Source organism: Bacillus cereus group sp. MYBK222-1 (assembly GCF_051916425.1).
Taxonomy (GTDB): Bacteria; Bacillota; Bacilli; order Bacillales; family Bacillaceae_G; genus Bacillus_A; species Bacillus_A paranthracis.
This window is the reverse complement of sequence record NZ_JBQAGP010000002.1, coordinates 453,903-684,588: the sequence shown is the minus strand read 5'-3', so window position 1 is coordinate 684,588 and position 230,686 is coordinate 453,903. Positions and strand designations below refer to the sequence as shown.

The window sequence follows — 230,686 nt, the reverse complement described above, 5'->3', positions numbered from 1 at the left end:
TGTACAGTTTAAAGATGAACCAAACGAATCATATACATATAGAGTTTTGAAAGATGCGAAAACCAATAAAGTAACTGTACACCAAGATAGCAATGAGCCAGGTGGTATGGGCGGGAAGCATCAAGAGCTTAAATAAAGAAAGAAAAACGACTGATGGCATTCGCCTGCAGTCGTTTTCTTTTAATCATACTTATGCCGATCTTCCGTAATTCGAATATACTCAATATCCATCAAATCTCTAAGCAATGCACCGTTACTTAGTTCAACTCCATGTTTCTCTTTAAAATGAGTACGAATCGTATCTAACATTTCGATTTCTTTCCCATTCACATCTAAAATAATACGTTCAGAATCATCCATGTAGCACCCTCCTTTTCTAAACATATATATTTTGTCCGTTTATTTCTAAAAAATGTATGTTAATGTAATGTTAGGAAATAAGAAAGGGATGGAAAATGAGACGTATTTATTTTATAGGGTTAATTTTGTATACGCTAATTGTATTGCACGTTGCATTCCCAAATATCTTTTCATTTGAGGATGTAGAAACAGTACATATCGGGATATTTATCTTTATTCTATTTGTAGTAGACTGCTGTATTTCGATATGGCTTTCGAAAAGAAAACATGTACAAGATAAAAAAGAAATGGAACGAAAAAAGAGAAAACGTTCATTTTGGATAACGACGTATTGTTTTTCTTTAGTGATTGCCGCTGCTTGTTTTAGTGAACATATTCCATTAGAAAGAGTAAATATTGGATTTGGAGCGTTCGTATTTGCATACTATTTTTTCATGCATTTTCTTCCTTATATGAAAGAAAAGCGAGGAGAAGAGGAAGATCCGCTTGTAGAAGAAGCGAGAGAACAAGAGCATAAGAGAATAGAAGAAGATATACAGAAACTTGGGGAACAAAAATGGTATTTGAAATCTAAAATTATATATGTTCTTTGCTTTATTACGCCGCCAATCGGTTATTTGTATGTATTCTGCCTTCGTAAAAAAATGACAGAAGATGCAAGGCAATCTTATTTAACAGTAGCTACGATTATGATGGCATTATGGTCTTTGAAGTTTCTTCCGCCTTATGTGTTGGCGATCGTTATTGTTGTTGTGGTTTGTTTTGTGTTTATAGTAAAGTATGTGAAATAAGTTGTAGTTATATAGACTACAGCTATATAATTATAATCGCAATAGTTTTATATAATGATATTAAAAAGGAGATGCGGTATGAGTTTAATTAAATTAGTAACTAAAGCAGCCGCTAAAGTTACAGCCGAAGTAGTGGGCGGTGCGATAGAAGCAGTAGGAGAAGTTACGAACAGTAATTTCATAAAGGATGTTGGAAAAGGTGTTAATAAAGCTACTGTGAAAACTGGGGAAATCGTTGGGAATCTTGCTGATGGGACGTATGATGCTATAGGTGGTCTTATTACAGATGATAAACAGCAAGCGAAGCGAGGATACGAAGAAATACTTGGAACAGTTCAAGATACAGCAACGACAATTGGAAAAGGGATTGTACATGTTTCGGAAAAGGGAGTTGAAACTGTACAAGCAATAAGAGAAGGAGATACTGATAAAGCAATAGAAGCAGGGAAAGAATTAGCTAAAGTTGCAGCTGTAGGCGTCTTCTCAGTTGGAGTTATTGATATAGTTGATGGTGTGGATGGAATCGCCGACGGAGTAGAAGGTGATAGTGTAGCACAAGCATCAGCTCCAGAAGTAATGGATGCAGAATATACAGCGGAGGAAAACCCGAATACGCATCATGTAACACCCCATGAAAGAGTTTTACCTGACGGGAGAACAATATGGGTAGATGGTGATGGCGATACGAGTGTACATACACAAGGTGGCTGGGAACAGCATAATCCAGATTACAGAATTCCAAAAGTATAAATGAAAATAGGGTAAATAAGAGAAGCCTCTTATTTACCCTATTTATTTTTATAAATTAAAGCTCACCTTGCTCCTCATCACCACGAACAACAAGGACATCGCATTTCGCATAGCGAATAATATGTTCAGAGACGCTACCAATTAGGAAACGCTCAACAGCATTTAAACCAGTTGCACCACACATAATTAAATCTACTTTATGATTTGGAGCGATTTCTTTTGAAATTTTTGATTTAGGATTACCAAATTCTAATACAGTTTCAATTTTTTCAAGGCCAGCTTCAAGCGCAGTTTTTTTGTAGTCTTCTAATAAGTCTTCTGCAAATAGATTTGCACGTTCAGCAATTGCACGGCTATAAGCTTCTACTGCTGAGTATGCTTTTACATCAACGATATGAGCAATAGTTAATGTTGCATTGTTGCGTTTTGCGACTTGAATTGCTTTTTTAAAGGCTTTTTCTGCTTCTTTAGAACCATCCACCGCGATTAAAATATTTGTATATGTATTATTCATAGTAAATTCCTCCCAATCATTTTTATTACCGTTTACAACTTTATTATAAAACAAATTTTGGTAATGCGCTTGCCAGAAACGTTACAGAATTTCGAAAACTCTGTTTTGATTCATTTTAGTTGTAATTGGTGCGAGAACTTGTTACATATGAACTATAGCAATTTAAAAGGGGGCCGTTTTGTGAGACACGCGCTCATTACAGCCGGTACGAAAGGTTTAGGAAAGCAAGTAACAGAAAAATTATTGGCTAAAGGCTATTCAGTAACAGTAACATATCATAGCGATATCACGGCTATGGAAAAGATGAAAGAAACATATAAAAATATGGAAGAGCGTCTACAATTCGTGCAAGCGGATGTCACGAAAAAGGAAGATTTACATAAAATAGTAGAAGAAGCGATAAGCCGTTTTGGCAAAATCGATTTCTTAATTAATAATGCTGGTCCATATGTATTTGAACGAAAAAAGTTAGTCGATTATGAAGAAGATGAATGGAATGAAATGATTCAGGGTAATTTAACAGCGGTGTTTCATTTGTTGAAACTTGTCGTTCCGATTATGAGAAAACAGAACTTTGGCCGTATTATTAATTACGGATTTCAAGGGGCGGATAGCGCACCGGGATGGATTTATCGTTCAGCTTTTGCCGCAGCAAAAGTAGGACTTGTTTCATTAACGAAAACAGTGGCTTACGAAGAAGCTGAATATGGTATTACTGCAAACATGGTATGTCCTGGTGATATTATTGGTGAAATGAAAGAAGCGACGATTCAAGAAGCACGTCAGTTGAAAGAACGTAACACACCAGTTGGTAGATCTGGAACAGGTGAAGATATTGCAAGAACGATTGCGTTTTTATGTGAGGACGATTCCGATATGATTACCGGTACAATTATTGAAGTGACTGGTGCAGTTGATGTTATTCATAGACATCGATAGAGAAAAATAAAGAGAAGTTTCGAATAATTGGACAGTTTATCCTTTATGCAAAGAGGTGCGGATAATACTGTCCTTTAATATAAAATTAAATCTATCGGAAAACTTGTATTATTTTTTGTCAAATATTGAGATATTATGTTAAAATATAAGAGCGTAGAAAGCGCTTTAAAAAATGATTCAGGGGTCATTTCATAACTCAAGGGGGAACTAATAATGCGTATCGGTATTCCAACAGAAATTAAAAACAATGAAAACCGCGTGGCAATGACGCCAGCGGGAGCAGTACATTTAGTACAAAATGGTCATGAAGTTTTTGTTCAAAAAGGAGCAGGTTTAGGATCTGGCTTTACGGATGAAGAATACGTACAAGCTGGTGCGAAACTTGTTGAAACTGCTGAAGAAGCATGGAATCAAGATATGGTTATGAAGGTAAAAGAGCCAGTAGCAAGTGAATACGGTTATTTCCGTGAAGGTTTAATTTTATTCACATACTTACACTTAGCTCCAGAACCAGAATTAACGAAAGCATTAATTGATAACAAAGTTGTATCAATTGCATACGAAACAGTACAATTAGACAATCGTTCATTACCATTACTTGCACCTATGAGTGAAGTAGCAGGTCGTATGTCTGCACAAATCGGTGCACAATTCCTTGAGAAAAACAAGGGTGGTAAAGGTATTTTACTTGCAGGCGTTCCAGGGGTAAAACGCGGCAAAGTAACAATTATCGGCGGTGGTCAAGCTGGTACAAACGCAGCGAAGATTGCAGTAGGTTTAGGTGCAGATGTAACAATCATCGACTTAAGTGCAGAACGTCTTCGTCAACTAGATGACATTTTCGGTAACCAAGTAAAAACGTTAATGTCTAATCCATACAACATCGCAGAAGCTGTAAAAGAATCTGATCTTGTTATTGGTGCAGTATTAATTCCAGGTGCAAAAGCGCCAAAACTTGTAACAGAAGAAATGATTCAATCAATGGAACCAGGTTCTGTCGTTGTAGATATCGCGATTGACCAAGGTGGTATTTTCGAAACAACTGACCGTATTACAACTCATGACAACCCAACTTACGAAAAACATGGCGTTGTTCATTATGCAGTTGCTAATATGCCAGGTGCGGTTCCACGTACATCAACTCTTGCATTAACAAATGTAACAGTACCATATGCAGTACAAATTGCGAACAAAGGCTACAAAGATGCTTGCTTAGGCAACACTGCATTACTAAAAGGTATTAACACATTAGATGGATACGTAACATTCGAAGCAGTTGCAGAAGCTCACGGTTTACAATACGCTGATGCGAAAGAGCTTCTTGAAAAAGCTCCTGCTTTATCATAATAGAAATACATGTAAGCCCCTCCTTTCGTAAGGAGGGGCTTTTTATTTGAGTTAATTATCTAGTTTCTTTACAATTTTCAATCCGAACATCATTGTAAAGAAAAGAATGCCGAACAAGTAATATAAGGCATACTCAACTCGTATCATCGAGTTTTTGTCAGTGATATATAAAATAAATAGTATCACAGAGCCGACTAAATGAGAGAGACCGAAAATTTGTGCCATAAGCTTTAAACTCATCTTCTCGATTCTTTCATCCATCTCAGGTAATGGATATTTCTCAGAAACGCTCTTTTTTTTCTTAAAGAATATTTTTTTCACTACTAATAGTATTAAATCTAAGAGTATGTATACACCAACGAATAGAAGGACAGAACTAATCTTTTCTTCGTCGTTACTATTGAAATAAAGTAATGATGATCCTAACAATAAAAGAGTAAGATGTGAAATGAACTTTTGATTAGAAGTATTTTTCATTCTTTTTCCTCCCCAGTTTTATCTAATTGAAATAAATCTTCTACTTTACAGTTGAAAAACTCACATAATTTCAATGCTAATTCTAAACTTGGGTTGTATTTGTTTTTTTCGATAGCGATGAGGGATTGTCTAGTGATTTGAACAGAGGAAGCTAATTGTTCTTGGGTGATGTCTCTAACGACGCGGAATTGTTTTACCCTATTTTTAATCAAATATACAAAGTCTCCTTTTTATAAATTTGTTACATTTATTATATCCATTTTTAGGTAATAAGTAAATGAAGCTTTACAAAAAGTAAACAAAACTTTACGTGAAATATAGCTTGTTATAATGTTATTTTTTGTGATAATTTGGAATTAAATGAAAAATGAAAGTCAAAAGAGGGGATTGGGTGGGGAGTAAAAAGAGGAAGAAAAAGCAGGCTAAGAGACAAAAGTATATAAAGAAAAAACAAGAACAGAACATACACATACCTATTTCAAAAAAGTAGTCCTTATGATAGAAAAAACATTTCGGTATATTTGTATGGTTCTGTATGTAATTTTGTGTATGTATTCATTTGGAGTGTTTTACAGTTTTGAGATAACTCCTAATATTATTGAGAGTATTTTAGAATTTCTCCTTGTTGCAATAGAATTAGTCTTATTTTTTATATTATTTGATACAGTATGGCCTAGTCATGAAAGTAAGAAAGATAAGCAAAGAAAAATGAGCAAAAAATCTTCATACGCTTCAAGCTCATCAAGTGGATTCGGTGATTACAGTAGCAATGATTGTAGCAGCTCAAGTGATGGTGGAGGAGATTGCGGAGGTGGTGGAGACTAAGTTGATTTCTCAGAAGAGCGACTAATGAAAGGATGAGACGAAAGATGGAAACTGTGAACTTAATAGAATTAACAAAGGACATTCAAGAGCAACATAAAAACTTCGTCGTTTCAAATGTAAATAGTCATTGCTTACGAATCGCTGTGTTTACTGGTGAATATGATTGGCACTATCATTCTAATTCAGATGAATTATTTATTGTGTTAGAGGGAGAATTACTTATTGATTTTGAAGATGGAGAAACAGCGGTATTAAAGCCGAATGATTCTATTTTAATTCCAGCATGTACGATTCATAGAACGAGAGCATTAAAGAGAACGGTAAATCTTTGTTTTGAACATATAGAGGCGGATACGATTAAAGTGGAGCAATTATGAAAAAATTATCTGTAGCTGAGTATAGAAAAATCCTTCCGATTTTAGAAAGCCATACAAAAACGACGACGTTTGCTTATGCGGTATGTGATCAAGTGATAGATGGTGATGTTTTTGTAAACGAGAAGTTAACAGCAGGACTAATTCGTACAGCGAATGGCATTTATTATTTATTTGGTCATACTGATGATCAAAATTACAACGAAGATTTATTTTCTTTTATAAAAAAGGCTATTGAAAAAACAGAGAAGAGATTTACATTGTTCTCTTCGAGTGACGAGTGGGAAATGATGATAGAAGAACGTTTTAGTCATGTACTTCGAAACATCCCGCGAATGAAGTTTCAAAGCGTAATCTTTGAAGAGAGAAAACGAAATTGTAACAAAAATACATATGAAGTGAAGCGTATTGATAGAAGATATATAGAACGAAGCAGTGAATTTACAGAAGAGTACTACAAAGAATATTGGGGATCAAAAGAAACATTTTTAAACGATGGTTTTGGATTTTGTATAGAACTAGAGGGAATGATTGTAGCGGAATGTGTTTCAATATTTAGTGGAAACGGATTTGCTGAAATTGATATTGTGACGCATAAAGCATATCAAGGGAAAGGGTTAGCTCAAGCTGTTGCGACGCGGTTCATTGAGCATTGCATGCAAAATGATATTACACCGTGCTGGGATTGTTATGTAGACAATACTTCTTCGCGAAAATTAGCTAGCAAATTAAGTTTTCATAATCCAATAGAATATAGATTATTTGTACAGAAGAAAACGGGGGAATAAAAATGAATGTGGAATTAACGAGATTTAAAGTGAAGCCTGGTAAAAGTCATCGTGTAGATGAATGGATGCAGCTTCTGAATGACAATATGAAAGAAGTACTTTTGACATTAAACGACGAAAAGATGTACGTTGAGACAATTTTCCGGGAAATAAGAGATGGAGAAGAGTACTTATATTGGTATTCTGTGCAAGGAGAAGGCGGGGCTCTTGTCGAAAATTCTCATCATGAAATTGATAAAAAGCATTTGGAATTTTGGTATGAATGTATTGATGAAGAAGCACCCTCTGTTGATATGAAAACAGAAGTCGTTATGATTCAAGATGTTGTGAAGGATGCGATGAAATAATAGATTGGTATTTTATAATCGTAAAATGGTCATCTGAGTGAGAGTTTTTGTTTCAAAAAATGATTTATATGTTACTAAAGTATATGTGAAGGGCGCATCAAAATAGATGTGCTTTTTATTATGATAAAAATGTAGAAAAGCTGTATTTGGATATCTTTAAGTGAAAATAAAAGTGGGATATTAAGAATCTTTTAGGATAAACTATAAAGAAATAAAAAACAGAAAACCAAAAGACCTACCAATATAAGGTGTAATTGTAACAGGTAAAACAGAGGATTTACAAAGTTTACAAGGAGCGCCATATATTAAAGTGGCTGTTAGAGGTGTAACAGTTGAGAAATATTAATTACAGTCTATTAATGTGAATAATCAGAAAATTTATGTTATACTATATGAAAAGGAGGTTTATATGAGGCAAATACATGGAGCAATTTATATTTACATAACAATGTTTTTCGTGGCGATATCTTATGGATTAGGGCACGTGTATTCGCATCCTATACTAACTTTTTTAAGCGGAGCATGTATGGCGTTTGCGCTTCTTGTCCACCTTTTCTCAGTTTGGATCGTGAAATTTCAATTAAATATTAGTGAAATAGAAGAAGGCACTTTTTAAGTGGCCTTCTTTTTTTAATAATATTTTGGAAGTTCTTGTAGCAATTTTTCAATTTTGCATTCGGTTTCTTCACATATAGACAGTGTGCGTAGTCGGAAAAACAAACTACGTAAGAAAGATTTTACATTTCCGTATAAGTACTCGTACGATTCAATATGTAATGTTTGTTTTTTGACGGGTAATTGAGCTACTAAGTCATGAAGGGCTAATAGGAGTACTTCTTCCTTTAGACCATTTTGTAGCATTGCCACAATCGGATAAACGAGACGCTCGTCTTCTTCATATTTGTAGTAAATAGAATGGACACAGACTTTGTTTAATAAAGTTTGTAATATTTCTTCGTAATATAAAGTTTCCAGTTTAGGACTACGAACAAGCGCTTCAAATGTATCGGAAGCATGAGCGATACTATGTGCCCAGCCGTGGTCTTGCACATATCCCCGGAAATCATGTTCGTTGTTCATATATAGAATTAGTTGATCTTTTACATTTGAAATATCAGTCCGTGATAAGAAATTATGATTTGTATCAGCATCAATAATGAGGGCAATTAATAATGTTGTAAATGCTCGCGTAAATACCGCATCTTCATCAGCCGAATGAATCTTATACAATAAATATTTTTCACTGATGCTTTCTAATAGTAGTTTCTGTAATTGCGTGTGTGAAAGGTATTCCTTTTTGATGAGATGATAAAAAGTAGAGTAAATAAGTTTGTCTCTTAAATAGCTATCAGTAACACCGATATGTTCAAGCATATTGGAACTTAAAGAATCAATGTTAACTTTGTTATCCAGCATGTAATTATTATTACGAATTTCTTCTAACTGTTGTTGTAACATATAAACCTCCTGTTTTAGAAAATTCTGTATTTTAATAGTATAATAGAAGGAAGAAATAGACAATAAATAAGTGCATTTGAATGGAGGGGCATGATGAAGAGAGCATTATTCTTTTTCATTAGTATTTTCTTTTTAGGAAGCTGCTCGATTTGGTATGTTACTTTTTCTAGCGAGAGCAAAAGTTGGACGGGACAATATAAAGGCCATATTAAGGATGACAGTGAAGATGGAATGTTTACATTTCAGTATAAGGGCGGAGATGGAAATACAGAATTTAAAAATTTAGAGATTGCTATTAATGGAGCCTTTAGCACAATGACACAAACGTCAGAAAATCATAAAGGAGCAAAGATTGAAATGAAGTCTTCTTGTGTAAGTTGTGTGCCTCTATCTAAAGATGAACCGATAGAGATTGTGATTAAATGGGATGATAAGTATGAAGAGAAGATGGTGTTAAAGCAGAAATAGTGTAGGATAAGGGGTTAGGAATGAATAGGCATATGAAAATTTCTATGTATATATTTTTAAGTGCATTTCTACTCGTAATATCAGCGTGTACTACAAAACAAGTAGCGGTAAAAGCAATAACTAAAGAAGGATATATTATATTAAGAAATGACACGGTGTTTTTTGTCGGTGATAAAACGTTTAAGACAAAAATAGAGTTGCAAAATTATATAGAACAAAAAATGAATCAAGATTATCCATCAGATATAGTCCTAATTTTTAAGGATAAAGATGCATATGATCAATTAAAAACAGGGGATAAAATAAAAGTATGGTCTTCTCAAATGCTTGAAAGCTATCCCGCAAAAATGATTGTAGAGAAGTTTGAAATAGTAGAGAAATAAAAAAGGCAGCACTCACGCTGCCTTTTTTATTATTTTACAAATTGTAATTCTTTCGGGAATTTCGTTAAAATTTCTGATCCGTCTTTTGTGATATAAATATCATCTTCAATACGAACGCCACCTACGTTTGGTACGTAAATACCTGGCTCGATTGTGAAGACCATACCTTCTTTTAATGGAGATTCGTTACCAGCTTTTACATCTGGATATTCGTGTACGCTAATTCCTAGTCCGTGACCAAGGCGGTGCGGGAAGAAGTCGCCGTAACCTGCATCTGCGATAACAGAACGAGCAGCGTTGTCGATTGCACCAAGTGTAACACCTGGTTTACATGCTTCAACTGCTTGTAGTTGTCCAGCAAGTACAGTGTTGTAAATACGAGTTTGTTCTTCAGAAATGTCGCCAAATGCCACTGTACGTGTAATGTCAGAGCAATAGCCGTCAATGATTACGCCTAAATCAAATAGTACGAAATCGCCGCGTTTCATTTTGTTTGCACCTGGAATACCGTGTGGAAGAGCAGAGTTTGCACCTGCTAATACCATCGTATCAAATGACATTTTATGTATGCCTTTTGTTTTTAATTCGTGTTCAATAATTGCTAATACTTCTAGTTCGCTACGATCTTCTTTAATTGCATTTACACCAACCTCAACAGCATAGTCTGCCATTTTAGCTGCTTCGCGTAAAATAGAAAGTTCTTTTTCGTCTTTAATTAAACGAAGTTCACGAACTTTTTCCTCAGCTGACGTGAAAGCTGCATTTGGGAATAATTTTGTTAATTCTTCGTAGCGCTCTACGTTTAAATGTTCTTTTTCAATTGCAACTGCATTTGCATTGATACCGCGGTCTTTAATTGCTTTTGCAATCATATCCCATGGTCTGTCAGTATCAGTAAATCCGATAATTTCATGTGCCCAGCCAGCGTTACGTGCTTGGCCTTCTTCCATTTTAGGGCAAATTAAAATAGGTTCTTTTTCTTGGAATACAAACATACCAAGAAGTCTTTCGTGTGGTTCACAGTGGAAGTTTGTCATGTAGAAGACGTTCGGTGTAGAAGTTAAGAACGCAGCTTCAACGTTTTTTTCTTTTAGCCATTGCATTAAATTTTCTAATCTAGCATTCATCGATTGGCACCCCCGAGATATTTAATTACAAATATAACTTTAACTCGGAAGAAAGCGTTATGACAAGTAAATCGATGTTAGAAAAGACAGGGAATTGAAAAATCATGTAGAATAAAAAGTGAGAATGTAATAAGGGGAGGAATGTAATAATGAAAGTATCTTATCACGGGCATTCAGTTGTAAAGATTGAAACGAATGGAAAAGTAATTTTAATTGATCCGTTTTTAACAGGAAATCCCAAAACAGATTTAAAGGCTGAAGATGTAAAAGTAGATGCGATTCTTTTATCACACGGTCATGGTGATCATGTTGGAGATACAGTAGAACTTGCGAAGAAAAATAATGCAGTTGTAGTGGCACCATTTGAACTAGCGACATTTTTAAGTTGGCAAGGTGTAAAAACACATCCGATGCATATTGGTGGTTCACATGAATTTGACTTCGGAAAAGTGAAGTTTACACAAGCATTCCACGGCTCTAGTTATATTGATGAAGAAAATAAGACGATTACATATACAGGTATGCCAGCGGGTATTTTATTTACAGCAGAAGAGAAGACTTTGTACCATGCAGGGGATACTGCTCTATTCTCTGATATGAAATTAATTGGGGAATTAAATAACATTGATGTAGCATTTTTACCAATTGGTGATAATTTCACAATGGGACCAGAAGATGCTGTTTTAGCAGCAAAATGGGTTCAGGCGAAAACTGTTGTACCGATGCATTACAATACGTTCCCGGTTATTGAACAAGATCCATATCAATTTGTAGAAAAGCTACAAAATTGTACAGGGAAAGTATTAGAAGCTGGAGAAAGTATTACACTATAGAAAAGAAACCCTTCATTTGAAAAGACAAGTGAAGGGTTTTTTACGTGTGTAGGACAGCTTGTAAAGGTTGTACTTGTTTTGATGATTCTTTTCTTTTTGGAAGTGGCTGTTCAGGTGTTTCATTCAATTCCATTGCAACTTTTTTCCCGTCTACGAAAGCTAACAATACAGCACCTACAACTTCTAATAATTTTTTCATCATGTATCCGCTCCTTTGTTTCATTTCTTGTCTTCATTGTATATGGAAGTGGCTGGACAAACTATCGAACGAGATGACAATACCATTACATTGTTGTAATAGAAGAAGTGGTGTAATGTAAGGTGTATTTTGTTATAAAAAAAATAGTACAGATATACAAAGAGAGAGTGTAACAGTTTTGAAAATATAGTATACTGAAAATACAACACATGAAGAATTTAGGGAAAAGAAAGTATGGTGAAACCATTTGGCTACCAAGCATAACCAAATTTTAGAACATATTAATAGCCTGCCAGTAGGGCATAAAATTTCTGTAAGGCAAATTGCAAAAGATTTGAGTGTAAGTGAAGGTACAGCTTATCGTGCAATTAAAGATGCAGAAAATAAAGGGTATGTTAGTACGATTGAACGTGTCGGAACAATTCGAATTGAACAAAAGAAGAAAGAAAATATTGAAAAGCTGACATATGCAGAAGTCGTTAACATTGTCGATGGTCAAGTACTTGGAGGCAGAGAAGGACTACATAAAACGTTAAATAAATTCGTAATCGGAGCAATGAAATTAGAAGCGATGATGCGCTATACAGAAGCTGGAAACTTACTTATTGTCGGTAATCGTACGAACGCACATCAATTAGCGTTAGAAACCGGAGCTGCGGTGTTAATTACGGGCGGATTTGATACGGAAGATCATGTGAAGAAATTAGCAGATGAATTAAAACTGCCGATTATTTCAAGTAGTTACGATACATTTACAGTTGCAACGTTAATTAACCGTGCGATTTACGATCAGCTTATTAAGAAAGAAATTGTACTCGTTGAAGATATTTTAACGCCAATTGAAGAAACGTTATATTTAAAGCCAGATGATACAGTGCAGCAATGGCATGCGTATAACGAAGAGACGATGCACGGAAGATATCCGATTGTTGATGAAAATAAAAAAGTGTTAGGTATTGTAACTTCAAAAGATATGATCGGTGTAGCGAAAGAAACACCAATTGATAAAGTGATGACAAAGCATCCGATTACGGTAAATGGAAAAATGTCTGTCGCAGCTGCGGCGCGTATGATGGTGTGGGAAGGTATTGAGTTACTTCCAGTTGTTGATGAAGGAAATAAGTTGCAAGGTATTATTAGCCGTCAAGATGTACTTCAGGCGTTGCAAATGATTCAGCGTCAACCGCAAGTCGGTGAAACAATCGATGATATTGTAACGAATCAATTTATGACGCCGAAAGAAGCGAAAAATGAGCATCTATATCAATTTTCAGTGACACCGCAAATGACGAATTCAATCGGAACGCTATCTTACGGTGTATTCGCAACGATTGTGACAGAAGCAACGAATCGCGTTATTCGTGCGCAAAAGAAGAGCGATTTAATTGTTGAGAACTTAACAATTTATTTCGTAAAACCAGTTCAAATTGACAATGTTGTATCGGTTCATCCGAAAGTATTAGAAATAGGACGTAAATTTGGTAAGGTTGATGTAGAAGTACATCATGAAGGTAATGTTGTTGGGAAAGCATTACTTATGGTGCAATTGATCGATAAATAAAAAGATGGAGCAAGCCGCTTTGGTTTGTTCCATTTTTTTTAAGAAGGTATAGTAGAGCTTTTTAAAATTTAGTTATCAACTGAATCTATTATGTTTTGAATTGCAAAAGAAAAAGGTAAATTACGTTCTGTTTCATACTTATAAATAGAAGCGTGCAATCATTTGAAGATGCTTGAACAATAATTGTGGAGGTGTCGAATGGGAGTAATAATTCTCTTTTTAGGGGTAGTATTTGCAATAACTTTTCATGTGTTAACACATCGAAGAATGGATATAAAGAAAAAGAAATTGTATGTAGTAAGTTTGATTTTCGCTATTGTTTGTTCCTTTATCTCTACAGCTGGAGAAAATAAGGGCGATTTTCTATACTTTGGTGTACCAGCTGAAACATTTGTTTATTATGGTGGATGGGAAATATCTTTTAATCCATTAGGCTTTTTCTTTAACTTTATTTTGTTTTATTGGATTTTGAAGCTGTTATTTAAGCTGCGTAAGAGTTTGGGTAGTGAAGTGCAAAAATAGCAGTATATGTTGGAGACTTTAGCTAATCTATATCAGGTTAGAGAATTGGTTGTTAGTCGATAGAAAAGCTTACACTACTAATTATTAAAGGGAAACTATGCTGCACTATATGTACTAGGGGGGAGAAGAATGGATTTTCACATTAAAGAGCAGTTATGTAAGCAATATAATTTAAATAGTCTTATGAAAGTTTCATTGTTGCATGGGGGAGAAAATCAAACATATATGTTCGAATCGGACAAAAATAAATTTGTAGTTAGGCAGTATAGAGAAGGACGTTATACAGCCGAGCAAATAGAAGCTGAAATACATTGGTTAATAGCGATACAAAAACAAATGTTAGTACCAGAAGTAGTTGTAAATAAAGATGGTGACTGGATCACACCTGTTATGAAAGATGAGGGAAGTATCCAGTATTTTGTTGTCTTTAGGTTTATAAATGGAAGTGAAATTATAGAACCAAAGGATAAAGATTATGAAAAACTTGGATCACTCATGCGAATGTTTCATGAAAAAGCAAATGGAGTACTTAAAAGTGTGCCGCAAACTTGGAGGGGTTATGAAAGACCTATATATAGCGAGAAAAAGATGATTCATGAGCCTTTACAATGTTTATTACATGCTTCTTTTTTATCTTATGAGGATAAAAATAAATGCTTGAGAATTGCAGAAAGAATACAAGAACTTACAAACTCAATTCAATTGGGAGAAAAACAATTTGTTCACGGAGATATGCATTTTGGAAATATTCTTGTAGACAAAGAGGATTGGTATTTACTCGATTTTGATGAATGTGGATTTGGGTATAAAGAGTTTGATATTGGTGTTCCTAGATTGCATTTAATTGCTTCTGGACAGTTAGAAGAGGCATGGGGGAACTTCATGATGGGATATGGGGGAAATATTTCGGAAGCAGCCATTCGACTTGGAACTGCTTTAAGAATCTTTTATATGGCAGGGAAAATACCATTAAGACTTGATATTGAACCTATTAAAAAGAATCCTGATTATTTCATTCGCCGATATATTCAGTATGCGGAAGAGGAGTTATACAGTAAGACAATTGTCTGATAAAAAAACAGAATATTAATTCATTTGGATTCTAGACTATGTTATAATTTAATTGTAAGAAAATGGATTTCTGAAAGGTGGTATGCATGATGTCATCGACAGTACTCTTTTTTGGTAGTATCGCACTATTTTACTTCCTTGTGATGATACCGATTCAATATTTATACTTACAAGGTTTACATGAAAAAAAGAAAAAAACAGGATTATCTCAGCGAGAGCTATATGAAAAAATGTCTTTTGGGGAAGAACAGTTACATCTCCATGTGCAAGGCAATCCATTCAATATTCCTTCTGCGTTTGTCGCATATATGATTTTGAAAGTTAGAGGACGTAAAAAAGCATCACAATGTTGATGCTTTTTTACGTTGCTTCATAGACTTCGGCTTCTTCAACTGCTAATGGTAAGAAATGTTTGTATTGGCGAAATCCATTAAATACACTTGCACTGCCAAATAGAACGAATAAGATACCAACGATAATACGAGCGGTTGAAAGTTCTAAAAAGAATTGGTTTATCCCGAAGAATAAGACGAATGAACCGAGTGCCATTGCGGATTTTCCTGAGAGCCAACCTTTCTCCATTGGGCGGTTTGTACGAAAGTATTTTGTTTTGTAGAAGAGGTACAACATAAATGAGACGATAATACAGAAGACTAATACTGGCATCATGCACACTCCCATCGCTTTATGAAAAAATAGTAGAGAAAAAAGAAATATCTAAACTTTCTAATTTTTATTATAAAGCAATTGTTCGCATGTATGAAATACTTTCCGTTATAATGGAGGATAAAGTGAGACTTTCATTAGTGTGGGGATGTGTCCGTGCTAATGATTAGCCCACATTCATTGGGCTTTTACTGCACGTTAAAGTGAAGAAGTTGAATAAAAAGGAGATTATACATATGCATGAGCAAATTTTAGGAGCAATTAAAGAGTTTGATACAATTATTATTCATCGTCATGTGCGTCCGGATCCAGATGCGTTAGGTTCACAGGGCGGTCTTAGTACAATTCTACAAGAATCGTTTCCAGAGAAAAATATTTATACGGTTGGGTACAATGAACCGTCATTAGCATATTTACGAGTAATGGATGATATTGAAGATAGTGTATACGAAAATGCGCTCGTTATCGTTTGTGATACAGCAAACCAAGAACGTGTTGACGATCAACGCTATACAAAAGGGAAGATGTTAATCAAAATTGATCATCATCCAAATGAAGATCCATACGGAGACATTACGTGGGTAGATACGACAGCAAGTTCTACAAGTGAAATGATTTATGAGTTTTATAATTATGGAAAAGATAAAGGATTAAAAATAACAAAAGAAGCAGCTCGTCTTATTTTAGCGGGTATTGTTGGGGATACAGGTCGTTTCTTATTCCCGAATACAACAGCAAAAACACTTCGTTACGTAAGTGAGCTTGTTGACATGGGTGTGAAATTCACAGATTTATACAATGAAATGTATAAGACAAAAGAAAAAATCGCTCGTTTAAACGGTTATATTTTACAAAACTTTACGATGGTAGAAGAAGGAGCAGCTTACATTAAATTAACGAAAGAAGTATTAGAAGAATTTGATGTACTTCCTTCTGAGGCATCCGGCGTTGTTGGAGCACTTGGTAATATTGATGGATTAAAGGCATGGGTTCTATTTTTAGAGGAAGACGATGTGATTCGTGTTCGCCTTCGTTCAAAAGGACCAGTTATAAATAAATTAGCAATGCAATATAACGGCGGAGGACATCCGATGGCTTCTGGTGCAAAAGCATCTTCTTGGGAAGAAGCGGATCGTCTATTTGCTGATTTACGTGAGATTTGTAAATAAGAAATTATATGTTAGAACGAAAAGAAGGAGTGGCGCTAAACCCCTCCTTCTTTATTTTTCTTTCTCTATCGTAATGCTAATTTCAAGCACGGTATCGAAAGATATTGTATCGACTTTAAAACGGTATAGCCGATCGTAATGTTTGTACGTTTTGTTTTCGATTACCTTTTTGAGTAGGTCTTTATTTTTTGCGATACTTTGTATGTTTTTCGTTAAAAGATGCTGGAGGTCATTATGGATAGAAGTAGTCATGTTTTCAATTGTAAGGTTGTCTAAATCGTATTTTTCTCGATTTATAAGTTTTATTTTAATCTCTTGAATGGTTAAGAGCCGTTTATTTTCAGTATTTAATTTTTCTTGATCTTCGAGAAGGACGTGGAGTTTTGCTTCTTGTTTTTCTATAATTTCTCTTTGTTCTGCTATTTTACTAGCTTGTTCTTCTTGAAAAACACCGTATATGTACAAAAAAATAAACCAGCTCAATACACCCCCAACAGCAGCCCCAGCTAAAACTAAATACCATCTTTTTGCTGTATTGGCACTTGGTACTCTCATACATGCTCCTGCGTTAGCCATTTAATAATAATAAGACCAGTTTGCATACCACCTGTTGCGAAAAAAATAAGGAGAATTTGTTTTACGATATCTTTCATATCCCCGCCAAAGAAACTTCTTTCAAAACTATAAAAAGTATCAAATGTTCCGCCGATCGCTGCAACGAGTGCCCAAATTCTTAAATTTTGGGCGAATTGATTAATGTAAGTGAGAGTTGGTTTTCCGATAAGAAATGCACCAAATCCACCAATTAATGAACCACCAAGTATAACCCCAAAGGCAATAAAATAACTAATAATAAGCAGAGAGAAAAAAGTGTGTTCTCTTACATCCATCGTCATTCCCCTTTCTTCTTCATATATATGGACAAAGTATAAGAAGTATGTTTTGATTTCCTCTTTCCTCTTCACCTATAATAAAAGTAGTCAAATAGGTAAAGAGAGGGTACAACAGTGAAGTTTGTGCATTTACAATGTCAAACCGTTTTTAGTTTATTAAAAAGTGCTTGTAAAATTGATGAACTTGTAGTTAGGGCGAAAGAGCTCGGTTATTCATCGCTAGCTATTACGGATGAAAATGTTATGTATGGCGTTATTCCGTTTTATAAAGCATGTAAGAAACATGGTATACAGCCTATCATCGGCTTAACAGCTTCTATTTTTAGTGAAGAAGAAGAAAAGTCTTATCCACTTGTCTTACTTGCTGAAAATGAAATAGGTTATCAAAATTTATTAAAGATTTCTAGTAGCATTATGACGAAGTCAAAAGAAGGTATTCCTAAGAAATGGCTTGCACATTATGCGAAAGGATTAATTGCTATTTCACCAGGTAAAGATGGGGAAATCGAACAATTATTATTAGAAGACAAAGAGAGTCAAGCTGAAGAAGTAGCTCGTATGTATCAAAATATGTTCGGCAGTTTTTATATGAGTTTACAGCATCATGCGATTCAAGATGAACTGCTTCTGCAAGAAAAATTACCTGCATTTATGAATAGGATAAATATTCCGGTTGTAGCGACGAACGATGTACGCTACATCAATCAAAGTGACGCACTTGTTCATGAATGTTTATTATCTGTTGAAAGTGGAACGAAAATGACGGATCCTGATAGGCCGAGGCTGAAAACAGATCAATATTATTTAAAATCATCAGATGAAATGGAAGCCCTATTTTCTCACGTAGAAGAAGCGATTTATAACACAGTAGAAATTGCAGAACGTTGTAGAGTAGAAATACCGTTTCATGTAAATCAATTACCGAAATTCCCTGTTCCATCTAACGAGACGAATGATATGTATTTGCGCCGCGTTTGTGAAGAAGGATTACAAAAACGTTATGGTACGCCGAAAGAAGTACATATAAAGCGTTTGAATCATGAATTAAACGTGATTTCTAGCATGGGGTTTAGTGATTATTTCCTCATTGTCTGGGATTTTATGAAGTACGCGCATGAAAATCATATTTTAACAGGACCAGGTCGTGGATCAGCGGCTGGCTCACTCGTTTCTTACGTATTAGAAATTACAGATATTGATCCAATTGAATACGATCTATTATTTGAAAGGTTTTTAAACCCAGAGCGTGTGACACTTCCAGATATTGATATTGATTTTCCGGATATAAGACGTGATGAGATGATTCGATATGTGAAGGATAAATATGGTCAGCTTCGTGTTGCGCAAATTGTAACGTTTGGGACGCTTGCAGCGAAAGCGGCAATTAGAGATATTGCGCGTGTAATGGGTCTTCCGCCGCGAGATATCGACATATTCTCAAAACTTATCCCATCAAAGCTTGGTATAACGTTAAAAGATGCATATGAGGAATCGCAATCACTCCGTGAATTTATACAAGGGAATCTTCTGCATGAACGTGTGTTTGAAATTGCAAAACGTGTAGAAGGCTTACCGCGTCATACGTCTATTCATGCAGCTGGCGTTATTATGAGCCAAGAGCCATTAACCGGAAGTGTTGCAATTCAAGAAGGGCATAACGATGTGTATGTTACGCAATACCCAGCTGATGCATTAGAAGAACTTGGGTTGCTCAAGATGGACTTTTTAGGATTACGTAATTTAACGTTACTTGAAAATATTATAAAGTTTATCGTGCAAAAAACAGGAAAAGAAATTGATATAAGAAATTTACCACTTCAAGATGAAAAGACATTCCAATTGTTAGGTAGAGGGGATACAACAGGTGTATTCCAGCTTGAATCAGGTGGTATGCGAAATGTACTTCGCGGGTTAAAGCCGAATGAATTTGAAGATATTGTTGCTGTTAACTCGTTATATAGACCAGGACCGATGGAACAAATTCCAACCTTTATTGAATCAAAACACGGAAAAAGACAAATTGAATATTTACATCCGGACTTAAAGCCGATTTTAGAAAGAACATACGGTGTAATTGTATACCAAGAACAAATTATGCAAATCGCGTCGAAGTTGGCGGGTTTCTCGCTCGGAGAAGCCGATTTATTACGCCGTGCAGTGAGTAAAAAAAATCGTGATATTTTAGATCAGGAACGTAAGCATTTTGTGCAAGGGTGTTTACAAAATGGTTATGACGAGACATCTGCAGAGAAAATTTATGATTTAATTGTAAGATTTGCAAATTACGGCTTTAACCGAAGTCACGCTGTAGCCTACAGTATGATTGGATATCAGCTTGCTTACTTAAAAGCGAATTATACGCTGGAATTTATGACGGCACTATTATCGAGTGCAATTGGAAATGAAGATAAGATTGTGCAGTATATACGCGAAACGAAGCGAAAAGGTTTTCATGTTTTGCCGCCGTCTCTTCAGAGAAGTGGTTACAATTTCCAAATAGAAGGAAATGCAATACGTTACAGCTTACTTTCCATTCGAAACATCGGAATGGCTACAGTGACAGCATTAATCGAAGAACGAGAGAAAAAAATGTTTGAAGATTTATTTGAATTTTGTCTGCGCATGCCATCAAAGTTTGTAACAGAGCGAAATTTAGAGGCGTTCGTCTGGTCTGGGTGTTTTGACGATTTCGGTGTTTCGAGAACGAATTTATGGAAAAGTCTTAAAGGAGCGTTAGAGTATGCCAATCTTGCACGTGATTTAGGAGATGCTGTTCCGAAATCAAAATACGTACAAGGAGAAGAGCTCTCTTTTATTGAACAGTTAAATAAAGAGAAGGAAGTACTAGGTTTTTATTTATCAAGCTATCCGACAGCGCAGTATGTGAAGTTAGCGAAAGAATTAGAAATTCCAACTCTCGCTCAGGCGATGCGACATAAGAAAAAAGTACAAAGAGCTATCGTGTACATAACAAGCGTGAGAGTGATTCGTACGAAAAAGTTGCAAAAGATGGCATTTATTACATTTTGTGATCAAAATGATGAAATGGAAGCAGTTCTTTTCCCCGAAACGTATATACATTTCTCAGATAAGTTACAAGAAGGAGCAATTGTTTTAGTTGACGGCATGATTGAGCTTAGAAATCATAAGCTGCAATGGATTGTAAATGGACTATATCCGTTAGAAGAAATGGATGTGTATGAAGAAAAGAAAGATGCGTCTGTTTATGTGAAATTGCCATCTCAATATGAGAAAAAGCTTTTAAATCAGGTTACTAAAATATTGTTTGACTATTCGGGTTTTGCGAAAGTACTAATTTATTATGAAAAGGAACATAAAATGGTACAATTATCACGAAGTTTATCGATTCATCCAAGTGAAGAATGTTTAGGAGCACTTCGTGAAATTGTCGGGGAAGAAAATGTGGTTGTGAAAATATAATGGACAATTTCCCTACACTTCGATTATTATAGTAGTAGTGTTCGTGGTCAGACCACTTGGAGAAATTGATATCAGCAAGAATAATTTGAGGAGAGTGGATAGTTTGTCAACACTTCGTGAAGAAGCACTTCATATGCATAAAGTGCATCAAGGAAAATTAGAAACTGTATCAAAAGTAAAAGTAGAAAATGCAAAAGATTTAAGTCTTGCATATTCTCCAGGGGTTGCAGAACCTTGTAAAGAAATTTATGACGATAAAAGTAAGGTATATGAATATACAATGAAGGGAAATATGGTAGCAGTTGTGACAGATGGAACGGCTGTACTTGGTCTTGGTAACATCGGACCTGAAGCATCTCTTCCAGTAATGGAAGGTAAAGCTGTATTATTCAAGAGCTTTGCTGGTGTAGATGCATTCCCAATTGCCTTAAATACAAACGATGTAGATAAAATTGTTGAAACTGTAAAATTAATGGAGCCAACTTTTGGCGGCGTTAACTTAGAGGATATCGCAGCACCAAACTGCTTCATTATTGAAGAACGTTTGAAAAAAGAAACAAATATTCCTATCTTCCATGATGATCAACACGGAACAGCTATCGTAACAGTAGCGGGTCTTGTGAACGCGCTAAAACTAGTTGGAAAGAAAATGTCTGACATTAAAGTTGTCGCAAATGGCGCAGGTGCAGCAGGTATTGCAATTATTAAACTTTTATATCGCTATGGCGTACGCGACATTATTATGTGTGACCGTAAAGGGGCAATCTATGATGGTCGTCCTACAGGTATGAATCCGGTGAAGGATGAAGTGGCAAAATATACAAATAAGAATCGTATCGAAGGTTCTTTAGCTGATGTTGTACAAGGTGCGGACGTATTCATTGGTGTATCTGCAGAAGGTGCATTAACAGAAGAGATGGTTCGTACAATGAATGACGATGCAATTATTTTTGCAATGGCGAATCCAGTTCCAGAAATTATGCCAGAATTGGCAAAAGCAGCGGGCGCAGCTGTTGTTGGAACGGGTCGTTCTGACTTCGCAAACCAAGTAAATAATGTACTAGCGTTCCCTGGTATTTTCCGCGGTGCACTTGACGTACATGCGACACAAATTAACGAAGAAATGAAGATGGCAGCTGTACAAGCTATTGCTGAGCTTGTAGCAGAAGATGAGTTAAATGCAGACTATATCATTCCAGCACCGTTTGACGCGCGTGTAGCGCCTCAAGTAGCAGCTTACGTTGCAAAAGCTGCAATGGAGACAGGAGTAGCTCGCCGTCAAGTAGATCCAAATGAAGTTGCTGAGAAAACAAAACAATTAGCGCTGATTGGTAAAGAATAAGCGAGGAATTTCCATTGACATCATCAAATACAAAAGTATATCTCGAAATTGTAAAAAAAATCCGTTCCATTATGGAAGAGGATGGATTGGTAGCAGGGGATCGTTTGCCGTCTGAGCGTGAGTTAAGTTCACGTTTAAACGTAGGACGTTCCTCTGTAAGAGAAGCGTTGCGTGCTTTAGAACTTGTAGGATTAATTGAAACGAGACGTGGTGAAGGGACGTTTATTCGAAACTTTTACGATAACGGTCTTGTACAATTGATTGCTCCGTTCTTGCTGCAAGATGAGAAAACAATTCGTGATTTATTACAAACAAAACGATTGCTTGAGAAAGATATGATTCGAATTGTATGTAATTTACCGAAAGAAATGTTTTCTAAAGTGCTAAGTAAATTACATCAAGTGCTTGAAGGAAATGAAAACTCAGTTCCAATGCTTCACCAAACGTTCTTTAAAACACTTATTGAACAAGTCGATAATTATTTACTATATCGCATTTGGATGATCGTAAATGATTACGTATCAACGCTTTCTTGTAAAGTTTCAGGAGATTCTATCGATATGTATAGAAAGCTTTACGCTATTTTGGAAGAAAAACAAGAAAATGATGCACTAAAAATTTACGATGAATTAGTAGAGAATATACAGTTTCACTCGTAATGTATAAAATTTGTCGAAATGACCATGACACGTTATGACAAACATTCTATCGCGTAGCGGTTAAAGTTAAACGTAAAGAGTGAGGTTATTAGACAGATTGAGAAGATAAGGCTAACATCAAACTTTGGTGTTAGCCCAATTTTCTTCTTACGCTAACCTTAGCTCTCAACGAAGGGGGTCAAATTGTGCTAAGAGATTTATTCGTGAAAAAGAAAAAGTACGCTGCAATACCTTCAGAACAAGTACGAAAAGATGTACCAGACGGCGTTATGACAAAATGTCCGAAATGTAAAAAAATCATGTATACGAAAGAGCTTCTAAAAAATTTAAAAGTATGTGTGAATTGTGGATATCATCATCCTATGAATGCATGGGAACGTCTTGATAGTATATTGGACGAAGGGTCATTCCGTGAGTATGACAAAGAAATGGTTTCATTAAATCCACTCGAGTTTCCAGATTATGAAGAGAAACTAGAGAGCGATCGTAAGAAGACTGACTTGAACGAAGCGGTTGTAACTGGTGAAGGAACAATTGATGACATGCTTGTTGTTGTTGCAGTAATGGATTCTCGTTTTCGAATGGGGAGCATGGGCTCTGTTGTAGGAGAAAAAATTGCCCGTGCGGTTGAAAAGGCATACGACTTACAAGTTCCATTTATTATCTTTACTGCTTCGGGTGGTGCCCGTATGCAAGAAGGGATATTAAGTTTAATGCAAATGGCAAAAACAAGCGTAGCTTTGAAAAAGCATAGTAATGCAGGAGGATTATTTATTTCTGTTATGACTCACCCAACGACGGGCGGGGTTTCAGCGAGTTTCGCTTCACTTGGTGATTATAATCTTGCAGAACCAGGGGCGCTGATCGGATTTGCTGGTAGACGTGTAATTGAACAAACGGTGCGTGAGAAACTACCGGAAGATTTCCAAACGGCAGAATTCTTACTAGAACATGGTCAATTAGATGCGGTGGTACATCGTGATGATATGAGAGAATCGCTTCGTAAGATTTTAGAAGTTCATCAAGGAGGGGAAATGGCTGTATGGCAGAGCTAGAATTTGAGAAACCAGTTGTTGAGCTAAGAAATAAGATTCGTGAACTGAAAGACTATACGAAAAACAGCCAGATGGACTTCAGTGAGGAGATTCGTATTTTGGAAGACAAGCTAGAAAATTTAGAGGAAGATATATACGGCAATATGAAAGTATGGGACCGTGTTCAAATTGCTCGTCATGCAGAACGACCGACAACGCTCGATTATATTGAGCACTTATTTACTGATTTTTTTGAATGTCATGGAGATCGTCTATTTGGCGATGATGCAGCGATTGTCGGCGGCATTGCGAAGTATAAAGGGATGCCTGTAACTGTAATCGGGCATCAACGCGGAAAAGATACGAAAGAAAATATTCGCCGTAATTTTGGGATGCCTCACCCAGAAGGATATCGAAAAGCATTGCGTTTAATGAAGCAGGCGGAAAAGTTCAATCGTCCAATTATTTGTTTTATTGATACGAAAGGAGCTTATCCTGGTAAAGCTGCTGAAGAACGTGGTCAAAGTGAAGCGATCGCCCGCAATTTATTTGAAATGGCAGGCTTAACGGTGCCTGTTATTTGTATCGTTATCGGCGAAGGTGGTAGCGGTGGTGCACTAGGTCTTGGAGTAGGAGATTACATTCATATGCTAGAAAATTCCACTTATTCTGTTATTACACCAGAGGGTGCAGCGGCAATTCTTTGGAAAGATGCAGGAAAAGCAAAGGAAGCTGCAGAGGCGATGAGAATTACAGCAGCAGATTTGAAAGAATTAGGTGTAATTGACGAAATTATTCCAGAGACAAAAGGTGGAGCACACCGTAATATTTTGAAACAGTCAGAAAATATAGATTTAATGATTAGAAAAACTTTTGAACAATTAAACGGAATTTCGAAAGATGAATTACTCGAAAAACGTTATGAAAAATATATGAAAATTGGGCAAGTTTCGTTTTCAAACGCTTCCATTTGGATAAAATAAGAAAAGCGTGCGTTCCACTTCGCGAATGCACGTTTTTATTATGAAAAGACACATCTTCTCCATTGTATTTTTATATTTTTTCGTGTTATTTTATTATAAGGCAAATAATCTTTATGAGGTGAGTACAAATGAAACGTATTGGTGTATTAACAAGTGGTGGAGATTCACCTGGTATGAATGCTGCCATTCGTGCAGTTGTTCGTAAAGCGATTTTCCATGATATTGAAGTATATGGTATTTACCATGGATACGCTGGATTAATTTCTGGTCACATTGAAAAATTAGAACTAGGTTCTGTTGGCGATATTATCCACCGCGGTGGTACGAAATTATATACAGCAAGATGTCCTGAGTTTAAAGACCCAGAAGTACGACTAAAAGGTATCGAGCAATTAAAGAAACACGGTATCGAAGGACTTGTTGTTATTGGTGGAGATGGTTCTTACCAAGGCGCTAAAAAATTAACTGAACAAGGATTCCCATGTGTTGGTGTACCAGGTACAATCGACAATGATATCCCTGGAACAGACTTTACAATTGGTTTCGATACAGCTTTAAATACTGTTATTGATGCAATTGATAAAATTCGTGACACAGCTACATCTCATGAACGTACATATGTTATCGAAGTAATGGGACGTCACGCTGGTGATATCGCATTATGGGCTGGTTTAGCTGATGGTGCGGAGACAATCTTAATTCCAGAAGAAGAGTATGACATGGATGAGGTTATCGCTCGTCTGAAACGCGGTAGTGAACGTGGTAAAAAACATAGTATTATCGTTGTAGCTGAAGGTGTTGGAAGTGCAATTGACTTCGGTAAGCACATTGAAGAAGCAACAAACTTTGATACTCGTGTAACTGTATTAGGTCACGTACAACGTGGTGGATCACCAAGTGCACAAGACCGTGTATTAGCAAGTCGTCTTGGTGCAAGAGCAGTTGAATTGTTAATTGCTGGTAAAGGTGGACGTTGTGTAGGTATTCAAAATAATAAACTTGTTGATCATGACATTATCGAAGCGTTAGCTCAAAAACATACAATCGATAAAGATATGTGTCAATTATCTAAAGAATTATCCATCTAATCGGCGTAATGTCGGATATTTGGGAACGGTTTCATAATTTTCGGAGGTGCAATATGCGTAAAACTAAAATTGTATGTACTATAGGTCCTGCTAGTGAAAGTATTGAAAAATTAGAGCAATTAATCGAAGCAGGTATGAACGTTGCTCGTTTAAACTTCTCTCATGGTAGCCATGAAGAGCACGGCGCTCGTATTAAAAACATTCGTGAAGCTTCAAAGAAAACTGGTAAAACAGTTGGTATCTTACTTGATACAAAAGGTCCAGAAATCCGTACTCACGACTTCGTAGACGGACAAGCTGAGCTTGTAACAGGTGCAGAAGTAGTTATTTCTACTGAGCAAGTATTAGGTACTGCAGAGAAGTTCTCTGTATCTTATGCTGGTCTTTATGACGATGTAAACCCAGGTTCTCGTATTCTAATCGATGACGGTCTTATCGAGCTAGAAGTAATCGAAAAAGCTGACGGAAACATCCGTACAAAAGTTCTTAACAGCGGAACTGTAAAAAATAAAAAAGGTGTTAACGTACCAAACGTAAGCATTAAGCTTCCTGGTATCACTGAAAAAGACGTAAAAGATATCATCTTCGGTATCGAGCAAAAAGTTGATTTCATCGCAGCTTCATTCGTACGTAAAGCAGCTGACGTATTAGAAATCCGTGAATTACTAGAAGAGCATAACGCTCAATACATCCAAATCGTACCAAAAATCGAAAACCAAGAGGGTATCGACAACATCGATTCAATCTTAGAGGTTTCTGACGGTTTAATGGTAGCTCGTGGTGATATGGGTGTAGAAATTCCACCAGAAGAAGTACCATTAGTACAAAAACGTCTAATCAAAAAATGTAACGTGTTAGGTAAACCAGTTATTACTGCAACACAAATGTTAGATTCTATGCAACGTAACCCACGTCCAACTCGTGCGGAAGCAAGTGACGTAGCTAACGCAATCTTCGATGGTACAGACGCAATCATGCTTTCAGGTGAAACAGCTGCTGGACAATACCCAGTAGAAGCAGTAACAATGATGGCTAACATTGCAGTACGTGTTGAAAAATCATTACAATATGAAGATATGTTCAAAAAACGTATTAAAGAGTTCACTCCAACAATTACAGATGCAATTAGCCAATCTGTTGCGCATACAGCACTTGCTCTTGATGTAGCTGCAATCGTAGCTCCAACAGAAAGTGGATATACTGCGAAAATGATCTCTAAATACCGTCCAAAATCTCCAATCGTAGCTGTAACATCTGACGAGCAAGTAGGACGTCGTCTTGCACTTGTTTGGGGTGTACAAGCATTTATGGCTGAGAAGCGTGCAGCTTCTACTGACGAAATGTTAGATACAGCGATTCAAACAGGTATGGATGCAGGTCTAATCGGACTTGGAGACACTGTAGTAATCACTGCTGGTGTTCCAGTTGCTGAAACTGGTACAACAAACTTAATGAAAATCCACGTTGTTGGTGAAGAGGTTGCTAAAGGACAAGGAATCGGTCGTAAAGCTGCAAAAGGTAAAGTAGTTGTAGCGAAAACAGCTGCTGAAGCTGTAGCAAACGTAAACGAAGGTGATATCCTTGTTACAACAAGCACTGATAAAGATATGATTCCTGCAATTGAAAAAGCTGCTGCTCTAGTTGTAGAAGAAGGCGGCCTAACAAGCCATGCGGCTGTTGTAGGTGTATCAATCGGTATTCCTGTTATCGTTGGTGTAAACGGCGTAACAGCAACTTTAAAAAATGGCCAAGAAGTAACAGTTGATGCAGCACGCGGAATTGTTTATAATGGACATGCGGAAGTGCTATAAGTAATACGGAGAGAAGGATCGGAGTCCTTCTCTTTTTTTTACACAAAAATGAGGTGAAACTAGCTTTAAACGTCTGAAATTGCTTTTAAAAGCTGTTTGTTATGAAGTTTGATGGGAAAGTGCGTTTAGCTTTTATATGGTGTATATGGACGTTGTGAGGGTGTTTAAAGTGATAGGATATGAAAGGAGTGTAGAACTATGAAGTGGTTACTATTCTTGTTTATATTAATACCGGCTATTGAGATTACAGTCTTAATTGGATCGAGTCATGTAATAGGTTTGTGGTCTACGTTCGCTATGATTGTATTTACAGGTGTTGTAGGTGTATATTTGGCGAAAAGACAAGGGTTTAAAGTACTTGGAGAGATTCAATCTAAGTTGAATAGAGGAGAAATGCCAGGAGCGGCAGTACTAGATGGTATTTTTATCTTTGTAGGGGGTATTCTTTTAGTACTTCCTGGATATGTAACGGATATAATAGGTTTAATCTTTGTTATCCCGATGACGAGGGCTTTATTGAAGCCGTTTATTATGAAGTGGATGGAATGGAAGTTTAGAAAAAACTCAACTATTATTGTGCAGAAATAGTGCTTGGATTATAGCAATCTAAGCACTATTTTTTTGTCTGTAAAAGGATGAGAGAGTGGTTAAAGTTCAGTTAATGAAAGGTGTGTTTTAATATGCGGCGAATGTGACGGTTAATAATCGATGGGGATAGGATCCTTGTAGATTAAAGTTTTACTTTGTTGTATTTGTTGTGTATTTTTCGATTTGAGGAGTTATTAGCTCTTAATCAGTGTGTTTAAAGTGGGAATCTGAACTTAAGATTGTTTTTGTATGTAAAAGAATGAATTGGAACGAAAAGAGTTAAATAAGGGCAGGTAAATGGTCAGTTTAAGTCTCATTCTGTGCTATTTTGTATATTTATTCATTTACATAAAAAGTAATAAATGTAAGTAATAATTATAATATTAATAGAATAAATATGTAAAAACACCACGAAATATGCATTTTTTATGCAAAAAAACAAGAGAATTATCTTTTTTGAGTGCAATTCTCTTGTTTTATGTAATGAGTATGAAAAATAAGTACAAGGAATAATCAGTGGGAATTTCCCACTGATTACATGTAAGTTTTTTGTTGTGTATGAATTAGAAACTATTATTTTGAAGGTGAGCCTTTAATATATTTCCACAAATCATGGAATACACGAGCTTTGTGCAATGTATTAAGTAGTACTAAGGTGACTGGACCGATGATTAATCCTAAGAAGCCAAAGAGCTTAAAGCCGACAAATAGAGCAATCAGTGTTGCTAATGGATCAAGGCCGATATTAGATGAAAGTACCTTTGGCTCCATAATTTGTCTTTGGACAATCACGACGATATATAAAATGAGAAGACCGATGGCAAAAGCAGTGTCGCCAGTGAAAAATACGTATATAACCCAAGGAACGAAGACAGCTCCTGTTCCTAAATACGGGAGTAAATCTACAACCCCTGTAATAATCGCGATAGTAATGGCGTATGGTACGCGTAATATTAAAAGTCCGATTAGTACAATAACAGTTGTCATAGATACGAGTGTAAGTTGCGCTTTAACAAAACCGAATAAAGCTTTTCTTAAATCCACAAAAATAGTTTTTCCATAGCCATGAACACGGTTGGGCAAAAACTTTCTTACTTTCTGAGCAAGACGATGCCAATCGTAACTAATGAAGAAAGTGGCTAATAAAACGAATACAAGTACAGTTAAAGTAGTTGGTAGTGCACTAATGAAATTTGTTAACCCGCTTATAATAGCGGTTAAAAGTTCTTTCATTTGCGTCGTTGCTTCGGTTCCTAAGTTTTGAATGTTTTGTGTAATCGTATAGCGCTGCGGTTCCCCAAGATGATTAAATTTAGAGATTAAATCATCGTAGAGAGGCATAATATGATTAAGTGCAAACTGCTGAGCGAATGCAACGATATCCGGAAATTTTACTGTAACAAGTTGTAGTAAGTATGTTGTGGCAGATATTGCTTCTGTTACAAGATATGTAACGAGTCCGACGATAGCTCCAAATACGAGAATTAAGCTAACGAGTACTGCGAGTGCGCGAGGAAATTGTAGTTTTTGATTCAGGAAATTGACGACAGGATTAATTAAATAAGCAAATGCGAAAGCGATAATAAAAGGATAGATAAGTCCTGACATATATAGTAATGCATAGAACCCGGCTACCGTCGCTACAATGACAAATACGAGTCGCAATATCATATATAGTAAGTTTCGATTCAAAGATGTATACCTCCCATTCCAATTTGGATTATCCTAATTCGTTCAACTTATAACGAGTGTGCCCCACTGATTAAAGTTTCACTTTATGTTATAGTGGAATGATGGATTTTCCTGCTTTTTCAGTATGTGAGTGACTGTGAAAGCTTGGTGTTGATGCTTCTACTATATGGTAAAAACTTCATTTTCTCTTCTTTTTATTTTACCTGTTTCTAATTAGAAAAGAAAGGAGAGACGCCCGTTTTTTAAAATGTATACATGCTTACATTTGGATGGTGAAAGTCTCAGTTTGTCATTTTAAAATGCGTAAAAAAATGAAGTGATTCATGTTGAATAGGCATCGATATAGCATGTATAACGATAGGTTTAAAGGTATTTTTGTTTGGAAATGAGTTCATTATTTTCAGAAAGGAAGTGCAAACATGATTAGTCAGTCAACGTTATTTTTATTCATACTACTTATTATAGGACTTATTGCGAAAAACCAATCGCTTACTGTAGCTATTGGTGTGTTATTTCTATTAAAATTTACATTTCTAGGGGATAAAGTCTTTCCTTATCTACAAACGAAAGGGATTAACCTCGGTGTTACGGTTATTACAATAGCAGTACTCGTACCGATTGCGACGGGGGAAATAGGATTTAAGCAACTTGGAGAAGCAGCGAAATCGTATTATGCATGGATTGCTTTAGCTTCAGGGGTAGCAGTTGCTCTGTTAGCAAAAGGTGGCGTACAATTATTAACGACAGATCCTCATATTACAACTGCGCTCGTTTTCGGGACAATTATAGCAGTTGCTTTATTTAATGGGGTCGCTGTAGGTCCATTAATTGGGGCTGGAATTGCCTATGCAGTAATGAGTATTATACAGATGTTTAAATAAGGAATTTTATAGTAATATAAAATTTTTGAATTCTTTCTGTTCACAAAAGTCAGATAATTGTTTATAATAGGATTAGAAACTTTGAAAAGTTACATAACAGCAGAGACTTTACACCAGATAAAATAAAAACAACATAAAACAATTTTATAATGATATTGTTTTATGTTGTTTTTATCATAAAACTCTTCGGAATTCATTTTCCTCACTAACTTGTTGTTTTGAGCGTGAGGATTCGGGGAGACATTCACGCTCATGCTTTCCATGTAGACAATGGACAATAAGAGGGGAACATCGCAACAAATTTGCATGATCGTGCATTTTGCTTGCCTAAAGAGTGAACGGGCGTTCATAATTCAAAAGGGGAGCAAATAGATATAAGAAGCAAGGTTGGGAGAATTTTCAGGAAAAGGAGAGAATGTCATGACTGTTATTCGAGGTTTAGAAGGGGTAGTAGCAACAACATCATCTGTGAGCTCTATTATTGATGATACATTAACTTATGTTGGGTATAATATTGATGATTTAGCTGAGAATGCTACATTTGAAGAAGTAGTGTACTTATTATGGCATCGCAAGCTTCCTAACGAGCAAGAACTAGCGAAATTTAATGAGATTGTATCGGAATACTATAAAGTTCCAGGTGAGATTTTAGCATATTTGAAACAAGTAGATTTAAAAATCGCACATCCGATGTCTGTTTTACGAACTGCAATTTCCATGCTATCATTATACGATGAGAGCGCTGAAATTATGGATGAAAAGTCCAATTATTTGAAAGCGGTTAAATTACAGGCTCAAGTGGGTACTTTAGTTGCTGCTTACGCAAGAATCCGTAAAGGTTTAGATGTTGTTGAGCCTAGAAATGATTTATCATTAGCTGCAAACTTCTTGTACATGTTAAATGATCGCGAGCCAAATGAAGTTGAAATTGAAGCTTTTGATAAGGCGCTTGTACTTCACGCAGATCATGAGTTAAACGCTTCTACATTTACTGCACGCGTTTGTGTAGCTACACTTTCAGATGTATATTCTGGCATTACAGCAGCAATCGGTGCGTTAAAAGGTCCTCTTCACGGTGGGGCAAATGAAAATGTAATGAAGATGTTAACTGAAATTGGCGAAGAAGAAAATGTAGAATCATATATTCATAATGCTCTTCAAAATAAAGTGAAAATCATGGGCTTTGGCCACCGTGTATATGAGCAGGGTGATCCGCGTGCAAAACATTTACGCGAAATGTCTAAGAGATTATGCGTGCTTTTAGGAGAAGAGAAATGGTATAATATGTCTATCAAAATTGAAGACATTGTAACAAAAGAAAAAGGTCTTCCACCAAATGTTGATTTCTATTCAGCTTCTGTATACCATTGTTTAGGAATTGACCATGACTTATTTACACCTATTTTTGCAATTAGCCGTATGTCAGGCTGGTTAGCTCATATTCTAGAACAATATGAAAATAACCGTTTAATCCGTCCGCGTGCTGATTATAATGGACCAACACATCAAGTGTATGTTCCAATTGCACAACGATAAGCGAATAACACTATTTTGATAGTGAAAATACGCTTTCAAAAGTCTGATTTTTTCGGAAAGATGTAATGATTAGAATATTTTAATTTGACTAACGGTTTGAACTGAGGGGTTATTCCCTCAGTTTCATACATATGAAATTTCAAACATGGGGGTTATCACATTGACGACAGGTGAAAAAATTACTGTAACTAATGGTGTTATGAATGTACCAAACAATCCGATTATTCCATTTATCGAAGGAGATGGAATTGGTCCTGATATTTGGGCAGCTGCATCTCGTGTACTAGAAGCAGCAGTTGAAAAAGCTTATGATGGTGAGAAGAAAATCGTTTGGAAAGAAGTGCTTGCAGGGGAAAAAGCATTCAACCAAACAGGCGAGTGGTTACCAGAAGAAACTTTAAATTTAATTCGTGAATATTTAATCGCGATTAAAGGTCCACTTACAACTCCAGTTGGCGGTGGTATTCGTTCTCTAAACGTAGCACTTCGTCAAGAATTAGATTTATATGTATGTCTACGTCCAGTTCGTTATTTTGAAGGTGTTCCTTCACCTGTAAAACGTCCGGAAGATACTGATATGGTTATTTTCCGTGAAAATACAGAAGACATTTATGCTGGAATTGAATATGCGCAAGGATCTCCAGAAGCAGAAAAAGTTCTTGCTTTCTTAAAAGAAGCAATGGGTGTTAATAAAATCCGCTTCCCAGAAACATCTGGTATTGGTATTAAACCAATCTCAGAAGAAGGGACAAAGCGTCTTGTTCGTGCTGCAATTCAATATGCAATTAACGAAAAACGCTCTTCTGTTACATTAGTTCATAAAGGAAACATTATGAAATTTACAGAAGGTGCTTTCAAAAACTGGGGTTACGAAGTAGCGGAACAAGAATTCGGCGACAAAGTATTTACTTGGGCTGAATATGATCGTATCGTTGAGAAAGATGGCAAAGATGCAGCGAATAAAGCGATGGCAGACGCTGAAGTGGCTGGAAAAATCATCGTAAAAGATTCTATTGCAGACATCTTCTTACAACAAATTTTAACTCGTCCACGTGAGTTCGATGTTGTTGCAACAATGAACTTAAACGGAGACTACATCTCTGATGCACTTGCTGCACAAGTAGGTGGAATTGGTATTGCACCTGGTGCAAACATTAACTATGTAACTGGACATGCTATCTTTGAAGCTACGCACGGTACAGCTCCAAAATATGCAGGTTTAGATAAAGTAAACCCATCTTCAGTTCTTCTTTCTGGTGTATTATTATTAGAGCACTTAGGATGGAACGAAGCTGCGAAATTAGTAACTGCTTCAGTTGAGAAAACAATTGCTTCAAAAGTAGTAACTTATGATTTCGCACGCTTAATGGAAGGTGCAACAGAAGTGAAATGTTCTGAGTTCGCTAATGAACTTATTAAAAACATGGATGTAGCGATAATCAAAAACGCATAATTAAAGCGGGGGGTAAATTATGACAATCAAACGCAAGAAGGTTTCAGTCATCGGTGCAGGATTTACAGGAGCAACAACAGCATTCTTATTAGCACAAAAAGAACTTGCAGATGTTGTACTAGTGGACATCCCACAACTGGAAAATCCAACAAAAGGGAAAGCGTTAGATATGTTAGAAGCGAGCCCAGTACAAGGTTTTGATGCTAACATTATTGGAACATCTGATTACGCAGATACTGCTGATTCTGACGTTGTTGTAATTACAGCAGGTATTGCACGTAAGCCTGGTATGAGCCGTGATGACTTAGTAGCAACAAACTCTAAAATTATGAAAAGTATTACGCGCGACATTGCAAAACATTCACCAAATGCGATTATTGTTGTATTAACAAATCCAGTTGATGCAATGACATATTCTGTATTTAAAGAAGCAGGATTCCCGAAAGAGCGTGTTATCGGTCAATCGGGCGTATTAGATACAGCTCGTTTCCGTACATTCATCGCACAAGAATTAAATCTTTCTGTGAAAGACATTACAGGATTTGTTCTTGGTGGACACGGTGATGATATGGTACCTCTTGTACGTTATTCTTATGCAGGTGGCATTCCGTTAGAAACGTTAATTCCGAAAGAGCGTTTAGAAGCAATCGTAGAACGTACCCGTAAAGGTGGCGGCGAGATTGTAGGCTTATTAGGAAACGGTAGTGCATATTACGCACCAGCTGCTTCTTTAGTTGAAATGACAGAAGCAATCTTAAAAGATCAACGCCGTGTATTACCGGCTATTGCGTACCTTGAAGGTGAATACGGTTATAGTGACCTTTACTTAGGGGTACCAGTAATTCTAGGTGGTAACGGAATTGAAAAAATTATTGAATTAGAACTTCTTGCAGATGAAAAAGAAGCGTTAGATCGCTCTGTAGAATCTGTACGTAATGTTATGAAGGTTCTTGTTTAATCATTAAATATAAGTAGAAAAAGATTCGGGGCCCCGAATCTTTTTCTACTATTTATACAAATGTTTTTTTGAAATAACATGAAAACGCTATCATTTGTAATATCCTATAATGAAACTGTAGATTTATACTATACATTGCCCTCATCATAGTAAATGTCGGATCAAGTATCGCTTTTAGTAGGATAATAAGGTGAAAAAATCGGAGGGGGTTGTAACATGTTAAAGAAAAAAGTTCAAATTGGTCGTAAAATGGATGAAATTACAGTAGGAGAGAAATTATCTATCACTGAAAAAATTGAGGATAAAGATTTGTTATTGTACTTAGGGTTAACGAATGATGCCAATCCATTATATATTCAGCATGATTACGCATCCCAAACTCCGTATGAAAAGCCGATTGTACCAAGCATTATGCTAACGGGAATGATTACAACGGCAGTTACGAAATATTTACCAGGTCCAGGTAGTCATATTACGAGAAAGGACCTTACGTTCGTGAAGCATGTTCACCATTATGAAACGTTACAAATCCACTTTGAAGTTGTGGCTGTTTCTGAGGAGGAACATACAATTGATATGCTTGTATCTGCTCATGATGAAAAAGGGGATACTGTTGTGAAAGGCTCATTAACAGTAACGCCACCTTACAAATCAGTCTCTATTATGGAAAAAGCATTAGATAATTTTTAAAACATGAAAATGTGAATAGCGCTAGCATACCTTTCATAAGGGGGCTAGCGCTATTTTTAGTTGAAGAATCCCTCTTTGAACCCTTCAGCAAAATCTGAACACCCCGTTTTAATCGTATCCCAGCTCGGTACGTTAAAAGTAAGGAAACATGTTACTACTAAAGTTAAAATAGGTAGTAATATTCGCATAATAGCTCCTTTGTTGAGTTTATTTATATATTAAAATTAATAATATATAAATTGATAATTAAAGTCAATTAAAGGGGTTTTTTAAGATGAAGTGGAAGAGAGAAGACGTTATCTTTGAAACGATAAGAGAAGCTGAAGTGTGGGCGGACGGGGTTGCGAATGAAATGCATGGAAGAGTATTTGATGGGTATGAAACGCTAGATTATAAAATAGCGTACGCTGTATCTTTTTCTTAGCGCAAAGTCGAGAATATCATATCCATACGAGTATTGAATTTAATAAAGATATAGAAGTGTATAAAGTATGGATCACTACAAGTTAATTGCGCAATCCGAATCCATGAATAGACAATTATATTGAGAGGGACCTTGTTTTCTAGTATGATGAGAATAACGGGGAAAATACTAGGATGAAGAAGGTTTCAAGTCTATAACTTGGAGGAAAAGAATGAACAATCGTATTTTAGTAGTTGATGATGAGGAGTTTATCTTAACTTTAATCGAATTTAATTTACAACAAGCTGGTTTTGAAGTGATAACAGCGATGGATGGAGAAATGGCGCTTCAAAAAGCGACAACAGAACGTCCAGATTTAATTATATTAGATTTAATGCTTCCAAAAATGGATGGTATGGAAGTATGTAAAGAATTACGATTGCAGCGCGTTATGACGCCGATTTTAATGTTGACAGCAAAAGATGATGAGTTTGATAAGGTGCTAGGTCTTGAACTTGGGGCGGATGATTATATGACGAAGCCATTTAGCCCAAGGGAAGTTGTTGCGCGTGTGAAGGCAATTTTACGCCGCACGAAATTACAACAAGAAGAGCAAGTTACAGAATCGTCAGATGAAGAGAGCATTACAATTGCTGAACTTAAAATTTTACCGGAGTTTTATGAGGCTTATTTCCAAGGAAGAAAGCTTGAATTAACACCAAAAGAATTTGAACTACTTGTTTATCTTGCGAAAAATAAAAGTCGCGTATTAACGCGTGATCAATTATTAAGTGCTGTATGGAATTATGATTTCGCTGGTGATACACGAATTGTTGACGTTCATATTAGCCATTTGCGCGATAAAATTGAACAAAATACGAAAAAACCGACGTACATTAAAACGATACGTGGTTTAGGATATAAATTAGAGGAGCCAAAAGGGGATGAATAAATTTCGTTCCAGGCTTCTTTTTACATTTGTTTCTCTTATTGTTTTTATTTTAGTCGGACTCGGTTTATTGCTGGAAACCGTGTTTGAAAACTATTATATAGATCATGCGAAAGAGAGAATGGTAAAAGAGACAGAGTATGTTGCGGTATTAGCAGAAGAACAAGGTTTTGATGATGTTTTTAAAAATCCATATATATTTAAAAAGCTAGAAGAAAAAATTCAGGCTTCTATTGCCTTTGTAGATGAGAAAAAGAAAGTTCAATATAGCGGGGGAGAACCGTCTGCTTTTAGCCAAGGGATAATAAAAGAACTTTCCTCTGAAACAACGAAACAAAGAAATAAAGTCATTACGAAAGAAACAGATCAAAATAATGAATTTTACCATGCGGTGTTCGTGCAAGATGTAGCAGGGAAACAAGGATACATTTTGGTGAAGAGCACAATTGAGCCTTTGAAAGACGTTCATCAAAAAACGTGGGGATTATTAATTATCGGATTTGTTATTGCGTGTCTTGTAGTCGTATTTTTAGGTATGAAAATTACAGGGCAATATATTAGGCCGATTGAGTCCGTTACGAAAGTTGCCATCGAATTAGCGAAGGGTAATTATAAAGCACGCGCTTATGAAAGTCATTCGGATGAAACGGGAATGTTAAGTAAAGCGATTAATATTTTAGCTCGTAATTTACAAGAGATGACACTTGAGCAAGAAATGCAACAAGATCGTCTGCATACGTTAATTGAAAATATGGGAAGCGGAATGATTTTAATTGATAGCCGCGGTTATATCAACCTTGTAAACCGTTCGTATAAGGAAACTTTCCACGTCACAGATGAAGAATATTTAGATCGTTTATATTATGAGTCGTTTCATCATCCGGAAATTATAGAGCTTGTGGAAGAAATCTTTATGACAGAAGTGAAGGTGCGCAAACAAATGTTATTGCCACTTGGAATTGAGCGAAAGCATTTCGAGGTATATGGAGCACCGATTATCGGGACGAACCATGAATGGAAAGGGATTGTCCTTGTATTCCATGACATTACTGAGCTGAAAAAGTTAGAACAAATGAGAAAAGACTTTTTAGCGAATGTTTCTCATGAACTAAAAACGCCGATTACTTCTATTAAAGGTTTTTCAGAAACACTTTTAGACGGTGCTATGGATAATAAAAAATTCTGCGAGCATTTCTTGCATATTATTTTAAAAGAAAGTGAACGTATGCAAGGATTAATTGAAGATTTATTAGATTTATCAAAGATTGAGCAACAAGGATTTAAATTGAATATGGGTACCGTTGATATGAAGGGACTTCTTGAAGATATTCATATGGTGCTTGATAATAAAGCGGGAGAAAAAGAAATCTCTTTACAAGTAAATGCATTAAAACGTGTCTCTGTCATTGGAGATCCAAGTCGTTTGCAGCAAATCTTTATTAATTTAATGAATAACGCAATCGTATATACACCGGCTGGAGGCGTTGTTTCTGTAGAATTAGCAGAAGATAAATATAATGCTTATATAAAAGTGTCGGATACTGGAATTGGTATTAGTAAAGATGAAATTCCACGTATTTTTGAACGCTTTTACCGAGTGGATAAAGCGAGAAGTAGAAATACTGGTGGTACAGGCCTTGGGTTATCGATTGTAAAGCATTTAGTTGAGGCCCATCACGGTACGATTACAGTGGATAGTGAAGTAGGAGAAGGGACAACCTTTACAGTTGTTTTACCAAAATCAGCAACTGAAAAATAGGATGAAGGATGTTTACAATATATTAACAATGGCTTAATTAAATATTAATAAAGCTCTGTTAATATAATACATGAAAACCCCTTCATCCAAGGAGTAATTTTGGACGAGAATAGTTAAGCTGTTCTCGTCACTTCCCTTTATGCCAATATCAGTCTGTTTTATATATGAAAGAAAATAACCGTTATTTTTCTTCTCTCTATTAGTCATGTTAATATAGAGAGAGGAAAGAAACGGTTTTTTTCTGTGAAAAAAATCATTTCAAATTTGTATGGGGAGGTTTCTGATTTGGAAAAAAAGGTCGTATTAGTAGATGGTAATAATATCGCGTATCGTGCTTTCTTTGCACTACCGCTTTTAAATAACGACAAAGGTATACATACGAACGCAATTTACGGTTTTACAATGATGTTAATGAGAATATTAGAGGAAGAAAAACCGACGCATATGTTAGTAGCATTTGATGCTGGGAAAACGACATTCCGTCATAAAACATATAGTGAGTATAAAGGAGGACGTCAAAAGACTCCGCCTGAGTTATCAGAGCAATTCCCATTTATTCGTGAGATGCTTGATGCATTCAATGTACCGCGTTATGAATTAGAAAATTATGAAGCGGATGACATTATGGGAACGCTAGCGAAAGAAGCGAGTGAACAAGGAGCTAGTGTAAAAGTTATTTCAGGAGATAAAGATTTACTTCAACTTGTTTCTGATAACACGCTTGTATGCATTCCTAGAAAAGGGATTACGGAAGTAGATGAATATACGAAAGAAGCTTTATTTGAGAAATACAGTTTATCACCGAAGCAAATTATCGATATGAAAGGTTTAATGGGAGACCAATCAGATAATATTCCAGGTGTACCAGGAGTTGGTGAAAAAACTGCGATTAAATTGTTAACACAGTTTGGAACGGTTGAAGAAGTGTATGAAAATATAGATCAAGTAAGCGGGAAGAAATTAAAAGAAAAGCTGGAAGCAAATAAAGACCAAGCTCTTATGAGTAAAGATCTTGCAACCATTATTACAGACGCACCGATTACTGTGCATGTGGATGATATGGAGTATAAAGGATATGAGCCAAGTGATGTCATTCCAATGTTCGAGAATTTAGGATTCACATCTCTTTTAAATAAATTAGGTGTTACGCCAGAAGAAACGGCTCCAGCTGAATTAGATGATATTACATTTGATATTGTAGAAGAAGTTACAGAAGAAATGCTTCAGCAAGATAGTGCGCTTATCGTTGAAGTACAAGAAGATAATTATCATAAAGCAGATATTCAAGGTTTCGGTATTCAAAATGAAAACGGATGTTACTTTATTCAGACAGACATTGCACTTAAGTCAGATGCTTTTAAAGAGTGGCTTGCAGATGGAGAAATGAGAAAGTACACATTTGATGCGAAGCGTGCGATCGTTGCACTGAAATGGAACGGTATAGATATGCAAGGGATTGACTTTGATCTATTAATTGCTGCTTACTTACTTGACCCAGCTGATACAGATAAAGATTTCCGTACTGTAGCGAAAATGAAAGAAACGCATGCTGTGAAATCTGATGAAGAAGTTTACGGAAAAGGTGCGAAGCGTGCTGTTCCAGAGCTAGAGATAGTAGCGGAGCATGTAGCTCGTAAAGTGCATGTATTATATGATGTGAAGCAAACATTCGTTGAAGAGTTAGAAAAGAATGAGCAATATGAACTGTTTACAGAGTTAGAATTACCACTTGCACGTGTATTAGCTGATATGGAAGTAAAAGGTGTAAAAGTTGATACAGAACGTCTTCGTAATATGGGAGAAGAACTTGCAGGTAGATTAAAGGAAATGGAACAGGAAATTTATAAGCTGGCGGGAACAGAATTTAATATTAATTCACCGAAGCAGCTTGGTGTTATTCTGTTTGAGAATTTAAACTTACCGGTTATTAAGAAGACGAAAACAGGATATTCTACGTCAGCTGATGTACTAGACAAGCTGATGGATCACCATGAAATTATTCCAAACATTTTACATTACCGTCAATTAGGGAAACTAAATTCAACTTATATTGAAGGTTTATTAAAAGTTGTACATGAAGATTCATCTAAAATCCATACTCGTTTCAATCAAGTATTAACGCAAACGGGCCGATTAAGTTCAACGGATCCAAACTTACAAAATATCCCGATTCGATTAGAAGAAGGAAGAAAGATTCGTCAGGCATTCGTTCCATCAGAAGAAGGATGGATTATGTACGCAGCGGATTATTCACAAATTGAACTTCGTGTATTAGCTCATATTGCAAATGATAAAGGGCTAGTCGACGCGTTCCAACATGACATGGATATTCATACGAAAACAGCTATGGATGTATTTGGCGTTGAAAAAGATGAAGTAACTTCAAATATGAGACGACAAGCGAAAGCTGTTAACTTCGGAATTGTGTATGGTATTAGTGATTATGGTCTTTCACAAAACTTAGGAATTACAAGAAAAGCAGCAGCGGAATTTATTGAAAAGTATTTAGAAAGTTTCCCTGGTGTACAAGAATACATGGATGACATCGTAAAAGATGCGAAACAAAAAGGATATGTAGCTACATTATTAAATCGCCGCCGTTACATTCCGGAAATTACGAGTCGTAATTTTAACTTGCGTAGCTTTGCTGAGCGTACAGCTATGAATACACCAATTCAAGGTACTGCAGCAGATATTATTAAAAAAGCGATGATTATTATGGCAGATCGTTTAGAAGAAGAAGGATTACAAGCGCGTCTTCTATTGCAAGTACACGATGAATTAATATTTGAAGCACCAAAAGAAGAAATTGAAAAATTAGAGAAGCTTGTACCAGAAGTAATGGAGCATGCAATTGAACTCGCAGTTCCGTTGAAAGTTGATTATTCTTACGGTCCAACTTGGTACGACGCAAAATAAGGAAGTGATGAAATGCCTGAATTACCAGAGGTTGAAAACGTCAGACGGACACTTGAAAATCTTGTAACAGGAAAAACGATTGAAGATGTTATTGTTACTTATCCGAAAATCGTAAAACGACCGGATGATGCAGAAATCTTTAAAGAAATGCTAAAAGGCGAGACGATTGAAAATATAAAGCGAAGAGGAAAGTTTTTGCTTTTATATGTAACAAATTATGTCATTGTTTCACATTTGCGTATGGAAGGTAAGTTTTTACTGCATCAAGAGGATGAGCCAATTGATAAGCATACGCACGTCCGTTTCTTATTTACAGATGGAACTGAATTACATTATAAAGATGTGAGAAAGTTTGGTACGATGCATCTCTTTAAAAAAGGTGAGGAAATGAATCAAATGCCTCTTGCTGACTTAGGTCCGGAGCCATTTGATGCTGAATTGACACCACAGTATTTACAAGAGAGATTGCAAAAGACAAATCGTAAAATAAAAGTTGTATTATTAGACCAGCGCCTTTTAGTAGGACTTGGAAATATATATGTAGATGAAGTTTTATTCCGTTCTCAAATTCATCCAGAACGAGAAGCGTCGTCTTTAACAGTAGAAGAAATTGAGCGAATTTATGAGGCGACTGTTACAACGTTAGGTGAAGCAGTGAAGCGTGGCGGAAGTACAATTCGAACGTATATCAACTCACAAGGGCAAATTGGCTCATTCCAAGAACTTCTAAATGTATATGGAAAAAAAGGAGAACCGTGTGTGACTTGCGGTACGATATTAGAAAAAACAGTTGTTGGTGGAAGAGGAACGCATTACTGCCCAATTTGTCAGCCAAGAATATAGAAAAGAGATAACATCGGATAGGCATTTGTCATATACATACAGCAGAGCTATGTATAAGGGAGGAGCTTACCGATGTACCTTTATTTATCTCTTATTTTATTAGCTTTTACATTAAGCTTAGATAGCTGTAGTGTAGGGCTAACATATGGTTTAAGAAGCGTAAGAATTCCACTAAGATCAATTGTAATTATCGGAATGTGTTCAGCGGCTGTTATGCTTGTTTCAATGGGAATTGGACATATGATCGCGAAAGTATTTTCACCTGTTATCGCAACGCGTATCGGTGGGCTTGTTCTTATTGGAATAGGAATTTGGGTATTATACCAATTTTTTCGAAGTGAGAAAAAAGAAGAACCGAAGCAAGAGGAGAAGGTATGGAAATTAGAGATTGCCTCGCTTGGGTTAGTCATTCAAATTTTACGGAAACCGACTGTAGCAGATTTCGATAAATCAGGCACCATTTCTGCAGGAGAAGCGTTACTTCTTGGTATCGCTCTTTCTGTAGATTCATTTGGTGCTGGAATTGGTGCATCTTTATTAGGGTATGCACCTGCTATGATGGCGATATTAGTTGCAGTGATGAGTTCTTTGTTTTTATTTATTGGAATGAAACTTGGAACGGTTTTATCAAATATGAAATGGTTGCAAAAATTTACATTCCTGCCTGGGGTATTACTCATTATTATTGGAATTTGGAAAATGTAAGTACGGGCGTGGAACATTAGTTTCGCGCCTTTTATTATGAGGAGGATTATATGATGACAGTAGTAATTGGATTAACGGGAGGTATTGCAAGCGGAAAAAGTACAGTATCTCAAATGTTTCGCGAGCTAAATATACCAGTTATTGATGCAGATATTATTGCGCGAGAAGTTGTAGAACGAGGAAAGCCAGCATATAACAAAATTGTAGAAGTGTTTGGAACAGAAGTATTACAAGAAGATGGAGAACTAGATCGTCCAAAACTAGGAAGTGTCGTTTTCTATAATGAAGAGAAACGATTGCAGTTAAACAAAATTGTTCATCCTGCAGTGCGTGAGGAAATGAATAGGCAAAAGGAAATGTACATAAAAGAAGGTATGCAAGCGGTTGTGTTAGATATTCCTCTCTTATTTGAAAGTAAATTAACAAGTCTCGTTGACCGCGTTTTAGTTGTAGCAGTTAAGCCACATACGCAATTAGAACGTTTAATGAAGCGAAATAATTTTTCAGAAGAAGAAGCGACAGCTCGTATTCAATCTCAAATGCCGTTAGAAGAAAAAGTGAAACATGCAGATGAAGTGATAAATAATGATGGCACAATTATGGGAACGAAAACACAATTACAGGGGATTTTAAAGAAATGGAACATTATTGACTAAAAAATTGTGAAATTAATGAAAATGCTTAGTGACATATCCCCTTTTTGTGTTATACTATTATTGGGATTGGAGATAAATAGTATAACGCATTCAAGGGGGATAACATATTATGACTCGTGTGGCAATTAATGGATTTGGACGTATTGGGAGAATGGTATTTCGTCAGGCAATAAAAGAAAGCGCATTCGAAATTGTAGCAATCAATGCAAGCTATCCATCTGAAACGTTAGCACATTTAATTAAATATGATACAGTTCACGGCAAGTTTGACGGAACAGTAGAAGCATTTGAAGATCACTTATTAGTTGATGGGAAAATGATTCGCCTTTTAAACAACCGCGATCCAAAGGAATTGCCTTGGACAGATTTAGGTGTTGAAGTTGTAATTGAAGCAACTGGTAAATTTAATTCAAAAGAAAAAGCAATTCTTCACGTTGAAGCTGGAGCGAAAAAAGTTATTTTAACAGCGCCTGGTAAAAATGAAGATGTAACAATTGTAGTAGGTGTGAACGAAGACCAATTAGATATTACAAAACATACTGTTATTTCAAATGCATCTTGTACAACAAACTGTTTAGCACCTGTTGTGAAGGTGTTAGATGAGCAGTTTGGAATTGAAAACGGTTTAATGACGACAGTTCACGCTTATACAAATGACCAAAAAAATATTGATAACCCACATAAAGATTTAAGAAGAGCACGTGCTTGCGGACAATCAATTATTCCGACAACGACAGGTGCTGCGAAAGCGCTAGCAAAAGTTCTTCCGCATTTAAATGGAAAACTTCACGGTATGGCACTTCGTGTACCAACACCAAACGTGTCTCTTGTTGACTTAGTAGTAGATGTAAAACGTGATGTGACAGTTGAAGCTATTAACGATGCATTCAAAACTGTTGCAAACGGTGCGTTAAAAGGCATTGTAGAATTCAGCGAAGAGCCTTTAGTATCTATTGACTTTAATACAAATACACACTCAGCTATCATTGATGGTTTATCTACAATGGTAATGGGTGATCGTAAAGTGAAAGTGCTGGCTTGGTATGATAACGAGTGGGGCTACTCTCGTCGTGTTGTAGATCTTGTAACGTTAGTTGTTGACGAATTAGCGAAGCAAGAAAATGTGCAACATATTTAAGTGAATAAGGGAGAGGGCAAGTGGAAGATTTGCCCTCTTTTTTTTATTTTTTTCTGAAAAGGAAAAAAATTATAGGAGTATATTTTTGAAAGTGGACATACCACGAAACGTTGGGGTTACTGTATTTGTGAATCATTTATTTTTTTTAGGGAAAAGTAAAGAGGAAAATATGACAGAAAATCGAAAAAACTGTTGTTGCAAAATGAAAATAAACAAAGTATACTAACACTCGTAAACTTAAGAGCTGAGGTACGTAGTCACTACTTAAAGGGTTAGGACCTCTCTGGACTAACTTTCCCCCGTGGTAGTGGAGCAAGCCAAATTGCAAATTAGTTTTCAATTCGAACAGTTAGAATAAATTTACAAGGGGGAACTGTAGAATGGATACTATGGATACGATGGGTCGTCACGTGATCGCTGAACTTTGGGATTGCGATTTCGACAAGCTTAATGACATGCCGTATATTGAACAATTATTTGTGGATGCAGCACTAAGAGCTGGTGCTGAAGTGCGTGAGGTTGCTTTCCATAAATTTGCACCACAAGGTGTAAGTGGAGTAGTAATTATCTCGGAATCACATTTAACAATTCATAGCTTTCCGGAGCACGGTTACGCAAGTATTGATGTTTATACTTGTGGGGATCGTATTGATCCAAATGTTGCTGCAGAATATATTGCAGAAGGTTTAAACGCGAAAACGCGTGAGAGCATCGAGCTTCCTCGAGGCACTGGTAGCTTCGAAATTAAGCAGAGAGAAACAAAAGCTCTTTAAAAAAGAACATAATTGATTTAAAATGTAAAGAGGTGTATAATGCACCTCTTTTTTAGTTTATAAAAAAGGGAAAATATAATGTACTCGTTAGTTGAATAAATGGAGCTCTTACGAATAAGTTAACAACGCATCTATCATCGTATTTTTTTAAACGAGATAATAATGCGCTTAAACTTAAAGTGGTAAGAGAGTTAAAATGAGTTATATAATAATGTATATATATTGTCAGATGAAGTAAGTAGAGAAAAAATAAAGAGTATAGTGTAAAGGAGTGAATATATTGCGTTGTCCATCCTGTTCTCATAATGGTACAAGAGTGTTAGATTCGCGTCCGGTAGACGAGGGGCGCTCTATTCGAAGAAGGAGAGAGTGTGAAAGCTGTTTAAGCCGCTTTACGACATTTGAAAGAGTGGAAGAGTCACCTCTTATCGTTGTAAAAAAAGAAGGAACACGAGAAGAGTTTAATAAAGAAAAGATTTTACGTGGCTTAATTAAAGCGTGTGAAAAAAGACCAGTATCTTTAAGACAATTAGAAGAAGTGACTCAAAGTGTGGAACGTGAACTTCGTAATTTAGGTATATCAGAAGTGAAAAGTGATATGATTGGTGAAATTGTTATGGAAGAACTACGTGATATCGATGATGTTGCTTACGTGCGTTTTGCTTCTGTATATCGCCAATTTAAAGATTTAAATGTATTTATTGAAGAATTAAAAGATATACTGCAAAAAGAAAGAGAGTAGAATCTGTATCGTATTCTCTTTACATACCGTAAGTAATGAGATAAGAGAGCTAGAAGCGAAAGCTAATAGCTCTTTTTCGCTAATAAATTATATAGTGAAGATTGGATGAGAGAAAGGAAAGCAAGAATGGAAAAACAGTCATGGATGGAGCTATTGCCGATTGATCGTTATAAAGTAAGTGCGAAAGGATTATTGCATAATTACGACCGAAAAGTGTTAACGATGTTATATCAGCCGTTAATAGGTAGTAGAGCTTTTAGCTTGTACATGACGCTATGGGGAGAGTTAGAACAAGATCGTGTATTTGGAAAAGAGAATACGCATCATTCCCTTATGGTGACCATGCAAATGCAGCTTCCTGAAGTATATGAGGAACGAGTAAAGTTAGAGGCAATTGGACTTTTGAAAGTATATATTAAGAAAGAAAAAGATATTCGAATGTTTATATATGAGCTGCAACCACCTTTATCTCCGAAGCAGTTTTTTGATGATATTGTTTTAAGTATCTTTTTATACAATCGATTGAGTCGGACAAAATATAATCAAGTAAAGCATTATTTCTTAGAAGAAGAATTTGATTTTGCATCTTATGAAAATGTTACGCGTTCTTTTAATGATGTGTTTGGTTCGTTTAATCCAGGGCAGCTTGAGCATGCGCAAGAAGACCTTCGTATTCCAAAAACGACAGCTATGCCAAGTAATGAAAAGGGAGACGCTCCAAAAGTTTGGAATGATTTCTTTGATTTCTCCTTATTTGTAGATGGCTTGTCCGCTCTTGTTCCTAAAAAGGCGATTACAGATCAAGTGCGAGAATGTGTCATTACACTTGCTTACGTGTATGATGTAGATGTGTTATCGATGCAAAATATCGTTCTTGGTGCGGTGACAGAGCTGCAGACAATTGATATCGAAAGGCTTAGAAAAGGAGCGCGTGATTGGTATCAGTTCGAAAACGGCCAAGCGTTACCTGTATTAAGTGAAAGAGTACAGCCTCACGCTGCACGTATGATGAAAGAAAAAGAGCCTTCTACGCAAGAAGAGATGTTAATCAAACAGTTAGAGGAAATCTCACCAAAACAACTATTGAAAGAAATCTCTGGCGGTGCAGAGGCAACGAAGGCTGACTTGCAAATCGTTGAAGATGTAATGATGAATCAAAAGTTAACACCAGGTGTTGTGAATGTACTTATTTATTACGTTATGCTACGCTCAGATATGAAACTTGCGAAAACGTATGTGGAGAAGATTGCTGGACATTGGGCACGTAAAAAGGTCGGCACAGTAGCTGAAGCAATGGCGTTAGCGAAAGAAGAAAACCGTCAATATCAAGAATGGGCTGAGACGAAGAAGAAAGGCCGTACGTCGAAGAAAACGGTACGAAAAGAAATGGTACCAGATTGGTTGAAAGAAGAGCCGAAAGAACAAGAGAAAGAAACTGTGAAAAAAGATGTAAGTGCTGAAAAAGGTGCGAGTACGTTAGAGGACGAACGAAAACGATTAGAAGAAGTGTTAAAAAAATATAAGCGTGATTAATAGAAGAGAATGAACGCTCTTTGAGGTGAGAAAATGGAGCATATTCAAAATTCATTTGCAAAGTTAATGGAAAATGAAAATTTTAAAAATAGATATGAAGTATTAAAGGCGGAAGTAATGGCACATCCGCGTGTGAAAGAATTTATAGACGAACATAAAGGGGAAGTAACAACGTCTATGATTGAACGCAGTCTTGTGAAATTATACGAATATATTGGACAAAGTGTAGGTTGCGCGGATTGTCCGGATCTAGGTTCGTGTAAAAACATGCTGCAAGGATATGAGCCAAAGCTCGTTATCCAAGGGAAGATGATTGATATTCAATATGATCGTTGCGTTAGAAAAGTAGCATATGACGAGAGGAAGAAATATGAAAAGCTCGTTCAAAGTGTATATATGCCAACTGATATTTTACAAGCAACGATGGAAAACTTAGACCCTTCAGATTTAGATGCGCGTATTGATGCAATTGGTGCAGCTAATGAATTTTTAAGTACATATGAACCTGGTAAAAAAGTACAAGGTTTATATTTGTACGGTAAATTTGGTGTAGGGAAAACGTATTTATTAGGAGCAATTGCGAATGAGCTTGCTCGAAAGAAAATAAGTTCAATGCTCGTATATTTCCCTGAATTTTTACGTGAAATTAAAAGTTCAATTCAAGATAATTCGATTGGGGAAAAGATTGATGCGGTGAAACGCGTACAAGTTTTAATGTTAGATGATATTGGAGCAGAAGCGATGTCAAGCTTTGTGCGTGATGATGTACTCGGTGCAATTTTGCAATTCCGTATGTTAGAAAACTTACCGACGTTCTTTACGTCTAACTTTGATTTTAAACAACTAGAACATCATTTAACATATACGCAGCGCGGTGAAGCGGAAGAAATGAAAGCAGCTCGTATTATGGAGCGAATTAAATATTTGGCGAAACCAATTCCGATTGGCGGGAAAAACCGTCGTCATAAGTAAAGAGCAAGCTGAGAAGCTTGCTTTTCTTTTGTAGTTAAACGCTTTTTAAAGTAGCCGAATGATAAAATGAAAAGTTCTTATTGAAAATTCCTAGTAGCTTGTATCATTTTTTTCTCCCTCCCTTAATATATATAAAATTAGCAAGCCATATCGAGTGGATTTTCTAACGATAAGAAATGTAATTCTACTAAGAGTGAACTTTCACGCGGGACGGACTCTTATAGGATTTGTAACGTATAGATACAGTCCTTTAGAGCAGGGATAAAAGGGGGGACAAAAGTGATTGAAATTTGCTTCGAAGAAAAAAATGATGCTATGCACGTATATAGACAACTATTGAAAAGAGCGGAACTGTTATATAAGGAAACGAGTGTGTATTTACAGGAACAAAAAGTGGTGATTCACATACCAGTATGTGAATCAAATTATATTGAAAAGATTTTATTGCCAGTAATGGTATATTTCATTGTGAATGTGAAACAAAATGAGTGGATATATACAATCTTAAAAGAGAAGTTTTTTTATGAAGAAGAGGAAGAGTGCCATCAAATATTGCATATGGCACAAGAGATTTTAAAAGGAAGAAGAAAAGGAATTGCTCGTGAATTAACACGTCACACATTTGAATCATATATTAAATCCTCTTTAAATAACTGGCTTTGTGATCCGCTTTCATTCTCGTTTTCATCATATGTTCGTTTTCGTCTTCGTACATATAGGGAAATGGTAGCTAAGCTTGCTGAAGTGGCAATTGATGAGTATAAGTTAGAACAAGAATATCAAATGTTTATTGAGACGCTCCGGCAACAAGTCCGTAGCCGGAAATCACGTTTGTCATGTGTACATCTTATTTTTGATGAAAGTTTTATTTTCTATGATGATAAAGGTAGACGTTTAAAACAAGAGAAATTGGTTCAATATATAGATGAAGACTTATTAAAACAAAAGGATGTATATATTGATACGAAAGTAATTGCACCACTTCTTTCTATTTCGCCGAAAAAAATTTATTTGTATACGAAAGAACAAGACCATAATATGATTATTACTTTGCGAAATGTATTTCAAGAACGGGTACAATTACATGGATTACATGAGTTTGAGCGCAATGTGAAAAATTTAAAAAATAAAGGTAACGCCCTTGATTTTCTAAGTTTTTGAGCATATAATTACCTACATAAATGAAATATATTGAAATGTCATGATGAGGACATGAGTAGTTTTCTACGATTTTCAGAGAGGGAAGCCTTAGGGTGTGAGCTTCCTAGTACGGGATTATTACTTACCACCTCTAAACTTTAGCAGTGAACGGTTTTTCTAGTAATTGCTAACGGACAACACCGTTATGTTGAACTTGAGCAATTAACAATTATGTTAATTGGAACAAGGGTGGAACCACGAATTCAACACTCGTCCCTTTTTACGGGATGAGTGTTTTTTATTTTGAGAAAAAGAGGAGTGACCAGTGATGGCAGATGTAGTTAAAATTACTTTCCCTGATGGAGCTGTGAAGGAGTTTCCAAAAGGCGTAACAACTGAAGAAATCGCAGCTTCTATTAGCCCAGGCTTAAAGAAAAAAGCTGTGGCTGGAAAATTAAATGATGAGATGATTGATCTTGTTACACCAATCGAAGAAGATGGTGCAGTTTCTATCATTACATTAGATTCTGAAGATGGCTTATATATTTTACGCCACTCAACAGCTCACCTTTTAGCGCAAGCGTTAAAACGTTTATATAAAGATGTTAAGGTTGAGCTTGGCATTGGTCCAGTAATTGAAAATGGCTTCTACTACGATATTGATATGGAAGAAGCAATTACAGTTGAAGACTTCAAGAAAATCGAAAAAGAAATGCAAAAAATTGTGAACGAGAACTTAGAAATCGTTCGTCATGAAGTACCACGTGCAGAAGCAATTCGTCGTTTTGAAGAAATCGGCGATGAGTTAAAATTAGATTTAATTAACGATCTTCCAGAAGATGCAGTTATTTCAATCTATGAGCAAGGCGAATTCTTCGACCTTTGCCGTGGTGTCCACCTTCCATCTACAGGGAAAATTAAAGTATTTAAATTATTAAGCGTTGCGGGTGCTTACTGGCGCGGCGATAGCAATAATAAAATGTTACAACGTATTTACGGTACTGCATTCGTTAAGAAAGCAGAATTAGATGAGCATTTACGTATGCTTGAAGAAGCGAAAGAGCGCGATCACCGTAAATTAGGTAAAGAATTAAAACTATTTACTAATAGCCAAAAAGTAGGACAAGGTTTACCACTTTGGTTACCAAAGGGTGCAACAATCCGCCGCATTATCGAGCGTTACATCGTTGATAAAGAAGCAAGCTTAGGCTATGATCACGTATACACTCCAGTACTAGGAAGCAGAGAGCTTTATGAAACTTCGGGTCACTGGAACCACTACCGTGATGGTATGTTCCCATCAATGGAAATGGATAATGAAGAGTTAGTTCTTCGTCCGATGAACTGCCCTCACCACATGATGGTTTATAAAAACGATATTCACAGCTACCGTGAATTACCAATCCGTATTGCGGAACTTGGAACAATGCACCGCTACGAAATGTCAGGTGCGTTATCTGGATTACAACGTGTACGCGGAATGACTTTAAACGATGCTCACATTTTCGTACGCCCAGATCAAATTAAAGAAGAATTAAAACGTGTTGTAAACTTAACTCTAGAAGTGTACAAAGATTTCGGTTTAGAGAACTACTCATTCCGTCTATCTTATCGCGACCCAGCAGATACTAAAAAGTACTATGCTGATGATGAGATGTGGGAAAAAGCACAAGGTATGTTAAAAGAAGCTATGGATGAAATGGGTCTTGATTACTATGAAGCTGAAGGTGAAGCGGCATTCTACGGTCCAAAACTTGACGTTCAAGTTCGTACTGCTCTTGGAAAAGACGAAACACTTTCAACTGTACAATTAGACTTCTTACTTCCAGAACGCTTTGAACTATCTTACGTTGGTGAAGACGGTAAACAACACCGTCCAGTTGTAATTCACCGTGGTGTTGTATCTACTATGGAACGTTTCGTAGCCTTCTTAATTGAAGAATACAAAGGTGCATTCCCAACTTGGTTAGCTCCAGTTCAAGTACAAGTAATTCCAGTTTCTCCGCAAGTACATTTAGACTATGCGAAGAAAGTACAAGACGAATTACGCCGTGCTGGTATCCGTGTTGAATTAGATACTCGTGAAGAGAAAATTGGTTACAAAATCCGTGAAGCACAAATGCAAAAAATTCCGTACATGCTTGTAGTAGGTGACAATGAAGTAACTGAAAACGGCGTAAACGTACGTAAATACGGTGAACAAAAATCAGAAACAATCGCATTAGATGCTTTTGTTGATATGATTAAAGTAGAAGGAAAACGATAAGAAAAAGCCGCGGTATACCGCGGCTTTTCTATGTAATATGAGTAAGGGAAATTAGAAAAAAAAACCATGTAACACTTATCGTAAAAAAGTATTGCAAGTATGTTAGTTGTTTGTTACAATATTTCTTGTTGTTAGTAAAACACATTGCGTCTTCTTGACAGACGTCATGTCCTATGATAAACTCATCAAGGATAATAGAATATTGTTTTGTGGAACAAGTAGAAGCACCCGCTTCTCACCTGATGGACGCATTCGCAGTTTACAGGTAAATGTATTTCTTACTTAAGATTTTACAAGTGTGGGTGTCGTATGCCCGCACTTTTTTTGTCGGGTTCTATGACTACAAACTATGTTCTGAGAAAACCTTGGAGGTGGCTTACTATTAGCAAGGATATGATGATTAACGAGCAAATTCGTGCACGCGAAGTACGTTTAGTTGGTGCAAATGGCGATCAACTTGGAATCAAGTCTCGTAATGACGCTTTAGACTTAGCTGCAAATCTTAATCTTGATTTAGTATTAGTTGCTCCAAATGCGAAACCGCCAGTATGCCGCATTATGGACTACGGTAAATTCCGCTTTGAGCAACAGAAAAAAGAAAAAGAACAGCGCAAAAATCAAAAAGTAATTAGCATGAAAGAAGTTCGTTTAAGTCCAACAATTGATGAACACGACTTTAACACAAAACTTCGTAATGCTATCAAGTTTTTAGAGAAAGGCGACAAGGTTAAAGCGTCAATTCGCTTTAAAGGACGTGCCATTACTCATAAAGAAATCGGTCAACGTGTTTTAGATCGCTTCTCAGAAGCTTGTGCTGAAGTTAGTACAATCGAATCTAAGCCTAAAATGGAAGGACGCAGTATGTTCTTAGTTTTAGCACCGAAAAACGATAAGTAATAGATAGAGGAGGAAATACCTATGCCTAAACAAAAAACTCATCGCGGCGCTGCAAAGCGTTTCAAAAAGACTGGATCAGGTAAACTGAAACGTTCTCACGCTTACACAAGCCATTTATTCGCTAACAAATCTACAAAAGCTAAACGTAAACTACGTAAAGCTGGTGTAGTAAGCGCTGGTGACTTCAAACGCATTCGTCAAATGCTTGACAACTTAAAATAAGTTCGGCTGATATATAGAACAATTAGGAGGTAATATTATGCCAAGAGTAAAAGGTGGTACAGTTACTCGTCAACGTCGTAAAAAAGTAATTAAATTAGCAAAAGGTTACTACGGTTCAAAAAATACATTATTCAAGGTTGCTAACCAACAGGTTATGAAATCTCTAATGTATGCATTCCGTGACCGCCGTCAAAAGAAACGTGACTTCCGTAAATTATGGATTACACGTATCAACGCAGCAGCTCGTATGAATGGTCTTTCTTACAGCCGCTTAATGCACGGTCTTAAAAATGCTGGCATCGAAGTTAACCGCAAGATGCTTGCTGACTTAGCTGTTCATGACGAAAAAGCTTTCGCTGAATTAGCAACAGTTGCAAAAAACAACATTAACTAATTAATTAGTTGAAACCTTAGAAGATTTTTCTTCTAAGGTTTTTTTATTTGTATGCAAAGAGAAGTGTGTCGTTATCGATATGACAAAATCAATATAAAAGTTATAGCAATATAGAAGAATATGCATATGAAGTCAGGAGAATCCTCCTGGCTTCTTTTAATTATCATCCTCTGGAAAGAAGAGTATCTTTCCTACCTGAAACGACACTGCTATAATGGAAAGATGATATGGAACTTTCATCAGATAAAATAATATTTTTAATAGTGGGCAATTCCTGGATAATTATTAACTATCACCAATCGGAGTGAACAATCTAATCGTGATGATTGAAACGTATTTGTAAATTAAGGACAAGCTATTTTGTGTAAAGAGGTAAATGGCTGACTTATTAATAAGAAACGAAAAATAATAATGAACTTTGAGATGAAACAACATTGTTGCGTAAAATGCGATGTTGGAGGAGGACAATAGAGTGGACTTACTACAACTATTTAAATTACAAAAAGAATTAGATGACCGTATTGCGAAAGAACATGACTTACAACCGAAAAAATTGTTAAAAGAGAAAATGTTAGCTCTTCTTGTAGAAATTGGAGAACTTGCAAATGAAACACGTTGTTTTAAATATTGGAGCAACAAACCAGCATCAGAACGTGAAGTCATACTAGAAGAATACGTAGATGGCTTACATTTTATTTTATCAATCGGAATTGATTTAGGTATTGATAAAAACTTCTTATTCTATAAGTGTGCACAGACGAATAAAACACAAGTAGAAATTTTCTTAGACACGTATGCGAAGGTGATTCGTTTTACAGATCAACCATCTATTACGAACTATATTGAATTATTTACAAGCTACCTTCGACTTGGACAAGCACTTGAGTTTGAACAAGAAGAGATTGAAAAGGCATATTTAGATAAAAACGAAGTAAATCATCAGCGTCAAACACAAGGATACTAAGTTAATTTTTGAATATTTCAATTTCCTTTTGTATAATGAAGTGACTGAAGAAAAAGGAGGGTGTTGGCAATGACAAAATTAGACGAGACATTGACAATGCTAAAAGAATTAACAGATGCACGTGGTATTGCGGGTAACGAGCGTGAACCACGCGAAGTAATGAAGAAATATATTGAGCCGTTTGCGGACGAACTTTCTACTGATAATTTAGGAAGTTTAGTTGCGAAAAAAGTAGGGGAAGAAAACGGCCCGAAAATTATGGTTGCAGGTCATTTAGATGAAGTTGGCTTTATGATTACGCAAATTGATGACAAAGGTTTCCTTCGTTTCCAAACAGTTGGTGGCTGGTGGTCACAAGTTATGCTTGCACAGCGCGTAACAATTGTAACGCGTAAAGGAGATGTAACAGGTGTTATCGGTTCAAAACCACCGCATATCTTACCTCCAGAAGCGCGTAAAAAGCCAGTTGAAATTAAAGACATGTTCATCGATATTGGTGCTTCTAGCCAAGAAGAAGCAATGGAGTGGGGCGTACGACCAGGAGATCAAGTTGTACCTTACTTTGAATTCCAAGTGATGAAGAACGAAAAAATGTTACTTGCAAAAGCATGGGATAACCGAATTGGTTGTGCAATTGCAATTGACGTATTAAAACAATTAAAAGATGAAAAGCATCCAAACGTTGTATATGGCGTAGGGACTGTACAAGAAGAAGTCGGTCTTCGTGGTGCAAAAACATCTGCAAACTATATTAAACCAGATATCGCGTTCGCGGTAGATGTTGGTATTGCTGGTGACACACCGGGTGTAACGTCAAAAGAAGCGCAAAGTAAAATGGGTGATGGACCACAGATCATTTTATATGATGCTTCTGTTATTGGCCATACAGGTTTACGTGACTTTGTAGTTGATGTTGCTGATGAATTACAAATTCCATACCAATATGATTCAGTAGCGGGCGGTGGAACGGATGCAGGTGCAATTCATATTGCTGTAAATGGTATTCCGTCTATGGCAATTACGATTGCAACCCGTTACATTCATTCTCATGCGGCAATGTTACACCGTGATGATTATGAAAATGCAGTGAAGTTAATTGTAGAAGTTATTAAACGTCTTGATAAAGAGGCTGTACATAACATTACATTTAATTAATAGAAAAAGCGAAGGAGCCTCTCCTTCGCTTTTTTGTGTTTTAAAAAGGTCGTTCTAATCCTGCGGCAGTATGAGCCCCTAAAATGATTAAACGAGTTAATTGCATGGCCATAAAATGCGGGGTATATATCATCCCTTTTTTTAGCCATGACATAATCATGCCGAGATGGGCACCAGTAACATAACTAAGGAGAATGTCACGTGGAACCATTAGTTTTTCATCGTTAGGCTGTGCAATAGAGAGGCTTAATGTTAAATGTGTTTGAATGGCTTTCATCATTTTATACGTAAAGTTTCCGGCAGCTTTATCACCAAGCATGACGTTATAGAAGTTCGCATTTTCTGCGATATGTTCAAATAAAGACAAGAAATTTGGATGTGGTGAATCAAATGTAAGTTGAAAATCTTCTTTATTTCTATTTTTCGGTTTAATAACTTCTGTTAGCTTCTCTAACATTTCTTCAATGCTTTTGTCTAGTAAGTCATATTTATCGTGGTAATGGCTATAAAACGTAGCGCGATTTACAGGAGCACGTTCTGCAATATGTTGAACAGTTACATTTTCAAACCCTTTTTCGCCTACTAAAGCGACAAAAGCATCCTGTATGAGTTGTCTCGTCCGTTTTACACGTGGATCATTTGTATTTTTAATAGACATTTTTATTTCCCCTCGTTTAATTTTCTGTATTTAAACAACATATTGGTATTATATTGTTGTTTAAGCGACATTTCATACGTAAATTGTCGGTTGTAGATTTGAAATAATTATTTATAATTATAAACGATAGTCCTTCAGAAATCAGCACCGCTTGCAGGTAGATAAATTTCGATTTACACCGCAGATGGTGTGATTTTTTTGTTTAAAAGTTAATATAATTAACAATTAAACAATCTAAACAATAAGGACGTAAATAGTCTAGAAAAAAATTATATGCGATATAAGGAGAGGAATGCAATGAATCAGTTTCGAAGAATGGTGATTATCAACATTATCACATTAATTGTACTAGTTGGTGGCGGTATTGGCGGTTATTACTATTACAATCAAGCGGAAAATTACTTAAAAACAGACAATGCAAAAATTGATGGAAAGGTAATTCCGATTGCATCACCAGTAGCAGGGAAATTAACTGACTGGAAAGCTGAAGTAGGTAAGAACTACAACGAGAATGATAAATTAGGTGCTGTCACTGTAGCGGCAGCGAATGGAGAACAAACAGTAGATGTAACAATTCCACAAAATGCAACAGTTGTACAATCAAACGCAACAACAAATGCTTTCGTTGGAGCAGGTAGCCCAATCGCTTATGCATTTGATATGAACAATTTATGGGTAACAGCAAATATTGAAGAAACAGATGTTGATGATGTTCAAAAAGGTCAAGATGTAGATGTGTATGTAGATGCATACCCAGATACAACGTTAACAGGAAAAGTAGAACAAGTTGGCTTAACAACAGCGAACACATTCTCTATGTTACCATCAAGCAACGCAACAGCGAACTATACGAAAGTAACACAAGTAGTACCAGTTAAAATTTCTTTAGATCATAGCAAATCAGTAAATATTGTTCCTGGCATGAATGTGACAGTTCGTATTCATAAGTAAGGGGGAGATGAGATGTCCTCAATTGTAATTGCAGGATATGCACTATTTTGTATAATCGTCTTCTTCCTTGTAAATCGTCTTTTACGAAAGAAAAAAACGAAAATGGGAGAAGAACAAGTCCCAGCCGTAAGTAAAATAGAAGTAAGTAAAGTTGAAACAGAAGAGAAAGACATTGAACGAAAGCAAGAACCGGAAATTTCTAATGTAGTTGAGTTGGAAACAGGAAAGCAAGAAGAAGTAAAACAAGAAAAAGAAGTGCCGAAAAAACAAATGTCTATGCCTGTAGAGAATGTGAACGTAAAAGCAGTGGTAGCTGTATTAATTCTCGGCATGTTCGTTTCTATTTTAAACCAAACAATCATTAACGTTGCATTGCCTCCGTTAATGAATGAATTTAACGTATCAACTTCAACAGCACAATGGTTAATTACAGGCTTCATGCTTGTAAATGGTATTTTAGTACCGATTAGTGCCTTTTTAGTTTCACGATTTACGTATCGTAAATTATTCGTAGCAGCAATGTTATTCTTTACGGTAGGATCTATCATTTGTGCTACTTCAGGAAACTTTACAATGATGATGACGGGCCGCGTTATTCAAGCGGTTGGTGCGGGTATTTTAATGCCGGTTGGTATGAATATCTTCATGACATTATTCCCGCCTCATAAGCGCGGAGCTGCAATGGGATTACTAGGTGTAGCAATGATTTTAGCACCAGCTATCGGACCAACTGTAACAGGTTGGGTAATTGAAAATTACAGCTGGAACTTAATGTTCTATGCGATGTTTATTATCGGTTTAATTATTACGTTCCTATCTTTAAAATTCTTTACACTAGCTCAGCCAGTGTCTAAAACAAAATTAGATATATTCGGTGTTGTTAGTTCAAGTATTGGACTAGGAAGCTTATTGTACGGATTTAGTGAAGCTGGAAATAATAGTTGGACTAGTGCAGAAGTTGTTATTTCACTTATTATCGGTGTAATTGGTTTAGCGTTATTTATTTGGAGAGAGTTAACGACGGACAATAAAATGCTTGATTTACAAGTATTTAAATATCCAGTATTTACTTTCACTTTAGTAATTAACGCAATTGTTACAATGGCATTATTCGGAGGTATGTTATTACTTCCTGTATATCTGCAAAATATTCGTGGCTTTACGCCAATTGAATCTGGTTTACTACTTCTTCCAGGATCATTAATTATGGGGATCATGGGACCAGTAGCGGGTAAATTATTCGATAAATATGGCATTCGTCCATTAGCGATAATTGGATTGGCAATTACGACGTATGCGACATATGAATTTACAAAATTATCGATGGATACACCGTATAGCGTTATTATGACGGATTATATTATACGCTCAATTGGTATGTCATTCATTATGATGCCAATTATGACAGCTGGTATGAACGCGCTACCGATGAAATTAATTTCTCACGGTACAGCAACGCAAAATACGTCAAGACAAGTAGCGGGTTCAATCGGAACAGCGATTTTAATTACACTTATGACGCAACAAACGACTGCGCACGTAGCAGATTATGGAAATATGTTAACAACGTCAAACCCAATTTTAGTTGATAAAGTACACGGCATGGGGCAAAGCTTAGCAGCGATTGCTGGATCAGCACAAGCAGGAGATGCGATGAGCACGCAACTATTATTCGGACAAATTTCAAAGTTATCTGCAATTAACGGTATTAACGATGCCTTCTTAATTGCAACGATACTTGCAGGGATTGCTTGGGTGTTATCGTTCTTCTTACCATCAGGCAATAAACCAAATAGAAAAGCAGGGAATTAATTTCCCTGCTTTTTATTTTGGATAGTATTAATAAATAAATGAGAAATAACGATCCAAATTATTGAAAAATGTTAAAGAAAGAGGAATTTGAAGTTGTTATAAAAGAATAAAGAGAGAAATCGTGATGATATCTCTCTTTAACTTAAAAGTGCTACTATATTATTTATAATATGAAATAGTATGGTTGGAATGATGGAATTTGTTTTCCTGTATAAAAAAGCCATCATTAGCCCTGCGAAGAACGCACTCACCATTATCCCCAGTGAGTATGTATGGGCGACTCCGAAAAATAAACTTGTCAAAATTGCAGCAATCCAGAATGGGAACCGTTCTGAGAAGAAGCGAAGCATAAAACCTCTGAAAATGAGTTCTTCAAAAATGGGTGTAAGTATTGCGGACCCGATAAGTAACAATATTTGATATTGGCTTAAAATATGTAAGTTTAACGCAGACGATTGTTCTTCTGATGCATCTGGAAATACGTGTTGTAATACGAATGAATTGAAAAGGATACTTAATGAAAAGATAATGAACAAGTATGCGTATGTACGATATTTTTTTAATACACTAAAGTCAAATGATGGTAATAATAATGTTTTGGCAGGCTCGTATTTAAATATGAAAAACAATAGAATAATTAGTTGTAGTGCAGTACCTGTCGTATCTATAATAGATTCGTATAAGGCGATTTGTGTTTTATCTGCAAATATACTTTTATACATTATTAGTGGGAGTATAAGGAATGTAGTTATAAAACCAGTGCCCCAAAATGCAAATAGAGTAGAGGGGATAAATTGTCCCCATGACATGGATTGTTTTTGTTCGTGCGGAAGTTGTGTAGTAAGTTGCATATGTTTAAACCACCTCTTTATATTTGTATATTTAATTATAAAGTATTTGTTTTTTGAATGTAACATTTAAATATTACATATAAAGGTGTATTTTCCATAAAATAATAAAAGAGGTATCACCCTATAGTGATGCCTCTTTCTTATTGGTAACTATGTTCTGCTTTGTTGTTGGATTTTGATTGCTCTATTTGTAATTCACGTTCTACCAATCGGTCTAACTGTTGAATTGCTTTTAGTGCTTTTTCATAAGAAATTGTTCGATAATGATGCGCCCCGCCCGGTTCTTCATCTGCTTCGTCTGCCCATTTAATAATGTTTTGCAGAGATGTTCTTTCGATTTCTTGCTGTACTAAGAAAGAATCTGTATGAAGAAGAATGGCGATAGAAATTTCTTTTGCTAGTTTAGGATGCTCTCCTAATCTAATAAGCAATTTATGAGCTCTTTCTGCTCCTTTAATTGCGTGTATATCATTCTTTTTATATAAATCATAGTCCCATTCGCCGCCTGTGTACCACGTATGATGTCCGATATCATGAAGGAAACCAGCTTTTGTCGCAGCATCGACTGAGGCGTGATGCTTTTTAGCTAAGTGAAACGCATGGTAAGCGACAGCGATCGCGTGGACCATCCCAGAACGATTTACGTATTTTTGTGTAATGTGGTGTTTAAAAATTTGTTCAAGCGTAATACGGTGCATAAAACATTCACTCCTTTTATCCCGCTTTAACGGGCAGTAAGATTCCTACTTCAAAATTCGGCGAATACGAGGAAGTTAGGTGGGGAATCAACTGCCCGTAAAAGCCCGATTGGTTCAACTAATAATTAGTGGGGATGAACACCGCTCCCCACTAATTAAAGTTTCACTTTATCTAATGGTGTCTATAAAGAAAATCGATCGGTTTAAATGTATTTTGAACATTGTACTCCATCATAGTTGGTTAGTAAAGTAGAAATGTTTAGGAGAAGAAAAAAAATTCCGCAAAAAAATCACCTTAGCTTATGCAAAGGTGATTTTTAAATTGCTTATTTTTTTAATCCTTGCTCTAGTGTTTCTAACATTTCATGCTTTTCATTTTCATCAGCGTTTTTCCAAATGACTTCAAATAAGACACCAAGACCTGGAAGCATTTTCTCTTCACCGCTTTGAATTGCATCGACAATTGTTTCTTGTAATTGATCTTGTGTATTACCAGATACATTTGCTAATACAGCACCGCGTAAATTAAAACTCATTGTTTTCACCTCTTCTTCAGAATTGAAACTGACGTTAGTTTTTGTTCTTTTTTATGTAAATATGTATGAAAAATAGGCTATAATGATAAGACAAGAAGAGAGGGAAATACATATTATGAAAAACATTGATTCATTACAAAATCCGCGTGTGAAGCAGTGGAAAAAGCTGCAAACGAAAAAAGAGCGCGATAAAAAAGGTTTATTTTTTGTAGAAGGATTCCACTTAGTGGAAGAAGCTTTAAAAGCAGGAGTTGTAACAGAACTTATCGTTTCAGATCAGACAGACCTTCCGAAAGATTGGACAGTTAATGATGTGGAAATGTATATCGTACCGGAAGCAATCGTAAAAGTACTTCGTGAAACAGAAACGACACAAGGTGTATTCGCTGTTTGTGAAAAGCATGAGAAGGAAGTAGCTCTTGCTGATGGGAAGTTTCTTTTATTAGATGGCCTGCAAGACCCAGGTAACTTAGGGACAATTATTCGTACAGCTGATGCAGCTGGTATTCATGCCGTTGTGCTTGGAGAAGGTTGTGTTGATGTTTATAATAGTAAAGTACTCCGTTCTACACAAGGTTCTATTTTTCACTTACCAATTGTAAAAGGGAACTTAGAAGAATGGGTAGACAAGCTAAAAGAAAATAACGTTCCTGTATATGGAACAGCTCTTGAAAATGGAGTTCCGTACGGGGAAGTAACACCAGCTGGTAGCTTTGCATTAATTGTAGGAAATGAAGGAAACGGCGTACGCCAAGAAATTCTTGCAAAAACGGATCGAAACTTGTATATTCCGATTTACGGCGGGGCAGAATCATTAAATGTTGCAGTTGCAGCAGGGATTTTAACGTATTATTTGCAAAGCCCGGTTGCGAACAAATAAAAAACTTCTTATAATAAGTTGAAGTACATTATATTAAAAGTTAAATAACGAAAAACGTTGATAGAGAAGAGTAGCTTACAAAATCGCCATATAGGGAGAGAATGCCGTAGACTGAAAGCATTCTTATGGTAGACGGAAGTGAATTCACCTCTGGAGTTGACGCCAGGACCATGTATATGTAAAGGCGTTCCGGTCAGAATTGATCGTTATAACTAATGAGTGGGCAGACATGTTCTGTCAATTTAGGGTGGTACCGCGAATTTACCTCGTCCCTTTTTGGGAGCGAGGTTTTTTTATTTTTAAAATTAGGAGGGTTCCAAATGGAAGCACGTTTAAAAGAGCTAAAGCAAAAAGCGTTAGAGCTTATTGAAGAAGCGAAAGAGCTAAAAGGCTTAAACGACGTACGCGTAGCGTATTTAGGAAAAAAAGGTCCAATTACAGAAGTATTACGCGGCATGGGAAAATTATCAGCAGAAGAGCGTCCACGTATGGGAGCATTAGTAAATGAAGTACGTGAAGCGATTCAAACGCGTCTAGACGACAAAATCAGTAACTTAGAAAAAGCAGTAATTGAAGCGAAATTAGCAACTGAAACAATTGATGTTACATTGCCAGGTCGTCCTGTTGAAACAGGTTGTCACCATCCGTTAACAGCTGTTGTTGAACAAATTGAAGATGTATTCATCGGTATGGGTTATGAAGTAGCGGAAGGAACAGAAGTAGAAAAAGACTACTACAACTTCGAAGCATTAAACTTACCGAAAGATCACCCAGCGCGTGATATGCAAGATACATTCTACATTACAGAAGAAACGTTACTACGTACACATACATCTTCTGTGCAAGCACGTACGATGGAAAATAATAAAGAAAAAGGCCCAATTAAAATTATTTGTCCTGGTAAAGTGTATCGCCGTGATGACGATGATGCGACGCATTCACACCAGTTCATGCAAATTGAAGGTCTTGTAATTGATAAAAATATTCGTATGAGTGACTTAAAAGGTACACTGCAAGTATTCGTGAAAAAGATGTTCGGTGAAGATCGTGAAATCCGTCTTCGTCCAAGTTTCTTCCCATTCACAGAGCCATCTGTAGAGATGGACATTTCTTGTATGATGTGTCATGGCAAAGGTTGCGGCACTTGTAAAGGAACTGGTTGGATTGAAATTTTAGGCGCAGGTATGGTTCACCCGAACGTACTTGAAATGGCTGGTTATGATTCAAAAGAATATCAAGGTTTCGCATTCGGTATGGGCGCAGAGCGTATCGCAATGTTGAAATACGGCGTAGATGACATTCGTCATTTCTATACAAATGATGTACGTTTCTTACAACAATTCAAACGAGCGTAAGGGAAGGAGAGGATAAGTATGTTCGTATCATATCGTTGGTTACAAGAGTATGTAGATATTAAAGATGTAACGGCACAAGAACTAGCAGACAAAATCACGAAAAGTGGTATTGAAGTAGAAGGTGTTGAAGTATTAAATAAAGGTGTAAAAGGTGTTGTAGTTGGTCACGTATTAGAATGTGAAAAACACCCAGAAGCTGATAAGTTAAGCAAATGCTTAATTGACATCGGCGAAGAAGAACCAGTTCAAATTATTTGTGGTGCTGCTAACATTGCAAAAGGTTTAAAAGTACCAGTTGCAAAAGTTGGCGCTGTACTTCCTGGTAATTTCAAAATTAAAAAAGCAAAACTACGTGGTGAAGCTTCTCACGGTATGGTTTGTGCTCTTCAAGAGCTTGGCATTGATGGAAAGTTAGTTTCAAAAGAATACGCAGATGGTATCTTCATCTTCCCAAGTGACGCTGAAGTTGGTGCAGATGCACTTGAAATTTTAAACTTACATGATGAAGTACTTGAGCTTGGTTTAACACCGAACCGTGCAGATTGCTTAAACATGTTAGGTGTTGCATATGAAGTAGCTGCTATTTACGGCCGTGAAGTAAAACTTCCAGCTATCGACTTACAAGAAACAGCAGAAAAAACTGCCGATTACATTTCTGTAAGTGTAGAAGCGAAAGAAGAAAATCCATTATACATTGCAAAAATGGTGAAGAACGTAAAAATTGGTCCATCACCAATGTGGATGCAAACTCGCCTTATGGCAGCTGGCATTCGTCCGATTAGCAACGTAGTTGATATTACAAACTACATTCTAATGGAATACGGTCAACCGTTACATGCATTCGATTACGATAAATTAGGTTCAAAAGAAATCGTTGTTCGTCTTGCAAAAGAAGGCGAAAAAATTGAAACGTTAGATGATCAAGAACGTACGTTACAAAGCCACCATCTTGTTATTACAAACGGCACAAAAGCGTTAGCTGTTGCTGGTGTAATGGGCGGAGCGGATTCAGAAGTTACAAATGAAACAGTAAACGTTCTAATTGAGTCTGCATACTTTGCAGGTCAAACAGTACGTCGTACATCAAAAGACTTAGGTCTTCGCAGTGAATCAAGTGCACGTTTCGAAAAAGGAATAGATCCAACACGTACATTTGAAGCAATTCAACACGCAGCCGCTTTAATGGCGAAATATGCTGGCGGAGAAGCGCTTGAAGGTGTCGTAGAAGTTGATAACTTACAAGTACAGGAGCGTACAGTATCTGTTACTGCTGAAAAAGTAAACCGAGTATTAGGCACAAATATTTCTGCGAGTGAAATGGGTACAATATTCACAAACTTGAAATTCCCATTCACAGAAGTAGAAGGAACATTCCACGTGAATGTACCAGCACGTCGTCCTGATATTACAATTTCAGAAGACTTAGTAGAAGAAGTGGGCCGTCTATACGGTTATGACCACATTCCAGTTACATTACCTTCTGGAACAATGACTCGTGGTAAATTAACAGCAGCGCAAACGAAACGTCGTAAAGTACGTCGCTTCTTAGAAGGTGCTGGTTTATATGAAGCAATTACGTATTCATTAACAAGCGCTGACAAAGCGAAACAATATATGGTGGAGCCAAACGAAAAAGCGCCTGTAGCTCTTGCACTTCCAATGAGTGAAGAACGTAGCCAACTTCGTTTAAGCTTAGTGCCACAATTGTTAGAAGCAGTTTCATACAATGTCGCTCGTAAAAACGATAGCGTTGCTTTATACGAAGTAGGTTCTATCTTCTTACCGACAGAAGAAGGAGAACTTCCGAAAGAAGAACAACATCTTGCAGGTGTTATGACAGGGCTTGCTCTTCACCATGCATGGCAAGGTGAGAAAAAAGTAGTAGACTTCTTCGTTGTGAAAGGTGTACTAGAAGGTCTATTTGACGTACTTGGCGTTTCAAACCAAATCACATATGCACCAGCAAAACGTGAAGGTATGCACCCAGGTCGTACAGCTGACATCGTATTAGAAGGCGAAGTAATTGGTTTCATCGGTCAATTGCACCCAGAAGCAGAAAAACAATTAGATGTGAAAAATACATTCGTATTCGAACTATCTCTTGTAAAAGTATTCGGTGCAGACGCTGAAGAAACTTACTACTCAGCAATTCCACGTTTCCCATCTATGACACGTGACATGGCTGTTGTCGTAACGAAAGAAACAAAAGCTGGCGAAATGAAGCAAGTTATTGCTGAAGCTGGTGGAGAACTTCTGAAAGACGTAACACTATTTGACTTATACGAAGGTGAAAAAATGGAAGAAGGCAAGAAATCACTTGCATTCTCTATGAACTACTTCGATGCAGAGCGTACGTTAACAGACGAAGAAGTAACAGAAGCACATAACCGCGTGTTAACAGCGGTAGAAGAGAAATTTGGTGCGGAGTTACGTAAATAATAAGAAATTGCCGGATCTATTCCGGCAATTTTTTTAGTGGATTGGTTGTCGGAAAATGTCGGTAAGTCGATATATTACAAAAATCGCCGATATATTTGGAGTTACGGTCGATATATTACAAAAATCGCCGATATATTTGGAGTTACGATCGATATATTATAAAAATCGCCGATATATTTGGAGTTACGATCGATATATTATAAAAATCGCTGATATATTTGGAGTTACGATCGATATATTACAAAAATCGCTGATATATTTTCCGACATCTTGCATCTTTCTCTCGAATGTAGTACATTAATTTTAGTTTAACAAAATGAAAGACGATGATAAGGAAAAGTAGTATATACTATAATCCAAAGCGAGTCAGGGACGGTGAGAGCCTGATGAGGCGGTATATGTGAAGAACACCTTGGAGTTGCTAACCGAAATTGAATCTTGTATTCAAGAGTAGACTTAGACGGGAATCCGGCCTGTTACAAACCGGGAAGTATGTATTACATACGAGTTAAAGTTGGTCTTTATGACAAATTGGGTGGTACCGCGAAGTTTAACCTTTCGTCCCTTTATGGATGAAAGGTTTTTTTGTATTTAAATATATCAGCAAAGGAGAATTTCACTATGGAAAACACATTAGTAAAAAGTCTGTATAGAGATACAGATAAATACGCAGGTCAAACAGTACAAGTATCAGGGTGGATTCGTAACTTACGTGATTCAAAAGCATTTGGTTTCATCGAATTAAACGACGGTAGCTTTTTCAAAAGCGTTCAAATCGTTTTCGATACAGAATTAGATAACTTCAAAGAAATTGCAAAGCTTCCACTTAGCTCTTCAGTTAAAGTAGAAGGTAAAGTAATTGTAACGCCTGGAGCGAAACAACCATTTGAAATTAAAGCAGAAAAAATTGATATTGAGGGCTTATCAGATTCTGATTACCCACTTCAAAAGAAACGTCATACGTTTGAATACTTACGTACAATTGCTCACTTACGTCCAAGAACAAATGCATTCTCTGCAACGTTCCGCGTACGTTCTATCGCAGCATTTGCGATTCACCAATTCTTCCAAGAGCGTGGATTCGTACATGTTCACACACCAATCATTACTGGTAGTGATACAGAAGGTGCGGGCGAAATGTTCCGCGTAACAACGCAAGATTTAAACAACGTACCAAAAGGCGAAGACGGACAAGTTGATGAATCAAAAGACTTCTTCGGCAAAGAAACAAACTTAACAGTAAGTGGACAGCTGAACGCTGAAGCTTATGCATTAGCATTCCGTGATGTATACACATTCGGACCTACATTCCGTGCAGAAAACTCAAACACAACTCGCCACGCTGCTGAGTTCTGGATGGTTGAGCCTGAGATTGCATTCGCTGAACTAGGTGACGTAATGAACCTTACAGAAGATATGCTGAAATATGCAATGAAATACGTATTAGAGCATGCACCAGAAGAAATGGAATTCTTCAATAGCTTTGTTGATAAAACAGTTCTAGAGCGCATGAACAACGTAATTAACTCTGACTTCGGTCGTATCACTTATACAGAAGCAATTAAAGTACTTCAAGAATCAGGTGCTGACTTCAAATACCCAGTAGAATGGGGTATTGACTTACAAACAGAGCATGAAAGATACTTATCAGAAGAAATCTTCAAACGCCCTGTATTCGTAACGGACTATCCGAAAGACATTAAAGCATTCTACATGCGCTTAAATGACGACGGTAAAACAGTAGCTGCTACTGACCTTCTAGTTCCTGGCATCGGCGAATTAATCGGCGGAAGTCAACGTGAAGAAAGAATGGACGTTTTAGTAGACAGAATTAAAGAATTAGGCATGAAAGAAGAGGACTACTGGTGGTACTTAGAACTTAGAAAATACGGCGGTACAAAACACGCTGGATTCGGTCTAGGTTTCGAGCGCTTCCTAATGTACATCACTGGCATGGCTAACATCCGTGACGTAATTCCATTCCCAAGAACTCCAGGTTCTTCTGAATTCTAAAATATGAAAAAAGCGAGAGGATTTCCTCTCGCTTTTTATTTTGTATAGTTTACTGCCTCGTAGCACAAAGTAACGCGAAGGGGTGAATATAAATGAGTAAAAAAGTGAAAAAAGATCATTCAAGATCGAGCCTCGGTTCTCCAGAAGTAGAAGGACAAGGAACGACGACGCATGAAACAGGTTCTCATAAAGTATCTTCATCTAATAAGAAGCAGAAACAAAGCTAACATAAAAAGGAGAGTCTTGGCGACTCTCCTTTTTATGTGTTACATCTTTTTATCATGAATCTCTTTTGTAATGTTATCTACATCTTTGTCTAATCGATCGAAATAGAAAAACCACAGTAAACTCATGAACACGTAATAGATGGCCATCACGCCAAGATTATCAGATATATTTTCAAATGTAGATTTAGTAGTGAAAAAAGCGCCCCAAATGGTAGAAATAGTGAGGTAAGATAGAGGACCTACGATGTGTACGAAAGCATATAATACCTTTTTAACTTTTACAGCGTTCATATGAAAAACCTCCTTTTTCTAATCATACATTCAAGTTCCTCACAGAAGTGTTGTAGTTTTGCTGGATTATGTATTAACGAGCGAGCATCGTGTTTCCCGATAAACCTGCGGATCCGAAAGTTTAATAAGAAAGATCGGCCATAGCGCTCTATTAAATCGTTGAACTCTCGTTGTTCGCTTAGTAGATGAATGTTTTCCCTAATTTCGAACTGTCTTTCGTGTGGATTACCTAGTAAAATATTTAGAATCATTTGTAGAAGTAGCAATAGGGATCCCCTCCTATGTTAGAATAATCTGTATATTATAATTATAACAAAACTATAAGGATAATAGTAGGATGAAACAAAAAACAGGAGTTTGTAGGCTCCTGTTTTTGTCGATACTATTTTAGTAAGCGAAACGCCTTTTCCGTATTAGCAAAATGCAGTTTCACAAACTCAGGTAATCGTTCTTTACCAAGCTTTTGAATTAATTTAGCGGCGGCGATATCAACTTGTTTACCTGCACCTTTTGGAAGGGGCATACCAGCTTTTTTGCTTAGTTCGTTAAATTGTTTTACGAATGAGTAACGAGCTAAAATGGAGGCGGCGGCTACTGCTAAATGGACGCTTTCGCCTTTCGTTGCGAAGTAAACATTTTCACGTTGTACCTGTTTTTGTTTTGCTAAATATTTGTAGTATGTATCAGGCTGTGTGAATTGGTCGATTAAGACGCCTTCAGGTTTTATAGGTGCCATTTTAGCTAATAAGTTTGTAATAGCTTTATTATGTAGCAAAGCTTTTAGTTTACCTTGGTTGTTTCCTTTATCAAATAGCTCGTTATATTTTTCGTTATGAAGAACGAGAGAGCTGTAAGGAACAACGTGTAGAAGTTGTTTTGCAATGGCAGTAATTTGTTCGTCATTTAAGTTTTTAGAGTCTTTTACACCAAGTTCTTTTAGTAGTGGAATTTGCTTCGCATCCACATATACAGCAACGACTGTCATCGGTCCGAAGAAATCACCAGTCCCCACTTCATCTGACCCTACGATCGACATTGTACCGATGGAAGCAGGCGGTGCATAACGGTGTGAATCAACAGATCTTTTTACAGCTGTTTTCGGTGTTTGAGAGACAGTTTGCCAACGAGAAGCTTCTGCTTCAGCACGTCCACCTTGGAACATTACTTTTCCAGATTTATACGCTGTGATTGTGCAAGATGGCACTTTTGCCATGAAGATTCCGCCTTGTGGAGTTTTCGGGCTAAGCGAATGTTTATATTGTTGTTTCATGTCTTCAATTACTGTAGAATTTGTTTGAATTACGATAGAATTTGACATAATGGTCACCCCTTTTTTTATATTGTTATTTTTATCATATCGGATTGTTCTTTCTGTTTCCATATTATGAAGGTTCATGGTATGATAAACTTTAGGATTCTGTACGTGATTGGAGGCCGGTGAGTTGTCACAACAAAAGGGAAAGAAAAGTCGAATTAATGTAGAAATCTATGGTCAGCAATATTCAGTTGTTGGCGATGAAAGTACAAGTCATATCCGCATGGTAGCAGCGATTGTGGATGATAAAATGCGCGAACTCAATGCCAAGAATCCTTCGCTTGACACGAGTAGACTAGCGGTATTGACGGCGGTAAACGTCATACACGATTACATAAAATTAAAAGAAGAACATGAGAAATTGAAAGAAAGTATGACAAAAAAAGGAATGGAATAACATGATTGATATTATTATCATTTTACTGCTTGTTATGGGATTTTTCCTCGGCTTACGCAGAGGGTTTATTCTGCAACTTGTAAAGTTAACAAGCTTTATTATCGCATACCTTGTTGCATACTGGTACTGTAAAGATTTAGCGCCAGCACTTGCGAAATTTATTCCGTATCCATTTGATAAAAATGTATCTGTTCCAGAATGGATTGATGCAAATAATATTGAGACAGTATTTTATCAAGCGCTTGCGTTTATCATATTGTTTATTATCACAAAAATTGCACTTTCATTACTTGGTAATTTGTTAAATATGTTTGCAGAAATACCGGTTTTAAAGCAAGTAAATGCGTTTGCGGGGGCACTCCTCGGATTTTTAGAAGTATATATTATTTTGTTTGTCTTAATTATCATTGGAAACATTCTTCCGATTGAACAATTACAAACACCATTACAACAATCATCAATTAGCAAAATAATTGTAGACGATACACCGATTCTCTCTGAAAAGGTGAAGGAACTATGGCAGACAGGTAGCAGAGTATAACTTCTCTTTTTTCGGAAAGAGAAGTTTTTTTCTATGAAAGAAAGGCGGGGTAATGATGAAAGTAAATAAAAAACAAGTTATCAAATTATTAGAGACAATCGGGCTTTTTATGGAACTAAAGGGCGCGAATCCGTTTAAAATATCTGCATTTCGTAAAGCGGCAGCAGCATTAGAAAGTGATGATCGTAGTCTTTCTGAGATTGAAGATTTCACGAAGATTCCGGGCATTGGAAAAGGAACAGCGGCAGTTATTCAAGAATATATAGAGTCGGGAACATCTGAAGTATTACAAGAGCTTGAACAAGAAGTGCCAAGTAGCTTATTACCGTTATTAAAATTGCCAGGCCTTGGTGGTAAAAAGGTAGCTAAGTTATATAAAGAACTTGGTGTTGTTGATATGGAATCGCTAAAAGCGGTTTGTGAGGAAAATAAAGTACAAGCTTTAGCTGGTTTCGGCAAAAAAACAGAAGAGAAAATATTAGAAGCAATCGATCAAGTAGGATCTCGTCCAGAGCGTTTACCAATCGCGATGGTATTGCCTATTGCCGGGGAAATAGAGGAGAAATTGTCGAATATTGCTGAGGTAATTCGTTTCTCTCGCGCTGGTAGTTTGCGCCGTGTTCGTGAAACAGTAAAAGATTTAGACTTTATTATTGCAACGACAGAACCAGCTGCAGTACGTGAGCATTTACTACAATTTGATAATATGATTGAAGTAATCGCGAGCGGGGATACGAAAGTTTCTGTTCGTCTTCAATATGAATATGATATTTCAATTGATTTTCGCTTAGTGAAACCAGAAGAGTTTATTACAACTCTTCACCATTTCACAGGATCCAAAGACCATAACGTAAAAATGCGTCAAATCGCAAAAGATAAAGGCGAGAAAATTAGTGAGTACGGTGTAGAGAACTTGGAAACAGGGGAAGTGAAAACATTTGAGACTGAAGAAGAATTCTTTGCTCATTTCGGTCTTCCATTTATCCCGCCAGAAGTGCGTGAAGATGGAAAAGAAATTGAATTAATTAAAGAGTATCCTAACTTAATTCAGTTCTCTGACATACAAGGTGATTTACATATGCATACAACATGGAGTGACGGTGCTTTTTCTATTGAAGAGATGGTACAAGCGTGCCGTGCTCGTGGATATAAGTTTATGGCAATTACGGATCACTCACAATACTTGAAAGTGGCGAACGGTTTAACGAAAGAGCGCCTTCGTGAACAAGCGAAAGAAATTGAACGTATGAATGAAAAGTATCCAGACATTACAATTTTACGTGGAATTGAAATGGATATTTTACCGGATGCCTCGCTTGATTTTGATGATGAAGTATTAGCTGAATTAGATTATGTCATTGGAGCAATTCACTCTAGCTTCTCACAAGACCGTGAAACGATTATGAAACGTCTTCGTGCTGCGCTAGAGAATAAGCATGTCACAATGATTGCTCATCCGACAGGACGTCTTCTTGGACGCCGTGAGGGTTATGATGTAGATACAGACTTATTAATCGAACTCGCAAAAGAAACAAATACAGTTTTAGAATTAAATGCGAATCCAAACCGTCTAGATTTAAGCGCGAAATTATTAAAACAAGCACAAGATGCCGGTGTAAAAGTAGCGATTAACACGGATGCTCATACACTTGAAATGTTAGAAGATATGGAAACAGGTGTAGCGGCAGCACGTAAAGGTTGGATTCAAAAAGATAACGTGATTAACACGTGGGATATTGAACGTTTATTAGACTATATTAAACGTAATAAGTAACACAAGGGGGACCTGCAACATGTTAGAAAGAACGTTGCGTGTATTAGAATATAATAAAGTAAAAGAACAATTACTTGAACATACAGCATCTTCACTTGGTCGTGACAAAGTGAAGCATTTAGTGCCGAGCACTGATTTTGAAGAAATTGTAGAGATGCAAGATACAACGGATGAAGCAGCGAAAGTCATTCGTTTAAAAGGTAGTGCGCCATTAGGTGGTATTACGGATATTCGCTCTAATGTGAAGCGTGCAAAAATTGGAAGTATGTTAAGTCCAAATGAATTACTTGATATTGCAAATACGATGTATGGTAGTCGCAATATGAAACGTTTCATTGAAGATATGGTTGATAATGGTGTCGAGCTTCCGATTTTAGAAACTCATGTCGCTCAAATTGTATCTTTATATGATTTAGAAAAGAAAATTACAAATTGCATCGGTGATGGCGGTGAAGTAGTCGATAGCGCAAGTGATAAACTGCGTGGTATTCGTACTCAAATTCGTACTGCGGAAAGCCGCATTCGTGAAAAGTTAGAAAATATGACGCGTTCTTCAAACGCGCAAAAGATGCTGTCTGACTCAATTGTAACGATCCGTAACGAACGTTACGTAATCCCAGTAAAACAAGAATACCGCGGCGTATATGGCGGTATTGTTCATGATCAATCAGCTTCGGGACAAACGTTATTTATTGAACCGCAAGTCATTGTAGAGTTAAATAACGCGCTCCAAGAAGCACGTGTGAAAGAAAAACAAGAAATCGAACGCATCTTATTAATGTTAACAGAAGAAGTGGCAGTAGAAGCCGATATCGTTTTATCAAACGTAGAAGTAGTTGCAAATCTTGACTTCATTTTTGCGAAAGCTTTTTATGCGAAGCGAATTAAAGCAACAAAACCAATCGTAAATAACGAGCGTTACATGGATTTAAAACAAGCACGTCATCCGCTTATCGATCCAGAAATTATTGTGCCAAATAACATTATGTTAGGGAAAGACTTTACGACAATTGTTATTACAGGACCGAATACAGGTGGTAAAACAGTTACGCTGAAAACAGTTGGTATTTGTGTATTAATGGCGCAATCTGGTCTTCATATTCCAGTAATGGATGAGTCAGAGATTTGTGTATTTAAAAATATATTTGCTGATATCGGTGATGAGCAATCGATTGAACAAAGTTTAAGTACGTTCTCCTCACATATGGTGAACATTGTTGATATTTTAGAAAAAGCTGATTTTGAAAGCTTAGTTTTATTCGATGAATTAGGTGCTGGAACAGACCCGCAAGAAGGGGCTGCACTTGCCATTTCAATTTTAGATGAAGTATGTAATCGCGGTGCTCGCGTTGTTGCTACGACGCATTACCCAGAATTAAAAGCATACGGATATAATCGTGAGCAAGTTATTAATGCGAGCGTTGAGTTTGATGTAAATACATTAAGTCCAACGTATAAATTATTAATCGGTGTACCAGGACGTAGTAATGCCTTTGAAATTTCGAAACGCCTTGGATTATCTGATCGCGTCATTGAGCAAGCACGCAATCACATTAGTACAGATACAAACAAAATTGAAAATATGATTGCGAAGTTAGAAGAAAGTCAAAAGAATGCAGAGCGTGACTGGAACGAAGCAGAAGCACTTCGCAAGCAATCTGAAAAACTTCATCGTGAATTACAACGTCAAATTATTGAATTTAATGAAGAGCGTGATGAACGATTGTTAAAAGCGCAAAAAGAAGGGGAAGAAAAAGTCGAAGCTGCAAAGAAAGAAGCAGAAGGCATTATTCAAGAACTTCGTCAATTGCGTAAAGCCCAACTTGCAAACGTGAAAGATCACGAGTTAATTGAAGCGAAGAGCCGTCTAGAAGGCGCAGCACCAGAGCTTGTGAAGAAACAAAAAGTAAACGTGAAAAATACTGCGCCGAAACAACAGTTACGCGCAGGTGATGAAGTAAAAGTATTAACGTTCGGTCAAAAAGGTCAATTGCTTGAAAAAGTAAGCGATACAGAGTGGAGCGTACAAATTGGTATTCTGAAGATGAAAGTAAAAGAATCTAATATGGAATACATTAATACACCGAAACAAACAGAGAAAAAAGCAGTTGCAACAGTAAAAGGTAGAGATTATCACGTTTCATTAGAACTTGACCTTCGTGGTGAACGATTTGAAAATGCAATGGCGCGCGTCGAGAAATATTTAGACGATGCCCAGCTTGCAAGCTATCCTCGCGTATCAATCATTCACGGTAAAGGAACAGGAGCGCTTCGCCAAGGTGTTCAAGATTACTTGAAGAAGCATCGTGGTGTGAAAACATTCCGTTACGGTGACATGGGTGAGGGAGGCCTAGGCGTAACAGTTGTCGAATTAAAATAGAAAACAACGAAACAAAGGGGAAACCATTATATGTTTATGGACAAACTTGCAAAAGTATTGTTAGCTTGTTGCGGAATATTTTTGGTGATTGGGGTTATTTATTTAGTTGTTTTTGCGAAGTAAACGAGCGTCAATCGTGGCATAATGATATTGCCATAGATTGACGCTTTTAATATATGTGAAAAGGAATAAAACATGAAAATCAACCAATACATAAGCGAAGCAAAATCATGCTCCAGACGTGAAACAGATCGCCTTATTAAAGCTGGACGCGTGGCTATTAACGGCGAAATATGTACGCACGGTGCAATTGTAAGTGATGATGATGTAGTAACGATTGATGGACGGGTTATTGTAAAGGAAGAGAAAGAAAAGTTGTATATCGCCTTTCATAAGCCAGTTGGCATTACTTGTACAGCAGCTGATCATATTGAAGATAATATTATTGATTATATCAATTACCCAGAGCGAATCTTTCCAGTTGGGCGATTAGATAAAGCGTCAGAAGGCCTTATTTTATTAACGAATGACGGTGCGATTGCGAATCAAATTTTACATGGTGATCATGAGCACGAGAAGGAATATGTTGTCACAGTCGATAAACCTTTTACGGACTGGTTTATTCATGAGATGTCCAGCGGTGTAAAGATCAAAGATGGAATGACGAAGCCATGTAAAGTGACGAGAGTGGATCAGTCTACATTTCGCATCGTTTTAACGCAAGGAATGAACAGACAAATTCGTAGAATGAGTCGAGCTTTCGGGTTTACTGTAACAAAGTTAAAGCGAGTACGCATTATGAATATAGAGCTAAATGAGCTTGAAGTTGGAAAGTGGCGGAGCGTTACAGCTGAAGAGTTAGAAATTTTAATAGGGCAGTTATAGGGAGGAAAAATTTTCTCCCTATATTTTTTGTCAGAAAAAATAAAACTATTGATTTTTTAAAAAATAGCCCATATAATAAAAAACAACAAGTTTCGACAAGATATTTTATAAAAGTAATGATGAGGACATGAGTTGTTTTTTACGATTCTCAGAGAGGGAAGCCTTAGGCTGTGAGCTTCCTAATACGGAAAGACGAACTTACCACCTCTAAACTTCAAGAGTGAACTGCATGCATAATGCATTGTAATTCTTGGCGGATAAAACCGTTATCAATTTACACGAGCTATAAAATGAGCTTATTTCGTTATAAATTCATTTTATTAGAATAAGGGTGGAACCACGATTTCAACACTCGTCCCTTTGTTAGGGACGGGTGTTTTTTGCGTTCTTTTACGGGGAAGTATGCTTGAAAGAGGATATATGACGGATTTTAATTCAGAATATTTTGTTAAATTAAATTAGGAGGTTAGTAGAAATGAAATCATCTTTAAAGTTTTCTGAGATGTTTGCAATAAGTTTAATGTTATTTGCACTATTTTTCGGTGCAGGTAATATGATTTTTCCACCAGCATTAGGACAAGGCGCTGGAACAGATGTATGGATCGCATTGTTTGGTTTTATCGTAACAGGCGTTGGGTTGCCTTTATTAGGAGTTATCGTTATAGCCCTTAAGGGAGATATTAATGAGTTAGCAGGGCGTGTACACCCTATATTCGCACTAGTTTTTATTACTGCAATTTATTTATGTTTAGGTGTATTCGTAAGCGTGCCGCGTACAGGAACAGTTGCTTATGAAATGAGTGTTGCACCGTTCTTACCAAGTGAGATAGCTGGTCAATCGTACCCGCTTGTTATCTTTACATTTATTTTCTTTGCTGTAACTTTTTATTTAGCTTTAAACCCATCAAAATTAGTGGGCCGCATCGGTAAAGTATTAACTCCGATTTTATTAGCTGTTATTACAATTATTGTAGTGAAAGCACTTATTACACCGATTGGAGAATTTGGTGCACCGACAGAAGCATATAGTGCTCCGCTCTTTAAAGGTTTTATTGACGGATATTTAACTTTAGATGGACTTGCAGCACTTGTTTTCGGAAATGTTGTTATTCATGCTTTAAAAGGAAAAGGTATTACAAATAAAAATAGCATTGCAAAAGTAACAATTTTTGCAGGATTTATTGCAGCACTTGGTTTACTACTTGTTTACTTAGCGCTTGCTTATCTGGGAGCTTCTAGTGTCTCTCTTGGAATGGGAGCAAACGGAGGAATTATTTTAACAAACGTTGTAAATCATTTATTTGGTAGTTACGGAACTTTATTATTAGGAATCGCAATTTCAGCAGCATGTTTAACAACTTCAGTAGGGATTGTCGCAGCTTGCGGAGAATATTTCTCTTCTTTATTACCGAAGCTTTCTTATCAAAAAGTTGTTTTCATTTTCTGTGTATTAGCATTTATGGTAGCGAATCTTGGTTTAACTCAGTTAAATGCATTAGCATTACCAATCTTAATCGCAATTTACCCAATTGGTATCGTGCTGATTATATTATCACTTGTTGAAAACTATATTCGTCTTCCTTTAGTAATGTATGTAGGTGGTATTGTAGGAGCATTCATGATTAGCTTCTTTGATGGATTACACAATGCAAATCTTGAGATTGCAGCATTAACACCAATTTTAAATAAAATTCCATTATATAGTGTTGGGATTGGTTGGTTTGTTCCTGCTCTAGTAGGTATTGTAATTGGATATGTCATTTCATTGTTTCAAAAGCAAGAAGTTGCTGTAGAAAAATAGAGAAAAGAGGCTTTCTATGAAAGAAAGCCTCTTTTTTTGTAGAAAAAGCCGGATATAAGGAAATTCAGATATTTAAAGTTTTATACGTAATATAGTTGACAAAAAAATTATGAGTAGGCTAAGATTGACTTAGTTGTGGAAATATTAGAAGGAAAGTGAGGAATGAAAGGTATAAGACTTTCTATAACGATATCATTTTGGTAGATAGAGGTGATAGAGTAGGAAAATGGTTAGTTTTATTTTTTTTGAGTTTCATTGAGAATGATAATCAATAAAATAAATAGAGACTTATGTTAAAATAAGAATCGCTCTTTATAAAGAATAGAGAGGGATATTATTTTTAACATGAATTGAGAATGATAATCAATAATATCTGTATTACATAAACAAATTACAATTAAATAAGGATAGAAGATTATTATTTTTTTCTAATATAATGAGAATAATTATCATTTTCAAAAAAGTATGGATGAAAGATAAACAAGGAGGAAGTAAGCCAAATGAGAAAGATTTCTGTATTACCCGCTTTTATTATAACGTTCGTATGTATGCTAGCTTTTCTTGTCATGCCATATGGGAAAGTTGCAGCACAACTAGCTGACGGTACGTATGATATTAACTATGTCATTCAAAAAGCGGAAAATGATTCAGCTTCAATGGCAAATGATTATTTTGAAAAACCAGCTAAGCTAATTGTGAAAAATGGTGAGATGAGAGTGCAAATCCCGATGAATCATAGTGCTTGGATTACAGAATTTAAAGCACCTGAAAACGGGAATTTTGTTGATGCAAAAGTAGTTAGCAAGGACGAGGCTGCTGATAAAAGAACGGTTGAATTTAAAATTGATGATTTATCAAAACCATTAGGAGTAAAAATTCATGTTGTCGTACCAAGTGCAAACTATGACCACCACTACACAATTCGTTTTGCTTTTGATGCAAATGTAAAAGCTGTAGGTGGAGATAACGGCGCGGCTACTACAACAAAAAACAATGATCAAACGAAAACAGGTACACAAGTTAAAGAAGAGAAAACAAAAGTGGAGAATAAAGAAACAACAAAAGAAGCGAACAAAGAAACAAATAAAGATACAAAAAATGAAAATGGTAAAGCTGAAAAAACAGATAATCCTAAAACAGGCGATGAAGCACGTATCGGATTATTTGCGGTGTTAATTCTTATTTCAGGTGTTTTCTTAATTCGTAACGTGAAGTTTAGTAAATAAATAAAAAGGAGCGTTATTTCATTGAACAGGTATCTTAAGATTGTTGTTGCTATGTTTTTAATGATATTTACATTCGTATCAACACTACAACCACTTGCAGTTCAAGCAGCTACTCAATTAGCTGACGGTGAATACTCAATCGGTTTTAAAGTTCTTAAAGACGCATCGGATGAAGTATCCATGATGAATGAATACTCTGTAAGTCCAGGAACTTTAAAAGTGAAGGATGGGAAAAAGAAAGTGTCCTTTACATTAAAAAATAGTTCATGGATTACGAAATTTGAAACAGACAAAGCAGGTCAACTTGTTGAGACAAATGTAATTAGTGAAGATAAAGAAAAAGATACAAGAGTAGTAGAATTCGATGTGGAAGATGTAGAGAAGATATTAAAAGCGAAAGTAAAAGTAGATATTGATTTTCTGAACTATCATCATGAATATGATGTTCGTATTGCATTTGATCAAAATAGCATTACACCAATTCATGTAGAAAAACCAGATGAAAAAGAGGACCCAGCTAATAAGCCAGATCCAAATGAAACTACGGATCCAGGTCAGAAGCCCGACCAAAAGCCTGACCCAGATCAACAACCAAATTCTAACACAATTGAAGATGGTGCGTACAGCATTCCTTTCAAAGTGTTAAAAGATCAAACAGATGAAGAATCTAAAATGAATAGTTACATGGAAAATCCAGGAGTATTGAAAGTAGAAAATGGTAAGAAAAAAGCGGTTGTAACGTTAAAAAGTAGCTCATTAATTAAAAATTTCCAAACGGAAAAAGATGGTGCATTTGTTGATGCAAAAGTAGTGAGTGAAGATAAAGAAAAAGATACAAGAGTAGTAGAGTTTGAAGTAGCTGATTTATCGAAAAAACTTAATACAAAAGTATTTATTGAGATGGCATCAAGAAATTATAAACAAACGCATGACGTACAACTTGTATTTGAACAAGACAAATTGGAAGCTATTAAAAGTGAAGACAAACAACCAGACGGAGACAAACAACCAGACGGAGGTAAACAACCAGACGGAGGTAAACAACCAGACGGAGACAAACAACCAGACGGAGGTAAACAACCAGACGGAGACAAACAACCAGACGGAGGTAAACAACCAGACGGAGACAAACAACCAGACGGAGACAAACAACCAGACGGAGACAAACAACCAGACGGAGATAAACAACCAGACGGAGATAAACAATCAAACGTAGATACCATTAAAGATGGTGAATACAGTATTGGTTTTAAAGTATTGAAAGATAAAACAGAAGAAATTTCAATGATGAATACGTACACGAAGAGTCCAGGTGTATTAAAAGTGAAAGATGGAAAGAAATATGTATCCTTCACATTAACGAATAGCTCATGGATTACAAAGTTCGAATTTGAAAAGAATAATTCATTTGTTGATGCAAGTGTATTAAGTGAAGATAAGAAAGCTGATACACGTGTAGTAGAAGTGGAAGTAGCTGATTTATCTAAGAAACTAAATGCAAAAGTGAAAGTAGATATTGATTCAATGAATTATCACCATTTCTATGATATTCAATTTGCATTTGATAACGATAGTATTCAACCGTTAGACAACCAAGGTGGAAACAACAATCAAGGCGGAAGTAACGACCAAGATGGAAACGACAACCAAGGTGGAAACAACAACCAAGGCGAAAATAACGACCAAGATGGAAACGATAACCAAGGCGGAAACGACAACCAAGGTGGAAACAACAACCAAGGTGGAAATAACAACCAAGGCGGAAACGACAGCCAAGACGATAACACAGCAATTGATCCAAACGCTCTTAAAGACGGTGAATACAGTATCGGTTTTAAAGTGTTAAAAGATAAAACAGAAGAAATTTCAATGATGAACACATATACGAAGAATCCAGGTGTATTAAAAGTGAAAGATGGAAAGAAATATGTATCCTTCACATTAACAAATAGCTCATGGATTACGAAGTTTGAGTTTGAAAAGAATGGTGCGTTCGTCGATGCGCAAGTATTAGGTACAAATAAAGAGAAAGATACAAGAGTAGTAGAAGTGGAAGTAGATGATTTATCGAAAAAGTTAAATGCAAAAGTGAAGGTAGATATCGATGCAATGAATTATCATCATTTCTATGATATTCAATTTGCATTCGATAAAGGAAGTATTAAAGCTTTAGGTAACCAAGGTGGAGATACTAACCAAGATGGTAATGGTAATCAAATCGGAAGCGACAACCAAGGCGGAAACGACAACCAAGGTGGAAACGACAACCAAGATGGAACGAATAATCTAAATGAAAACCCAACAGTTGATCCGAAAAATTTAAAAGATGGTCAGTACGATATTGCTTTTAAAGTGTTAAAAGATAAGACTGAAGAAATTTCAATGATGAATCAATATGTTGTAAGTCCAGCAAGATTAACAGTGAAAGATGGTAAGAAGTACGTTGCAATGACACTGAAAAATAGTGACTGGATTACGAAATTCCAAACAGAAAATAATGGTGGATTTGCAGATGCAAAAGTAGTAAGTGAAGATAAGGCTGCCAATACAAGAGTCGTAGAATTTGAAGCTAATGATTTATTTGCAAAATTAAATGCAAAAGTAAAAGTAGATATCGATTCAATGAATTACCATCATTTCTACGACGTACAAATTCAATTTGATACGACGAAGATTGGCGCTGTAGGAACGGTAAAAGAAGAGCCAAAGAATGAACCGAAAAACCCAGTAACTACACCAAAAGTAGATAATGTAAAAACAGTAGGAACTCCTGATTTTAACCGAAATGCAGATGGTAAAAAGAAAAACGAAGCTACAAATAATGATTCGAAAAAAGAGAAAAACTCAAAAACTGCAGATACAGCACAACTTGGTTTATACATGATGTTACTGCTAGGTTCACTTGCTTTACTAGTTCGTAAATATAGAGCAGGTAGATTGTAATTTTTGGAGTCTTGATGCATGTTCGCGTGCATCAAGACTTGTTTCATATTGTTTGGAAAGGAGTGGTGATTGAGAGTGAGGAAAATTGCAAGTGTACTAATGGCTATCATTTTATTAGTGAGTATAGCTGGGTGCTCATCACCTAAAAAAGAAACTGCGAAGCAAGTAAAGAGTGAAAGTAAAGAGCGAATTGTTGCAACGACAGTCGCTGTTACTGAAATTATGGATGTGTTAGAAGTAGATTTAGTTGGTGTTCCAACTAGTTCTAAAACCTTACCGAGGCGATATAAAGGTTTACCTGAAGTCGGGAATCCGATGAGTCCTGATATGGAAAAAGTAAAGTCGTTAAAGCCGTCAGAAGTATTATCCGTGACAACACTTGAATATGAATTAAAGCCAGTGTTTGACGGTGTAGGTATGAAAGCAAATTTTGTGGACTTAACTAGTTTAAAAAATATGCAAAATTCCATTAGTAATTTAGGTAAGCAATATGGACGCGAAAAGCAGGCTGAAGCAGTTGTAACGAAGTTAGATAAAAAGGTTGCTAGCATTCAAAAAGAAGTAAAAGGAAAGAAAGAACCGACAGTGCTTATTTTATTAGGTGTACCGGGGAGCTATTTAGTAGCAACTGAGCATTCCTATATTGGTGATTTAGTGAAACAACTAGGTGGTAAAAATATTGTACAAGGTGAACAAGTAGAATATTTAGCTTCTAATACAGAGTATTTAAAGAAAGCTGATCCGGATATTATTTTACGAGCAGCTCATGGTATGCCTGATGAAGTTGTAAAAATGTTTGATAAAGAATTTAAAACAAATGATATTTGGAAACACTTCGCTGCAGTTAAAAATAATCGTGTTTACGATTTAGAAGAGCGTTTATTTGGAACGACAGGAAATTTAGCAGCAATCGAAGCTTTAGATGAATTGAAGAAAATGATGTATCCGTGATGCATTTTCATATAAAGGAAGAGTGAAATGAATAAAAAAACTTGGAGTTTCTTCATTGTTACTGTATTGCTTATTGTTATGACGTCATTGTCAGCGATGAAAGGGAGTTTAGAGGTTGGTATCGTTGACCTTGTACAAGGGATATTTACAGGGGCAAATGAAGATGTTGAAGTCATTAAAGATTTACGTTTCCCGCGCATTATTATTGCACTGTTCACTGGGGCGGCTCTTGCTGTTTCTGGTGTTCTTTTTCAAGCTGTAATGAAAAATCCACTTGCCGATGCTGGGGTAATCGGTATATCTTCAGGAGCAAGTTTTATGACACTTGTTATTATTACGTTATTCCCGCAATTCTTTTTCTGGACACCAGTATTCGCCTTTTTAGGTGGTGCGTTTGCGTGTTATCTCGTTTATGCCTTTTCATGGAAGTCAGGGTTAAGTCCACTTCGTATTATTTTAGTTGGTATAGCTATTAATGCGATGTTTACTGGATTAAATGAATCTTTCATTACGATTTGTGGATATTTCATTAAGAGTATTAAGCAAACGACGACTTCTAATATAACGATGAAGACGTGGGGCGATGTACAAATAATGGTTACGTATGGAACAATTGGTTTGGTTCTTGCACTGTTTGTAGGAGCTTGGTGTAATTTATTATCGCTACAAGATAAGACTGCGAAAAACTTAGGTTTGCACGTGACGAGAGTTCGTCTTATTATTTCTGCTATTGCAGTACTCTTAGCTGCAGTATCAACAGCGATTGCAGGTGTTATTGCTTTTGTAGGATTACTCGTTCCGCACATTTCAAGGCAATTAGTCGGTTCAGATCATAAAGTATTAATTCCATTTTCTGCTCTTGCAGGAGCGTTATTAATTTTGACGGCGGATACGATTGGAAGGTTAATTGTACCACCTAACGAAATTCCAGCGGCGACGATTATGGCAGTTATTGGTGGCCCATTCTTAATATTCTTGCTTAGAAAGAGTGATAAAGTTCATGGAAATTAAAAATGTAACCTTTTCATACGATAATGTAACAAATCGTTTAAAGTCTGTTAGTAGTGAAATAGAGATTGGGAAAATTACAACAATCATTGGTCCGAATGGTTGCGGAAAATCAACATTACTTGGTGTTATGTCTAGAAATCATGCTCCTAATAGTGGGGAAGTAATACTTGATGGAAAAACGATTAGTGAGTATAAACCGAAAGAGTTTGCTAGAAAGTTAGCTGTTGTCCATCAACAAAATGAGGCGCCAGCAGATATTACAGTGGAAAAACTAATAAGCTTTGGGCGTATGCCATATAAAAATGTTTTTTCTTCGCAAACTGATGAAGATAGAGAAGCAATTGAGCGTGCACTAACATGTACAAATTTGCAAAGTAAGCGTGAAAAGCCAATTCATGCTTTATCGGGCGGAGAGAGACAGCGAGTTTGGATCGCGATGACATTAGCTCAAAGTACACCAATGCTTTTCTTAGATGAACCGACAACATATTTAGATATTTATTATCAGCTAGAAATATTAGAGTTAGTGAAAGAGTTAAATGAAGTGTATGGATTAACGATTGTGATGGTACTACATGATATTAATCAAGCCATTCGTTATAGTGATCATATTATCGTTATGAAAGATGGGGAAATTGTTACGAAAGGTAATCCTAATGAGGTAATAACAGAAGAAATGGTTAAAGCAATATATGGTGTAGATGTCGTTGTAAAACAAGACGAAGATACAGGGTTATACATGGTACCAATGGGAATTTAAAGGCTGGGCATAATCCGTTTTGAGGTGATAATTTGAATAGTAAGAAAGAACGGAAAAAGAATTCTTTTTTTCAACGAATACTTACAATTGTATTTTTAGGAATCTTTTTCTATTCAATGTATGAATTGGGTGGGATTTTCATGGATTATTATGAAAATCGTAAAGTAATGGCTGAAGCGCAACATATTTATAAGAGAAGTCCAATGGAAGAAAAATCAGAAGATGGGGAAGTACGTAAACAGTTTCAAGCTCTCCAAAAAATTAATCCAGAAATAGTGGGATGGATTACGATGGATGATACACAAATCAATTATCCAATCGTTCAAGCGAAGGATAATGATTACTATTTATTTCGTAATTATAAAGGCGAGGATATGAGAGCGGGAAGTATTTTTATGGATTATCGTAATGATGTGAAATCTCAAAACCGAAATACTATTTTATATGGTCATCGTATGAAGGACGGTTCTATGTTTGGAAGTTTAAAAAAGATGTTGGATGAAGATTTCTTCATGTCCCATCGTAAATTGTATTACGATACATTATTTGAAGGATACGACGTTGAAGTTTTTTCAGTATATACGACAACGACGGACTTTTATTACATTGAAACGGATTTTGAAAGCGATGCAGCGTATACAGCATTCTTAAAGCAAATTCAAGATAAATCCCTTTACAAAACGGATACGAAATTGACGGCTAATGATGAAATTATAACACTTTCTACATGTGACTATGCACTTGATCCAGAAGCAGGAAGATTAGTCGTACATGCGAAACTAGTAAAAAGACAGTAAATAAAAAAGTATAGAATATGAGAAGTGGTAAAGCTTCTCATATTCTATACTTTAAAAAAACAGTTTTTACTGTGCTGCAGCCATTGGCATACGTACAACTTTTACATCATAGTAAGAGATTTTATTATCAAGAATATAATCTGGCATTCCGCCTTGATGGGAGTGAGCAGCTTTAAATGCTGGGCTCTTTGTCCAACCTTGGAAATCTTCTTTTGCATTCCAGCGCGTGCTAATTGTTACCTCGTCATAATCAACTGTATTTTGCGTTAGAAGAACTTCTAATCCTAAAAATCCTGGCATTGTTTCGACTTGACCTACTTTATTAAAACGATCAATTAATTTATGTCCATTTCCCTTTGTAATTTTAGCTGTATTTGTAACAATAATCATGTTTATTCCTCCTATAAGTTGTAGCCTTTATTTTCGAGAATTCATATACATTAAATGATAATGAAAATCATTATCATTGTCAATGGTAATCTTAAATTATGATAATATTTTTAATCCCGCTATTTGTTGGGCAGTAAGCCCCCCACCTCAAAATTTAGCGAAAGCGAAGAAGTTAGGTGGAGGGCGGGCTGATTAAAGTTTCACTTTATGTAGTATAATATCCTCCTGTTGACTATATATTTAACTTAGTTATATATTATGAAAATAGAATCAATCGAAAATATATAGAAGTAAAGTATGGTTTATACTTTGCTGTCGCAATACTATGAACAAGGAGGGCATTATGGTTGAATCACTTTTACTTAGTATCGTTATTATTATTACATTAGGTATTGCTTCACAATGGACTGCATGGCGCTTCCAGCTTCCTGCGATTGTTGTTATGGCAGTTGCTGGATTATTAATTGGTCCGGTTTTCGGTATTATTAATCCAAAAGAGGTGCTTGGAGATGTTTTTAGTCCACTCGTATCACTCTCTGTTGCGATTATATTGTTTGAGGGTAGTTTAAGTTTAGATATACGTGAACTGAGGGGGCTATCAAAACCAGTATTTCGTATCGTTACGTTTGGTGCGTTTATCGCGTGGATTGCTGGCTCGCTTGCAGCTCATTACGTCGCTGGATTAGATTGGGCGGTTGCATTTATTATTGGAGGACTTTTTATTGTGACAGGTCCAACGGTAATTATTCCGTTGTTACGCCAAGCGCGATTAAAACCAAGAACAGCTGCAATTTTAAAATGGGAAGGGATTATCGTTGATCCATTTGGCGCTTTGCTTGCTGTATTCGCCTTTCAAATTGTAAATTTCTTAACGAAAGAAAATGTACAATTACATACGTTGCTGTACTTCTTTGCAGGTTCATTATTTGCAATGGTACTCGGTTATGTATTTAGTATTTTTATGAGCTATATGATTTTAAAGGGAAAAGTACCAGAATATTTAAAAGCCCCAATTTTGCTAGTTACGGTACTGTTATGTTTTGGCATTGCGGATGAAGTGATGCATGAAACAGGTATGCTAGCTGTGACAGTAATGGGGATTACGCTTGCGCGGATGAAAAAATATATTTCTTCTATCGGTGATATTCGTCATTTTAACGAAAATATTTCTGTGCTACTAACGTCGACTGTTTTTATCATATTAACAGCATCCCTTCCAAGAACAACGATTATGGAGATTTTCAGCTGGCCTATTATAAGCTTCGTACTTATGATGCTATTTGTTGTACGCCCTTTATCGATTTGGATATCGACAATCGGCACAGAGTTAACAAAAGCAGAACGGGCGCTAGTTGGCTGGATTGCGCCGCGAGGTATTGTTGCATTAACGGTTTCAAGTTACTTTGCGACGGAGTTATTACAAGAAGGTTATAAAGATGCTTCTATATTAACGGCACTTACATTTGCACTCGTTATTACGACCGTTTGTGCTCATGGATTTTCAATTGGATTTTTAGCGAAAAGATTGGGATTGGCGAATACGGAGCCACCGGGAATTTTAATTTCAGGTGCGAGTACATTCTCATCTGCTTTTGCATTGCACTGTAAAGAGATGGGTATTCCGAGCTTAATTGTAGATGTATCAGAAGAGCATTTGCAATGTGCAAAGGGGAAAGGGCTTAATACATATAATGGCCAAGTACTTTCTGAACAATTACAATTTGAAGTTGATATGAATCAGTACGAATACTTAATTGCAGTTACAGATACGGATTCTTATAATGTATTAGTCGCAAATACATACGTACCGCAGTTTGGACATCATAATACATTTTTACTTCCAATCCATGATGTGGAAAAGATTGAACAAGAACGCATTTCCCTTTCGAAAAAAGCTCATTTACTGTTTGGTCAAAATGAAATTTATGAAGAATTAAATAGAAAAATTGAAGATGGTTATACGTTTAAAACGATACAAGTTGCAGAAGAACAAAAGATTAATAAAGAAGAAATCGATTCAGAGGATTTAATACTATTTATTCGCCATAGAGATGGTAGTCTTACTTTTTCAACATTGTATAAATATATAGCTGTTATGCCAGGGGATGAGCTAGTTGTACTAGCAAAGCAATAATATGGTATAGTGAAACGAGGCTGTTTTTCAGTCTCGTTTTTTAAGTGCTTCCTATAGAGAAAGCATGCAAATGGAAAGGAAGTTTTTATATGCGATCAGAAGTAACTGTAAAAATAAAACCGAAATTTATAAAAGAAATTAAAAGTGGATATCCGCTTATTTTAAAAGATGCGATTCAAAATTTAAATGATGTTCAGGAAGAAGGAACAATCATTAAAGTGGTAGATGAGAAGAACCATTTTGTCGGAAAAGGTTATTATGGAAAACAAAATAAAGGATACGGCTGGATTTTAACGAGAAAAGAGAGTGAACAAATTAATCAATCTTTCTTTGAAAGTAAAATTAAATCTGCCTTACATAAACGAAAGCAATTTTATAAATCAAGTGATACGACAGCATTCCGCGCTCTAAACGGTGAAGGTGATGGGCTTGGAGGCTTAATCATCGATTATTATGACGGCTATTATGTAGTAAGTTGGTATAGCGAAGGGATTTATACTTTCAGAGATGAGATTATAGCAGCTCTTCAAAAAGTAGCAAACTTTAAAGGCATTTATGAGAAGAAGCGTTTTGATACGAAAGGGAAATACATTGAAGGCGATGATTTCGTAGCAGGAGAGCGCGGTGAGTTCCCGCTTATCGTAAAAGAGAATGGTGTGAATTTCGCTGTTTATTTAAATGACGGAGCGATGGTTGGTGTATTTTTAGATCAGCGTAACGTGCGAAAACAAATTCGTGATAAATATGCGAAGGGAAGAACAGTGTTAAATATGTTCTCTTATACAGGTGCCTTCTCTGTATTTGCAGCGCTTGGTGGAGCGAGCAAAACGACGAGTGTCGACCTTGCAAATCGTAGTTTAAGTAAAACGATTGAGCAGTTTAGTGTAAATGAAGTTGATTATGAAGCGCAAGATATTATTGTAGAAGATGTATTCCTTTACTTTAAATATGCAGCGAAGAAAAAGATGAAGTTCGATATGGTTGTATTAGACCCTCCAAGCTTTGCGCGCTCGAAAAAATATACATTTAGTGCAGCGAAAGATTATAAAAATTTATTAAAAGAAACAATTGCCATTACAGAAAATAACGGTATTATCGTTGCTTCTACAAATTGTAGTGCATTCGATATGAAAAAGTTTAAAGGCTTTATCGATACAGCCTTTAAAGAAATGAATGGTAAATATAAAATATTAGAAGAACATTCTTTACCAGAAGATTTCCGTACCATTGATCAATTTAAAGAAGGAGACTATTTAAAAGTAGTTTTCATCGAGAAAATTAAAGGGTAATAAAGAAAAGGAGCTCGAGTTTACTTGAGCTCCTTTACTTATTGAACGATATTTTGTACTCTACCGACTTGCCCGTCCTGCAATCGAACTTTAATGCCATGCGGATGAGAAGGGGAGTTCGTTAAAATATCTTTTACAATGCCACGTGTTAATTTGCCAGTTCGTTGATCTTGTTTTAATACAATATCAACTTCAAGGCCGGGTGCGATATTAGAACGTTTTTGTCCGTTCATTTATACACCTGTACGTCTACGTTGGTTGTTTGTCTTTTTCGTTTGTTGGTTTTGTAACTTTTTTGTTTCTTGGCTTTGGTTTTTGGCATTTTGACCATTACCGTTACCTTGCTTTTTCTTTGCAAGTTGTTCGCGCATTAAATCAGCTAAGCTTACTTTTTTGTTTTCTGACATGATAAGTCTCCTTTATATAAAGTTAATTATGAACAATCGTAGTGAATTTCATCATATCATTGTTAAGGAAGGAAGGGAAGTTGGTTTGAAAATTCATATATTTGTTTCAAGTCTGTAGTAGTTACGATACAATTGAATTGTTAACGTTTGTAAAAAGGGGATAGACATATGTCACATCATATATTATTAGTTGAAGATGATCTCTCAATTCAAGAGATGGTGGAAAAGTATTTAATAAAAGAGGGCTTTCAAGTTACAATCGCGTCTGATGGAGAAGAGGGCGTGAACACATATTTAAAAGGTTCATTTGATTTGATTATCCTAGACATTATGATGCCAAAGTTAGATGGCTTAGAGGTTGTGCGAATTATTCGAGAAAAAAGTGCTGTTCCGATTTTAATGATGTCGGCAAAAGATACAGATGTTGATAAAGCTGTCGGATTAGGGCTTGGAGCAGATGATTACATTTGTAAGCCATTTTCTATGATTGAATTAGCCGCGCGTGTAAAAGCAGGAATTCGGAGATCTACGAAATATTCAGCTACAGAAACAACAGAAAAGATGATTCAAATTGGTGATTTAACGATTGATCCAATTAATTTTACTGTGGAAAAAAACGGGAAGCCTCTCAAACTTACTTTAAAAGAATTTGAGATTTTAAAACTGTTTGTAAAGAATCAAAATCGTGTATTTACGAAAGCACAAATATATACGCTAATTTGGAACGAAGAGTATTACGGTGACGATAACGTTATTAATGTTCATATGAGAAGATTGCGTGAGAAAATCGAAAGTGATCCATCTAATCCAGAATACATTAAAACGTTATGGGGTATCGGTTATAAGTTGGAAGTGATGTAATATGGTCAATTTGTTAATAGGTATTATTTTTATATTGTTATGTGTCATTTATATACAATATAAAATGAGGAAAAATAGTAGCAAAAATTTGCGATACACATATGAAAAGTTAGAAAGTATTGTTAATGAAAAAACAGGTGAGAAGTTACTTGTTATGACAGATGATCTAGAATTGCAAAAATTGTTAGTGGCAATTAACCAATTGTTAGATGCAAAACAGAAAACAAATGCAGATCATGCGAAAGTAGAAATTTCGATGAGAAAAATGCTTTCAAATATTTCACATGATTTGAAGACGCCACTAACAGTTATTCTTGGATATACAGAAATGTTAAATAAGGATAAAACGATAAATGAAGAAGAACAACAAATATTACTTGAGAAAGTGCATACGAAAACACTAGAAGTGATGGAACTAATTCATAAGTTTTTTGATCTAGCAAAGTTAGAATCTGGTGACAAGGCAATCGAGATGACAAAAGTGAATATGAATGAAGTTTGTCGAGAGAAGATTTTATCTTTTTATGATTTAGTGACGTCGAAAGGTTTTCATGTTCATATTGATATACCAGAAAGAAATATATATGCACTTGGAAATGTAGAAGTATTAGGTAGGGTATTGAACAATTTTATATCAAATGCGATTACATATGGAGACGATGGAAAGACACTTGGTATGACGTTAAGAGATGATGAAACGAATGTGTATATAGACGTATGGGATACAGGAAAAGGAATTGATGAATCGCATATTGATAAAGTGTTCGAGCGTATGTACACACTTGAAGATTCAAGAAATAGATTGTACCAAGGGAGCGGTTTAGGGTTAACGATTACGAAAAGGCTTGTGGAAGCGATGGATGGAAAAATTCATCTTTCTAGTAAGCCGTATGAAAAAACAATTTTTACAGTTGCATTAAAGAAGATGCAGTTTTAGCTTGTAGAGAAGTAGATTCTACAAGCTTTTTTGCAGCGTAAGGAATTTGTAAGAAACGGGTAAGAAAAAAGAGATTTCCGTTGTCTATTATAGAAATATAAAGTAGTGCGAAAGGGGAAAGTGACATGACCTATATTTTAAAAACGAATCAGTTAACGAAAGTGTTTAAAGGGAAAGAAGTTATTTCTAGTGTTAACATGCATGTAAAAAAAGGAGAAATATACGGTTTCTTAGGACCGAATGGTGCTGGTAAAACAACGATTATGAAAATGATTACAAATTTAATAAAACCGACGAGTGGTGATATTGAAATCTTCGGTGAGAAATTAACAGATACATCTTATGAAGTATTAAAAAGAATGGGGACAATTATTGAATATCCAATATTTTATGATAAATTAACGGCGAAAGAAAACTTAGAATTACATTGTGAATATATGGGCTATTACGATAAAAACGCAATTGACCATGCTTTACATTTAGTGAAGCTGCAAGGCATAGATAATAAAAAAGTAAAAGATTTTTCATTAGGAATGAAACAACGACTCGGTATTGCAAGGGCAATCGTAACAAAGCCAGAATTACTCATTTTAGATGAACCAATTAACGGTTTAGATCCAATTGGTATTAAAGAATTAAGAGACTTATTTAAAATGCTCTGCAAAGAATATGGCATTACATTATTAGTCTCTAGTCATATTTTAGGTGAGATGGAGCTAATGGCGGATACAATTGGTGTAATTCAAAATGGAAAACTAATAAAAGAAGTTTCAATGAAGAGTATTAACGGAAAACAAACAGAGTACATTGAAATCACTGTTCCTGATGTGAAGCGTGCAGCTTATATTTTAGAAGATAAACTTGGCATAAAAAATTATAAAATAATGAGTGGAAATATGATTCGTGTGTATGATACAGAAGTGTCTCAGCAAGCCATTTCAAAAGCGCTTATTATGAACGATGTGGAAATTGAAAGTATTAATAAGAAACATAGTTCCTTAGAGGAATATTTCTTAAATGTAATGGATGGAGAGGGCATTCATGCTTAATGGATTGTTAGTGAATCTAGTAAGTGGATTGGTCGTAATGTTCATAAGCGGGATTTTATATTATAGGAAACCAGAGCGGAAATGGTTGTTAATTCTACTAATGATAGGAATGTTAAGCGTAGTTACTGCTGGAATTAGAATGTTAGCAGCATAAAGACAGTTATATAAAGAATGGAGGAGTGGTTTTGTATGCTTAGATTAATGAAGCTCGAATGGAAGAAACATCAATTATCTAGTTACTTTAAAAGTGTAGCAATTTGTATTATAGCAATTTTCGCTGTAGTGAGCCTTATGGCATGGGGAATGAAAGCCGAGGAAGACATGCTATTCTCTGACTTCAAACAGAACATGGATTTAGCAAATATTTTTATTAGAATAACATTCATTATTTTTAGTTCGGTCATTTTATCACGTTTAGTAATTGATGAGTATAAGAATAAAACGATCCAACTATCATTTATGTATCCGCTGCAAAGAAAAATGTTAATGAGTGCGAAATTAACAATTGTTTTTTGTTTTTGTTTTGTGAGCACGATTATCGCTACTTTCATTATTAGTTTGCTCGTATATTTTGTGAGTCCAATGATGGGACTGATTGAAACACCTGCTACGATAGGCGAAATAATAGCTATCGTTCCAGGTACTATTATAAGTGCATTTATGATATCTGGTATAAGTTTAATTCCTTTATTTTTTGGAATGAGAAAGAAATCGACACCGACAACGATTACTTCGGCAGTAATAATTGGTATGCTGATTAGTGGTAACGTTGGTGCTGGAAACGGTCAAGTAAGTATGTTTGATTTTATAGCTATCCCAATCGTGCTCTGTTTATTAGGAATTTTCATTAGTTATCTATCATTTCGTAAAATCGACAAGATCGATGTGGCGTGAAGTAAGCTTAAAACAAAAACGAACTGGGGTATGAATAATGAAAAAAATGATAGTAATTGCAATAGTATTCATTACAATTGCTAGTGTAGTTTTTGGTATTAAGGTATTTCAGGGGAAAGATTTTAAGAAAGAAAAATCTTTTGAGATAAATAATATAAAAGAAATAGAAGTAGACAATGAAAACTGGAATCTTGAATTTAAAAGTACAGACGCTAATAAAATAGTAATTTCCGCTCAAGGTGAACAAGCGGATAAAGAGATAGATCCCGTCAAAATAGAAAATGACGAAAATAAAATTGTGATTAAGCAAAAACAAAAGGCAGCCAAATTTTTTAATGGTTTTACGTTTAGAAAGAAAAATAGTATATGTATAGCTATTCCGAAGAAAGAGATAGATAAAATTGTAGTAAATAATAAATCGGGTGATGTGAAAATAAGAGATCTAGTAGTGAAAAGTATCATGACGAAAGGCAAATCTGGGGATGGAATGATTGTAGGACTATCAGCCGAGAAAGGTGAATTTATATCGCAAAGTGGAGAGTTAGTTGTAAAAGATAGTTCAGTACAAGAATTAAATATAAAGTCTACGACTGGTGATAACTATATAACAAATGTAAGTAACTCAAATATGAACATCACTTCAACATCTGGGGAAGTATTGCTGAAAGATATGACAGAAGGAAAATCATTATTTATAGAAACAAAATCAGGGGATATTGGCGTACGATATAAAGGGGTTCCGACTTCTTTACAACTTACGGCTAAAAGTAATTTGACTGACGTAATAGTGGATTTAAAAGGACTTAAGAAAGATAAAAATACAGAAAAAATAAAAGTAGGAACGATTGGTGATGCAAAAAACAAAGTGGAGATTTTAAGTAAGACAGGGGTCATTTATATTGATTAAGTCTTAGGAGGAGGGAGGACTATCATGCTACGTCTTATGAAGCTAGAACTGAAGAAAATTAAACTTGGCTGGTACGTGAAGAGAGCAGTAATTGCAAATCTTGCTATACTGGCATTATTGATTTTTGTTAGCATCGTTTCTCAAATAGAGGGAGATCCAGAAATAAGAGATCCGCAGGCCATTTTGTTAATGGCTAGCACAATAGTAAGAGCAACATTTATTATTTTTGGTAGTGTATTAATCGCAAGGTTAATAATTGGCGAATATAAAAATAAAACAATACTACTTATGTTTTCTTATCCTATTAACCGAAAGAAAATGATGGCTAGTAAGTTGGCTATTACAGCGATAGTAACATTTATAACAGTTATTGTATCTAACATTTTAGTAGTAGGAATTTTCTTTGGGATAGATAGTTATTTTTCAATTCTTCCTCATTCATTCACAGTAGATCAATTGATGCAAGAAGGAATAAAACTAGTTCCTTTAGCCATTGCAACTGCGGGAATGAGTTTAATCCCATTATATTTCGGAATGCGTAAACGTTCCGTGCCAACTACAATTGTTTCATCTCTTATCGTTGTCGCAATTGCAATGAATAGCAATCCAGAGTTTTCTACAGCAACTTTTCTTCCCCTTCAACTAGCACTTGCAGCAATTGGAGTGGTGATTGCATATTACGGAATTAAAAATATAGAGAGGGAAGATGCATTATAAAGTTTCACATGAAACAAGTTACAGAAACAGACAAGATGTGTAAACACCTTGTCTGTTTCTGTTGTTACATTTTAGGTGCTTCCATTCCAGCGGCAGCCCATTCTTCTTTTGCGGGGCCATATACGCCAGGGACTGTTAAGCCAGCTTGCCTCATTAATACCGTCATTTGTCCGCGGTGGTGATTTTGATGATTAATCAGTGTCATTAAAAATATAGAATTTGGCATAGGACGACCAAAGAAGTCATTAATAGTTGCTAAATCTTTATCAGCCCATTTACTTTGAAGTGCTTCAACAAAAGCTGTATTCACTTTACGATATCCATCTGCAATTGTTTTTGCTGAAGTTGGAACAGGATAATCTTTCGTTTCTCCTTCAAACTTAAGCCCAGTACCAGATAGTATAACAGGAATTGCCGTCACGATATGCCAAGCAACTCTGCCTAACGTCCAATGCTCAGGTGCAATTTCTTGTGATAAAGATGCATCGGTTAATGAATCAAGCATTTTCTGAGTAGACGCAGCCTCGTATGTCCATGATTGCAAGAAGCCTTCAATTGTTTGGTACATTATTGTTATCCCCCCTATTTATGTTCATACATTAAATTCGAGAGAAGTGATGCATTCCCTTTTAATAGAAAAGCTTTCGTTAAATATTGCTACATTATAAAAATAATTAGAAAATATTTATAAAAGTGTCAGAAAAACAATCTTTTTATTCGTATATGTAATGAATAGAGAAATGGAAGTGAATTTCTGTATATAAAGTATAAAAATGATAAGGAATACGTATTGTTAGGGAATGCTGATGATTACAGAGGGCTATTTCAAATAATAGGTGGATTGAAAGTAGCGAACGGAATAGAACTAAAATTACAAGATAAGGAATTAAAGAGAAAGTTAACTTTAAAACGAAGTGTGTTCAATATAATCATGTATTCACTTGTTATATATTTTATGTACAAAGCTTATATTAATTTTATCCCGTATTAACGGGCAGTAAAACTCCCGTCTCAAAACTCGGCTAGATTGAAGAATTTAGATGGAAGTCAGGTTGCCTGTAAAAGTCTAATTATAGTTTCACTCTATGCCATAATAGAAAAACCAGCTTCATATATGAAGCTGGTTTTTAATTAACCTTCTTTTCACTCTTCCTCATCAAACATGAGAAATAAGGTGCTCCAATTACAGCAACGACAAGGCTGGAAGGGATTTCTTTCGGATATGCAATCGTCCCAATACAAAGTGAAATGTGTATAGTTAATAATCTGTGGAGATGAGGCGAAAGTACAAGCAAAAGGAGAGCAAATTGCATGTAATAATTACTAGAATCTATGGAATGTATCTGTGTTTATCCTATTAAGTAAATTATTTCTTTGTTAGTTAGATAGGTGTTTTTTAACTAGATGATTTTACTTAAAAGATCGAAGTAAAGGAAGTGATCAACATGTCTTCATGGAGAAATAATATAAATGGATATTGTAGTTGTAATAATCAAAATGGTGTACATGTTGATTCGTGTTGTTTTAGTTGCGATGGGACAGTGCCTAAGCTAGGCCCAACCGGTCCGACGGGAGCAACAGGTCCAACGGGAGCAACGGGAGCGACAGGAATAACAGGAGCAACAGGAATAACAGGAGCAATAGGAATAACAGGAGCAACGGGAGCGACAGGAATAACGGGAGCAACAGGTCCAACTGGAGTAACCGGTTCAACCGGAGCGACAGGAATAACGGGAATAACGGGAATAACGGGAATAACGGGAGCAACAGGTCCAACGGGAGCAACAGGTCCAACGGGAGCAACGGGAGCAACGGGAGCAACGGGAGCAACAGGAATAACAGGAGCAACGGGAGCGACAGGAATAACGGGAGCGACAGGAGCAACGGGAGCAACAGGTCCAACCGGAGCAACAGGTCCAACCGGAGCTACAGGTACAAGTATCACGGCGACGTATGCATTTGCAAATAATACGTCGGGAACAGCGATATCGGTACTTCTTGGTGGAACGAATGTCCCGCTTCCGAATAATCAAAACATCGGTCCAGGAATTACTGTTTCTGGTGGAAATACAGTATTTACGGTTGCAAATGCTGGGAATTATTATATTTCATATACAATTAATATAACGGCTTCGTTATTAGTCAGTTCACGGATTACAATTAATGGAGCACCACTTGCTGGGACGATCAATTCTCCTGCGTTAGCAACTACATCATTTAGCGCAACAATTATTACAACTCTTGCAGCAGGAGATGCTATTAGTTTGCAACTATTTGGTTTGTTAGCTGTTGCAACATTATCAACAACTACACCAGGAGCTGTGTTAACGATAATAAGATTAAGCTAAATAATAACTCTCTTATTTTTTTATAGATTAGGAGAGTTTGTACATATAATAAGAAGTTAATGGAGTGAAGCATAGTTATATAAAAGTCAGAATATTATGATTGTAACGTTATGGTGACTATAATATAATGAAAACAACCTCATGAATGAACATTCATTTATTTTTATGTATTTGAAGGGGGAATGAAGGTGGAAAAACCATGGTTGAAAAATTATCCAGAGGAAATTCCAAGTACAATTTCTTATGATATTCAGCCGCTTCATAAATATGTAGAACAGATGGCTTCTCGCTACCCAGAAAAGAAAGCGCTTCACTTTTTAGGGAAGGATATTACATTTTCAGACTTTCATGATAAGGTGAAGAGATTTGCAAATTATCTTCAAAAGCTCGGTGTGGAAAAGGGTGATCGAGTTGCCATTATGTTGCCGAATTGTCCGCAAGCTGTAATCGGTTATTACGGTACATTACTTGCGGGAGGTATCGTAGTCCAAACAAATCCATTATATACAGAAAGAGAATTAGAATATCAACTTCATGACTCGGGAGCAAAAGTCATTCTTTGCCTCGATTTAGTGTTCCCAAGAGTAACGAATGTTCAATCTGCTACAAAAATTGAGCATATTATCGTAACTCGTATTGCGGACTTTTTGCCCTTCCCTAAAAATCTATTGTATCCATTTGTGCAGAAAAAACAGTCAAATTTAGTTGTGAAAGTATCAGAGAGTGAAACGATTCACCTTTGGAACTCAGTAGAAAAAGAAGTGAATACGGATGTTGAGGTGCCTTGTGATCCTGAAAATGATTTAGCTCTTTTACAGTACACAGGAGGAACAACTGGATTTCCGAAAGGCGTTATGTTAACGCATAAAAACCTCGTTTCTAACACTTTGATGGGAGTTCAATGGTTATATAATTGCAAAGAAGGAGAAGAAGTCGTTCTTGGGGTTCTTCCATTTTTCCACGTGTATGGCATGACGGCTGTCATGAATTTAAGTATTATGCAAGGATACAAAATGGTTCTTATTCCAAAATTTGATATGAAAATGGTTTTTGAAGCGATTAAGAAGCATAAAGTGACATTGTTTCCAGGAGCACCAACTATTTATATCGCTCTTTTAAATAGCCCGCTTTTAAAAGAATACGATATTTCGTCTATTCGTGCTTGTATTAGTGGATCAGCACCACTACCAGTAGAAGTACAGGAAAAGTTCGAAACAGTTACAGGGGGTAAACTCGTAGAGGGATATGGTTTAACAGAATCATCTCCAGTTACACATAGTAATTTTTTATGGGAAAAGCGAGTGCCAGGTAGCATTGGAGTTCCGTGGCCAGATACAGAAGCAATGATTATGTCGCTTGAAACTGGTGAGGCATTACCACCGGGAGAAATCGGTGAAATTGTAGTAAAAGGTCCTCAAATTATGAAAGGATATTGGAATAAGCCAGAAGAAACAGCAGCTGTACTGCAAGATGGATGGCTCCATACAGGGGACGTTGGCTACATGGATGAAGATGGCTTTTTCTATGTGAAAGATCGTAAGAAAGATATGATTGTTGCGAGTGGATTTAATGTGTATCCTCGTGAAGTAGAAGAAGTATTATATGAGCATGAAAAAGTGCAAGAAGTAGTGACGATTGGAGTTCCCGATCCGTATAGGGGAGAGACAGTTAAAGCGTTTGTTGTGTTAAAAGAAGGTACAGAGTGTTCTGAGGAAGAATTAAATCAGTTTGCTCGTAAATATTTAGCGGCCTATAAAGTTCCGAAAGTATATGAGTTTAGAGATGAACTGCCGAAAACGACAGTTGGGAAAATTTTGCGCCGTGTCCTAATTGAGGAAGAGAAAAGAAAGAATGAGGATGAGCAAACGGGCTAAGGCCCTTTCTTTTTGAAAAAATGGGATTGACACTTTTCTAAATAGTCAGTATTATAAGAATATGAATGACTATTCATTCAGTCATCTTCTTGAAGGGGACAGTAAAGTGAAGAAAAATAGACCGAAATACAATCAAATTATTGATGCGGCAGTCATTGTGATTGCGGAGAATGGGTACCACCAAGCGCAAGTTTCTAAAATAGCAAAGCAAGCTGGGGTAGCTGATGGCACGATTTATTTATATTTTAAAAATAAAGAAGATATATTAATATCCTTATTCCAAGAGAAGATGGGAGAATTTGTCGAAACAATTCGTCAAAAAACAGCAGGAATTGAAAGCGCTGTATCGAAGTTATTCATGTTGGTAGAAACGCACTTCTTGCTGTTGTCGCAAAATGATCCTCTTGCTATCGTTACGCAATTAGAGCTAAGACAGTCCAATCAAGACTTACGCCTGAAAATAAATGAAGTATTAAAAGGCTACTTACAAGTTATTGATGAGATTTTAGAGACTGGTATAAAGCAAGGTGAATTCCAAGCGGATTTAAATGTTCGCGTGGCAAGACAAATGATCTTTGGAACAGTAGATGAAGTTGTGACCAATTGGGTAATGAGCGATCATAAGTATGATCTGGTCGCACTTTCAAAAACGGTACATGGGCTACTTATTGCAGCTTGTGGTTATCGTCAATAATGGGAGGGATCATGTTGAAATTCCTATCTGTAAGAGTTGAAGATCATATCGCGGTGGCTACGTTAAATCATGCGCCAGCTAACGCGATGTCTTCACAAGTTATGCATGACGTTACTGAATTAATTGATCAAGTGGAGAAGGATGATAACATTCGTGTTGTTGTTATTCACGGTGAAGGGCGCTTCTTCTCGGCGGGAGCAGATATTAAAGAATTTACATCTGTTACTGAAGCGAAGCAAGCGACTGAATTAGCGCAGCTTGGACAAGTTACGTTTGAGCGCGTTGAAAAATGTTCAAAACCAGTTATCGCGGCAATTCATGGAGCGGCACTTGGCGGCGGCCTTGAGTTTGCTATGTCTTGCCACATGCGCTTTGCAACTGAAAGTGCAAAACTTGGTTTACCTGAATTAACACTTGGATTAATTCCTGGATTTGCAGGTACACAGCGATTACCACGTTATGTTGGGAAAGCGAAAGCTTGTGAAATGATGTTAACAAGTACACCGATTACTGGTGCAGAAGCATTAAAATGGGGACTAGTTAACGGAGTTTTTGCTGAAGAAACATTTTTAGATGATACGCTTAAAGTTGCAAAACAGATTGCTGGAAAAAGCCCAGCGACGACTCGTGCTGTACTAGAGTTATTGCAAACGACGAAATCGTCTCATTATTATGAAGGTGTACAACGCGAAGCTCAAATCTTTGGTGAAGTATTTACGAGTGAAGATGGAAGAGAAGGTGTAGCGGCGTTTTTAGAAAAACGTAAGCCTTCATTTAGCGGCAGGTAGTTCAATTATTTTTTTAATATAAATTAACAGAAAATTAAAATTGATAGAATCTTTCTGAAAAACAAGGGGGTAAATGGAATGAACATCTACGTACTCATGAAACGAACATTTGATACAGAAGAAAAAATCGTAATTAAAAACGGTGCAATTTACGATGGCGAAGCGGAATTCATCATCAACCCTTACGATGAATATGCAATTGAAGAAGCAATTCAAGTAAGAGACGCACAAGGTGGAGAAGTTACTGTCGTAACAGTTGGTGGCGAAGATAGTGAGAAAGAACTTCGTACGGCGTTAGCGATGGGCTGCGATAAAGCGGTATTAATTAATATTGAAGATGATGTAGAAAATGGTGACCAGTTCACGACAGCAAAAGTGCTTGCTGAATATTTAAAAGATAAAGATGCAGATTTAATTTTAGGCGGAAACGTTGCAATTGATGGTGCATCTGGACAAGTTGGTCCGCGTGTAGCTGAAGCGTTAAATATTCCGTACGTAACGACAATTACAAAACTTGAAATTGACGGTACAAACGTGAAGATTGAGCGCGATGTTGAAGGTGATACAGAAGTGATTGAAACTTCATTACCAGTTTTAGTAACAGCACAGCAAGGTTTAAATGAACCTCGTTACCCATCGCTTCCAGGTATTATGAAAGCGAAGAAAAAGCCACTAGAAGAATTAGAATTAGATGATTTAGATTTAGAAGAAGATGATGTGGAAGCAAAGACAAAAACAATTGAAATCTATTTGCCTCCTAAGAAAGATGCAGGAAAAGTGTTACAAGGCGAGCTGCAAGATCAAGTAAAAGAACTTGTATCGTTGCTCCATACAGAAGCGAAAGTAATCTAATAAAATACGAAATTATATATGCAGGAGGGAAAATCTATGGCTCGTAAAGTATTAGTAATGGGTGAAGTTCGTGATGGATCGCTACGTAACGTTTCGTTTGAAGCGGTAGCAGCAGCAAAAACAATTGCAGAAGGCGGTGAAGTAGTAGGTCTTCTAGTTGGAGATAGCGTTGCTTCTTTTGCAAATGAATTGATTCATTACGGTGCAGATCGCGTTGTGACAGTTGAAAATGATAAATTAAAATCATATACATCTGATGGCTATGCACAAGCATTTTTAGCTGTATATGCTGAAGAAAATCCAGAAGGAATTGTATTTGGACATACAGCACTTGGGAAAGATTTATCACCAAAATTAGCAGCGAAGCTTGAAGCTGGTCTAGTTTCTGACGTAACTGCTTTAGAAGTTGAAGGTGGAAATGTTATCTTTACTCGTCCAATTTACTCTGGTAAAGCGTTTGAGAAGAAGATTGTAACAGACGGCATCTTATTTGCGACAGTGCGTCCAAATAACATCGCAACGCTTGAAAAAGATGAGTCTCGCAGTGGTGACGTGTCTTCTATTACAGTAGATGTGAAAGACTTACGTACAATCATTCAAGATGTCGTCCGTAAGACGGCAGAAGGCGTTGATCTTTCTGAAGCAAAAGTGATTATCGCTGGCGGACGCGGTGTGAAGAGTGAAGAAGGGTTCAAGCCATTAAAAGAGTTAGCTGATGTATTAGGCGGCGCTGTTGGAGCATCTCGTGGTGCTTGTGACGCTGAGTATTGCGATTACTCATTACAAATTGGTCAAACTGGTAAAGTTGTTACGCCAGACCTATACATTGCATGCGGTATTTCTGGAGCGATTCAGCATTTAGCTGGTATGTCTAACTCAAAAATAATCGTTGCGATTAATAAAGACCCAGAAGCAAGTATCTTCAAAGTAGCTGACTACGGTATTGTTGGCGATTTATTTGAAGTGGTACCTCTTTTAACAGAAGAGTTTAAAAAGTTAAAAGTACATTCATGATTTGAGTACCCTTGAGTTCCAAGTGAAGTACCCCTATATATAGAAAAAGGTGAGAGATCCCCTGTCTCTCATCTTTTTAGTATTTAATCCGTATTTTTATATAGTATAAAGGAACACTTTTTTGTTACAATACATAACGATACATATTATTCGCCACGTATATAAGTTAATGATATACTCTTGGTAGAATATACTTGAAGGAGGAAATAAAATGGCAATTGTAAACGCAAATGACCAAAGCTTCGCAGCAGAAACTAGCGAAGGTGTTGTATTATTAGATTTCTGGGCACCTTGGTGTGGACCTTGTAAAATGATCGCTCCTGTATTAGAGGAAATTGATGCAGAACTAGGCGAAAAAGTAAAAGTAGTAAAAGTAGACGTGGATGAAAATCAAGAAACTGCTCGTCAATTCGAAGTAATGAGCATTCCAGCTCTTTTCGTATTAAAAGACGGTAAAGTAGTTGATCAAGCGTTAGGTTACAAACCGAAAGAAGCGTTAGTAGAATTAGTTTCTAAACACTTCTAAAATAAAAAGGCTACCATTTGGTAGCCTTTTTTATTTTCCTTTTTTACACCTTTCCGTTACAATGAAAGAACGTATGTTGGGTGTTTTGGCATAGTATGTTTTCATGTGAAAATAAAAATGCTAAGCATGTAGAAATGGAGGGTAACGAGTGCACGAACATTTAAAAGAGAAGTTGGCTATTTTACCAGATCAACCTGGTTGTTATTTAATGAAAGATAAGCAAGGAACGGTTATATATGTCGGAAAGGCAAAAGTGCTTAAAAATCGTGTGCGCTCGTACTTTACTGGTTCGCATGATGGAAAAACACTTCGGCTAGTAGGGGAAATTGTAGATTTTGAATATATTGTAACCTCCTCAAATCTAGAGGCGCTCATTTTGGAGTTAAACTTAATAAAAAAACATGACCCAAAATATAATATTCAATTAAAAGATGATAAAACATATCCTTTTATTAAAATTACAGCTGAGAAACAACCGCGATTACTTATTACGCGAAATGTAAAAAAGGATAAGGGAAAGTATTTTGGTCCTTATCCGAATGCACAATCAGCTCATGAAACGAAAAAACTGCTAGATCGTATGTACCCGCTTCGTAAGTGCTCAAATATGCCCGATAAAGTTTGTTTATATTATCATATGGGTCAATGTTTAGCACCTTGTGTGAAAGAAGTTACGGAAGAACAAAATAAAGAAATTGTAGATGAAATTATTAAGTTTTTAAATGGTGGACATAAAGAAGTTCGTTCGGAATTAGAAACAAAAATGTATGAAGCTTCAGAGAAACTAGAGTTTGAACGTGCAAAAGAGTTACGTGATCAAATCGCTCATATCGATGCGATTATGGAAAAACAAAAGATGATTATGAGTGATTTAGTGGACCGTGATGTGTTTGGCTATGCAGTTGATAAAGGGTGGATGTGTGTTCAAGTTTTCTTCGTTCGAAAAGGAAAGCTAATCGAACGTGATGTTTCTATGTTTCCAATCTACGATGAACCAGAAGAGGGGTTCTTAACGTTTATCGGTCAATTTTATGAAAACAGCAGTCATTTTAAGCCGAAGGAAATTGTCGTTCCAGGAAGTATAGACTCAGAATTAGTAGAACGCTTTTTAGAAGTGGAAGCGACACAGCCGAAACGCGGTAAGAAAAAAGATCTTGTAGAACTGGCAAATAAAAATGCGAAGATTGCCTTGGAAGAGAAATTCTATTTAATTGAACGTGATGAAGAGCGAACGATTAAAGCGGTAGAGAATTTAGGGAAGCAGCTCGGAATTGAAACGCCTTATCGTATTGAAGCGTTTGATAACTCAAATATTCAAGGGACAAATCCTGTTTCGGCAATGATTGCTTTTATTGATGGGAAACCAGCTAAGAAAGAATACAGGAAATATAAAATTAAAACAGTTCAAGGACCAGATGATTATGAGTCTATGAGAGAAGTTGTGAGACGCCGTTATACAAGGGCGCTGAAAGAGGGGTTACCTTTACCAGATTTAATCATTATTGATGGCGGAAAAGGTCATCTGGCGGCTGCAAGTGATGTTTTAGAAAATGAGCTCGGTTTATATATTCCGATGGCAGGTCTTGTAAAAGATGACAAACATAAAACATCTCATTTAATTATTGGAGATCCACCTGAACCTGTGATGCTTGAGAGAAATAGCCAAGAATTTTATTTATTGCAGCGCATTCAAGATGAAGTGCATCGATTTGCAATTACATTCCATCGTCAATTACACGGGAAATCTGTCATTCAATCGGCACTCGATGATATTCCTGGAATTGGAGATAAACGAAAAAAGATATTGTTAAAACATTTCGGATCGCTAAAAAAGATGAAAGAGGCTTCTGTAACAGAATTTGTCGAAGCGGGTATGCCGAAAAATGTCGCAGAGACGATTTATAGTTATTTAGCGGATAAGAAGACGTTGTAGTTTACAACGTCTTCTATTTTTTGGTATAATTTCTGAAGATTTAAAATAAATTCAAATGAATGAAAATGCAAAAAGTCAACTAAACTGATATGTCTAGTTGACCGCGGGTAATGCTACACTTCAATGAGATCTTTTATATCCCATTTTACGAGAAATGTAATAGAGTCTGAACGTTTTTTCTTTTCTTCGTAGGACTCTGCAACGACGTTTCGTTGCTTTTGAATTTGTTCAGCGATGAACCCAGCTTCTAATTGATAAGAAGAATGTCTTTTTTGTTTTTGACGTTCAGCGATGAGTGTGCCTTTAAGTTGGAACTGCATTTCACGACGCTTATGTTCAATAATGCTTAAAGTGCCCCAGCCAGCTTTTTCAAAGAACTGAATGACTTCTTCAATTGTGTCTAGTGGATATTTTCTTGCAAGGTTTCTACCGGACCAGTATAAAATACCATCTAGATCGTTACCGATTAAATCAGGTAGTAATTCTTCACGTAGCAATTCGTAAGCGAAGGCGTTCAATGAAACATCTTCTAAAGATGTTGTATCGATTGTATTTTTACTCACAATATTCCCCTCTTTCTATAGGGATTATTATATAACATTTCTCATTTATAAAAACAGATTTTTCTTTGGGAAAATCTGAATATATAAGAAGAAAAAAAGAATTGGCAAATTATATGCAAATTATGTATACGTTTTCTTGACGCTTCGACAAAAATAGGAGTAAAATGAACTTGGTATCAAATTATGCTGAAATATTTCGAATAATTTTTTCAGTTTTTCTTATGCCAATAGTGAAAAAACATTATTGCCATAAACTAATCTGAAAACAGCAGTCAATCATTCAAGGGGGGTAATGGGGACATGAAAGGCCGCGAATATACGTTTCGTAAGTGGCACTCATTAATGGGGGTCATCCCGGTTGGTGTCTTTTTGACGCAACATTTAATTGTAAACAACTTTGCAACACGAGGAGCAGAGGCTTTTAACAAAGCTGCAGGCTTTATGGAGCTCCTTCCATTCCGGTATGCGCTAGAAATTTTCATTATCTTTTTACCAATACTGTACCATGCTATATATGGCTTATATATTGCATTTACAGCTAAGAACAATGCGGTTTCTTACGGTTATTTCCGTAACTGGATGTTCGTCTTCCAAAGAATTTCAGGTATCGTTACACTGATTTTCATTTCTTGGCACGTCTGGGAAACTCGTATTCAAGCAATGTTAGGTAAAGAGGTAAACTATGACATGATGGCAGATATTTTAAACAATCCAGCTATGTTTGCATTCTACTTAGTTGGTGTTGTTTCAACAATTTTCCACTTTGCAAATGGACTATGGACATTCTGCATCAGCTGGGGAATTACAGTATCTCCACGTTCACAAAGAATCTCTACTTATGTAACATTAGCTATTTTCTTAGGTCTATCTTATGTAGGTGTGAGTGCATTATTAGCGTTCATCGATCCACAGCTAGCAAACCAGTAAGGAGTGGGAGAGCATGAAAGGGAAACTTATAGTAGTCGGCGGTGGCTTGGCTGGCTTAATGGCAACGATTAAAGCGGCGGAAGCAGGAGTAAATGTTGAACTGTTCTCTTTAGTACCAGTAAAACGTTCGCATTCTGTATGTGCCCAAGGTGGAATTAACGGTGCCGTAAATACGAAAGGTGAAGGGGATTCTCCATGGATCCACTTTGACGATACAATTTATGGTGGGGACTTCTTAGCGAACCAACCACCAGTTAAAGCAATGTGTGAAGCAGCACCTGGTATCATTCATTTAATGGACCGTATGGGTGTTATGTTCAACCGTACGGAAGAAGGACTTCTTGATTTCCGTCGTTTTGGTGGAACGCAACATCACCGTACAGCATTTGCTGGTGCAACAACTGGACAGCAATTACTATACGCATTAGATGAGCAAGTACGTCGTCACGAAGTAGCAGGACTTGTAACGAAATATGAAGGTTGGGATTTCTTACGAGCTGTTATTGATGATGAAGGTGTGTGCCGAGGAATCGTTGCACAAGACTTACAAACTATGGAGATTAGAAGTTTCCGAGCTGATGCCGTGATTATGGCAACAGGGGGCCCTGGTATCATCTTCGGAAAATCAACAAACTCCATTATCAATACAGGTACAGCAGCTTCTGCTGTATATCAACAAGGCGCATATTATGCAAACGGTGAGTTCATTCAAATTCACCCAACGGCAATTCCTGGAGACGATAAATTACGTCTGATGAGTGAATCTGCACGTGGTGAAGGTGGACGTGTTTGGACATATAAAGATGGTAAACCATGGTATTTCTTAGAAGAAAAATATCCGGCTTACGGAAACCTTGTACCTCGTGATATCGCAACGCGTGAAATCTTTGATGTTTGCGTAGAGCAAAAACTAGGTATTAACGGTGAAAACATGGTGTACTTAGATCTTTCTCATAAAGATCCGAAAGAACTAGATATTAAACTTGGTGGAATTATTGAAATCTATGAGAAATTTACAGGTGATGATCCTCGTAAACTACCAATGAAAATCTTCCCAGCTGTTCACTATTCAATGGGCGGGCTATGGGTTGATTATAAGCAGATGACAAGCATTCCAGGTTTATTTGCAGCAGGTGAGTGTGATTATTCTATGCACGGTGGTAACCGTCTTGGCGCGAACTCACTATTATCAGCAATTTACGGTGGTATGGTAGCAGGACCAAATGCAATTGAATATATGAAAGGTCTTTCTAAATCATCAGATGCTGTTTCATCTACTGTGTATGAACAAAATGAATTAATCGAAACAGAGAAATTTAACAATATTTTAACGCTCGATGGTAACGAAAATGCGTATGTTCTTCATAAAGAGCTTGGAGAATGGATGACAGATAACGTTACAGTAGTTCGTGAAAATAAAAAATTATTAGAAACAGATGCAAAAATTGAAGAGTTAATGGCTCGCTACAAACGTATTAACATTAACGATACAGCGAGATGGAGCAACCAAGGTGCTTCATTTACACGCCAACTTGCAAATATGTTTGAATTAGCACGTGTTATTACAATTGGTGCATATAACCGTAATGAGAGCCGTGGGGCGCATTACAAACCTGAATTCCCAAATCGTGATGATGCAAACTTCTTAAAAACTACGATGGCGAAATTTGAAGGAGAAGGAAATGCACCGGCATTCCATTACGAAGACGTGGATATTTCATTAATTAAACCACGTAAACGTGATTATTCTTCAAAACACGATGTAGCTGCTAAGAGTGAAGAGAAGGGGGATAAACAACATGTCTGAGAAAACAATCCGCCTCATCATTACGAGACAAGACGGACCAGATGCGCAAGCGTTTGACCAAGAGTTTGAAATTCCGTATCGTCCGAATATGAATATTATTTCGGCGCTTATGGAAATTCGTCGTAATCCTGTTGATTCAAAAGGAAACAAAACAACTCCGATTGCATGGGATATGAACTGTTTAGAGGAAGTATGTGGTGCATGTTCGATGGTAATTAACGGAAAACCACGTCAATCATGTACAGCGCTTATCGATCAATTAGAACAACCAATTCGCTTAAAACCGATGAAGACATTCCCGGTTGTTCGTGACTTACAAGTTGACCGTAGTCGCATGTTTAATGCTCTAAAACGTGTTAAAGCTTGGATTCCAATTGATGGTACGTATGACTTAGGACCAGGACCAAGAATGCCAGAGAAGAAACGTCAATGGGCTTATGAGCTTTCAAAATGTATGACATGTGGTGTTTGCTTAGAATCATGTCCAAACGTAAATAGTAAATCGGACTTTATTGGACCAGCACCGTTATCACAAGCTCGTTTATTTAACTCACATCCAACGGGTGAAATGCATAAAGCAGATCGCTTACGTGCAATTATGGGTGATGGAGGACTTGCAAACTGTGGTAACTCTCAAAACTGTGTGCAATCATGTCCAAAGGGTATTCCATTAACAACTTCAATTGCGGCGTTAAACCGTGATACAACAATTCAATCGTTCAAAGATTTCTTTGGTAGCGACAATAACTATTAAAAAATATTGCCTCTTCATTTCGAAGGGGCAATATTTATAACTGTATTTTTCTGTTTATTCTGTTTATTTTGAAGCGAAAAGGAGAGGGAACAATGAAGAGGATTTCTTATATTGAAGACTTTGAGCAATGGGAAGGTGGTTTTTCGTTTTACAATCCTGTAAAGGTTCGTTTTGGTGAAGTAGATATGTTTGGACATGTAAATAATGTCGTTGCCTTCACCTATTTTGAAGAAGCGCGTATCGCATTGTTTAAAGAACTTGGATTTATGCAAGAATGGACGCATGAATCTTCAGAAACGATGATTGTTGTTGCGGATTTACAATGTAATTTTATTAAACAAATATATTTTGATGAACAGTTGAAGGTGTATGTAAAAGCGGGATCAGTTGGAAATTCTTCATTAGATTTGCATTATATGGTGAAGAATGCAGAAGGAGAGGTTTGTTTAGTTGGTCGTGGAATGATGGTCCAAGCGTCGAAAAAAACAGGAAGAGGCGAACCGTGGCCTGAAGAGTGGAAGAAAAAATTACTACAATAATAGAGTGAAAGAAAAATAAGAGAGCAACATGCTCTCTTATTTTTTGTCTTCCATCGCTTCTTCTAATGTTAAATGATGTTTATATATGTATGTAGCGTATGGATTTCCAACGTAGCGCAAATGCCACGGTTCATATGAGTATTCTGTTGTTTCTGTTTTATCTTCTAAATAACGAATGACAAAGCCAAATTCATGAGCATGTTTTGCAACCCATTTACCTTCGGCTGTCTCTCCAAAAATAGGCTCTAATTGGAATTTAGCAGATTTTGAACTAATATCCATTGCTAAACCAGTTTGATGTTCACTCGTACCAGGAATGGCGCTTACTGAATCTGCCTCAGCTTTTCCTTGACGTCTAACGTATGTATCATGTAATGATTTTTGGCGTTTGTATGAACGATAACCAGATACAGCTGTAAGTTCAAGTCCTTCTTTTTTTGCTGCTGCAAACATATTTTCAAGCGCATCTGCAGCATCTTTGCGTAGCAATGTTTTTTCTTTATCTTTTGGACTAGTAAATGGTACATTTGGTCTTGTTAAGTCTTCAGGTGTATATCCGTCTGGTAGTTTTCGATGTTTATTAACTAATACAAGGTTAGAATCTGGATTTGTTACAACGGAAAAATCATTGTCTAGCTTCTTGGCGTTATGATCAGCTTTTGGAAAAGCAGGAATCTCTTCTTTTTGGTGATTATTATGCTGTTGACTTTCGACAGCTTTCGCCTCATTTTGTAGTGGCGATTTAGAATCAAAGTAAGCGAAAGAAGTGATACCGATTACAATAGTAGCGGCAGAAATAAGGATTATTTTTTTCATGATGCCTTGTAATCACAATCCTTTCTTAATAAATTATGTATCGTTTTTTATTATAAGTCTAGTTTACTGAAAAAGAAATATAAGAGTCGTAACGTAATAGAAATGCAAAGAAAATGTCAGAAAATGTGTGGAATTGTAGTATTTTTTTATATAATTCATTTCTTATCTTTCATGAAATTCATTTTTTATGTAATATATATACATAAGAAGATGTAGCGATTATCGAGAATAAAGAACTTCTTGTATAGACTAGGAGTGAATGGGAATGGATTTTGCAACACTTATTGGAATCATTTTAGGAGTAGTGGCGGTAGTTGTAGGGATGGTCGTCAAGGGCGCTGACGTAATGGCCTTAGTTAATCCTGCCGCAGCATTAATTATTTTTGTTGGTACATTTGCTGCAGTATGTATCGCATTTCCGATGGATCAATTAAAAAAGATTCCAAAATTATTTAAAGTTCTTTTTGGTTCTAATAAAAAAGATTTAAGTTATGAACAGTTGCTAGAATTGTTTGTTCATTGGACATCTGAAAGTAGAAAATACGGTATTTTGTCTTTAGAGCAGCAATTAGACAAAATTCAAGATGAATTTCTTTTGCGTGGTATGAAGTTTGTGATTGATGGCGTATCTGCAGAAGATTTAGAACAGATTTTAGAAGCTGAATTAGAAGCAATTGAAGAAAGGCATGCAAAGGGGGCAGCAATTTTTTCTCAAGCTGGTACATATGCACCAACATTAGGGGTTTTAGGTGCTGTTATTGGTCTTGTAGCTGCACTTGGTAATTTAACTGATATTGAAAAGTTAGGTCACGCTATTTCGGGTGCATTTATTGCAACGATTTTTGGTATTTTCTCAGGTTATATACTATGGCATCCATTTGCAAATAAATTAAAGCAAAAATCTGCAGCTGAATTAGAGAAAAAACGTTTAATTATTGATTGTTTATTAATGTTACAAGAAGGTACATATCCGTTTATTATGAAGAACCGCATTTTAGGTGCACTTTCTGCAACTGAGCGCAAAAAGCTTGAAAAAGGGGCAGAAAAAAATGCGGAGTAAAAAAAATAGAAGAAGTAAAAAGAAAAAACACGAAGAACATATCGATGAAACTTGGCTAATCCCTTATTCTGATATGTTAACGTTGTTGTTTGCATTGTTCATCGTTTTATTCGCAATGAGCAGTATAGATGCTGCTAAGTTTAAACAGATGGCTGTTGCTTTTCGAAGTGAATTAGCTGGTGGAACAGGTAACAAAGAATTTTTAAGTGATCAGAAGCCAAATGATGAAAAGGAATTATCAGCAAGTAGTTTAGAGTCTGAGAAGATTAAAAAGAATGCTGAAGCTGAAGTAAAGCAACAAGAAATGAACGAATTAAAAGCGGTACAAAAAGGTATTGATAAGTATATTGAGGAAAATCGATTATCTTCTTCTTTTAAAACTGATTTAACAGAAAAGGGATTGAAGGTAACGATATTAGAAAATGTACTATTTGATTCTGGGAAAGCGGACGTAAAATTAGAATCGTTAAGTATTGCGAAAGAAATGTCTAATTTACTTGTTTCAGCATCACCTCGTGAAATCACAGTATCTGGACATACAGATAATGTTCCTATTGCAAATGCGCAATTTGCATCGAACTGGGAATTAAGTACGCAGCGGGCAGTTAATTTTATGCAAGTATTACTGCAAAATAAAGAATTACAACCAGGAAAATTTAGTGCAGTTGGTTACGGAGAATATCGGTCAATTGCTCCAAATGATACGCAAGAAGGAAAAGCGAAAAATAGACGTGTAGAAGTGTTTATTTTACCTTTAACGAGAAATATGCAATAAAAGAGGAGGGCACATGCCATCCTCTTTTATTTTGCATCAAATGATTTTAAGTTGTCATGGCGGATTTTATCTTTTTCTGCATCTGATTTTTTGAAATCATAATCATATAAAGCGCCTTCCCAATCACCATACATCGGATTAGGGAAAATAATAAATTTCTCACCAAATTGTGCTTTTGAATCTGCTACTGCTTGGTTTCGGTCCTTTACAGACTTTCCATCAAAACCAGTGAAGTCAGATAAGTTATCACCGAAGAATAAGACGATATCATGTGTTTGAGAAACGAGTTCACGTCGTTTTTCTTTTCCTTTTTCTTTCGGGTCTTGTAGTAATATATGTTCTTTCGTTGCTTGAGGAGCGCCTACACGCTCAAGATTTTTAATTGTTGCATCTAGTTGGTTCGTTTTACGATTTGAGATGTAGTAAATATCTACACCTTTAGACTCTGTATATTTTAAGAAATCAATTGCACCTGGAAGGGCTTCGGCTTCAGCCTTATTAATCCAGTCATCCCATTTATATGGATAGCCTTTTCCTGTTTTTACGCTCATTGCTTGATGAGGACTGTTATCTAAAACAGTTTCATCTAAATCAAGTACGATAGCGGGTTTTTTCTCGGTTCCTTTTGCAAGAGCTGCATCAAGTTTCAATTGACCGATATTGTATCCTTGGTAGTACAGTGCTTTCGTTTCACCGGCTGTTTGATACCATAAATCAGCCATTAATTGCTGGTCTGTTAATTTTACTTTCTCTTCTTTCGCCACTGTTTTCTCTTGTGTTCCTGAACATGCTACAAGTGATGTAGATAGAACCGCTACAGATAATAAAGTGGTAATGCCCCTTTTCATCTTCATATGTACCCTCCTTGATGTTAGAAAACCAGTTAATATTATATATCGAAAAATAATATTTTTTGTATGAACATTTGCATATTGTCTTTTGTATATATAGTAGTATGTCCTATATTAGAAAGATGGGAAAAAATGATGGGAATTATTTTGACAAGTTTAATTGTCGAAATGACAATAATAATTGACAAACTATGTAATTTTATTTACAATTTTAACTAAATGAAACAAATGATGGATTAGAGAGATGCTACATAATAAGAGGATGGAGTGTAGTGCTATATTTTATCCTGAATAAACATAGTCTTTGAAAGAGAGTATGAATGATACTAAAGGGGAGGCTTTATACTTTGAGTTTACAAATTCAAAACTTAACGAAACAATTTGGGGAATCAAAAGCAGTTAACGGCTTGCAAATTTCGTTACCAAAAGGTGAAGTGTTAGGATTACTTGGACGAAATGGTGCAGGAAAAACAACGACAATCAAAATGCTTCTCGGATTATTAACGCCTAATGAAGGCTCTATTACATGGGATGGAAAACCATTTGGGACTAGTGGGGTAACGATAGGATACTTACCAGAAGAAAGAGGTTTATATACTAAAAGTAGAGTAATAGACCAGTTGCGATATTTTGGTAGATTAGAAGGAATGACGAAAAAAGAAGTAGATCTTGCTATTGATCATTGGTTAGATCGATTAGCAATACCAGAATATAAATTTAAAACAGCAGGAGAGCTTTCAAAAGGGAACCAGCAAAAAATTCAATTAATTGCTGCTCTTCTTCATAATCCAGAACTTCTCATTTTAGATGAGCCATTTAGCGGACTGGATCCAGTGAATGCTGGAATGTTAGCTAGCATTATTGAAGAACAAGTACAGAGCGGAAAGACAATTATTTTATCTAGTCATCGTATGGAACAAGTAGAGGCTTTTTGCCAACATGTATGTATTCTGAAAAAAGGCGAAGCAGTCGTAAAAGGTCAGTTAAGTGATATTAAAAAACAATATGGTTTTCGTAATTTAACGATTGAAGATACAGAAGTGAATGAGAAGGGATTAGAATCTATACATGTATCGTATGAAAAACAACAAGGCCTTCTTTATGTGCGAGTACAAGATGATGCAGAAGCTCTAAACATTTTACAACAATTACAAGAACAAGGTGTTACCTTACGACAATTTAAGATGTTAGAGCCGACGTTAAACGAAATCTTTGTAGAGAGGGCGAAATAACGATGCGTAAATTTTCTCACGTATTTTCATTTTATTTTAGAGAAGCATTTTTATCTAAAAAATCATTAATTACGAGTGCGATTTTGTTTTTAGTTGTGTTTGGTCTTTTTGCCTTTAATCATTTCACTGCTGATAATGATAAAGGAAAAGATAAATTTGCTGTAGTAACAGAAAGTGATACGTATAAAGTGCAAGAAAGTGATGTAACAAAGTTACTCCCGTCTGCTAAAGTAACGGTAGAAAATAAGGATAAGTTTAATGAGTTACGTAAGCAAGTAGAAGATGGGGATTTAGACGGTTTATTCCGTATTACAGAAAAGAATGGTATTCCAGAAGTGACGTATATGTATAGTGGTTTTCCAAGTCAATCAACTGCTACACTTATGGCGAGTTATTTAAAAGAACAATATACAGCGGTAATGATCGAAAAAAATAATGTATCTGCAGAAGTAGCCAAACAGTTACAGATGGAAATTCCGTTAAAGCAAGAGGCAGTAAAGGATCATGCATCTTCCTTTGGAATTGGTTATGTTTTCTCGTTTGCTTTATATATGTTTATTGTTATCTTTGGTGCTGCAATTGGAACAACTGTGGCATCTGAAAAATCATCTCGTGTTATGGAGTTAATGCTTCCGAAAGTAAAACCATTAACAATGCTACATGCCAAAATTTTAGCAATTGTTTCTAGTGCTTTACTATTACTTGTTATTGCTTCTTTCGGTTTTCTTGTACCAAATTTATTAGGGTGGGTGGATTTAGATAATGCATCCTTAATAGGACTTACACTAGATTTTTCTAAATTGGATGCTGTAGTAATTAGTATGTTCTTTGTGTATTTTGTTACGGGTTACTTACTATACGCAATGCTATATGCAGCGGTTGGTGCTGTTGTATCAAAAATTGAGGATGTGCAATCTCTTTCGTTCCCAATTACAATGTTAGGTATGGCGGCATTTTTTATTAGTCTTAAATCATTATTTGATCCAAATAGTACATTAGCTATAGTTAGTTCATATATTCCATTCTTTACACCTATGGTTACTTTTTCAAGACTTGTATCTGGTGAAGCGGGCACTGTAGAAATTATTGTGACGTTAGTCATTTTATTGGTGACTATTGTTATCGTCAATATGCTAACAAGCCGCATTTACGTAAATGGTGTAATGAATTACTCAGACAAAGTGAAATTTAAAGACTTAGCGAAATTTATAAAGCGTCAATAATGAGAGAAAAGCATGATTTCCTAATGAAATCATGCTTTTTCTTTATGTATAAATTAAAAATAGTATATAATAATAAGAGTCGTCTTTTAATAGAATGAATAAAAAGGAGGGTGTGCAGATGGGAATTAGTAGTCGTTTTACAGTAGGTGTTCATATGCTGACATTACTTGCGATAGATCGAAACTCTCGCTGTACCTCTGAATGGATTGCCGGTAGTGTGAATACAAATCCAGTTGTGATTCGTCGCATTACAGGAATGTTGAAGAGAGCAGGACTTGTTGATGTACAAGCTGGTAAAGGTGGTACGACACTTGCTCGTGATTTAGAAGAAATTACATTACTTGATGTATATAAAGCAGTGGAAGTTGTAGAAGAAGGACAGCTATTTTCCTTCCATGAAAATCCCAACATTGAATGTCCAGTAGGAGCTAATATTCAATCAGTATTAGAAATTATTTTAATGCAAGCACAAGAAGCGATGGAAAATGTACTTGCAAATGTAACGGTAGATCAACTAGTTACAAATTTAAAGTCTAAAATGAAAGAGTAAAAAAGCGAGCATCCTCATAATGAGGGCTCGCCTTTTTTTATTCAGAAATATTGAAAATTCTATTTTTCAGTATTTAAAATGAATTTACCTACGATAGCTGCTACGATACCACCAAGAATTGGTGCGATGATGAATACCCATAGTTGAGAAAGGGCTTCTCCGCCAGCGAATAAAGCTGGGGCGATACTACGAGCTGGGTTAACAGAAGTTCCAGTTAACGGAATACCTAATAAGTGAACTAAAACTAATGTGAAACCAATTACTAATCCTGCTAGAGAAGAACTTCCTTTTTTACCTGTTACAGCAACGATCACTAAAATGAATACGAAAGTTAAAATAAATTCAACTAGAAATGCTCCAGATAAACCAAGAGTTCCAAAACCGTTTTGTCCTAAATTATCTAAAGGTGTTTTAGCAGATTTTAAAATTGTTACTAACGTTGCAGTTCCTAATAAACCACCTAAAATTTGAGCTAATACATAATAACAAAGTTCCATAGCGTTCATTCTTTTATTGATGAACATAGCTACTGATACTGCTGGGTTAATGTGACATCCAGAAATTGTTCCGATGCTATATGCCATAGCCACAATAGATAGACCGAAAGCCATAGCGATTCCTAATGTTCCAATTCCTTCAATTCCGCCGCCAATGACAGCTACTCCAGTTCCGAATAATACTAGTACAAACGTACCAATAAATTCAGCGATTGCTTTTTTTAACATAATTTACCTCCTATTGTTGCGCATGAACCGTATTATAACATAGGTTTTAGTATAAACCGTTAATGAAATACTATTCTGATAAGGCGCAATAGGGAGACAATAAAAAAGAGTATAGTTCTTTGTTACAGAACCATACTCTTTTTTTATGCTGTTTTTTTCTGTTTAACGACTGGAACAGAACGGTTTAAAATGCTATTTGCAACCATTCCTAACATAATAATAATCATTCCAAGTAGGGAAAGCCCGCCAGGAAATGAACCATTTAAGAAAACAATTTCGCCAAGCACGGTAAAGACCATCGTTCCAGCTTGCGTTGCTTCAACAGCTCCAAGTAGAGCGAGATTATCTTTGGCTAAGTCAGTAGCAAAGAAAAATGTCATTGTCGCTATAACGCCAGAACATAATGCTAACAAAAATCCTTGTAGCATTTGGCTTGATGTTGGAATACCAGTAGTAGAAAATCCGTATATACCAAGTAAAATTGTTATAGGAAGACTGCCTATTGCCATTCCTAATACACGTTGGAATGTATCAAGGCGCCCACCAACAAGTTCCATCATTTTTCGGTTACCGAACGGATATAAGAAAGCAGCTAACACGACAGGTAAAAAACCTGAAATAAACTGAGTCATTGTAATGTGACCTGCTGCAGTTGCTTGCATACAAATTACACCAAGTAAAATAAATAATGCAACGTATAAACTACGAAGTGGAATTTTTCCGCGTACAAGTTTCGTACCTGATTTCGTTTCTATTTTAACGAAAAATAATGGCGAGAGTAGTAAACCTGCTAATATAGTAACTTGCCAAGTTCCAGCAACGAGCCAAGCTGGAGAAAAGACAGCTGCAAAACTTAATAAAGAATAGAAACCAATACCAGCAACAGAACCCCACCCGATCCAAGCCAATGGATGTTTCTTTAATTCTTCCCATAACTCCCTTAAGTTTTTGCGAAATAAAACGATAAGGAATAAAATAGGGAGAGCAAATAAAAAACGGAAGGAAGCTGTCCAAGCCCAGCTCGTTCCAGATACATTCATCGCTCGATTTATAATAAAAGTTGCGGAAAAAAAGGCTGATGATAAAAGGCCTAATAAAATTGCGCGCATGAAGTATAGCACTCCTTTCGGAATTTAATGATTATGTATAGTATAATATACTTTATCTAGATAAAAGTAAACTATTTTATATTTTAAGGTGGTTTTATAGATGAAAGAACATGAAGATATGCAAACGAAAGAAGTCATTCAGCAAGTAGGTCAGTTATTAAGGCAAATTCGAAATGAACAAAAATTAAGTTTAGAAGAATTAGCTCAAAAAACAGGGGTTAGTAAATTAACATTAGGAAAGATTGAAAGAGGCGAAACGAATCCGACGTTAGCTGTCATTTGGAAAATAACGAAAGGGTTATCGATTCCTTTATCGAGATTGATGGTTGTTGGAGAACCTGTAGCGGTTGCGCGCTGCGGAGAAGGATTTGCAGTAGACGTAGGACAAGCATGGCATTTAGAAACAATGTTCCGTTATACGAAAGAAACGGGTATGGAAATGCACCGTGCTTGTTTAAGGTCGAATAGTATATATGAACCAGAAGCTCATCATGAAGGTGCTATTGAGCTTGTAACGGTAATGAAAGGGAAAGTATCGATTCAAGTAGAAAGCGATGTTTACGAATTAAATGAGTTTGACTCTATTCAATTTGAAGCGAATAAGAAACATAGTTATAAGAATGAAGAAGATGAAGTGGCGGTATTACATTTAACGATGAAATATTCTTCATGAAAAAATCCCCTATAGAAAAATCTATAGGGGATTTTGTATACACTATGCTCAAATATACGAAAGAATGTTATTAGTAAGAGCGTGGCATAAGTAATAAACAAATAAAATAAACTAAAAACCCCGTCCCAAAACATAAAACTGCAATGACCCAAAGTATGCGAATGAGAGTAGAGCTAATATCAAAATATTCTCCTAAACCACCGCATATACCAAATAGCATTTTATCAGTTTCGGATTTATATAATTTTTTTGACATATTACGATCAACTCCTTTTTATAGCAAACTATATACTTCTATTCTATATGGAAATCTATGAGGAGACTATGAGGTTGTATGACATTTTTTTATAAAGTGAACCGTATTTTACAATTTAGATGTGAGGTCATATAAACAATAAATCTAATTTATAGCGCAGTATAATAGTTTGCGATAAAAATAAAAAGGCCTTAGGTAGCAAAATTTAAGCTACCAAAAAGGCCTCATATTATTGTTTCATTTTATAGTTGAATTGTTGATGTATCCAATGTGAAAACAGAAAACAAATACTTAGTGAAAGAGTAACCGCTATACTAACCCAAATGCTCGTTAAAGGACCGATTAAGAAGTAAACTACATAACCGGTAAGAGCACCAATAATCGAGATGAGCGGTATAATGATGCTGATTTTTTGCTTGCTGAAAATAACGAATAATATTGTGATGATAAGAGATGTATAAAGAATACCAAAGAAAAAAATAATTTCTAAAATCGTATAGTTTGTAGTAATTGTAATGAAAAAAGCTAAAAATCCGATGGTGATAGAAATAAAATGAGTTGTATATAATTTGAAATTTATTTTTGTAGGTATCATCGGTATAAAATCTCGAATGAGTTTAGTAAATCCATGTATCCAAGAAATAAAACTAGAAGTTATTGCGCTTAACGAACCGATAACGAGCAGATAAAATAAAATGGTAAATTCTATTTTTTTTGGAAGCTGGACTAGAAGATCGTATAAATGATCTAAGCTCCCACTAAAGATAACTATCATAATTAGAGAAGCGAATGCCAAAGGGATAGTAATCCATATAAATCCTGATAGTAAAAAAGTTGGAATAATTTTTTTAGGATGAATACGGAAAGCTTTATCCCAAGATGCAGGGCTTATTAATACTCTTCCTGTTTCAATGAGAATACCGGCAGTAAGAAAATATATTCCATTTCTATTTTCATAAAATAACAAGTACGGGTGATATAAGCGGATTCCATCGTATACATGGGTAATGCCATCTTGCACAAAAAAATAAATTGGAATAATGATCATAGTAGAAAACATTAATACAGTTTGCATAATAGCCATTTTAGTAAATAGCTTAGCGTTACTTAATATTACGAATATTGTACAAAGGGTAATGAAAAGGAAAGAACCCAATGTATATGGAATATGGAAAAAAACATTAAGTAAAATACTAGCAACTTTCGTTTGAATGAACATACTTTCTATACTTAATAGAACAAGGAAAGAGCATACAATTATATATCCTTTGCGAGAAAGTTTATAAGATAAGTAATCGTGAATGGATTCTCCTTCTGGGAATGTAGAACGTATTTTTTTTATTAAAATCCCCAATAAAATAAGAGTAAAAGGGCCAATCATCGCATAAAGAATACCAGCGATTAGCCCATAATTAATAATCGATTCAGGTAAAGCGAGCGTCGATATACTTGCGACCCATTTAGATAATAAAAGAACAGTACCAGTTCCAATGCCTAATTGTAAAGGTGTGAAAGCTGAGTTGTTTTTCTTCACAATTTATCCCTCGCCTCTATATTCTTTCGGAGTCATTCCGGTCATCTTACGAAAAACAGTGCTGAAATAATGCTGACTATTAAAACCAGATCTTTCAGAGATTTGAGAGATACACCAATGTGGGTGTTCCATTAAATATTTCTGTGACATTTCAATCCGATATTGCATGATATATCCGGAAAATGAAACCCCTACTTCTTCATGGAATTTTCGGCTTAAATAAGTCGGATTTGTATGTACTTTAGTTGCGATGTCTGCTAAGTGTAGTTTGTCATGAAAAGTTTCATGGATGATGTCTAATGTATCTTGAATAATACGTGAGTAGGAAGGGGTATTAGCATCTCCTTTGTACTTTTGTAATATATCGATGAGTTCTTTCTCTATAATTGGCTTTGTTATGTAGTCAATAACGCCTAGACGAATAGATTGTTTTGCATAATCGAAATTTTGATATGCGGTTACAATAATGATATCGAGGTTAGAGTTATTATTTTTTAATTTCTCACCTAGTTGTAGGCCGGATATGCCCGGAAGGTGAATATCTAAAAGTGCCAAATGAATTGAGAATTTTTCATTTATACGTAAAGCTTCAGCCGCATCTAAAGCTAGATGTAATGTCCAATTAGGGAACTGACGGTGGATAAGAAATTCTAATTGTTCCAGTTCAAGTGGTTCGTCATCTACTAATAGCACGTTCATTTTTGTATTACCTCCTCTGTGTTTTTTTCTGTGATGAAAGGCCATGTGATTTCTACTTTCGTGCCATTCTCTTTTGTAGAGAGGAAAGAGAATGTAGTTTGTTCTTGAAAGAATAACTGAAATCGTTGTTTTATATTTTCAAGTCCGTATCCGCTTTCTTCCGTATGGGAAGTAAATGGTTCGTTTTGAGTACCGTTGTCGGATACTAGAAGTGTAATTCGGTTATTTGTATTGTGTAGATGAATATTTAAAATAGCTTGACCAGCTTTTTTTTCAAGACCGTGTTTAAAAGAATTCTCAACTAACGTTTGAATAACGAAAGGTGGAATATAAGCATTCTGTAAATCTTCAGAAGAAGTAATATTTATTGAAAGTCTCGAGCGAAACCGCATTTTTTGAATCTCAATATAATAATTCGTATAAGCCAGTTCTTCAGAGATTGGAATTAATAAATCTGTTGTTTTATATTTTCCTTTCAAAAATAGAGAAAAGATCTCGAGTGATTTGACAACTTCATCTGTTCTCTGTAGACGAGCTAAGCTCAAAATTGTATTTAATGTATTGAATAAAAAATGAGGCTGAATTTGTTGCGTAAGTTGATGATATAAAGACTGTTGCAACTCTCGTTCCAGTGCTATTTTTTTCTTTTCACTTTCTAGTAAATCGATTCGTTTTTCAAAAATAAATAAACATAATAAAATAATAGCTCCAAAAATTGGAGCTAAGACAAGTATAGTTATTAATACAGCAAATGCTTCATAAGTTAACATACATACCTCAATCTTGTTTTTTATTATTATACTAAAGCGTTGTAAATGTTTCTATTATTCAGACTCGGATCAAATGATATGACAGGCTACTTTATGACCTTCGCTTATAGATTGAAAACTTGGTTGCTGCGTAGCGCATTTTTCAATGGCATACGGACAACGAGTATGAAAACGACAGCCTTTTGGCGGGTTTAGAGGAGAGGGGAGGTCTCCTTTAAGTTCAATGCGTTCTTTTTTCGTTCCTGCACTAATGGTAGGAATTGCTGAGAGAAGCGCTTTTGTGTAAGGGTGTTGCGGATTGTTAAAAAGAGAATGTTTATCGGCAATCTCCACAATGGTACCAAGGTACATTACAATGATGCGATCTGATATGTGACGAACGACAGCTAAGTCGTGAGAGATGAATAAATATGTTAACCCGTATTGTTGTTGCAACTGCTTTAATAAATTTAAAACTTGTGCTTGCACTGAAACATCTAAGGCGGAGACAGCCTCGTCACAAATAATGAGTTTTGGATTAACAGCTAAGGCGCGTGCGATTCCGATTCTTTGCCGTTGACCACCGCTAAATTCATGTGGATAGCGCTTCACTGCATCAGGTGGAAGACCAACTTTCCCGAGCAGCCCAATAACTTTCGCCATTCTTTCACCTTTTGGGCATACGTTTTGAATGGCTATAGCTTCTTCTAAAATGCTCCCTACAGTTTGCCTAGGGTTTAAAGAAGCAAAGGGATCTTGAAAAATAACTTGTAAATCTTTTCGAACCTTTCGCATTGCTGAGTTATTTAATTCTAGTAAATCCTTGTCTTGAAAAATAATTTTTCCACTTGTTGCTTCATCAAGGCGTAATATTGCACGCCCAGTGGTGGATTTTCCGCAACCAGATTCACCAACAATACTAACAGTTTCCTTTTCGTAAATTGTAAAGCTAATATCGTCAACCGCTTTAATATAGTTAATAGAGCGTCCTAGAATTCCTTTTTTTATAGGGAAGTATTGTTTTAAGTTTTGTACTTGTAATAACTCTTTTTTATTTATTTGCGTAGCAGTAGACATATTATAATACCTCCAATTTTTCTGAAGATGATTTATCCCAAAGGTCTGTAAACATCCAGCATCGAACTTTACTTCCATCTTGTGTGAGTTGAAGTTCTGGAAGAGTATTGTGACATAGTTCTTTTGCATGTGTGCATCTATCAGCAAAGCGACATCCGCTCGGCATATGGTATGGACTCGGTACGGATCCAGGAATAGTTTGTAACTCTTCTTGGTCTGTATCGAGTCTTGGAAGAGATTGAAGAAGTCCGATTGTATAAGGATGTTTTGGACTAGTAAATATATGCTCGATATCTGCATATTCGACGATTTTTCCAGCGTACATAACGGCGACTCTATCGCATGTTTCTGACACGACTCCTAAGTCATGTGTAATCATGATAATTCCCATACCGAGTTGTTTTTGAAGTGATTTCATAAGTGATAATATTTGGGCTTGAATTGTTACATCAAGAGCAGTTGTTGGTTCGTCTGCAATGAGTAAATCTGGATTGCAAGCAAGTGCCATTGCAATCATAATGCGTTGTCGCATTCCTCCGCTTAGTTCATGAGGCTCTTGTTTTGCACGCTTTTCAGGAGAAGGAATTCCAACTAGTTTCAACATATCTACGGCTTTATTCCAAGCTTCCTTTTTATTTAATTTTTGATGGATACGAATTGCTTCTGCGATCTGTTCCCCAACAGAATATACTGGATTCAAAGATGTCATTGGTTCTTGGAAAATCATTGAGATTTGATTTCCGCGAATTGCACGCATTTCAGCTTCGTTTTGTTGTAATAAATCTTTTCCTTTAAATAAAATGCTCCCCTCAATTTTACTGCCGCTTTCTCGGTCAATTAATCTCATAATGGATAGAGAAGTGATACTCTTCCCACAACCAGATTCACCTACGATGCCGAGTGTTTCTCCTTTAGAAACAGAGAAATTTAAACCATCAACCGCTTTGCTTACACCTTCGTCTGTAAAGAAATGTGTTTTTAAATCTTTAACTTGTAATACCTCTTCCTTTTTATTCATGTTTGTGCACCCCCTTAATTAAGCTCAATACGTTTATTGAAATGACGGTATAAAATATCAACAATAAGATTGACTAGAACGAAGATGACCGAGGCGATTAATACGCCTCCTTGTAACATTGGTAAGTCTCTCATTCGGATGGCGTCTACGATCAATCTTCCAAGTCCATTTATAGCAAAAACTGATTCTACTAAAACTGTACCGCCTAAAAGGGCACCAAATTGTAATCCAACAACAGTAATAACGGGAATTAATGCGTTTCTCAAAGCATGTTTATATATAACAACTCTTTCTTTTACCCCTTTTGCTCTTGCTGTTCGTATATAATCTTGGCGTATAACATCAAGCATACTTGAGCGAGTCATACGTGCTACAATTGCTGCGCCAGATGCACCAAGTGTAAGTGCTGGTAAAACCATGTGCATCCAAGTTCCCCAACCAGAAACCGGGAATATTTGAATTTGGACAGAGAAGTAGAAAATGAGCATAAGTCCAAACCAAAAGCTTGGTAATGAGACACCTAACAAAGCGATAATCATAATAGAAACATCTGTCCAAGAATATTGCTTTGTAGCAGAGATGATACCAGCAATCATCCCAATTACAACTGTAATGACGATACTACACAGTGCGAGTTCAATAGTGATTGGAAGGCGGATTAATACTTCGTCTAACACTGGGCGGTTAGAACGAATTGAAACCCCGAAATCTCCTTGTAATATATTTCCGATATAAGAGAAATATTGCATGATAAAGGGTTTGTCTAATCCTAATTGATGGCGTATTTGCTCGACAGTTTCTTTTGATGCTCCTTCACCAGCGATAAGGAGAGCTGGGTCACCGGGTACCATTTGCATAATTAAGAAAACGACGAATACAACGCCGAAAAGAACGGGAATTAATTGTAGTATTCTACGAAAAATAAACATTAGCATGTATAATGCCCCTTTCTATTTTTTAAGTCTCGGATCTAGTGCATCACGTAATCCGTCACCAAACATGTTTAAACCGATTACGAGTGTAGACATTGCGATTCCAGGAAACATTGCAATATGTGGTGCGGTAAATAAAAAGTCGCGCCCATTACTTAACATGGCACCCCATTCAGGTGAAGGTGGTTGCGCTCCAAGTCCTAAAAATGATAATCCAGCTGCAGATAAAATTGCTGTAGCTAAGCGTAAAGTAGCTTGGACGATAATAGGTGATAAGATGTTAGGGAATATGTGTTTCATAATAATAGTAAAATCATTTGCCCCTAGTGCTCTTATAGCATCGATATACTCTAATTTTTTTACTGTTAATGTAGAAGCTCTAACGATACGAGCGAACATAGGGATTGAGAAAAAGCCAATAGCGATAATTACGTTCACAAGACTTGGTCCTAGTGCGCCTACAATGGCAAGAGCAAGTAAAATACCAGGGAAAGCTAGCATAATATCAATGATTCGCATAATGATTGTGTCAAACCATCCACCGTAATAACCAGAAATGATACCAAGAATAATGCCGAACAATGCCCCTATAAATACAGAAGAAAATCCAACAAGTAACGAAAGGCGTGTCCCGTGTAAAAGGCGGCTTAAAATATCTCTGCCTTTATCATCTGTTCCCATCCAATGTTCCATAGATGGTGGTTGTAATTTGTTAACTAACTGAATATCAAATGGATTGTAGGGTGCTAACAATGGGGCAAATATAGCTATTAAAATATAGAAAAGAACGATAATACCCCCGATAAATGCCATCTTATTTTTTTTCAGTTTTCGATAGCTAATGATCCATTTCGATGTGTTCTTCGTTTGAATTGTTTGCAAAGAAGTGTTTTCTTCTTTAGAAAGACGAACTTCCATTTTTCATACCTCCCTTTCTTTATGATTAAATTATCAGAAAATTAAAACGAGTCAACGAGTTTAAAACAATAAGTAAAGAAAGTGCAAATAGAAGTAAAGATGTTTCAAAAGAATTCAGAAAATTCAATAAGTAAAGAAAGTGCAAATAGAAGTAAAGATGTTTAAAAACTTTTTCCGCAAAGTTATTTATAATTACAAATACATAGACGAAATTGAAAAAGAAAGGGTGGTGGAATGATCTGCTATTAGAAAGTAGGGGATAGAAAGCTAGATGTAAGGTTTCACTTTAGGATGTAGAGATAAAAGAAAGTGGAGGGGGAAGGGCGATGAGATTCAAAAGGGGACTTGTGATTTGTTTTATCACAATTTTATGTCTTTCAGTTTTTCTAGCGGGGTGTTCATCTAATACGAAGACAGGAAATGAAGGATCAGGAAGCAATGGAACAAAAGAAGGCGGTGTTTTAACAATTGCTAGACTGTCAGATGCTGATAATTTAGATCCGCATTTTATTACAAACATCCCTTCCGCAAGTGTTGTGTACCATAAAGTATATGAAAATCTTGTACAGCGAGATAAAAACATGGATTTTAAGCCGATGTTAGCAAAGGAATGGAAACAAATTGATGATTTAAATTGGGAATTTAAGTTGCAACAAGGAGTGACATTCCAAGATGGTGCACCATTTAATGCTGAGGCAGTAAAGAAAAACTTTGAACGTGTATTAGACCCGAAAGTAGGTTCAAATCGAGCAACTGTTTATTCCATGATTCAAGAAATAAAAGTAATTGATGAATATACAGTACAGTTCGTATTGAAATACCCATACTCACCTCTTTTGTCTATTTTCGCAAGTAATGAAGGAAGTATTTTAAGTCCGAAGGCAATTGATGAAAAAGGGAAAGGCTTAGCGCAGCATCCGGTTGGGACAGGTCCATATACTTTTAAATCATGGAAACCAGGTGAAGAAATTCGCCTTGAAAAGAATAAAAATTATTGGGGTGAAAAATCAAAGATTGATGAAGTGGTATTCAAAGTAGTACCAGAAGATGCAACACGTATTGGAATGATTGAAACTAGTGAAGCTCACATTGCAGAGAATTTACCTGTAACTGAAGTAGAACGTGTGAAAAATTCACCATCTATGGAGTTAATTGAAAATGAAGGTTTAGGTGTAGAATATATTGGATTTAATGTACAGAAAAAGCCATTTGACAACCCGCTCGTTCGTCAAGCGATTGCACATGCAATTGAAACGAAAGGGATTTTAAAAGGGGTATATAACAATGTTGGGACTGAAATAAACTCCGTAATGACTCCTAAAGTGTTCGGTTATACGAAAGACGTAAAAGGATATAAGTATGACATTAATACTGCGAAAAAATTATTAGCAGATGCTGGTTATCCAAATGGATTTAAAACAACAATTTGGACGAATGACAGCAAAGTTAGAATGGCGTTAGTGGAAGTAATTCAATCTCAATTAAAAGGGATTGGCGTTGATGTAGAAATTAAAGTTATGGAATATGGTGCGTTTTTAGCTGCAACGAATAAATCAGAACATGCGATGTTTGTTGGAGGATGGGGAAACGCAACAGGTGATGGTGACTATAATCAATATAATTTATTCCATTCTAGTTCACACGGAGCAACTGGTAACCAATTTTTCTATAGTAATCCGGAAGTAGATAAATTAATAGAAGAAGCTAGAAAAGAAAAAGATGAGACGAAGAGAAAAGAATTATACAAACAGTTACAAGAGATTGAATTAAAGGATGCTTTACTAGTACCAATTCGAGGGATTAATCATATTGCGGCAACTACGAAAAATATAAAAGGATTTTGGATTGATCCATCTGGGTATTTGCGACTGGAAGGTGTAGAACTACAGTAAAATAGAAAATTCTATCAGTGTAAAAATGATTTTACACTGATAGAAATTTTTATCTGTTTTTGTTTCGTTTGTAAGTAGAAAAATCATATTGCGAAGGGAGATTGACAAAGTGAGTGTGAAATCACAATATTGGTTAACGAATGTAAAACTTGAATGTGGGTACGTATATGAGGAAGCGCGAATTACAAGTACAGAAACAGAAATTTGTAGTTTATTTATTGAAGATGGAAAGATTACGAACATATTACCTGGAATTGTATCAGAGCAAGATGGTGAAGTAGTAAATGCAAATGGTTTACTGGCATTACCAGCATTTGAAGAAATGCATATTCATATTGATAAAACGTATTATGGTGGACCATGGAAAGCATGTACACCAGTAAAAAGTATATTCACTCGTATTCATGAGGAGCAAACTATTCTTCCGAAGCAATTAGAAACTGCAAAGAGTAGAGCGGAGAAAATGTTGCAATTACTTCTTGAAAATGGAGCGACAAATATTCGAACACATTGCAATATTGATCCTGTAATTGGTCTTGGGAATTTAGAAGCAACGATTGCGGCACTGGAAACATATAAAGATAAGTTATCAGCAAAAATTGTAGCATTCCCGCAACACGGTTTGTTAAGAAGTAATTCCGTAGGGCTTGTAAAAGATGCTATGCGTATGGGAGCTCATTTAGTAGGTGGAGTAGACCCAGCCACAGTAGATGGTAATATTGAAAAATCATTGAATACAATTATGGATATTGCAGTAGAGTTTGATTCAGATATTGATATTCATTTACATGATGCGGATCAACTTGGAACATTTACAATGAAGAGATTAGCTGCACTAACAGAAGAAGCAGGGTGGCAAGGAAGAGTTACGATTAGTCATGCTCTTGGACTTGGAGATGTATCTGTAGAAGAAGCGGAGGAAATGGCTGAACGACTTGCGGCATTAGGTATTGATATAACGTCAACAGTTCCAATTAGTAGACATGTAATTCCAGTTCCGTTATTAAATCGTAAAGGTGTAAAAGTTTCGCTAGGAAATGATAGTATAACTGATCATTGGTCTCCGTTTGGGACAGGAGATATGTTGCAAAAGGCAAATTGTCTAGCGGAGAGATTTAGATGGATTGATGAGCGCTCTTTAGGGAAAGCACTTCAGTTTATTACGGGTGGGAAATCTATATTAGATGATCAAGGAAATCGTCAATGGCCAAAAATTGGGGATGAAGCAAATATCGTCTTTACAGAAGCATCATGTTCAGCCGAGGTAGTAGCAAGACAAACAGAGCGCTGTGCGGTTTTATATAAAGGGAATGTTGTTGCTGGTAGTTTGGAAAAAACGGCTATAAATAATCTTGTTTGAGAGGATGATTGAAATGCAAAATGTGTATTGGTTAACGAATGTACGATTAGAAACAGGTTACAAGTTTAATAATGAAGTAGTTACAGGTACAGAAACAGCTTTGCATCATTTACTTATACAAGATGGAAAGATTGCAAAGATTGTACTTGCGGATGTACCGCTTCAAACGGAATATGAAATGAAAGATGCGAAAGAATTGCTTGTTCTTCCGTCGTTTGTGGAAAATCATTTTCACCTTGATAAGACAAGACTTGGTGGTCCATGGGAAGCATGTACACCAGTAAAAAATATTATTGAGAGATTAGAGTTAGAACAGCAAGAGTTACCAATTTTAGCTCAAACAACTGGAGAGAGAGCAGAGTTATTACTAAGCAACATTTTAAATGCTGGTTCGACTCATATACGAACGCATGTAAATATTGATCCGTATATCGGTCTTAAAAACTTAGAATCTGTACGTCAAACTTTAGAGAATATGAAAGATGCGTTTACATATGAAATCGTAGCATTCCCGCAGCATGGTTTACTTCGTACAGAAGCGCATTCTCTTATGAGAGAAGCGATGAAAATGGGCGCAACTTTAGTAGGTGGTGTAGATCCAGCTACTGTAGATAATAATATTGAAAAATCACTTTTTGATATGATGGAAATTGCTGTAGAAGCAAATGCCGATGTTGATTTGCATTTACATGATGCAGGGCATTTAGGTATTTATACAATTAAAAAGTTAGCTCAGTATACAGAGGAGGCTAGTTGGGACGGACGTGTTGCGGTCAGTCATGCGTTTAGCCTAGGAGATGTATCTAAAGAAGAAGGAGCAGATATGGCAGACTTATTAGCTGAAAGAGGAATGTCTATTATTACGACGGTACCAATTAACAGAAATATGCCGCCAGTACCATTACTTACAGAAAAGGGTGTTTCCGTTTCTTTAGGTTGCGATAGTATGTTTGATTCATGGGGACCATTCGGAAATGCTGATATTTTTGAAAGAGTAGGGCGTTTAGCGGAAAAGTATCGCTGGATTGATGAAAAGTCTTTAGCTTCTTCTTTAACTTATATTACAGGTGGAAAAACGCCATTGGATCAAGACGGAAATCAAGTTTGGCCTAAAGTAGGAGATAAAGCTGATTTTGTTTTCTTACAAGCTACTTGTTCAGCAGAAGCGATAGCTAGACGTGCACAGCGACCTGCTGTGATGAAAGGTGGAAAAATAGTAGCAGGTTCCTTGCAACATGTTCAAGGCGTATTGATTTAATTTACGTATCTCCCTAATTTATCCCGCTTTAACGGGCAGTAAGACCCCCACCTCAAAATTCAGCGGAAGCAAAGAAGTTAGGTGGGGGATCAACTGTCCGTAAAAGTCCGATTGGTTCAACTAATAATCAGTGGGGATGAACAAAACCCCCACTGATTAAAGTTTCACTTTATATATATTTTTTCAAGGGTTCCTAATGAAAGAATAGGAATCCTTCTTTTTTACGAGAAAAGGAGGGGAATAGATGACACGTACATATATATTACTGTTTATATGTGTAGTAGTTTGGGGGAGTAATTTTATATTTGGTGCGATTTTAGTGAATACATTTCATCCGGTGTTGTTAACGACACTTCGCTTACTATTTATTAATTTGTTTTTTCTAGCGTACGCTATTATGTGTAAGAAAGGCTTATATATAGAAAAGAATGAAATGAAAGGTGTATTATTAATTGGAGTCATAGGTGTCGCGATTAATCAATGGTCTTTTTATGAAGGGTTACAAACAGCAGATCCAACAACAGCTGCGCTAATATTAGCACTTACTCCTGTCATGACTTCTATTTTAGCGGTATTTATTTTAAACGAACCGTTAACAGCTAAGTTAGTAATAGGAGGGGGAATTGCTACTTTTGGAGTGTTTTTTGTAATTGGTGTTGGGCAGAGGTTTGTCTTTTCAGAAGGGTTAATATGGATTTTTATAACGATGCTATCTTTTTCTTTATCTATCGTTTTAATTCGGAAATTGGGGAACAGAGATGATATGTTTTTGATTACATTCTTTTCTTCAATTTTTGGTTTTTTAATTATGCTACCGTTTCTTGCTTTTACCTTTTCTCACATAACGTTGAAATACTCTATAGAGAGTTGGTCGCTTCTTATTGTGACAGCAATACTTATGCATGGAGTTTGTACATTGGCTTGGAATAATCAATTGAGAAAAGCACAAGCATCAACAGCAGCCGTGTTTTTAAATTTAGAACCATTCGTTACGATGGTGGTAGGCTATATTATATTGCAGAAAAGTGTAACAGCTATTCAAATAATTGGAGCTGTTTTTATCGTTTGTGGAGTGTACACTGCGACATTTGGATACGGGAAGAAATCGAAGGGACAAAAAGTTTTGTTTCGAAAAGCTACGTAATAGTATAGTGTGTATTTCTATGTGAAATGTATGGAAGGGATGAAAAATTTGGACAATCAACATAACCAAAATCATATTATGGGAACTTTGCAATGGTTTATCTTTTTATTAGCGAATTCAATCGCATTACCAATTGTCGTTGGCGGATTATTTCATCTTACGACGGAGGAAATATTTTATTTAATGCAGCGTACATTTTTTGTAGTTGGTATATCTTCTTTTTTACAAGGGTGGCTTGGACATAGACTACCAATTGCAGATGGACCAGCTGGATCATGGGTTGGCGTATTTACCGTACTTGCTTACGCAACTGTCGGGCAAGATCAATTACACAGTACATTGCAAATTTTAGAATTAGGAATGATAATCTCAGGTGTTATTTTAATAGGACTAGGAGTAACTGGTTTCATCGGACGTATTTTATTTTTATTTACGCCACTTGTGACAGGGACGTTTTTACTTTTATTATGCTTACAATTAAGCGGTGTATTCCTAAAAGGAATGCTAGGGATTACTGCTACTGTTTCTCAAATTGATGCATTTACAGTGATAATTGCGTTTAGTATATTTCTTTTCGTTATTATACTATCTAATTTTGGGAAAGGTTTTGTCAAAAGTTATGCGGTTTTAATAGGATTAATTAGTGGGTGGATTCTTTTTCTCATTGCAGGAAAAGTGACGATTCCATCTCAAGTAACTCATTTTGTGCAACTTCCGCAAATATTTGCTTGGGGACTTCCAAAATGGAATACAGGTATGGCAGTATCAAGTTTCGTTATGGTATGTATTTTAGTTTCAAATACAGTGGCAGCTATTATAGCGATTAATCAAGCTACCATTCAAAAAGCGACTATTGAACAGAAACAGTTGAAGGATGGAACGTGGGTTGGAGGCATTTCACACATCATTTCTTCCATATTTTCAACTGTAGGTGTCGTGCCGTTACCGGCAACGGCAGGATTTATACGTTTAACGAAACAAAAATATATACGTTCGTTCTTACTAGCATGTATGTTACTAGTCGTAATGTCGCTGTTCCCAAGTATTATTCGTTATTTAGCATCTTTACCATCCGCTGTCGCATCTGCGGTTTTAATGGCTTCTTTCGTACAGTTAATTGGAATTGGGTTAAATAATATAAAACAAGTGGAGCTTAATGAAAGGAATGTAACAATTTTAGGCGTTGCAGTATTATTTGGTAGCGGCGTTATGTTTTTACCGTCTGGAGCGCTCCAGTCCTTGCCGTCTGTCATACAATATATATTTGGAAATGGTTTGTTCGTAGGTACAGTTGTCAGCATATTACTAGAACAAATATGGCGTACCGAAAAGTAAGTGGATACAAAGAGTGAACGCACTGTATAAAAGTCTAAAATAACATGTGAAATAAAGCCCATTTTCATTCACCACCCGCACATTTCGTTCATACAATATCTTGACTAAATAAACACCCAACTTACACATACACAGCTCTGGCTTAAGCAAGGAGGGTTATACCAGTTGAAGGAAAAAGCGTATCAATCTAAACCTTTACTCACAAAGAGAGAGAGAGAAGTATTTGAATTACTGGTTCAAGATAAAACAACGAAGGAAATTGCAGGTGAACTTTTTATCAGTGAAAAGACAGTTCGTAACCACATCTCAAACGCAATGCAAAAGCTAGGGGTTAAAGGACGTTCACAAGCAGTTGTTGAGCTTCTTCGTATGGGAGAGCTCGAGTTATAAAAAGAAAGCCGACTTATATAAAAGAGTCGGCTATTTTTTTGTTTCATGCGTTATATGAATGATAAGAACACTCCATACATAAATAAGTAGTAAGGAGGGGATATGTTGAAAAGGATATTGTTAGTTTCAACAAGCGCTCATGATATGAATGGACACCCGACTGGTTTGTGGCTGGAAGAGCTCGCAGCTCCTTATAACTTGTTTAAAAAGGCTAAGTTTGATGTTGATATTGTGTCGATACAGGGCGGTAGAGTGCCGATTGATAGAGTTTCTATTCCGAACGGGATACCTCGTGAATTTAAGCATGTCGCTTCTTTATTGCAAAATACGAAACCAATCTCAAATGTTCATTTTTCGGATTATGATGCGGTTTTATTTGGTGGTGGACACGGGGCGATTGTAGATTTTCCAGGTAATCCATATGTTGCAAATTTAATTGTGAATATGTACAACAACAACCGAATTGTAGCGGCTGTTTGTCACGGAGTAAGTTCTTTAGTCGGTGTGAAAAATAAGGACGGCTCGTTTTTTAGTGCGGGTAAGCATATAACAGGTTATACAAATGATGAGGAAAAAGCTGTACATTTAGAAAAGCGAGTGCCGTTTTTGTTAGAAAATAAATTGAAAGAAGAAGGGGCTTTGTTTTATGTTGCTCCAAATTTTACGCCGCACGTCGTAGTAGATGGGCGTTTAATTACAGGGCAAAATCCGCAGTCTAGTATGGAAATAGGGAAAGCTATAAGAAGAGCTGTAAATAAAGTATAGAAAAAGTGCTCGTTACTCATAAAGGTAGCGGGCACTTTTTTTATAGGATAAATGACCCCTTAAACTAAAAAGATGTATTGAGTATAGTGACTTCATTTATAATTAATCGTGAATTTGCTATACTATTTTGTATGGACAAAAGGGGAGGCTCTTTTAATGAGAAAAGTTGCGTGTGCAAATACTTATATTAATAAAATAAAGCCCGTTATTAGAAAAACGAGTTTTAGTCAATTGAAAATAGATGAAATTGCGAAGTATATGGATATTAGTAAAGCTACTTTATATAAACGTTTTTCTTCAAAAGATGAGATTATTGAAGCTGTGGTAGAAGATTTTATGAACTATCTTCTTGAAGGGGATGCGGATAATCAAGATGAAAGTATGTCTTTTGCAGAACGTTTCCAAAAGACGTTTATTCACTCTTTAAAATGTGTGACATACATTTCAGATGTCTTTTTACAAGATTTGAAAGAGGCATATCCGCACTTATCTGATCGGTTAGTCGCTGCACAACAAAATCGTAATCATAATTTGCAAATGTTTTTTGAAGCTGGTATGGAACAAGGTTACTTTAATAAAATGAACGCACAATTATTTATGGTGCAAGATGATGTGATGTTAAGACGTATAATGGATCATTCTTTTTGTATTCAGTACGATATTACGTTAAAGAAAGCGATACTTGATTTTTATCAACTAAAGAAGTATCAACTGTTTAAACCGGAGTATATAGAAGCGATTGATGATTCTGAAATTGAAAAAGAAGTTATGGCTATTTTGCAAATGATTTCGTAAAAAAGCAGATTTTCCTATATGAATGGAAAATCTGCTTTTTTTATTACATGTTCTTTTTTAAGTGTTGTAATACTAATTCAGCTACTGGACCACCTGAAGCTGGGTTTTGACCAGTGATAACACGACTATCTTCTACAGCGAAAGCTTCCCAAGGCTGCGCTGCTTTTTCGTAAATTCCTCCATTTTTAATAAGTTCATCTTCTGTTAAAAATGGAACGAATTGCTCTAATTCAGCTAGTTTTTCCTCTTCATTTGAGAAACCTGTTACTTTTTTACCGCTAATTAAACGTTCCCCATTACTTAATGTAATATGAAATAAACCAGCAGCTCCGTGACAAACAGAGGAAACAATTCCGCCATTTTCATAAATGCTACGACTAATCATTTGGAGTTCTTTATTTTCAGGGAAGTCCCAAATCACACCGTGACCACCTGCGTAATAAATAACAGCATAGTCTTCTGGATTCACCTCACTCGGTTTTATTGTAGAACCGAGGCGATTCATAAATTCTTTCTTTTGATACCATTCCCAATCGATGCTCTCCGCCATTGCTAAACTATGCGGATCAATCGGTGTATAACCACCTTGTGGGCTAACATAATCTACTTCGTAACCAGCTTCTTCAACTTTTTTAACGAAATGAACAGCTTCACCAAGCCAAAGGCCAGTAGCTCGATTTAAATTTGGATATTTTTCAACGCTCGTTAATACAACTAACATTTTTTTCTTCATCATAATCCTCCTGTAATGTTTCTTCCGTATACAAGTTCATTATTTTATTAAGTTAGAAATTGCAAATTTGAATAACCGTGTTAGTCCTCCTTATATCGGATTCGAAATTAGTGTATAACAATTTTTGAACAAAGTAAACTAAAAACACTAAATTAGTTTACTTTGTATATTTTTCGTTGACAAACTGTAATGCTGAAACTATGATAGTTCCATGAATATCGAACAACGTACATGTTTCGTTTCGAATTCAATTTGTCGCGCGATAAATGTATACATTTGATGAAGTTGTCTAGTGATAATAGAAGAGCTAAACAACTTCATTTTTCGTTTTCAATTACTACAATCAGGAGAGGTGTTACACATGGGGGAAGATATAAACAATCATTCAAAATGGTTTGTTTTCACATTATGTTTTATCGTTTTATTAGGACCGATGAATGCGGTTTTATTTAATGTTGCGTTAGAGGATATTGCTCATGATTTATCTATTAGTCAATCGAAAGTAAGTTGGGTTGTAGTAGGTTATTCTTTAGTTGTCGGTATTGGTTCAATGATATATGGGAAGCTTGCTGATCGTTACAGTGTAAAAAAACTATTAATTATTTCGATTATCATATTTGTAGTGGGTTCTATTATTGGATTTATGAATCAATCTTATGTGATTACCATTCTTGCAAGATTAGTGCAAGCGAGCGGGGGTGCAGCGTTTATTGCGCTTAGTATGATTGCAGTGGCCAAATTAGTTATTCCTCATAAGAAGCCTGGTGCGTTAGCGATGATTAGTTCTTCTATTGCATTAGCAGTAGGTATTGGCCCTTTAGTTGGCGGGGCTATTACAAATACACTAGGGTGGCCATATTTATTTTTATTTATGGTTATTTCAGTAGTGGGGATTTTCTTGCTTATAAAATTTATGCCAGAAGAAATGCAGCATACGGATGAAACGTTTCATTTTGATTATATTGGAGCGGCGTTACTATTTGCATTCATTACGACTGTTTTACTAGGTATCAATATGAATCGTTGGCTATTTGTGTTATCGATAATTTCTTTATTTTTATTCACGGTTCGTATGAAGAAAGCGGAGCATCCATTTATCGATATTGAGTTGTTTTCGAACAAAGCATTTCTTCGTTTAATAACAGTCGGATTTATAATTAATGTGGCGTTATGTGCTAATTTATTATTGTTGCCATTACTGTTAGGAAGAGAGCACGGATTGTCTCCATTTGTTATCGGAATTGTATTATTTGTTGCATCACTCTTTGGTATTGTGTCTAGTTTTATTACTGGAAAGATTGTCCCTTCGTTTGGAAATGTGAATATGATTTATGTAGCGTCTGTCATTATGATTGTTGGCTTTTTAATTTTAGGGTTTATTCCGAATGGAAGTATAGTCGTTATTGTATTGGCGATTATTTTGACATTTATGAGTTATTCTGCCATTCAAGTATCATTGAACACATTTATACCGAAAACATTACATGCAGCTAAAGTTGGAGTCGGTCTTGGCTTATATAATTTAATTAACTTTTTCGGTATGGCATTTGGACCAGCTGTTGCGAGCAAAATTATGGAATCTACAAATAGTTATCGTTTCAATTTTATTTTAATCGTCATGTTAATTTCTGCTCATTTCTTCTTATTAATAGGAATGTCTTCTTTCCAAAAAAAGATGGAGCATTAAAGATGTACTTTATTATAGAAGAAACCGACTTTCATATAGAAGGTCGGTTGTTTTTCTGTCTTGCAAATTATGAAAAAAAGGAGCAAAATAAAAAAGGTCCTAGTCTATACAGGTACAAATGAAAATTTTCATATAGAAGCAGTTTAAGTGAGCGAACTTAAAGTGTGAAAAATATAATGATAAAATAAGATGATGAATGAGAAAACGGGTGATGAAGTTGAATAGAGCAATCGGTGTTATCGATTCAGGAGTTGGCGGTTTAACAGTGGCGAAGGAATTAATTCGTCAGTTGCCGAAAGAGCGCATTATATATTTAGGGGATACAGCACGTTGCCCTTATGGTCCACGTTCTCGAGAAGAAGTGCGTCAATTTACGTGGGAAATGACGGAGCATTTACTAGATTTAAATATCAAAATGTTAGTTATTGCATGTAATACAGCAACTGCAGTTGTATTAGAAGAGATGCAGAAACAATTACCAATTCCAGTGGTAGGAGTTATTCACCCAGGATCACGTACAGCTTTAAAAATGACAAACACGTATCATGTTGGGATTATTGGAACGATTGGAACGGTGAAAAGTGGTGCATACGAAGAAGCGTTAAAGTCTATTAATAATCGTGTTATGGTAGAAAGTTTAGCGTGTCCACCTTTTGTTGAGCTTGTAGAGAGCGGTAATTTCGAAAGTGAAATGGCGTATGAAGTTGTAAGAGAAACGTTGCAACCGCTGAAAAACACTGATATTGATACGCTTATTTTAGGCTGTACACATTATCCAATTTTAGGTCCTGTTATTAAACAAGTAATGGGAGATAAAGTGCAACTCATTAGTTCTGGTGATGAAACGGCACGTGAAGTAAGTACCATTTTATACCATAGTAAAATGTTGAATGAGGGAGAGGAACAAAGTGATCATCTCTTCTTAACAACAGGAAAAATAGGCCTATTTAAAGAAATTGCATCAAAATGGTTCGGTCAACCGATTGAAAATGTAAAACATATTTATTTAGAAAAAGAATAATAATAGAATTCATATAAGTGAACTCCTGAGAAATCAGGAGTTTTTTTGTTTATAGGGAGCACAGCTTGTTCTAAAACATGAAACAGCTCGTATACATAATAGTACAAACTTAGATTTTAGGGGGGAATGGCATGCCTAAATCCACTTTTAAATGGGTTGTTGGTGCTACTGTGAGCGCTGTTTTACTAACAGGGTGTGGCTTTATAAATCAAGAGAAAGCAACGGAGCAAATTGATCCGCCAAAACAAGTTACGTATACAGAGGGTGGAAAGAAAGAAGTATCTAAGAAAGATAAGCAAGGACAAACGGTGAATAGAGAACTATACCTTGTTGATAAAAATGGCTATGTTGTACCGCAAACGTTAGCTATACCTACTCCGAAAGCAAATGAGGTTATTCAGCAAACGTTAGAGTACCTTGTGAAAGATGGACCGGTAACGAATTTGTTACCGAATGGGTTCCGTGCAGTCATTCCGGCCAATACATCGATGACCCTAAACTTGAAAAAAGATGGGACGGCAGTCATTGATTTTTCTAAAGAAATGAAAAACTATGCAAAAGAGGAAGAACGTCAAATCGTTGAATCTATTGCATGGACGTTGACGCAATTTAAAGAAATAAAACAAGTGCAGTTCCAAATAAATGGTGAAAAATTAGCGAAGATGCCTGTTGGTGGTACACCGCTTGGTGAAGGGGTGAGCCGTGCGAACGGTATTAACTTCGATGATGAGCAAGTAGCGGATGTAACAAATACAAAACCAGTAACACTTTATTTTATGGCACAAAATAATAATAAACAGCAATACTACGTACCAGTAACACGCCGCGTTGTAGAAGGAAAAGAAAATGATTATGCAGCAATTGTAGATGAACTTGTAAAAGGGCCGATTCATCAATCTCTTCTGAACGATTTCAATCCAGGAGTTAAGCTCATTACGAATCCGAAATTACAAGATGGAAATCTTACATTAAACTTTAATGAAAATATATTTATAAACCCAGATAAAAATATGATTTCAAATTACGTATTGAAGTCATTAGTTTTATCTTTAACAGAAAAGAAAGGCGTGAAAAGCGTTTCTATTGAAGTAAATGGTAAAGCAAATCTTATAGATGAAAAGGGCGGAAAGTTAATAAAACCTGTAGATCGTCCAGAAAACGTGAATACAGGTAGTTTTTAATCGCCAATAATTTGATATACTTAAGTAAGAAAGGGGAATTGCTTTTTGGGTTCCTCTTCTTTTATTGTATACATATCATACATTTAAATTTGGCTATACTAACAAGTAGTTATGAGGAGGTTATTTTTATGCGAGTAGATGGTAGAGAAAAAACAGAATTACGCCATATACATATTCATACGAATTATTTAAAACATCCAGAAGGATCAGTGTTAATTGAGGTTGGGGATACAAAGGTAATTTGCTCAGCGACAATTGAAGAGCGCGTCCCGCCATTTATGCGTGGAGAAGGAAAGGGCTGGGTAACAGCTGAATATGCGATGATTCCACGTGCGACAGAACAACGTACAATTAGGGAGTCAAGTAAAGGGAAAGTAACAGGACGTACAATGGAAATCCAGCGCTTAATTGGACGAGCATTACGTGCGGTAGTTGACTTAGAAGCGCTTGGTGAGAGAACGGTTTGGATTGATTGTGATGTTATTCAAGCGGATGGTGGAACGCGAACTGCTTCTATTACAGGTGCATACGTAGCGATGGTATTAGCGTTTGAGAAGTTATTACAAGCAGAAAAAGTATCTAAAATTCCAGTAAAAGATTATTTAGCAGCAACGTCAGTAGGAATTGTTGAAGAACAAGGTGTTGTTTTAGATTTAAACTATGCAGAAGATTCTAAAGCAGACGTTGATATGAACGTAATTATGACTGGAAAAGGTCAGTTCGTTGAAGTGCAAGGAACTGGAGAAGAAGCGACGTTTAGTAGAGCGCAGTTAAATGAATTACTTGATGCTGCAGAACAAGGCATTTTCCAACTGATTGATATGCAAAAAGAAGCGTTAGGTGACATCGTATCTCATATAGAGTAGAGGTGGAAAAAATGAAACAAGTTGTTGTAGCGACAAAAAATATGGGGAAAGTACGTGAATTTGCTGAGTTATTTGAGCGATTTGATTTAGAAGTAAAATCATTACACGATTTTCCCCATATTGAAGAAGTCGAAGAAACTGGTGAAACATTTGAAGAAAATGCGATCTTAAAAGCGGACAGTTTGAGTAGACAATTGAATGCAATTGTAATTGCGGATGATTCAGGTCTTATTGTAGATGCTTTAAACGGGAAACCAGGCGTGTATTCAGCACGTTTTGCTGGAGAGCCGAAAGATGATCAAGCAAATATTGATAAAGTTTTACAAGAATTAAATGACGTAGCGTTTGAAAAGCGTAAAGCTCGTTTCTACTGTGCATTAGCAGTGGCTTTCCCTGAAGGGGATAAAAAGCCTGTCATTGTAAATGGGACGTGCGAAGGTTTTATTTTAGAACAACGCCGCGGGGAAAACGGTTTTGGATATGATCCGATTTTTTATGTGGAAGAATATAAAAAAGCGATGGCGGAACTAAGTTCAGATGAGAAAAATGCTATTAGTCACCGCGGACGTGCTCTACGTAAGCTAGAAGAAAAAATCCCTGAATGGTTTTTAGGAGAATAAGGGAGAGAGATTGATGAAAGCTTTAATCGTAAGCGATAGTCATAGCTCTGTGAAGGAATTACAGCAGTTAAAAGAGAAGTATGAAGGGAAAGTAGATATCATGATTCATTGCGGTGATTCAGAGCTAACGCCTGCTCATGAAGAGTTGCAAGGTTTCCATGTTGTAAAAGGGAATTGTGATTATGCTAACTTTCAAGACGAAATTGTAACTGATGTAGATGGTGTTCGTTTCATAGTTGTGCACGGACATCGTCATAACGTGAAAATGACGTTACAAACATTAGCGTACCATGCTGAAGAGGTAGGGGCGCAAGTTGCATGCTTCGGACACTCTCACGTATTAGGTGCGGAATTAATCGACGGCGTTTTATTTATTAATCCAGGCAGTATTTTATTACCGCGTCAGCGTGTAGAAAAAACATTTGCTTTATTAGAAATGGATGAAAATCAAATGGAAGTTCGTTTTGAAACACTAGACGGACAGCTAGTTGAACAGGCAGTTTTTAAAAGAGGATAAGAAAAATTATCCTCTTTTAAAAAAGGTGTTGACTTTATGTATGGTTATACATATAATAAATATTGTCGATAGGGCAACGGCGCTAACGATTGAAAATAAAACAACATATGCGGGTGTAGTTTAGTGGTAAAACAAGAGCCTTCCAAGCTCTGGTCGAGAGTTCGATTCTCTTCACCCGCTCCATGTCCCAGTAGCTCAGCAGGATAGAGCAACGGCCTTCAAGAAAAATAGGAGCCTTTATAGGGAAACAAGAACCTATAAAGTGGACGACACTATATCGGTGAAGCCTTAACAGTTCGGCTGATGGTAATACCGAGGAAACTTACGATCTTGAAAAAGATTAAGGAGTTTTGAATGATTAAGTAAAACTTAATGGTAAAGACTCTGAAGTATGATGAAAATCATCGTGAGGTTCCGTAGAGACTACACGTGTCGCACCTGAAATGGTGAAGATATAGTCCAGACTACAAACAGTAATTGCTGGTAGCGAAAGCTATGGTGGTAAGCTAAGCCGTCGGTCGGGAGTTCGAATCTCTCCTGGGACGCTAAAAAAAACCTTGTTATCTTTTGATAACAAGGTTTTTTGTTTGTCTACAAATTGATGTATGTGCAAAAGGTGTAAAAAATATGACGTAATATATGGTAATTATTATGTGTAACGGATTAAAGTGCATGAAGAAAAGAGCGCCATTTATGCGCCCTATTCCTCTTATTTCATTTCAAGAATCAATAGGTTTATGATGGAACTCAAATCCATATCCAGATTCTCCTAACTGTTCACTTACAATATTATAAAACTTTTTACCGCCCTCGTACGATTGAGCAACCGTTATCGAAACTTATCCCCGTTAGTGTGTTACAATGAATAGAAGCGGAAAACGAGAATCTCCAATTGACTAGACCTGTGATTGGTTAGACAGTTTAAGAAGGTTGTATAAAAAAGGGAGATGGCGCAAAGATGGCGAGATCAAATGAGAACGATTTAACGGAGAAATTGGCAGAAGGTCACCGAAAATATGGTGATGGCAACTTTACAGTACAGAACATCGGTGATGAAACCAACCCGGATTGGACTATCGTAAAAAATGTGAGGAAAGGATCGGCAGGTATTCGAGAAGAGGAAGATATATTAAGACTGCGATCAAAATATATAAAATAGTACGGAAATGAGCAGGCCGAGAGTTTGAACATCTTCTAGGACGCTGAAAAACCCTTGTTATCTTTTGATAACAAGGGTTTCTTGTTTAGTTATTAATAAACTTCTCAAATACAAAACCATAATCTTTCACATTATATTGTTTCTTCGTATCAACAAGCCAGTTAAAGGCAATCTCATTCATTTCTTTAAACTGCTCTGCTAAATTTACTTGTGCGTTTGAAATACGGCTAAAAGCGTTAGATGCCATATCTAAACTTTTATGTGCATACTGCAATGTAATGTCGTTGTCGTATGAAATTTCTTCGATTTTAAGTAAAGCTTTATATAAATCTTTTAATTCCTCGATATGTTTTTTATGAACATCAATTGAATAATGTTCATCTCCCATTTGAAATTTAATTTCTACATCTAAATCAATCGTTCCCGCAGTTTCAAGCGCTACGTTTTTAATTTGATATTTACTATAGCTAAAGCGGCGTAGTGTACGTTTTTTGCTTGTCGCACTTGTACCATCTAGGTGAAGTAATCCTTTGTTTGTGAAGCAATATTCATCTGATTTCGATTTAATTAGAAAATAAATTTTCTCTCCATCTTCATGCATTACGTAATCATCAGCATCGACCTTGTCATAATCTTTCGGTGTAATTACAGAACCTACATCACTTAACCCTAAAACATCAGCAGCTACTTTTTTGAACATATATAATCCCCCTTGTAAATTAAATTCTTAATTATACAAAAATATATTAACATGGTTTTAACAAAGAGTTTTCTTTTAATGAGAAAATGTTGGGAGGTAAGTTAAGAAAAGGAACGAATATTATTTTGAAAATATGTAAAAAGGTGCTGAGAAAAAGTGTACCATCATACAAAAACAAAAGGAGATTTAGCTGTTTTAAAGGCACAAGTTGATTTGTATGAAAAAGGATATATGATTTTAATACCACAAACAGAGCATTCGCCCTTTGATCTTGTAGTATATAAGGGCGGGGTATTTAAAAGGGTGCAAGTGAAATATAGAGAGTTGAATGCAAGAGGGATACTGGAAGTAAGATTCCGATCTAGTTATTCTACAGCAAGCGGAGTCGCTACAAAAGAAGTGAATAAAGAAGAAATAGACGTGTATTGTGTATATTGTCCTCAAACGGATTGTTGTTATTATTTCAATCCGAAATTATTTAGTAAATCTATTAGTTTAAGAGTGGATTCTCCGAAAAATAAACAAGAGAAAAAAGTTAATTTTGCAAGTGATTATAGAGAAATTCCGTGAAAGCACCTCAAGCGATATGGGGTGTTTTTCAATCTCTCTTTGAAATCTTACAATTCTGTAAGGTAACTGTAAGGTAGTTCGATGGTAACAAATTGCTAATCCTCTATAATGAAGGTAACAACGATAAAACGAGGAGGAAGAAATAATGAAGGGATTAATCGTAACGGGTTTAACAGTTGCTTTTGGATTTGTAGCGTATGAGAAATTAACGTATGTAGTTGATGTTGTAAAACATTTAATCGCTTAGAGGAAACTACCATGAGAGGGAAAGGGAATGAGTGAATGAATGGAATGGTTATTTGGAATTATAGGTACTTGTAGTGTAGTGTTATTGTTCTTTGTCCCGAGTGGTATACTTAGTTCGACAACGAGTTTGTTCTTCTTAAGTTTGTTTGCTTGTACGATGCTTATCATTATGTTTTTAATGAAGCGAAGTAAACCAATCTTCTACTTTAGCATGATTGTTATGGCAATTATTGTTCTCCAAATTATTACCCTTGTTATATACCCCACTATTATAAAAGCTTTCCATTAATGATGAATCCTCTGCTTGAATTGCTGAGGGTTTTTATTTGCATATTTTTAATTTTGAGTAGGAATTCACTTGTATTGAAATATAAAAATTAAATATTTCTATATTTCAAACAAAGGGTTTCGGGATGTTGTGTTCTCATTACTCATTTGATATATTTACTTTAAAGATAATTAAAATCTAGAAAAAGAGGCGGACGTATGGATAAAAAAGAAAATACGGTCGTATTGTTTCCGCAACTATCAGAGCGCTATATTGATGAAGGTTTTTTAGCGCTGAAAGAGCGGAAATTCGAAGATGCATTGCGCTGCTTTGAAATATTACGTCAGTATAATGCAGAAACGGAACAAACGGAACTAGCTTCGGTTATTTGTTTGTTAGAATTAAAACATATGGAAGAAGCGAAAGAGAAATGTGAACAGTTACTGGAAACAGGAGCGGTCTTATTTGGTGATATTCTTGAAACGTATGTGACAATTTTAGTTCAAACAAATGATTATGAAGGCGTTATTGAAACTGTTGAAAAAGTTTTGCAAACGAAAGATGTAATGCCTGAGCAAAAGGAAAAATTAGCACAGCTCGCTTTATTTGCAGAAGGTATGTTACATGAAGTAGATACATCACGAGTTGATTCGAATTTTGAGTTAGATGAATTTACTAATGAAATATTTGGAGAAAACTTTGGGCAAAAGCTAAGAGCGATTCAGCAACTTTCGTTAAAAGACTTGGATCTTGCATTACCTATTTTAAAGAAATTTTTAATAGACGAAAAACAGCACCCTTATTTGAAAACTTCTATTTTATATAAAATGATAGAAAATCAAATAGAAGAAGAGATAGAGGTAGAAAAGTTTGGGAATACGATCAAGGTAATTCCGGCATTTACAGGTCATAATGAGGAGCAATCCGATAACATTATACATAGATTATCAAGTCGATTAGAGCAAAATTATCCTGATATATTTGATGCGATGGTTACATATTGGAAAGAATTGCAAATTAGCATTTTCCCATTCGCTCTATTAATGGATAAAGTGGAGATTTGGGCTGCTGTTTTAGAGAGAATTGGTAGAAAGCGTTTCGGGTTGACTATTGATGAAGAAGAGCTTATGACAGCGTATAATATTGAATTAGAAGAGTTTCATATTGCCTATCAATGGTTATTACGTGTCGAAAGAGAAGGATATTTGCCCGTATAATTATGAAAAAGAATCGTTCGGTTCTTGAAACGAGCATATTCTATGTTATAATGTAAGGGTTGCAAAAGGCAGAAATCTGCCTGTTTGTAAGAGAAGAGAAGTGTAATTCTCTTACTTAATATGTTTCATATTATTCTCGAACAAAATATACCGTAGTTGTCTTTTAGGCAATTAGTAGATTGGAACATTATATCTGAAAGCTTTTGCTAGAGGATTATTTGTACTTTTGTTATTTCAAAAAAGAGATAATGAAGATCTTAATCTATAGAGGTATGTGCATACATTATTATAGTTGGAGGGAAAGAATAAATGGCTGCAAAATGGGAAAAATTAGAAGGTAACGTAGGCGTTTTAACAATCGAAGTTGATGCTAAAGAAGTAAACAACTCTATCGACGCTGCGTTCAAAAAAGTAGTAAAAACAATCAACGTACCAGGTTTCCGTAAAGGAAAAATGCCTCGTCCGTTATTCGAACAACGCTTTGGTGTTGAATCTTTATACCAAGATGCTTTAGATATCATCTTACCAAAAGCATACGGTGAAGCAATCGATGAAGCTGGTATCTTCCCAGTTGCTCATCCTGAAATCGACATTGAGAAGTTCGAAAAAAATGCTAACCTTATCTTCACTGCAAAAGTTACAGTGAAACCTGAAGTTAAATTAGGTGAGTACAAAGGTTTAGCAGTAGAAAAAGTTGAAACAACTGTAACTGACGAAGATGTAGAGAACGAATTAAAATCTTTACAAGAGCGTCAAGCTGAGCTAGTTGTTAAAGAAGAAGGAACTGTTGAAAACGGTGATACAGCTGTAATCGACTTCGAAGGTTTCGTTGATGGCGAAGCATTTGAAGGCGGAAAAGGCGAAAACTACTCTCTAGCAATCGGTTCTGGTACATTCATCCCAGGTTTCGAAGAGCAATTAATTGGTCTTAAATCTGGTGAGTCTAAAGACGTTGAAGTATCATTCCCAGAAGAGTACCATGCTGCTGAATTAGCTGGCAAACCAGCAACATTCAAAGTAACAGTTCACGAAATCAAAACAAAAGAACTTCCTGAGTTAAACGACGAGTTCGCTAAAGAAGCTGACGAAGCGGTTGCAACTCTTGATGAATTAAAAGCAAAACTTCGCACAAACTTAGAAGAAGGCAAAAAGCACGAAGCTGAGCACAAAGTACGTGACGAAGTAGTAGAATTAGCTGCTGCTAACGCTGAAATCGACATTCCAGAAGCTATGATCGACACTGAGTTAGATCGTATGGTTCGTGAATTCGAGCAACGTTTAAGCCAACAAGGTATGAACCTTGAGCTTTACTACCAATTCACAGGTACTGATGCTGACAAGTTAAAAGAGCAAATGAAAGAAGACGCTCAAAAACGCGTAAGAATCAACCTTGTTCTTGAAGCTATCATTGAAGCTGAAAACATCGAAGTTACTGAAGAAGAAGTAACTGCAGAAGTTGAAAAAATGGCTGAAATGTACGGTATGCCAGTAGACGCTATCAAGCAAGCTCTTGGAAGCGTAGACGCTTTAGCTGAAGATCTTAAAGTTCGTAAAGCTGTAGACTTCTTAGTAGAAAACGCTGCATAATAAAATAACAAGGCGCGATTTTAATCGTGCCTTGTTTTATAAATATAGAAATATATTTATAAAACTTTTCGATGAAGAAGGAAAACTTCCTTAATAAGTCGAATATACATATTTCAAAAGTTTTAAAAACTTTTTATTTGTACATAACTAGTCATATTATTTGTATTTCTCGCCACGTAGTGACATAATATGTATTTACATACGATACATTTATCGTGTACATACGAAGGCAAGAGGTTAGCACTTTGTAAGGGGTGTGAAAATATGTTTAAATTTAATGATGAAAAAGGGCAATTAAAATGTTCTTTCTGTGGTAAAACACAAACGCAAGTCCGAAAGTTAGTTGCAGGTCCAGGTGTTTACATTTGTGACGAGTGTATCGAACTTTGTACTGAAATTGTACAAGAGGAGCTTGCGAAAGACGAAGAAGTAGAATTCAAAGATGTACCGAAACCGGTAGAAATTCGTGAAATTTTAGATGAGTATGTCATCGGACAAGATAACGCGAAAAAAGCACTAGCGGTAGCGGTATATAACCATTACAAACGCATTAATTCTAACAGCAAAATTGATGATGTAGAATTAGCGAAGAGTAATATCGCACTTATCGGGCCAACAGGTAGTGGTAAAACATTACTGGCACAAACGTTAGCGCGTATTTTAAATGTTCCATTTGCAATCGCGGACGCAACATCTTTAACTGAAGCTGGGTACGTTGGGGAAGATGTAGAAAACATCTTACTTAAATTAATCCAAGCAGCTGATTATGATGTAGAGAAAGCGGAAAAAGGAATCATTTATATTGATGAGATTGATAAAGTGGCACGTAAGTCCGAAAATCCATCAATTACACGTGATGTATCTGGTGAAGGTGTGCAGCAGGCACTTCTGAAAATTTTAGAAGGTACTGTAGCAAGCGTTCCACCTCAAGGTGGCCGTAAGCATCCGCATCAAGAGTTTATTCAAATTGATACAACGAATATCTTATTCATCTGTGGTGGAGCGTTTGATGGCATCGAGCCAATTATTAAACGTCGTCTTGGTGAAAAAGTAATTGGATTTGGTTCTGAGAAGAAAAATGCTGATGTAAATGAGAAGCATGTTTTATCTCACGTATTACCAGAGGACCTTTTAAGATTTGGTTTAATTCCAGAGTTTATCGGTCGTCTTCCAGTTATTGCGAACCTAGAGCCGCTTGATGAAGATGCTCTTGTTGATATTTTAACGAAACCGAAAAATGCACTTGTTAAGCAATTCCAAAAACTATTGGAGCTTGACGATGTTGAGTTAGAGTTTGAAGAAGGCGCACTAATTGAGATTGCGAAAAAAGCAATTGAACGTAAAACAGGTGCTCGTGGACTTCGTTCTATTATTGAAGGCTTAATGCTTGAGGTAATGTTCGAGCTACCATCTCGCAAAGATATCGAGAAGTGTATTCTTACAAAAGAAACAGTAGCTGATAATGCAGCACCAAAATTGGTGTTACAAGACGGTACTGTACTTGATACAAAAACATCTGCATAATGCGAAGGAGAAACAGCAATTTTTATAATTGCTGTTTTTCTTTATGTTTAGCTATGTTCCTCCGCGGAAATACTAAGAGATAAAACATTGCGGGAGGAAATAAATGATGAGCTGGACAAATATATTTTTACTTGTTCAACTTGTTTTTGGTGTAATTGTCGGATTGTATTTTTGGCATTTACTTCGAAATCAGCGAACACAAAAAGTTTCAATTGATCGAGAATCGAAAAAAGAATTAGAACAGCTTCGTAAAATGCGCGAGATTTCTTTAACAGAGCCGCTTGCGGAAAAGGTGCGTCCTACATCCTTTTTAGATATTGTAGGGCAAGAGGACGGGATTAAGTCGTTAAAAGCGGCTCTTTGTGGTCCGAACCCGCAACATGTGATTATATATGGTCCGCCAGGTGTCGGAAAGACAGCGGCAGCACGTCTCGTATTAGAAGAAGCGAAACGAAATCCAAAATCTCCATTTCGCACAAATGCAACATTTATTGAACTGGATGCGACGACAGCTCGGTTTGATGAACGTGGTATTGCAGACCCTTTAATTGGTTCGGTGCATGATCCAATTTATCAAGGTGCTGGTGCGATGGGGCAAGCAGGTATTCCGCAACCGAAAAAAGGTGCGGTAACAGATGCTCACGGTGGTATTTTGTTTATTGATGAGATAGGTGAATTACATCCGATTCAAATGAACAAAATGTTAAAGGTGCTAGAAGATCGGAAAGTGTTTTTGGAAAGTGCATACTACAGTGAAGAGAATACGATGATTCCAACGTATATACATGACATTTTTCAAAAAGGTTTACCAGCCGATTTTCGCTTAGTTGGGGCGACGACACGTTCGCCAGAGGAGATACCTCCTGCTATTCGGTCGCGCTGTTTAGAAGTGTTCTTCCGTGAGTTAGATACAGAAGAAATTCAAAAAGTAGCGAAGAATGCGGCTGACAAAGTGGAAATGCAAATCGGTGAAAATGGTATTGAAATGATCGGGATGTATGCAAGAAATGGGCGAGAAGCGATTAATCTTGTACAAATTTCTGCTGGAATGGCAATAAATGAAGAACGTCCTTTCATTAAAGATGAAGATATAGAGTGGGTTGTTCACTCTAGTCAACTTACACCGAAGTATGAAAAACGCATTTACCCTATTCCGAGAATCGGTCTTGTAAATGGACTTGCTGTATACGGACCAAATACAGGTGCGTTATTAGAAATTGAAGTAACAGCAATCAAGGCGAAAGATAAAGGATCGGTAAATGTTACCGGAATTGTTGAAGAGGAAAGCATTGGTAGTCAAACGAAATCCATTCGTCGTAAAAGTATGGCGAAAGGTTCTGTAGATAATGTATTAACAGTGCTTCGATCTCTAGATGTATTGCCAGAAGGGTACGATATACATATTAATTTTCCAGGTGGTATCCCGATTGATGGGCCTTCGGCGGGAATTGCTATGGCAACAGGTGTGTATTCAGCAGTGCATCATACGTATGTGAATAATGAAGTAGCGATGACTGGTGAGATAAGTATACACGGGGAAGTGAAACCTATCGGTGGTGTGTACGCAAAAATAAAAGCTGCGAAAAAGGCAGGAGCTAAGAAAGTTATCATTCCTGCTGAAAACATGCAACCATTTTTGTATACAATAAAAGGAATTGAAATTATTCCTGTTCGGAAGTTGAAGGAAGTATTTGAGCTAACGTTTATACAGGAAAATATACATCGAGAGCTCGATGTACATACTACGATAGACGAAACAGATGCACAATCAATGTGAGAATGAACGATAATAGTATTTGCCAGACTTCGTTTAAGTTTGTATGCTTAAGCGGAGTCTTTTTTCTTTTATAAGGGAGAAAAAACGAGGGATTTACAGTTGCGGAGAATCTCTGCAATTGCATCTAGATGTATTGTAATATAAAATAGTTGAACAGGAGTTTAATTTATTATGGAGGTGCTATGTCTAGTATGAATACGAATGAAAGAATCGTGCCCCTCCTACCATTAAGAGGCGTTCTCGTATATCCAACGATGGTTCTGCATCTTGATGTAGGACGTGATAAATCGATACAAGCACTAGAGCAGGCGGCAATGGATGAAAATATCATCTTTTTAGCAATGCAAAAAGAAATGAATATCGATGATCCGAAAGAAGATGACATATATAGTGTAGGTACAGTGGCGAAAGTGAAGCAAATGTTAAAATTGCCGAACGGTACGCTTCGTGTCCTTGTAGAAGGTTTACATAGAGCAGAAGTAGTAGAGTTTATCGAAGAAGAAAATGTAGTGCAAGTTTCTATTAAAACGATAACGGAAGAAGTGGAAGCTGATTTAGAAGAGAAAGCTCTTATGCGCACATTACTGGAGCATTTCGAACAATATATTAAAGTTTCGAAAAAGGTTTCAAATGAAACATTTGCAACGGTAGCTGATGTAGAAGAGCCAGGAAGATTAGCGGATTTAATTGCTTCTCACTTGCCAATTAAAACGAAGCAGAAACAAGAGATTTTAGAAATCATATCTGTGAAAGAACGATTACATACACTTATTTCAATTATTCAAGATGAACAAGAATTACTTAGTTTAGAAAAGAAAATTGGACAAAAAGTGAAACGTTCAATGGAGCGCACGCAAAAAGAATATTTTTTACGTGAGCAAATGAAGGCGATTCAAACTGAACTTGGCGATAAAGAAGGTAAGGGCGGGGAAGTTGAAGAACTTCGTGAGAAAATTGAACAGTCAGGAATGCCTGAAGAAACAATGAAGGCCGCACTGAAAGAATTAGATCGTTATGAAAAGTTACCAGCAAGTTCTGCGGAGAGCGGTGTTATTCGCAATTATATCGATTGGTTATTAGCACTTCCGTGGACAGAGGCAACAGAAGATATGATTGATCTTGCTCATTCTGAAGAGATTTTAAACAAAGATCATTACGGTCTTGAGAAAGTAAAAGAGCGCGTACTTGAATATTTAGCGGTACAGAAGTTAACGAATTCATTAAAAGGGCCTATCCTTTGTTTAGTAGGACCACCTGGGGTCGGAAAAACTTCGTTAGCGCGTTCTATTGCAACATCATTAAATCGTAATTTTGTCCGTGTATCCCTTGGTGGTGTGCGTGATGAATCTGAAATTCGTGGTCACCGTCGTACGTACGTTGGAGCAATGCCAGGACGTATTATTCAAGGTATGAAAAAGGCGAAATCAGTTAATCCAGTCTTCTTATTAGATGAAATTGATAAAATGTCTAACGATTTCCGTGGAGATCCTTCAGCAGCATTACTTGAAGTGTTAGACCCAGAACAAAACCATAACTTCAGTGATCATTATATTGAAGAACCATATGATCTATCGAAAGTTATGTTTGTAGCAACTGCGAATACACTTTCCAGTATTCCAGGTCCGTTACTTGACCGTATGGAAATTATTTCGATTGCTGGCTATACAGAGCTTGAAAAGGTTCACATTGCTCGTGAACATTTATTGCCGAAACAATTAAAAGAGCATGGCTTACGAAAAGGTAATTTACAAGTACGTGATGAAGCGCTTCTTGAAATTATCCGCTATTATACACGTGAGGCTGGTGTTCGTACATTAGAGCGCCAAATTGCAAAGGTTTGTCGTAAAGCAGCAAAGATTATCGTTACAGCAGAACGTAAGCGTATTGTAGTAACAGAGAAAAACGTTGTTGATTTACTTGGTAAGCACATATTCCGTTATGGGCAAGCTGAAAAAACAGACCAAGTTGGTATGGCGACAGGTTTAGCGTATACGGCAGCAGGTGGCGATACACTGGCGATCGAAGTGTCCGTAGCGCCAGGTAAAGGGAAATTAATTTTAACAGGGAAACTTGGGGATGTTATGAAAGAATCCGCACAAGCAGCGTTTAGCTATATTCGTTCTCGTGCAGAAGAGCTTCAGATTGATCCTGATTTCCATGAGAAAAATGATATTCATATTCATGTTCCAGAAGGAGCAGTTCCAAAGGATGGACCGTCAGCAGGTATTACGATGGCAACGGCACTTATTTCTGCGCTAACAGGTATTCCTGTAAGTAAAGAAGTGGGGATGACAGGTGAAATTACACTTCGTGGTCGTGTATTACCGATTGGTGGTTTAAAAGAAAAAACATTAAGTGCTCACCGCGCAGGTTTAACAAAGATTATTTTACCAGCGGAAAATGAGAAAGATTTAGATGATATTCCAGAGAGCGTAAAAGAAAACCTTACGTTTGTGCTTGCATCTCATTTAGATGAAGTATTGGAGCACGCATTAGTAGGAGTGAAACAATGAAAGTAACAAAAGCAGACATTGTAATTAGTGCTGTTAAACCAGAACAATATCCAGACGGTGACTTACCAGAAATTGCATTAGCAGGTCGTTCAAATGTCGGGAAGTCTTCCTTTATTAATAAAATTTTAAATCGTAAAAAGTTAGTACGTATTTCTTCTAAACCAGGAAAAACACAAACATTAAACTTCTTCTTAATTAATGAGATGATGCACTTTGTGGACGTTCCAGGTTACGGATATGCGAAAGTATCTAAAACAGAGCGCGCGGCTTGGGGTAAAATGATTGAAACGTATTTTACAACACGTGAGCAATTAGATGCAGCTGTATTAGTAGTTGATTTACGTCACAAACCAACAAATGATGATGTAATGATGTATGATTTCTTAAAGCATTATGACATTCCAACCATTATTATTGCAACGAAAGCCGATAAAATTCCGAAAGGGAAATGGCAAAAGCATTTAAAAGTTGTAAAAGAAACGCTTGATATTGAAAGTGGCGATGAAGTCGTTCTATTCTCTTCTGAAACAGGACTTGGGAAAGAAGAAGCGTGGAAAGCAATTCATAAATTTACAAAAACAAAAAACGCGTGACGAATGTCGCGCGTTTTTTTCTTTATACACTTTTAGCGTACGTTTAATGTAACCTCAATATTTCCTCGTGTTGCTTTAGAGTAAGGACATACGCCGTGAGCGGCTTCTACAAGTTCTTGTGCTTCGCTATGTGAAACGCCAGCGACATGTACATCAAGTACAGCAGATAGGCCGAAACCACCATCTGTATCTTTTCCGATAGAAACGTGAGCAGTTACTTCTGTACTTTCTACTTTCACACGTTTCGTACGAATGACAAGTTGTAATGCACTATCAAAACAAGCAGCGTAACCAGCAGCAAATAGTTGTTCTGGATTTGTTGCCTCTCCGCCTGCACCACCTAGTGCTTTCGGCATTTTCACATCAAGATTTAATATGCCATCATCTGATACTACTTTTCCATTTCTTCCACCTGTAGCAGTTACTGAAGCAGTATATAATTTATCCATGTTTATTCCCCTTTTCTATCATTAATTGTTTTCATTGTTTCAATTAGTTTATTTAATTGAATTAATAAAGAACGATATTCTTGTTCTGTAATTCCTAAATTTGTTGCCATCGTTGTCGGCAATGAACAAGCCTTATCTTGTAAATCTTTTCCTTGTTCTGTTAATTCAATACACACTTTTCGCTCATCTTCTTTGGAACGAACGCGTTTTACAAGGTTTAATGATTCCATTCGTTTTAACATAGGTGTTAACGTACCGGAATCTAAAAATAGACGTTCTCCAATTTCTTTTACTGTTAATCCATCTTGCTCCCATAGTACGAGTAAAGTAATGTACTGTGGATACGTAATGCCCATTTCTTCTAAATATGGTCGGTAAAAGCGTGTAACCTCTCTAGAACAAGCATAAATAGAAAAACAAAGTTGATTATCTAGATGCAAAGAATCTTCTGTCATGAATGACTCCTTTCTAATTAAGTTGTGCACAATTTAATTTTGTAAAATCAATATAACGAAAAAGAAATACAATGTCAAATACATTGTATTGAGAAAGTTTGTGCTACAATTTGGAACAATCATACATATTTTCCTTCATGATGAAAGAAGATAGGAAAGATGATGTTATAATTTATATGGAATAGTTTCCATCACTTGATTATGAGGGCTTTTTTTGGTAACGTACAAATAGAGTTATTAATTTATAATCATTATAAAGTAGAAAAATTTTATTCATTTTACTGAATCTCCTTTCTTACATATGGAGAATAAATAAAAAAATAATCGGTTGTTCACACGATTGTCAGATTCATAAGAGGAAAGTTGTATTATGATAGTAGATAAAGTGATAAAACGGGTGAAGGGGGACATGCTGCGTGCATATTCTTGTTGTTAGTGTAAATTATCGAACAGCCCCTGTAGAATTTCGTGAGAAACTCACATTTCAGGCAGCAGAGCTAGAGCAAGCAATGACTACATTACAAAATCAAAAGAGCGTGTTAGAGAATGTTATTGTATCAACTTGTAATCGCACTGAGGTTTATGCTGTTGTCGATCAATTACACACGGGACGGTATTATATTAAGAAGTTTTTAGCTGATTGGTTTCAGCTTGAAATAGAAGAAGTCGCACCATATTTAACTATTTTTGAACAAGATGGTGCAATCGATCATTTATTCCGCGTAACGTGCGGTTTAGATTCTATGGTAGTTGGAGAGACGCAAATTTTAGGTCAAATAAAAGATAGCTTTTTAGAAGCGCAACAAGTAAAAGCAACAGGGACAATTTTTAATGAATTGTTTAAGCAAGTTATTACATTGGCGAAACGTGCTCACTCAGAAACGACAATTGGTGAAAGCGCGATGTCTGTTAGTTATGCTGCTGTTGAGCTTGGGAAGAAAATATTTGGCGAGTTAACAGATTGTCACGTACTTATTCTTGGTGCTGGTAAAATGGGTGAACTTGCACTACAAAACTTATATGGAAGTGGTGCTCGTAAAGTAACAGTCATGAATAGAACGCTTTCAAAAGCAGAAATAATGGCTGAGAAATATATGGGACACGCAAAACCTTTAAGTGAATTACAATGTGCATTATTAGAAGCTGATATTTTAATTAGTTCAACTGGTGCATCGGATTATGTCATTACGAAAGAGATGATGACAAAGGTAGAGAAAATGCGCTCTGGTCGTCCATTATTTATGGTTGATATTGCAGTGCCGCGTGATATTGATCCAGCAATTGATGAGCTAGAAGGTTCTTTCTTGTATGACATTGATGATTTGCAAGGAGTAGTGGAAGCGAACCGTGCTGAGCGTTTGAAAGAAGCAGAGAAAATTCAATTTATGATTGAAGAGGAAATTGTTGTATTTAAAACGTGGTTAAGTACACTTGGTGTCGTTCCGTTAATATCAGCCCTTCGTGATAAGGCACTTGCTATCCAAAGTGAAACGATGGAAAGTCTGGAACGAAAAATACCGAATCTTAGTGATCGTGAGAGAAAAGTAATTAGTAAGCATACGAAAAGTATTATTAATCAATTATTAAAAGACCCAATTTTAGTAGCGAAAGAAATAGCTGCTGAAGAGGGAGCAGACGAAAAATTAGCGTTATTTGCAAAGATTTTCGATTTAGAAATGGAAGACGTAGAGAGTCGTGCGGAAGAAGTAGAACATAAAAGAGCGTGGACACCATCCGTTCCATCTTTATAATTTGGAAGGATGATCGGATGAGTTTTTTAAATAACAGTATTATTTATCATATTGCAATTATTTTATATGCTTGTAGCATTAGTTTATATTTTATAGATTATTTCCAAAGTAACCGAAAGGCGAACCGATTTGCTTTTTGGTTACTTTCGATTGTATGGGTTCTGCATTCTATTTTTATGTTGCTTAGAGCTACAGATTCAGAAACGAACCCCCTTTTAACCTTATTATCAGGTATTTATTTTTATGTTTGGCTATTGATTACGATGTCGTTAGTCATTAATCGATTTATGAGAATCGATTTTTTAGTCTTTTTTACAAATGTTGTTGCATTTGGCGTAAGCGCTTTTTCTATTTTTACGCCGCTTGGAAAGATGTCGCCGATACTTGCAGAGCAATTAGTTTCGGAGCTTGTATATGTACATGTCGGTATGGCTATTATTTCTTATGCAACTTTTACTGTATCGTTCATTTTTTCTATTATGTATTTATTGCAATATCGCCTATTAAAAAAGAAAAAATGGAATGCCAGATTAAGAAGGTTAGGGAATTTACCGAAGCTAGAATCGATGTCTTACGGATTAAATTTATTTTCTGTTCCATTTTTCTTACTAGCTATTTTATTAGGATGCATATGGGGATATACAAAGTTGGACAATTTCCATTGGTATGATACGAAAGTAATCGGGTCCTTTGTCGTTCTATTTGTATATTGTGCTGGCCTATATTTACGAGCGGCAGATGTGTTGCAAGGGAAGAAAATCGTGCAGTGGAACATCGGAGCATTTCTCGTAATGCTAATTAATATTTTTCTATTAAGCAGTTTATCCAACTTCCACTTTTGGTATTTATAATGAGGAGAGAAAATTATGCGCAAAATTATTGTAGGGTCACGAAAGAGTAAATTAGCATTAACGCAAACAAATTGGTTTATTGATCAGTTAAAAGCACTAGGTTTACCATATGAATTTGAAGTGAAAGAAATCGTCACAAAAGGCGATGTAATTTTAGATGTTACTCTTTCAAAAGTAGGTGGCAAAGGCTTGTTTGTGAAGGAGATTGAACATGCGCTACTTACGAAAGAAATTGATATGGCTGTACATAGTATGAAAGATATGCCGGCCGTACTTCCAGAAGGATTAATGATTGGTTGTACACCAAAGCGTGTTGACCCTCGTGATGCTTTTATCTCAAAAAACGGAGCGTCGTTTAAAGAGTTAGCAGAAGGCGCTATTTTAGGTACGAGTAGTTTAAGACGTAGTGCACAGCTACTCGCTGCGAGACCAGACTTACAAGTGAAGTGGATTCGCGGAAATATCGATACACGTTTACGCAAATTAAAAGAAGAAGATTACGATGCAATTATTTTAGCGACAGCGGGATTACAAAGAATGGGCTGGGATAATGAAGTTATTACAGAACATTTAGATGAGACGTTATGTGTACCTGCTGTAGGACAAGGTGCATTAGCGATTGAGTGTCGTGAGGATGATAAAGATTTACTGCAGTTGTTAGCTCATATGAATGATGGAGTAACAGAAAAAACAGTGGCAGCAGAACGCGTATTTCTTCATAAACTTGAAGGGGGATGCCAAGTTCCGATCGCTGGATATGCAACTCTTACGGAAAACGATGCAATCGAATTAACAGCTCTTGTCGGGTCTATGGACGGTTCTGTTTTATTGAAAGAGAAAGTAGTAGGAACTGATCCAGAGAAAGTAGGATTAGAGGCTGCGGACCGTTTAATTAACCAAGGCGCAAAAGAACTCATTCTTGCTGCAAATAAGGAGCAACAATAAGCATGAACGCTCTCGCTGGCAAAACGGTATTGATTACACGTGCCCAGCATCAAGCAAAACAAATGAGTGTAGCGGTGAAAGAAAAGAGCGGAATTCCATTGGAAATTCCGCTTTTGCGTATGGAAGGTATGTCTCATAGGCAAATTCAACATATAGCAGGGCAGTTACATTCGTATGACTGGGTTATTTTTACGAGTAAAAATGGGGTAGCTTTTTTTCTAGATCGTTTGAGACAGAAGCTACCTGTAACGACTAAAATTGCTGCAGTAGGTGTGAAAACAAAGTTAGAGTTAGAAAAGCGAGGCTATCGAGTGGATTTTGTTCCAACTTCATTTGTTGCAGAAGTATTTGCAGAAGAGTTTGTAAAAAGATTAAGTGGAAACGAACGTATTTTATTTCCGAAAGGGAATTTAGCAAGAGACGTAATTCCAGTTGCGCTTCGTGAAATGGGTGTTTCTCTAGATGAGCTTATCGTATATGGTACGAAAGAAAATGTAGAGAAAAAGCAAGAGCTTATAGAAGCGTTAGAAGTAGGGAAAGTAGACATTATTACATTTACGAGCCCTTCCACTGTTACGAGTTTTGTTCGTTTACTTGAGGATACAAACTGGAGAGAATGGACAAAAAAATGTACAATTGCTTGTATAGGGCCTATTACGGAAAAAGAGGCGAGCCTTTATTTTCCGCATATTATTATGCCGAAAGAGTACACTGTAGAAGCATTACTACAATGTGTTTGTGAATCTATAAAATAAAAGAATGGGGATAGAAATCTATGAACTCTTTACAATTTAATCGTCATCGTCGCTTAAGACAAAGTGGAGGCATGCGTGCGCTTGTGCGTGAAACGTTTTTACATACGGAAGATTTTATTTACCCTATTTTTGTATTAGAAGGAGAGAATGTTCGTAATGAAGTGCCTTCTATGCCAGGCGTATATCAAATATCTTTAGATTTATTGCAAGCTGAAATGCAAGAAGTTGTTGATTTAGGTATTCGTTCTGTTATTGTATTTGGTTTACCTGCTGAAAAAGATGAAGTTGGATCATCAGCATATTGTGATCATGGAATTGTGCAACGTGCGATTCAGCAAATTAAAGGTGAATTCCCTGATCTAGTAGTAGTTGCGGATACATGTTTATGCCAATTCACAAGCCATGGTCATTGCGGTGTAATTGAAGATGGTATTATTTTAAATGACGAGTCTCTTGCAGTTCTTGCAAAAACAGCTGTAAGCCAAGCGAAAGCAGGAGCGGACATTATTGCGCCATCAAACATGATGGACGGATTCGTAACAGCAATTCGCCACGCATTAGATGAAAATGGTTTTGGACATGTACCAGTTATGTCGTACGCTGTTAAATATTCATCAGCATTTTACGGACCATTCCGTGATGCGGCGCATGGTGCACCGCAATTTGGTGATCGTAAAACATATCAAATGGACCCAGCGAACCGCATGGAAGCATTCCGTGAAGCAGAATCAGATGTAATGGAAGGGGCAGATTTCTTAATTGTAAAGCCAGCTCTTTCTTACTTAGATATCGTTCGTGATGTGAAAAATAACTTTAATTTACCAGTCGTTGCTTATAACGTAAGCGGTGAATATTCAATGATTAAAGCGGCAGCGCAAAATGGCTGGATTAATGAAAAAGAAGTTGTACTTGAAAAATTAATTAGTATGAAACGCGCAGGAGCAGATTTAATTATTACGTATCATGCGAAAGATGCAGCAAGATGGTTACAAGAAGGAGGCGCTAAATAATGAAAAAGTTTGATAAGTCGATTGCAGCGTTTGAAGAGGCTCAAGATTTAATGCCTGGTGGCGTAAATAGCCCAGTTCGTGCTTTTAAGTCTGTCGGTATGAATCCGTTGTTTATGGAGCGTGGAAAAGGCTCTAAAGTATATGATATCGATGGAAATGAATACATCGATTACGTATTATCATGGGGTCCATTAATTCATGGTCATGCAAATGATTGTGTTGTTGAGGCTTTAAAAGCTGTTGCTGAAAAAGGTACGAGCTTCGGTGCTCCAACGGAAATTGAAAATAAATTAGCGAAACTTGTTATTGAGCGTGTTCCATCAATTGAGATTGTGCGTATGGTTAACTCTGGAACAGAAGCGACAATGAGTGCGCTACGTTTAGCTCGTGGTTATACAGGGCGTAACAAAATTTTGAAATTTATCGGTTGTTATCACGGTCATGGTGACTCGTTATTAATTAAAGCGGGTTCTGGTGTAGCAACGCTAGGTTTACCAGATAGCCCTGGTGTACCAGAAGGTGTAGCGAAAAATACGATTACAGTAGCGTATAACGATTTAGAAAGTGTGAAATACGCTTTCGAACAATTCGGTGATGATATTGCTTGTGTCATTGTAGAACCAGTAGCAGGGAATATGGGTGTTGTTCCTCCGCAACCAGGATTTTTAGAAGGTCTTCGTGAAGTAACAGAGCAAAATGGCGCATTGCTTATTTTTGATGAAGTAATGACAGGATTCCGTGTTGCTTATAATTGTGGACAAGGTTATTACGGTGTAACACCTGATTTAACTTGTTTAGGTAAAGTAATCGGTGGTGGATTACCAGTAGGAGCATACGGTGGTAAAGCAGAAATTATGCGCCAAGTTGCACCGAGCGGACCGATTTATCAAGCAGGTACTTTATCAGGTAACCCACTAGCAATGGCAGCAGGTTATGAAACGTTAGTACAGTTAACGCCAGAATCGTATGTAGAATTTGAGCGTAAAGCTGAAATGTTAGAAGCTGGCTTACGTAAAGCGGCTGAAAAACATGGCATTCCACATCATATCAATCGTGCGGGTTCTATGATTGGTATCTTCTTTACAGATGAACCAGTTATTAATTACGATGCAGCAAAATCTTCAAACTTAGAGTTCTTTGCGGCTTACTATCGTGAAATGGTAGAACAAGGGGTATTTTTACCGCCATCTCAATTCGAAGGTTTATTCTTATCGACAGCACATAGTGATGCTGATATTGAAGCGACGATTGCAGCGGCTGAAATTGCAATGTCAAAATTAAAAGCTTAATTGAATAAAGAAAATCGCTCTCCGTAAGGAGAGCGATTTTTTTTTATTCATAAAGTCAGCTTTCCGTACATAAATCTGTAATGACATATAGTTTGGGAGGGGGAAAAGAAGTGGCAACAGATCATTCATTACGTTTTTCATTAAAAGAATCTGTTTGGTTCCAAAAAGGACAGGAAGTCGAAGAACTTTTGTCAATTTCGTTAGATCCAGACGTTGAGATAGAAGAGCTTGATCATGAGGTTATTGTGAGAGGGCAATTAGATTTAACGGGAGAGTATGTTGCAAGGCAAGATGATTCAGCTTATTCATTAAGAGATTTATCGCCAGCGAAGTCAATTGATTATGTAGAAACGAGAGAAGATGGGGTTAATGAACTTGTTCATTCCTTTCCGCTTGAAATATCGATCCCAAGAAACCGTGTGAAAGTAATTGAAGAACTATATGTATCCATCGAGGAATTTGATTATGAATTAAAGGAAAATGGTTGCTTACAATTATTAGCGGATATATCTATTACAGGATTATGTGATGAAGAACGCATCGAGGATGAAGAGGAAGAGAAAGAAACGGCGTATGCTGAGTTGGAAGTTGATTCAGCGCAAGAGGATGAAAATAGACCGACGCCGCAAGTAGAAGAACCAGCTTATAAGGAATCAGATGAGTGGGAAGATTACGCGTTTGAACCGTTCCAACTAGAAGAAAGAAAAGAGCAGGAAGTAGAAGAAGAGGAAATAGAAGAACATGAATTTGTAGAGCGTGAAGAGGAGAAAGAAACAACGCCGCAATTTGAATTGTTCGGACGAAAAGATTTCAAGAAAGAAAAAGCGAAAAAACAAGAAGAGCAAGAAGAAGAAACGTATTCACAGCGAGATGAAAATGCGCTTTATTTAACGAAATTATTTACGAAAGAACCGGAAGAAGAATTTACAAAGTTAAGAATGTATTTCGTGCAAGAAGGAGATACGATCGAATCTGTTGCAGAACGTTATGAAACATCTGTACAAAACTTATACCGTGTCAATCAAACAGAAGATATATATTTAACTACAGGACAAATTATTTATATTCCTGTTTCAAGAGCAAAAGCGAAATAAGTGAGTGTTTTCACTCACTTATTTTTCTAAAGGCTATGTTTTGAATAGAAAGGGTTATTCGTATGGATATGGAATTACGAAATCGTTATGAACCCATTGTAAGGCAATATAGATTGGATACGCAGCATATGGAAGAGCACGGAAGTGTGACGAAAATTTATACGAATCAAGGTCCATATGCGCTCAAGAAAATAGAAGGCAGGAAGTTAGAGCGGAATAACTTTTTGCATCATATTCAATATTTAAAGGAGAAAGGTTTTTCAAATTATGTACCTATATATCATGCGACGGACGGAAATTATATTTTAAGTGACGGTACGTATAATTATTATTTAATGCCTTGGTTAGAGCGTGCGGAAGGGAACGGCGAGGATAATGATCAATACCATAAAATGTTTCAGACTCTCGGAACGTTGCATCAAAAAACGGTAAAAGAAGAAACGTATACAGAAGAGGATTTAGAAAAACATTATACAAATATATCCGATCGCTGGGAAAGTGATGGAGAGATGTTAGAAGAGTTTCTTGTAGAATCGGAAGCGAAGTGGTATATGTCTCCGTTTGAATTGCAATATTGTACGTACTATCATCATGTAATGAGGGCGCGTGAGTTTGCGACGAAGCAATTAAATGAGTGGAACGATGCAATGAAAGAAAAAGAAACAACGCGCATTACTTTTGTACATGGTAACGTATCGCTTAATCATTTTTTATTTGATTATGAACGGAATGGCTATTTTATTAGTTTAGAAAAATCGAAGTTTGCAACACCTGTGCAAGATATTGTAGGGTTTTATTCTCGGTCTTTAAACACATATCCAATTGCGCGAAGTGATCGGTTTGAATGGTATCAAATGTATCAAAAAAATTTCCCTTTTACGAAAGAAGAGCAACTACTCATGTTTGCGTATATGACGTATCCATCGCAATTTATTCGGCAAATCCAGTCTTATAAGAAAAGAAGAGAGCGTCGTAATGAGGAAAATGAACTTCTCGGGGTAAAGAGTTTGCAACAAGCGCATTGGCTCGTTAGTAATATAGAATATTTCCTTTCGCAATTACAAGCTGCCCAGCAAGGGAACGGATAAAGAAGGTAAGTAGAGGATGCTACTTATCTTCTTTTTTTACTCAAAAAGCTGTAGTCTTAAATTTATCTTGACGAATAAGGTTTCGTTTTTTACACTATTGTATATAATAATTAACAATCATATAAATGCCTTGAAGGGGAAGAGTATAACAAGAAACGTCTTCAGAGAGGAGAATCATTAGCTGGGAGATTCTCTAGATAGTTATGTTAGAAGGTAGCCCTGGAGCATCTTTTCTGAACGGAATAGTTCTCATTAGGAAAAGACGGATTTGTCCGTTATCAAATTAAGAGTATAAGCAAATTCCTGAATTTGTTTGTAAATAAAGGTGGTACCGCGATGTCCCTCGTCCTTTTTTGGATGAGGGGCATTTTTTATTTTAAGGAGGGAAAATAATGTCAAACACGGAAAAGAATTTACCAACTAAATATGATCATATGTCCGTTGAAGAAGGCCTTTATCAGTGGTGGTTAGAAGGCAAATATTTTGAAGCAACAGGAGACGAGAAGAAACAACCGTATACAATTGTAATTCCACCTCCGAACGTAACTGGTAAGTTACACTTAGGTCATGCTTGGGATACAACTCTTCAAGATATTTTAACTCGTACGAAGCGTATGCAAGGTTACGATGTATTGTGGCTTCCAGGAATGGACCATGCGGGTATCGCAACACAAGCGAAAGTAGAAGGGAAACTTCGTGAAGAAGGTATTTCACGTTACGATCTTGGCCGTGAGAAATTCCTTGAAAAGGCTTGGGAATGGAAAGAAGAATACGCTTCTCACATTCGTCAACAATGGGGGAAAGTTGGTTTAGGACTAGACTATTCTCGCGAACGTTTCACATTAGACGAAGGTTTATCTGATGCGGTTAATAAAGTATTCGTTCAATTATACGAAAAAGGCTTAATTTACCGCGGTGAATATATTATCAACTGGGACCCGGCAACACGCACAGCTCTTTCTGATATTGAAGTAATTCATAAAGAAGTTCAAGGTGCATTCTACCATATGAACTATCCGTTAACAGATGGATCTGGCCACATTCGTCTTGCAACAACTCGTCCAGAAACGATGCTTGGTGATACAGCGGTAGCGGTTCATCCAGAAGACGATCGTTACAAGCATTTAATCGGAAAAACAGTTACACTTCCAATCGTAGGCCGTGAGATTCCGATTATTGCTGATGAGTATGTAGAAAAAGATTTCGGAACAGGTGTTGTAAAAATTACGCCAGCTCATGACCCGAATGACTTTGAAGTAGGTAACCGTCATGACTTACCACGTATCTTAGTAATGAACGAAGATGGAACGATGAACGAAAAAGCTGGTAAGTATAACGGTATGGATCGTTTCGAGTGCCGTAAAGCGTTAGTAAAAGATTTACAAGAAGCGGGCGTATTAGTAGAAATCGAGCCTCATATGCATTCAGTAGGTCATAGTGAGCGTAGTGGTGCAGTTGTTGAGCCTTACTTATCAACACAATGGTTCGTAAAAATGGCTCCACTTGCTGAGAAGGCAGTAGCGCTTCAGCAAAAAGAAGAAGAGAAAGTAACGTTCGTACCAGAGCGTTTCGAAAACACATATTTACGTTGGATGGAAAATATTCACGACTGGTGTATTTCTCGTCAATTATGGTGGGGACACCGCATTCCAGCTTGGTATCATAAAGAAACTGGTGAAGTATACGTAGGTACAGAAGCACCAGCAGATATTGAAAACTGGAATCAAGATAACGACGTACTTGATACATGGTTCAGTTCAGCACTATGGCCATTCTCAACACTTGGTTGGCCAAATGAAGATGCAGCAGACTTCAAGCGTTACTATTCAACAGATGCACTAGTAACTGGTTATGACATCATCTTCTTCTGGGTATCTCGTATGATTTTCCAAGGTTTAGAGTTTACAGGCGAGCGTCCATTTAAAGATGTATTAATTCACGGTTTAGTTCGTGATGAGCAAGGACGTAAAATGAGTAAATCTCTTGGTAACGGTATTGACCCAATGGAAGTTATCGAGAAGTACGGTGCAGATGCAATGCGTTTCTTCTTATCAACGGGAAGTGCACCAGGTCAAGATTTACGCTTCAGCATGGAGAAAGTAGAATCTACTTGGAACTTCATTAATAAAATTTGGAATGCATCACGTTTCGTATTAATGAACATGGATGACATGAAATATGAAGAAATCGATTTAACTGGTGAAAAATCAGTTGCAGATAAGTGGATTTTAACTCGCTTAAATGAAACAATCGAAAGCGTAACACGTAACATGGATAAATATGAGTTCGGTGAAGCTGGTCGCTCATTATACAACTTTATTTGGGATGATTTCTGTGACTGGTACATTGAAATGGCGAAACTTCCTCTATACGGTGAAGATGAAGCAGCTAAGAAAACAACTCGTTCTATTTTAGCTTACGTATTAGACCAAACAATGCGTCTATTACACCCATTCATGCCATTCGTAACAGAGAAGATTTGGCAACATTTACCGCACGAAGGCGAATCTATTACAGTAGCAGCGTGGCCAACAGTACGCGAAGATTTACAAGATGCAGAAGCTGCAGCAGAAATGCACCTTCTAGTTGATATCATTCGTTCTGTTCGTAATATCCGTGCAGAAGTTAATACGCCAATGAGCAAAAAAGTTCAAATGCAAATTAAAGCAAAAGACGAGGCTGTACTTGCTCAACTTACGAAAAACAGCTCTTACATTGAGCGTTTCTGTAACCCAAGCGAATTAACAATTCAAACGGACTTACAAGCGCCAGAAAAAGCAATGACTGCAATTGTAACAGGTGCAGAGTTATTCTTACCGTTAGCTGATCTTATCAATCTTGATGAAGAGAGAGCGCGTCTTGAGAAAGAGCTTGAGAAGTTCGACAAAGAAGTAGAACGTGTACAGAAGAAACTTTCAAACCAAGGTTTCGTAGCGAAAGCTCCTGCAGCAGTTATTGAAGGAGAGCGTGCGAAAGAGCAAGATTACCTAGAAAAACGCGAAGCAGTTCGCCAACGTCTAGCAGATCTTGAGAAATAAAATGCTTTTTAGAGACTCACTATATTGGTGAGTCTCTTTTCTTTGCGTATAATAGGGTTATGAAGGTTGTTTTTTGAAAGGGGAAAGCATACGTGATACATACATACGAAGAAGCGATAGGGTGGATTCATAGCCGATTGAAGTTTGGTATTAAACCGGGATTAGAAAGAATGAGATGGATGCTAGAAGAGCTCGGAAATCCGGAGCGTCACATAAAATGTGTTCACCTTGCTGGTACAAATGGAAAAGGTTCAACGTTAACATATATGCGCTACATGTTAGAAAATGCAAAATATAAGGTAGGAACATTTACCTCCCCTTATATTGAAACATTTAACGAGCGTATTAGTGTGAATGGAACACCAATTGCAGATGAAGAGATTACTGAACTTGTAAAGATGGTCAAGCCAGTCGTTGAAAAACTAGATGAGACGGATTTAGGGGAAGCGACTGAGTTTGAAATTATTACTGTTATGGCAATTTGTTACTTCGGTAAAGTTAATTTCTGTGATGTTGTTTTATTTGAAACAGGGCTTGGAGGGCGCTTTGATTCTACGAATGTGATTCACCCAGTTCTCACGATTATTACGAATATCGGTCACGATCATATGCATATTTTAGGTAATACATTAGGAGAAATTGCATATGAAAAGGCGGGAATTATTAAGTCTGGTGTTCCGGTTATTACTGGTGTGCAAGATGAGGAAGCGTTGCAAGTCATTCAAAAAGTTGCAAAGGAAAATCATGCAAATGTATACGAGATGGGCAACCATTTTACATCATTACATAAACAGTCTAGCGAAGATGGAGAACATTTCGATTTCACTTGCCCTTTCGCCTCTTTTGAAGATGTGCGAATTTCAATGAAAGGCAGCCATCAAGTAGGAAACGCAGCACTTGCACTTATGGCAGTCATGTATGTAAAAACATACTTATCATTTTTAATTGAGGAAGAAGAAATAAGAACGGGATTACAGGAAGCGTATTGGGTGGGGCGCTTTGAAAAACTGCAAAGTAATCCGGATATTATTATAGATGGTGCTCATAACCCAGAAGGTATTGAAAGTCTTGTGAAAACGGTAGAATCACATTACAAAGATAAAAATGTAATAGTTTTATTTACTGCCCTTGGTGATAAACAATTGCACAATATGGTAGGTCAATTAGAAAGCATCGCCGATGAAATTATTTTTACAACATTCGCCTTTGATCGTGCTATTTCAGCAGGCGAGCTTGCATCGTATGCAAAGGAAGAGTCAAAATTAGTTTTTGAAAATTGGAAAGAGGCAATTGATACGAAGGTTGAAATGCTTGGAGAAAATGATGTTTTTATCATAACAGGTTCTCTTTATTTCATTTCGGAAGTTCGAAAATATATTCGCGAAAAAACTAGATAGTCTTTGCTATCTAGTTTTTTTGTTCTACAAATGAAGTCAAATGCATACATATAAGATAAATATATAGGGTTATTTGGCGAATTCCTCTGACAAATATCTCGTTTTTTTGTGAAATGAATATGATATGATGCGGACAACGATAAGAGGTGAGGTGTGAGTGTATGGACAAGCAATCACGAACGATCTCAGTGAAAGTGAATGGAACAGAAGCGAAGTATGAGGAGAAGAAGAAAGATGAATTTGACTGGATGGTAGTAGAAAGTGAAAGGCCAAAAAACGTTGTTCCGTTTCAAAAATCGAAAGTAGCGTCTACGGAAAAAAATCGAAAGAAGTGGAGCAATACGTTAATTGCAATCGTTGCAACTGCAATTATTATTGGTACGGCGTTTGGGATGGGGATGCTACAGTTACTGAAAGGACAAGGTGCGACAGGAGGAAGCGAAGTAACAGCTTCGAAGCAGATGCGAAAGGAAGAATCAAAGGTGGGTGGAACGGCAGAACAAACATCAGCACCAAAAGAGGAAAAAACAAAAGCACAGACAGGAACGTCATTAGATCCAATGAAATTCTTTTTTGTTCAAGGAGGAATCTATTCTTCTGAAGAAAAGGGACAGGCCGCTCTTGAAGAGTGGAAAGGTAATGGAGGTGTAGCAGCCTTAAAACCGAGCGGTGATAAGTATGCATTAGTTGTTGGTATTGCTAGCGATGAACAAGGCATAAACCAATTAATGACGCAGTATAAAAAAGATAATGTCTCCGTATTGAAAAAGGACTGGGATATAACAGATAAAGCGTTACTTAAAGATGATAAAGAAATCGGGGCGTTTTTAACAAAAGTACAGCCATTATATACTCATTTAGCAAAATATGCTTCTAGCGTACAAGCTAGTGAAAAAAGTAATGCAAAAGATATAAGTGCAATCGAAAAAGAGTGGAAAGCGATTGAAAAAGAAGGGAAAAGTATGAAGCAGGAAGAAGCGAAGAAATTGTATATGTATACGTCGGTAGCTGTGCAAACAGTGAAGGACGGAAAAGATGATAAGGAATCTTTAGCGAAATTAAATCAAGTTATCATTGATGGTATACTTTCATACGAAAAAATTGTTTCACAAAAGGTGAAATAATAGGATAATGAAATGACGAAGGAAGAAGTGTAGAGGCTTCTTTCTTTTCTTTTGAATTTAGAGTAAAGTGCTTTCTCTATGACAGGAATATAATCGTGTTTTGGTAAGGAAGTATTATTTTGTTTAGAGAAAATAATATTTCTTTTATTTGTGGACAAACTATTCCTTTGATACGATTGATATAAATGATTCTGCTTCATGTGAGAAAGGAAGGAGAAAATATGAAAAAAATTATTTTAGCTTCAGGATCACCTCGCAGGAAGGAATTGCTTGAGTTAGCGGGTGTACCATTTGAAATTGTTGTAAGTGAAGTAGAAGAAACGATTGGTGCGTATTCATCGCCTTCTGATATTGTTATGTCCCTTGCCCTGCAAAAAGCATCTGCGGTAGCAGAAAATAACAGTGATTATATTGTGTTAGGTGCAGACACAATTGTTACATATGAGTCGCGTATTCTTGGAAAGCCATCTAATGAGGCTGAGGCGAAAGAAATGTTGCAATTATTATCAGGGAAAACACATGAGGTGTATACAGGTGTTGCAATTATAGCAAAGGACAAAACAGTCACTTTTTACGAACGTACAGAAGTTACGTTTTGGGAATTAACAGAAGAGGAAATTGACATATACATTGCATCAAAAGAGCCTTTGGATAAAGCAGGAAGTTATGGGATTCAAGGTAAAGGATCTATTTTTGTTCAACATATTCAAGGGGACTACTATAGTGTAGTTGGGTTACCAATTTCACGTCTTGTTCGGGAATTAAAACAATTTAATATTGATGTAACCCATGCGTAAAACTGCATGGGATTTTCTTTGAGAGAACAAATAAAGGGGTGGAGAAATGAACGGTATTCGTGATGTTGTCAAAGAAGAACAGCCACGGGAGCGTTTATTGTTAGAAGGGGCTGGAAGTTTATCCAATCGGGAGCTTCTTGCAGTGTTACTCAGAACAGGTTCTAAAGAAGAAACAGTTTTAAAGTTATCGGATAAAATTTTGCATCATTTTGATGGTTTACGTATGTTGAAAGACGCAACGCTAGAAGAGTTAGTGAGTATACATGGTGTTGGAGTTGCGAAGGCATCACAGCTCATCGCTGCTTTTGAACTCGGTAGAAGAATGGTGCGTTTAGAATATCAAAATAGATACAGCATTCGAAGCCCGGAAGATTGCGCCACATATATGATGGAAGAAATGCGCTTCTTGCAACAGGAGCATTTTGTATGTCTCTATTTGAACACAAAGAATCAAGTTATACATAGGCAAACGATTTTTATTGGAAGTTTAAACTCTTCAATTGTACATCCCAGGGAAGTTTTTAAAGAAGCATTTCGCCGTGCAGCAGCCTCTATCATATGTCTTCATAACCATCCCTCAGGAGACCCTGCGCCGAGCCGAGAAGATATTGAAGTAACAAAACGCTTAGTAGAATGCGGCCGAATTATCGGAATTGAAGTACTCGATCATATTATAATAGGTGACCATAAATTCGTGAGTTTAAAGGAAAAAGGTCATATTTAAGACTATGCTTTTTACTTATTTTGTTTTATAATGTGATTTATGAGTTTTTTGTAGAAAATTATCTACAAAAAGGATAAAGATATAAAAAACGTACTGTTTTTATAATATAAAGTAAGAAAAAATGAGTCCGTGAAAACAAGAAAGGAAGATAAATAATATGTTTGGATTTGGTGGCTTTACTCGCGATCTTGGAATAGATTTAGGAACTGCGAACACGCTTGTATATGTAAAAGGAAAAGGTGTAGTTTTACGTGAACCTTCAGTAGTAGCGTTACAAACTGATACGAAACAAATCGTTGCTGTAGGTAGCGATGCAAAACAAATGATTGGTCGTACACCAGGAAACGTTGTGGCACTTCGCCCGATGAAAGACGGTGTAATTGCTGATTACGAAACAACAGCAACAATGATGAAATACTACATTCAACAAGCTCAAAAATCAAATGGATTCTTCTCACGTAAACCATATGTAATGGTATGTGTACCATCTGGTATTACAGCTGTAGAAAGACGTGCAGTAATCGATGCGACTCGTCAAGCTGGTGCTCGTGATGCTTATCCTATCGAAGAACCATTTGCAGCAGCAATTGGTGCGAACTTACCTGTTTGGGAACCAACTGGTAGTATGGTTGTTGATATCGGTGGCGGTACAACAGAAGTTGCAATCATTTCGTTAGGTGGTATTGTAACAAGTCAATCAGTTCGTGTTGCTGGTGATGATATGGACGATTCAATCATTCAGTACATTAAGAAAAGCTACAACTTAATGATCGGTGAAAGAACAGCTGAAGCATTAAAATTAGAAATCGGTTCTGCAGGCGAGCCAGAAGGTATCGAACCTATGGAAATTCGCGGTCGTGATTTAGTAAGTGGTTTACCAAAAACAGTACTAATTCAACCAGAAGAAATTGCAGACGCATTAAAAGATACAGTAGATGCAATTGTAGAATCTGTTAAAAATACGTTAGAGAAAACTCCACCTGAATTAGCGGCAGACATTATGGACCGTGGTATCGTATTAACAGGTGGTGGAGCATTACTACGTAACTTAGATAAAGTAATTAGTGAAGAAACAAATATGCCAGTTCTTGTTGCAGAAGACCCATTAGATTGCGTAGCAATTGGAACAGGTAAAGCATTAGACAATATCGATCTTTTCAAAACTGCTGCTCGATAATATTGCAAAATAAAAATCAATGAAATTAAGAGGGTGTGAACGTGCCACAGTTTTTCTTAAACAAAAGATTAATTGTTTTGTTAGTTAGTATTATTCTTCTCGTGGCATTGATTGGAATCTCATTGAAAGAACGGAACAGTTTAACATGGCCAGAGCAGTTTGTTAAAGACACTGTCGGTGTTGTAGAACGTGTATTCCAAAAGCCAGCGAAATACGTAGCTGGATTCTTCGAAAATGTAGAGGATGTAAAGCGCACGTATGAAGAGAATAAAGAATTAAAAGCAAAATTAGATAACTATGCAAAGTTATCAGGTGACGTAAAGCAATTAGAAGATGATAAAAAGAAGTTACAAGAGTTAACTGGTAAAAAAGAGTTGCCTAGTGATTATACTGAAATTCCAGCTACTGTCGTTTCTCGTAATCCAGATAAATGGTACGATTTAGTTGGAATTGATAAAGGAGCACAGCAAGGAATTAAAAAAGATATGGCTGTAGTAACTTCACAAGGTTTAGTTGGACGAGTGAAAAGTGTATCTCAGTTTACATCATCAGTAGAGTTATTAAGCTCTATGAGCCGAACAAATCGTGTTTCTGCTATCGTACAAGGAAATGAGAAAATCTTTGGATTGATTGAAGGTTATGACAAAGAAAAGCACTTACTCCTTTTCACAAAGATTGGCTCTGATGCTGAGGTGAAAACCGATCAACTAGTTGTAACATCTGGACTTGGTGATATTTTCCCGAAAGGTCTTGTAATTGGAAAAATCGTAGATGTTCAGCCGGATCCATATGGTTTAACAAAAACAGCTTATGTAAAACCTGCCGCTGATTTAAATGACGTAGAGCATGTTATAGTTGCGAAACGTGCAATGCCTTCAGCGCCATTAGAATAGGAGGGGGAGAAGAGATGATGAAGATTTTAAAAAGAGCAGCTCTTCCTCTTTTGCTCCTTTTTGTTTTTCTATTTGAAAATATGTTTGCTACTATTGTTCCAACAGAGGTTTTTTGGAAAGACAGTATAGCATCACCTCATTTCTTTATCATTGTGTTATGTTTTATTACTGTGTACTATAGTCCGGTCCAAGGGATTTATTACGGACTATTATTTGGTTTCTTATTTGATACCGTATACACGGAACTTGTTGGTATATATATTTTTGCGTATCCGATTTTAGTTTATTTAGTTTATAGTGTGATGAAGGTACTACAATTGAATTTATTTATTGTTACTTCTATCGTACTAGCTAGCATAGTAGCATTAGAGTATTATGTGTATGGATTTTTAACTTTGTTAGGACGTACTCATATGTCGGCGTATGTCTTTTTCACAGATCGTCTCCTGTCTACTTTATTGCTAAATGCAATTTTCTTATTGATAGTTTGTTTCCCACTGAGACGATATTTAGTGCGTCTTTCAAAAGCGATGGAAGAAAAAGAAAAAAGGATTTTCTAATTTTATGTCGAATTGAATCGGTGGGGTGAACTTTAGTGGAAGAAAAAAAGCAACAAAATGTAACAATAAAAGGGACAAAAGACGGAATAACCCTTCATTTAGATGATTGTTGTTCATTCTCTGAATTATTGAAGGAATTGGATGAAAAGCTTTCTACACATTACTATGATGGTGATGGACGCTCTTTAATTGAAGTGCATGTGAAAGTGGGAAACCGTTATTTAACAGAAGTCCAACAAGAAGAGATTCGTACGTTAATTCGTAATAAAAAGAATCTCGTTGTGGATTCGATCGAAAGTGATGTTATAACGAAAGAGGAAGCAATAGCTTGGAAAGAAGAAACAGAAATCGTCCCTATTTCCAAAATTGTTCGCTCTGGACAAGTTTTACATGTAAAAGGAAATTTATTGTTAATTGGTGATGTTAATCCAGGCGGAACGGTTATCGCTGGGGGGAATATTTTTGTCGTAGGATCATTAAGAGGAATTGCACATGCGGGGTATTATGGGGATTCAGATGCTGTAATCGCTGCATCTGTTATGAACCCGATGCAACTTCGAATTAGTGATGTGGCAATGCGGGCTCCGGAAGAGAAAGAAGACGGAGCGGAGGCGGCAGAATGTGCGTATATTAATGAGAACAATCACATTGTTGTCGATCGACTGCAACTTCTCACTCATCTTAGACCTAATTTAACAAAGTTAGAAAGGGGAATTGTATAGCTGTGGGAGAGGCAATAGTAATTACATCTGGAAAAGGCGGTGTAGGTAAAACTACAACGTCTGCGAACATTGGGACAGCCCTAGCGTTATCTGGAAAGAAAGTGTGCTTAATTGACACAGATATCGGTCTTCGAAACTTAGACGTAGTAATGGGGCTGGAAAATCGTATTGTATTTGATCTTGTTGATGTCGTTGAAGGGCGTTGCCGTTTACCTCAGGCTCTTATTAAAGATAAACGTTTTGATGATCTTTATTTATTACCTGCAGCACAAACGAGTGATAAATCAGCGGTAACACCTGAACAAATGGATGAATTAATACAAGTATTACGTCAAGATTATGATTACATATTAATTGATTGTCCTGCGGGGATTGAGCAGGGATTTAAAAACGCGGTAGCTGGTGCGGATAAAGCAATTGTTGTTACGACGCCAGAAGTATCCTCAATGCGCGATGCGGATCGTATTATCGGGCTTTTAGAAAAAGAGGATATTGAACCACCGAAACTTGTTATTAATCGTGTGCGTAGTCATATGCTTCATGAACAGGATATGTTAGATGTTGATGAAATCGTACGTACATTGTCAATCGAGCTTCTTGGTGTTGTCGAAGATGATGATGAAGTTATTCGTGCTACAAATACAGGTGAGCCTGTAGCGTTGCAACCGAGCGGAAAAGCAGCGTTAGCTTATCGTAATATTGCAAGACGTTTGTTGGGTGAGAATGTCCCATTACAAGCATTTGAACAAGAAAAGGTATCGGTATTTACAAAGGTGAAAAACTTCTTTGGAATCCGTTAAAAGCACTTCGCATATTTGCGGAGTGCTTTCTTTTTTCTTCACACGAATATCTTCCATACCTAGCTCATACATATGTACAAACTGTATACAACTGTTTCTATGTACATTAGCTTAACGAAAGAAAGGAGACAGTATGAAGAATAGACGTGTAGAAGAAATTAAAAAACGGATTGCGAAGAGGAAGGCAGAGCAAGAAAGGATGGAGGAAGAGCAGTATTTTGCTGGAGGGAATTTTGATAGTGAAACAGTATTTATTGAAGATGGAGAAAAGGAAATTCATCCTTTATTTCGAAAAGAAGTGTTTTTCTTCAAAGTATTGTTATCAGCAATATTAGTTCTTTCTGTCGCTATTTTATATAAGAATGCACCTTCTTCTTTTGACGGTGCGAAAGCTGTTACAGAAAAAGTGATGAAAGAAGAATTTCAATTTGCTACTGTAGCGAAATGGTACGAAAAACAGTTTGGAAAACCTCTCGTGTTCTATTCGCCTAATGAGAAAAAAGAAGGGACCATTCAGCAAAAAGATTATGCCATTCCTGCTTCCGGAAAGGTGATGCAAGGGTTTCAAAAAAATGGCCAAGGTGTATTTGTTCAAACAGCTACAAATGCAACTGTTGAGTCAGTGAATGAGGGGCTAGTTGTTTTTGCGGGCAAAAAAGAGGAACTTGGTAATACAGTTCAAATTCAGCATGCAGATGGTACGGAGTCATGGTATGCAAATTTAAATGATATGTCAGTGAAATTATATGATTATGTTTCAAAGAAACAAAAAATTGGAACAGTGAATAATGATGCGAATAATAAAAATGGTAAGTTTTATTTCGCAATAAAAAAGGACGAAAAATTTATTGATCCGATTCAGGTGATTTCATTTGATTAAATATAGAGATGTTTTAACAAAGATTTCAGTACATCCGTTGTTTTGGGTTATTATTGTCATTGGTATTTTCACGGCACGTTTTAAAGAGTTACTACTGTTATTTTGTATCGTTCTCATCCATGAACTTGGGCATGCTTTTGCAGCGGCACACTATAATTGGCGTATTAAGAAGATTCAACTTTTGCCGTTTGGTGGTGTGGCTGAGCTTGAGGAACATGGGAATAAATCATTGAAAGAGGAACTAGTTGTTGTAATTGCAGGACCTATTCAACATATTTGGATGATGGCGGTAGGCTATATGTTGTTTGAAGCTGGTTGGCTTCATGCGGAATTATATTATTTCTTTATGTGGAATAATATAATTATTTTAGCGTTTAATTTACTACCTATTTGGCCTCTTGATGGTGGAAAAGTATTGTTTAACGTACTATCATATCGTTTTCCTTATTTACAAGCACATGAAAAGATGATGAAATTATCATGTGTTTTTTTTAGTGTCATACTAGGATGGCAGTTACTTTGGAATAGTAACAATATTATGATGTGGGTACTACTCATATTTTTAGCGGTGTCGTTATATCAAGAATGGAAGCAAAGACGGTATGCCTTTATGCGTTTTTTATTAGAACGTTATTATGGGAACAAAAGAGGAATTGAAAAGATTGCACCGATTGAGGTGCAATCAGAAGATCATTTATATAAGATATTCACAAAATTTCGTAGAGGCTATAAGCATTCTATTATCGTCCGCGGAAAATATAAAGAACATTACACATTGGATGAAAATGAATTGCTTTATGCGTATTTTACTGAAAAACGAACAACTTCATCTGTTGAAGAATTAATCGGTTAGTGTTGACGTTAGCACTAACCTTTTATTATTGTAAAAGCAAAGAAGATTATAAAGTGAGGAAAGTATTTTGAAAACGTTATATATGAACTACGCTGGATCGGAAAAACGCGTTGCAATTGAAGAGAATAAGAAAATTGTTGAGTTTTTATGGAAACGAAATGAAGAACAAGAGATTGTTGGGCATATTTATGTTGGACGTATCGTAAGAACGATTGCTGGAATGAACGCAGCTTTTGTAAATATCGGTTTAGAAAAACATGCGTATCTTTCGTACGATGATGTACCATCTTCTTATCGAATACATGAAGGACAAGCGGTACTCGTACAAGTTGTGAAAGAGGCAATTGATACGAAAGGGCCAAAATTGACAGCGAACATAGAATTTACCGGGAAATATGTCGTTTATATGCCATATGATGAAATGCGCGCGGTTTCTCGGAAAATAAAAAACAATAAAAGAAGGCAACAACTACTCCAAATTGAAGTGGAAGGGACAGGAGGTTATATTTTCCGCTCTGCTTCTGAAAAAGGAGAAATTGAAGAAATACAAGCTGAAATGCAAAGGTTACAGCAGTTATATGAAGAGTTAAAAAGAAAAGAGGGCCAAGGAAAGGCACCGTTACTACTTCATCGACCGGCGACTTTTTTAGATCGTGTATTTCAAGAGAATCCGATTGAAACGATTGAAAAAGTAATTGTAGATACAAGAAGTATAGTAAAAGAGTTAGAAGAAAAAGTTGGTAAAGAGAAAGTGTCCTTTTATAATGAAAAATCTTCAATGTTTAACCATTTTGGAATAGAGCGTGAAATTGAGAAAGCACTTCAAAAAATTGTGTGGCTCCCGAATGGCGCTTATTTAATTGTGGAGCAAATGGAGACGATGACTGTAATTGATGTGAATACGGGTAAGTTTACTGGAAAACAGAATTTACAAGATACAGTCCTTCGTACAAATGAAGTGGCAGCTGAAGAGATAGCGCGTCAATTAAGACTGCGTGATATTGGTGGTATGATATTAATTGACTTTATTAATATGAAAAGAAGAGAAGATAAAGAAAAAATAAGAGAATGTCTCATCGCTGCTATGCAACATGATCGTACATATACAAGGGTGCTTGGGTTTACAGAGTTAGGGATTTTAGAGATGACGCGTAAACGTAAAAAACATTCTTTACGTGACGTATTACTTGAAGAGTGTGCACCGTGTAAAGCGACAGGGTATGTGATGTCATATGAAACGATTGCGTATGAGCTAGAGAGAGAGCTAATTACATATGGAAATATAGAAGATGAGGCGGTATTAATCTCTGCACCTAAAGAACTGCAAAAACAATTTTTGCAAAAAGAATTACAAAAAAATATTCCATTTGAAATTTATTTCAAAGATGATATGATCGAAAAGTACGCTATTATCCGTTTTGGAAGTAAAAAAGAAATTATAGAACGGAAAAAATAGTTATTAGAACTTTCATTGACAATAGTCTATGATTCATGATAACATCTTTATGTTATAGTTTATAGCACCTAAACGGCTATATGCTACAACCGCACAAGACAGGTTCCTTAAAGGCATTTATGTCTACCTCGTTTTTGGCGAGTCTTAGTAATTAAGAGGAGGTGCAAGTATGTACGCAATTATCGAAACAGGTGGAAAACAAATCAAAGTTGAAGCTGGTCAAGAAATCTACATTGAAAAATTAGATGTTGAAGCTGGTGAAACTGTTACTTTTGACAAAGTTCTTTTCGTTGGTGGCGAAAACGTGAAAGTTGGTAGCCCAGTTGTAGAAGGTGCAACAGTTACTGCGAAAGTTGAAAAACACGGTCGCGCTAAGAAAATCATCGTTTTCAAATACAAAGCGAAAAAGAACAATCGTAAGAAACAAGGTCATCGTCAACCTTACACTAAGCTAGTTGTTGAAGCTATCAACGCTTAATTCTGGTTAACATGATTAAAATTACGATAAGTCGCACGAAATTAGGAAGTATCCAATCATTTAAAATGACTGGACATGCCGATTATGCGCCACATGGACAAGATCTTGTCTGTGCTGGAACTACAGCGGTTGTGTTTGGTTCCATAAATGCTGTGGAAGAACTTTGTAATGTGCAGGCAACTATTGAACTCGGAAGTGATGGTGGATTCTTAACGTATGAATTGCCTAATGATTTAGACGTTCATACAGCAGAAAAAGCACAGATACTTTTAGAAGGATTGGTTGTTTCGCTTAAGACGATCGAACTTGATTACGGAAAGTATATCCGTTTAATAGAAAAAGTGCAGGAGGTGTAACGTATGTTAAGATTAGATCTTCAGTTTTTCGCATCTAAGAAAGGTGTAGGTAGTACAAAGAACGGTCGTGACTCTCAGTCAAAACGTCTTGGTGCTAAACGCGCAGATGGTCAAACGGTTACAGGTGGTTCAATTCTTTACCGTCAACGCGGTACAAAAATTTATCCAGGTGTTAACGTTGGTCGTGGTGGCGATGACACTTTATACGCGAAAGTTGACGGCGTAGTACGCTTCGAGCGTCTTGGCCGTGACCGCAAACAAGTGAGCGTATATCCTGTTGCTCAAGAAGCATAAGAACTCACGGAAAACTCTAACCTGAGTGCAGGTTAGAGTTTTTCTATATTAAGGAGTATCTAAATGAATAAAAAATGGACAATTATAGATGCATTGCGCCATTCAAGACATGATTGGCTCAATCGTATGCAGATGGTGAAAGGAAACCTTTCCCTTGGAAAAGTGGAAGAAATTCATAGTCTCATCGATCGTTTTGTCCAAGAAGCGAGACAAGAATCCAATCTGATGGGGCTATCAATGCCTTTATTTTCAGAGTGGATTTTAACATATAATTGGAAACAGCAGCCGTGCTTATTGGAGTACGAAGTATTAGGGAATTTACATAACTTATCTCACTTAGATGAGACTGTATGTACATGGACGAATCAATTTTTCTCAATGCTTCAGCATAGTTTAGACGTATATGTTGAAAATTATGTTTGTATCACAATTGAATGTGACGCGGAGAATGCTCGTTTCTTTTTTGATTTTCGTGGTAAGCTAACGAGTGTAGAAGAACTACAGAATTGGCTTGCGAACCAAAACAATAAATGGTATTCCATTTCTTATACAGTAAGAGACGAAGAAGTCTCAGTTATATTACAACCAATTGAAAAAAGTGTGGTGAAATAATGTTTGTAGATCAGGTCAAGATATATGTAAAAGGCGGCGACGGTGGTAACGGAATGGTTGCGTATCGTCGTGAGAAGTATGTTCCAAAAGGTGGTCCAGCAGGTGGCGACGGTGGTAAAGGTGCAGATGTTGTTTTCGTTGTTGAAGAAGGCTTACGTACATTAATGGACTTCCGCTACCAACGTCATTTCAAAGCTGATCGTGGTCAGCACGGAATGAGTAAAGGGCAGCACGGTCGTAAAGCTGAAGATTTAATCGTTAAAGTTCCGCCAGGAACGGTAGTAAAAGATGAAAAAACAGGTCAAATTCTTGCGGATTTAGTAACACATGGACAAACAGCTGTAATTGCAAAAGGTGGCCGCGGTGGCCGTGGTAACTCACGTTTCGCAACAGCTACGAACCCAGCGCCAGAAATTGCTGAGAATGGGGAACCAGGTCAAGAACGTGATGTCATTCTAGAACTTAAAGTACTAGCAGACGTTGGACTTGTTGGATTCCCAAGTGTAGGTAAATCTACATTATTATCTGTCGTATCATCAGCACGTCCGAAAATTGCAGAGTATCACTTTACAACAATCGTTCCAAACCTTGGTGTTGTTGAAACAGGTGATAACCGCAGCTTCGTTATGGCTGACCTTCCTGGACTAATTGAAGGCGCACATGCCGGCGTTGGACTTGGTCATCAATTCCTGCGTCATATTGAGCGTACACGTGTAATCGTGCATGTAATTGATATGTCTGGTTTAGAAGGCCGTGATCCATATGAAGATTACGTAACGATTAATAATGAATTAAAAGAATACAATCTTCGCTTAACGGAGCGTCCACAAGTTGTTGTTGCAAACAAAATGGATATGCCAGATGCAGAAGAAAACTTACAAGCATTTAAAGAGAAAGTGGGAGACGAAGTAAAAATCTTCCCAATCTCAGCTGTAACGAAACAAGGTGTTCGTGATTTACTATTTGAAGTAGCGAACTTATTAGAAACAACACCTGAATTCCCAATACATGAAGTTGCGGATGAGTCTGATACAAGTGTAATGTACAAACTTGAGACTGAAGGTGTTAAATTTGACATTACACGTGAAAGTGATGGCACGTTTGTTATCTCTGGTTACGATATCGAGAAAACATTCAAGATGACAGACTTCTCACGTGATGAATCTGTACGTCGTTTCGCTCGCCAAATGCGCGGAATGGGTATTGATGAAGCGCTTCGTGCACGTGGTGCAAAAGACGGAGATATTGTAAAAATTCTTGAATATGAATTTGAATTTATCGACTAAGACTGCCGAAATATGGCAGTCTTTTTTATATCGTAAAAGTCTGATTTATACAGGAAAAAATCCCCACTAATTAAATTTTCAATTTATAATAGAAAAAGAAGTGGTTTTATAAGAACTTTTTATGGGGAGAAAGTGAACATGTATAAAATATTAATTGTAGAAGACGATGAAAAAATCGCGGGGATATTAGAGGAGCATTTAGAAAGGTATGGCTATCAGTCATTTCGAGCAAGTGATTTACGACATATAAAAGATGAGTTTGTAAAAGTAAATCCACATCTCGTGTTACTTGATATTAATTTACCGTATTTTGATGGTTTCTATTGGTGTCGTCAAATCCGCACTGTATCGAATGCACCAATTATTTTTGTTTCTGCAAGAACGGGGGAAATGGATCAAGTAATGGCAATTGAAAATGGCGGAGATGATTACATTACGAAGCCATTCCATTTAGACATTGTAATGGCTAAGGTAAAAAGTGCACTTCGTCGTGGGTATGGTGAATATGCTTCCACGGCAGAAAGCGATTGTTTAGGTGTAAATGGACTGTTGTTATTCCCATCTCAGCACGTTGTTGAGTGGCAAGGGCAACAAACAGAACTGACAAAAAATGAATTTTACTTATTAGAGTGTTTAATGAAACAAGCAGATCAATATGTAACGCGCGAAGAATTGTTAGAAGCCCTCTGGGATGAGGTAGCTTTTGTTGATGATAATACATTAACCGTAAATGTAAAACGTGTAAGAAAGAAACTAGAGGAGCTAGGCATTAAAAATGCAATTGTAACGAAACGTGGATACGGTTATGCGCTTCTTACAGAGTGGGGAGAAGGCCATGAAGGTTAAAGATTACCTCATGGACCGCTTTTCTTTAATTCTTTCTTACATTGTTAGCCTCTGTTTATTTGGGCTCGTTTTGCAGTTGCAAAGTCTTTTAGAAAAGCGATCTATTGATTGGAATACGTGGTTATACGGACTTTTATTAGGGACAGTTGTTTTTACTGTATATCTCATTTACGATTACCGAAAACGGAGTGTGTTTTTAAAGAGGATTGAAAAGTATGTTACTGGCGGAAATACATTACATGATTCCTTACTTATTGATACTTCTTATACGGCAGAGCAAGAGATGGTCGTTGAATCGTTTACGCTATTAAGACAGCAATATATGAATGAAGTTCATAAACAACATGCAAAAGAACAACAGCAAATGATATTTATGAACCAATGGATTCATCAAATGAAAACACCGGTATCTGTTATTGAGTTACTATTACAGAAGTTTGGTAAAGAGCATCGTGAAGCAAGGGCAACAGTTGAAAGTATTCGTGAAGAAAATAATCGCATACTAAATGGTTTAGATTTAGCGTTACATATGGCAAGGTTAGAACAGTTTGCGAAAGATTATAAAGTAGAAGTAGTAAATGTGATAGATATTATTAGAGGTATTATTAATGAAAATAGAAAGTCTTTCATTCAATCGTCTGTATTTCCGAAAGTGATGTTTGAGGAAGATACTTGTATGGTTGCCTCTGATAGAAAATGGCTCAGTATTGCTATAGGACAAATTGTTGTAAATGCAATTAAGTATACAAAAATTTCGGAAGCAGAGAAAAAGGAAATTCAATTTCAAATTGAAGAGAAAGATCAAAAGGTGTTATTACATATTAAGGACAATGGAATCGGTATTCCAGAGCAAGATGTAAAGCGTATATTTGATCCATTCTTTACAGGGGTAAATGGCCGGAAAACGAGAGAAGCGACTGGAATGGGTTTATATATTACGAAGGAAATTTGTGATAATTTACATCACGGTATGTATGTGCAATCGGCTGAAGGGGAAGGGACAACATTCACGTTCCAATTTGCAAAAGATGAAGAATATCATACATTAATGAGAAAAATGACAAAACTGTAAGATAACAAAACGTTTTGTAAGGGAAATCACTCGTTTCTTTTTCTTATTTTTCTTATAGTAAATGTAAGAAGAAAACACATAGGGGGATTAGAAATGAGTGTTCTTGAAGTAAAAGGATTAACGAAGGTGTACCAATCGAAAGGTTCAGTAGCAACGACTGCTTTAAATGATATAAATTTTAAAATAGAAGAAGGCGAATTTGTAGGGATTATGGGTCCTTCAGGGAGCGGAAAAACAACGCTTTTAAATTTATTAGCAACAATTGATAAGCAAACTTCAGGTCATGTGCTTGTAAATGGGGAAGAAATTAATCAAATGCGTGCTGCAAAATTAGCGGAGTTTCGCCGTACACATTTAGGATTCATTTTCCAAGATTTTAACTTACTTGATACGTTATCGATTAAAGAAAATATCATTTTACCACTTGTAATGGCGAAGAAATCTGTAAATGAAATCGATGCAAAAGTGCTTGAGATTGCAAAGTTTTTAAATATCGAGGGCATTTTAAATAAAAAGGTATATGAAGTATCAGGTGGCCAACAACAACGTGCAGCAGCTGCGAGAGCGATCATTCATGAACCGACGCTAATTTTAGCAGATGAGCCAACAGGAAATTTAGATTCTAAGTCGGCAAAATCATTAATGAGCGCGTTGCAAGACTTACATGAACAAAAGAAAGTGACAATTGCAATGGTAACGCATGATCCAGTAGCGGCGAGTTATTGCGAACGTATTCTTTTCATTCGCGATGGAGAGATTTTCTCAGAAATTCATAAAGGAAGAACGAAGCAAGCCTTTTTCCAAGAAATTCTGGACGTACTTGCGATGCTAGGAGGAGAATATCATGAACTTTCGCCAGCTCGCGCTTAATAATGTAAAAGGAAATTGGCGTAATTATAAAGCGTTTCTTATAAGTAGTTGTTTATCGATAGTCGTATTTTTCATGTATGCTTCCTTCATTTATCATCCAGATGTTGTAGGCGGTAATATTAGTATGAGGGAGATGATTTCAAAAGGGTTAGAATCGATGAATTATATTGTCGTCATCTTCTCGGCACTCTTTATTTTATATGCAAATTCAACGTTTTTACGAGCAAGAAAAAAAGAGTTTGGTCTACTAACATTAATAGGCGGAACGAAATCGCAGCTCGGCCGAATGATTATATTAGAGCAACTGATGTTAGGTAGTATTGCAATTGTAGTTGGTATTGGGGTCGGAATGCTTTGCTCAAAACTATTTTTCCAAGCACTGAGTGTATTACTAAAAATTGATAAAACACTACCGCTCGTATGGAATAGTAAAGCAGTTCTTATTACAGCTGGTGTGTACTTTATTCTCTTTTTAATCCTATCATTGTTTAGTGTTTGGACAGTAGGGCGCTTGCAAATTATTGATTTATTAAGAGAAGCAAGAAAGCAAAAAGTAGAGCCTTTTGCATTTACATGGTTATGCATAGTTGGTATAGGATGTATTATTGCTGCATATGTTCTTTGTTTCCAAGTAACCATTATGAATTTTATTATATATTTCTTACCAATTGTAGGATTGACCATTGGCGGAACGTATTTACTATTTACACAAGGAAGTACAGTTGTATTAAAAGCATTGCAAAAACGAAAACAATCTTTTTATACATACCCAAATATGTTCGTACTTAGCAATCTTATTTATAAAATGAAGGATAATGCTCGTTTTTTATTTGTAATTTCTATCATTACGGCGGTAGTATCTTCAGCAGTAGGTACACTGTACGTATATTTTGAAAATATGAGTGCGAAAACGATAGAGCTTACGCCACATGCTATTTCATATGAGGAAAAGGGATTAAATACGCATAGCCTTATTAATGAAGAAAAAGTACAAGAGATTGTAAAAAGAAATGGGTTTGAAGATGCACGAAAAGTAACCTATGTAAAACTACCTGCAACACAGAAAATAATGTTGTTTAACAGTGAACGTGAAGTACCAATGGCGATTATTTCAGAAAAAGAATATAACGCGGAAGTGCGTAAACAAAAGAAAGAGCAAATTACAGAGGTTCATAATGCACCAGGTAGCGCGACGATGGTTATGGTTGATGCAGCAAATGAACTTATGAAAATAGATCGTACGAAACCGTATGAATTTAAGATTAACGGACAAAAGCAGTCTGTTCAATTAAACGAGCCAACGTCATATTCTGTTTTTAACGATAGCGAATATCTTATTGTGAATGATCAAGACTTTGAGAAATATGCAAAGCTTGTACCAGATGAAGAAAAGACGAAATATTATGGTTATTATATTGAAGATTGGAAAAGCACCGAAGATCTTGTGCTAGATTTGAAAAAGGAAATTGCACCAGAAAAGCAAGGGGAATTGAGAAATTCAGTGTTTGCGTATAAGGCTATAAGAGAAGGTGGTGCAATTACAATGTTCATCGGTTTCTTTGTAGCTGTACTATTCTTCTTCTTCGCTTGTAGTATGACATACTTTAAATGGTTTAACGATAAAGAACAAGATCGTATTCAATTTAAATCGTTAAAGAGAATCGGTATGACAGATAAAGAAATTCGTAAAATTGCAATTCGACAAATGGGCGTTATCTTCTTTATCCCAATTGTCATCGGCGCTATTCATAGTGGATTTGCTCTTCATACGTTAGGAAAAATGCTTTATCTCGATTTATGGAAATCAGGTGCGCTTGTAATTGGAGCATACATTTTAGCTTCTGCGATTTACTTTATGATCGCGCAAAGAGGATATTTAAAACACGTAAAAAGCTAGGGGAACCTCTAGCTTTTTGCCTATGTAGTAAGTTACAGGAGGACGATAGATGAACATTCGGCAACTAGCGCTGCAAAATATAAAAGGAAATTGGCGTAATTATAAAGTATTTTTCTTAAGTAGTTGTTTTGCGATATTTGCGTCTTTTGCATACATGTCCGTCATTGTACATCCGTATATGCAAGAGACGATGTGGTATCAAAACGTACGCTGGGGACTGATCATATGTAATGTTATTATCATTTCTTTTTTCGTCATATTTATTTTGTATTCTACTTCTATTTTCATAGAGGCACGTAAGAAAGAATTTGGATTATATATGTTAATGGGAGCAACGAAATCTAACGTAATTGGCGTAATTATGACCGAGCAAATGTTGATCGGGGTATTTGCTAATATTTTTGGTATTGGGCTTGGCATGATTTTTTTAAAGCTCTTCTTTATGGTGTTTAGTATGTTACTGGGGCTTCCGAAAGAACTCCCTGTCATATTTGACTTGAGAGCAATTGGGGGAACATTTATTGCGTATATGGTCGTATTTGTTGTCTTATCATTTATAAGTGCTTTACGTATATGGAATATAAAAATCATTCGGTTATTGAAAGAATTTCGAGCAGATAAAAAAGAGAAGAAAACATCAATGTGGCTTTGTATATTCGGATTTATTTGTTTAGGTATAGGATATGCGTTAGCGTTACAAGCGACCATACTAACGATAGCGGTCTATTTTTTCCCTGTGTCTATACTTGTCTCTTTCGGAACGTATTTTTCTTTTACACACGGCACTGCTCAAATATTAGAAATAATAAAACGAAATAAAAAGATTATGTATACATATCCGTATTTATTTATAGTGAATCAATTGTCACATCGAATGAAGGAAAATGGTCGCTTTTTCTTTATGCTTTCTATGGCAACGACATTTGTAGTTACAGCAACAGGTACGGTGTTCTTATATTTTTCTAGCATGCAAGATATGTGGCGAGATGGGGGCGCACACTCATTTTCATACATAGAAAAAGGTGTTTCTACCCATGAAGTCTTTGAGGAAGGTACGGTTGAACAATTACTGCATCAATATGGATATGATGATTTTCAATTTATGAGTTTTGTTGGAGTGTATGCATCTTTTCAGACCAATAAGGGAGAAACAGAAGTAGCGCCACTCATTAAAGAAAGTGAATACAATCAGGAGGCAAGAAAACAAAAACAGAAAACGTATCATCCTAAAAAAGGAACAGTCACACTTGTTTATTATAATAAATACAATCATCCGAATGTATATGATCAAAAAGAGATTCAACTACAAGTAATGAATCAAACTTATTCCTTCGTATTTAACGGTCAAAAGGAAGGGGTCCAATTTAACTATCATCCTTCGCACATTAACGGTCTGTTCTTCGTCATGAATGATAAAGACTTTGACAGTATAGCAAATCAGGTTCCTGATTCTGAAAAAATGATATATAGAGGCTATACATTACCAAGTATCGAAAATACGAAAGAATTAAATGAAGATTTACGGAAACATATGAAACAAGATAAAGATCATGCATTTCGAAGTAATATGGAATTTTATGTAACTATGAAAAAGGGCGGCGATATTACTCTATTTGTAGGCTCATTCATTAGTATATTATTTTTCCTTACATCGTGTAGTATCGTATACTTTAAATGGTTTCATAATATTGCATCGGATCGAAAGCAGTACGGGGCGCTTTCTAAGCTTGGAATGACGAGAGAAGAAGTGTGGAAGATTTCTCGCTGGCAATTATGTATGCTATTTTTTGCGCCAATTATAGTAGGAAGTATGCATAGTGCGGTTGCGTTATATACATTTCATAATACAATCTTTATGGATGGTTCATTACGAAAAGTAGGCTTGTTTATTCTATTTTATATTGTTGCATGCATCGTTTATTTCTTTTTTGCTCAAAGAGAATATAGGAAACATTTAGACTAGCAAATGCTAGTCTTTTTTTAATATTCGAAATTTACATAGAAGAATATAAAAAAGTATGGTATAACAGTAAGAAAACGAAAAAGAGGGGAAAAGACGATGATTCGAGTAGGATATTTAGGACCAGAAGCAACATTTACAAATATGGCGGTGAGTCGTTTTTTTCCGGAAGCAGAGCATGTACCGTATCGAACGATTCCAGACTGTATGGATGCAACTGCAAATGGAAATGTAGATTATGCAGTGGTACCACTAGAAAACGCTATAGAAGGTTCAGTGAATATAACAGTTGATTATCTCGTGCATGAGCAACCACTTTCTATTGTAGGAGAAATTACAGTGCCCATTCAGCAACATTTACTTGTACATCCGCAGTATGCAGAAGTGTGGGAAGAAGTATATGCAGTGCATTCTCATCCACACGCTATTGCACAATGTCATAAGTTTTTAAATGAAGAATTAAAAGGGATAACTGCTCGAGATATGACATCAACAAGTGCTGCTGCGCAATATGTGAAAGAACATCCTGAAGAAAAAATTGCTGCCATTGCAAATGAAGCAGCTGCAGAGAAATACGGATTAACGATCGTAAGACGAAGTATTCATACACATAAAAATAATCATACACGTTTCCTAGTGCTCCATAAGAAAAAGAAAGCTATACTCTCAAATAATGGAGAAAACCGCGGAGAGAAAACGACGCTTATGATAACGTTACCTGCTGATTATGCAGGGGCACTATATCAAGTGTTATCAGCTTTCGCATGGAGAAAATTAAACTTATCAAAAATTGAATCGCGCCCGATGAAAACGGGTCTTGGAAATTACTTTTTCTTGATTGATGTCGATAAAGCATATGATGATGTATTATTGCCAGGCGTAACGATGGAACTTGAAGCACTCGGTTTTTCTGTTACGGTGCTGGGGAGTTATTCTTCTTATTGGTTATAAGGGGAGTTAGATTATACCGTGTGATAGATCAATAAAATCCCACCTATAAATGGTGGGATTCTTTATTTTAACTTCGCAAGACGCTCTTCTAATTGACCACGCCAAACGTCAGCTAGTTCTGGAACAGCAAGAATCTTTTCGATGCCATCTCTATCTTTTCTATTATGAAAATAAATTTCGTTAGAGAACAAGACAGAAACATTGCTCGGTTGACGTTCTAGTAAAGTAATTTTAGAATCTTTACGTACAGTACCTTCTTGAAGAACGCGGCATAGATAGCCAGTAAATCCAGTTGCTACAATGCGCGGCAGTATGCCAGGAATACCGAGGCGTTTTGAAATTGTGCTACAAGGTACTCTTGCTTGTGTCACCTGAATGATTGCTTCACCTAATTTGTATGTATCTCCGATGCAAACATCACGCTCTAACATATTTGTTACGGTAATGTTTTCGCCAAATGCAGAAGCGGGGAGTGTTGTTTGGAATTCTTCTTCCCATAGTGCGTAATGCTCGTGTGGGTACACACAAACTGCACGATCAGGTCCCCCATGGTGTTTTAAATCCGCTACGTCATCACCAAGGAAGCCATCTTTTGAGAGAAAAGCTTCTTCCGTAGAATCTTTACATATACCTGTTATCATTTCTTTATCTTCGCCATATTTCATTTGTTTCGGTTTGCCAATGCTAAAGTGAACGAGTTCAATTCCCATCTTTGATCTCCTTTACAATTGATTACAATATTATATCATTAAAAAAGCACAGAGAATGATAAAAAACTCTGTGCTTTACATTAATAAACGAGAAATCCTGCTTTATCTAAAGCCTCGCAAGCAGCGTCTAATTTTTCTTTAGAATCCGCTTCAATTGTATGTAAGTGAATACCATCTGTTAGTTGCGATAGATAGGAAGCGTTTGTATTTTCGATTTTTTGTAAATATTGCTCTACATCAAAGCGATTACTTACCATGATGGATGCTGTTAAGTCACCGTATACAGGATGCTCAACTTTTACATCTTTAATCGTAACGCCGTGGTCAACAAGCATTGTAAGTTCTTGACGTACTTCTGCTGGTTTATGTTGGCATACAATTACGCGTTCGAAAGCTTGCTGTTTTTCTTGTGGTTTTAAATATAAATAGCCTTGAGCAGTCGCAATGATCGGTTCGTTTCGTGCTTTAAGCAAGGAAATATCTTGCACGATAACTTGTCTACTTACGTTTGTCTTTTTCGATAGCTCATTTCCGGATAACGGTTCATTTGCAGCGAGAAGCCACTGAAGGATAAGTTGTCGTCTTTCTTCACCTAAAATCTTTTTTTGTTCATTTTGTTTCATTATGATTTAACACCTCTATAAAATTGATTTCCAATTGTGTGTAGTGCATGAATAGTAGTATCAATTTGATCTTTCGTTGTTTGTTGTCCGAAAGAGAAGCGGACATATTGTTTTGCCTCTTCATACGTTTTTCCAATTGCAAGCATTGTTTTCGAAGGTTCTTGTTTACCAACTTGGCAAGCACTTCCGGTAGAAATGGCAATACCGCGGCGATTACATTCTAGCATTGTATATTGGCCTTCTATTCCTTTTATTGTAACCCCAATAATATGTGGTAAACAAGAAGTAGAATGACCTTCTACTTCAATTTTTAGTGGAAGTGTTCGTATTTGCTCTAAAAAGTAAGATCGTAACCCTTTAAAACGTAAACTTTCTTCTTGTTGATTTTTTAATATATTCTCAGCAGCTGTTAAAAAAGCTGCGATGCCAGGAACGTTCACTGTACCTGGACGAAAACCTCTTTCGTGAGAGGTTCCCGGAAATATTTGTGCCCAGCGAACTTGCGGATTGATATAGCAAGCGCCAACACCCTTCGGTCCGTATATCTTATGTGCTGAAACAGAAAGACTATCAATCCCCATCTCAAAAACATGGATAGGAAGTTTACCAAAGGTTTGTACACAATCTGAATGAAATAAAACGTTATATTTTTTTAAAAGTGCCCCAATCTCTGCGATATTTTGAACGGTTCCGATTTCAGAGTTTCCGTGCTGTATACTTGCTAGAACAGTATCTTCTGTAATAGCTTCTTCTAAATCTATTAAACGAATGAGTCCATTTTTATCAACAGGAATTTCAGTAATTGTATACCCTTTTGATTGTAAGGATTGAAAATAACTTCGAATGGATGCATGTTCCATAGGTGTCGTAATAATATGCTTCTTATTTTGGGCATTGAGAAGGGACTGAATCGCAAGGTAGTTCGATTCTGACCCACCGCTCGTGAAGAATATCCCTTGTTCCTTTCCACCAATCATTTCGGCAAATGTTTTTCTACAAACTTGTAGTAAAGAAGAGGCCGTTCCTCCAATATCGTGTAAACTTTGTTCATTTCCGAAGTATTGCGATGCTGCTTTCGTATATGTTTGTAATGCTTCCGCGCTCATAGGTGTAGTAGCTGCATAATCAAGATATATCATCATGTAAGTTCCTCTCTCTAGTAAGAGTTACATTTCTTTTATTTTTTTAAATGGTAGTGAAAATAAGAATTATAAAAAAACTCTTGTCATTATTTTAAAACTATGTAAATATAGGTGTCAAGACAGTTGAAAAGTGTAAAGTAGGAGGCAACAATTATGCCAAGTGCAGATGTCTTAATTATTGGAAGTGGCGTTGCGGCACTTCGTGTTGCAAAAGAGATTTGTCACGAAAAGAATGTGATTATTATCACAAAGGAAACAAATCGTAATAATAATACATATTTAGCGCAAGGTGGAATTGCCGCAGCCGTAGCTACATATGACAATCCAAATGATCATTTTGAAGATACGTTAGTAGCAGGATGTCATTATAACAATGAAGATACGGTTCGTTATTTAGTTGAAGAAGGGCCGAAAGAAATGAATCATCTCATTGAAAATGGAATGAAATTTGATGGAGATGAAACGGGCCCTCACCTTGGAAAAGAAGGTGCACATCGGAAGCGGCGTATTTTACATGCAGGTGGCGATGCAACAGGAAAGAATTTATTAGAGCATTTCATTCAAGAAGTAGTTCCGCATGTTACGGTAGTGGAACAGGAAATGGTGCTTGATTTTATTATAGAAAACGAAAAATGTGCTGGAGTTTTAACGCGAGATAGTGAAGGGAAGTTGAAGCGTTATGATGCAGATTATACGGTGTTAGCCTCAGGCGGGATTGGTGGTTTGTATGCTTTTACTTCTAATGACAAAACAATTACGGGTGATGGACTTGCGATGGTGTACCGCGCGGGTGGGGAGCTTGTAGATTTAGAATTTGTACAATTCCATCCAACGATGTTATATGCGGGCGGGCGATGCTGCGGTCTCGTCTCTGAAGCAGTCCGCGGTGAAGGAGCTGTCCTTATAAACGGAAAAGGGCAGCGTTTTATGATGGATATACATCCAGATCATGATCTCGCACCGCGTGATGTAGTGGCAAGAGCGATTCATGAACAGCTTTTGTCGGGTGAAAAAGTATATTTGAATATCGAGTCTATTCAAAATTTCGAAGAACGTTTTCCAACTGTATCAGCATTGTGTAAAAAGAATGGTGTTGATATTACTAAAAAACGCATTCCAGTCGTACCCGGTGCTCATTTTCATATGGGTGGCGTGAAAACAAACATTGATGGGGAGACGTCTATTCCAAATTTATATGCAGTCGGTGAAGTAGCTTGTAATGGGGTTCATGGAGCAAATAGATTAGCGAGTAATTCATTATTAGAAGGTCTTGTGTTTGGAAAAAGAATAGGACAGCATCTTTTAACGAAAGCGACAAAAGACAGATTGAACAACTTTGCTGAGAAGGAAAAGAAGTTTATCGTTCTGAATCATTTGCCGACGAAAGAAGAAATACAAGAATGCATGATGAAATATGTTGGGATTGTGCGAACAGAGCAAAGTTTATCTTATGCAAAGAGATGGCTTAGTAAGTACGGTGTTCGAAATATGATATTACAACATGATGTTCTTACAAATGAAGAGATAACGCTTATGAATATGTTAACAGTTTGTGAGCTTATCGTCGTATCAGCTTTGCAAAGAGAAGAAAGCATTGGTGGCCATTATCGAAGTGATTACCCACATAGAAATAGCGTAAAAAAAGAAATCGTTCGAGTGAAAAGAAAACTACAACTTGTGTAATGAGGGGAAGAGGGGCTTTATGAATACGATAAAGGTTAAAGAAGCATTAAATCGATTTTTTCTAGAAGATATAGGAGAAAGAGATGTAACATCTCAGCTTATTTTTCCAGATAATTTACTTTCAAAAGGAACGTTTCTTGCAAAGGATACAGGAGTCTTTGCGGGACGTTTAGTCATTGAAGAAGGGTTTAAATTAATTGATGAGAGAATTAAAGTGGAGCTTCATAAAAAAGATGGAGATCTTGTAGAAAAAGGCGAAATAATTGCAACTGTCCAAGGACCAATCGCATCGTTATTAACGGCAGAGCGCGTTATATTAAACGTTATCCAGCGTATGAGTGGGATAGCGACAATGACATACGAGGCTGTTCGTGCCTTAGATAGCAGCCATACACGCATTTGTGATACGCGAAAAACGATGCCAGGGCTACGTATGTTTGATAAGTATGCAGTTGTATGCGGAGGCGGATTTAATCACCGTTTCGGCTTATATGACGGTGTCATGATCAAAGATAATCATATTGCTTTTGCTGGTTCTATTACGAAAGCTGTTACATCGGTGAAAGAAAAGTTAGGACATATGGTGAAAGTAGAAGTGGAAACAGAAACAGAGGAGCAAGTGAGAGAGGCTGTAGCTGCTGGTGCAGATATTATTATGTTTGATAACCGTACGCCAGATGAGATTCGAGAGTTTTCAAAGATTGTACCAAGTGCCATTGTTACAGAAGCTTCAGGAGGTATTACCATTGAAGATTTATCGAAATACGGAAAAACAGGGGTAGATTATATTTCACTTGGAGCGTTAACACATTCAGTGAAAGCACTTGATATTAGTTTCAATATTGAGGCGTAAGGAAAGTGGCTTAGAGGGGGAGAAAGAAATATGAGTATTTTAGAAAAAGTACAACCGATTGAAACGATGTTACCAGAGCGTTATTATACGATGTCAACAGAAAATATGGAAAAGCGGGTTCGTGAAATTAAAGAAAAAATGGGGGAAACGCTATTTATTCCAGGCCATCATTACCAAAAAGATGAAGTGGTACAATTTTCTGATGCAGCAGGAGATTCACTTCAGCTTGCGCAAGTTGCAGCGAGCAATAAAGAGGCGAAATATATTGTATTTTGCGGTGTACACTTTATGGCGGAAACAGCAGATATGTTAACGACAGATGATCAAATTGTTATTTTGCCAGATATGCGTGCAGGTTGTTCGATGGCAGATATGGCAGATATTGAACAAACAGAAAGAGCATGGAAAGAGCTCATGAAATTATTTGGAGATACGATGATTCCGTTAACGTATGTAAACTCTACGGCTGCAATTAAAGCATTTTGCGGTCGTAATGGCGGAGCAACAGTAACTTCTTCTAATGCAAAACAAATGGTATCTTGGGCGTTTACACAAAAAGAGCGTCTCGTTTTTTTACCGGATCAACATTTAGGAAGAAATACAGCGTACGATTTAGGTATCCCGTTAGATAAAATGGCAGTATGGGATCCACATACTGATTCATTAGAGTACGATGGAGATATAGAAGAAATCCAAGTGATTTTATGGAAAGGACATTGTTCTGTTCATCAAAATTTTACAGTGAAAAACATTGAGAACGTACGGAAAAATCAGCCGGACATGAACATTATTGTACATCCAGAATGTTGCTACGAAGTTGTAGCTGCTTCGGATTATGCAGGTTCAACGAAATACATTATTGATATGATTGAAGCGGCTCCATCCGGAAGTAAATGGGCGATTGGTACAGAAATGAATTTAGTGAACCGAATTATTCAACAACATCCAGATAAAGAAATTGTTTCACTTAACCCCTTTATGTGTCCGTGTTTAACGATGAACCGAATTGATTTGCCGCACTTATTATGGGCACTTGAAACGATAGAAAAAGGAGAAGAAATTAACGTCATTAGCGTAGATAAACAAGTGACTGAAGAGGCAGTTCTTGCATTAAATCGTATGTTAGAGCGTGTGTAAAGCAGCGGATTCCCGTTGCTTTTTTTCGTACATATAATCATAACGAGAACAAAATGGGCATACATTGTTTTGAAGAAATCATTGCGATTATCTTATACTTATTCCGCTTCTAATGATATCGAAAATCGAAGAAGTGATACAAGTGAAAAGAGGTTAACGTTATTTAGAAAGGGTTACTTCATGAGATTTGTTACTTATAGATAAGTTATACAGGAGGGGGAAAATTTGAAAATTCATATCGTGCAAAAAGGGGATACCCTTTGGAAAATTGCGAAAAAGTACGGAGTGGATTTTGATACGTTGAAAAAAACAAATACACAACTTAGCAATCCAGATTTAATTATGCCAGGTATGAAAATTAAAGTACCATCAAACAGTGTACACGTAAAACAGCATGCTGGAGCAGGTTCAGCACCTCCAAAACAATATGTAAAAGAAGTGCAACAAAAAGAATTTGCAGCAACGCCAACGCCGCTTGGAATAGAAGACGAGGAAGAAGTTACGTATCAATCAGCACCAATTACACAAGAGCCTGCCATGCAACAAACACAAAAAGAAGTGCAAGTAAAACCACAGAAGGAAATGCAAGTGAAACCACAAAAAGAAGTACAGGTAAAACCACAGAAGGAAATACAAGTGAAGCCACAAAAGGAAGTACAGGTGAAACCGCAAAAAGAGGTGCAAAAAGAACAGCCAATTCAAAAAGAAAAACCAGTTGAAAAACCGTCAGTGATTCAAAAACCACCTGTTATAGAAAAACAAAAACCAGCGGAAAAAGAAAATACGAAGTTTTCGGTAAATGTGTTACCGCAGCCGCCGCAACCACCAATAAAAACGAAAAAAGAATATAAAATTTCAGATGTAATTAAAAAAGGAAGCGAGTTAATTGCTCCTCAAATTACTAAAATGAAACCTAATAACATCATTTCTCCGCAAACGAAAAAAGACAATATAATATCACCACAAGTAAAGAAAGAAAATGTAGGGAATATCGTATCACCACAAGTGAAGAAAGAAAACGTAGGAAATATAGTATCACCGCAAGTGAAGAAAGAAAACGTAGGAAATATAGTATCACCGCAAGTAAAGAAAGAAAACGTAGGAAATATAGTATCACCGCAAGTAAAGAAAGAAAACGTAGGAAATATAGTATCACCGCAAGTAAAGAAAGAAAATGTAGGAAACATAGTGTCGCCAAATGTATCGAAAGAAAATGTAGTGATTCCACAAGTAATACCACCAAATATTCAAGTGCCAAATATAATGCCAATTATGGATAACAATCAGCCACCAAACATCATGCCAATCATGGATAATAATCAGCCACCAAACATGATGCCGATCATGGATAACAATCAACCACCAAACATGATGCCGATCATGGATAACAATCAACCACCAAACATCATGCCAATCATGGATAACAATCAACCGCCAAATATAATGCCAATTATGGATAACAATCAACCGCCAAATATAATGCCAATTATGGATAATAATCAAATGCCAAATATGATGCCGATAATGGATAACAACCAAATGCCGAATATGATGCCAATTATGGATAACAATCAAATGCCAAATATGATGCCAATCATGGATAACAATCAACCACCGAATATGATGCCATATCAAATGCCGTACCAACAGCCTATGATGCCGCCGAATCCGTATTATCAACAACAAAATCCATATCAAATGCCATATCAGCAAGGAGCACCGTTTGGACCGCAATATACGTCTATGCCAAATCCAAATATGATGCCGATAGATAATAATATGCCGCCGCTCGTGCAAGGAGAGGAAGATTGTGGATGCGGAGGAGAGAGTAGGCTATATAGTCCGCAACCTGGAGGGCCACAATACGCGAATCCTTTATATTATCAACCAACTCAATCCGCATATGCACCACAGCCAGGAACGATGTATTATCAACCAGATCCACCAAATGTATTTGGGGAGCCAGTTTCAGAAGAAGAGGATGAAGAAGAAGTTTAAAAAAGGTGGGATGATTCCCACCTTTTTTGTATGTAGATTCGTTCTGGAAACGGAAGATTTACACCAAATGTTAGAAAATCCCCAGTGAAATATTAACAGTGTAAAAACCTTCTCTGTTACTCATCATAAGAGGGAGCTTTTCAGAAGAGAAGTTCATTCTAACAGAGGGGGTTTTTGTATTGAATACGAAAGTAAAAGTGATTGCTGCTTCTTTGTTAGTTACTAGTGCATTAGCTGCATGTGGTACACCAAAAAACAATGCAATGGATGGACGTAACTACAATTATGAGCGTACATCTTATAATGATACACATCAGTATCGTGATAATGTGACGCGTAACGATCGTTATACAGACTATGTAACATATAGAAATGGTCGTAACGATACAGGATACAACTATTACCGTGATGTAAATTATAACGGTCAAATTGCTAATCCGCATCCAACACGTAATATTACAATGAACAATTCATACATTAACAATGATGGTAAAACTGCAGAAAGAATTACAAATCGTGTGAAACGTATGAATAACGTAGACCGCGTATCTACAGTTGTATATGGAAACGATGTGGCGATTGCGGTAAAACCACGTAACACAGTAACAAATGAAACGGCAATGGCGAACGAAATTCGTCAAGCGGTTTCAAATGAAGTTGGAAACAGAAACGTATATGTATCTGTAAGAAATGACATGTTTACTCGTGTCGATGCAATGAGTACACGCTTGCGTAACGGTACAGTTACAAACGATTTTAATCGTGACATAGTGAATATGTTCCGAGACATTCGTTACGGTTTAACTGGTACAGTGCGATAGCAAAATAAAAGAGGAAGGGTAGCCCTTCCTCTTTATTCATCGTTGTCTTGTAAACGACGCTTTTTTATAAAATAACTAACGGAGTAAGATACTAAAAAGCATATGAAGAGAATGCTGCCTGTTAAAATAGCTTCAAAGAGAGGTCTTTCTGGACTGAAAATAATATAAATAATAGCCATAATAATTCCAACGATAAGGGAGCGAAAGACAAGTTTATAGTAAGGAGTTAATTGGATGTCCTTTTTGCTTTCTTCTACATCAATTGAAACGCTTAACTGTAAATAACTAAGCACAATACTCGTAAGAATAAATAATAGCCATAATGGAGATTTTGTAATTTGATCTAGTCCTTCAGTGAATCCGATATAGCCTAAAATTCCAATTATACCAAGTGATTGAAAAAGAAAGGCAATACGTATATTTTTTAATGTTTGCAGAATGAGACGTTCATCTTTTATTTTTTTCACAATATCCATCTCCTGTTTATGATGATTTCGCTGTTATATTAATTGTAACATATATATTGCATTTATCAATTTATAATTTGCATATAATTTGTTTGGATGAAAGAGGAAATAAAATATTTTTATAAACATGTTGCACTTATACTTTATTAATGTTATATTAGCAAAGCGATGAGCTAATTTACGTAAGACGAGAGATATGCTTAAGTGCTAAACACGCGAATGTGGTCGCCTGGTCTCTCGCCGTAAACGCATCAAGACGCCTGCTTTGCAGGCGTCTTTCATTTTGTATGAATGTAAAGGGAAGAATGGAGAAATCCAATCTTCCTTTTTTTATCGAAAAAGAGTCTGAAAATAAAGTTATTTACAACTGCGAATGAAAGAGTTACTATTTAATGGTAATATATTACATGTTTTTTATATATAAAAGGTTGGGATGAATAGGATATGGAGAATTTTGAATGTAGAAATACAGAAGTTGTATTAGAGAAATTTCAGGTCGTAACACCTATATTTCAGGCGTTGGGGGATGAGAATCGTCAGCAAATTATTATGCTATTGTTAGAAAACAAACAGATGAATGTAACGCAAATAACAGATAAAATGGGGATTTCTAGACCAGCTGTTTCACACCATTTAAAAATTTTAAAACAAGCAGAACTAATTGTAGCGGATCGACATGGAAAAGAAATTTTTTATTCTATAATAGCCGGAGAATTTTTAAAACAGGTGAAGGATTTACTTCAAGCAATAGAATCGAATTATTAATTTTTTTTTAACTAATAAGTAAACAAGTTTAAACTTTTGAACTTGTTTACTTGAAAGGGGTAATAAAAATGAAAAAAATAAATCGTATGTATGTCATTATGTTACTTGTTCCTTTATTTTGGGGTGGCTCTTTTGCAACAGCAGAGCATGTTATTACTGAAATTCCACCGATTACAGCGGCAACAATTCGTTTTGGTTTAGCGGGTTGTATTTTAATAGGCATAGTTTTTATGAAATCTGAGTGGAATACAAGTTTGTTATTAAAGAATTGGAAAGGGCTGTTATTTGTATCATTAACAGGTATTTTTGGCTACAATGTTTTTTTCTTTATGGGACTTAACTATACTTCCACTTTGAATGGCTCGCTTATTATTGCTACAATGCCCGTTTTTGTAACCTTAGGAGCAATATTATTTTTTAAAGAGTCTTGGAGTATAAAAGTCGGAATAAGTTTAATGTTGTCTCTTATCGGTGTAATAGTTGTTATTACGAGCGGTTCAATAAATACACTTATGTCTTTGTCATTTAATAAGGGCGATCTTTTATTTATAGCTGCTTTAATCTGTGGGGTGTTATATAGCTTAACAGGAAAAAAAGTTATGAGTGGTGTCTCCCCTTTATTAACTACAATGAGTATGACGGTATTGGGTACTGGGTTTTTAGCAGGCCTTTCTTTATATGAAGATGGATGGGGAAAGGTTGGGACGTTTTCTTTACAGGGATGGATAGAAATGTTGTATATGGTCATATGCGGGACGTTAATTGGATATATCGTGTTTAATAAAGGAGTAGAAGAGTTAGGTGCAAGCAAAGCGAGTATGTATTTAAATCTAACTCCTATTGTAGCTACTTGTATATCAGTTGTCCTATATGGAGCAGCTGTTACGTGGCAACAGATAGTTGGAATGGCAATCGTATTAATTGGAGTCTATATAGCGACGGTACAATCCAATAAAGATATAAAAAAGCTTTCAAGTAATCAATATGTTTCGAAATAGGTAGAAATCATTGGACTCTATAAGTCTTAATGAGAGTAATCTATGAATTAGGGATAAAACCCCCATTTCCGGAGAAACTACTAATGAAAGTTTGATCTTGCCTAAAAGAGGTGAACGGAAATGAAATGGATACTGATTGCGATGCAAGCTTTCGTTATGATGTTTTGTCTCGTTTATGGAACGAATGCGAAGGCGGAAGGGCCAGTACCAGAAGTAACAGAAAAAGAACCTGAAGTTACAATTTTATTAGAGCGAATGTATGTTGATGGAGAAGTAAGTGAGGAAATCTTTACAGAAAAAGTAGCGGACTTAGAAAAGTTTTTACAGCAATATAAAGAATGGCAGCTCGTTGATCGTGATGATGTACAAATCGTATTACAAAAGAAAGTTGACGATATTTCTCCGTTATTAAAAACGAGCGGTTATTTTGGCGTGTCAGAGGAAGGGATATTACAAATTTTTAAAGGTGTACCGAAAAGCGATAATGCGATTCATTCCTTCTTTCAAATTGATATGAAAAAGCTTGAGAGTTATGAGCGTGCGAAATTGAAACGTGGTATTCGTATTAAATCAAAAGAAGGTTTTGTGAAGACGATTGAAAAAATGAAACAATATGCAGTGCAAAATAAGAAAAAAAGCAGCTCATGGTGAGCTGCTTTTTTTCTTATTTATTTTTATCTAAAATTTGTTTTGCGATTTCATCGATTAGCATATCTTTTCCGATTGGATTGAAAGCTTTCGTATTGAAGATTTCGTTTGATACTTCATATACGTGATTGTTTTTTACAGCTCTATTGTCTTTCCAAACGGCACTGTTTTTGTAGTCTTCGTAAACTTTATCAGCTTCACCGCCAAAGTTTACAATAAACATTTGGTCAGGTTGGAATGCAACAAGACCTTCTAGCGATACTTGCGCCATCGTTTGTTTTAAATCTGTACCTTTTGTTGCTGGAAGTTTTAAGTCGTTAAAGATGATGTCACCGTACCCGAAGCTACCGTATACACGGAAGTTTTGTGGTGTAACTGCGATGAACATAAAGCTCTCATCTTTTGTTTTCTCTTTAATCTTTTTAGATAAAGAGTCGGCTTTTTTATCGTAGTCTGCAATCCATTTGTCGGCTTTCTTTTCTTCGTCAAATAGTTTACCTACTTCTTTAAACTTACCGCGCCAGTCTTCTAAGTTTGTTTCTAGAACAACTGTCGGTGCTACTTTTTCTAGTTGATCATAAATTTTTAATTGACGATTGTTCAAAATAATTAAGTCTGGTTTTAAAGCAGTAACAGCTTCTAAATCAACTTTAGGTGCCCAATACCAACCTACTGCTTTTACTCCGTCTAGCTTTTCTGTCAAATGCTTTTGGATTTTATCTTTATATGTATTTGCTGTACCAACAGGTTTGTGTCCAAGAAGTAATAATTCTTCTGTTGAACCCGATAAATCAACAATTCTCTTTGGATTTACTGGAATTGTAGCTTCCCCTTTAGCGTGTTTTACAACTTTTGTTTTCGGTTGTTCTTTTGCTTTTGATTCTTCTTTTTGAGAAGAACAGCCAACGATAGAAAGAACAACTAGCATAATAGTAAATAAAATAAATAGCTTACGTTTCATCCTGATGTAACCCCTTTAATTAGTATTGATAATCATTATCGACTTCTGTATATTAATGTGCTTCATGCTTTCTGTCAATGGAAAATAACAGAAGTTTCAAATAGAGAACATTTGTTGGGGTAGTCTCGCTTTTCTATCATTAAATATGTTAAAATGGAATACATGATTTAAGAGGGAGAGATCGTATTTTGTTTGAATATGTTACAGGTTACGTGGAGTATGTAGGACCGGAATATGTCGTAATTGATCATAATGGAATTGGTTATCAAATTTTCACACCGAATCCGTATGTATTTCAAAGAAGTAAGCAAGAAATCCGTGTCTATACATATCATTATGTGAGAGAAGATATTATGGCGCTTTACGGGTTTAAAACACGTGAAGAGCGTTTATTATTTACAAAGTTGTTAGGCGTGTCTGGTATTGGACCAAAAGGCGCTCTTGCAATTTTAGCTTCTGGTCAAACAGGACAGGTCGTTCAAGCGATTGAACATGAGGACGAGAAGTTTTTAGTGAAGTTCCCGGGCGTAGGGAAGAAAACAGCGCGCCAAATGATTTTAGATTTAAAAGGAAAACTAGCAGATGTTGTACCAGATGCATTTGTTGATTTATTCTCAGATACAGAACGTTTTGATGAGAAGAAAGGTTCTTCAGCTGAGCTTGATGAGGCGTTGGAAGCTCTGCGCGCACTTGGATACGCGGAACGAGAAGTTTCTCGCGTTGTACCAGAGTTATTAAAAGAATCATTAACGACGGATCAGTATATTAAAAAGGCACTTAGTCTTTTACTAAATGGTAAGAGGTGAGTATAATGGACGAACGTCTCCTTTCAGGGGAATCAGCATATGAAGATGCAGATTTAGAATATTCATTACGGCCACAGACGCTCCGTCAGTATATTGGCCAAGATAAAGCGAAACATAATTTAGAGGTGTTTATTGAAGCGGCGAAAATGCGTGAAGAGACGCTAGATCACGTGCTTTTATATGGACCACCAGGTCTTGGTAAAACGACGCTTGCGAATATTATTGCCAATGAAATGGGCGTAAATGTTAGAACAACTTCAGGACCGGCAATTGAAAGGCCAGGTGATTTAGCGGCTGTTTTAACAGCACTTCAGCCAGGGGATGTATTATTTATTGATGAAATTCATCGTTTGCATAGATCAATTGAAGAAGTACTATATCCTGCAATGGAAGATTTTTGCCTTGATATTGTAATTGGAAAAGGACCGTCAGCAAGGTCTGTACGTTTAGATTTACCGCCATTTACATTAGTTGGAGCAACGACGCGTGCGGGAGCATTATCAGCGCCATTACGTGACCGTTTCGGTGTACTTTCAAGATTAGAGTATTACACAGTAGATCAGCTTTCTGCGATTGTGGAACGTACAGGAGAAGTATTTGAAGTTGAAATTGATTCATTAGCTGCACTAGAAATTGCAAGACGTGCTCGTGGTACACCTCGTATTGCGAATCGTTTATTACGACGTGTACGAGATTTCGCACAAGTTCGGGGTAACGGAACGGTTACGATGGAAATTACACAAATGGCGTTAGAACTACTGCAAGTAGATAAATTAGGTCTAGATCATATTGACCATAAATTATTGCTTGGTATTATTGAGAAGTTCCGTGGTGGTCCAGTTGGATTAGAAACGGTTTCGGCAACGATTGGAGAAGAATCTCATACGATTGAAGATGTGTATGAGCCGTATTTATTACAAATTGGCTTTTTACAACGAACGCCAAGGGGGCGAATTGTAACGCCACTTGCATATGAGCATTTCGGAATGGAGATGCCAAAAGTATGACGGAGATGCCAAAATTGCTTATTACAGCAGGAATCTTACTTATCGTTGTTGGCTTAGCTTGGAAGTTCATTGGAAGACTTCCGGGCGATATTTTTGTGAAAAAAGGAAACGTTACCTTTTATTTTCCTATCATTACATGTATTGTGTTAAGTATTGTATTATCTTTTATTATGTATATAATAAATCGATTCAAATAAGAAATAGGTGGATATAGTTATGGATATTAATCTGTTTGATTTTCATTTACCAGAAGAACTTATTGCACAAGTCCCATTAGAAGAGCGGGAAACATCAAGATTAATGGTGTTAGACCGTGAAACAGGCGATATTGAGCATAAACATTTTACAGACATTCTTTCTTACTTACATGAGGGGGATTGCTTAGTTTTAAATGAAACGAAAGTAATGCCTGCTCGTCTGCATGGTGTGAAAGAAGATACAGGCGCACACATTGAAGTACTTCTTTTAAAACAAGAAGAAGGTGATAAGTGGGAGACGCTTGTTAAGCCAGCGAAACGTGTAAAAGAAGGAACTGTTATCTCTTTTGGCGAAGGAAAATTAAAAGCAACTTGTACAGGAACTGCAGATCAAGGTGGACGTCAGCTTGAATTTTCATATGACGGCATCTTCTATGAAATTTTAGATGAACTTGGAGAAATGCCACTTCCTCCATATATTAAAGAGACGCTAGAAGATCGCGATCGCTATCAAACAGTATATGCGAAAGAAATCGGTTCAGCAGCAGCGCCGACTGCAGGACTTCATTTTACAGAAGAGTTACTGGAGAAGTTAAAACAAAAAGGCGTTGAGTTAGCATTTATTACACTTCACGTAGGGCTTGGAACATTTAGACCAGTTTCTGCTGATACGATTGAAGAGCACCATATGCACGCAGAATATTACCATATGTCTGAAGAGACGGCGGCATTATTAAACCGTGTAAGAGAGAATGGTGGACGTATTATTACGGTAGGTACGACTTCAACTCGTACGTTAGAAACAATTGCGACAGATCATGACGGCAAGCTTTGTGCTGCTTCTGGCTGGACAGACATTTTTATGTACCCAGGTTACGAATTTAAAGCAATTGATGGTTTAATTACAAACTTCCATTTACCGAAATCAACATTAATTATGCTTGTAAGTGCATTTGCAAACAGAGATAATGTACTTCATGCTTATAATGAAGCAGTAAAAGAAAAATATCGTTTCTTTAGCTTTGGTGATGCAATGTTCGTTGCCTCTCACGCTAAAATGGGAAACAAATAAAAGGAGTAAATTATGACAGCAATTCGTTATGAATTTATTAAAACTTGTAAACAAACAGGTGCCCGTTTAGGACGTGTACATACGCCACACGGTTCATTTGATACACCAACATTTATGCCAGTTGGTACGCTTGCAACAGTTAAGACAATGTCACCAGAAGAATTAAAAGCAATGGATTCTGGCATTATTTTAAGTAATACGTATCATTTATGGCTACGTCCAGGTCACGAAATCATTCGTGAAGCAGGCGGTTTGCATAAATTTATGAACTGGGATCGTGCAATCTTAACGGACTCTGGTGGTTTCCAAGTATTCAGTTTAAGTGACTTCCGTCGCATTGAAGAGGAAGGCGTTCATTTCCGTAACCACTTAAATGGAGATAAATTATTCTTATCACCAGAAAAAGCGATGGAAATTCAAAATGCATTAGGTTCAGATATTATGATGGCATTTGATGAGTGTCCACCATTCCCAGCTACTTTTGAATATATGAAGAAATCTGTAGAGCGTACAAGCCGCTGGGCAGAGCGTTGCTTAAAAGCACATGAACGTCCACAAGATCAAGGTTTATTCGGTATTGTACAGGGTGGGGAGTTCGAAGAGCTTCGTCGCCAAAGTGCAAAAGACCTTGTTTCAATGGACTTCCCTGGTTACGCGGTAGGTGGTTTATCTGTAGGTGAGCCGAAAGATATTATGAACCGTGTACTTGAGTTTACAACGCCACTTCTTCCAGATAATAAGCCACGTTACTTAATGGGAGTAGGTTCTCCTGACTCGTTAATCGATGGTGCAATTCGTGGTATTGATATGTTTGACTGCGTACTTCCAACTCGTATCGCTCGAAATGGTACATGTATGACAAGTGAAGGCCGCCTTGTTGTCAAAAATGCGAAATTCGCAAGAGACTTCGGTCCGCTGGATCCAAACTGTGATTGCTATACATGTAAAAATTATTCTCGTGCGTACATTCGTCACTTAATGAAATGTGATGAAACGTTCGGAATTCGTTTAACGTCTTATCACAACCTTCATTTTCTGTTAAACTTAATGGAGCAGGTGAGACAAGCTATTCGTGAAGACCGTCTTGGCGATTTCCGCGAAGAATTCTTTGAACAGTATGGCTTTAATAAACCGAATGCTAAAAACTTCTAATACATAATTTAAAAGGAGGAACAAAAGATGAATCCAGGTATGATGAATATCGTTATGATCGTTGCGATGTTTGCGATTTTCTATTTCTTATTAATTCGCCCGCAACAAAAACGTCAAAAAGCAGTTGCTCAAATGCAAAGTGAGTTAAAAAAAGGTGATGCTATCGTAACAATCGGTGGTTTACACGGTACAATCGAATCAGTAGATGAGACGAAAATCGTTATTAAATCTGGCGGTTCACACTTAACTTTCGATCGTAATGCGATTCGTGAAGTTGTGAAAAACTAATGAGGAAGGCCCTGCATGAAATGTGCAGGGCCTTTTTTTAGTTATTTTGTTTGGACATATTTACACCGAAAATGCCACCAAGTGTACTCGCACCCATTAATGCTAATTGGTAAAGTAACTGCGAGTTCGATAAAGTTTGAGAGAAGCCTAAATAGTTAACTAGAAAAACAAGTATAGTGAATGTAAGTCCTGTTGAGAAGCCTACTAGCCAACCTTTCCCTTGTGCTTTTTTGCCGGCAGTAAACCCAGATATAAGCATAGATAAAAGTGCTAGTATAAAAATAGTAACAGCTAATGTTCCTTCATTCATATCTGTAAATTTTAATAAAAGAGCCATAATCATGCTAGTAACTGTTGCGAGAATTAATAGGATAACGATACCGAAGCCGATTGCAGTTGATAATTTTTTCGTTCCATCCATTTATACATTCCCCCTTTTTAATACAAGCATATTTTCCTTTTGCCTAAGTTAGACTATTTTCTTTTTTATAGGGGAGTCTATACGTAAAAAGGAGATGTAAAAATGGAATGGGTATCAATCATTGGCCGGACGATGCTTTTGTATATCATCATCTTAATTATTTTTCGTCTTATGGGTAAACGTGAAATAGGAGAATTAAGTGTATTAGATTTAGTCGTATTCATTATGCTTGGTGAAATGGCAGTAGTCGCAATTGAAAATACCGATAAATCACTTTGGCACCAATTAGTTCCGATGACTTTTCTTATGTGTATACAAATTATTTTGTCAGTTATTTCGTTAAAGTATCAACGCTTTCGGCATTTAATAGAAGGTGAGCCAGCCATTCTTGTAAATGCAGGAAAGATTGATGAAAAGAAGATGAGAAAGCAACGTTATAATATAGATGATTTAATGATGCAATTAAGGGAACAAGGAGTTGGAGACATCCGGGATGTAGAATACGCTATTTTAGAACCATCTGGGAAGTTATCTGTCTTTCAAAAACAAAAAGGCGGGCAGGATGCATTGCAGTTTACTCTTCCTCTTATTATCGATGGCGAAATTCAATCGAATCATTTACAAATGATTGAACATACAGACGAGTGGCTTGTTGAAAAATTAAAAAACTTAGGCTATAACGATGTAACACAAATTTTATACTGTAGTTTTCAAAATGGAAAATTTTTTGTTGATTTGAAAGAAAACTAGAGGCTTACTATATGGAATAGTAAGCCTATTTACTTCAAAAATGAAAGTTTTCGAATGATAGGGAGACGACTTAACTCTTCTTTTCGAATGAGCTTGAAAATGAAGAGGAGCACAATATAAACGAGTGTTGTTAAAGTGATTTCCCATAATGTTTGTATGCCAAGTGAATGAGAGAAAACCATATACTTATGAAGGTAAAAACCGAAGGAGCCTGCGATACCGATGGCAAGTCCGCCAAAAATATAGTCTTTTGCGTAAATGGTAAATGTAATTTTCTTTAAAACAGTAGCATAATGAAGAAATGTTACTGTTACGATATTTGCTGCAATTGCAAGGGCAACCCCCATCATTTGAAACTCTGGCCTTGAGGCTAGTACGAAAATAACAATTAATTTCACGATTGCACCAATAAACGTATTCATCATGGCCGCACGTGCTAAGTTTAAAGCTTGTAAGACAGAGGTAAGTGGACTTTGAAAATAATGAAATAAAAAGCAAGGTGCAAGAAGCTGGATGAACGCTGTTGCACTATCCGATCCATACATAAGAGTTAAAACAGGAGAAGCAAATACGTATAATATAACGACTGACCACCCGCCAGTAATGAGTGAGATTCGAAGAGCTTGTTGTAAGCGGTGTTCTACTAATTTATGTTGTCTTTTTGCCATTGCCTCGCTAATAGATGGAACGAGTGCTGTCGAAAGAGCGTATGTAATAAAGGCTGGTAGTGAAAGAAGCGGGAATGCATACCCGTTTAATATACCGTATTGCTGAGTTGCGACGGAGGCAGCAACGCCGGCAATCGCTAAGCTTTGCATAACGACGATAGGTTCAAAAAAATAGGAAACGGAACCGATTAAACGACTTCCTGTAGTTGGAAGTGCAATATCCATAAGAGAATAAAATGTCCCCTTGCTTTCCTTTACAGTAGTGAAAAATCCAGAGCGTATAGATAAATGTTTTTCACGCTGGAATAAAGTGAGTAAAAATAATAACGATGCCACTTCACCGAGAACGGCTGATAACATAGCACCAGCTGCAGCATATTCTACGCCGTAAGGTAAAAATAATTGAATACATATAGCGATAATGGTAATGCGGACAATTTGTTCTATCACTTGGGCGTAAGCGCTAGGTTTCATATTTTGTTTCCCTTGGAAATAGCCACGTAAAACAGAAGAAACAGCAATAACAGGAACGACAGGCAAAATGGCCATTAATGGATAGTACGTTCGTTCATCAGTTAATAATGTTTTTGCTAAAATAGGTGTGAGGAGCATAATTCCAATTGTTAAAATGATACTAATAACAGATGTAACAGCTAATGATACTGTTAATATTTTTTTAACCTTTTGTTTATCATTCACAGCTTCTGCTTCTGCTACAAATTTTGCGATTGCGACAGGAAGACCGATTTGTGTTAATGTAATTGCTAGAATAAATGTAGGGACGGCCATCATATAAAGGCCAACGCCTTCTTCTCCTAAAATACGTGCCATTACAATACGATTAATAAATCCTAGAATTTTGGTAATAAAGCCGGCGATCATTAAAATAAATGCGCCTTTTAAAAAGCTTTGTCTCGTCATGGTCTTCTCCTACCTTCTCAAAATCAGTGGAATGATTTACAATAATTTATATGCACGTACGAGACAAGAATGACAAGCATTTAAGAGAGTACTCTTGAAAGTAGTTATTGCTGTCCATTAGAGCGGGATTAAAAGCGACTTTTCGTGCTGAAATAAGAAGGAGATGTTATATATGTTAGATAGAGAGGCTTTGGTAGAATCATACCGCGGACAGTTACAAGTCGTTTTAGAAAGTAAAGTAGAAGAGTTCCAAATGTTCGGCTACGACCGAGTAACAGATGATGACATTTGGAAGTTTCTTAAAGTGAAAAAGTGGAAGAAGATAGACAGTGACGTTAGATTGTATGAATTAGTTAATGACGTATTAACAGTAACAGCTAATGAATATATGACGTATTTAACTGTTGAAGCATATCAAGCCCCGCTTTGGTCATTTGATGAATATGAAAATAAATAACCGACTGCAATTGGTTTGTTCTTCCTTTTGCAGTATAATGATAGGTATTGATAATGAGGAAATAATTATGTCTAAGATCATATATAAAGGAGGTAGTGAAGAGAGAAAACAAATAATGAAAGTGTAGGTAATGTGAAAAACTTACCGACACAGCTGGTGAGGAACTAGCAAAATTATAGAAAGGAAGTCTACTAACTAGGCGTATGCACACGTGTAAAAGTGAATCGTAAAAGATTTATTTGAAGTGTTAGTAGCGGAAAGAGGGTACATATGGCAAAGCGTGGTACAAGAATTGCCGCCTTTTTCCTCATCGTTTTATTAATCGGTGGAGTAATTGGTGCGGCAGGAAAAGACATAGCAAAAGGAATTAGTCTAGGACTAGACCTTCGCGGTGGTTTTGAAATTCTGTATGAAGTAAAACCAGCCAAAAAAGGTGATAAAATCGATCGAGATGTACTTGTAAGTACAGTAGGTGCTCTTGAAAATCGTGTCAATGTTCTCGGTGTAAGTGAGCCGAACATTCAAATCGAAGGGCAAGATCGAATTCGTGTACAGCTTGCTGGTGTACAAGATCAGCAAAAAGCACGTGAAATGTTATCAACACAAGCGAAATTAACATTTCGTGATGTAGATGACAATCTTCTTATGGATGGAACGGATTTAAAAGGTGGCGGAGCGAAGCAAACATTTGATGAGCAAGGCCGTGCGAGTGTAGGTCTTACACTAAAAAGCGCTGAAAAATTCCGTGAAGTAACTGAGAAAATTTCAAAAATGCCACCACCAACGAATTTAATGGTAATTTGGCTTGATTTTGAAGAAGGAAAAGATTCGTATAAAGCAGAATCTGCAAAACCGAATCCGAAATTCTTATCAGCAGCAACAGTAAGTCAAGTATTTAACCAAGCTGAAGTATCTATCGTAGGTGGAAACTTCACAGTTGAAAGTGCAAAACAACTTTCATCTTTATTAAACGCAGGTGCACTGCCGGTTGATTTAAAAGAAATGTATTCAACATCTGTTGGAGCGAAATTTGGTCAACAAGCGTTAGAGCAAACAATTTTCGCTAGTGCGATTGGTATCGCTCTTATTTTCTTATTTATGCTTGTATTCTACCGTTTACCAGGACTTGTAGCGGTTATTATGTTAGGTTTATACATTTTCGTTACATTACTTGTCTTTAACTGGATGCATGCAGTTCTGACGTTGCCAGGTATTGCAGCGTTAGTGCTCGGGGTAGGTATCGCAGTTGATGCGAATATTATTACGTACGAGAGACTAAAAGAAGAACTGAAAATTGGTAAGTCAATGATGTCAGCATTCCGTGCTGGTAACCATCGTTCATTAGCAACAATTTTAGATGCGAACATTACAACACTTGCAGCAGCTGGTGTATTATTCGTTTACGGTAATAGCTCTGTAAAAGGATTCGCAACAAGTTTAATTGTAAGTATTTTAGTCGGTTTTATTACGAACGTATTCGGTACTCGTTTCTTACTAAGTTTACTTGTAAAGAGCCGTTACTTCGATAAAAAACCAGGATACTTTGGTGTGAAACAAAAGGATATTATTCCGTTAACAAAAGGTGTAGTACATCCACCAACGAAATTTGATCGTATTAACTTTGTAAATGTCGGTCATAAATTCCTTATCTTCTCGATTGTAGTTGTAATTGCAGGTGCAATTATTTTACCAATTTTCAAAATGAATCTTGGTATTGACTTTGCGAGTGGTACACGTATCGACCTGCAATCAAAACAATCAGTTACTGTGTCTGATGTTCATAAAGATTTTAAAGAATTGAACATTGACGTGAAGGAAGAAAACATTGTACCGACTGGAGATGACAATAAGGGATTCGCAGTTCGTACATTAGGTGTTCTATCAAAAGATGAAATTGCGAAAACAAAAACATTCTTCCACGATAAATATGGTACAGATCCAAACGTAAGTACAGTTTCGCCGACAATTGGTAAAGAAATTGCAAGAAATGCATTTATCGCAGTATTAATTGCTTCTGCAGTTATCATTTTATACGTAAGTATTCGATTCCGATTTACGTACGCATTATCTGCAGTGCTTGCATTATTACATGATGCATTCGTTATGATTGTTATATTTAGTATTTTCCAATTGGAGGTAGACTTAACGTTTATCGCTGCCGTGTTAACAATCATCGGTTATTCTATTAATGACTCAATTGTTACGTTTGATAGAAACCGTGAATTATACAAACAGAAAAAACGAGTTCGCGATATAAAAGACTTAGAAGAAATCGTAAATGCAAGTATTCGCCAAACGCTTGGTCGTTCGATTAACACCGTATTAACAGTGTTATTCCCAGTAATTGCACTGCTTATCTTCGGTAGTGAGTCACTACGTAACTTCTCGTTTGCGTTACTTGTTGGACTAGTTGTAGGTACGTATTCTTCTGTTTTCGTTGCTTCTCAAATTTGGTTAATGCTTGAAAACCGTCGTTTGAAAAAGGGCAAAAACAAGAAAAAGGTTGAGAAAGTAGAATCTGAACCGCAAGTATAAAAAAGATGATGTCTCTTTATGAGGCATCTCTTTTTTCGTTTGTGGATACAATAAGATAGTTACTTTGAAATGATGAAATGGAAGAAAGTGGTGATGTTATCGCTGTTTTTGTTACAATAAAAAGATAGGTTAAGAAAAGAAGGGATTTTAATGATGGAAAAAGATGAACGTTTTAAACAGGCCGAGTTTGGTGCTATTGTCGGGATCGTTGGTAATATTATATTAGCGATTATAAAGGCGGTAATTGGTTATATTGGGAACAGTAAAGCGCTATTAGCAGATGCGGTGCATTCTGCATCAGATGTAATTGGTTCGCTAGCTGTACTGTTTGGGTTACGAGCAGCAAAGCAGCCGCCCGATGAAGATCATCCGTATGGTCATGGTAAAGCGGAATCGATTTCAGCGATTATTGTTGCAGTATTATTATTTATTGTGGGAATCGAGATAGCGATTTCGTCCATAAAAGCTTTTTCACAGGAACTAGAACCGCCGAAAGGGATTACAATTTTTGCTGTCGTTCTTTCAATTATCGTGAAAGAAGGAATGTTTCAATATAAATTCCGATTAGGGAAAAGGGTAAATAGTGATGCAATTATTGCAAATGCATATGAGCACCGTTCAGATGTGTTTTCTTCAATTGCAGCTTTAATCGGTATTTGTGCAGCGATTATTGGTGGTAAGTTCGGGTTAGATTGGCTTGTGTATGCCGATCCAATTGCAGGATTATTTGTTTCACTTCTCGTTGCAAAAATGGCATGGAGTATTGGGGCAGAAGCAATTCATGCAACGCTTGATCATGTTCTTCATGAGGAAGATGTTATTCCGCTTAGAGAAGCAGTACTTCAAATAGATGGTGTAAAAAAAATTGGTTCTTTATACGCAAGGGAACATGGTCATTATGTTATTGTTGATATTAAAGTTTCTGTAGATCCATACATTACTGTAGAAGAAGGGCATCGCATTGGAAAGCATGTGAAAGAAACGCTTATGAAACAAGATAACGTACAAAATGTGTTTGTACATATAAATCCGTATTCTCCAAATTAAACATTATTAACATTTTAGTATATAGATATTGCATCGTAGTTTGCATGATATTGTCACCCCTTAATCTGTCTTGTATAATGAACAGGTTAAGGGGTGATTTCGTGTTACAACCGAAGACGCGTTGGAAAGAAAAAGAATATAATGGCGAGCGAGTGAGTGAATTAGCAAGTAAATTACAATTATCACCACTTGTCGTTTCGTTATTCCTCGGTAGAGGATTAGATACAGAAGATAAGATTTTAGATTTTTTAAATACAGAAAATCAAGAATTTCATGATCCATTTTTATTAGAAGGAATGGATAGAACGGTAGAACGTGTAAATAAGGCGATTCAAAATGGAGAGCAAATATTAATATTTGGTGACTACGATGCGGACGGAGTAAGTAGTACGACTGTGTTATATCTTGCCTTGCAAGAATTAGGTGCAGACGTAGAATTTTATATCCCAAACCGTTTTACAGAAGGTTATGGACCAAACGAAGAAGCATTTCGTTGGGCGCATAGCGCAGGATTCTCATTAATTATTACTGTCGATACTGGTATCGCAGCTGTACATGAAGCGAAAGTGGCGAAGGAACTTGGGATAGATCTAATTATTACAGATCACCATGAGCCACCACCAGAATTGCCAGAAGCACTTACGATTATTCACCCGAAATTAGATGGCGGTGTGTATCCGTTTCACTATTTAGCGGGCGTTGGTGTTGCGTTTAAAGTTGCACATGCACTACTAGGCCGTGTACCAGAACATTTATTAGAAATTGCAGTAATTGGTACGGTAGCCGATTTAGTATCACTTCACGGTGAGAATAGATTGCTAGTGAAGCGCGGTTTAAAACATATGCGCATGACGAAAAATATTGGACTAAAGGCGCTATTTAAAGTTGCTAACGTTTCGCAAAGTGAAATTACAGAAGAGAGTATTGGCTTCTCAATCGCACCTCGTATTAATGCAGTTGGACGTTTAGAAGATGCTACGCCGGCTGTACATCTTTTATTATCAGAGGATCCCGAAGAAGCGAAAGAGCTGGCTGAAGAAATTGATGAGCTGAACAAACTGCGAAAAGATATTGTAAAACAAATTACAGAAGAAGCTATCGCTGAAGTGGAAACGAATTTCCCTCCTGAAGATAATAAAGTATTAGTGCTTGCAAAAGAAGGATGGAATCCAGGTGTAATTGGAATTGTCGCTTCTAAATTAGTTGAACGTTTTTATCGTCCAACGATTGTATTATGCATTGATCCTGTAAAAGAAACTGCAAAAGGTTCAGCGCGTAGTATTGCAGGATTTGATTTGTTTGCAAACTTGTCAGATTGTAGAGAGTTATTGCCACACTTCGGAGGACATCCGATGGCAGCGGGAATGACGCTACATATGAATGATGTAGATGAATTACGCCGCCGTTTAAATGAACAGGCAGATACAATTTTAACGGAAGAAGATTTTATTCCAATTACAGCTGTCGATGCTTTTTGCAAAGTGGAGGACGTAACACTTGCAGCAATTGAAGATATGCAAAAGTTAGCACCATTTGGTGTTGGAAATCCAAAGCCACGTATTGCAGTGAAAGATGCGGAGTTAGAAAGTATTCGTGCAATCGGATCAGACGGTTCTCATTTAAAGATGTCTCTTCGTGATGGACAAGCAACATTGGATACAATTGGATTCGGTTTTGGTGCGTATGCGAAAGAAATTTCTCCAGTTGCAAAAGTATCTGTAATAGGAGAAGCGTCTATCAATGAATGGAATAATTTTAAGAAGCCGCAATTAATGGTGCAAGATATTGCTGTAGAGGCATGGCAATTATTTGATTGGCGTAGTATGCGTAACGTAGAAGCAAATTTAGCAGAACTTCCGAAAGAAAAAATCACGATGTTGTATTTTTCTAAAGAGGTATTGAATAAATTTTCTTTAGAAGACTATAAAGAGCATATGATGCATGCATCAGAAGTAACCGAGTTAGATGAGCAATACATCGTGTTACTTGATTTACCAAAAGGAACAGATGAATTACGAGATCTATTTAAAGTTGGGTTCCCGTCGCGAATTTATACGCTATTTTATCAAGAGAATAATCATTTATTTAGCACTGTTCCAACGAGGGATCACTTTAAATGGTACTATTCATTCTTGAGCCAAAAATCACCATTTTCTTTAAGGCAATATGGAGAACAACTATGTCAACATAAAGGTTGGTCAAAAGATACAGTAAATTTCATGACACAGGTGTTTTTTGAGTTAGAATTTGTTACAATAAAAGATGGCGTCATTTTTATGGCAGACAAAAAACAAAAGCGTGATTTAATTGAATCGAACACATATCGTGAGAAAATGAACCACTTACAATTAGAAAAAGAATTGGTTTATAGCACATATCAGCAACTATATACATGGTTTGAAACGATTCGTAATCATAAAGAAGTAGAACAGTTAGGGTAAAGGATTTGTATTTACAAACCTTTTAGATCTGAGGAGGATTCAGAAATATGGATTTCAAGCAACATATCGCAATTGTACCGGACTATCCAAAAGAAGGTATTGTGTTTAAAGACATTACACCGTTAATGAACGACGGTAAAGCATACAAAGCAGCAACAGATGCAATCGTTGAGTATGCAAAAGAGAGAGACATCGACCTTGTAGTAGGTCCAGAAGCTCGTGGCTTTATTATTGGTTGCCCAGTTTCTTACGCATTAGAAGTAGGATTTGCGCCAGTTCGTAAATTAGGAAAATTACCACGTGAAGTAATTACAGTTGACTACGGTAAAGAATATGGTAAAGATGTTTTAACAATCCATAAAGATGCAATTAAGCCAGGCCAACGCGTATTAATTACAGATGATCTATTAGCTACAGGTGGAACAATCGAAGCGACAATTAAGCTAGTTGAAGAGCTAGGCGGAGTTGTAGCAGGAATTGCATTCTTAGTAGAACTTACTTACTTAGATGGTCGTAAAATGTTAGATGGTTACGATGTATTAGTATTAGAAAAATACTAATCGCTATATAGGTAAAACTACGGTGATAAGAAGTACCCGTGAATCTCTTGGAGAGGAGCGGGTACTTTTGTATAATTGAACAAAAAATTATGGTGAAATGTCAGTAAAATCTTTTCCTTTTCACAATTCACAATCATTGGGTTATAATGATAGAATATAATTTATTCTATTTAATAAAGATAAAGTCAATTTTCAATAAAAGGTGATTCGATGGCAAATGAGCAGGTACTAACAGCTGAACAGGTACTCGAGAAAGCAAGTCAATATTTAGTGGATGAAGATATTGAGCTAGTAGCACGTGCCTATGAATATGCACGCGATGCGCATAGCGAACAATACAGAAAATCGGGTGAACCATACATTATTCATCCAATTCAAGTTGCAGGTATTTTAGTTGATTTACACATGGATCCAGCTACAGTATCAGCAGGTTTCTTACATGATGTAGTAGAAGATACAGAGATTACATTAGAAGATATTGAACGGGAATTTAATAAAGAAATTGCTATGCTTGTTGATGGTGTGACAAAGCTTGGAAAGATTAAATATAAATCTCATGAGCAACAACAAGCAGAAAACCATCGCAAAATGTTTATTGCAATGGCTCAAGATATTCGAGTTATTTTAATTAAACTAGCTGATCGTCTTCATAACATGCGTACATTGAAACATTTGCCTCAAGAGAAGCAGCGTCGCATTGCGAATGAAACGTTAGAAATCTTTGCGCCTTTAGCACATAGACTCGGAATTAGTACTATTAAATGGGAGCTAGAGGATACGTCACTTCGCTACTTAAATCCACAGCAATATTATCGTATTGTAAATTTAATGAAGCGTAAACGTGCAGAACGTGAAGAGTATTTAGACGAAGTAATGACTGGTATTCGTGAGAAATTAGACGAAGTTGCAATTCAACCTGAAATTTCTGGAAGACCAAAACATATTTACAGTATTTATCGTAAAATGGCACTGCAAAATAAACAGTTCAATGAAATTTACGATTTATTAGCTGTACGTGTCGTTGTAAATAGTATTAAAGATTGTTATGCAGTACTTGGAATTATTCATACGTGCTGGAAGCCGATGCCAGGTCGTTTTAAAGATTATATTGCAATGCCGAAAGCAAATCTATATCAATCTCTTCATACGACTGTAATTGGACCGAAAGGTGATCCGCTTGAAGTGCAAATTCGTACGAAAGAAATGCATGAGATTGCAGAATTCGGGATCGCGGCACACTGGGCGTATAAAGAAGGAAAAACAGCAGAAACAACAGGTACATTAGAGAAGAAACTTACATGGTTCCGTCAAATATTAGAATGGCAAAATGAAGCTTCTAATGCAGAAGAGTTTATGGAGTCGTTAAAAATTGATTTATTCTCTGACATGGTATTCGTCTTTACACCGAAAGGCGATGTAATGGAATTACCACTTGGATCTGTTCCAATTGACTTTGCATATCGTGTGCATTCAGAGATTGGGAATAAAACAATTGGTGCAAAAGTAAACGGGAAAATGGTGACACTTGACTATAAATTAAAAACAGGTGACATCATTGAGATTTTAACATCGAAACATTCGTATGGACCAAGTCAAGATTGGGTGAAACTTGCTCAAACATCTCATGCAAAAAACAAAATACGTCAGTTCTTTAAGAAACAACGTAGAGATGAAAATATTGAAAAAGGCCGTGAACTTGTTGAGAAAGAAGTGCGTAGCCTAGAGTATGAGATGAAAGAAGTGTTAGCGCCTGACAATTTAAAACGAGTTGCTGAAAAATTCAACTTTGCAAATGAAGAAGATATGTTTGCGGCAGTTGGATATAATGGTATCACTGCATCGCAAATTGTTACGCGACTAACGGACAAGTTCCGTAAGCAACGTGAAGAAGAAGAGATTGTTGAAGTTAAAGAAGTTCGTAAACCGATGAAAATTCGAAAATGGGATTCTGGCGTTAAAGTAAGTGGTGCAGATAATTTATTAATTCGTTTATCAAAATGCTGTAACCCAGTACCTGGTGATGATATCGTTGGGTATATTACGAAAGGCCGAGGCGTATCGATTCACCGCCGTGACTGTGTAAATGTTCATACAGAAGAAGCTATAGAACGTTTATTAGAAGTAGAGTGGGAAGGTAGCCCTGAAAAAGAAATTGAGTATAACGTTGATATTGAAATTTCAGGGTACGATCGCCGTGGTTTATTAAACGAAGTATTACAAGCTGTTACAGAGACGAAAACGTACATTTCAGCAGTTTCTGGTAGAAGTGACCGTAATAAGATGGCAACAATTAATATGTCAATCTCTATTCGTAACTTACAGCACTTGAAAAAAGTAGTAGAACGCATTAAACGTGTCCCAGAAATTTATGCAGTACGACGCATGATGCATTAATAGGGAGTGTAGAAAAGATGAGAGTTGTTTTACAACGATCAAAAGAAGCGTCTGTCACAGTAGACGGTGAGATCGTAGGACAAATTCCGTTCGGTTTAACATTACTAGTTGGCATTACGCATGAAGATACAGAAAAAGATGCAACTTACATTGCAGAAAAAATTGCGAACTTACGTATTTTTGAAGATGAGAGCGGAAAGATGAACCATTCTGTACTTGATGTAGAAGGACAAGTTCTATCCATTTCGCAATTCACATTATACGGAGATTGCCGCAAGGGAAGACGTCCAAACTTTATGGATGCAGCTAAACCTGACTATGCAGAGCGTTTATATGATTTCTTTAATGAAGAAGTACGTAAGCAAGGATTGCATGTAGAAACAGGGAAGTTCGGAGCAATGATGGATGTTTCTTTAATCAATGATGGTCCGGTTACCTTAATTGTGGAAAGTAAATAGTGTTGCAAGAAGAGAGGGGATGAGCCCCTCTCTTCTTTTATGGTTTTTAATGGTATATTTTGTTAATTATTGTTATGATAGTTAAGAAAATAAACGATATAATCGGGGGATTATGGGAGGTAAAACTTATGGAAACATTTGTACTCGTTCATGGAGCATGGGATGGCGGTTATGTTTGGAAAAAACTAGCTGAACTTTTAAGGGAAGAGGGTCATAGTGTATATACTCCTACATTAACTGGACTTGGGGAACGAACACATCTTATGCAACCTAATATAGGGTTGAAGACATTTATTCAAGACATTGTTAATACTATCAAATATCAGGGTCTAAAAGATGTAATTTTGGTAGGACATAGTTATTCTGGTATGGTAATTACAGGGGTGGCAGAAGTAATTCCCGAGTTCATTAAGGAGCTAGTATACGTGGATGCAATGCTTCCGGAAGATGGTGATTCTGTTATGGATATTTCTGGACCGGAAATGGCCGCGCATTTTATAGAAGAAGTAAAAGTATACGGGGAGGGATGGCGTGTTCTTCCTAGAAATACAATAGATGAGAGAAAATCAGCGATGCCATTGTTGGCTTTTACACAATCGGTTGAAATAAAAAACTCTAAAGCACAATGTATACCGCATATATACGTAGAAGTAAAGGATAATCCAGAACATTGGCCAATGACGTCTATCTTTTTAGAATCAGCAAAAAAAGCAAGAGATAGAAAATGGGAGGTTTTTTCTATTGAAGTTGGTGGGCATTGGGTAATGGAAACTAATCCAGAGGCATTGGTCCGTATATTGAATCAGAGTGTAGAAGTAATTTAATGTATGCTTTACTTCCTATAGAAGAAATGGCCGCGCAAGTTGTATTACATGTAATGTTAGAAATTCTCGTAATTGGGGTAGGTATTGTATCGTATCGTTATATTATTTGAAGCATCATATGCTAGCAAGTGGACTAGCTCATTGTTATAAATCCAATACTAATGTTTATTTTGAGTCAATAGCTTTTTCGTTTATGTATAACTCTCTAATCAATATGGAACAATAAAAAGTAAAACATCCATATTGAATGTGAGGGATATACGTATGCGTATGAATGAAAAAGGGCATTCTGTTACAAATGGTGCAAATCAACTGTTTAACGTAAATTTTCATGATTTTATTTCAAAAGAGCAAAACAATACTTCAATGGAGCTTGCTTCTGAGTTTGGCATTTCTCTTCAAGATGTAAAGCGTCTAAAGAAGCAGATTGAACGCTCTTAGAGCACTTGACAATCCTACTGAACAAACGTATAGTAATTTTATATTTACATATGAATATAACCTTTGATAGAGAAGAGTAAATGAGACACACATGGAAAGAGAAGAAATGTCTTAGGCTGAAAACATTTCTACATGATGACTGATTGAATGACACTCTAGAGGTTTCAACTTGAACGGCGTATACGCTTAGTAGGGATGAACGCACATTTAAGCGTTATTAAAAAAGTGGAAGCATACGTGCTTCAATTAGGGTGGCACCACGGGTATAATACTCTCGTCCCTACTGTTCAAACAGTAGAGGCGGGAGTTTTTTTATTTTTATTAAGATTAAAACAATTTGAGGAGGAACTGAATATGTCTATTCAAATCCCACGCGGAACGCAAGATATTCTTCCAGGTACTGTTGAGTTATGGCAGTATATCGAAGGGCAAGCACGCGAAATTTGCCGTCGTTACAATTACAAAGAAATTCGTACACCAATTTTTGAACACACTGAGCTATTTTTACGTGGTGTTGGTGATACGACAGATATCGTACAAAAAGAAATGTACTCATTCCAAGATCGTGGAGAGCGTAGTTTAACATTACGTCCAGAAGGTACTGCACCTGTTGTACGTTCTTACGTTGAAAATAAAATGTTCGGTGACGCAACACAACCGACGAAATTATACTATATCGGCCAAATGTTCCGTTACGAAAGACCGCAAGCAGGTCGCTATCGTCAATTCGTACAATTTGGTATTGAAGCAATCGGCAGTAACGATCCTGCAATTGATGCAGAAGTAATTGCACTTGCTGTAGAGTTTTACCGCGGCATGGGCTTAAAAAATATTAAAGTTGTATTAAACAGCTTAGGTGATGCAGCAAGCCGTCAAGCACACCGTGATGCATTAATCGCACACTTTGAGCCACGTATCGGCGAATTCTGTTCTGACTGTCAATCTCGTTTAGAAAAGAACCCTCTTCGTATTTTAGATTGTAAGAAGGACCGTAACCATGAATTAATGGGAAGAGCACCATCTATTACAGAATACTTAAACGAAGATTCAGCAGTATACTACGAAAAAGTTCAAGAACTATTAACGATGATGGATGTTCCATTTGAAAAAGATCCGAACTTAGTACGTGGTTTAGACTACTACCAACACACTGTATTTGAAATTATGAGTGAGGCAGAAGGTTTCGGTGCTATTACTACATTAAGCGGTGGTGGACGTTACAACGGACTTGTACAAGAAATCGGTGGACCAGAAATGCCAGGTATCGGTTTTGCGATGAGTATTGAACGTTTAATTATGGCACTAAAAGCTGAAAACATTGAATTGCCAATCGAACATAGCATTGATTGTTACGTTGTAGCGCTTGGTGAAAAAGCAAAAGACCATGCTGCAAAAGTTGCGTTTGATCTTCGTAAAGCTGGATTATCAGTTGAAAAAGATTATTTAGATCGCAAAATGAAGGCACAATTTAAATCAGCAGATCGTCTAAAAGCGAAATTTGTAGCTGTATTAGGGGAAGATGAGTTAGATAAAGGTATCATCAACTTAAAAGATATGGCAACAGGCGAACAAGAAGAAGTAGCATTAGATGTATTTGCTTCATACGTAGCAGAGAAATTAATATAGGGGGAACTTACAGTGGCTGAAAGAACGCATGCATGTGGAAAAGTAACAGTAGAAGCAGTTGGACAAACAGTTCAATTAAAAGGTTGGGTACAAAAACGCCGTGATTTAGGTGGATTAATCTTTATCGACTTACGTGACCGTACAGGTATCGTACAAGTTGTATTTAACCCAGAAACATCAAAAGAAGCGCTAGAAGTAGCAGAAACAATTCGTAGCGAATACGTACTACACGTAGAAGGTACAGTTGTTGAGCGTGGTGAAGGCGCAATTAATGACAATATGGCAACTGGTCGTATTGAAGTACAAGCAACGAAAGTAAATGTATTAAATGCAGCGAAAACAACGCCAATCATTATTGCTGATGATACAGATGCATCAGAAGATGTGCGTTTAAAATATCGTTATTTAGACTTACGTCGTCCTGTAATGTTCAACACATTCAAAATGCGTCATGACGTAACAAAAACAATTCGTAACTTCTTAGACACAGAAGAGTTCTTAGAAGTGGAAACACCAATTTTAACGAAGAGCACGCCAGAAGGAGCTCGTGATTATTTAGTACCAAGTCGTGTACATGATGGTGAATTCTATGCATTACCACAATCTCCACAGCTATTTAAACAGCTTCTTATGGTCGGTGGATTTGAGCGTTACTATCAAGTAGCACGCTGTTTCCGTGATGAAGATTTACGTGCGGACCGTCAACCAGAATTTACGCAAATCGATATTGAAGCTTCATTCTTAACACAAGAAGAAATTTTAGATATGATGGAGCGCATGATGACGAAAGTTATGAAGGATGCGAAAGGTGTAGAGATTAGTGCACCATTCCCTCGTATGACTTACGCTGATGCAATGGCTCGTTACGGTTCTGATAAGCCAGATACACGCTTTGAAATGGAACTAACAGACTTATCTGAGTTTGCAGCAGGTTGTGGATTTAAAGTATTTACAAGTGCTGTAGAAAGCGGCGGACAAGTAAAAGCAATTAATGCAAAAGGTGCTGCGAGCAAATACTCTCGTAAAGACATCGATGCATTAACTGAATTCGTAAAAGTATACGGTGCAAAAGGTTTAGCTTGGCTTAAAGTGGAAGAAGACGGCTTAAAAGGACCGATCGCGAAATTCTTCGGTGAAGAAGATGCAAACGTGTTAATGAATACATTAGAAGCTACTGCTGGTGACTTATTACTATTCGTAGCAGATAAGAAGAGCGTTGTTGCAGATAGCTTAGGTGCACTTCGTTTACGTCTAGGTAAAGAGCTTGAGTTAATTGACGAAAGTAAATTTAACTTCCTATGGGTAACGGATTGGCCGCTTCTTGAGTACGATGAAGATGCAAATCGTTACTTCGCAGCTCACCACCCATTCACAATGCCATTCCGTGAAGATGTTGAGCTATTAGAAACAGCACCAGAAAAAGCACGTGCGCAAGCATATGACCTTGTATTAAACGGTTATGAGCTTGGTGGTGGATCACTTCGTATTTACGAGCGTGACGTACAAGAAAAAATGTTCAAAGCACTTGGATTCTCACAAGAAGAAGCGCAAGAGCAATTCGGATTCTTATTAGAAGCATTCGAATACGGTACTCCACCACACGGTGGTATTGCATTAGGTTTAGACCGTCTTGTTATGTTACTTGCAGGTCGTACGAACCTTCGTGATACAATTGCATTCCCGAAAACAGCAAGCGCAAGCTGCTTATTAACAGAAGCTCCAAGCCCAGTTGCAGAAGCACAGCTTGAAGAGTTAAACTTAAAATTAAGCTTAAAAGAAGAGAAGTAAGAATAGGGTCTAGATGGTTATACTAATACCATCTAGGCTTTTTTTGAGAGGTTGTTTAAAAAGTCCGGTTCAGATAACTGTCGCATCTCGTCGTTACGTATGCTAGTCTGGTGCTCGAGTAGTAAAGCTACACTGCGCTCCTCCTAGCATACGTGCCTCGATCTGCTCGGTTATCTGAATCCTCCTTTTTAAACGTGTATTGGAAGGTTGTTTAAAAAATCCGGTTCAGATAACTGTCGCATCTCATCGTTGCTTTGCCAGTCCGGTGCTCGAGTAGTAAAGCTACACTGCGCTCCTCCTGGCTTCAGCGCCTCGATCTGCTCGGTTCTCTAAATCCTCCTTTTTAAACGTGTATTTAGGAAGAAATAAAATCCCGGTTTACACTATGTTTTTATTTTTGAAATATGTATTTTTAGGAATTCTATAACTTTTTCTATACAAATAGTCGGAAAAACGCTAGAATACATGGTAGACCATTTTTGTAATAGGAGTGTAGAGCTGAATGTTACATCAATTTTCACGTAATGAATTAGCCTTCGGTAAAGAAGGACTTGAAATATTAAAAAATAGTACAGTCGGTATTTTAGGAATTGGCGGCGTAGGTTCTTTTGCAGCTGAAGCGTTAGCACGTTCTGGAGTTGGGCGTCTCGTATTAGTAGATAAAGATGTTGTAGATATTACAAACGTAAACCGTCAAATTCACGCTTTAGTATCTACTGTAGGACGTTCAAAAGTAGAATTAATGAAAGAGCGTATTGCAGACATTAACCCAGAGTGTGAAGTAATTGGACTAGAAATGTTTTACACAGATGAAACATATGAAGAGTTCTTTAAGTACGGTTTAGACTTTGTAGTGGATGCATCTGATACGATTACGTTCAAAATTCATTTAATTAAACAATGTTTACGTCGTAAAATTAAAATTATCTCAAGTATGGGTGCAGCAAATAAAATGGACCCAACTCGTTTCCGTATTGCGGACATCTCTAAAACACATACAGATCCAATTGCGAAAGTCATTCGTACGAAGCTTCGTAAAGAGGGCATTAAAAAAGGTGTAAAAGTTGTCTTCTCTGACGAAAACCCAATCGTAATTCGTGAAGAAGTACGTAAAGAAATTGTACCAGACGAAAATGCAAAAATTCGTAAAGCGAAATTACCACCTTCATCAAATGCATTCGTACCATCTGTGGCAGGCTTAATTATGGCAAGTCACGTTGTACGTGAACGCATTAAAAATGTAGAAGTGAAGCGTGTAGGGCAAGAATAAAAAGAAAGCATATATCCATTTCGGATATATGCTTTTCTATTATATTTTAAAGAACTGCTGATATTTGCAATACTAATACTTCAAGTGTAAGTAATCCTAATAAAAAATAATCATATTTGTTCGATTTATAAGCTGACGTCTTTTTTAAACTATGAATGGTAAAAAGACCTAATATTAGGACGAGAATGCCAAGCGTTATTTTGAAGACTATTAATGAAATAGCAATCATCTCCCTTCGATCGTATATATTCATATTAACATTTAAGTAAAATATATCCAATTAATCTTAGGTATTTATTTTTATAAAAAATCGACTTATTTTGTCAACATTTGTCGGTAAATCGATATTCCTTGTCGAATAGTCGATATAATTAAAAAATCGTTGATATATTGTAAGTTACGATAGATATATTCGAAAAATCGTCGATATAATTTCATTTACCAATATGCTATCCACCGAAGAGACAAAAAAAGGATGTCACTTAGCCGGAAAATTGGGCTAGGTGACATCCTTTTTTAATTCTCTGCAGAATAAATAATATCTAAATTTCCATTTTGATCTGTCTTGAAAATGGGAGCGATCTGCTCTTCTTGTTCTTCAACTGAAACGAGTTTTCGAGCACGATCCATAATTCTAACGAGCATTGCGTAATCTTCTTCGATTGCTTGTTGTTTTTTTGTGAGTGCGGCTAATTTAGTTTCAAGCTCATCATTCGTTTTTTGCAAGGAAGTGAGCTGAGTTTGTAATACTTCATTTTCAGTTTGTAACTTTGCGAGTGAAGGATTATTGTGCTCTAAGTTTTGCAAAAACGAGATGACATTTTGCATTGTAAGTTCTTGTTTACTTGGTACAATATCTTCTGAAAACTCAGCATCGATTACGAGTTGTTTCGTTTTTGTGAACTGATCTTTTTCTATTTTAGCTTCAGAACGCTTTAATTCTTTACGTTGTTTTTTCGCAAGCTGCACCGCATCTTCATAATTTGGCCTTACTTCAGCATTCCATCTAAAGCCGCAAGCTGCGGAAGTCCGATTTAAAGCATCGCCGACTTCATCGAATGCTTTTATTTGTGTACTGCCGCTGCGAATATGTCGTAAAACAGTTTCTGCTAAAAGGAGATCGTCTTCTTTTGTCCATGCATCTTGACGTGTTTTCATAAGCGAAGCCTCCATAATGGTGACGTTTTCGCTTATGTTACCCTTTATTTTTCGTTTTATTCGAACTTTGTAATCTTTCATATACAGTAGAAAGTGCTTGCTCAAATTTCCCTGTCGTTTTCGGTTTATAATATTGTTTGTTTTTTATTTTATCAGGTAAGTATTGTTGCTGTACCCAACCATTTGGATGGTCGTGTGGATATAAGTATCCAATGCCTCTTCCAAGTGCCTCTGCGCCTTTGTAATGACTATCTTTTAAATGACTTGGAATATCGCCTGTTTGACCGTTCCGTAAATCGTGTAAGGCAGCGTCAAGTGCTTTATAAGCTGAGTTTGATTTTGGTGATAGGCAAAGCTCAATAACGGCATTTGCAAGTGGTATGCGTGCTTCTGGGAATCCAACTCGTTCCGCTGATTCTATAGCTGCTAGCGTACGCGGTCCAGCTTGCGGGCTAGCAAGTCCAATATCCTCATATGCCATAATAAGAAGACGTCTGCCGATGCTTTGCAAGTCGCCAGCTTCAATAAGACGTGCTAAATAATGAAGTGCTGCATTTACATCGCTTCCGCGCACCGATTTTTGAAATGCCGATAATACGTCATAATGAGCATCTCCGCCTTTGTCATGAACGAAGCTCTTTTTTTGTAAGCATTCTTCGGCGATTTCTAGCGTAATTTCCGCAGCTTTGTCATCAGTTGTAAAGCTAGATAAAACAGCTAGTTCCAGTGCATTATAAGCGGAACGCATATCTCCGCCTGATGCATTTGCAAAGTGATGTAATGCCTCAGGTGTAACAGTTACATCATATTCTCCAAGACCTTTTTCTTTATCTTCAAGTGCTCGTTTTAATCCAATTAAAAGATCATCTTCTGTTAATGCGTGTAATTCAAAGATTTGACAACGACTTCGAATAGCAGAATTAATAGCATGGAACGGATTACTCGTCGTTGCACCAATTAAAGTAAGGAGTCCACTTTCTAAATGGGGTAATAAAAAATCCTGTTTTGCTTTATCTAGACGGTGTACTTCATCTAAAATTAAAACGAGGTGTCGATGCATCTTTGCCTCTTGTACGACAACTTCCATATCTTTTTTATTATGAGTAACAGCGTTTAATAGGCGAAAAGGGGTTCCGGTACTTCCGGCAATTGCGCTCGCGATGGATGTTTTTCCAGTGCCTGGAGGGCCATATAAAATCATAGATTGAAAATGATTTGCTTGGACCATTCGCCATAAAATTTTTCCTTCACCAACTAAATGTTGTTGTCCGATAATTTCTTGAATATTTGTAGGGCGCATTCGATGTGCGAGTGGTTGTTTCATTTTTACCGTCTCCCTTAATGTATAATCTCTTTCTATCGTATCATTTTTTTTAGTGGAATTTGAAATAGGATGCTGTTTTGTGGGAAAAATGAATATGAATATTTTCATTTTTCTTTCAATTGTAATAATTTCCGAGTTTTTCAATGTGATTTTATGTTATCATTTTGATACACAAGTTGAAATTTCTTATAATACTATATTATGCTATAATTTCATAGGATTTTAAATTGTGTTCTTTTATAAATAAGATATAACCAATAGAAGTGAAAATTTGAAAAGAGGTGCAAAATAGATGAAGATTTCAACGAAAGGCCGCTACGGCTTAACAATTATGATCGATCTTGCAAAAAAGTTTGGTGAAGGTCCGATTTCATTAAAATCAATTGCGCAGGCACATGACTTATCTGAGCATTACTTAGAGCAATTAATTTCACCACTTCGTAACGCGCGTCTAGTAAAGAGTACGCGCGGGGCATATGGCGGATATGTATTATCAGATCAGCCGGCTAATATTACAGCTGGGGATGTAATCCGTGTATTAGAGGGTCCGATTAGTGTTGTAGAAATGATAGAAGAAGAAGAACCAGCACAACGCCAATTATGGATGCGTGTTCGTGATGCGGTGCAAGAAGTGTTAGATAGTACAACATTAGAAGATTTAGTACGTTATGAGGAAGAAAATCACGGGGGCTATATGTTTTACATTTAATTCCTTGTGAAACGATTTGGAAAGAAGGAGATTTAATGGAACGCATTTACTTAGATCATGCTGCGACATCTCCGACTCACCCGGAAGTGGTCGAAAAGATGATTCCATATATGACAGAAACATTCGGAAACCCGTCTAGTATTCACTTTTATGGACGCCAAACGCGCCATGCAGTAGATGAGGCGAGACGCGCATGTGCACGTAGCATTCATGCGAATCCGAATGAAATCATATTTACGAGCGGTGGTACGGAAGCTGATAATTTAGCGCTTATCGGTGTAGCGCGTGCGAACCGTCATAAAGGTAACCATATTATAACGACGCAAATTGAACATCATGCAATTTTGCATACGTGTGAATTGTTAGAGCGTGAAGGATTTGAAGTGACATATTTACCTGTTGATGAAACAGGACGCGTTCAAGTTTCTGACATACAAAAGGCATTAACAGAAGAGACAATTCTTGTATCTATTATGTTTGGGAATAATGAAGTTGGGACGATGCAACCAATTGCGGAAATAGGTAAGCTGCTAAAAGAGCATCAAGCTTATTTCCATACAGATGCGGTACAAGCTTACGGTTTAGTAGAAATTGATGTGAAAGAGTTTTGTATTGATTTATTATCAATTTCGGCTCATAAAATTAACGGGCCAAAAGGTGTCGGGTTCTTATACGCTGGTGCAAATGTGAAATTTGAACCGTTATTAATAGGTGGGGAGCAAGAAAGAAAACGCCGTGCTGGTACGGAAAATGTGCCGAGCATCGTTGGGTTGCAACATGCAATTTTGCTAGCTGAAAAAACTCGTGAGCAAAAAAATGCCCAATATGAAGAGTTTAAAGATATAATGGTATCTGTCTTCAAAAATGAAGACATTACTTTCGAGGTAAACGGAAACTTAGAATATCGATTACCACATGTGCTTAATATTAGTTTTACAGGAATGAACATTGAACCGTTTCTTGTGAACTTAGACTTAGCTGGCATTGCAGTATCAAGTGGTTCGGCTTGTACAGCTGGTTCGATTGATCCATCACATGTATTAGTGGCGATGTTCGGAAAAGACTCCGATCAAATACGTTCATCCGTACGTTTTAGTTTCGGACTTGGAAATACGAAAGAGCAAGTTGAGAAAGCGGCGTACGAAACAGTGAAAATCGTGAAGCGATTAACACAAAATTAGCATGGGAGGTGACATGATGAACAAACTACCTCACGAAACACGCGTTGTCATCGGGATGTCCGGTGGCGTCGATTCATCTGTAGCGGCTCTTTTATTAAAAGAGCAAGGTTATGATGTAATCGGAATTTTTATGAAAAACTGGGATGATACAGATGAGAATGGTGTCTGCACAGCAACAGAAGATTACAATGATGTAATTGAAGTGTGTAACCAAATTGGTATTCCGTATTATGCAGTAAACTTTGAAAAACAATACTGGGATAAAGTATTTACGTACTTCTTAGATGAATACCGAGCTGGTCGTACACCAAACCCAGATGTAATGTGTAATAAAGAAATTAAATTTAAAGCATTTTTAGAGCATGCCATTGCGCTCGGTGCTGATTATGTAGCGACAGGTCATTATGCACGCGTTGCTTATATGGACGGCGAATATAAAATGCTTCGCGGCGTTGATGACAATAAAGACCAAACGTATTTCTTAAATCAATTAAGCCAAGAGCAATTATCAAAAACAATGTTCCCGCTTGGTGAACTGAAGAAACCACAAATTCGTGAAATGGCGAAAGAAGCTGGTTTAGCGACAGCGGCGAAGAAAGATAGTACTGGTATTTGCTTCATTGGTGAGCGTAACTTTAAAGATTTCTTAAGTAACTATTTACCAGCACAACCAGGTGTGATGCAAACGTTATCTGGCGAAGTGAAAGGAAAGCATGACGGTTTAATGTACTACACAATTGGACAACGTCATGGCCTTGGTATTGGTGGTAACGGTGATCCGTGGTTTGCTGTTGGGAAAAACTTGAAAGAAAACATTTTATATGTTGATCAAGGATTCCATAACGAACTTCTATATGGCGACGAAGTTATTGCTACAAATGTTGGCTGGGTAAGTAATAAAGCGAAAGAGAAAGAATTTAAGTGCACAGCGAAATTCCGTTATCGTCAAGAAGACAATAAAGTAACGGTTCAAATCGTTGATGAAAATACAGTTCGTATTCTTTGTGACGAGCCAATTCGTGCAATTACACCAGGACAAGCAGTTGTTTTCTATGATGGAGATGAGTGTTTAGGCGGTGCTACAATTGATGAAGTGTACCGTAGCGGTAAGAAATTGGATTATTTAGGATAAAAGAGAAGCCTCTACCGATTCGCGGTTAGAGGTTTCTTTTACATAAGGCGAATTTTCGTTCGCTTGGAAAATACATTCTTTGTTATAATTTGTTGTAGAGGTGAAGGACATGTCAAACAAACTTGAAACAGGTATTCAATATATGCAAGAAGGAAACTGGGAAGAAGCTGCTAAAAATTTCACAGAAGCAATCGAAGAAAATCCGAAAGATGCGCTTGGATATATTAATTTTGCAAACTTATTAGATGTACTAGGTGACAGTGAGAGAGCAATTTTATTTTATAAACGTGCATTGGAGTTAGATGATAAATCAGCGGCTGCGTATTATGGATTAGGAAATGTATATTACGGTCAAGAGCAATTTGCAGAGGCGAAAGCTGTATTTGAACAAGCGATGCAAGCTGGATTACAATCAGCTGATGTAACGTTTATGTTAGGTATTACATATGTGCAACTTGGAAATG

General features: G+C 36.5%; 228 protein-coding genes, 1 tRNA gene, 7 pseudogenes and 8 other annotated features (2 of these 244 only partly in view). Of the genes and pseudogenes, 185 read left to right on the top strand and 51 right to left on the bottom strand.

All coding sequences use genetic code 11. From position 1 onward, the window contains the following. Positions 1 to 136: the 3' portion of a DUF3139 domain-containing protein gene (locus tag ACTFR9_RS15565; RefSeq protein ID WP_061132057.1), read on the top strand. The gene continues 218 nt to the left of window position 1, outside the view; 136 of the gene's 354 nt are visible here — the last part of the coding sequence; the start codon falls outside the window, past its left edge; its stop codon occupies positions 134 to 136. 44 nt (positions 137 to 180) lie between these two features. Here ACTFR9_RS15565 and ACTFR9_RS15560 read toward each other — a convergent pair whose 3' ends face one another. Beyond that, a complete protein-coding gene (locus ACTFR9_RS15560; RefSeq protein WP_000342760.1) occupies positions 181 to 360 on the bottom strand; it encodes a hypothetical protein in 180 nt (59 codons plus the stop codon). A 95-nt stretch (positions 361 to 455) separates the two neighbouring features. Between ACTFR9_RS15560 and ACTFR9_RS15555 the strand changes: the two genes are divergently transcribed. Together ACTFR9_RS15555 and ACTFR9_RS15550 are read left to right on the top strand one after the other, a co-directional pair. Continuing rightward, positions 456 to 1,151 carry a hypothetical protein gene (locus ACTFR9_RS15555; RefSeq protein ID WP_073541112.1) on the top strand — a complete coding sequence of 232 codons (696 nt, stop codon included), beginning with the start codon at positions 456 to 458 and terminating at the stop codon, positions 1,149 to 1,151. Positions 1,152 to 1,229: 78 nt separating this feature from the next. Continuing rightward, the gene (locus ACTFR9_RS15550) at positions 1,230 to 1,901 is read left to right on the top strand and encodes a hypothetical protein (protein WP_000052602.1); all 672 of its coding nucleotides are present in this window, start codon (positions 1,230 to 1,232) and stop codon (positions 1,899 to 1,901) included. 55 nt (positions 1,902 to 1,956) lie between these two features. Here the strand turns inward: ACTFR9_RS15550 and ACTFR9_RS15545 are convergent, their stop codons facing one another. Then, complete coding sequence (locus ACTFR9_RS15545) at positions 1,957 to 2,415, bottom strand: universal stress protein (protein ID WP_001066673.1); 459 nt, start codon at positions 2,413 to 2,415, stop codon at positions 1,957 to 1,959. A 147-nt stretch (positions 2,416 to 2,562) separates the two neighbouring features. Between ACTFR9_RS15545 and ACTFR9_RS15540 the strand changes: the two genes are divergently transcribed. Together ACTFR9_RS15540 and ald are read left to right on the top strand one after the other, a co-directional pair. Then, positions 2,563 to 3,354 carry an SDR family oxidoreductase gene (locus ACTFR9_RS15540; protein WP_002163505.1) on the top strand — a complete coding sequence of 264 codons (792 nt, stop codon included), beginning with the start codon at positions 2,563 to 2,565 and terminating at the stop codon, positions 3,352 to 3,354. Positions 3,355 to 3,567: 213 nt separating this feature from the next. Further along, positions 3,568 to 4,701: an alanine dehydrogenase gene (gene ald / locus ACTFR9_RS15535; protein WP_001219405.1), complete on the top strand. Its 1,134-nt coding sequence runs from the start codon at positions 3,568 to 3,570 to the stop codon at positions 4,699 to 4,701. 51 nt (positions 4,702 to 4,752) lie between these two features. On the opposite strand, the gene ACTFR9_RS15530 is transcribed toward ald, so the two are convergent. Together ACTFR9_RS15530 and ACTFR9_RS15525 are read right to left on the bottom strand one after the other, a co-directional pair. After that, a complete protein-coding gene (locus ACTFR9_RS15530; RefSeq protein ID WP_000799452.1) occupies positions 4,753 to 5,178 on the bottom strand; it encodes a hypothetical protein in 426 nt (141 codons plus the stop codon). Next, positions 5,175 to 5,390, bottom strand: a complete 216-nt coding sequence (locus ACTFR9_RS15525; protein ID WP_000594782.1) for a helix-turn-helix transcriptional regulator — start codon at positions 5,388 to 5,390, stop codon at positions 5,175 to 5,177. The genes ACTFR9_RS15530 and ACTFR9_RS15525 overlap by 4 nt, the downstream gene beginning before the upstream one ends. A gap of 179 nt (positions 5,391 to 5,569) precedes the next feature. Here ACTFR9_RS15525 and ACTFR9_RS15520 point away from each other — a divergent pair. The 6 genes and pseudogenes from ACTFR9_RS15520 to ACTFR9_RS15495 all read left to right on the top strand — a co-directional run bounded on the left by ACTFR9_RS15520 (position 5,570) and on the right by ACTFR9_RS15495 (position 8,128). Then, positions 5,570 to 6,003 (top strand): annotated as a pseudogene (locus ACTFR9_RS15520) (hypothetical protein). A gap of 44 nt (positions 6,004 to 6,047) precedes the next feature. Next, positions 6,048 to 6,380: a cupin domain-containing protein gene (locus tag ACTFR9_RS15515; RefSeq protein ID WP_000450943.1), complete on the top strand. Its 333-nt coding sequence runs from the start codon at positions 6,048 to 6,050 to the stop codon at positions 6,378 to 6,380. Then, a complete protein-coding gene (locus ACTFR9_RS15510) occupies positions 6,377 to 7,165 on the top strand; it encodes a GNAT family N-acetyltransferase (RefSeq protein ID WP_229136257.1) in 789 nt (262 codons plus the stop codon). Before ACTFR9_RS15515 ends, ACTFR9_RS15510 begins: the two co-directional genes overlap by 4 nt. Before the next feature lie 2 nt (positions 7,166 to 7,167). Further along, positions 7,168 to 7,512, top strand: a complete 345-nt coding sequence (locus ACTFR9_RS15505; protein ID WP_001100205.1) for a DUF6176 family protein — start codon at positions 7,168 to 7,170, stop codon at positions 7,510 to 7,512. Positions 7,513 to 7,665: 153 nt separating this feature from the next. Continuing rightward, positions 7,666 to 7,858, top strand: a pseudogene (locus tag ACTFR9_RS15500) (hypothetical protein); the annotation flags it as partial. Positions 7,859 to 7,921: 63 nt separating this feature from the next. Then, positions 7,922 to 8,128: a hypothetical protein gene (locus tag ACTFR9_RS15495; RefSeq protein WP_001248905.1), complete on the top strand. Its 207-nt coding sequence runs from the start codon at positions 7,922 to 7,924 to the stop codon at positions 8,126 to 8,128. Between the two features lie 14 nt (positions 8,129 to 8,142). Here the strand turns inward: ACTFR9_RS15495 and ACTFR9_RS15490 are convergent, their stop codons facing one another. After that, positions 8,143 to 8,970: a DUF2785 domain-containing protein gene (locus tag ACTFR9_RS15490; RefSeq protein WP_000941484.1), complete on the bottom strand. Its 828-nt coding sequence runs from the start codon at positions 8,968 to 8,970 to the stop codon at positions 8,143 to 8,145. Positions 8,971 to 9,060: 90 nt separating this feature from the next. On the opposite strand from ACTFR9_RS15490, the gene ACTFR9_RS15485 reads away from it, so the two are divergent. Then, positions 9,061 to 9,438 (top strand): hypothetical protein, encoded by a 378-nt coding sequence (locus ACTFR9_RS15485; protein WP_082187538.1) that lies wholly within the window; start codon positions 9,061 to 9,063, stop codon positions 9,436 to 9,438. 20 nt (positions 9,439 to 9,458) lie between these two features. Then, entirely contained in the window at positions 9,459 to 9,821 is a 363-nt protein-coding gene (locus ACTFR9_RS15480; protein WP_001079371.1) for a DUF3221 domain-containing protein, read from the top strand. Between the two features lie 29 nt (positions 9,822 to 9,850). Here the strand turns inward: ACTFR9_RS15480 and pepQ are convergent, their stop codons facing one another. After that, positions 9,851 to 10,948 carry a Xaa-Pro dipeptidase gene (gene pepQ, locus ACTFR9_RS15475; RefSeq protein WP_000994042.1) on the bottom strand — a complete coding sequence of 366 codons (1,098 nt, stop codon included), beginning with the start codon at positions 10,946 to 10,948 and terminating at the stop codon, positions 9,851 to 9,853. A gap of 149 nt (positions 10,949 to 11,097) precedes the next feature. On the opposite strand from pepQ, the gene ACTFR9_RS15470 reads away from it, so the two are divergent. Further along, positions 11,098 to 11,781 (top strand): metal-dependent hydrolase, encoded by a 684-nt coding sequence (locus tag ACTFR9_RS15470; protein WP_000868938.1) that lies wholly within the window; start codon positions 11,098 to 11,100, stop codon positions 11,779 to 11,781. A gap of 40 nt (positions 11,782 to 11,821) precedes the next feature. Here the strand turns inward: ACTFR9_RS15470 and ACTFR9_RS15465 are convergent, their stop codons facing one another. Next, on the bottom strand, positions 11,822 to 11,983 hold the full coding sequence (locus tag ACTFR9_RS15465; RefSeq protein ID WP_000976310.1) for a hypothetical protein: 162 nt from the start codon (positions 11,981 to 11,983) through the stop codon (positions 11,822 to 11,824). A gap of 244 nt (positions 11,984 to 12,227) precedes the next feature. Between ACTFR9_RS15465 and ACTFR9_RS15460 the strand changes: the two genes are divergently transcribed. From ACTFR9_RS15460 to ACTFR9_RS15445, 4 genes are all read left to right on the top strand, one after another. Beyond that, positions 12,228 to 13,541 carry a CBS domain-containing protein gene (locus tag ACTFR9_RS15460; RefSeq protein ID WP_000201583.1) on the top strand — a complete coding sequence of 438 codons (1,314 nt, stop codon included), beginning with the start codon at positions 12,228 to 12,230 and terminating at the stop codon, positions 13,539 to 13,541. Between the two features lie 198 nt (positions 13,542 to 13,739). After that, positions 13,740 to 14,063 (top strand): hypothetical protein, encoded by a 324-nt coding sequence (locus tag ACTFR9_RS15455; RefSeq protein WP_000538208.1) that lies wholly within the window; start codon positions 13,740 to 13,742, stop codon positions 14,061 to 14,063. A 129-nt stretch (positions 14,064 to 14,192) separates the two neighbouring features. Continuing rightward, positions 14,193 to 15,134: a phosphotransferase enzyme family protein gene (locus ACTFR9_RS15450; RefSeq protein ID WP_000345500.1), complete on the top strand. Its 942-nt coding sequence runs from the start codon at positions 14,193 to 14,195 to the stop codon at positions 15,132 to 15,134. An 89-nt stretch (positions 15,135 to 15,223) separates the two neighbouring features. Further along, the gene (locus ACTFR9_RS15445; protein ID WP_000099739.1) at positions 15,224 to 15,487 is read left to right on the top strand and encodes a DUF3949 domain-containing protein; all 264 of its coding nucleotides are present in this window, start codon (positions 15,224 to 15,226) and stop codon (positions 15,485 to 15,487) included. A gap of 7 nt (positions 15,488 to 15,494) precedes the next feature. Here ACTFR9_RS15445 and ACTFR9_RS15440 read toward each other — a convergent pair whose 3' ends face one another. After that, the gene (locus ACTFR9_RS15440; RefSeq protein WP_001144765.1) at positions 15,495 to 15,800 is read right to left on the bottom strand and encodes a YtpI family protein; all 306 of its coding nucleotides are present in this window, start codon (positions 15,798 to 15,800) and stop codon (positions 15,495 to 15,497) included. A gap of 236 nt (positions 15,801 to 16,036) precedes the next feature. Between ACTFR9_RS15440 and ACTFR9_RS15435 the strand changes: the two genes are divergently transcribed. Then, positions 16,037 to 16,969 (top strand): DHH family phosphoesterase, encoded by a 933-nt coding sequence (locus ACTFR9_RS15435; RefSeq protein WP_000545147.1) that lies wholly within the window; start codon positions 16,037 to 16,039, stop codon positions 16,967 to 16,969. A 51-nt stretch (positions 16,970 to 17,020) separates the two neighbouring features. On the opposite strand, the gene ytrI is transcribed toward ACTFR9_RS15435, so the two are convergent. Together ytrI and ACTFR9_RS15425 are read right to left on the bottom strand one after the other, a co-directional pair. Then, positions 17,021 to 17,524, bottom strand: a complete 504-nt coding sequence (ytrI, locus tag ACTFR9_RS15430; protein WP_001265735.1) for a sporulation membrane protein YtrI — start codon at positions 17,522 to 17,524, stop codon at positions 17,021 to 17,023. After that, on the bottom strand, positions 17,521 to 17,934 hold the full coding sequence (locus ACTFR9_RS15425; RefSeq protein ID WP_001998397.1) for a YtrH family sporulation protein: 414 nt from the start codon (positions 17,932 to 17,934) through the stop codon (positions 17,521 to 17,523). Before ACTFR9_RS15425 ends, ytrI begins: the two co-directional genes overlap by 4 nt. A gap of 42 nt (positions 17,935 to 17,976) precedes the next feature. On the opposite strand from ACTFR9_RS15425, the gene dnaE reads away from it, so the two are divergent. The 8 genes from dnaE to ACTFR9_RS15385 all read left to right on the top strand — a co-directional run bounded on the left by dnaE (position 17,977) and on the right by ACTFR9_RS15385 (position 28,808). Continuing rightward, on the top strand, positions 17,977 to 21,303 hold the full coding sequence (gene dnaE, locus ACTFR9_RS15420; RefSeq protein WP_000673762.1) for a DNA polymerase III subunit alpha: 3,327 nt from the start codon (positions 17,977 to 17,979) through the stop codon (positions 21,301 to 21,303). Between the two features lie 133 nt (positions 21,304 to 21,436). After that, complete coding sequence (locus ACTFR9_RS15415; protein WP_001970845.1) at positions 21,437 to 22,645, top strand: NAD(P)-dependent malic enzyme; 1,209 nt, start codon at positions 21,437 to 21,439, stop codon at positions 22,643 to 22,645. A 14-nt stretch (positions 22,646 to 22,659) separates the two neighbouring features. Continuing rightward, positions 22,660 to 23,304, top strand: coding sequence for a FadR/GntR family transcriptional regulator (locus tag ACTFR9_RS15410; protein ID WP_000204431.1), 645 nt, complete (start codon positions 22,660 to 22,662; stop codon positions 23,302 to 23,304). 185 nt (positions 23,305 to 23,489) lie between these two features. Next, positions 23,490 to 24,359, top strand: coding sequence for an acetyl-CoA carboxylase, carboxyltransferase subunit beta (accD, locus tag ACTFR9_RS15405; protein WP_000942861.1), 870 nt, complete (start codon positions 23,490 to 23,492; stop codon positions 24,357 to 24,359). Next, positions 24,347 to 25,321, top strand: a complete 975-nt coding sequence (gene accA, locus ACTFR9_RS15400) for an acetyl-CoA carboxylase carboxyl transferase subunit alpha (RefSeq protein WP_000818796.1) — start codon at positions 24,347 to 24,349, stop codon at positions 25,319 to 25,321. The genes accD and accA overlap by 13 nt, the downstream gene beginning before the upstream one ends. A gap of 128 nt (positions 25,322 to 25,449) precedes the next feature. After that, positions 25,450 to 26,409, top strand: coding sequence for a 6-phosphofructokinase (gene pfkA / locus ACTFR9_RS15395; protein WP_000821160.1), 960 nt, complete (start codon positions 25,450 to 25,452; stop codon positions 26,407 to 26,409). 53 nt (positions 26,410 to 26,462) lie between these two features. Next, the gene (gene pyk / locus ACTFR9_RS15390) at positions 26,463 to 28,220 is read left to right on the top strand and encodes a pyruvate kinase (protein ID WP_001232661.1); all 1,758 of its coding nucleotides are present in this window, start codon (positions 26,463 to 26,465) and stop codon (positions 28,218 to 28,220) included. Positions 28,221 to 28,418: 198 nt separating this feature from the next. After that, positions 28,419 to 28,808 (top strand): FxsA family protein, encoded by a 390-nt coding sequence (locus tag ACTFR9_RS15385; RefSeq protein ID WP_000871626.1) that lies wholly within the window; start codon positions 28,419 to 28,421, stop codon positions 28,806 to 28,808. 573 nt (positions 28,809 to 29,381) lie between these two features. On the opposite strand, the gene ytvI is transcribed toward ACTFR9_RS15385, so the two are convergent. Further along, a complete protein-coding gene (ytvI, locus tag ACTFR9_RS15380) occupies positions 29,382 to 30,500 on the bottom strand; it encodes a sporulation integral membrane protein YtvI (RefSeq protein ID WP_001081397.1) in 1,119 nt (372 codons plus the stop codon). A 419-nt stretch (positions 30,501 to 30,919) separates the two neighbouring features. Here ytvI and ACTFR9_RS15375 point away from each other — a divergent pair, with 419 nt between their 5' ends. From ACTFR9_RS15375 to ACTFR9_RS15355, 5 genes are all read left to right on the top strand, one after another. Beyond that, positions 30,920 to 31,381: a DUF441 domain-containing protein gene (locus ACTFR9_RS15375; RefSeq protein WP_000625507.1), complete on the top strand. Its 462-nt coding sequence runs from the start codon at positions 30,920 to 30,922 to the stop codon at positions 31,379 to 31,381. A gap of 387 nt (positions 31,382 to 31,768) precedes the next feature. After that, the gene (citZ, locus tag ACTFR9_RS15370) at positions 31,769 to 32,917 is read left to right on the top strand and encodes a citrate synthase (RefSeq protein ID WP_000503660.1); all 1,149 of its coding nucleotides are present in this window, start codon (positions 31,769 to 31,771) and stop codon (positions 32,915 to 32,917) included. Between the two features lie 160 nt (positions 32,918 to 33,077). Beyond that, a complete protein-coding gene (icd, locus tag ACTFR9_RS15365; protein WP_000206898.1) occupies positions 33,078 to 34,370 on the top strand; it encodes an NADP-dependent isocitrate dehydrogenase in 1,293 nt (430 codons plus the stop codon). A gap of 19 nt (positions 34,371 to 34,389) precedes the next feature. Further along, positions 34,390 to 35,328 carry a malate dehydrogenase gene (mdh, locus tag ACTFR9_RS15360; protein WP_000153232.1) on the top strand — a complete coding sequence of 313 codons (939 nt, stop codon included), beginning with the start codon at positions 34,390 to 34,392 and terminating at the stop codon, positions 35,326 to 35,328. A 216-nt stretch (positions 35,329 to 35,544) separates the two neighbouring features. Then, positions 35,545 to 36,018 (top strand): MaoC family dehydratase, encoded by a 474-nt coding sequence (locus ACTFR9_RS15355; protein ID WP_000914178.1) that lies wholly within the window; start codon positions 35,545 to 35,547, stop codon positions 36,016 to 36,018. A gap of 56 nt (positions 36,019 to 36,074) precedes the next feature. On the opposite strand, the gene ACTFR9_RS15350 is transcribed toward ACTFR9_RS15355, so the two are convergent. Continuing rightward, positions 36,075 to 36,206 (bottom strand): hypothetical protein, encoded by a 132-nt coding sequence (locus tag ACTFR9_RS15350; protein WP_001993614.1) that lies wholly within the window; start codon positions 36,204 to 36,206, stop codon positions 36,075 to 36,077. Positions 36,207 to 36,292: 86 nt separating this feature from the next. Between ACTFR9_RS15350 and ACTFR9_RS15345 the strand changes: the two are divergent. From ACTFR9_RS15345 to ACTFR9_RS15255, 19 genes and pseudogenes are all read left to right on the top strand, one after another. Further along, positions 36,293 to 36,528, top strand: a pseudogene (locus ACTFR9_RS15345) (hypothetical protein). 125 nt (positions 36,529 to 36,653) lie between these two features. After that, the gene (phoP, locus tag ACTFR9_RS15340; RefSeq protein ID WP_001065225.1) at positions 36,654 to 37,373 is read left to right on the top strand and encodes a two-component system response regulator PhoP; all 720 of its coding nucleotides are present in this window, start codon (positions 36,654 to 36,656) and stop codon (positions 37,371 to 37,373) included. Continuing rightward, positions 37,366 to 39,129: a sensory box histidine kinase PhoR gene (gene phoR, locus ACTFR9_RS15335; RefSeq protein WP_098947034.1), complete on the top strand. Its 1,764-nt coding sequence runs from the start codon at positions 37,366 to 37,368 to the stop codon at positions 39,127 to 39,129. Before phoP ends, phoR begins: the two co-directional genes overlap by 8 nt. Positions 39,130 to 39,414: 285 nt before the next feature. Then, positions 39,415 to 42,048: a DNA polymerase I gene (gene polA / locus ACTFR9_RS15330; RefSeq protein WP_000412813.1), complete on the top strand. Its 2,634-nt coding sequence runs from the start codon at positions 39,415 to 39,417 to the stop codon at positions 42,046 to 42,048. 12 nt (positions 42,049 to 42,060) lie between these two features. Then, positions 42,061 to 42,891: a DNA-formamidopyrimidine glycosylase gene (mutM, locus tag ACTFR9_RS15325; protein ID WP_001114483.1), complete on the top strand. Its 831-nt coding sequence runs from the start codon at positions 42,061 to 42,063 to the stop codon at positions 42,889 to 42,891. A gap of 72 nt (positions 42,892 to 42,963) precedes the next feature. Further along, positions 42,964 to 43,596: a sporulation membrane protein YtaF gene (ytaF, locus tag ACTFR9_RS15320; protein WP_000281751.1), complete on the top strand. Its 633-nt coding sequence runs from the start codon at positions 42,964 to 42,966 to the stop codon at positions 43,594 to 43,596. Positions 43,597 to 43,649: 53 nt separating this feature from the next. Next, positions 43,650 to 44,252, top strand: coding sequence for a dephospho-CoA kinase (coaE, locus tag ACTFR9_RS15315; protein ID WP_000219295.1), 603 nt, complete (start codon positions 43,650 to 43,652; stop codon positions 44,250 to 44,252). Between the two features lie 109 nt (positions 44,253 to 44,361). Beyond that, positions 44,362 to 45,390: a glyceraldehyde-3-phosphate dehydrogenase gene (locus ACTFR9_RS15310; protein ID WP_000198972.1), complete on the top strand. Its 1,029-nt coding sequence runs from the start codon at positions 44,362 to 44,364 to the stop codon at positions 45,388 to 45,390. A 389-nt stretch (positions 45,391 to 45,779) separates the two neighbouring features. Beyond that, a complete protein-coding gene (speD, locus tag ACTFR9_RS15305) occupies positions 45,780 to 46,163 on the top strand; it encodes an adenosylmethionine decarboxylase (protein WP_002003660.1) in 384 nt (127 codons plus the stop codon). Between the two features lie 280 nt (positions 46,164 to 46,443). Further along, entirely contained in the window at positions 46,444 to 46,905 is a 462-nt protein-coding gene (gene nrdR / locus ACTFR9_RS15300; protein ID WP_001203687.1) for a transcriptional regulator NrdR, read from the top strand. 126 nt (positions 46,906 to 47,031) lie between these two features. Beyond that, positions 47,032 to 48,438, top strand: coding sequence for a replication initiation and membrane attachment family protein (locus ACTFR9_RS15295; protein WP_000415042.1), 1,407 nt, complete (start codon positions 47,032 to 47,034; stop codon positions 48,436 to 48,438). 33 nt (positions 48,439 to 48,471) lie between these two features. Then, the gene (gene dnaI / locus ACTFR9_RS15290; RefSeq protein ID WP_000400101.1) at positions 48,472 to 49,410 is read left to right on the top strand and encodes a primosomal protein DnaI; all 939 of its coding nucleotides are present in this window, start codon (positions 48,472 to 48,474) and stop codon (positions 49,408 to 49,410) included. Positions 49,411 to 49,689: 279 nt separating this feature from the next. Further along, entirely contained in the window at positions 49,690 to 50,571 is an 882-nt protein-coding gene (gene ytxC / locus ACTFR9_RS15285; RefSeq protein WP_000569618.1) for a putative sporulation protein YtxC, read from the top strand. 31 nt (positions 50,572 to 50,602) lie between these two features. Next, positions 50,603 to 50,831: a binding site (T-box leader), on the top strand. 47 nt (positions 50,832 to 50,878) lie between these two features. Next, entirely contained in the window at positions 50,879 to 52,816 is a 1,938-nt protein-coding gene (gene thrS / locus ACTFR9_RS15280; RefSeq protein WP_000786083.1) for a threonine--tRNA ligase, read from the top strand. A gap of 210 nt (positions 52,817 to 53,026) precedes the next feature. Next, positions 53,027 to 53,147 (top strand) — a sequence feature (ribosomal protein L20 leader region). Positions 53,148 to 53,209: 62 nt separating this feature from the next. Further along, a complete protein-coding gene (infC, locus tag ACTFR9_RS15275; protein WP_000973214.1) occupies positions 53,210 to 53,713 on the top strand; it encodes a translation initiation factor IF-3 in 504 nt (167 codons plus the stop codon). Positions 53,714 to 53,734: 21 nt separating this feature from the next. After that, a complete protein-coding gene (gene rpmI, locus ACTFR9_RS15270) occupies positions 53,735 to 53,935 on the top strand; it encodes a 50S ribosomal protein L35 (RefSeq protein WP_001125945.1) in 201 nt (66 codons plus the stop codon). 37 nt (positions 53,936 to 53,972) lie between these two features. Next, positions 53,973 to 54,329 (top strand): 50S ribosomal protein L20, encoded by a 357-nt coding sequence (gene rplT, locus ACTFR9_RS15265; RefSeq protein WP_001138362.1) that lies wholly within the window; start codon positions 53,973 to 53,975, stop codon positions 54,327 to 54,329. A 472-nt stretch (positions 54,330 to 54,801) separates the two neighbouring features. Continuing rightward, positions 54,802 to 55,293 (top strand): dUTP diphosphatase, encoded by a 492-nt coding sequence (locus ACTFR9_RS15260; protein ID WP_000365050.1) that lies wholly within the window; start codon positions 54,802 to 54,804, stop codon positions 55,291 to 55,293. A 69-nt stretch (positions 55,294 to 55,362) separates the two neighbouring features. Beyond that, positions 55,363 to 56,448 (top strand): M42 family metallopeptidase, encoded by a 1,086-nt coding sequence (locus ACTFR9_RS15255; RefSeq protein ID WP_000163568.1) that lies wholly within the window; start codon positions 55,363 to 55,365, stop codon positions 56,446 to 56,448. Between the two features lie 40 nt (positions 56,449 to 56,488). Here ACTFR9_RS15255 and ACTFR9_RS15250 read toward each other — a convergent pair whose 3' ends face one another. Beyond that, positions 56,489 to 57,106: a TetR/AcrR family transcriptional regulator gene (locus ACTFR9_RS15250; RefSeq protein WP_000023670.1), complete on the bottom strand. Its 618-nt coding sequence runs from the start codon at positions 57,104 to 57,106 to the stop codon at positions 56,489 to 56,491. Positions 57,107 to 57,403: 297 nt separating this feature from the next. Here ACTFR9_RS15250 and ACTFR9_RS15245 point away from each other — a divergent pair, with 297 nt between their 5' ends. Next, positions 57,404 to 58,057, top strand: coding sequence for an HlyD family secretion protein (locus ACTFR9_RS15245; protein ID WP_001071404.1), 654 nt, complete (start codon positions 57,404 to 57,406; stop codon positions 58,055 to 58,057). Positions 58,058 to 58,069: 12 nt separating this feature from the next. After that, positions 58,070 to 59,869, top strand: a complete 1,800-nt coding sequence (locus ACTFR9_RS15240; RefSeq protein WP_000095286.1) for a DHA2 family efflux MFS transporter permease subunit — start codon at positions 58,070 to 58,072, stop codon at positions 59,867 to 59,869. Positions 59,870 to 60,006: 137 nt separating this feature from the next. On the opposite strand, the gene ACTFR9_RS15235 is transcribed toward ACTFR9_RS15240, so the two are convergent. The 3 genes from ACTFR9_RS15235 to sspI all read right to left on the bottom strand — a co-directional run bounded on the left by ACTFR9_RS15235 (position 60,007) and on the right by sspI (position 61,954). Beyond that, positions 60,007 to 60,720, bottom strand: coding sequence for a CPBP family intramembrane glutamic endopeptidase (locus tag ACTFR9_RS15235; RefSeq protein ID WP_001177663.1), 714 nt, complete (start codon positions 60,718 to 60,720; stop codon positions 60,007 to 60,009). Positions 60,721 to 60,860: 140 nt separating this feature from the next. Next, entirely contained in the window at positions 60,861 to 61,418 is a 558-nt protein-coding gene (locus tag ACTFR9_RS15230) for an HD domain-containing protein (protein WP_000554791.1), read from the bottom strand. Positions 61,419 to 61,744: 326 nt separating this feature from the next. Continuing rightward, the gene (gene sspI / locus ACTFR9_RS15225; protein ID WP_000009513.1) at positions 61,745 to 61,954 is read right to left on the bottom strand and encodes a small acid-soluble spore protein SspI; all 210 of its coding nucleotides are present in this window, start codon (positions 61,952 to 61,954) and stop codon (positions 61,745 to 61,747) included. Between the two features lie 82 nt (positions 61,955 to 62,036). Here sspI and ACTFR9_RS15220 point away from each other — a divergent pair, with 82 nt between their 5' ends. The 5 genes from ACTFR9_RS15220 to ACTFR9_RS15200 all read left to right on the top strand — a co-directional run bounded on the left by ACTFR9_RS15220 (position 62,037) and on the right by ACTFR9_RS15200 (position 68,868). Then, entirely contained in the window at positions 62,037 to 62,834 is a 798-nt protein-coding gene (locus tag ACTFR9_RS15220; protein WP_025991612.1) for a TrmH family RNA methyltransferase, read from the top strand. Positions 62,835 to 62,882: 48 nt separating this feature from the next. After that, positions 62,883 to 63,111: a binding site (T-box leader), on the top strand. A 43-nt stretch (positions 63,112 to 63,154) separates the two neighbouring features. Beyond that, on the top strand, positions 63,155 to 64,189 hold the full coding sequence (gene pheS, locus ACTFR9_RS15215; protein WP_000388219.1) for a phenylalanine--tRNA ligase subunit alpha: 1,035 nt from the start codon (positions 63,155 to 63,157) through the stop codon (positions 64,187 to 64,189). A gap of 18 nt (positions 64,190 to 64,207) precedes the next feature. Further along, positions 64,208 to 66,628: a phenylalanine--tRNA ligase subunit beta gene (pheT, locus tag ACTFR9_RS15210; protein WP_000498168.1), complete on the top strand. Its 2,421-nt coding sequence runs from the start codon at positions 64,208 to 64,210 to the stop codon at positions 66,626 to 66,628. A 317-nt stretch (positions 66,629 to 66,945) separates the two neighbouring features. After that, positions 66,946 to 67,197 (top strand) — a binding site (T-box leader). Positions 67,198 to 67,249: 52 nt separating this feature from the next. Beyond that, positions 67,250 to 68,641, top strand: coding sequence for an asparagine--tRNA ligase (asnS, locus tag ACTFR9_RS15205; protein ID WP_000432166.1), 1,392 nt, complete (start codon positions 67,250 to 67,252; stop codon positions 68,639 to 68,641). A gap of 92 nt (positions 68,642 to 68,733) precedes the next feature. After that, positions 68,734 to 68,868, top strand: a complete 135-nt coding sequence (locus tag ACTFR9_RS15200; RefSeq protein ID WP_000039593.1) for a YuzL family protein — start codon at positions 68,734 to 68,736, stop codon at positions 68,866 to 68,868. Between the two features lie 39 nt (positions 68,869 to 68,907). Here the strand turns inward: ACTFR9_RS15200 and ACTFR9_RS15195 are convergent, their stop codons facing one another. From ACTFR9_RS15195 to rnhC, 3 genes are all read right to left on the bottom strand, one after another. Continuing rightward, positions 68,908 to 69,159 carry a hypothetical protein gene (locus tag ACTFR9_RS15195; protein WP_000994756.1) on the bottom strand — a complete coding sequence of 84 codons (252 nt, stop codon included), beginning with the start codon at positions 69,157 to 69,159 and terminating at the stop codon, positions 68,908 to 68,910. Continuing rightward, positions 69,156 to 69,425, bottom strand: a complete 270-nt coding sequence (locus ACTFR9_RS15190) for a hypothetical protein (RefSeq protein ID WP_098487447.1) — start codon at positions 69,423 to 69,425, stop codon at positions 69,156 to 69,158. Before ACTFR9_RS15190 ends, ACTFR9_RS15195 begins: the two co-directional genes overlap by 4 nt. Before the next feature lie 116 nt (positions 69,426 to 69,541). After that, the gene (rnhC, locus tag ACTFR9_RS15185) at positions 69,542 to 70,477 is read right to left on the bottom strand and encodes a ribonuclease HIII (protein ID WP_000071600.1); all 936 of its coding nucleotides are present in this window, start codon (positions 70,475 to 70,477) and stop codon (positions 69,542 to 69,544) included. 124 nt (positions 70,478 to 70,601) lie between these two features. Between rnhC and zapA the strand changes: the two genes are divergently transcribed. From zapA to srtB, 12 genes are all read left to right on the top strand, one after another. Further along, positions 70,602 to 70,871, top strand: a complete 270-nt coding sequence (gene zapA / locus ACTFR9_RS15180; RefSeq protein WP_000082701.1) for a cell division protein ZapA — start codon at positions 70,602 to 70,604, stop codon at positions 70,869 to 70,871. A 1-nt stretch (position 70,872) separates the two neighbouring features. Next, positions 70,873 to 71,412 (top strand): CvpA family protein, encoded by a 540-nt coding sequence (locus ACTFR9_RS15175; protein ID WP_000565413.1) that lies wholly within the window; start codon positions 70,873 to 70,875, stop codon positions 71,410 to 71,412. Positions 71,413 to 71,467: 55 nt separating this feature from the next. Further along, positions 71,468 to 73,186: a DNA polymerase/3'-5' exonuclease PolX gene (gene polX, locus ACTFR9_RS15170; RefSeq protein WP_000867555.1), complete on the top strand. Its 1,719-nt coding sequence runs from the start codon at positions 71,468 to 71,470 to the stop codon at positions 73,184 to 73,186. A 19-nt stretch (positions 73,187 to 73,205) separates the two neighbouring features. After that, positions 73,206 to 75,566, top strand: a complete 2,361-nt coding sequence (locus ACTFR9_RS15165) for an endonuclease MutS2 (RefSeq protein ID WP_071736753.1) — start codon at positions 73,206 to 73,208, stop codon at positions 75,564 to 75,566. A 195-nt stretch (positions 75,567 to 75,761) separates the two neighbouring features. Then, positions 75,762 to 76,451, top strand: coding sequence for a 23S rRNA pseudouridine(2604) synthase RluF (locus ACTFR9_RS15160; protein ID WP_229136256.1), 690 nt, complete (start codon positions 75,762 to 75,764; stop codon positions 76,449 to 76,451). A gap of 107 nt (positions 76,452 to 76,558) precedes the next feature. Further along, positions 76,559 to 76,814: a binding site (T-box leader), on the top strand. A gap of 112 nt (positions 76,815 to 76,926) precedes the next feature. Next, on the top strand, positions 76,927 to 78,252 hold the full coding sequence (gene brnQ6 / locus ACTFR9_RS15155) for a branched-chain amino acid transport system II carrier protein BrnQ6 (RefSeq protein WP_000842647.1): 1,326 nt from the start codon (positions 76,927 to 76,929) through the stop codon (positions 78,250 to 78,252). 500 nt (positions 78,253 to 78,752) lie between these two features. Continuing rightward, on the top strand, positions 78,753 to 79,478 hold the full coding sequence (isdC, locus tag ACTFR9_RS15150) for a heme uptake protein IsdC (protein WP_001226896.1): 726 nt from the start codon (positions 78,753 to 78,755) through the stop codon (positions 79,476 to 79,478). A gap of 51 nt (positions 79,479 to 79,529) precedes the next feature. Further along, the gene (locus tag ACTFR9_RS15145; protein WP_440049000.1) at positions 79,530 to 82,421 is read left to right on the top strand and encodes an NEAT domain-containing protein; all 2,892 of its coding nucleotides are present in this window, start codon (positions 79,530 to 79,532) and stop codon (positions 82,419 to 82,421) included. Between the two features lie 69 nt (positions 82,422 to 82,490). Next, positions 82,491 to 83,372 carry a heme ABC transporter substrate-binding protein IsdE gene (isdE, locus tag ACTFR9_RS15140; RefSeq protein WP_048557708.1) on the top strand — a complete coding sequence of 294 codons (882 nt, stop codon included), beginning with the start codon at positions 82,491 to 82,493 and terminating at the stop codon, positions 83,370 to 83,372. Between the two features lie 27 nt (positions 83,373 to 83,399). Beyond that, positions 83,400 to 84,383 carry a FecCD family ABC transporter permease gene (locus tag ACTFR9_RS15135; RefSeq protein WP_229136254.1) on the top strand — a complete coding sequence of 328 codons (984 nt, stop codon included), beginning with the start codon at positions 83,400 to 83,402 and terminating at the stop codon, positions 84,381 to 84,383. Beyond that, positions 84,373 to 85,143, top strand: coding sequence for an ABC transporter ATP-binding protein (locus ACTFR9_RS15130; RefSeq protein WP_000403755.1), 771 nt, complete (start codon positions 84,373 to 84,375; stop codon positions 85,141 to 85,143). The genes ACTFR9_RS15135 and ACTFR9_RS15130 overlap by 11 nt, the downstream gene beginning before the upstream one ends. A gap of 32 nt (positions 85,144 to 85,175) precedes the next feature. Then, the gene (gene srtB, locus ACTFR9_RS15125) at positions 85,176 to 85,940 is read left to right on the top strand and encodes a class B sortase (protein WP_001086113.1); all 765 of its coding nucleotides are present in this window, start codon (positions 85,176 to 85,178) and stop codon (positions 85,938 to 85,940) included. Positions 85,941 to 86,006: 66 nt separating this feature from the next. Here srtB and isdG read toward each other — a convergent pair whose 3' ends face one another. Further along, positions 86,007 to 86,330: a heme oxygenase gene (gene isdG, locus ACTFR9_RS15120; RefSeq protein WP_000587815.1), complete on the bottom strand. Its 324-nt coding sequence runs from the start codon at positions 86,328 to 86,330 to the stop codon at positions 86,007 to 86,009. A gap of 343 nt (positions 86,331 to 86,673) precedes the next feature. On the opposite strand from isdG, the gene ACTFR9_RS15115 reads away from it, so the two are divergent. Together ACTFR9_RS15115 and ACTFR9_RS15110 are read left to right on the top strand one after the other, a co-directional pair. Beyond that, a complete protein-coding gene (locus ACTFR9_RS15115) occupies positions 86,674 to 88,464 on the top strand; it encodes a cation:proton antiporter (protein ID WP_000230340.1) in 1,791 nt (596 codons plus the stop codon). A gap of 89 nt (positions 88,465 to 88,553) precedes the next feature. Then, positions 88,554 to 89,753 carry a class I SAM-dependent rRNA methyltransferase gene (locus ACTFR9_RS15110; RefSeq protein WP_001255958.1) on the top strand — a complete coding sequence of 400 codons (1,200 nt, stop codon included), beginning with the start codon at positions 88,554 to 88,556 and terminating at the stop codon, positions 89,751 to 89,753. Between the two features lie 38 nt (positions 89,754 to 89,791). Here ACTFR9_RS15110 and ACTFR9_RS15105 read toward each other — a convergent pair whose 3' ends face one another. Both ACTFR9_RS15105 and ACTFR9_RS15100 read right to left on the bottom strand, forming a co-directional pair. Further along, the gene (locus tag ACTFR9_RS15105) at positions 89,792 to 89,986 is read right to left on the bottom strand and encodes a YwbE family protein (RefSeq protein WP_001014310.1); all 195 of its coding nucleotides are present in this window, start codon (positions 89,984 to 89,986) and stop codon (positions 89,792 to 89,794) included. Further along, positions 89,987 to 90,160: a hypothetical protein gene (locus ACTFR9_RS15100; RefSeq protein WP_001293578.1), complete on the bottom strand. Its 174-nt coding sequence runs from the start codon at positions 90,158 to 90,160 to the stop codon at positions 89,987 to 89,989. Positions 90,161 to 90,328: 168 nt separating this feature from the next. Here ACTFR9_RS15100 and ACTFR9_RS15095 point away from each other — a divergent pair, with 168 nt between their 5' ends. The 7 genes from ACTFR9_RS15095 (at position 90,329) to ACTFR9_RS15065 (ending at position 95,525) form a co-directional block, all read left to right on the top strand. Then, positions 90,329 to 91,021 carry a response regulator transcription factor gene (locus ACTFR9_RS15095; RefSeq protein WP_000018056.1) on the top strand — a complete coding sequence of 231 codons (693 nt, stop codon included), beginning with the start codon at positions 90,329 to 90,331 and terminating at the stop codon, positions 91,019 to 91,021. Between the two features lies 1 nt (position 91,022). Further along, positions 91,023 to 91,958: a HAMP domain-containing histidine kinase gene (locus tag ACTFR9_RS15090; protein ID WP_000247662.1), complete on the top strand. Its 936-nt coding sequence runs from the start codon at positions 91,023 to 91,025 to the stop codon at positions 91,956 to 91,958. A 125-nt stretch (positions 91,959 to 92,083) separates the two neighbouring features. Then, positions 92,084 to 93,007, top strand: coding sequence for an ABC transporter ATP-binding protein (locus ACTFR9_RS15085; protein WP_000221085.1), 924 nt, complete (start codon positions 92,084 to 92,086; stop codon positions 93,005 to 93,007). Continuing rightward, positions 93,000 to 93,161 carry a hypothetical protein gene (locus ACTFR9_RS15080; protein ID WP_000931773.1) on the top strand — a complete coding sequence of 54 codons (162 nt, stop codon included), beginning with the start codon at positions 93,000 to 93,002 and terminating at the stop codon, positions 93,159 to 93,161. Before ACTFR9_RS15085 ends, ACTFR9_RS15080 begins: the two co-directional genes overlap by 8 nt. A gap of 35 nt (positions 93,162 to 93,196) precedes the next feature. Then, positions 93,197 to 93,901, top strand: coding sequence for an ABC transporter permease (locus tag ACTFR9_RS15075; RefSeq protein WP_229136253.1), 705 nt, complete (start codon positions 93,197 to 93,199; stop codon positions 93,899 to 93,901). Between the two features lie 37 nt (positions 93,902 to 93,938). Continuing rightward, positions 93,939 to 94,808 carry a DUF4097 family beta strand repeat-containing protein gene (locus ACTFR9_RS15070; RefSeq protein WP_076856093.1) on the top strand — a complete coding sequence of 290 codons (870 nt, stop codon included), beginning with the start codon at positions 93,939 to 93,941 and terminating at the stop codon, positions 94,806 to 94,808. A gap of 24 nt (positions 94,809 to 94,832) precedes the next feature. Beyond that, the gene (locus ACTFR9_RS15065) at positions 94,833 to 95,525 is read left to right on the top strand and encodes an ABC transporter permease (RefSeq protein ID WP_076856094.1); all 693 of its coding nucleotides are present in this window, start codon (positions 94,833 to 94,835) and stop codon (positions 95,523 to 95,525) included. Between the two features lie 64 nt (positions 95,526 to 95,589). Here ACTFR9_RS15065 and ACTFR9_RS15060 read toward each other — a convergent pair whose 3' ends face one another. Continuing rightward, positions 95,590 to 96,093, bottom strand: a complete 504-nt coding sequence (locus tag ACTFR9_RS15060; RefSeq protein WP_000284962.1) for a DinB family protein — start codon at positions 96,091 to 96,093, stop codon at positions 95,590 to 95,592. Between the two features lie 168 nt (positions 96,094 to 96,261). Between ACTFR9_RS15060 and ACTFR9_RS15055 the strand changes: the two are divergent. After that, positions 96,262 to 96,516, top strand: a pseudogene (locus tag ACTFR9_RS15055) (septation ring formation regulator EzrA); the annotation flags it as partial. Positions 96,517 to 96,652: 136 nt separating this feature from the next. Here the strand turns inward: ACTFR9_RS15055 and ACTFR9_RS15050 are convergent. After that, positions 96,653 to 96,757 (bottom strand): annotated as a pseudogene (locus ACTFR9_RS15050) (iron ABC transporter permease); the annotation flags it as partial. 213 nt (positions 96,758 to 96,970) lie between these two features. Between ACTFR9_RS15050 and ACTFR9_RS15045 the strand changes: the two are divergent. The 8 genes from ACTFR9_RS15045 to uvrC all read left to right on the top strand — a co-directional run bounded on the left by ACTFR9_RS15045 (position 96,971) and on the right by uvrC (position 105,554). Further along, the gene (locus ACTFR9_RS15045; RefSeq protein ID WP_229136252.1) at positions 96,971 to 97,873 is read left to right on the top strand and encodes a BclA C-terminal domain-containing protein; all 903 of its coding nucleotides are present in this window, start codon (positions 96,971 to 96,973) and stop codon (positions 97,871 to 97,873) included. Between the two features lie 188 nt (positions 97,874 to 98,061). After that, entirely contained in the window at positions 98,062 to 99,747 is a 1,686-nt protein-coding gene (locus ACTFR9_RS15040; protein WP_000414715.1) for a long-chain-fatty-acid--CoA ligase, read from the top strand. 106 nt (positions 99,748 to 99,853) lie between these two features. Next, on the top strand, positions 99,854 to 100,441 hold the full coding sequence (locus ACTFR9_RS15035; protein WP_000742222.1) for a TetR/AcrR family transcriptional regulator: 588 nt from the start codon (positions 99,854 to 99,856) through the stop codon (positions 100,439 to 100,441). An 11-nt stretch (positions 100,442 to 100,452) separates the two neighbouring features. Then, the gene (locus tag ACTFR9_RS15030) at positions 100,453 to 101,229 is read left to right on the top strand and encodes an enoyl-CoA hydratase (protein ID WP_000911295.1); all 777 of its coding nucleotides are present in this window, start codon (positions 100,453 to 100,455) and stop codon (positions 101,227 to 101,229) included. Between the two features lie 78 nt (positions 101,230 to 101,307). Beyond that, entirely contained in the window at positions 101,308 to 102,081 is a 774-nt protein-coding gene (gene etfB, locus ACTFR9_RS15025; protein WP_001029030.1) for an electron transfer flavoprotein subunit beta, read from the top strand. 36 nt (positions 102,082 to 102,117) lie between these two features. Continuing rightward, positions 102,118 to 103,095 carry an electron transfer flavoprotein subunit alpha gene (gene etfA / locus ACTFR9_RS15020; RefSeq protein WP_000101965.1) on the top strand — a complete coding sequence of 326 codons (978 nt, stop codon included), beginning with the start codon at positions 102,118 to 102,120 and terminating at the stop codon, positions 103,093 to 103,095. Positions 103,096 to 103,306: 211 nt separating this feature from the next. Then, a complete protein-coding gene (gene trxA / locus ACTFR9_RS15015; protein WP_001018943.1) occupies positions 103,307 to 103,621 on the top strand; it encodes a thioredoxin in 315 nt (104 codons plus the stop codon). A 148-nt stretch (positions 103,622 to 103,769) separates the two neighbouring features. Continuing rightward, positions 103,770 to 105,554, top strand: coding sequence for an excinuclease ABC subunit C (gene uvrC, locus ACTFR9_RS15010; protein ID WP_000544272.1), 1,785 nt, complete (start codon positions 103,770 to 103,772; stop codon positions 105,552 to 105,554). Between the two features lie 113 nt (positions 105,555 to 105,667). On the opposite strand, the gene ACTFR9_RS15005 is transcribed toward uvrC, so the two are convergent. Further along, positions 105,668 to 106,117: a YslB family protein gene (locus tag ACTFR9_RS15005; RefSeq protein WP_000042220.1), complete on the bottom strand. Its 450-nt coding sequence runs from the start codon at positions 106,115 to 106,117 to the stop codon at positions 105,668 to 105,670. 300 nt (positions 106,118 to 106,417) lie between these two features. Here ACTFR9_RS15005 and sdhC point away from each other — a divergent pair, with 300 nt between their 5' ends. The 4 genes from sdhC to ACTFR9_RS14985 all read left to right on the top strand — a co-directional run bounded on the left by sdhC (position 106,418) and on the right by ACTFR9_RS14985 (position 110,144). After that, positions 106,418 to 107,044 carry a succinate dehydrogenase cytochrome B558 gene (gene sdhC / locus ACTFR9_RS15000; RefSeq protein WP_000678354.1) on the top strand — a complete coding sequence of 209 codons (627 nt, stop codon included), beginning with the start codon at positions 106,418 to 106,420 and terminating at the stop codon, positions 107,042 to 107,044. Positions 107,045 to 107,057: 13 nt separating this feature from the next. Further along, positions 107,058 to 108,851, top strand: coding sequence for a succinate dehydrogenase flavoprotein subunit (gene sdhA, locus ACTFR9_RS14995; RefSeq protein WP_000676735.1), 1,794 nt, complete (start codon positions 107,058 to 107,060; stop codon positions 108,849 to 108,851). Beyond that, a complete protein-coding gene (sdhB, locus tag ACTFR9_RS14990) occupies positions 108,844 to 109,605 on the top strand; it encodes a succinate dehydrogenase iron-sulfur subunit (RefSeq protein WP_001291826.1) in 762 nt (253 codons plus the stop codon). Before sdhA ends, sdhB begins: the two co-directional genes overlap by 8 nt. A 92-nt stretch (positions 109,606 to 109,697) precedes the next feature. After that, a complete protein-coding gene (locus ACTFR9_RS14985; RefSeq protein WP_076856095.1) occupies positions 109,698 to 110,144 on the top strand; it encodes an acyl-CoA thioesterase in 447 nt (148 codons plus the stop codon). A 36-nt stretch (positions 110,145 to 110,180) separates the two neighbouring features. Here the strand turns inward: ACTFR9_RS14985 and ACTFR9_RS14980 are convergent, their stop codons facing one another. After that, a complete protein-coding gene (locus ACTFR9_RS14980; RefSeq protein WP_000720579.1) occupies positions 110,181 to 110,960 on the bottom strand; it encodes a M15 family metallopeptidase in 780 nt (259 codons plus the stop codon). Positions 110,961 to 111,225: 265 nt separating this feature from the next. On the opposite strand from ACTFR9_RS14980, the gene motA reads away from it, so the two are divergent. After that, complete coding sequence (motA, locus tag ACTFR9_RS14975; RefSeq protein ID WP_000344867.1) at positions 111,226 to 112,020, top strand: flagellar motor stator protein MotA; 795 nt, start codon at positions 111,226 to 111,228, stop codon at positions 112,018 to 112,020. Beyond that, positions 112,010 to 112,795, top strand: a complete 786-nt coding sequence (gene motB, locus ACTFR9_RS14970; RefSeq protein ID WP_001256753.1) for a flagellar motor protein MotB — start codon at positions 112,010 to 112,012, stop codon at positions 112,793 to 112,795. Before motA ends, motB begins: the two co-directional genes overlap by 11 nt. 26 nt (positions 112,796 to 112,821) lie before the next feature. Here motB and ACTFR9_RS14965 read toward each other — a convergent pair whose 3' ends face one another. Next, positions 112,822 to 113,649, bottom strand: a complete 828-nt coding sequence (locus ACTFR9_RS14965) for a 5'-nucleotidase, lipoprotein e(P4) family (protein WP_000782776.1) — start codon at positions 113,647 to 113,649, stop codon at positions 112,822 to 112,824. 344 nt (positions 113,650 to 113,993) lie between these two features. Between ACTFR9_RS14965 and ACTFR9_RS14960 the strand changes: the two genes are divergently transcribed. From ACTFR9_RS14960 to ACTFR9_RS14950, 3 genes are all read left to right on the top strand, one after another. After that, positions 113,994 to 114,878, top strand: coding sequence for an ABC transporter ATP-binding protein (locus ACTFR9_RS14960; RefSeq protein WP_000058124.1), 885 nt, complete (start codon positions 113,994 to 113,996; stop codon positions 114,876 to 114,878). Positions 114,879 to 114,880: 2 nt separating this feature from the next. Further along, complete coding sequence (locus ACTFR9_RS14955; RefSeq protein ID WP_001225004.1) at positions 114,881 to 116,101, top strand: ABC transporter permease; 1,221 nt, start codon at positions 114,881 to 114,883, stop codon at positions 116,099 to 116,101. A gap of 118 nt (positions 116,102 to 116,219) precedes the next feature. Continuing rightward, positions 116,220 to 116,651: an Rrf2 family transcriptional regulator gene (locus tag ACTFR9_RS14950; protein ID WP_000512998.1), complete on the top strand. Its 432-nt coding sequence runs from the start codon at positions 116,220 to 116,222 to the stop codon at positions 116,649 to 116,651. A 59-nt stretch (positions 116,652 to 116,710) separates the two neighbouring features. On the opposite strand, the gene ACTFR9_RS14945 is transcribed toward ACTFR9_RS14950, so the two are convergent. Continuing rightward, entirely contained in the window at positions 116,711 to 117,376 is a 666-nt protein-coding gene (locus tag ACTFR9_RS14945; RefSeq protein WP_000913198.1) for an MIP/aquaporin family protein, read from the bottom strand. Between the two features lie 143 nt (positions 117,377 to 117,519). Next, positions 117,520 to 118,485: a DMT family transporter gene (locus ACTFR9_RS14940; protein WP_001201653.1), complete on the bottom strand. Its 966-nt coding sequence runs from the start codon at positions 118,483 to 118,485 to the stop codon at positions 117,520 to 117,522. A gap of 100 nt (positions 118,486 to 118,585) precedes the next feature. Here ACTFR9_RS14940 and ACTFR9_RS14935 point away from each other — a divergent pair, with 100 nt between their 5' ends. Continuing rightward, positions 118,586 to 119,158 carry a helix-turn-helix domain-containing protein gene (locus ACTFR9_RS14935; protein ID WP_000658051.1) on the top strand — a complete coding sequence of 191 codons (573 nt, stop codon included), beginning with the start codon at positions 118,586 to 118,588 and terminating at the stop codon, positions 119,156 to 119,158. A 70-nt stretch (positions 119,159 to 119,228) separates the two neighbouring features. Here the strand turns inward: ACTFR9_RS14935 and ACTFR9_RS14930 are convergent, their stop codons facing one another. The 8 genes from ACTFR9_RS14930 to nikC form a co-directional block, all read right to left on the bottom strand. Next, positions 119,229 to 119,414 carry a PspC domain-containing protein gene (locus tag ACTFR9_RS14930; protein ID WP_000038791.1) on the bottom strand — a complete coding sequence of 62 codons (186 nt, stop codon included), beginning with the start codon at positions 119,412 to 119,414 and terminating at the stop codon, positions 119,229 to 119,231. 229 nt (positions 119,415 to 119,643) lie between these two features. Continuing rightward, a complete protein-coding gene (locus ACTFR9_RS14925) occupies positions 119,644 to 120,948 on the bottom strand; it encodes a hypothetical protein (protein WP_000740013.1) in 1,305 nt (434 codons plus the stop codon). Positions 120,949 to 120,951: 3 nt separating this feature from the next. Next, positions 120,952 to 121,647: a response regulator transcription factor gene (locus ACTFR9_RS14920; RefSeq protein ID WP_001101757.1), complete on the bottom strand. Its 696-nt coding sequence runs from the start codon at positions 121,645 to 121,647 to the stop codon at positions 120,952 to 120,954. Further along, positions 121,644 to 122,417: a sensor histidine kinase gene (locus ACTFR9_RS14915; protein ID WP_000958967.1), complete on the bottom strand. Its 774-nt coding sequence runs from the start codon at positions 122,415 to 122,417 to the stop codon at positions 121,644 to 121,646. The genes ACTFR9_RS14920 and ACTFR9_RS14915 overlap by 4 nt, the downstream gene beginning before the upstream one ends. A 69-nt stretch (positions 122,418 to 122,486) precedes the next feature. Further along, a complete protein-coding gene (locus ACTFR9_RS14910) occupies positions 122,487 to 123,473 on the bottom strand; it encodes an ABC transporter ATP-binding protein (RefSeq protein WP_000102014.1) in 987 nt (328 codons plus the stop codon). Between the two features lies 1 nt (position 123,474). Continuing rightward, positions 123,475 to 124,491, bottom strand: a complete 1,017-nt coding sequence (locus ACTFR9_RS14905) for an ABC transporter ATP-binding protein (RefSeq protein WP_001034321.1) — start codon at positions 124,489 to 124,491, stop codon at positions 123,475 to 123,477. A 14-nt stretch (positions 124,492 to 124,505) separates the two neighbouring features. Next, positions 124,506 to 125,426, bottom strand: coding sequence for a nickel ABC transporter permease (gene nikB, locus ACTFR9_RS14900; protein WP_000928487.1), 921 nt, complete (start codon positions 125,424 to 125,426; stop codon positions 124,506 to 124,508). Between the two features lie 15 nt (positions 125,427 to 125,441). Next, complete coding sequence (nikC, locus tag ACTFR9_RS14895; protein ID WP_000453816.1) at positions 125,442 to 126,341, bottom strand: nickel transporter permease; 900 nt, start codon at positions 126,339 to 126,341, stop codon at positions 125,442 to 125,444. 326 nt (positions 126,342 to 126,667) lie between these two features. Here nikC and ACTFR9_RS14890 point away from each other — a divergent pair, with 326 nt between their 5' ends. The 8 genes from ACTFR9_RS14890 (at position 126,668) to ACTFR9_RS14855 (ending at position 135,280) form a co-directional block, all read left to right on the top strand. Next, positions 126,668 to 128,233, top strand: coding sequence for a glutathione ABC transporter substrate-binding protein (locus ACTFR9_RS14890; RefSeq protein WP_001211304.1), 1,566 nt, complete (start codon positions 126,668 to 126,670; stop codon positions 128,231 to 128,233). Between the two features lie 109 nt (positions 128,234 to 128,342). Then, positions 128,343 to 129,593 carry an amidohydrolase family protein gene (locus ACTFR9_RS14885; protein ID WP_000114203.1) on the top strand — a complete coding sequence of 417 codons (1,251 nt, stop codon included), beginning with the start codon at positions 128,343 to 128,345 and terminating at the stop codon, positions 129,591 to 129,593. A gap of 13 nt (positions 129,594 to 129,606) precedes the next feature. Continuing rightward, complete coding sequence (locus ACTFR9_RS14880) at positions 129,607 to 130,851, top strand: amidohydrolase family protein (RefSeq protein ID WP_001181865.1); 1,245 nt, start codon at positions 129,607 to 129,609, stop codon at positions 130,849 to 130,851. Positions 130,852 to 131,095: 244 nt separating this feature from the next. Next, positions 131,096 to 131,995 carry a DMT family transporter gene (locus tag ACTFR9_RS14875; RefSeq protein ID WP_229136251.1) on the top strand — a complete coding sequence of 300 codons (900 nt, stop codon included), beginning with the start codon at positions 131,096 to 131,098 and terminating at the stop codon, positions 131,993 to 131,995. Positions 131,996 to 132,025: 30 nt separating this feature from the next. Next, positions 132,026 to 133,330, top strand: coding sequence for a purine/pyrimidine permease (locus tag ACTFR9_RS14870; protein ID WP_000398838.1), 1,305 nt, complete (start codon positions 132,026 to 132,028; stop codon positions 133,328 to 133,330). Between the two features lie 165 nt (positions 133,331 to 133,495). Continuing rightward, on the top strand, positions 133,496 to 133,720 hold the full coding sequence (gerE, locus tag ACTFR9_RS14865; RefSeq protein ID WP_000659484.1) for a spore germination transcription factor GerE: 225 nt from the start codon (positions 133,496 to 133,498) through the stop codon (positions 133,718 to 133,720). 102 nt (positions 133,721 to 133,822) lie between these two features. Continuing rightward, complete coding sequence (locus tag ACTFR9_RS14860; RefSeq protein WP_000919613.1) at positions 133,823 to 134,485, top strand: type 1 glutamine amidotransferase domain-containing protein; 663 nt, start codon at positions 133,823 to 133,825, stop codon at positions 134,483 to 134,485. A 156-nt stretch (positions 134,486 to 134,641) separates the two neighbouring features. Then, positions 134,642 to 135,280, top strand: coding sequence for a TetR/AcrR family transcriptional regulator (locus tag ACTFR9_RS14855; protein WP_214328326.1), 639 nt, complete (start codon positions 134,642 to 134,644; stop codon positions 135,278 to 135,280). Between the two features lie 43 nt (positions 135,281 to 135,323). On the opposite strand, the gene ACTFR9_RS14850 is transcribed toward ACTFR9_RS14855, so the two are convergent. Next, on the bottom strand, positions 135,324 to 136,013 hold the full coding sequence (locus ACTFR9_RS14850; protein WP_000728502.1) for a type 1 glutamine amidotransferase domain-containing protein: 690 nt from the start codon (positions 136,011 to 136,013) through the stop codon (positions 135,324 to 135,326). A gap of 361 nt (positions 136,014 to 136,374) precedes the next feature. Between ACTFR9_RS14850 and ACTFR9_RS14845 the strand changes: the two genes are divergently transcribed. The 7 genes from ACTFR9_RS14845 to ACTFR9_RS14815 all read left to right on the top strand — a co-directional run bounded on the left by ACTFR9_RS14845 (position 136,375) and on the right by ACTFR9_RS14815 (position 142,088). Beyond that, on the top strand, positions 136,375 to 137,700 hold the full coding sequence (locus tag ACTFR9_RS14845; RefSeq protein ID WP_000503385.1) for an MFS transporter: 1,326 nt from the start codon (positions 136,375 to 136,377) through the stop codon (positions 137,698 to 137,700). A 211-nt stretch (positions 137,701 to 137,911) separates the two neighbouring features. Then, positions 137,912 to 138,721: a glutamate racemase gene (racE, locus tag ACTFR9_RS14840; RefSeq protein ID WP_000773996.1), complete on the top strand. Its 810-nt coding sequence runs from the start codon at positions 137,912 to 137,914 to the stop codon at positions 138,719 to 138,721. Positions 138,722 to 138,852: 131 nt separating this feature from the next. After that, positions 138,853 to 139,902 (top strand): spore germination protein GerM, encoded by a 1,050-nt coding sequence (gerM, locus tag ACTFR9_RS14835; protein WP_001126762.1) that lies wholly within the window; start codon positions 138,853 to 138,855, stop codon positions 139,900 to 139,902. A gap of 128 nt (positions 139,903 to 140,030) precedes the next feature. After that, the gene (gene rph / locus ACTFR9_RS14830; protein WP_001261765.1) at positions 140,031 to 140,768 is read left to right on the top strand and encodes a ribonuclease PH; all 738 of its coding nucleotides are present in this window, start codon (positions 140,031 to 140,033) and stop codon (positions 140,766 to 140,768) included. A gap of 11 nt (positions 140,769 to 140,779) precedes the next feature. Further along, the gene (locus tag ACTFR9_RS14825) at positions 140,780 to 141,388 is read left to right on the top strand and encodes an XTP/dITP diphosphatase (protein ID WP_000815935.1); all 609 of its coding nucleotides are present in this window, start codon (positions 140,780 to 140,782) and stop codon (positions 141,386 to 141,388) included. A 13-nt stretch (positions 141,389 to 141,401) separates the two neighbouring features. Then, entirely contained in the window at positions 141,402 to 141,905 is a 504-nt protein-coding gene (locus ACTFR9_RS14820; protein ID WP_000645498.1) for a metallophosphoesterase, read from the top strand. Positions 141,906 to 142,014: 109 nt separating this feature from the next. Then, positions 142,015 to 142,088: transfer RNA gene (locus tag ACTFR9_RS14815), tRNA-Gly, on the top strand. A 536-nt stretch (positions 142,089 to 142,624) separates the two neighbouring features. On the opposite strand, the pseudogene ACTFR9_RS14810 reads toward ACTFR9_RS14815, so the two are convergent. Beyond that, a pseudogene (locus ACTFR9_RS14810) lies at positions 142,625 to 142,711 on the bottom strand (DUF6572 domain-containing protein); the annotation flags it as partial. A 152-nt stretch (positions 142,712 to 142,863) separates the two neighbouring features. On the opposite strand from ACTFR9_RS14810, the gene ACTFR9_RS14805 reads away from it, so the two are divergent. After that, a complete protein-coding gene (locus ACTFR9_RS14805; RefSeq protein ID WP_000124456.1) occupies positions 142,864 to 143,064 on the top strand; it encodes a hypothetical protein in 201 nt (66 codons plus the stop codon). Positions 143,065 to 143,149: 85 nt separating this feature from the next. Here ACTFR9_RS14805 and ACTFR9_RS14800 read toward each other — a convergent pair whose 3' ends face one another. Then, a complete protein-coding gene (locus ACTFR9_RS14800; RefSeq protein WP_000475206.1) occupies positions 143,150 to 143,764 on the bottom strand; it encodes a PH domain-containing protein in 615 nt (204 codons plus the stop codon). A 156-nt stretch (positions 143,765 to 143,920) separates the two neighbouring features. Here ACTFR9_RS14800 and ACTFR9_RS14795 point away from each other — a divergent pair, with 156 nt between their 5' ends. The 8 genes from ACTFR9_RS14795 to ysxC all read left to right on the top strand — a co-directional run bounded on the left by ACTFR9_RS14795 (position 143,921) and on the right by ysxC (position 154,059). Further along, a complete protein-coding gene (locus tag ACTFR9_RS14795; RefSeq protein ID WP_000274735.1) occupies positions 143,921 to 144,334 on the top strand; it encodes a group I intron-associated PD-(D/E)XK endonuclease in 414 nt (137 codons plus the stop codon). 286 nt (positions 144,335 to 144,620) lie between these two features. Continuing rightward, positions 144,621 to 144,869 (top strand): hypothetical protein, encoded by a 249-nt coding sequence (locus tag ACTFR9_RS14790; RefSeq protein WP_001983650.1) that lies wholly within the window; start codon positions 144,621 to 144,623, stop codon positions 144,867 to 144,869. Positions 144,870 to 145,066: 197 nt separating this feature from the next. Continuing rightward, positions 145,067 to 146,065, top strand: a complete 999-nt coding sequence (locus ACTFR9_RS14785; RefSeq protein ID WP_000358268.1) for a hypothetical protein — start codon at positions 145,067 to 145,069, stop codon at positions 146,063 to 146,065. Between the two features lie 309 nt (positions 146,066 to 146,374). Then, the gene (gene tig, locus ACTFR9_RS14780; RefSeq protein ID WP_000729258.1) at positions 146,375 to 147,652 is read left to right on the top strand and encodes a trigger factor; all 1,278 of its coding nucleotides are present in this window, start codon (positions 146,375 to 146,377) and stop codon (positions 147,650 to 147,652) included. A gap of 264 nt (positions 147,653 to 147,916) precedes the next feature. Next, a complete protein-coding gene (clpX, locus tag ACTFR9_RS14775) occupies positions 147,917 to 149,176 on the top strand; it encodes an ATP-dependent protease ATP-binding subunit ClpX (protein WP_000472282.1) in 1,260 nt (419 codons plus the stop codon). Between the two features lie 106 nt (positions 149,177 to 149,282). Next, positions 149,283 to 150,953: an ATP-dependent protease LonB gene (lonB, locus tag ACTFR9_RS14770; protein ID WP_025991615.1), complete on the top strand. Its 1,671-nt coding sequence runs from the start codon at positions 149,283 to 149,285 to the stop codon at positions 150,951 to 150,953. 182 nt (positions 150,954 to 151,135) lie between these two features. Continuing rightward, entirely contained in the window at positions 151,136 to 153,466 is a 2,331-nt protein-coding gene (gene lon, locus ACTFR9_RS14765) for an endopeptidase La (protein WP_000097293.1), read from the top strand. Next, positions 153,463 to 154,059, top strand: coding sequence for a ribosome biogenesis GTP-binding protein YsxC (ysxC, locus tag ACTFR9_RS14760; protein ID WP_000869113.1), 597 nt, complete (start codon positions 153,463 to 153,465; stop codon positions 154,057 to 154,059). Before lon ends, ysxC begins: the two co-directional genes overlap by 4 nt. 32 nt (positions 154,060 to 154,091) lie before the next feature. Here ysxC and ACTFR9_RS14755 read toward each other — a convergent pair whose 3' ends face one another. Together ACTFR9_RS14755 and ACTFR9_RS14750 are read right to left on the bottom strand one after the other, a co-directional pair. Then, on the bottom strand, positions 154,092 to 154,508 hold the full coding sequence (locus ACTFR9_RS14755) for an organic hydroperoxide resistance protein (RefSeq protein ID WP_000359781.1): 417 nt from the start codon (positions 154,506 to 154,508) through the stop codon (positions 154,092 to 154,094). A gap of 2 nt (positions 154,509 to 154,510) precedes the next feature. Continuing rightward, complete coding sequence (locus ACTFR9_RS14750) at positions 154,511 to 154,963, bottom strand: MarR family winged helix-turn-helix transcriptional regulator (RefSeq protein ID WP_000133920.1); 453 nt, start codon at positions 154,961 to 154,963, stop codon at positions 154,511 to 154,513. 416 nt (positions 154,964 to 155,379) lie between these two features. Here ACTFR9_RS14750 and hemA point away from each other — a divergent pair, with 416 nt between their 5' ends. From hemA to pheA, 32 genes are all read left to right on the top strand, one after another. Next, positions 155,380 to 156,714 (top strand): glutamyl-tRNA reductase, encoded by a 1,335-nt coding sequence (hemA, locus tag ACTFR9_RS14745; protein WP_000547851.1) that lies wholly within the window; start codon positions 155,380 to 155,382, stop codon positions 156,712 to 156,714. A 17-nt stretch (positions 156,715 to 156,731) separates the two neighbouring features. Beyond that, positions 156,732 to 157,565, top strand: coding sequence for a cytochrome C assembly family protein (locus ACTFR9_RS14740; RefSeq protein WP_000008993.1), 834 nt, complete (start codon positions 156,732 to 156,734; stop codon positions 157,563 to 157,565). Positions 157,566 to 157,580: 15 nt separating this feature from the next. Continuing rightward, positions 157,581 to 158,510, top strand: a complete 930-nt coding sequence (gene hemC / locus ACTFR9_RS14735) for a hydroxymethylbilane synthase (RefSeq protein WP_001226410.1) — start codon at positions 157,581 to 157,583, stop codon at positions 158,508 to 158,510. 2 nt (positions 158,511 to 158,512) lie between these two features. Further along, entirely contained in the window at positions 158,513 to 159,265 is a 753-nt protein-coding gene (gene hemD, locus ACTFR9_RS14730; RefSeq protein ID WP_000992332.1) for a uroporphyrinogen-III synthase, read from the top strand. 20 nt (positions 159,266 to 159,285) lie between these two features. Beyond that, entirely contained in the window at positions 159,286 to 160,275 is a 990-nt protein-coding gene (gene hemB / locus ACTFR9_RS14725) for a porphobilinogen synthase (RefSeq protein ID WP_001087058.1), read from the top strand. Beyond that, positions 160,275 to 161,564: a glutamate-1-semialdehyde 2,1-aminomutase gene (hemL, locus tag ACTFR9_RS14720; RefSeq protein WP_048557562.1), complete on the top strand. Its 1,290-nt coding sequence runs from the start codon at positions 160,275 to 160,277 to the stop codon at positions 161,562 to 161,564. Before hemB ends, hemL begins: the two co-directional genes overlap by 1 nt. A gap of 110 nt (positions 161,565 to 161,674) precedes the next feature. Next, positions 161,675 to 162,658 (top strand): stage VI sporulation protein D, encoded by a 984-nt coding sequence (gene spoVID, locus ACTFR9_RS14715; protein ID WP_000179732.1) that lies wholly within the window; start codon positions 161,675 to 161,677, stop codon positions 162,656 to 162,658. A gap of 62 nt (positions 162,659 to 162,720) precedes the next feature. Next, a complete protein-coding gene (gene ysxE / locus ACTFR9_RS14710) occupies positions 162,721 to 163,746 on the top strand; it encodes a spore coat protein YsxE (RefSeq protein ID WP_000367001.1) in 1,026 nt (341 codons plus the stop codon). A gap of 121 nt (positions 163,747 to 163,867) precedes the next feature. Then, positions 163,868 to 164,100, top strand: a binding site (T-box leader). A gap of 38 nt (positions 164,101 to 164,138) precedes the next feature. After that, a complete protein-coding gene (locus ACTFR9_RS14705) occupies positions 164,139 to 166,784 on the top strand; it encodes a valine--tRNA ligase (protein WP_000072229.1) in 2,646 nt (881 codons plus the stop codon). Positions 166,785 to 166,876: 92 nt separating this feature from the next. Beyond that, on the top strand, positions 166,877 to 168,181 hold the full coding sequence (locus ACTFR9_RS14700) for a bifunctional folylpolyglutamate synthase/dihydrofolate synthase (RefSeq protein WP_000582081.1): 1,305 nt from the start codon (positions 166,877 to 166,879) through the stop codon (positions 168,179 to 168,181). 161 nt (positions 168,182 to 168,342) lie between these two features. Further along, positions 168,343 to 169,305 carry a hypothetical protein gene (locus ACTFR9_RS14695; protein ID WP_000360989.1) on the top strand — a complete coding sequence of 321 codons (963 nt, stop codon included), beginning with the start codon at positions 168,343 to 168,345 and terminating at the stop codon, positions 169,303 to 169,305. 221 nt (positions 169,306 to 169,526) lie between these two features. Continuing rightward, positions 169,527 to 170,102 carry a Maf family protein gene (locus tag ACTFR9_RS14690; RefSeq protein WP_000720487.1) on the top strand — a complete coding sequence of 192 codons (576 nt, stop codon included), beginning with the start codon at positions 169,527 to 169,529 and terminating at the stop codon, positions 170,100 to 170,102. A 46-nt stretch (positions 170,103 to 170,148) separates the two neighbouring features. Further along, positions 170,149 to 170,826 carry a DNA repair protein RadC gene (gene radC, locus ACTFR9_RS14685; protein WP_001013383.1) on the top strand — a complete coding sequence of 226 codons (678 nt, stop codon included), beginning with the start codon at positions 170,149 to 170,151 and terminating at the stop codon, positions 170,824 to 170,826. Between the two features lie 157 nt (positions 170,827 to 170,983). Then, positions 170,984 to 172,003 carry a cell shape-determining protein MreB gene (gene mreB / locus ACTFR9_RS14680; RefSeq protein ID WP_000466737.1) on the top strand — a complete coding sequence of 340 codons (1,020 nt, stop codon included), beginning with the start codon at positions 170,984 to 170,986 and terminating at the stop codon, positions 172,001 to 172,003. Between the two features lie 41 nt (positions 172,004 to 172,044). Next, the gene (gene mreC / locus ACTFR9_RS14675; RefSeq protein WP_046198100.1) at positions 172,045 to 172,896 is read left to right on the top strand and encodes a rod shape-determining protein MreC; all 852 of its coding nucleotides are present in this window, start codon (positions 172,045 to 172,047) and stop codon (positions 172,894 to 172,896) included. A 14-nt stretch (positions 172,897 to 172,910) separates the two neighbouring features. Further along, on the top strand, positions 172,911 to 173,456 hold the full coding sequence (gene mreD / locus ACTFR9_RS14670) for a rod shape-determining protein MreD (RefSeq protein ID WP_046198099.1): 546 nt from the start codon (positions 172,911 to 172,913) through the stop codon (positions 173,454 to 173,456). Between the two features lie 35 nt (positions 173,457 to 173,491). Continuing rightward, complete coding sequence (gene minC / locus ACTFR9_RS14665) at positions 173,492 to 174,178, top strand: septum site-determining protein MinC (protein WP_000391517.1); 687 nt, start codon at positions 173,492 to 173,494, stop codon at positions 174,176 to 174,178. Positions 174,179 to 174,180: 2 nt separating this feature from the next. After that, positions 174,181 to 174,978: a septum site-determining protein MinD gene (gene minD, locus ACTFR9_RS14660; protein ID WP_000503311.1), complete on the top strand. Its 798-nt coding sequence runs from the start codon at positions 174,181 to 174,183 to the stop codon at positions 174,976 to 174,978. Between the two features lie 133 nt (positions 174,979 to 175,111). Then, entirely contained in the window at positions 175,112 to 175,858 is a 747-nt protein-coding gene (gene spoIVFA, locus ACTFR9_RS14655; protein ID WP_001973734.1) for a stage IV sporulation protein SpoIVFA, read from the top strand. Continuing rightward, positions 175,851 to 176,711, top strand: a complete 861-nt coding sequence (spoIVFB, locus tag ACTFR9_RS14650; protein WP_000599049.1) for a stage IV sporulation intramembrane metalloprotease SpoIVFB — start codon at positions 175,851 to 175,853, stop codon at positions 176,709 to 176,711. The genes spoIVFA and spoIVFB overlap by 8 nt, the downstream gene beginning before the upstream one ends. A gap of 67 nt (positions 176,712 to 176,778) precedes the next feature. Further along, entirely contained in the window at positions 176,779 to 178,167 is a 1,389-nt protein-coding gene (locus ACTFR9_RS14645; protein ID WP_000855455.1) for an Rne/Rng family ribonuclease, read from the top strand. Between the two features lie 77 nt (positions 178,168 to 178,244). After that, positions 178,245 to 178,322, top strand: a sequence feature (ribosomal protein L21 leader region). Between the two features lie 14 nt (positions 178,323 to 178,336). Beyond that, positions 178,337 to 178,645: a 50S ribosomal protein L21 gene (gene rplU, locus ACTFR9_RS14640; protein ID WP_000270908.1), complete on the top strand. Its 309-nt coding sequence runs from the start codon at positions 178,337 to 178,339 to the stop codon at positions 178,643 to 178,645. A gap of 11 nt (positions 178,646 to 178,656) precedes the next feature. Continuing rightward, the gene (locus ACTFR9_RS14635) at positions 178,657 to 179,001 is read left to right on the top strand and encodes a ribosomal-processing cysteine protease Prp (protein WP_001993153.1); all 345 of its coding nucleotides are present in this window, start codon (positions 178,657 to 178,659) and stop codon (positions 178,999 to 179,001) included. 3 nt (positions 179,002 to 179,004) lie between these two features. Then, a complete protein-coding gene (gene rpmA / locus ACTFR9_RS14630) occupies positions 179,005 to 179,295 on the top strand; it encodes a 50S ribosomal protein L27 (protein WP_000944958.1) in 291 nt (96 codons plus the stop codon). 63 nt (positions 179,296 to 179,358) lie between these two features. After that, the gene (locus tag ACTFR9_RS14625) at positions 179,359 to 179,907 is read left to right on the top strand and encodes a sporulation initiation phosphotransferase B (protein ID WP_001037006.1); all 549 of its coding nucleotides are present in this window, start codon (positions 179,359 to 179,361) and stop codon (positions 179,905 to 179,907) included. Then, positions 179,907 to 181,193 (top strand): GTPase ObgE, encoded by a 1,287-nt coding sequence (gene obgE, locus ACTFR9_RS14620; protein ID WP_000497115.1) that lies wholly within the window; start codon positions 179,907 to 179,909, stop codon positions 181,191 to 181,193. The genes ACTFR9_RS14625 and obgE overlap by 1 nt, the downstream gene beginning before the upstream one ends. Positions 181,194 to 181,331: 138 nt before the next feature. Further along, entirely contained in the window at positions 181,332 to 182,039 is a 708-nt protein-coding gene (locus ACTFR9_RS14615) for a response regulator transcription factor (RefSeq protein WP_000276718.1), read from the top strand. Continuing rightward, positions 182,029 to 183,111: a HAMP domain-containing histidine kinase gene (locus ACTFR9_RS14610; protein ID WP_000864967.1), complete on the top strand. Its 1,083-nt coding sequence runs from the start codon at positions 182,029 to 182,031 to the stop codon at positions 183,109 to 183,111. The genes ACTFR9_RS14615 and ACTFR9_RS14610 overlap by 11 nt, the downstream gene beginning before the upstream one ends. Before the next feature lie 93 nt (positions 183,112 to 183,204). Beyond that, the gene (locus ACTFR9_RS14605) at positions 183,205 to 183,981 is read left to right on the top strand and encodes an ABC transporter ATP-binding protein (RefSeq protein WP_000114533.1); all 777 of its coding nucleotides are present in this window, start codon (positions 183,205 to 183,207) and stop codon (positions 183,979 to 183,981) included. Beyond that, positions 183,956 to 185,878: an ABC transporter permease gene (locus ACTFR9_RS14600; protein ID WP_001011383.1), complete on the top strand. Its 1,923-nt coding sequence runs from the start codon at positions 183,956 to 183,958 to the stop codon at positions 185,876 to 185,878. Before ACTFR9_RS14605 ends, ACTFR9_RS14600 begins: the two co-directional genes overlap by 26 nt. A 49-nt stretch (positions 185,879 to 185,927) precedes the next feature. Then, positions 185,928 to 187,841: an ABC transporter permease gene (locus ACTFR9_RS14595; protein WP_229136249.1), complete on the top strand. Its 1,914-nt coding sequence runs from the start codon at positions 185,928 to 185,930 to the stop codon at positions 187,839 to 187,841. 96 nt (positions 187,842 to 187,937) lie between these two features. Beyond that, on the top strand, positions 187,938 to 188,789 hold the full coding sequence (pheA, locus tag ACTFR9_RS14590) for a prephenate dehydratase (RefSeq protein WP_061132109.1): 852 nt from the start codon (positions 187,938 to 187,940) through the stop codon (positions 188,787 to 188,789). 62 nt (positions 188,790 to 188,851) lie between these two features. On the opposite strand, the gene ACTFR9_RS14585 is transcribed toward pheA, so the two are convergent. The 3 genes from ACTFR9_RS14585 to ACTFR9_RS14575 all read right to left on the bottom strand — a co-directional run bounded on the left by ACTFR9_RS14585 (position 188,852) and on the right by ACTFR9_RS14575 (position 191,264). Continuing rightward, positions 188,852 to 189,499, bottom strand: coding sequence for an MOSC domain-containing protein (locus ACTFR9_RS14585; RefSeq protein ID WP_000510675.1), 648 nt, complete (start codon positions 189,497 to 189,499; stop codon positions 188,852 to 188,854). A gap of 80 nt (positions 189,500 to 189,579) precedes the next feature. Then, complete coding sequence (locus tag ACTFR9_RS14580) at positions 189,580 to 190,122, bottom strand: transcription repressor NadR (protein WP_000812272.1); 543 nt, start codon at positions 190,120 to 190,122, stop codon at positions 189,580 to 189,582. After that, positions 190,122 to 191,264 (bottom strand): IscS subfamily cysteine desulfurase, encoded by a 1,143-nt coding sequence (locus ACTFR9_RS14575; RefSeq protein WP_229136248.1) that lies wholly within the window; start codon positions 191,262 to 191,264, stop codon positions 190,122 to 190,124. Before ACTFR9_RS14575 ends, ACTFR9_RS14580 begins: the two co-directional genes overlap by 1 nt. A gap of 153 nt (positions 191,265 to 191,417) precedes the next feature. On the opposite strand from ACTFR9_RS14575, the gene nadB reads away from it, so the two are divergent. The 5 genes and pseudogenes from nadB (at position 191,418) to ACTFR9_RS14550 (ending at position 197,756) form a co-directional block, all read left to right on the top strand. Continuing rightward, entirely contained in the window at positions 191,418 to 192,947 is a 1,530-nt protein-coding gene (gene nadB, locus ACTFR9_RS14570) for an L-aspartate oxidase (protein ID WP_001138551.1), read from the top strand. A 19-nt stretch (positions 192,948 to 192,966) separates the two neighbouring features. Next, complete coding sequence (gene nadC / locus ACTFR9_RS14565; protein ID WP_001092219.1) at positions 192,967 to 193,800, top strand: carboxylating nicotinate-nucleotide diphosphorylase; 834 nt, start codon at positions 192,967 to 192,969, stop codon at positions 193,798 to 193,800. A 30-nt stretch (positions 193,801 to 193,830) separates the two neighbouring features. Further along, positions 193,831 to 194,937 carry a quinolinate synthase NadA gene (gene nadA / locus ACTFR9_RS14560; RefSeq protein WP_076867635.1) on the top strand — a complete coding sequence of 369 codons (1,107 nt, stop codon included), beginning with the start codon at positions 193,831 to 193,833 and terminating at the stop codon, positions 194,935 to 194,937. 225 nt (positions 194,938 to 195,162) lie between these two features. Beyond that, a pseudogene (gene safA / locus ACTFR9_RS14555) lies at positions 195,163 to 195,319 on the top strand (SafA/ExsA family spore coat assembly protein); the annotation flags it as partial. A gap of 1,795 nt (positions 195,320 to 197,114) precedes the next feature. Then, a complete protein-coding gene (locus ACTFR9_RS14550) occupies positions 197,115 to 197,756 on the top strand; it encodes a YhcN/YlaJ family sporulation lipoprotein (protein WP_001093544.1) in 642 nt (213 codons plus the stop codon). A gap of 32 nt (positions 197,757 to 197,788) precedes the next feature. Here the strand turns inward: ACTFR9_RS14550 and ACTFR9_RS14545 are convergent, their stop codons facing one another. Continuing rightward, the gene (locus ACTFR9_RS14545; RefSeq protein ID WP_000721230.1) at positions 197,789 to 198,223 is read right to left on the bottom strand and encodes a hypothetical protein; all 435 of its coding nucleotides are present in this window, start codon (positions 198,221 to 198,223) and stop codon (positions 197,789 to 197,791) included. A 444-nt stretch (positions 198,224 to 198,667) separates the two neighbouring features. Here ACTFR9_RS14545 and ACTFR9_RS14540 point away from each other — a divergent pair, with 444 nt between their 5' ends. The 3 genes from ACTFR9_RS14540 (at position 198,668) to ACTFR9_RS14530 (ending at position 200,637) form a co-directional block, all read left to right on the top strand. Then, positions 198,668 to 198,988, top strand: coding sequence for an ArsR/SmtB family transcription factor (locus ACTFR9_RS14540; protein ID WP_000426918.1), 321 nt, complete (start codon positions 198,668 to 198,670; stop codon positions 198,986 to 198,988). 68 nt (positions 198,989 to 199,056) lie between these two features. Then, positions 199,057 to 199,986, top strand: coding sequence for a DMT family transporter (locus ACTFR9_RS14535; protein ID WP_000723576.1), 930 nt, complete (start codon positions 199,057 to 199,059; stop codon positions 199,984 to 199,986). 120 nt (positions 199,987 to 200,106) lie between these two features. Then, the gene (locus tag ACTFR9_RS14530) at positions 200,107 to 200,637 is read left to right on the top strand and encodes a BofC C-terminal domain-containing protein (protein WP_076856677.1); all 531 of its coding nucleotides are present in this window, start codon (positions 200,107 to 200,109) and stop codon (positions 200,635 to 200,637) included. A 13-nt stretch (positions 200,638 to 200,650) separates the two neighbouring features. On the opposite strand, the gene ACTFR9_RS14525 is transcribed toward ACTFR9_RS14530, so the two are convergent. After that, on the bottom strand, positions 200,651 to 201,595 hold the full coding sequence (locus ACTFR9_RS14525) for an iron-hydroxamate ABC transporter substrate-binding protein (RefSeq protein ID WP_000823601.1): 945 nt from the start codon (positions 201,593 to 201,595) through the stop codon (positions 200,651 to 200,653). Positions 201,596 to 201,783: 188 nt separating this feature from the next. Between ACTFR9_RS14525 and ruvA the strand changes: the two genes are divergently transcribed. The 6 genes from ruvA to yajC are packed head-to-tail and all read left to right on the top strand — an operon-like array spanning position 201,784 to position 206,117. Beyond that, positions 201,784 to 202,401: a Holliday junction DNA helicase RuvA gene (gene ruvA, locus ACTFR9_RS14520; RefSeq protein ID WP_000464511.1), complete on the top strand. Its 618-nt coding sequence runs from the start codon at positions 201,784 to 201,786 to the stop codon at positions 202,399 to 202,401. 5 nt (positions 202,402 to 202,406) lie between these two features. Next, a complete protein-coding gene (gene ruvB / locus ACTFR9_RS14515; RefSeq protein ID WP_000344452.1) occupies positions 202,407 to 203,408 on the top strand; it encodes a Holliday junction branch migration DNA helicase RuvB in 1,002 nt (333 codons plus the stop codon). Beyond that, entirely contained in the window at positions 203,405 to 203,605 is a 201-nt protein-coding gene (locus tag ACTFR9_RS14510) for a DUF2905 domain-containing protein (protein WP_000138162.1), read from the top strand. The genes ruvB and ACTFR9_RS14510 overlap by 4 nt, the downstream gene beginning before the upstream one ends. A gap of 19 nt (positions 203,606 to 203,624) precedes the next feature. After that, positions 203,625 to 204,677, top strand: a complete 1,053-nt coding sequence (gene queA / locus ACTFR9_RS14505; RefSeq protein ID WP_000354031.1) for a tRNA preQ1(34) S-adenosylmethionine ribosyltransferase-isomerase QueA — start codon at positions 203,625 to 203,627, stop codon at positions 204,675 to 204,677. A 12-nt stretch (positions 204,678 to 204,689) separates the two neighbouring features. After that, the gene (gene tgt, locus ACTFR9_RS14500) at positions 204,690 to 205,829 is read left to right on the top strand and encodes a tRNA guanosine(34) transglycosylase Tgt (protein ID WP_000125362.1); all 1,140 of its coding nucleotides are present in this window, start codon (positions 204,690 to 204,692) and stop codon (positions 205,827 to 205,829) included. Positions 205,830 to 205,856: 27 nt separating this feature from the next. Continuing rightward, positions 205,857 to 206,117 carry a preprotein translocase subunit YajC gene (gene yajC / locus ACTFR9_RS14495; protein WP_001068066.1) on the top strand — a complete coding sequence of 87 codons (261 nt, stop codon included), beginning with the start codon at positions 205,857 to 205,859 and terminating at the stop codon, positions 206,115 to 206,117. 37 nt (positions 206,118 to 206,154) lie between these two features. Here yajC and ACTFR9_RS14490 read toward each other — a convergent pair whose 3' ends face one another. Next, entirely contained in the window at positions 206,155 to 206,538 is a 384-nt protein-coding gene (locus tag ACTFR9_RS14490) for a TIGR04086 family membrane protein (protein WP_000349147.1), read from the bottom strand. Between the two features lie 102 nt (positions 206,539 to 206,640). On the opposite strand from ACTFR9_RS14490, the gene ACTFR9_RS14485 reads away from it, so the two are divergent. Continuing rightward, entirely contained in the window at positions 206,641 to 207,288 is a 648-nt protein-coding gene (locus ACTFR9_RS14485) for a DUF421 domain-containing protein (protein WP_000455382.1), read from the top strand. Positions 207,289 to 207,317: 29 nt separating this feature from the next. Here the strand turns inward: ACTFR9_RS14485 and spoVB are convergent, their stop codons facing one another. Then, positions 207,318 to 208,877 (bottom strand): stage V sporulation protein B, encoded by a 1,560-nt coding sequence (spoVB, locus tag ACTFR9_RS14480; RefSeq protein WP_000198283.1) that lies wholly within the window; start codon positions 208,875 to 208,877, stop codon positions 207,318 to 207,320. A 172-nt stretch (positions 208,878 to 209,049) separates the two neighbouring features. Between spoVB and ACTFR9_RS14475 the strand changes: the two genes are divergently transcribed. The 12 genes from ACTFR9_RS14475 (at position 209,050) to ACTFR9_RS14420 (ending at position 224,718) form a co-directional block, all read left to right on the top strand. Then, positions 209,050 to 209,334, top strand: coding sequence for a post-transcriptional regulator (locus tag ACTFR9_RS14475; protein ID WP_000886980.1), 285 nt, complete (start codon positions 209,050 to 209,052; stop codon positions 209,332 to 209,334). A 270-nt stretch (positions 209,335 to 209,604) separates the two neighbouring features. Continuing rightward, positions 209,605 to 211,869: a protein translocase subunit SecDF gene (gene secDF, locus ACTFR9_RS14470; RefSeq protein WP_001119080.1), complete on the top strand. Its 2,265-nt coding sequence runs from the start codon at positions 209,605 to 209,607 to the stop codon at positions 211,867 to 211,869. A gap of 153 nt (positions 211,870 to 212,022) precedes the next feature. Further along, positions 212,023 to 212,916 carry a cation diffusion facilitator family transporter gene (locus tag ACTFR9_RS14465; protein ID WP_033674155.1) on the top strand — a complete coding sequence of 298 codons (894 nt, stop codon included), beginning with the start codon at positions 212,023 to 212,025 and terminating at the stop codon, positions 212,914 to 212,916. A 101-nt stretch (positions 212,917 to 213,017) separates the two neighbouring features. Continuing rightward, complete coding sequence (recJ, locus tag ACTFR9_RS14460; protein ID WP_229136247.1) at positions 213,018 to 215,357, top strand: single-stranded-DNA-specific exonuclease RecJ; 2,340 nt, start codon at positions 213,018 to 213,020, stop codon at positions 215,355 to 215,357. Positions 215,358 to 215,404: 47 nt separating this feature from the next. Then, positions 215,405 to 215,917 (top strand): adenine phosphoribosyltransferase, encoded by a 513-nt coding sequence (locus ACTFR9_RS14455; protein WP_000346214.1) that lies wholly within the window; start codon positions 215,405 to 215,407, stop codon positions 215,915 to 215,917. 210 nt (positions 215,918 to 216,127) lie between these two features. After that, a complete protein-coding gene (gene relA, locus ACTFR9_RS14450) occupies positions 216,128 to 218,311 on the top strand; it encodes a GTP diphosphokinase (protein WP_001262809.1) in 2,184 nt (727 codons plus the stop codon). Between the two features lie 17 nt (positions 218,312 to 218,328). Next, entirely contained in the window at positions 218,329 to 218,769 is a 441-nt protein-coding gene (locus ACTFR9_RS14445; protein WP_001266956.1) for a D-tyrosyl-tRNA(Tyr) deacylase, read from the top strand. A 128-nt stretch (positions 218,770 to 218,897) separates the two neighbouring features. Further along, positions 218,898 to 219,593, top strand: a complete 696-nt coding sequence (locus ACTFR9_RS14440; RefSeq protein WP_000447391.1) for an alpha/beta fold hydrolase — start codon at positions 218,898 to 218,900, stop codon at positions 219,591 to 219,593. Positions 219,594 to 219,857: 264 nt separating this feature from the next. Beyond that, positions 219,858 to 220,034: a hypothetical protein gene (locus ACTFR9_RS14435; RefSeq protein WP_001242605.1), complete on the top strand. Its 177-nt coding sequence runs from the start codon at positions 219,858 to 219,860 to the stop codon at positions 220,032 to 220,034. 54 nt (positions 220,035 to 220,088) lie between these two features. Next, positions 220,089 to 220,319 (top strand) — a binding site (T-box leader). 69 nt (positions 220,320 to 220,388) lie between these two features. Continuing rightward, positions 220,389 to 221,660 (top strand): histidine--tRNA ligase, encoded by a 1,272-nt coding sequence (gene hisS / locus ACTFR9_RS14430; RefSeq protein ID WP_229136246.1) that lies wholly within the window; start codon positions 220,389 to 220,391, stop codon positions 221,658 to 221,660. Between the two features lie 12 nt (positions 221,661 to 221,672). Continuing rightward, positions 221,673 to 223,448 carry an aspartate--tRNA ligase gene (gene aspS / locus ACTFR9_RS14425; RefSeq protein WP_103141774.1) on the top strand — a complete coding sequence of 592 codons (1,776 nt, stop codon included), beginning with the start codon at positions 221,673 to 221,675 and terminating at the stop codon, positions 223,446 to 223,448. A gap of 502 nt (positions 223,449 to 223,950) precedes the next feature. After that, positions 223,951 to 224,718, top strand: coding sequence for a tRNA threonylcarbamoyladenosine dehydratase (locus ACTFR9_RS14420; protein WP_000903179.1), 768 nt, complete (start codon positions 223,951 to 223,953; stop codon positions 224,716 to 224,718). 516 nt (positions 224,719 to 225,234) lie between these two features. On the opposite strand, the gene ACTFR9_RS14415 is transcribed toward ACTFR9_RS14420, so the two are convergent. Together ACTFR9_RS14415 and ACTFR9_RS14410 are read right to left on the bottom strand one after the other, a co-directional pair. Beyond that, a complete protein-coding gene (locus ACTFR9_RS14415; RefSeq protein ID WP_000857699.1) occupies positions 225,235 to 225,876 on the bottom strand; it encodes an RsfA family transcriptional regulator in 642 nt (213 codons plus the stop codon). Between the two features lie 37 nt (positions 225,877 to 225,913). Then, positions 225,914 to 227,200, bottom strand: a complete 1,287-nt coding sequence (locus ACTFR9_RS14410) for a replication-associated recombination protein A (RefSeq protein WP_000812933.1) — start codon at positions 227,198 to 227,200, stop codon at positions 225,914 to 225,916. A 292-nt stretch (positions 227,201 to 227,492) separates the two neighbouring features. Between ACTFR9_RS14410 and cymR the strand changes: the two genes are divergently transcribed. From cymR to ACTFR9_RS14390, 4 genes are all read left to right on the top strand, one after another. Beyond that, on the top strand, positions 227,493 to 227,909 hold the full coding sequence (cymR, locus tag ACTFR9_RS14405) for a cysteine metabolism transcriptional regulator CymR (protein WP_000704116.1): 417 nt from the start codon (positions 227,493 to 227,495) through the stop codon (positions 227,907 to 227,909). A 35-nt stretch (positions 227,910 to 227,944) separates the two neighbouring features. Next, complete coding sequence (locus ACTFR9_RS14400) at positions 227,945 to 229,090, top strand: cysteine desulfurase family protein (RefSeq protein ID WP_000439903.1); 1,146 nt, start codon at positions 227,945 to 227,947, stop codon at positions 229,088 to 229,090. Positions 229,091 to 229,106: 16 nt separating this feature from the next. Beyond that, on the top strand, positions 229,107 to 230,222 hold the full coding sequence (gene mnmA / locus ACTFR9_RS14395) for a tRNA 2-thiouridine(34) synthase MnmA (RefSeq protein ID WP_001038008.1): 1,116 nt from the start codon (positions 229,107 to 229,109) through the stop codon (positions 230,220 to 230,222). A gap of 109 nt (positions 230,223 to 230,331) precedes the next feature. After that, positions 230,332 to 230,686: the 5' portion of a tetratricopeptide repeat protein gene (locus ACTFR9_RS14390; protein WP_000066399.1), read on the top strand. 305 nt of this gene lie beyond the right edge of the window; the window shows 355 of its 660 coding nt (coding positions 1-355); it begins with the start codon at positions 230,332 to 230,334; its stop codon lies off the right edge, out of view.

What these genes read in the sequence shown, in the direction of transcription:
- rplU (WP_000270908.1), top strand. Translation starts at nt 178,337, where the DNA reads ATGTACGCAATTATCGAAACAGGTGGAAAACAAATCAAAGTTGAAGCT.
- radC (WP_001013383.1), top strand. Translation starts at nt 170,149, where the DNA reads ATGAACGGTATTCGTGATGTTGTCAAAGAAGAACAGCCACGGGAGCGT.
- ACTFR9_RS14855 (WP_214328326.1), top strand. Translation starts at nt 134,642, where the DNA reads ATGAGAAAAGTTGCGTGTGCAAATACTTATATTAATAAAATAAAGCCC.
- hemL (WP_048557562.1), top strand. Translation starts at nt 160,275, where the DNA reads ATGAAAAAGTTTGATAAGTCGATTGCAGCGTTTGAAGAGGCTCAAGAT.
- ACTFR9_RS14910 (WP_000102014.1), bottom strand. Translation starts at nt 123,473, where the DNA reads ATGTCTACTGCTACGCAAATAAATAAAAAAGAGTTATTACAAGTACAA.
- ACTFR9_RS15110 (WP_001255958.1), top strand. Translation starts at nt 88,554, where the DNA reads ATGCGATCAGAAGTAACTGTAAAAATAAAACCGAAATTTATAAAAGAA.
- ACTFR9_RS14820 (WP_000645498.1), top strand. Translation starts at nt 141,402, where the DNA reads ATGAAAGCTTTAATCGTAAGCGATAGTCATAGCTCTGTGAAGGAATTA.
- ACTFR9_RS14690 (WP_000720487.1), top strand. Translation starts at nt 169,527, where the DNA reads ATGAAAAAAATTATTTTAGCTTCAGGATCACCTCGCAGGAAGGAATTG.
- sdhC (WP_000678354.1), top strand. Translation starts at nt 106,418, where the DNA reads ATGAAAGGCCGCGAATATACGTTTCGTAAGTGGCACTCATTAATGGGG.
- isdG (WP_000587815.1), bottom strand. Translation starts at nt 86,330, where the DNA reads ATGATTATTGTTACAAATACAGCTAAAATTACAAAGGGAAATGGACAT.
- ACTFR9_RS14490 (WP_000349147.1), bottom strand. Translation starts at nt 206,538, where the DNA reads ATGGATGGAACGAAAAAATTATCAACTGCAATCGGCTTCGGTATCGTT.
- nikB (WP_000928487.1), bottom strand. Translation starts at nt 125,426, where the DNA reads ATGCTAATGTTTATTTTTCGTAGAATACTACAATTAATTCCCGTTCTT.
- ACTFR9_RS14800 (WP_000475206.1), bottom strand. Translation starts at nt 143,764, where the DNA reads ATGTTCAAAAAAGTAGCTGCTGATGTTTTAGGGTTAAGTGATGTAGGT.
- hemB (WP_001087058.1), top strand. Translation starts at nt 159,286, where the DNA reads ATGAACTCTTTACAATTTAATCGTCATCGTCGCTTAAGACAAAGTGGA.
- ACTFR9_RS14540 (WP_000426918.1), top strand. Translation starts at nt 198,668, where the DNA reads ATGGAGAATTTTGAATGTAGAAATACAGAAGTTGTATTAGAGAAATTT.
- ACTFR9_RS15435 (WP_000545147.1), top strand. Translation starts at nt 16,037, where the DNA reads ATGCATGAGCAAATTTTAGGAGCAATTAAAGAGTTTGATACAATTATT.
- dnaI (WP_000400101.1), top strand. Translation starts at nt 48,472, where the DNA reads ATGGAGCATATTCAAAATTCATTTGCAAAGTTAATGGAAAATGAAAAT.
- ACTFR9_RS14950 (WP_000512998.1), top strand. Translation starts at nt 116,220, where the DNA reads ATGGGAATTAGTAGTCGTTTTACAGTAGGTGTTCATATGCTGACATTA.
- ACTFR9_RS15045 (WP_229136252.1), top strand. Translation starts at nt 96,971, where the DNA reads ATGTCTTCATGGAGAAATAATATAAATGGATATTGTAGTTGTAATAAT.
- ACTFR9_RS14605 (WP_000114533.1), top strand. Translation starts at nt 183,205, where the DNA reads ATGAGTGTTCTTGAAGTAAAAGGATTAACGAAGGTGTACCAATCGAAA.
- ald (WP_001219405.1), top strand. Translation starts at nt 3,568, where the DNA reads ATGCGTATCGGTATTCCAACAGAAATTAAAAACAATGAAAACCGCGTG.
- ACTFR9_RS14850 (WP_000728502.1), bottom strand. Translation starts at nt 136,013, where the DNA reads ATGAAGAAAAAAATGTTAGTTGTATTAACGAGCGTTGAAAAATATCCA.
- ACTFR9_RS14790 (WP_001983650.1), top strand. Translation starts at nt 144,621, where the DNA reads ATGGAATGGTTATTTGGAATTATAGGTACTTGTAGTGTAGTGTTATTG.
- sdhA (WP_000676735.1), top strand. Translation starts at nt 107,058, where the DNA reads ATGAAAGGGAAACTTATAGTAGTCGGCGGTGGCTTGGCTGGCTTAATG.
- ACTFR9_RS15350 (WP_001993614.1), bottom strand. Translation starts at nt 36,206, where the DNA reads ATGCGAATATTACTACCTATTTTAACTTTAGTAGTAACATGTTTCCTT.
- ACTFR9_RS15445 (WP_000099739.1), top strand. Translation starts at nt 15,224, where the DNA reads ATGTCATCGACAGTACTCTTTTTTGGTAGTATCGCACTATTTTACTTC.
- ACTFR9_RS15220 (WP_025991612.1), top strand. Translation starts at nt 62,037, where the DNA reads ATGATAAGACAAGAAGAGAGGGAAATACATATTATGAAAAACATTGAT.
- pfkA (WP_000821160.1), top strand. Translation starts at nt 25,450, where the DNA reads ATGAAACGTATTGGTGTATTAACAAGTGGTGGAGATTCACCTGGTATG.
- ACTFR9_RS14695 (WP_000360989.1), top strand. Translation starts at nt 168,343, where the DNA reads ATGGACAAGCAATCACGAACGATCTCAGTGAAAGTGAATGGAACAGAA.
- ACTFR9_RS15240 (WP_000095286.1), top strand. Translation starts at nt 58,070, where the DNA reads ATGTCCTCAATTGTAATTGCAGGATATGCACTATTTTGTATAATCGTC.
- pheA (WP_061132109.1), top strand. Translation starts at nt 187,938, where the DNA reads ATGATTCGAGTAGGATATTTAGGACCAGAAGCAACATTTACAAATATG.
- ruvB (WP_000344452.1), top strand. Translation starts at nt 202,407, where the DNA reads ATGGACGAACGTCTCCTTTCAGGGGAATCAGCATATGAAGATGCAGAT.
- ACTFR9_RS15250 (WP_000023670.1), bottom strand. Translation starts at nt 57,106, where the DNA reads ATGTCTATTAAAAATACAAATGATCCACGTGTAAAACGGACGAGACAA.
- ACTFR9_RS14510 (WP_000138162.1), top strand. Translation starts at nt 203,405, where the DNA reads ATGACGGAGATGCCAAAATTGCTTATTACAGCAGGAATCTTACTTATC.
- ACTFR9_RS14465 (WP_033674155.1), top strand. Translation starts at nt 212,023, where the DNA reads ATGGAAAAAGATGAACGTTTTAAACAGGCCGAGTTTGGTGCTATTGTC.
- ACTFR9_RS15490 (WP_000941484.1), bottom strand. Translation starts at nt 8,970, where the DNA reads ATGTTACAACAACAGTTAGAAGAAATTCGTAATAATAATTACATGCTG.
- mreB (WP_000466737.1), top strand. Translation starts at nt 170,984, where the DNA reads ATGTTTGGATTTGGTGGCTTTACTCGCGATCTTGGAATAGATTTAGGA.
- ysxE (WP_000367001.1), top strand. Translation starts at nt 162,721, where the DNA reads ATGGATATGGAATTACGAAATCGTTATGAACCCATTGTAAGGCAATAT.
- ACTFR9_RS15310 (WP_000198972.1), top strand. Translation starts at nt 44,362, where the DNA reads ATGACTCGTGTGGCAATTAATGGATTTGGACGTATTGGGAGAATGGTA.
- sdhB (WP_001291826.1), top strand. Translation starts at nt 108,844, where the DNA reads ATGTCTGAGAAAACAATCCGCCTCATCATTACGAGACAAGACGGACCA.
- nadA (WP_076867635.1), top strand. Translation starts at nt 193,831, where the DNA reads ATGAGTATTTTAGAAAAAGTACAACCGATTGAAACGATGTTACCAGAG.
- yajC (WP_001068066.1), top strand. Translation starts at nt 205,857, where the DNA reads ATGAATCCAGGTATGATGAATATCGTTATGATCGTTGCGATGTTTGCG.
- ACTFR9_RS15195 (WP_000994756.1), bottom strand. Translation starts at nt 69,159, where the DNA reads ATGAACGCTGTAAAAGTTAAAAAGGTATTATATGCTTTCGTACACATC.
- rnhC (WP_000071600.1), bottom strand. Translation starts at nt 70,477, where the DNA reads ATGTCAAATTCTATCGTAATTCAAACAAATTCTACAGTAATTGAAGAC.
- speD (WP_002003660.1), top strand. Translation starts at nt 45,780, where the DNA reads ATGGATACGATGGGTCGTCACGTGATCGCTGAACTTTGGGATTGCGAT.
- ACTFR9_RS14880 (WP_001181865.1), top strand. Translation starts at nt 129,607, where the DNA reads ATGCAAAATGTGTATTGGTTAACGAATGTACGATTAGAAACAGGTTAC.
- ACTFR9_RS14610 (WP_000864967.1), top strand. Translation starts at nt 182,029, where the DNA reads ATGAAGGTTAAAGATTACCTCATGGACCGCTTTTCTTTAATTCTTTCT.
- ACTFR9_RS14625 (WP_001037006.1), top strand. Translation starts at nt 179,359, where the DNA reads ATGAATAAAAAATGGACAATTATAGATGCATTGCGCCATTCAAGACAT.
- rpmI (WP_001125945.1), top strand. Translation starts at nt 53,735, where the DNA reads ATGCCTAAACAAAAAACTCATCGCGGCGCTGCAAAGCGTTTCAAAAAG.
- hemD (WP_000992332.1), top strand. Translation starts at nt 158,513, where the DNA reads ATGAACGCTCTCGCTGGCAAAACGGTATTGATTACACGTGCCCAGCAT.
- ACTFR9_RS14825 (WP_000815935.1), top strand. Translation starts at nt 140,780, where the DNA reads ATGAAACAAGTTGTTGTAGCGACAAAAAATATGGGGAAAGTACGTGAA.
- ytrI (WP_001265735.1), bottom strand. Translation starts at nt 17,524, where the DNA reads ATGAGAGTACCAAGTGCCAATACAGCAAAAAGATGGTATTTAGTTTTA.
- hisS (WP_229136246.1), top strand. Translation starts at nt 220,389, where the DNA reads ATGTCTATTCAAATCCCACGCGGAACGCAAGATATTCTTCCAGGTACT.
- ACTFR9_RS15235 (WP_001177663.1), bottom strand. Translation starts at nt 60,720, where the DNA reads ATGCAACTTACTACACAACTTCCGCACGAACAAAAACAATCCATGTCA.
- mreD (WP_046198099.1), top strand. Translation starts at nt 172,911, where the DNA reads ATGATGAAGATTTTAAAAAGAGCAGCTCTTCCTCTTTTGCTCCTTTTT.
- ACTFR9_RS14400 (WP_000439903.1), top strand. Translation starts at nt 227,945, where the DNA reads ATGGAACGCATTTACTTAGATCATGCTGCGACATCTCCGACTCACCCG.
- ACTFR9_RS14705 (WP_000072229.1), top strand. Translation starts at nt 164,139, where the DNA reads ATGTCAAACACGGAAAAGAATTTACCAACTAAATATGATCATATGTCC.
- ACTFR9_RS15130 (WP_000403755.1), top strand. Translation starts at nt 84,373, where the DNA reads ATGGAAATTAAAAATGTAACCTTTTCATACGATAATGTAACAAATCGT.
- ACTFR9_RS15255 (WP_000163568.1), top strand. Translation starts at nt 55,363, where the DNA reads ATGACAAAATTAGACGAGACATTGACAATGCTAAAAGAATTAACAGAT.
- ACTFR9_RS14525 (WP_000823601.1), bottom strand. Translation starts at nt 201,595, where the DNA reads ATGAAACGTAAGCTATTTATTTTATTTACTATTATGCTAGTTGTTCTT.
- ACTFR9_RS14805 (WP_000124456.1), top strand. Translation starts at nt 142,864, where the DNA reads ATGGCGAGATCAAATGAGAACGATTTAACGGAGAAATTGGCAGAAGGT.
- ACTFR9_RS15090 (WP_000247662.1), top strand. Translation starts at nt 91,023, where the DNA reads ATGGTCAATTTGTTAATAGGTATTATTTTTATATTGTTATGTGTCATT.
- ACTFR9_RS14860 (WP_000919613.1), top strand. Translation starts at nt 133,823, where the DNA reads ATGTTGAAAAGGATATTGTTAGTTTCAACAAGCGCTCATGATATGAAT.
- ACTFR9_RS15245 (WP_001071404.1), top strand. Translation starts at nt 57,404, where the DNA reads ATGAATCAGTTTCGAAGAATGGTGATTATCAACATTATCACATTAATT.
- secDF (WP_001119080.1), top strand. Translation starts at nt 209,605, where the DNA reads ATGGCAAAGCGTGGTACAAGAATTGCCGCCTTTTTCCTCATCGTTTTA.
- ACTFR9_RS14580 (WP_000812272.1), bottom strand. Translation starts at nt 190,122, where the DNA reads ATGAAACAAAATGAACAAAAAAAGATTTTAGGTGAAGAAAGACGACAA.
- rph (WP_001261765.1), top strand. Translation starts at nt 140,031, where the DNA reads ATGCGAGTAGATGGTAGAGAAAAAACAGAATTACGCCATATACATATT.
- relA (WP_001262809.1), top strand. Translation starts at nt 216,128, where the DNA reads ATGGCAAATGAGCAGGTACTAACAGCTGAACAGGTACTCGAGAAAGCA.
- rplT (WP_001138362.1), top strand. Translation starts at nt 53,973, where the DNA reads ATGCCAAGAGTAAAAGGTGGTACAGTTACTCGTCAACGTCGTAAAAAA.
- motB (WP_001256753.1), top strand. Translation starts at nt 112,010, where the DNA reads ATGCGGAGTAAAAAAAATAGAAGAAGTAAAAAGAAAAAACACGAAGAA.
- ACTFR9_RS15200 (WP_000039593.1), top strand. Translation starts at nt 68,734, where the DNA reads ATGAGTAAAAAAGTGAAAAAAGATCATTCAAGATCGAGCCTCGGTTCT.
- racE (WP_000773996.1), top strand. Translation starts at nt 137,912, where the DNA reads ATGAAGTTGAATAGAGCAATCGGTGTTATCGATTCAGGAGTTGGCGGT.
- ACTFR9_RS14410 (WP_000812933.1), bottom strand. Translation starts at nt 227,200, where the DNA reads ATGAAACAACCACTCGCACATCGAATGCGCCCTACAAATATTCAAGAA.
- nadC (WP_001092219.1), top strand. Translation starts at nt 192,967, where the DNA reads ATGAATACGATAAAGGTTAAAGAAGCATTAAATCGATTTTTTCTAGAA.
- ACTFR9_RS14575 (WP_229136248.1), bottom strand. Translation starts at nt 191,264, where the DNA reads ATGATGATATATCTTGATTATGCAGCTACTACACCTATGAGCGCGGAA.
- ACTFR9_RS15085 (WP_000221085.1), top strand. Translation starts at nt 92,084, where the DNA reads ATGACCTATATTTTAAAAACGAATCAGTTAACGAAAGTGTTTAAAGGG.
- nikC (WP_000453816.1), bottom strand. Translation starts at nt 126,341, where the DNA reads ATGGAAGTTCGTCTTTCTAAAGAAGAAAACACTTCTTTGCAAACAATT.
- infC (WP_000973214.1), top strand. Translation starts at nt 53,210, where the DNA reads ATGATGATTAACGAGCAAATTCGTGCACGCGAAGTACGTTTAGTTGGT.
- ysxC (WP_000869113.1), top strand. Translation starts at nt 153,463, where the DNA reads ATGAAAGTAACAAAAGCAGACATTGTAATTAGTGCTGTTAAACCAGAA.
- ACTFR9_RS15175 (WP_000565413.1), top strand. Translation starts at nt 70,873, where the DNA reads ATGATTGATATTATTATCATTTTACTGCTTGTTATGGGATTTTTCCTC.
- ACTFR9_RS15375 (WP_000625507.1), top strand. Translation starts at nt 30,920, where the DNA reads ATGATTAGTCAGTCAACGTTATTTTTATTCATACTACTTATTATAGGA.
- ACTFR9_RS15060 (WP_000284962.1), bottom strand. Translation starts at nt 96,093, where the DNA reads ATGTACCAAACAATTGAAGGCTTCTTGCAATCATGGACATACGAGGCT.
- mutM (WP_001114483.1), top strand. Translation starts at nt 42,061, where the DNA reads ATGCCTGAATTACCAGAGGTTGAAAACGTCAGACGGACACTTGAAAAT.
- accA (WP_000818796.1), top strand. Translation starts at nt 24,347, where the DNA reads ATGGCAGAGCTAGAATTTGAGAAACCAGTTGTTGAGCTAAGAAATAAG.
- ACTFR9_RS14530 (WP_076856677.1), top strand. Translation starts at nt 200,107, where the DNA reads ATGAAATGGATACTGATTGCGATGCAAGCTTTCGTTATGATGTTTTGT.
- mdh (WP_000153232.1), top strand. Translation starts at nt 34,390, where the DNA reads ATGACAATCAAACGCAAGAAGGTTTCAGTCATCGGTGCAGGATTTACA.
- ACTFR9_RS15440 (WP_001144765.1), bottom strand. Translation starts at nt 15,800, where the DNA reads ATGCCAGTATTAGTCTTCTGTATTATCGTCTCATTTATGTTGTACCTC.
- ACTFR9_RS14455 (WP_000346214.1), top strand. Translation starts at nt 215,405, where the DNA reads ATGGATTTCAAGCAACATATCGCAATTGTACCGGACTATCCAAAAGAA.
- coaE (WP_000219295.1), top strand. Translation starts at nt 43,650, where the DNA reads ATGACAGTAGTAATTGGATTAACGGGAGGTATTGCAAGCGGAAAAAGT.
- brnQ6 (WP_000842647.1), top strand. Translation starts at nt 76,927, where the DNA reads ATGAAATCATCTTTAAAGTTTTCTGAGATGTTTGCAATAAGTTTAATG.
- ACTFR9_RS15550 (WP_000052602.1), top strand. Translation starts at nt 1,230, where the DNA reads ATGAGTTTAATTAAATTAGTAACTAAAGCAGCCGCTAAAGTTACAGCC.
- gerM (WP_001126762.1), top strand. Translation starts at nt 138,853, where the DNA reads ATGCCTAAATCCACTTTTAAATGGGTTGTTGGTGCTACTGTGAGCGCT.
- tig (WP_000729258.1), top strand. Translation starts at nt 146,375, where the DNA reads ATGGCTGCAAAATGGGAAAAATTAGAAGGTAACGTAGGCGTTTTAACA.
- rpmA (WP_000944958.1), top strand. Translation starts at nt 179,005, where the DNA reads ATGTTAAGATTAGATCTTCAGTTTTTCGCATCTAAGAAAGGTGTAGGT.
- ACTFR9_RS15065 (WP_076856094.1), top strand. Translation starts at nt 94,833, where the DNA reads ATGCTACGTCTTATGAAGCTAGAACTGAAGAAAATTAAACTTGGCTGG.
- ACTFR9_RS15510 (WP_229136257.1), top strand. Translation starts at nt 6,377, where the DNA reads ATGAAAAAATTATCTGTAGCTGAGTATAGAAAAATCCTTCCGATTTTA.
- ACTFR9_RS14915 (WP_000958967.1), bottom strand. Translation starts at nt 122,417, where the DNA reads ATGTTAACTTATGAAGCATTTGCTGTATTAATAACTATACTTGTCTTA.
- ACTFR9_RS14415 (WP_000857699.1), bottom strand. Translation starts at nt 225,876, where the DNA reads ATGAAAACACGTCAAGATGCATGGACAAAAGAAGACGATCTCCTTTTA.
- ACTFR9_RS14980 (WP_000720579.1), bottom strand. Translation starts at nt 110,960, where the DNA reads ATGAAAAAAATAATCCTTATTTCTGCCGCTACTATTGTAATCGGTATC.
- ACTFR9_RS14935 (WP_000658051.1), top strand. Translation starts at nt 118,586, where the DNA reads ATGAAAGAACATGAAGATATGCAAACGAAAGAAGTCATTCAGCAAGTA.
- ACTFR9_RS15545 (WP_001066673.1), bottom strand. Translation starts at nt 2,415, where the DNA reads ATGAATAATACATATACAAATATTTTAATCGCGGTGGATGGTTCTAAA.
- phoR (WP_098947034.1), top strand. Translation starts at nt 37,366, where the DNA reads ATGAATAAATTTCGTTCCAGGCTTCTTTTTACATTTGTTTCTCTTATT.
- ACTFR9_RS14845 (WP_000503385.1), top strand. Translation starts at nt 136,375, where the DNA reads ATGGGGGAAGATATAAACAATCATTCAAAATGGTTTGTTTTCACATTA.
- ACTFR9_RS15070 (WP_076856093.1), top strand. Translation starts at nt 93,939, where the DNA reads ATGAAAAAAATGATAGTAATTGCAATAGTATTCATTACAATTGCTAGT.
- ACTFR9_RS15135 (WP_229136254.1), top strand. Translation starts at nt 83,400, where the DNA reads ATGAATAAAAAAACTTGGAGTTTCTTCATTGTTACTGTATTGCTTATT.
- ACTFR9_RS14755 (WP_000359781.1), bottom strand. Translation starts at nt 154,508, where the DNA reads ATGGATAAATTATATACTGCTTCAGTAACTGCTACAGGTGGAAGAAAT.
- ACTFR9_RS14475 (WP_000886980.1), top strand. Translation starts at nt 209,050, where the DNA reads ATGTTAGATAGAGAGGCTTTGGTAGAATCATACCGCGGACAGTTACAA.
- pheS (WP_000388219.1), top strand. Translation starts at nt 63,155, where the DNA reads ATGGAAGCACGTTTAAAAGAGCTAAAGCAAAAAGCGTTAGAGCTTATT.
- ACTFR9_RS15075 (WP_229136253.1), top strand. Translation starts at nt 93,197, where the DNA reads ATGCTTAGATTAATGAAGCTCGAATGGAAGAAACATCAATTATCTAGT.
- ACTFR9_RS14635 (WP_001993153.1), top strand. Translation starts at nt 178,657, where the DNA reads ATGATTAAAATTACGATAAGTCGCACGAAATTAGGAAGTATCCAATCA.
- ACTFR9_RS15505 (WP_001100205.1), top strand. Translation starts at nt 7,168, where the DNA reads ATGAATGTGGAATTAACGAGATTTAAAGTGAAGCCTGGTAAAAGTCAT.
- phoP (WP_001065225.1), top strand. Translation starts at nt 36,654, where the DNA reads ATGAACAATCGTATTTTAGTAGTTGATGATGAGGAGTTTATCTTAACT.
- mnmA (WP_001038008.1), top strand. Translation starts at nt 229,107, where the DNA reads ATGAACAAACTACCTCACGAAACACGCGTTGTCATCGGGATGTCCGGT.
- nadB (WP_001138551.1), top strand. Translation starts at nt 191,418, where the DNA reads ATGCCAAGTGCAGATGTCTTAATTATTGGAAGTGGCGTTGCGGCACTT.
- hemC (WP_001226410.1), top strand. Translation starts at nt 157,581, where the DNA reads ATGCGCAAAATTATTGTAGGGTCACGAAAGAGTAAATTAGCATTAACG.
- ACTFR9_RS15470 (WP_000868938.1), top strand. Translation starts at nt 11,098, where the DNA reads ATGAAAGTATCTTATCACGGGCATTCAGTTGTAAAGATTGAAACGAAT.
- lon (WP_000097293.1), top strand. Translation starts at nt 151,136, where the DNA reads ATGTCTAGTATGAATACGAATGAAAGAATCGTGCCCCTCCTACCATTA.
- thrS (WP_000786083.1), top strand. Translation starts at nt 50,879, where the DNA reads ATGGCAGATGTAGTTAAAATTACTTTCCCTGATGGAGCTGTGAAGGAG.
- trxA (WP_001018943.1), top strand. Translation starts at nt 103,307, where the DNA reads ATGGCAATTGTAAACGCAAATGACCAAAGCTTCGCAGCAGAAACTAGC.
- ACTFR9_RS14920 (WP_001101757.1), bottom strand. Translation starts at nt 121,647, where the DNA reads ATGAACGTGCTATTAGTAGATGACGAACCACTTGAACTGGAACAATTA.
- tgt (WP_000125362.1), top strand. Translation starts at nt 204,690, where the DNA reads ATGACAGCAATTCGTTATGAATTTATTAAAACTTGTAAACAAACAGGT.
- ACTFR9_RS15165 (WP_071736753.1), top strand. Translation starts at nt 73,206, where the DNA reads ATGTTAGAAAGAACGTTGCGTGTATTAGAATATAATAAAGTAAAAGAA.
- cymR (WP_000704116.1), top strand. Translation starts at nt 227,493, where the DNA reads ATGAAGATTTCAACGAAAGGCCGCTACGGCTTAACAATTATGATCGAT.
- spoIVFA (WP_001973734.1), top strand. Translation starts at nt 175,112, where the DNA reads ATGAAGAATAGACGTGTAGAAGAAATTAAAAAACGGATTGCGAAGAGG.
- ACTFR9_RS14750 (WP_000133920.1), bottom strand. Translation starts at nt 154,963, where the DNA reads ATGACAGAAGATTCTTTGCATCTAGATAATCAACTTTGTTTTTCTATT.
- ACTFR9_RS14595 (WP_229136249.1), top strand. Translation starts at nt 185,928, where the DNA reads ATGAACATTCGGCAACTAGCGCTGCAAAATATAAAAGGAAATTGGCGT.
- ACTFR9_RS14785 (WP_000358268.1), top strand. Translation starts at nt 145,067, where the DNA reads ATGGATAAAAAAGAAAATACGGTCGTATTGTTTCCGCAACTATCAGAG.
- ACTFR9_RS15540 (WP_002163505.1), top strand. Translation starts at nt 2,563, where the DNA reads ATGAACTATAGCAATTTAAAAGGGGGCCGTTTTGTGAGACACGCGCTC.
- ACTFR9_RS14435 (WP_001242605.1), top strand. Translation starts at nt 219,858, where the DNA reads ATGCGTATGAATGAAAAAGGGCATTCTGTTACAAATGGTGCAAATCAA.
- ACTFR9_RS14600 (WP_001011383.1), top strand. Translation starts at nt 183,956, where the DNA reads ATGAACTTTCGCCAGCTCGCGCTTAATAATGTAAAAGGAAATTGGCGT.
- ACTFR9_RS15385 (WP_000871626.1), top strand. Translation starts at nt 28,419, where the DNA reads ATGAAGTGGTTACTATTCTTGTTTATATTAATACCGGCTATTGAGATT.
- ACTFR9_RS15450 (WP_000345500.1), top strand. Translation starts at nt 14,193, where the DNA reads ATGGATTTTCACATTAAAGAGCAGTTATGTAAGCAATATAATTTAAAT.
- ACTFR9_RS15115 (WP_000230340.1), top strand. Translation starts at nt 86,674, where the DNA reads ATGGTTGAATCACTTTTACTTAGTATCGTTATTATTATTACATTAGGT.
- ACTFR9_RS14740 (WP_000008993.1), top strand. Translation starts at nt 156,732, where the DNA reads ATGAGTTTTTTAAATAACAGTATTATTTATCATATTGCAATTATTTTA.
- ACTFR9_RS14890 (WP_001211304.1), top strand. Translation starts at nt 126,668, where the DNA reads ATGAGATTCAAAAGGGGACTTGTGATTTGTTTTATCACAATTTTATGT.
- ACTFR9_RS15105 (WP_001014310.1), bottom strand. Translation starts at nt 89,986, where the DNA reads ATGAACGGACAAAAACGTTCTAATATCGCACCCGGCCTTGAAGTTGAT.
- ACTFR9_RS15100 (WP_001293578.1), bottom strand. Translation starts at nt 90,160, where the DNA reads ATGTCAGAAAACAAAAAAGTAAGCTTAGCTGATTTAATGCGCGAACAA.
- ACTFR9_RS15560 (WP_000342760.1), bottom strand. Translation starts at nt 360, where the DNA reads ATGGATGATTCTGAACGTATTATTTTAGATGTGAATGGGAAAGAAATC.
- ACTFR9_RS14965 (WP_000782776.1), bottom strand. Translation starts at nt 113,649, where the DNA reads ATGAAGATGAAAAGGGGCATTACCACTTTATTATCTGTAGCGGTTCTA.
- ACTFR9_RS15095 (WP_000018056.1), top strand. Translation starts at nt 90,329, where the DNA reads ATGTCACATCATATATTATTAGTTGAAGATGATCTCTCAATTCAAGAG.
- ACTFR9_RS14955 (WP_001225004.1), top strand. Translation starts at nt 114,881, where the DNA reads ATGCGTAAATTTTCTCACGTATTTTCATTTTATTTTAGAGAAGCATTT.
- ACTFR9_RS15080 (WP_000931773.1), top strand. Translation starts at nt 93,000, where the DNA reads ATGCTTAATGGATTGTTAGTGAATCTAGTAAGTGGATTGGTCGTAATG.
- pyk (WP_001232661.1), top strand. Translation starts at nt 26,463, where the DNA reads ATGCGTAAAACTAAAATTGTATGTACTATAGGTCCTGCTAGTGAAAGT.
- motA (WP_000344867.1), top strand. Translation starts at nt 111,226, where the DNA reads ATGGATTTTGCAACACTTATTGGAATCATTTTAGGAGTAGTGGCGGTA.
- ACTFR9_RS15145 (WP_440049000.1), top strand. Translation starts at nt 79,530, where the DNA reads ATGTTTTTAATGATATTTACATTCGTATCAACACTACAACCACTTGCA.
- asnS (WP_000432166.1), top strand. Translation starts at nt 67,250, where the DNA reads ATGGAAAACACATTAGTAAAAAGTCTGTATAGAGATACAGATAAATAC.
- ACTFR9_RS15480 (WP_001079371.1), top strand. Translation starts at nt 9,459, where the DNA reads ATGAATAGGCATATGAAAATTTCTATGTATATATTTTTAAGTGCATTT.
- ACTFR9_RS15355 (WP_000914178.1), top strand. Translation starts at nt 35,545, where the DNA reads ATGTTAAAGAAAAAAGTTCAAATTGGTCGTAAAATGGATGAAATTACA.
- queA (WP_000354031.1), top strand. Translation starts at nt 203,625, where the DNA reads ATGGATATTAATCTGTTTGATTTTCATTTACCAGAAGAACTTATTGCA.
- ACTFR9_RS15455 (WP_000538208.1), top strand. Translation starts at nt 13,740, where the DNA reads ATGGGAGTAATAATTCTCTTTTTAGGGGTAGTATTTGCAATAACTTTT.
- ACTFR9_RS14485 (WP_000455382.1), top strand. Translation starts at nt 206,641, where the DNA reads ATGGAATGGGTATCAATCATTGGCCGGACGATGCTTTTGTATATCATC.
- ACTFR9_RS14875 (WP_229136251.1), top strand. Translation starts at nt 131,096, where the DNA reads ATGACACGTACATATATATTACTGTTTATATGTGTAGTAGTTTGGGGG.
- ACTFR9_RS14585 (WP_000510675.1), bottom strand. Translation starts at nt 189,499, where the DNA reads ATGGGAATTGAACTCGTTCACTTTAGCATTGGCAAACCGAAACAAATG.
- ACTFR9_RS15555 (WP_073541112.1), top strand. Translation starts at nt 456, where the DNA reads ATGAGACGTATTTATTTTATAGGGTTAATTTTGTATACGCTAATTGTA.
- ytaF (WP_000281751.1), top strand. Translation starts at nt 42,964, where the DNA reads ATGTACCTTTATTTATCTCTTATTTTATTAGCTTTTACATTAAGCTTA.
- ACTFR9_RS15030 (WP_000911295.1), top strand. Translation starts at nt 100,453, where the DNA reads ATGTTGAAATTCCTATCTGTAAGAGTTGAAGATCATATCGCGGTGGCT.
- sspI (WP_000009513.1), bottom strand. Translation starts at nt 61,954, where the DNA reads ATGAGTTTTAATTTACGCGGTGCTGTATTAGCAAATGTATCTGGTAAT.
- ACTFR9_RS15495 (WP_001248905.1), top strand. Translation starts at nt 7,922, where the DNA reads ATGAGGCAAATACATGGAGCAATTTATATTTACATAACAATGTTTTTC.
- ACTFR9_RS15530 (WP_000799452.1), bottom strand. Translation starts at nt 5,178, where the DNA reads ATGAAAAATACTTCTAATCAAAAGTTCATTTCACATCTTACTCTTTTA.
- ACTFR9_RS14440 (WP_000447391.1), top strand. Translation starts at nt 218,898, where the DNA reads ATGGAAACATTTGTACTCGTTCATGGAGCATGGGATGGCGGTTATGTT.
- ACTFR9_RS14615 (WP_000276718.1), top strand. Translation starts at nt 181,332, where the DNA reads ATGTATAAAATATTAATTGTAGAAGACGATGAAAAAATCGCGGGGATA.
- ACTFR9_RS14905 (WP_001034321.1), bottom strand. Translation starts at nt 124,491, where the DNA reads ATGAATAAAAAGGAAGAGGTATTACAAGTTAAAGATTTAAAAACACAT.
- isdC (WP_001226896.1), top strand. Translation starts at nt 78,753, where the DNA reads ATGAGAAAGATTTCTGTATTACCCGCTTTTATTATAACGTTCGTATGT.
- pheT (WP_000498168.1), top strand. Translation starts at nt 64,208, where the DNA reads ATGTTCGTATCATATCGTTGGTTACAAGAGTATGTAGATATTAAAGAT.
- ACTFR9_RS15230 (WP_000554791.1), bottom strand. Translation starts at nt 61,418, where the DNA reads ATGCACCGTATTACGCTTGAACAAATTTTTAAACACCACATTACACAA.
- ACTFR9_RS14945 (WP_000913198.1), bottom strand. Translation starts at nt 117,376, where the DNA reads ATGTTAAAAAAAGCAATCGCTGAATTTATTGGTACGTTTGTACTAGTA.
- ACTFR9_RS14940 (WP_001201653.1), bottom strand. Translation starts at nt 118,485, where the DNA reads ATGCGCGCAATTTTATTAGGCCTTTTATCATCAGCCTTTTTTTCCGCA.
- polX (WP_000867555.1), top strand. Translation starts at nt 71,468, where the DNA reads ATGAAAGTAAATAAAAAACAAGTTATCAAATTATTAGAGACAATCGGG.
- ACTFR9_RS15160 (WP_229136256.1), top strand. Translation starts at nt 75,762, where the DNA reads ATGAAAATCAACCAATACATAAGCGAAGCAAAATCATGCTCCAGACGT.
- ACTFR9_RS14445 (WP_001266956.1), top strand. Translation starts at nt 218,329, where the DNA reads ATGAGAGTTGTTTTACAACGATCAAAAGAAGCGTCTGTCACAGTAGAC.
- spoVB (WP_000198283.1), bottom strand. Translation starts at nt 208,877, where the DNA reads ATGACGAGACAAAGCTTTTTAAAAGGCGCATTTATTTTAATGATCGCC.
- obgE (WP_000497115.1), top strand. Translation starts at nt 179,907, where the DNA reads ATGTTTGTAGATCAGGTCAAGATATATGTAAAAGGCGGCGACGGTGGT.
- ACTFR9_RS14535 (WP_000723576.1), top strand. Translation starts at nt 199,057, where the DNA reads ATGAAAAAAATAAATCGTATGTATGTCATTATGTTACTTGTTCCTTTA.
- ACTFR9_RS14870 (WP_000398838.1), top strand. Translation starts at nt 132,026, where the DNA reads ATGGAAGGGATGAAAAATTTGGACAATCAACATAACCAAAATCATATT.
- ACTFR9_RS15295 (WP_000415042.1), top strand. Translation starts at nt 47,032, where the DNA reads ATGGAAAAACAGTCATGGATGGAGCTATTGCCGATTGATCGTTATAAA.
- ACTFR9_RS14930 (WP_000038791.1), bottom strand. Translation starts at nt 119,414, where the DNA reads ATGTCAAAAAAATTATATAAATCCGAAACTGATAAAATGCTATTTGGT.
- ACTFR9_RS14420 (WP_000903179.1), top strand. Translation starts at nt 223,951, where the DNA reads ATGTTACATCAATTTTCACGTAATGAATTAGCCTTCGGTAAAGAAGGA.
- ACTFR9_RS15485 (WP_082187538.1), top strand. Translation starts at nt 9,061, where the DNA reads ATGATGAAGAGAGCATTATTCTTTTTCATTAGTATTTTCTTTTTAGGA.
- ACTFR9_RS15465 (WP_000976310.1), bottom strand. Translation starts at nt 11,983, where the DNA reads ATGATGAAAAAATTATTAGAAGTTGTAGGTGCTGTATTGTTAGCTTTC.
- ACTFR9_RS14985 (WP_076856095.1), top strand. Translation starts at nt 109,698, where the DNA reads ATGAAGAGGATTTCTTATATTGAAGACTTTGAGCAATGGGAAGGTGGT.
- etfA (WP_000101965.1), top strand. Translation starts at nt 102,118, where the DNA reads ATGGCTCGTAAAGTATTAGTAATGGGTGAAGTTCGTGATGGATCGCTA.
- lonB (WP_025991615.1), top strand. Translation starts at nt 149,283, where the DNA reads ATGAGCTGGACAAATATATTTTTACTTGTTCAACTTGTTTTTGGTGTA.
- pepQ (WP_000994042.1), bottom strand. Translation starts at nt 10,948, where the DNA reads ATGAATGCTAGATTAGAAAATTTAATGCAATGGCTAAAAGAAAAAAAC.
- ACTFR9_RS15415 (WP_001970845.1), top strand. Translation starts at nt 21,437, where the DNA reads ATGCATAAAGTGCATCAAGGAAAATTAGAAACTGTATCAAAAGTAAAA.
- ACTFR9_RS15515 (WP_000450943.1), top strand. Translation starts at nt 6,048, where the DNA reads ATGGAAACTGTGAACTTAATAGAATTAACAAAGGACATTCAAGAGCAA.
- etfB (WP_001029030.1), top strand. Translation starts at nt 101,308, where the DNA reads ATGAACATCTACGTACTCATGAAACGAACATTTGATACAGAAGAAAAA.
- clpX (WP_000472282.1), top strand. Translation starts at nt 147,917, where the DNA reads ATGTTTAAATTTAATGATGAAAAAGGGCAATTAAAATGTTCTTTCTGT.